Origin of the sequence: Mesorhizobium sp. M0968, assembly GCF_040319065.1 — a bacterium.
Classification (GTDB): domain Bacteria; phylum Pseudomonadota; class Alphaproteobacteria; order Rhizobiales; family Rhizobiaceae; genus Mesorhizobium.
This window is the reverse complement of sequence record NZ_JAMYNL010000001.1, coordinates 114801-334733: the sequence shown is the minus strand read 5'-3', so window position 1 is coordinate 334733 and position 219933 is coordinate 114801. Positions and strand designations below refer to the sequence as shown.

Annotated in this window: 240 protein-coding genes, 2 tRNA genes, 7 pseudogenes and 2 riboswitches (2 of these 251 running past the window's edge); of the genes and pseudogenes, 142 read left to right on the top strand and 107 right to left on the bottom strand. The window is 63.1% G+C overall.

Features of this window, described 5'->3' with window-relative positions:
• Positions 1-108, top strand: the final stretch of a protein-coding gene (locus tag NKH67_RS01745) for a sulfite exporter TauE/SafE family protein (RefSeq protein ID WP_352450835.1). 663 nt of this gene lie to the left of the window's left edge; the window shows 108 of its 771 coding nt (coding positions 664-771); its start codon lies off the left edge, out of view; it ends in the stop codon at positions 106-108.
• Between the two features lie 40 nt (positions 109-148).
• On the opposite strand, the gene NKH67_RS01740 is transcribed toward NKH67_RS01745, so the two are convergent.
• Positions 149-700: a DUF2269 family protein gene (locus tag NKH67_RS01740; protein ID WP_353030202.1), complete on the bottom strand. Its 552-nt coding sequence runs from the start codon at positions 698-700 to the stop codon at positions 149-151.
• A 581-nt stretch (positions 701-1281) separates the two neighbouring features.
• Here NKH67_RS01740 and rcdA point away from each other — a divergent pair.
• A complete protein-coding gene (rcdA, locus tag NKH67_RS01735) occupies positions 1282-1809 on the top strand; it encodes a protease adaptor protein RcdA (RefSeq protein ID WP_352450833.1) in 528 nt (175 codons plus the stop codon).
• A gap of 38 nt (positions 1810-1847) precedes the next feature.
• Here rcdA and NKH67_RS01730 read toward each other — a convergent pair whose 3' ends face one another.
• The gene (locus NKH67_RS01730) at positions 1848-2165 is read right to left on the bottom strand and encodes a winged helix-turn-helix transcriptional regulator (RefSeq protein WP_245274745.1); all 318 of its coding nucleotides are present in this window, start codon (positions 2163-2165) and stop codon (positions 1848-1850) included.
• A gap of 180 nt (positions 2166-2345) precedes the next feature.
• On the opposite strand from NKH67_RS01730, the pseudogene NKH67_RS01725 reads away from it, so the two are divergent.
• The 16 genes and pseudogenes from NKH67_RS01725 (at position 2346) to ftsH (ending at position 16993) form a co-directional block, all read left to right on the top strand.
• Positions 2346-3213 (top strand): annotated as a pseudogene (locus tag NKH67_RS01725) (SDR family oxidoreductase).
• Positions 3214-3477: 264 nt separating this feature from the next.
• Positions 3478-3990, top strand: a complete 513-nt coding sequence (gene ruvC / locus NKH67_RS01720) for a crossover junction endodeoxyribonuclease RuvC (protein ID WP_352454901.1) — start codon at positions 3478-3480, stop codon at positions 3988-3990.
• 56 nt (positions 3991-4046) lie between these two features.
• Complete coding sequence (locus tag NKH67_RS01715) at positions 4047-4316, top strand: AbrB/MazE/SpoVT family DNA-binding domain-containing protein (RefSeq protein WP_352767617.1); 270 nt, start codon at positions 4047-4049, stop codon at positions 4314-4316.
• Positions 4294-4716 (top strand): type II toxin-antitoxin system VapC family toxin, encoded by a 423-nt coding sequence (locus NKH67_RS01710; protein WP_353030199.1) that lies wholly within the window; start codon positions 4294-4296, stop codon positions 4714-4716. The genes NKH67_RS01715 and NKH67_RS01710 overlap by 23 nt, the downstream gene beginning before the upstream one ends.
• A gap of 13 nt (positions 4717-4729) precedes the next feature.
• Positions 4730-5350, top strand: a complete 621-nt coding sequence (ruvA, locus tag NKH67_RS01705) for a Holliday junction branch migration protein RuvA (protein WP_352540304.1) — start codon at positions 4730-4732, stop codon at positions 5348-5350.
• A gap of 43 nt (positions 5351-5393) precedes the next feature.
• Positions 5394-6434 carry a Holliday junction branch migration DNA helicase RuvB gene (ruvB, locus tag NKH67_RS01700; protein ID WP_352454896.1) on the top strand — a complete coding sequence of 347 codons (1041 nt, stop codon included), beginning with the start codon at positions 5394-5396 and terminating at the stop codon, positions 6432-6434.
• Between the two features lie 127 nt (positions 6435-6561).
• A complete protein-coding gene (gene ybgC / locus NKH67_RS01695) occupies positions 6562-7032 on the top strand; it encodes a tol-pal system-associated acyl-CoA thioesterase (RefSeq protein ID WP_352540302.1) in 471 nt (156 codons plus the stop codon).
• 295 nt (positions 7033-7327) lie between these two features.
• Entirely contained in the window at positions 7328-8038 is a 711-nt protein-coding gene (gene tolQ, locus NKH67_RS01690; RefSeq protein WP_023677997.1) for a protein TolQ, read from the top strand.
• A gap of 9 nt (positions 8039-8047) precedes the next feature.
• Positions 8048-8506 (top strand): protein TolR, encoded by a 459-nt coding sequence (tolR, locus tag NKH67_RS01685; RefSeq protein ID WP_352522864.1) that lies wholly within the window; start codon positions 8048-8050, stop codon positions 8504-8506.
• Between the two features lie 7 nt (positions 8507-8513).
• The gene (tolA, locus tag NKH67_RS01680) at positions 8514-9671 is read left to right on the top strand and encodes a cell envelope integrity protein TolA (protein WP_352613388.1); all 1158 of its coding nucleotides are present in this window, start codon (positions 8514-8516) and stop codon (positions 9669-9671) included.
• Between the two features lie 78 nt (positions 9672-9749).
• Positions 9750-11021 (top strand): Tol-Pal system beta propeller repeat protein TolB, encoded by a 1272-nt coding sequence (gene tolB, locus NKH67_RS01675; protein ID WP_245274748.1) that lies wholly within the window; start codon positions 9750-9752, stop codon positions 11019-11021.
• Positions 11022-11072: 51 nt separating this feature from the next.
• Entirely contained in the window at positions 11073-11459 is a 387-nt protein-coding gene (locus NKH67_RS01670) for a four helix bundle protein (RefSeq protein WP_352540342.1), read from the top strand.
• Positions 11460-11681: 222 nt separating this feature from the next.
• Entirely contained in the window at positions 11682-12188 is a 507-nt protein-coding gene (gene pal, locus NKH67_RS01665; protein WP_023677992.1) for a peptidoglycan-associated lipoprotein Pal, read from the top strand.
• 175 nt (positions 12189-12363) lie between these two features.
• Entirely contained in the window at positions 12364-13473 is a 1110-nt protein-coding gene (gene ybgF, locus NKH67_RS01660; RefSeq protein ID WP_352540300.1) for a tol-pal system protein YbgF, read from the top strand.
• Positions 13474-13527: 54 nt separating this feature from the next.
• On the top strand, positions 13528-14961 hold the full coding sequence (tilS, locus tag NKH67_RS01655; RefSeq protein WP_352683364.1) for a tRNA lysidine(34) synthetase TilS: 1434 nt from the start codon (positions 13528-13530) through the stop codon (positions 14959-14961).
• Positions 14962-15067: 106 nt separating this feature from the next.
• Positions 15068-16993 (top strand): ATP-dependent zinc metalloprotease FtsH, encoded by a 1926-nt coding sequence (gene ftsH / locus NKH67_RS01650; protein ID WP_023677989.1) that lies wholly within the window; start codon positions 15068-15070, stop codon positions 16991-16993.
• Positions 16994-17522: 529 nt separating this feature from the next.
• Here the strand turns inward: ftsH and NKH67_RS01645 are convergent.
• On the bottom strand, positions 17523-18185 hold the full coding sequence (locus tag NKH67_RS01645) for a hypothetical protein (RefSeq protein ID WP_502893708.1): 663 nt from the start codon (positions 18183-18185) through the stop codon (positions 17523-17525).
• Positions 18186-19059: 874 nt separating this feature from the next.
• Here NKH67_RS01645 and glmM point away from each other — a divergent pair.
• The 5 genes from glmM (at position 19060) to serA (ending at position 25600) form a co-directional block, all read left to right on the top strand.
• A complete protein-coding gene (glmM, locus tag NKH67_RS01640; RefSeq protein WP_353030197.1) occupies positions 19060-20412 on the top strand; it encodes a phosphoglucosamine mutase in 1353 nt (450 codons plus the stop codon).
• 226 nt (positions 20413-20638) lie between these two features.
• Positions 20639-21478 carry an outer membrane protein gene (locus NKH67_RS01635; protein WP_352613400.1) on the top strand — a complete coding sequence of 280 codons (840 nt, stop codon included), beginning with the start codon at positions 20639-20641 and terminating at the stop codon, positions 21476-21478.
• 232 nt (positions 21479-21710) lie between these two features.
• Positions 21711-22460 carry an outer membrane protein gene (locus tag NKH67_RS01630; RefSeq protein WP_352450819.1) on the top strand — a complete coding sequence of 250 codons (750 nt, stop codon included), beginning with the start codon at positions 21711-21713 and terminating at the stop codon, positions 22458-22460.
• A 182-nt stretch (positions 22461-22642) separates the two neighbouring features.
• Positions 22643-23818, top strand: coding sequence for a phosphoserine transaminase (locus NKH67_RS01625; RefSeq protein WP_352683368.1), 1176 nt, complete (start codon positions 22643-22645; stop codon positions 23816-23818).
• Between the two features lie 183 nt (positions 23819-24001).
• Entirely contained in the window at positions 24002-25600 is a 1599-nt protein-coding gene (gene serA, locus NKH67_RS01620; protein WP_352683370.1) for a phosphoglycerate dehydrogenase, read from the top strand.
• A gap of 59 nt (positions 25601-25659) precedes the next feature.
• On the opposite strand, the gene NKH67_RS01615 is transcribed toward serA, so the two are convergent.
• Positions 25660-26562, bottom strand: coding sequence for a DMT family transporter (locus NKH67_RS01615; RefSeq protein WP_352454884.1), 903 nt, complete (start codon positions 26560-26562; stop codon positions 25660-25662).
• Between the two features lie 322 nt (positions 26563-26884).
• Between NKH67_RS01615 and NKH67_RS01610 the strand changes: the two genes are divergently transcribed.
• A complete protein-coding gene (locus NKH67_RS01610; RefSeq protein WP_023680654.1) occupies positions 26885-28183 on the top strand; it encodes an adenylosuccinate synthase in 1299 nt (432 codons plus the stop codon).
• Positions 28184-28256: 73 nt separating this feature from the next.
• Positions 28257-29942, top strand: coding sequence for a hypothetical protein (locus NKH67_RS01605; RefSeq protein ID WP_352683372.1), 1686 nt, complete (start codon positions 28257-28259; stop codon positions 29940-29942).
• Positions 29943-29973: 31 nt separating this feature from the next.
• On the opposite strand, the gene NKH67_RS01600 is transcribed toward NKH67_RS01605, so the two are convergent.
• The 4 genes from NKH67_RS01600 to NKH67_RS01585 all read right to left on the bottom strand — a co-directional run bounded on the left by NKH67_RS01600 (position 29974) and on the right by NKH67_RS01585 (position 33072).
• Complete coding sequence (locus NKH67_RS01600; protein ID WP_352450813.1) at positions 29974-30273, bottom strand: CcdB family protein; 300 nt, start codon at positions 30271-30273, stop codon at positions 29974-29976.
• Complete coding sequence (locus tag NKH67_RS01595; RefSeq protein ID WP_254816484.1) at positions 30273-30515, bottom strand: type II toxin-antitoxin system CcdA family antitoxin; 243 nt, start codon at positions 30513-30515, stop codon at positions 30273-30275. Before NKH67_RS01595 ends, NKH67_RS01600 begins: the two co-directional genes overlap by 1 nt.
• Positions 30516-30591: 76 nt before the next feature.
• Positions 30592-32412, bottom strand: coding sequence for an ABC-F family ATP-binding cassette domain-containing protein (locus NKH67_RS01590; protein WP_353030194.1), 1821 nt, complete (start codon positions 32410-32412; stop codon positions 30592-30594).
• Positions 32413-32427: 15 nt separating this feature from the next.
• Positions 32428-33072, bottom strand: a complete 645-nt coding sequence (locus NKH67_RS01585) for a thiamine diphosphokinase (RefSeq protein ID WP_353030192.1) — start codon at positions 33070-33072, stop codon at positions 32428-32430.
• A gap of 127 nt (positions 33073-33199) precedes the next feature.
• Positions 33200-33314, top strand: a riboswitch (TPP riboswitch).
• A gap of 43 nt (positions 33315-33357) precedes the next feature.
• On the opposite strand from NKH67_RS01585, the gene thiB reads away from it, so the two are divergent.
• From thiB to NKH67_RS01565, 4 genes are all read left to right on the top strand, one after another.
• Positions 33358-34371: a thiamine ABC transporter substrate binding subunit gene (thiB, locus tag NKH67_RS01580; RefSeq protein ID WP_353030190.1), complete on the top strand. Its 1014-nt coding sequence runs from the start codon at positions 33358-33360 to the stop codon at positions 34369-34371.
• Between the two features lie 251 nt (positions 34372-34622).
• Positions 34623-36242: a thiamine/thiamine pyrophosphate ABC transporter permease gene (gene thiP, locus NKH67_RS01575; protein ID WP_353030188.1), complete on the top strand. Its 1620-nt coding sequence runs from the start codon at positions 34623-34625 to the stop codon at positions 36240-36242.
• Positions 36239-37030, top strand: a complete 792-nt coding sequence (gene thiQ / locus NKH67_RS01570) for a thiamine ABC transporter ATP-binding protein (RefSeq protein WP_352471185.1) — start codon at positions 36239-36241, stop codon at positions 37028-37030. The genes thiP and thiQ overlap by 4 nt, the downstream gene beginning before the upstream one ends.
• Positions 37031-37283: 253 nt before the next feature.
• Entirely contained in the window at positions 37284-38753 is a 1470-nt protein-coding gene (locus NKH67_RS01565) for a M48 family metalloprotease (protein ID WP_023680559.1), read from the top strand.
• 13 nt (positions 38754-38766) lie between these two features.
• Here the strand turns inward: NKH67_RS01565 and NKH67_RS01560 are convergent, their stop codons facing one another.
• Positions 38767-39624 carry an RNA polymerase factor sigma-32 gene (locus NKH67_RS01560; protein ID WP_254816490.1) on the bottom strand — a complete coding sequence of 286 codons (858 nt, stop codon included), beginning with the start codon at positions 39622-39624 and terminating at the stop codon, positions 38767-38769.
• 324 nt (positions 39625-39948) lie between these two features.
• On the opposite strand from NKH67_RS01560, the gene NKH67_RS01555 reads away from it, so the two are divergent.
• The 3 genes from NKH67_RS01555 to NKH67_RS01545 all read left to right on the top strand — a co-directional run bounded on the left by NKH67_RS01555 (position 39949) and on the right by NKH67_RS01545 (position 42292).
• A complete protein-coding gene (locus NKH67_RS01555) occupies positions 39949-40722 on the top strand; it encodes an amino acid ABC transporter substrate-binding protein (RefSeq protein WP_352768306.1) in 774 nt (257 codons plus the stop codon).
• A 122-nt stretch (positions 40723-40844) separates the two neighbouring features.
• On the top strand, positions 40845-41525 hold the full coding sequence (locus NKH67_RS01550) for an ABC transporter permease subunit (RefSeq protein ID WP_352471183.1): 681 nt from the start codon (positions 40845-40847) through the stop codon (positions 41523-41525).
• Positions 41522-42292: an amino acid ABC transporter ATP-binding protein gene (locus NKH67_RS01545; protein WP_353030186.1), complete on the top strand. Its 771-nt coding sequence runs from the start codon at positions 41522-41524 to the stop codon at positions 42290-42292. Before NKH67_RS01550 ends, NKH67_RS01545 begins: the two co-directional genes overlap by 4 nt.
• Positions 42293-42373: 81 nt before the next feature.
• Here NKH67_RS01545 and NKH67_RS01540 read toward each other — a convergent pair whose 3' ends face one another.
• The 6 genes from NKH67_RS01540 to NKH67_RS01515 form a co-directional block, all read right to left on the bottom strand.
• Positions 42374-42955 carry a CarD family transcriptional regulator gene (locus NKH67_RS01540; RefSeq protein WP_006327799.1) on the bottom strand — a complete coding sequence of 194 codons (582 nt, stop codon included), beginning with the start codon at positions 42953-42955 and terminating at the stop codon, positions 42374-42376.
• A gap of 368 nt (positions 42956-43323) precedes the next feature.
• Complete coding sequence (gene fdxA / locus NKH67_RS01535; RefSeq protein WP_292664799.1) at positions 43324-43662, bottom strand: ferredoxin FdxA; 339 nt, start codon at positions 43660-43662, stop codon at positions 43324-43326.
• Between the two features lie 148 nt (positions 43663-43810).
• The gene (locus tag NKH67_RS01530; RefSeq protein ID WP_023680553.1) at positions 43811-44197 is read right to left on the bottom strand and encodes an RNA-binding S4 domain-containing protein; all 387 of its coding nucleotides are present in this window, start codon (positions 44195-44197) and stop codon (positions 43811-43813) included.
• A gap of 12 nt (positions 44198-44209) precedes the next feature.
• Positions 44210-47617 carry a helicase-related protein gene (locus NKH67_RS01525; RefSeq protein ID WP_353030184.1) on the bottom strand — a complete coding sequence of 1136 codons (3408 nt, stop codon included), beginning with the start codon at positions 47615-47617 and terminating at the stop codon, positions 44210-44212.
• A 730-nt stretch (positions 47618-48347) separates the two neighbouring features.
• Complete coding sequence (phbB, locus tag NKH67_RS01520) at positions 48348-49073, bottom strand: acetoacetyl-CoA reductase (RefSeq protein WP_352683387.1); 726 nt, start codon at positions 49071-49073, stop codon at positions 48348-48350.
• Positions 49074-49177: 104 nt separating this feature from the next.
• Positions 49178-50362 carry an acetyl-CoA C-acetyltransferase gene (locus tag NKH67_RS01515; RefSeq protein ID WP_353030182.1) on the bottom strand — a complete coding sequence of 395 codons (1185 nt, stop codon included), beginning with the start codon at positions 50360-50362 and terminating at the stop codon, positions 49178-49180.
• Positions 50363-50640: 278 nt separating this feature from the next.
• Between NKH67_RS01515 and phaR the strand changes: the two genes are divergently transcribed.
• On the top strand, positions 50641-51249 hold the full coding sequence (phaR, locus tag NKH67_RS01510) for a polyhydroxyalkanoate synthesis repressor PhaR (protein ID WP_023678449.1): 609 nt from the start codon (positions 50641-50643) through the stop codon (positions 51247-51249).
• A gap of 73 nt (positions 51250-51322) precedes the next feature.
• Here the strand turns inward: phaR and NKH67_RS01505 are convergent, their stop codons facing one another.
• Positions 51323-52471, bottom strand: a complete 1149-nt coding sequence (locus tag NKH67_RS01505; RefSeq protein ID WP_352452507.1) for a citrate/2-methylcitrate synthase — start codon at positions 52469-52471, stop codon at positions 51323-51325.
• A 92-nt stretch (positions 52472-52563) separates the two neighbouring features.
• Between NKH67_RS01505 and NKH67_RS01500 the strand changes: the two genes are divergently transcribed.
• From NKH67_RS01500 to NKH67_RS01470, 7 genes are all read left to right on the top strand, one after another.
• Complete coding sequence (locus NKH67_RS01500; protein WP_352683390.1) at positions 52564-53652, top strand: citrate synthase/methylcitrate synthase; 1089 nt, start codon at positions 52564-52566, stop codon at positions 53650-53652.
• Positions 53653-53852: 200 nt separating this feature from the next.
• Positions 53853-54635, top strand: coding sequence for a 3-hydroxybutyrate dehydrogenase (locus NKH67_RS01495; protein WP_352489286.1), 783 nt, complete (start codon positions 53853-53855; stop codon positions 54633-54635).
• 26 nt (positions 54636-54661) lie between these two features.
• Positions 54662-55792, top strand: a complete 1131-nt coding sequence (locus NKH67_RS01490; protein WP_352452521.1) for a patatin-like phospholipase family protein — start codon at positions 54662-54664, stop codon at positions 55790-55792.
• A 16-nt stretch (positions 55793-55808) separates the two neighbouring features.
• Positions 55809-55952 (top strand): hypothetical protein, encoded by a 144-nt coding sequence (locus tag NKH67_RS01485; protein WP_352452504.1) that lies wholly within the window; start codon positions 55809-55811, stop codon positions 55950-55952.
• A gap of 122 nt (positions 55953-56074) precedes the next feature.
• Positions 56075-57286 (top strand): efflux RND transporter periplasmic adaptor subunit, encoded by a 1212-nt coding sequence (locus tag NKH67_RS01480; RefSeq protein ID WP_352683392.1) that lies wholly within the window; start codon positions 56075-56077, stop codon positions 57284-57286.
• Positions 57287-57288: 2 nt separating this feature from the next.
• Positions 57289-60465 (top strand): efflux RND transporter permease subunit, encoded by a 3177-nt coding sequence (locus tag NKH67_RS01475; protein ID WP_352683394.1) that lies wholly within the window; start codon positions 57289-57291, stop codon positions 60463-60465.
• Positions 60466-60564: 99 nt separating this feature from the next.
• A complete protein-coding gene (locus NKH67_RS01470) occupies positions 60565-60723 on the top strand; it encodes a DUF3309 family protein (RefSeq protein WP_023678456.1) in 159 nt (52 codons plus the stop codon).
• A 65-nt stretch (positions 60724-60788) separates the two neighbouring features.
• Here the strand turns inward: NKH67_RS01470 and NKH67_RS01465 are convergent, their stop codons facing one another.
• On the bottom strand, positions 60789-61748 hold the full coding sequence (locus NKH67_RS01465) for an SDR family oxidoreductase (protein ID WP_353030179.1): 960 nt from the start codon (positions 61746-61748) through the stop codon (positions 60789-60791).
• 93 nt (positions 61749-61841) lie between these two features.
• Here NKH67_RS01465 and NKH67_RS01460 point away from each other — a divergent pair, with 93 nt between their 5' ends.
• Positions 61842-62753 carry a LysR family transcriptional regulator gene (locus NKH67_RS01460; RefSeq protein ID WP_352683398.1) on the top strand — a complete coding sequence of 304 codons (912 nt, stop codon included), beginning with the start codon at positions 61842-61844 and terminating at the stop codon, positions 62751-62753.
• Here the strand turns inward: NKH67_RS01460 and NKH67_RS01455 are convergent.
• From NKH67_RS01455 to NKH67_RS01440, 4 genes are all read right to left on the bottom strand, one after another.
• Complete coding sequence (locus NKH67_RS01455) at positions 62711-63892, bottom strand: MFS transporter (RefSeq protein ID WP_352683400.1); 1182 nt, start codon at positions 63890-63892, stop codon at positions 62711-62713. The genes NKH67_RS01460 and NKH67_RS01455 overlap by 43 nt on opposite strands.
• A gap of 146 nt (positions 63893-64038) precedes the next feature.
• Positions 64039-64416: a cupin domain-containing protein gene (locus NKH67_RS01450; protein WP_502893702.1), complete on the bottom strand. Its 378-nt coding sequence runs from the start codon at positions 64414-64416 to the stop codon at positions 64039-64041.
• A gap of 78 nt (positions 64417-64494) precedes the next feature.
• Positions 64495-64803: a DUF1244 domain-containing protein gene (locus NKH67_RS01445; protein WP_292663476.1), complete on the bottom strand. Its 309-nt coding sequence runs from the start codon at positions 64801-64803 to the stop codon at positions 64495-64497.
• A gap of 26 nt (positions 64804-64829) precedes the next feature.
• Positions 64830-65627, bottom strand: a complete 798-nt coding sequence (locus tag NKH67_RS01440; protein ID WP_353030176.1) for an N-formylglutamate amidohydrolase — start codon at positions 65625-65627, stop codon at positions 64830-64832.
• Between the two features lie 286 nt (positions 65628-65913).
• Here NKH67_RS01440 and NKH67_RS01435 point away from each other — a divergent pair, with 286 nt between their 5' ends.
• From NKH67_RS01435 to NKH67_RS01425, 3 genes are all read left to right on the top strand, one after another.
• A complete protein-coding gene (locus tag NKH67_RS01435) occupies positions 65914-66360 on the top strand; it encodes a DUF1036 domain-containing protein (protein ID WP_352489443.1) in 447 nt (148 codons plus the stop codon).
• Positions 66357-67787, top strand: a complete 1431-nt coding sequence (pyk, locus tag NKH67_RS01430; protein WP_352454861.1) for a pyruvate kinase — start codon at positions 66357-66359, stop codon at positions 67785-67787. Before NKH67_RS01435 ends, pyk begins: the two co-directional genes overlap by 4 nt.
• A gap of 213 nt (positions 67788-68000) precedes the next feature.
• Positions 68001-69083, top strand: a complete 1083-nt coding sequence (locus tag NKH67_RS01425) for an NAD(P)H-dependent flavin oxidoreductase (protein ID WP_352683404.1) — start codon at positions 68001-68003, stop codon at positions 69081-69083.
• Positions 69084-69177: 94 nt separating this feature from the next.
• On the opposite strand, the gene NKH67_RS01420 is transcribed toward NKH67_RS01425, so the two are convergent.
• Both NKH67_RS01420 and ykgO read right to left on the bottom strand, forming a co-directional pair.
• Complete coding sequence (locus NKH67_RS01420) at positions 69178-69777, bottom strand: tetratricopeptide repeat protein (RefSeq protein WP_352489294.1); 600 nt, start codon at positions 69775-69777, stop codon at positions 69178-69180.
• 94 nt (positions 69778-69871) lie between these two features.
• Positions 69872-69997, bottom strand: coding sequence for a type B 50S ribosomal protein L36 (ykgO, locus tag NKH67_RS01415; RefSeq protein ID WP_006327841.1), 126 nt, complete (start codon positions 69995-69997; stop codon positions 69872-69874).
• A gap of 225 nt (positions 69998-70222) precedes the next feature.
• Between ykgO and NKH67_RS01410 the strand changes: the two genes are divergently transcribed.
• A complete protein-coding gene (locus NKH67_RS01410; RefSeq protein ID WP_352683406.1) occupies positions 70223-70645 on the top strand; it encodes a lysozyme inhibitor LprI family protein in 423 nt (140 codons plus the stop codon).
• Positions 70646-70737: 92 nt separating this feature from the next.
• Here NKH67_RS01410 and NKH67_RS01405 read toward each other — a convergent pair whose 3' ends face one another.
• The 12 genes from NKH67_RS01405 to NKH67_RS01350 all read right to left on the bottom strand — a co-directional run bounded on the left by NKH67_RS01405 (position 70738) and on the right by NKH67_RS01350 (position 80125).
• A complete protein-coding gene (locus NKH67_RS01405; protein ID WP_352471166.1) occupies positions 70738-71814 on the bottom strand; it encodes a 5-(carboxyamino)imidazole ribonucleotide synthase in 1077 nt (358 codons plus the stop codon).
• On the bottom strand, positions 71811-72308 hold the full coding sequence (purE, locus tag NKH67_RS01400; RefSeq protein ID WP_023678468.1) for a 5-(carboxyamino)imidazole ribonucleotide mutase: 498 nt from the start codon (positions 72306-72308) through the stop codon (positions 71811-71813). The genes NKH67_RS01405 and purE overlap by 4 nt, the downstream gene beginning before the upstream one ends.
• 124 nt (positions 72309-72432) lie before the next feature.
• Positions 72433-73281, bottom strand: a complete 849-nt coding sequence (locus NKH67_RS01395; RefSeq protein ID WP_353030173.1) for an anti-sigma factor family protein — start codon at positions 73279-73281, stop codon at positions 72433-72435.
• Positions 73278-73838 (bottom strand): sigma-70 family RNA polymerase sigma factor, encoded by a 561-nt coding sequence (locus NKH67_RS01390; RefSeq protein WP_352817726.1) that lies wholly within the window; start codon positions 73836-73838, stop codon positions 73278-73280. The genes NKH67_RS01395 and NKH67_RS01390 overlap by 4 nt, the downstream gene beginning before the upstream one ends.
• Before the next feature lie 25 nt (positions 73839-73863).
• Positions 73864-74211 (bottom strand): cupredoxin domain-containing protein, encoded by a 348-nt coding sequence (locus NKH67_RS01385; protein WP_352747649.1) that lies wholly within the window; start codon positions 74209-74211, stop codon positions 73864-73866.
• Positions 74212-74222: 11 nt separating this feature from the next.
• Positions 74223-75170 (bottom strand): metallophosphoesterase family protein, encoded by a 948-nt coding sequence (locus NKH67_RS01380; RefSeq protein WP_353030171.1) that lies wholly within the window; start codon positions 75168-75170, stop codon positions 74223-74225.
• A gap of 165 nt (positions 75171-75335) precedes the next feature.
• On the bottom strand, positions 75336-76541 hold the full coding sequence (locus NKH67_RS01375) for an aminotransferase class V-fold PLP-dependent enzyme (RefSeq protein ID WP_352683411.1): 1206 nt from the start codon (positions 76539-76541) through the stop codon (positions 75336-75338).
• Positions 76542-76564: 23 nt separating this feature from the next.
• Positions 76565-77026: a RidA family protein gene (locus NKH67_RS01370; protein WP_023678474.1), complete on the bottom strand. Its 462-nt coding sequence runs from the start codon at positions 77024-77026 to the stop codon at positions 76565-76567.
• Positions 77027-77060: 34 nt separating this feature from the next.
• Positions 77061-77855, bottom strand: coding sequence for an amino acid ABC transporter ATP-binding protein (locus NKH67_RS01365; RefSeq protein ID WP_352452486.1), 795 nt, complete (start codon positions 77853-77855; stop codon positions 77061-77063).
• A 4-nt stretch (positions 77856-77859) separates the two neighbouring features.
• On the bottom strand, positions 77860-78510 hold the full coding sequence (locus NKH67_RS01360; protein ID WP_352683413.1) for an amino acid ABC transporter permease: 651 nt from the start codon (positions 78508-78510) through the stop codon (positions 77860-77862).
• A 1-nt stretch (position 78511) separates the two neighbouring features.
• Entirely contained in the window at positions 78512-79177 is a 666-nt protein-coding gene (locus tag NKH67_RS01355) for an amino acid ABC transporter permease (RefSeq protein WP_023678477.1), read from the bottom strand.
• 66 nt (positions 79178-79243) lie between these two features.
• Entirely contained in the window at positions 79244-80125 is an 882-nt protein-coding gene (locus tag NKH67_RS01350) for a transporter substrate-binding protein (protein ID WP_031212143.1), read from the bottom strand.
• Positions 80126-80271: 146 nt separating this feature from the next.
• On the opposite strand from NKH67_RS01350, the gene NKH67_RS01345 reads away from it, so the two are divergent.
• Positions 80272-81057, top strand: a complete 786-nt coding sequence (locus NKH67_RS01345; protein WP_353030168.1) for an IclR family transcriptional regulator — start codon at positions 80272-80274, stop codon at positions 81055-81057.
• Between the two features lie 52 nt (positions 81058-81109).
• Here NKH67_RS01345 and NKH67_RS01340 read toward each other — a convergent pair whose 3' ends face one another.
• Positions 81110-81313: a YdcH family protein gene (locus NKH67_RS01340; protein ID WP_023678480.1), complete on the bottom strand. Its 204-nt coding sequence runs from the start codon at positions 81311-81313 to the stop codon at positions 81110-81112.
• A gap of 239 nt (positions 81314-81552) precedes the next feature.
• On the opposite strand from NKH67_RS01340, the gene NKH67_RS01335 reads away from it, so the two are divergent.
• The 7 genes from NKH67_RS01335 to NKH67_RS01305 all read left to right on the top strand — a co-directional run bounded on the left by NKH67_RS01335 (position 81553) and on the right by NKH67_RS01305 (position 88274).
• Positions 81553-81732 carry a YdcH family protein gene (locus NKH67_RS01335; RefSeq protein WP_023678481.1) on the top strand — a complete coding sequence of 60 codons (180 nt, stop codon included), beginning with the start codon at positions 81553-81555 and terminating at the stop codon, positions 81730-81732.
• 201 nt (positions 81733-81933) lie between these two features.
• Positions 81934-83187 carry a flavodoxin-dependent (E)-4-hydroxy-3-methylbut-2-enyl-diphosphate synthase gene (ispG, locus tag NKH67_RS01330; protein ID WP_353030166.1) on the top strand — a complete coding sequence of 418 codons (1254 nt, stop codon included), beginning with the start codon at positions 81934-81936 and terminating at the stop codon, positions 83185-83187.
• A 4-nt stretch (positions 83188-83191) separates the two neighbouring features.
• Entirely contained in the window at positions 83192-84046 is an 855-nt protein-coding gene (locus tag NKH67_RS01325; RefSeq protein ID WP_353030164.1) for a transglycosylase SLT domain-containing protein, read from the top strand.
• 162 nt (positions 84047-84208) lie between these two features.
• The gene (locus NKH67_RS01320) at positions 84209-85405 is read left to right on the top strand and encodes a phosphoglycerate kinase (RefSeq protein WP_352540261.1); all 1197 of its coding nucleotides are present in this window, start codon (positions 84209-84211) and stop codon (positions 85403-85405) included.
• 140 nt (positions 85406-85545) lie between these two features.
• Positions 85546-86571 carry a class I fructose-bisphosphate aldolase gene (locus tag NKH67_RS01315; RefSeq protein ID WP_353030162.1) on the top strand — a complete coding sequence of 342 codons (1026 nt, stop codon included), beginning with the start codon at positions 85546-85548 and terminating at the stop codon, positions 86569-86571.
• Positions 86572-86719: 148 nt separating this feature from the next.
• Positions 86720-87460 carry a DUF899 domain-containing protein gene (locus NKH67_RS01310; RefSeq protein ID WP_352540259.1) on the top strand — a complete coding sequence of 247 codons (741 nt, stop codon included), beginning with the start codon at positions 86720-86722 and terminating at the stop codon, positions 87458-87460.
• A gap of 82 nt (positions 87461-87542) precedes the next feature.
• A complete protein-coding gene (locus NKH67_RS01305; RefSeq protein ID WP_352767667.1) occupies positions 87543-88274 on the top strand; it encodes an SGNH/GDSL hydrolase family protein in 732 nt (243 codons plus the stop codon).
• Between the two features lie 117 nt (positions 88275-88391).
• Here the strand turns inward: NKH67_RS01305 and NKH67_RS01300 are convergent, their stop codons facing one another.
• A complete protein-coding gene (locus tag NKH67_RS01300; RefSeq protein ID WP_352540257.1) occupies positions 88392-88553 on the bottom strand; it encodes a hypothetical protein in 162 nt (53 codons plus the stop codon).
• Positions 88554-88755: 202 nt separating this feature from the next.
• On the opposite strand from NKH67_RS01300, the gene NKH67_RS01295 reads away from it, so the two are divergent.
• From NKH67_RS01295 to NKH67_RS01285, 3 genes are all read left to right on the top strand, one after another.
• Positions 88756-88923: a hypothetical protein gene (locus NKH67_RS01295; protein ID WP_023678489.1), complete on the top strand. Its 168-nt coding sequence runs from the start codon at positions 88756-88758 to the stop codon at positions 88921-88923.
• Between the two features lie 141 nt (positions 88924-89064).
• Complete coding sequence (locus tag NKH67_RS01290) at positions 89065-89472, top strand: hypothetical protein (RefSeq protein WP_352747633.1); 408 nt, start codon at positions 89065-89067, stop codon at positions 89470-89472.
• 18 nt (positions 89473-89490) lie between these two features.
• Complete coding sequence (locus NKH67_RS01285) at positions 89491-90210, top strand: helix-turn-helix transcriptional regulator (protein WP_023678491.1); 720 nt, start codon at positions 89491-89493, stop codon at positions 90208-90210.
• Between the two features lie 58 nt (positions 90211-90268).
• Here NKH67_RS01285 and NKH67_RS01280 read toward each other — a convergent pair whose 3' ends face one another.
• A complete protein-coding gene (locus tag NKH67_RS01280; RefSeq protein WP_023678492.1) occupies positions 90269-90964 on the bottom strand; it encodes a DUF1013 domain-containing protein in 696 nt (231 codons plus the stop codon).
• Here NKH67_RS01280 and NKH67_RS01275 point away from each other — a divergent pair.
• Positions 90957-91322 carry a hypothetical protein gene (locus NKH67_RS01275; RefSeq protein ID WP_352452477.1) on the top strand — a complete coding sequence of 122 codons (366 nt, stop codon included), beginning with the start codon at positions 90957-90959 and terminating at the stop codon, positions 91320-91322. The two genes, NKH67_RS01280 and NKH67_RS01275, sit on opposite strands and share 8 nt — an antisense overlap.
• Here NKH67_RS01275 and NKH67_RS01270 read toward each other — a convergent pair.
• Positions 91319-91459, bottom strand: coding sequence for a DUF1127 domain-containing protein (locus NKH67_RS01270; RefSeq protein WP_023678493.1), 141 nt, complete (start codon positions 91457-91459; stop codon positions 91319-91321). The genes NKH67_RS01275 and NKH67_RS01270 overlap by 4 nt on opposite strands.
• A gap of 132 nt (positions 91460-91591) precedes the next feature.
• The gene (locus NKH67_RS01265; protein ID WP_352981224.1) at positions 91592-92602 is read right to left on the bottom strand and encodes an NAD(P)H-quinone oxidoreductase; all 1011 of its coding nucleotides are present in this window, start codon (positions 92600-92602) and stop codon (positions 91592-91594) included.
• A gap of 124 nt (positions 92603-92726) precedes the next feature.
• Here NKH67_RS01265 and NKH67_RS01260 point away from each other — a divergent pair, with 124 nt between their 5' ends.
• The 3 genes from NKH67_RS01260 to NKH67_RS01250 all read left to right on the top strand — a co-directional run bounded on the left by NKH67_RS01260 (position 92727) and on the right by NKH67_RS01250 (position 94583).
• A complete protein-coding gene (locus NKH67_RS01260) occupies positions 92727-92921 on the top strand; it encodes a DUF1192 domain-containing protein (RefSeq protein ID WP_023678495.1) in 195 nt (64 codons plus the stop codon).
• Between the two features lie 95 nt (positions 92922-93016).
• Positions 93017-94264, top strand: coding sequence for an MFS transporter (locus NKH67_RS01255; protein ID WP_353030159.1), 1248 nt, complete (start codon positions 93017-93019; stop codon positions 94262-94264).
• 31 nt (positions 94265-94295) lie between these two features.
• Entirely contained in the window at positions 94296-94583 is a 288-nt protein-coding gene (locus tag NKH67_RS01250) for an ArsR/SmtB family transcription factor (protein WP_023678497.1), read from the top strand.
• Between the two features lie 59 nt (positions 94584-94642).
• On the opposite strand, the gene NKH67_RS01245 is transcribed toward NKH67_RS01250, so the two are convergent.
• The 3 genes from NKH67_RS01245 to NKH67_RS01235 all read right to left on the bottom strand — a co-directional run bounded on the left by NKH67_RS01245 (position 94643) and on the right by NKH67_RS01235 (position 97465).
• On the bottom strand, positions 94643-95593 hold the full coding sequence (locus tag NKH67_RS01245; RefSeq protein WP_352458931.1) for an IS110 family transposase: 951 nt from the start codon (positions 95591-95593) through the stop codon (positions 94643-94645).
• 302 nt (positions 95594-95895) lie between these two features.
• Positions 95896-96552, bottom strand: coding sequence for a glutathione S-transferase family protein (locus tag NKH67_RS01240; protein WP_352685956.1), 657 nt, complete (start codon positions 96550-96552; stop codon positions 95896-95898).
• A gap of 61 nt (positions 96553-96613) precedes the next feature.
• Complete coding sequence (locus NKH67_RS01235) at positions 96614-97465, bottom strand: alpha/beta fold hydrolase (protein ID WP_352685954.1); 852 nt, start codon at positions 97463-97465, stop codon at positions 96614-96616.
• Positions 97466-97562: 97 nt separating this feature from the next.
• Between NKH67_RS01235 and NKH67_RS01230 the strand changes: the two genes are divergently transcribed.
• The 5 genes from NKH67_RS01230 (at position 97563) to NKH67_RS34115 (ending at position 98956) form a co-directional block, all read left to right on the top strand.
• Complete coding sequence (locus tag NKH67_RS01230) at positions 97563-98087, top strand: winged helix-turn-helix transcriptional regulator (protein ID WP_352451127.1); 525 nt, start codon at positions 97563-97565, stop codon at positions 98085-98087.
• A 75-nt stretch (positions 98088-98162) separates the two neighbouring features.
• The gene (locus NKH67_RS01225; protein ID WP_023678501.1) at positions 98163-98393 is read left to right on the top strand and encodes a hypothetical protein; all 231 of its coding nucleotides are present in this window, start codon (positions 98163-98165) and stop codon (positions 98391-98393) included.
• Between the two features lie 19 nt (positions 98394-98412).
• The gene (locus tag NKH67_RS34125; RefSeq protein WP_502893701.1) at positions 98413-98556 is read left to right on the top strand and encodes a hypothetical protein; all 144 of its coding nucleotides are present in this window, start codon (positions 98413-98415) and stop codon (positions 98554-98556) included.
• Between the two features lie 27 nt (positions 98557-98583).
• Positions 98584-98850 carry a heme-binding protein gene (locus tag NKH67_RS34120; RefSeq protein ID WP_502893707.1) on the top strand — a complete coding sequence of 89 codons (267 nt, stop codon included), beginning with the start codon at positions 98584-98586 and terminating at the stop codon, positions 98848-98850.
• On the top strand, positions 98780-98956 hold the full coding sequence (locus tag NKH67_RS34115) for a hypothetical protein (protein ID WP_502893700.1): 177 nt from the start codon (positions 98780-98782) through the stop codon (positions 98954-98956). Before NKH67_RS34120 ends, NKH67_RS34115 begins: the two co-directional genes overlap by 71 nt.
• On the opposite strand, the gene NKH67_RS01215 is transcribed toward NKH67_RS34115, so the two are convergent.
• The 3 genes from NKH67_RS01215 to NKH67_RS01205 all read right to left on the bottom strand — a co-directional run bounded on the left by NKH67_RS01215 (position 98918) and on the right by NKH67_RS01205 (position 100600).
• Complete coding sequence (locus tag NKH67_RS01215; RefSeq protein WP_352500775.1) at positions 98918-99319, bottom strand: hypothetical protein; 402 nt, start codon at positions 99317-99319, stop codon at positions 98918-98920. The two genes, NKH67_RS34115 and NKH67_RS01215, sit on opposite strands and share 39 nt — an antisense overlap.
• A 200-nt stretch (positions 99320-99519) precedes the next feature.
• Positions 99520-99702 carry a 50S ribosomal protein L32 gene (rpmF, locus tag NKH67_RS01210; RefSeq protein WP_006203806.1) on the bottom strand — a complete coding sequence of 61 codons (183 nt, stop codon included), beginning with the start codon at positions 99700-99702 and terminating at the stop codon, positions 99520-99522.
• A gap of 139 nt (positions 99703-99841) precedes the next feature.
• A complete protein-coding gene (locus tag NKH67_RS01205; RefSeq protein WP_352500827.1) occupies positions 99842-100600 on the bottom strand; it encodes a biosynthetic peptidoglycan transglycosylase in 759 nt (252 codons plus the stop codon).
• Positions 100601-100679: 79 nt separating this feature from the next.
• On the opposite strand from NKH67_RS01205, the gene NKH67_RS01200 reads away from it, so the two are divergent.
• Complete coding sequence (locus NKH67_RS01200; protein ID WP_352457948.1) at positions 100680-101597, top strand: polyprenyl synthetase family protein; 918 nt, start codon at positions 100680-100682, stop codon at positions 101595-101597.
• Between the two features lie 169 nt (positions 101598-101766).
• Here NKH67_RS01200 and NKH67_RS01195 read toward each other — a convergent pair whose 3' ends face one another.
• The 3 genes from NKH67_RS01195 to tkt form a co-directional block, all read right to left on the bottom strand.
• Entirely contained in the window at positions 101767-103656 is a 1890-nt protein-coding gene (locus tag NKH67_RS01195) for a potassium/proton antiporter (protein ID WP_352685952.1), read from the bottom strand.
• A 217-nt stretch (positions 103657-103873) separates the two neighbouring features.
• Entirely contained in the window at positions 103874-104884 is a 1011-nt protein-coding gene (gene gap, locus NKH67_RS01190; protein ID WP_353030157.1) for a type I glyceraldehyde-3-phosphate dehydrogenase, read from the bottom strand.
• Positions 104885-105042: 158 nt separating this feature from the next.
• On the bottom strand, positions 105043-107034 hold the full coding sequence (tkt, locus tag NKH67_RS01185) for a transketolase (protein ID WP_353030155.1): 1992 nt from the start codon (positions 107032-107034) through the stop codon (positions 105043-105045).
• 260 nt (positions 107035-107294) lie between these two features.
• Here tkt and NKH67_RS01180 point away from each other — a divergent pair, with 260 nt between their 5' ends.
• The 4 genes from NKH67_RS01180 to NKH67_RS01165 all read left to right on the top strand — a co-directional run bounded on the left by NKH67_RS01180 (position 107295) and on the right by NKH67_RS01165 (position 109795).
• A complete protein-coding gene (locus NKH67_RS01180; protein ID WP_006200774.1) occupies positions 107295-107567 on the top strand; it encodes a DUF4164 domain-containing protein in 273 nt (90 codons plus the stop codon).
• A 4-nt stretch (positions 107568-107571) separates the two neighbouring features.
• Positions 107572-107937, top strand: coding sequence for a cell division protein ZapA (locus tag NKH67_RS01175; RefSeq protein WP_254816554.1), 366 nt, complete (start codon positions 107572-107574; stop codon positions 107935-107937).
• Between the two features lie 175 nt (positions 107938-108112).
• Positions 108113-108772 carry a peroxiredoxin gene (locus tag NKH67_RS01170; protein ID WP_023678511.1) on the top strand — a complete coding sequence of 220 codons (660 nt, stop codon included), beginning with the start codon at positions 108113-108115 and terminating at the stop codon, positions 108770-108772.
• 150 nt (positions 108773-108922) lie between these two features.
• Entirely contained in the window at positions 108923-109795 is an 873-nt protein-coding gene (locus NKH67_RS01165) for an MBL fold metallo-hydrolase (RefSeq protein WP_352471144.1), read from the top strand.
• Between the two features lie 182 nt (positions 109796-109977).
• Here the strand turns inward: NKH67_RS01165 and NKH67_RS01160 are convergent, their stop codons facing one another.
• The 3 genes from NKH67_RS01160 to NKH67_RS01150 all read right to left on the bottom strand — a co-directional run bounded on the left by NKH67_RS01160 (position 109978) and on the right by NKH67_RS01150 (position 113064).
• Positions 109978-110490 carry a hypothetical protein gene (locus NKH67_RS01160; protein ID WP_352685958.1) on the bottom strand — a complete coding sequence of 171 codons (513 nt, stop codon included), beginning with the start codon at positions 110488-110490 and terminating at the stop codon, positions 109978-109980.
• A gap of 434 nt (positions 110491-110924) precedes the next feature.
• A complete protein-coding gene (gene rpoH, locus NKH67_RS01155) occupies positions 110925-111836 on the bottom strand; it encodes an RNA polymerase sigma factor RpoH (RefSeq protein ID WP_023678514.1) in 912 nt (303 codons plus the stop codon).
• Between the two features lie 187 nt (positions 111837-112023).
• Entirely contained in the window at positions 112024-113064 is a 1041-nt protein-coding gene (locus tag NKH67_RS01150) for an RluA family pseudouridine synthase (RefSeq protein WP_352471142.1), read from the bottom strand.
• Between the two features lie 26 nt (positions 113065-113090).
• On the opposite strand from NKH67_RS01150, the gene NKH67_RS01145 reads away from it, so the two are divergent.
• The 3 genes from NKH67_RS01145 (at position 113091) to NKH67_RS01135 (ending at position 114043) form a co-directional block, all read left to right on the top strand.
• Complete coding sequence (locus NKH67_RS01145; protein WP_352471141.1) at positions 113091-113474, top strand: fimbrial protein; 384 nt, start codon at positions 113091-113093, stop codon at positions 113472-113474.
• Positions 113471-113878: a VOC family protein gene (locus tag NKH67_RS01140; protein ID WP_352471140.1), complete on the top strand. Its 408-nt coding sequence runs from the start codon at positions 113471-113473 to the stop codon at positions 113876-113878. Before NKH67_RS01145 ends, NKH67_RS01140 begins: the two co-directional genes overlap by 4 nt.
• Before the next feature lie 90 nt (positions 113879-113968).
• Positions 113969-114043, top strand: a tRNA-Glu gene (locus NKH67_RS01135).
• 509 nt (positions 114044-114552) lie between these two features.
• Here NKH67_RS01135 and NKH67_RS01130 read toward each other — a convergent pair.
• Complete coding sequence (locus NKH67_RS01130) at positions 114553-115620, bottom strand: adenylate/guanylate cyclase domain-containing protein (protein WP_352471139.1); 1068 nt, start codon at positions 115618-115620, stop codon at positions 114553-114555.
• A gap of 115 nt (positions 115621-115735) precedes the next feature.
• Between NKH67_RS01130 and NKH67_RS01125 the strand changes: the two genes are divergently transcribed.
• From NKH67_RS01125 to tolA (NKH67_RS01110), 4 genes are all read left to right on the top strand, one after another.
• Positions 115736-116176 (top strand): SRPBCC family protein, encoded by a 441-nt coding sequence (locus NKH67_RS01125; protein ID WP_008873905.1) that lies wholly within the window; start codon positions 115736-115738, stop codon positions 116174-116176.
• Between the two features lie 421 nt (positions 116177-116597).
• Positions 116598-117179: a VOC family protein gene (locus NKH67_RS01120; protein ID WP_352471138.1), complete on the top strand. Its 582-nt coding sequence runs from the start codon at positions 116598-116600 to the stop codon at positions 117177-117179.
• Between the two features lie 27 nt (positions 117180-117206).
• Positions 117207-118073, top strand: a complete 867-nt coding sequence (locus tag NKH67_RS01115) for a glutathione S-transferase family protein (RefSeq protein ID WP_352471137.1) — start codon at positions 117207-117209, stop codon at positions 118071-118073.
• 364 nt (positions 118074-118437) lie between these two features.
• Complete coding sequence (tolA, locus tag NKH67_RS01110) at positions 118438-118842, top strand: cell envelope integrity protein TolA (RefSeq protein WP_352471136.1); 405 nt, start codon at positions 118438-118440, stop codon at positions 118840-118842.
• 137 nt (positions 118843-118979) lie between these two features.
• Here the strand turns inward: tolA (NKH67_RS01110) and NKH67_RS01105 are convergent, their stop codons facing one another.
• Complete coding sequence (locus NKH67_RS01105; protein ID WP_352471135.1) at positions 118980-119195, bottom strand: hypothetical protein; 216 nt, start codon at positions 119193-119195, stop codon at positions 118980-118982.
• A 333-nt stretch (positions 119196-119528) separates the two neighbouring features.
• Between NKH67_RS01105 and NKH67_RS01100 the strand changes: the two genes are divergently transcribed.
• Positions 119529-120500: a DUF2865 domain-containing protein gene (locus NKH67_RS01100; protein ID WP_352500773.1), complete on the top strand. Its 972-nt coding sequence runs from the start codon at positions 119529-119531 to the stop codon at positions 120498-120500.
• 83 nt (positions 120501-120583) lie between these two features.
• Here NKH67_RS01100 and NKH67_RS01095 read toward each other — a convergent pair whose 3' ends face one another.
• Positions 120584-120937 carry a hypothetical protein gene (locus tag NKH67_RS01095; RefSeq protein ID WP_352471133.1) on the bottom strand — a complete coding sequence of 118 codons (354 nt, stop codon included), beginning with the start codon at positions 120935-120937 and terminating at the stop codon, positions 120584-120586.
• Positions 120938-121589: 652 nt separating this feature from the next.
• Between NKH67_RS01095 and pstS the strand changes: the two genes are divergently transcribed.
• Genes pstS through phoB form a run of 6 tightly spaced genes read left to right on the top strand, consistent with a single transcriptional unit; the run spans position 121590 to position 126801 of the window.
• Positions 121590-122651: a phosphate ABC transporter substrate-binding protein PstS gene (pstS, locus tag NKH67_RS01090; protein WP_352471132.1), complete on the top strand. Its 1062-nt coding sequence runs from the start codon at positions 121590-121592 to the stop codon at positions 122649-122651.
• Between the two features lie 59 nt (positions 122652-122710).
• Entirely contained in the window at positions 122711-123700 is a 990-nt protein-coding gene (gene pstC, locus NKH67_RS01085) for a phosphate ABC transporter permease subunit PstC (protein WP_352471131.1), read from the top strand.
• Between the two features lie 3 nt (positions 123701-123703).
• Positions 123704-124555, top strand: a complete 852-nt coding sequence (gene pstA, locus NKH67_RS01080; protein ID WP_352471130.1) for a phosphate ABC transporter permease PstA — start codon at positions 123704-123706, stop codon at positions 124553-124555.
• Positions 124552-125355, top strand: coding sequence for a phosphate ABC transporter ATP-binding protein PstB (gene pstB / locus NKH67_RS01075; protein ID WP_352451144.1), 804 nt, complete (start codon positions 124552-124554; stop codon positions 125353-125355). Before pstA ends, pstB begins: the two co-directional genes overlap by 4 nt.
• Before the next feature lie 32 nt (positions 125356-125387).
• Positions 125388-126095 carry a phosphate signaling complex protein PhoU gene (phoU, locus tag NKH67_RS01070; protein WP_023678534.1) on the top strand — a complete coding sequence of 236 codons (708 nt, stop codon included), beginning with the start codon at positions 125388-125390 and terminating at the stop codon, positions 126093-126095.
• 16 nt (positions 126096-126111) lie between these two features.
• A complete protein-coding gene (gene phoB, locus NKH67_RS01065) occupies positions 126112-126801 on the top strand; it encodes a phosphate regulon transcriptional regulator PhoB (protein WP_031212149.1) in 690 nt (229 codons plus the stop codon).
• Between the two features lie 9 nt (positions 126802-126810).
• Here phoB and NKH67_RS01060 read toward each other — a convergent pair whose 3' ends face one another.
• Positions 126811-128055 carry an ROK family protein gene (locus NKH67_RS01060; protein WP_352471129.1) on the bottom strand — a complete coding sequence of 415 codons (1245 nt, stop codon included), beginning with the start codon at positions 128053-128055 and terminating at the stop codon, positions 126811-126813.
• A gap of 286 nt (positions 128056-128341) precedes the next feature.
• Between NKH67_RS01060 and xylF the strand changes: the two genes are divergently transcribed.
• From xylF to NKH67_RS01040, 4 genes are all read left to right on the top strand, one after another.
• Positions 128342-129382 carry a D-xylose ABC transporter substrate-binding protein gene (gene xylF, locus NKH67_RS01055; RefSeq protein ID WP_352471128.1) on the top strand — a complete coding sequence of 347 codons (1041 nt, stop codon included), beginning with the start codon at positions 128342-128344 and terminating at the stop codon, positions 129380-129382.
• 141 nt (positions 129383-129523) lie between these two features.
• Positions 129524-130888: a sugar ABC transporter permease gene (locus NKH67_RS01050; protein WP_352471127.1), complete on the top strand. Its 1365-nt coding sequence runs from the start codon at positions 129524-129526 to the stop codon at positions 130886-130888.
• A gap of 15 nt (positions 130889-130903) precedes the next feature.
• Entirely contained in the window at positions 130904-131704 is an 801-nt protein-coding gene (locus tag NKH67_RS01045; protein WP_352471126.1) for an ATP-binding cassette domain-containing protein, read from the top strand.
• 129 nt (positions 131705-131833) lie between these two features.
• Positions 131834-133456 carry a CHASE domain-containing protein gene (locus tag NKH67_RS01040; RefSeq protein WP_352471125.1) on the top strand — a complete coding sequence of 541 codons (1623 nt, stop codon included), beginning with the start codon at positions 131834-131836 and terminating at the stop codon, positions 133454-133456.
• 98 nt (positions 133457-133554) lie between these two features.
• On the opposite strand, the gene NKH67_RS01035 is transcribed toward NKH67_RS01040, so the two are convergent.
• From NKH67_RS01035 to NKH67_RS01010, 5 genes are all read right to left on the bottom strand, one after another.
• The gene (locus NKH67_RS01035) at positions 133555-133800 is read right to left on the bottom strand and encodes a YMGG-like glycine zipper-containing protein (RefSeq protein WP_006328050.1); all 246 of its coding nucleotides are present in this window, start codon (positions 133798-133800) and stop codon (positions 133555-133557) included.
• A gap of 344 nt (positions 133801-134144) precedes the next feature.
• Positions 134145-134315, bottom strand: coding sequence for a hypothetical protein (locus NKH67_RS01025; protein ID WP_352471124.1), 171 nt, complete (start codon positions 134313-134315; stop codon positions 134145-134147).
• Positions 134316-134447: 132 nt separating this feature from the next.
• On the bottom strand, positions 134448-135482 hold the full coding sequence (locus NKH67_RS01020) for a sensor histidine kinase (RefSeq protein ID WP_352451150.1): 1035 nt from the start codon (positions 135480-135482) through the stop codon (positions 134448-134450).
• Positions 135483-135673: 191 nt separating this feature from the next.
• Positions 135674-135838 carry a DUF1328 domain-containing protein gene (locus tag NKH67_RS01015; protein WP_023678541.1) on the bottom strand — a complete coding sequence of 55 codons (165 nt, stop codon included), beginning with the start codon at positions 135836-135838 and terminating at the stop codon, positions 135674-135676.
• Positions 135839-136064: 226 nt separating this feature from the next.
• The gene (locus tag NKH67_RS01010; RefSeq protein ID WP_352471123.1) at positions 136065-136859 is read right to left on the bottom strand and encodes a response regulator; all 795 of its coding nucleotides are present in this window, start codon (positions 136857-136859) and stop codon (positions 136065-136067) included.
• 217 nt (positions 136860-137076) lie between these two features.
• On the opposite strand from NKH67_RS01010, the gene NKH67_RS01005 reads away from it, so the two are divergent.
• Complete coding sequence (locus NKH67_RS01005) at positions 137077-137280, top strand: NepR family anti-sigma factor (protein ID WP_023678543.1); 204 nt, start codon at positions 137077-137079, stop codon at positions 137278-137280.
• Between the two features lie 3 nt (positions 137281-137283).
• Positions 137284-137835, top strand: a complete 552-nt coding sequence (locus NKH67_RS01000; RefSeq protein WP_023678544.1) for a sigma-70 family RNA polymerase sigma factor — start codon at positions 137284-137286, stop codon at positions 137833-137835.
• A 29-nt stretch (positions 137836-137864) separates the two neighbouring features.
• Here NKH67_RS01000 and NKH67_RS00995 read toward each other — a convergent pair whose 3' ends face one another.
• Positions 137865-138185 (bottom strand): response regulator, encoded by a 321-nt coding sequence (locus NKH67_RS00995; protein WP_502893706.1) that lies wholly within the window; start codon positions 138183-138185, stop codon positions 137865-137867.
• 286 nt (positions 138186-138471) lie between these two features.
• Between NKH67_RS00995 and NKH67_RS00990 the strand changes: the two genes are divergently transcribed.
• Both NKH67_RS00990 and NKH67_RS00985 read left to right on the top strand, forming a co-directional pair.
• A complete protein-coding gene (locus NKH67_RS00990) occupies positions 138472-138798 on the top strand; it encodes an ElaB/YgaM/YqjD family protein (RefSeq protein WP_023678546.1) in 327 nt (108 codons plus the stop codon).
• Positions 138799-138808: 10 nt separating this feature from the next.
• The gene (locus tag NKH67_RS00985) at positions 138809-139288 is read left to right on the top strand and encodes a phage holin family protein (protein ID WP_352471121.1); all 480 of its coding nucleotides are present in this window, start codon (positions 138809-138811) and stop codon (positions 139286-139288) included.
• Between the two features lie 48 nt (positions 139289-139336).
• On the opposite strand, the gene NKH67_RS00980 is transcribed toward NKH67_RS00985, so the two are convergent.
• Complete coding sequence (locus tag NKH67_RS00980) at positions 139337-140863, bottom strand: sensor histidine kinase (protein WP_352471120.1); 1527 nt, start codon at positions 140861-140863, stop codon at positions 139337-139339.
• Positions 140864-141009: 146 nt separating this feature from the next.
• On the opposite strand from NKH67_RS00980, the gene NKH67_RS00975 reads away from it, so the two are divergent.
• Positions 141010-141183, top strand: coding sequence for a hypothetical protein (locus NKH67_RS00975; protein ID WP_292659198.1), 174 nt, complete (start codon positions 141010-141012; stop codon positions 141181-141183).
• A gap of 58 nt (positions 141184-141241) precedes the next feature.
• On the opposite strand, the gene NKH67_RS00970 is transcribed toward NKH67_RS00975, so the two are convergent.
• A complete protein-coding gene (locus tag NKH67_RS00970) occupies positions 141242-142162 on the bottom strand; it encodes a diacylglycerol/lipid kinase family protein (RefSeq protein ID WP_352471119.1) in 921 nt (306 codons plus the stop codon).
• 252 nt (positions 142163-142414) lie between these two features.
• Between NKH67_RS00970 and NKH67_RS00965 the strand changes: the two genes are divergently transcribed.
• The gene (locus NKH67_RS00965; protein ID WP_352471118.1) at positions 142415-143776 is read left to right on the top strand and encodes a PRC-barrel domain-containing protein; all 1362 of its coding nucleotides are present in this window, start codon (positions 142415-142417) and stop codon (positions 143774-143776) included.
• Between the two features lie 52 nt (positions 143777-143828).
• Here the strand turns inward: NKH67_RS00965 and NKH67_RS00960 are convergent, their stop codons facing one another.
• Positions 143829-145406: an alkaline phosphatase family protein gene (locus NKH67_RS00960; protein ID WP_352471484.1), complete on the bottom strand. Its 1578-nt coding sequence runs from the start codon at positions 145404-145406 to the stop codon at positions 143829-143831.
• Between the two features lie 224 nt (positions 145407-145630).
• Between NKH67_RS00960 and NKH67_RS00955 the strand changes: the two genes are divergently transcribed.
• The 4 genes from NKH67_RS00955 (at position 145631) to NKH67_RS00940 (ending at position 148746) form a co-directional block, all read left to right on the top strand.
• On the top strand, positions 145631-146563 hold the full coding sequence (locus tag NKH67_RS00955) for a VOC family protein (protein ID WP_352471483.1): 933 nt from the start codon (positions 145631-145633) through the stop codon (positions 146561-146563).
• A gap of 10 nt (positions 146564-146573) precedes the next feature.
• On the top strand, positions 146574-147209 hold the full coding sequence (locus NKH67_RS00950) for an alpha/beta hydrolase (protein ID WP_352451159.1): 636 nt from the start codon (positions 146574-146576) through the stop codon (positions 147207-147209).
• Positions 147202-147501, top strand: coding sequence for a GNAT family N-acetyltransferase (locus NKH67_RS00945; protein ID WP_352451160.1), 300 nt, complete (start codon positions 147202-147204; stop codon positions 147499-147501). Before NKH67_RS00950 ends, NKH67_RS00945 begins: the two co-directional genes overlap by 8 nt.
• Before the next feature lie 186 nt (positions 147502-147687).
• Positions 147688-148746 carry a dipeptidase gene (locus NKH67_RS00940; protein ID WP_352500772.1) on the top strand — a complete coding sequence of 353 codons (1059 nt, stop codon included), beginning with the start codon at positions 147688-147690 and terminating at the stop codon, positions 148744-148746.
• Positions 148747-148788: 42 nt separating this feature from the next.
• Here NKH67_RS00940 and NKH67_RS00935 read toward each other — a convergent pair whose 3' ends face one another.
• Both NKH67_RS00935 and NKH67_RS00930 read right to left on the bottom strand, forming a co-directional pair.
• Positions 148789-149049, bottom strand: a complete 261-nt coding sequence (locus NKH67_RS00935; RefSeq protein WP_352471481.1) for a hypothetical protein — start codon at positions 149047-149049, stop codon at positions 148789-148791.
• Positions 149050-149051: 2 nt separating this feature from the next.
• On the bottom strand, positions 149052-149270 hold the full coding sequence (locus NKH67_RS00930) for a hypothetical protein (protein WP_352451221.1): 219 nt from the start codon (positions 149268-149270) through the stop codon (positions 149052-149054).
• 113 nt (positions 149271-149383) lie between these two features.
• Here NKH67_RS00930 and betI point away from each other — a divergent pair, with 113 nt between their 5' ends.
• The 5 genes and pseudogenes from betI (at position 149384) to NKH67_RS00905 (ending at position 152798) form a co-directional block, all read left to right on the top strand.
• Positions 149384-150100, top strand: coding sequence for a transcriptional regulator BetI (betI, locus tag NKH67_RS00925; RefSeq protein WP_502893699.1), 717 nt, complete (start codon positions 149384-149386; stop codon positions 150098-150100).
• A 76-nt stretch (positions 150101-150176) separates the two neighbouring features.
• On the top strand, positions 150177-151478 hold the full coding sequence (locus tag NKH67_RS00920; protein WP_352471479.1) for a flavin monoamine oxidase family protein: 1302 nt from the start codon (positions 150177-150179) through the stop codon (positions 151476-151478).
• Between the two features lie 24 nt (positions 151479-151502).
• Positions 151503-151682, top strand: a pseudogene (locus tag NKH67_RS00915) (aspartate aminotransferase family protein); the annotation flags it as partial.
• A gap of 51 nt (positions 151683-151733) precedes the next feature.
• On the top strand, positions 151734-151937 hold the full coding sequence (locus tag NKH67_RS00910; protein WP_352471478.1) for an SDR family oxidoreductase: 204 nt from the start codon (positions 151734-151736) through the stop codon (positions 151935-151937).
• A gap of 66 nt (positions 151938-152003) precedes the next feature.
• A complete protein-coding gene (locus tag NKH67_RS00905; RefSeq protein ID WP_352471477.1) occupies positions 152004-152798 on the top strand; it encodes an inositol monophosphatase family protein in 795 nt (264 codons plus the stop codon).
• A gap of 35 nt (positions 152799-152833) precedes the next feature.
• Here NKH67_RS00905 and NKH67_RS00900 read toward each other — a convergent pair.
• From NKH67_RS00900 to NKH67_RS00875, 6 genes and pseudogenes are all read right to left on the bottom strand, one after another.
• Positions 152834-153043, bottom strand: a pseudogene (locus NKH67_RS00900) (substrate-binding domain-containing protein); the annotation flags it as partial.
• 258 nt (positions 153044-153301) lie between these two features.
• Entirely contained in the window at positions 153302-155833 is a 2532-nt protein-coding gene (locus NKH67_RS00895) for an NAD-dependent epimerase/dehydratase family protein (protein ID WP_352471476.1), read from the bottom strand.
• Positions 155834-156023: 190 nt separating this feature from the next.
• Positions 156024-156947 carry an arginase family protein gene (locus tag NKH67_RS00890; protein ID WP_352471495.1) on the bottom strand — a complete coding sequence of 308 codons (924 nt, stop codon included), beginning with the start codon at positions 156945-156947 and terminating at the stop codon, positions 156024-156026.
• Between the two features lie 334 nt (positions 156948-157281).
• The gene (locus NKH67_RS00885) at positions 157282-157782 is read right to left on the bottom strand and encodes a DUF6496 domain-containing protein (RefSeq protein WP_352471475.1); all 501 of its coding nucleotides are present in this window, start codon (positions 157780-157782) and stop codon (positions 157282-157284) included.
• 122 nt (positions 157783-157904) lie between these two features.
• On the bottom strand, positions 157905-158582 hold the full coding sequence (locus NKH67_RS00880; RefSeq protein ID WP_352471474.1) for a dienelactone hydrolase family protein: 678 nt from the start codon (positions 158580-158582) through the stop codon (positions 157905-157907).
• An 11-nt stretch (positions 158583-158593) separates the two neighbouring features.
• Positions 158594-159310 carry a phosphoribosyltransferase gene (locus NKH67_RS00875; RefSeq protein ID WP_352471473.1) on the bottom strand — a complete coding sequence of 239 codons (717 nt, stop codon included), beginning with the start codon at positions 159308-159310 and terminating at the stop codon, positions 158594-158596.
• Between the two features lie 297 nt (positions 159311-159607).
• On the opposite strand from NKH67_RS00875, the gene NKH67_RS00870 reads away from it, so the two are divergent.
• Entirely contained in the window at positions 159608-160036 is a 429-nt protein-coding gene (locus NKH67_RS00870; RefSeq protein ID WP_023677862.1) for a CBS domain-containing protein, read from the top strand.
• Positions 160037-160123: 87 nt separating this feature from the next.
• Here the strand turns inward: NKH67_RS00870 and NKH67_RS00865 are convergent, their stop codons facing one another.
• Positions 160124-160603 (bottom strand): Hsp20/alpha crystallin family protein, encoded by a 480-nt coding sequence (locus NKH67_RS00865; protein ID WP_352471471.1) that lies wholly within the window; start codon positions 160601-160603, stop codon positions 160124-160126.
• A 283-nt stretch (positions 160604-160886) separates the two neighbouring features.
• On the opposite strand from NKH67_RS00865, the gene NKH67_RS00860 reads away from it, so the two are divergent.
• Together NKH67_RS00860 and NKH67_RS00855 are read left to right on the top strand one after the other, a co-directional pair.
• Positions 160887-161324 (top strand): DUF2267 domain-containing protein, encoded by a 438-nt coding sequence (locus NKH67_RS00860; protein WP_023677864.1) that lies wholly within the window; start codon positions 160887-160889, stop codon positions 161322-161324.
• Between the two features lie 49 nt (positions 161325-161373).
• Positions 161374-161844: a YbhB/YbcL family Raf kinase inhibitor-like protein gene (locus NKH67_RS00855; RefSeq protein WP_352471470.1), complete on the top strand. Its 471-nt coding sequence runs from the start codon at positions 161374-161376 to the stop codon at positions 161842-161844.
• Positions 161845-161869: 25 nt separating this feature from the next.
• Here the strand turns inward: NKH67_RS00855 and NKH67_RS00850 are convergent, their stop codons facing one another.
• Positions 161870-163345: an FAD-dependent oxidoreductase gene (locus tag NKH67_RS00850; protein ID WP_352471469.1), complete on the bottom strand. Its 1476-nt coding sequence runs from the start codon at positions 163343-163345 to the stop codon at positions 161870-161872.
• Position 163346: 1 nt separating this feature from the next.
• Positions 163347-164399, bottom strand: coding sequence for a hypothetical protein (locus NKH67_RS00845; RefSeq protein ID WP_352471468.1), 1053 nt, complete (start codon positions 164397-164399; stop codon positions 163347-163349).
• Between the two features lie 232 nt (positions 164400-164631).
• Here NKH67_RS00845 and NKH67_RS00840 point away from each other — a divergent pair, with 232 nt between their 5' ends.
• Both NKH67_RS00840 and NKH67_RS00835 read left to right on the top strand, forming a co-directional pair.
• Complete coding sequence (locus NKH67_RS00840) at positions 164632-164901, top strand: hypothetical protein (RefSeq protein ID WP_352471467.1); 270 nt, start codon at positions 164632-164634, stop codon at positions 164899-164901.
• A gap of 24 nt (positions 164902-164925) precedes the next feature.
• Positions 164926-165362: pseudogene (locus NKH67_RS00835) on the top strand (YqaA family protein).
• A gap of 199 nt (positions 165363-165561) precedes the next feature.
• Here NKH67_RS00835 and NKH67_RS00830 read toward each other — a convergent pair.
• The 3 genes from NKH67_RS00830 to NKH67_RS00820 form a co-directional block, all read right to left on the bottom strand.
• Entirely contained in the window at positions 165562-166335 is a 774-nt protein-coding gene (locus NKH67_RS00830; protein ID WP_352471466.1) for a sulfite exporter TauE/SafE family protein, read from the bottom strand.
• Between the two features lie 224 nt (positions 166336-166559).
• Complete coding sequence (locus NKH67_RS00825; protein WP_352471465.1) at positions 166560-167447, bottom strand: DUF1259 domain-containing protein; 888 nt, start codon at positions 167445-167447, stop codon at positions 166560-166562.
• Between the two features lie 92 nt (positions 167448-167539).
• A complete protein-coding gene (locus NKH67_RS00820; protein WP_352471463.1) occupies positions 167540-168223 on the bottom strand; it encodes a hypothetical protein in 684 nt (227 codons plus the stop codon).
• A gap of 196 nt (positions 168224-168419) precedes the next feature.
• Between NKH67_RS00820 and NKH67_RS00815 the strand changes: the two genes are divergently transcribed.
• A complete protein-coding gene (locus NKH67_RS00815; RefSeq protein WP_352471462.1) occupies positions 168420-169325 on the top strand; it encodes an alpha/beta fold hydrolase in 906 nt (301 codons plus the stop codon).
• Here NKH67_RS00815 and NKH67_RS00810 read toward each other — a convergent pair.
• A tRNA-Arg gene (locus tag NKH67_RS00810) sits at positions 169320-169396 on the bottom strand. The genes NKH67_RS00815 and NKH67_RS00810 overlap by 6 nt on opposite strands.
• 47 nt (positions 169397-169443) lie before the next feature.
• Entirely contained in the window at positions 169444-170136 is a 693-nt protein-coding gene (locus tag NKH67_RS00805) for a winged helix-turn-helix transcriptional regulator (RefSeq protein WP_352457625.1), read from the bottom strand.
• A gap of 339 nt (positions 170137-170475) precedes the next feature.
• Here NKH67_RS00805 and NKH67_RS00800 point away from each other — a divergent pair, with 339 nt between their 5' ends.
• From NKH67_RS00800 to NKH67_RS00785, 4 genes are all read left to right on the top strand, one after another.
• A complete protein-coding gene (locus NKH67_RS00800; protein WP_023677873.1) occupies positions 170476-170802 on the top strand; it encodes a DUF1330 domain-containing protein in 327 nt (108 codons plus the stop codon).
• Between the two features lie 115 nt (positions 170803-170917).
• On the top strand, positions 170918-171448 hold the full coding sequence (locus NKH67_RS00795) for a hypothetical protein (protein WP_352471461.1): 531 nt from the start codon (positions 170918-170920) through the stop codon (positions 171446-171448).
• A gap of 120 nt (positions 171449-171568) precedes the next feature.
• The gene (locus NKH67_RS00790) at positions 171569-171859 is read left to right on the top strand and encodes a hypothetical protein (RefSeq protein ID WP_352471460.1); all 291 of its coding nucleotides are present in this window, start codon (positions 171569-171571) and stop codon (positions 171857-171859) included.
• Positions 171860-171900: 41 nt separating this feature from the next.
• Positions 171901-172044 (top strand): glycine zipper domain-containing protein, encoded by a 144-nt coding sequence (locus NKH67_RS00785; RefSeq protein WP_198023575.1) that lies wholly within the window; start codon positions 171901-171903, stop codon positions 172042-172044.
• Between the two features lie 72 nt (positions 172045-172116).
• Here NKH67_RS00785 and NKH67_RS00780 read toward each other — a convergent pair whose 3' ends face one another.
• Entirely contained in the window at positions 172117-173280 is a 1164-nt protein-coding gene (locus NKH67_RS00780) for a M20 aminoacylase family protein (protein ID WP_352451192.1), read from the bottom strand.
• Positions 173281-173550: 270 nt separating this feature from the next.
• Between NKH67_RS00780 and NKH67_RS00775 the strand changes: the two genes are divergently transcribed.
• Together NKH67_RS00775 and NKH67_RS00770 are read left to right on the top strand one after the other, a co-directional pair.
• Positions 173551-174729, top strand: a complete 1179-nt coding sequence (locus tag NKH67_RS00775) for a D-alanyl-D-alanine carboxypeptidase family protein (RefSeq protein WP_352471494.1) — start codon at positions 173551-173553, stop codon at positions 174727-174729.
• Positions 174730-174733: 4 nt separating this feature from the next.
• Positions 174734-175861: a CobW family GTP-binding protein gene (locus NKH67_RS00770; RefSeq protein WP_352471459.1), complete on the top strand. Its 1128-nt coding sequence runs from the start codon at positions 174734-174736 to the stop codon at positions 175859-175861.
• A 194-nt stretch (positions 175862-176055) separates the two neighbouring features.
• On the opposite strand, the gene NKH67_RS00765 is transcribed toward NKH67_RS00770, so the two are convergent.
• The 5 genes from NKH67_RS00765 to NKH67_RS00745 form a co-directional block, all read right to left on the bottom strand.
• Positions 176056-176331, bottom strand: a complete 276-nt coding sequence (locus NKH67_RS00765) for a sulfurtransferase TusA family protein (protein WP_352471458.1) — start codon at positions 176329-176331, stop codon at positions 176056-176058.
• 5 nt (positions 176332-176336) lie between these two features.
• Positions 176337-177665 carry a L,D-transpeptidase family protein gene (locus tag NKH67_RS00760; RefSeq protein WP_352471493.1) on the bottom strand — a complete coding sequence of 443 codons (1329 nt, stop codon included), beginning with the start codon at positions 177663-177665 and terminating at the stop codon, positions 176337-176339.
• Between the two features lie 210 nt (positions 177666-177875).
• Positions 177876-178826 (bottom strand): acetyl-CoA carboxylase carboxyltransferase subunit alpha, encoded by a 951-nt coding sequence (locus NKH67_RS00755; RefSeq protein ID WP_352471457.1) that lies wholly within the window; start codon positions 178824-178826, stop codon positions 177876-177878.
• A gap of 99 nt (positions 178827-178925) precedes the next feature.
• Positions 178926-179834, bottom strand: coding sequence for a site-specific tyrosine recombinase XerD (locus tag NKH67_RS00750; RefSeq protein ID WP_352471456.1), 909 nt, complete (start codon positions 179832-179834; stop codon positions 178926-178928).
• The gene (locus NKH67_RS00745; protein ID WP_023677884.1) at positions 179831-179980 is read right to left on the bottom strand and encodes a hypothetical protein; all 150 of its coding nucleotides are present in this window, start codon (positions 179978-179980) and stop codon (positions 179831-179833) included. Before NKH67_RS00745 ends, NKH67_RS00750 begins: the two co-directional genes overlap by 4 nt.
• Positions 179981-180136: 156 nt before the next feature.
• Between NKH67_RS00745 and NKH67_RS00740 the strand changes: the two genes are divergently transcribed.
• Genes NKH67_RS00740 through NKH67_RS00725 form a run of 4 tightly spaced genes read left to right on the top strand, consistent with a single transcriptional unit; the run spans position 180137 to position 183621 of the window.
• Positions 180137-180739, top strand: a complete 603-nt coding sequence (locus NKH67_RS00740) for a shikimate kinase (RefSeq protein WP_352471455.1) — start codon at positions 180137-180139, stop codon at positions 180737-180739.
• Positions 180736-181878, top strand: coding sequence for a 3-dehydroquinate synthase (aroB, locus tag NKH67_RS00735; protein WP_352471454.1), 1143 nt, complete (start codon positions 180736-180738; stop codon positions 181876-181878). The genes NKH67_RS00740 and aroB overlap by 4 nt, the downstream gene beginning before the upstream one ends.
• A complete protein-coding gene (locus tag NKH67_RS00730) occupies positions 181875-182771 on the top strand; it encodes an HlyC/CorC family transporter (RefSeq protein ID WP_352471453.1) in 897 nt (298 codons plus the stop codon). Before aroB ends, NKH67_RS00730 begins: the two co-directional genes overlap by 4 nt.
• Positions 182772-182811: 40 nt before the next feature.
• Positions 182812-183621 carry an alpha/beta hydrolase gene (locus NKH67_RS00725; protein WP_352471492.1) on the top strand — a complete coding sequence of 270 codons (810 nt, stop codon included), beginning with the start codon at positions 182812-182814 and terminating at the stop codon, positions 183619-183621.
• 2 nt (positions 183622-183623) lie between these two features.
• Here the strand turns inward: NKH67_RS00725 and NKH67_RS00720 are convergent, their stop codons facing one another.
• Complete coding sequence (locus NKH67_RS00720; RefSeq protein ID WP_352471452.1) at positions 183624-183926, bottom strand: BolA family protein; 303 nt, start codon at positions 183924-183926, stop codon at positions 183624-183626.
• 133 nt (positions 183927-184059) lie between these two features.
• Between NKH67_RS00720 and NKH67_RS00715 the strand changes: the two genes are divergently transcribed.
• From NKH67_RS00715 to NKH67_RS00690, 6 genes are all read left to right on the top strand, one after another.
• Positions 184060-184689, top strand: a complete 630-nt coding sequence (locus NKH67_RS00715) for a J domain-containing protein (RefSeq protein WP_036238769.1) — start codon at positions 184060-184062, stop codon at positions 184687-184689.
• Positions 184690-184812: 123 nt separating this feature from the next.
• Entirely contained in the window at positions 184813-185799 is a 987-nt protein-coding gene (cobS, locus tag NKH67_RS00710) for a cobaltochelatase subunit CobS (RefSeq protein ID WP_352451201.1), read from the top strand.
• Between the two features lie 11 nt (positions 185800-185810).
• Positions 185811-187709, top strand: coding sequence for a cobaltochelatase subunit CobT (gene cobT, locus NKH67_RS00705; protein WP_352471451.1), 1899 nt, complete (start codon positions 185811-185813; stop codon positions 187707-187709).
• On the top strand, positions 187706-188731 hold the full coding sequence (locus NKH67_RS00700) for an esterase-like activity of phytase family protein (protein WP_352471450.1): 1026 nt from the start codon (positions 187706-187708) through the stop codon (positions 188729-188731). The genes cobT and NKH67_RS00700 overlap by 4 nt, the downstream gene beginning before the upstream one ends.
• A gap of 200 nt (positions 188732-188931) precedes the next feature.
• Complete coding sequence (locus NKH67_RS00695; RefSeq protein WP_352471491.1) at positions 188932-189300, top strand: ArsR/SmtB family transcription factor; 369 nt, start codon at positions 188932-188934, stop codon at positions 189298-189300.
• On the top strand, positions 189297-189779 hold the full coding sequence (locus NKH67_RS00690) for an SRPBCC family protein (RefSeq protein ID WP_352471449.1): 483 nt from the start codon (positions 189297-189299) through the stop codon (positions 189777-189779). Before NKH67_RS00695 ends, NKH67_RS00690 begins: the two co-directional genes overlap by 4 nt.
• 67 nt (positions 189780-189846) lie before the next feature.
• Here NKH67_RS00690 and NKH67_RS00685 read toward each other — a convergent pair.
• The 3 genes and pseudogenes from NKH67_RS00685 to rpmB form a co-directional block, all read right to left on the bottom strand.
• Positions 189847-190512: pseudogene (locus NKH67_RS00685) on the bottom strand (spermidine synthase); the annotation flags it as partial.
• Between the two features lie 63 nt (positions 190513-190575).
• Positions 190576-191256 carry a queuosine precursor transporter gene (locus tag NKH67_RS00680; RefSeq protein ID WP_352471447.1) on the bottom strand — a complete coding sequence of 227 codons (681 nt, stop codon included), beginning with the start codon at positions 191254-191256 and terminating at the stop codon, positions 190576-190578.
• A gap of 81 nt (positions 191257-191337) precedes the next feature.
• Positions 191338-191634 (bottom strand): 50S ribosomal protein L28, encoded by a 297-nt coding sequence (gene rpmB / locus NKH67_RS00675; protein ID WP_006328411.1) that lies wholly within the window; start codon positions 191632-191634, stop codon positions 191338-191340.
• Between the two features lie 610 nt (positions 191635-192244).
• On the opposite strand from rpmB, the gene NKH67_RS00670 reads away from it, so the two are divergent.
• From NKH67_RS00670 to NKH67_RS00660, 3 genes are read left to right on the top strand one after another with little or no spacing between them, the layout of a single operon-like run.
• The gene (locus NKH67_RS00670; RefSeq protein WP_352471446.1) at positions 192245-193036 is read left to right on the top strand and encodes a DUF3108 domain-containing protein; all 792 of its coding nucleotides are present in this window, start codon (positions 192245-192247) and stop codon (positions 193034-193036) included.
• 38 nt (positions 193037-193074) lie between these two features.
• Entirely contained in the window at positions 193075-193980 is a 906-nt protein-coding gene (gene yddG, locus NKH67_RS00665; protein WP_352471445.1) for an aromatic amino acid exporter YddG, read from the top strand.
• Complete coding sequence (locus NKH67_RS00660; RefSeq protein WP_352471444.1) at positions 193980-194648, top strand: lysoplasmalogenase family protein; 669 nt, start codon at positions 193980-193982, stop codon at positions 194646-194648. Before yddG ends, NKH67_RS00660 begins: the two co-directional genes overlap by 1 nt.
• A 5-nt stretch (positions 194649-194653) precedes the next feature.
• Here NKH67_RS00660 and NKH67_RS00655 read toward each other — a convergent pair whose 3' ends face one another.
• Both NKH67_RS00655 and gloB read right to left on the bottom strand, forming a co-directional pair.
• On the bottom strand, positions 194654-195082 hold the full coding sequence (locus NKH67_RS00655) for a cupin domain-containing protein (protein ID WP_352471443.1): 429 nt from the start codon (positions 195080-195082) through the stop codon (positions 194654-194656).
• 21 nt (positions 195083-195103) lie between these two features.
• Positions 195104-195871, bottom strand: coding sequence for a hydroxyacylglutathione hydrolase (gene gloB, locus NKH67_RS00650; RefSeq protein ID WP_352471442.1), 768 nt, complete (start codon positions 195869-195871; stop codon positions 195104-195106).
• Between the two features lie 98 nt (positions 195872-195969).
• Here gloB and NKH67_RS00645 point away from each other — a divergent pair, with 98 nt between their 5' ends.
• The 3 genes from NKH67_RS00645 (at position 195970) to NKH67_RS00635 (ending at position 199584) form a co-directional block, all read left to right on the top strand.
• Entirely contained in the window at positions 195970-196740 is a 771-nt protein-coding gene (locus tag NKH67_RS00645; protein ID WP_352451212.1) for a class I SAM-dependent methyltransferase, read from the top strand.
• Between the two features lie 128 nt (positions 196741-196868).
• Positions 196869-198701: an ABC transporter ATP-binding protein/permease gene (locus tag NKH67_RS00640; RefSeq protein WP_352471441.1), complete on the top strand. Its 1833-nt coding sequence runs from the start codon at positions 196869-196871 to the stop codon at positions 198699-198701.
• A gap of 76 nt (positions 198702-198777) precedes the next feature.
• A complete protein-coding gene (locus NKH67_RS00635) occupies positions 198778-199584 on the top strand; it encodes a DUF1194 domain-containing protein (protein WP_352471440.1) in 807 nt (268 codons plus the stop codon).
• Positions 199585-199602: 18 nt separating this feature from the next.
• Here the strand turns inward: NKH67_RS00635 and NKH67_RS00630 are convergent, their stop codons facing one another.
• Positions 199603-200628, bottom strand: coding sequence for an RNA polymerase subunit sigma-70 (locus tag NKH67_RS00630; RefSeq protein WP_352471439.1), 1026 nt, complete (start codon positions 200626-200628; stop codon positions 199603-199605).
• 42 nt (positions 200629-200670) lie between these two features.
• On the bottom strand, positions 200671-201417 hold the full coding sequence (locus tag NKH67_RS00625; protein WP_352502687.1) for an SDR family NAD(P)-dependent oxidoreductase: 747 nt from the start codon (positions 201415-201417) through the stop codon (positions 200671-200673).
• 235 nt (positions 201418-201652) lie between these two features.
• Between NKH67_RS00625 and NKH67_RS00620 the strand changes: the two genes are divergently transcribed.
• Complete coding sequence (locus tag NKH67_RS00620; protein ID WP_352471437.1) at positions 201653-201973, top strand: DUF1330 domain-containing protein; 321 nt, start codon at positions 201653-201655, stop codon at positions 201971-201973.
• Positions 201974-202058: 85 nt separating this feature from the next.
• On the opposite strand, the gene NKH67_RS00615 is transcribed toward NKH67_RS00620, so the two are convergent.
• From NKH67_RS00615 to metX, 3 genes are all read right to left on the bottom strand, one after another.
• A complete protein-coding gene (locus NKH67_RS00615) occupies positions 202059-202406 on the bottom strand; it encodes a hypothetical protein (RefSeq protein WP_352471436.1) in 348 nt (115 codons plus the stop codon).
• A 130-nt stretch (positions 202407-202536) separates the two neighbouring features.
• Complete coding sequence (gene metW, locus NKH67_RS00610; protein ID WP_352471435.1) at positions 202537-203151, bottom strand: methionine biosynthesis protein MetW; 615 nt, start codon at positions 203149-203151, stop codon at positions 202537-202539.
• 115 nt (positions 203152-203266) lie between these two features.
• Positions 203267-204436 (bottom strand): homoserine O-acetyltransferase MetX, encoded by a 1170-nt coding sequence (gene metX, locus NKH67_RS00605; RefSeq protein ID WP_292661143.1) that lies wholly within the window; start codon positions 204434-204436, stop codon positions 203267-203269.
• Positions 204437-204512: 76 nt separating this feature from the next.
• Positions 204513-204590: riboswitch (SAM riboswitch) on the bottom strand.
• Between the two features lie 138 nt (positions 204591-204728).
• Here metX and hisC point away from each other — a divergent pair.
• Both hisC and NKH67_RS00595 read left to right on the top strand, forming a co-directional pair.
• A complete protein-coding gene (hisC, locus tag NKH67_RS00600) occupies positions 204729-205838 on the top strand; it encodes a histidinol-phosphate transaminase (RefSeq protein ID WP_352471434.1) in 1110 nt (369 codons plus the stop codon).
• A 6-nt stretch (positions 205839-205844) separates the two neighbouring features.
• The gene (locus NKH67_RS00595; protein WP_352471433.1) at positions 205845-206780 is read left to right on the top strand and encodes a prephenate/arogenate dehydrogenase family protein; all 936 of its coding nucleotides are present in this window, start codon (positions 205845-205847) and stop codon (positions 206778-206780) included.
• A gap of 133 nt (positions 206781-206913) precedes the next feature.
• Here the strand turns inward: NKH67_RS00595 and NKH67_RS00590 are convergent, their stop codons facing one another.
• Positions 206914-207915 carry a DUF2125 domain-containing protein gene (locus NKH67_RS00590; protein ID WP_352502688.1) on the bottom strand — a complete coding sequence of 334 codons (1002 nt, stop codon included), beginning with the start codon at positions 207913-207915 and terminating at the stop codon, positions 206914-206916.
• 114 nt (positions 207916-208029) lie between these two features.
• On the opposite strand from NKH67_RS00590, the gene NKH67_RS00585 reads away from it, so the two are divergent.
• Positions 208030-208563, top strand: a complete 534-nt coding sequence (locus tag NKH67_RS00585) for a gamma-glutamylcyclotransferase (RefSeq protein ID WP_352471431.1) — start codon at positions 208030-208032, stop codon at positions 208561-208563.
• A 20-nt stretch (positions 208564-208583) separates the two neighbouring features.
• Here the strand turns inward: NKH67_RS00585 and NKH67_RS00580 are convergent, their stop codons facing one another.
• Positions 208584-209564, bottom strand: a complete 981-nt coding sequence (locus NKH67_RS00580; RefSeq protein ID WP_352471430.1) for a quinone oxidoreductase family protein — start codon at positions 209562-209564, stop codon at positions 208584-208586.
• A 346-nt stretch (positions 209565-209910) separates the two neighbouring features.
• Here NKH67_RS00580 and NKH67_RS00575 point away from each other — a divergent pair, with 346 nt between their 5' ends.
• Both NKH67_RS00575 and NKH67_RS00570 read left to right on the top strand, forming a co-directional pair.
• Entirely contained in the window at positions 209911-210858 is a 948-nt protein-coding gene (locus NKH67_RS00575) for an aldo/keto reductase (protein ID WP_352471429.1), read from the top strand.
• 77 nt (positions 210859-210935) lie between these two features.
• Entirely contained in the window at positions 210936-211556 is a 621-nt protein-coding gene (locus NKH67_RS00570; protein ID WP_352471428.1) for a LysE family translocator, read from the top strand.
• A 27-nt stretch (positions 211557-211583) separates the two neighbouring features.
• Here NKH67_RS00570 and NKH67_RS00565 read toward each other — a convergent pair whose 3' ends face one another.
• Both NKH67_RS00565 and NKH67_RS00560 read right to left on the bottom strand, forming a co-directional pair.
• Positions 211584-212384, bottom strand: coding sequence for a lysophospholipid acyltransferase family protein (locus tag NKH67_RS00565; protein WP_352471426.1), 801 nt, complete (start codon positions 212382-212384; stop codon positions 211584-211586).
• Positions 212385-212490: 106 nt separating this feature from the next.
• The gene (locus NKH67_RS00560) at positions 212491-213399 is read right to left on the bottom strand and encodes a LysR family transcriptional regulator (protein WP_352471425.1); all 909 of its coding nucleotides are present in this window, start codon (positions 213397-213399) and stop codon (positions 212491-212493) included.
• Between the two features lie 132 nt (positions 213400-213531).
• On the opposite strand from NKH67_RS00560, the gene NKH67_RS00555 reads away from it, so the two are divergent.
• Entirely contained in the window at positions 213532-214152 is a 621-nt protein-coding gene (locus tag NKH67_RS00555; RefSeq protein ID WP_352471424.1) for a pyridoxamine 5'-phosphate oxidase family protein, read from the top strand.
• Positions 214153-214180: 28 nt separating this feature from the next.
• Here the strand turns inward: NKH67_RS00555 and NKH67_RS00550 are convergent, their stop codons facing one another.
• The 3 genes from NKH67_RS00550 to ftsE all read right to left on the bottom strand — a co-directional run bounded on the left by NKH67_RS00550 (position 214181) and on the right by ftsE (position 216666).
• Positions 214181-214942, bottom strand: coding sequence for a YdcF family protein (locus tag NKH67_RS00550; protein ID WP_352471423.1), 762 nt, complete (start codon positions 214940-214942; stop codon positions 214181-214183).
• Between the two features lie 88 nt (positions 214943-215030).
• On the bottom strand, positions 215031-216014 hold the full coding sequence (locus tag NKH67_RS00545; protein WP_352471421.1) for a cell division protein FtsX: 984 nt from the start codon (positions 216012-216014) through the stop codon (positions 215031-215033).
• Positions 216007-216666: a cell division ATP-binding protein FtsE gene (gene ftsE / locus NKH67_RS00540; RefSeq protein ID WP_023677923.1), complete on the bottom strand. Its 660-nt coding sequence runs from the start codon at positions 216664-216666 to the stop codon at positions 216007-216009. Before ftsE ends, NKH67_RS00545 begins: the two co-directional genes overlap by 8 nt.
• Before the next feature lie 236 nt (positions 216667-216902).
• Here ftsE and NKH67_RS00535 point away from each other — a divergent pair, with 236 nt between their 5' ends.
• The 3 genes and pseudogenes from NKH67_RS00535 to NKH67_RS00525 form a co-directional block, all read left to right on the top strand.
• On the top strand, positions 216903-217193 hold the full coding sequence (locus NKH67_RS00535; RefSeq protein WP_352471420.1) for a hypothetical protein: 291 nt from the start codon (positions 216903-216905) through the stop codon (positions 217191-217193).
• A 185-nt stretch (positions 217194-217378) separates the two neighbouring features.
• Positions 217379-217921, top strand: coding sequence for a hypoxanthine phosphoribosyltransferase (gene hpt, locus NKH67_RS00530; protein WP_254816654.1), 543 nt, complete (start codon positions 217379-217381; stop codon positions 217919-217921).
• Positions 217922-218117: 196 nt separating this feature from the next.
• A pseudogene (locus NKH67_RS00525) lies at positions 218118-218297 on the top strand (response regulator); the annotation flags it as partial.
• Here NKH67_RS00525 and NKH67_RS00520 read toward each other — a convergent pair.
• Positions 218296-218676, bottom strand: a pseudogene (locus NKH67_RS00520) (EamA family transporter); the annotation flags it as partial. The pseudogenes NKH67_RS00525 and NKH67_RS00520 sit on opposite strands and share 2 nt — an antisense overlap.
• Positions 218677-218899: 223 nt before the next feature.
• On the opposite strand from NKH67_RS00520, the gene NKH67_RS00515 reads away from it, so the two are divergent.
• Positions 218900-219757, top strand: a complete 858-nt coding sequence (locus NKH67_RS00515; RefSeq protein ID WP_352471415.1) for a LysR substrate-binding domain-containing protein — start codon at positions 218900-218902, stop codon at positions 219755-219757.
• Between the two features lie 71 nt (positions 219758-219828).
• On the opposite strand, the gene NKH67_RS00510 is transcribed toward NKH67_RS00515, so the two are convergent.
• A protein-coding gene (locus tag NKH67_RS00510) for a TIGR02302 family protein (protein WP_352471413.1) crosses the window boundary here: on the bottom strand, positions 219829-219933 show its 3' end. It continues 2511 nt past the right edge of the window; 105 of the gene's 2616 nt are visible here — the last part of the coding sequence; its start codon lies beyond the right edge, outside the window; its stop codon occupies positions 219829-219831.

Sequence of the window (219933 nt, the reverse complement as noted above, 5' to 3'; positions counted from 1 at the left end):
TGGCTGGTGCGGCGGATGCGGCCGGAGCTGTTCTATCCCTTCACCTATGCGACCGTGGCGGTCGTCGCGGTCAAGCTTCTGTGGGACGGCATCGCCGGCCTCCTGTAAGACGGCGGCCCCATTCGGCCGCCGCCGGATTCCTTACACCTCAGGCGGCACTCGGCAGCAGCTGCCGCGTCCTGCCAAGCGCCAGGGCAATGCCGGTTGCGAGTACGAGCGCCATGCAGCCCAGAATGGTGATGTCGTGCAGCGTCGGCTTCAGCACCATGTCCGCGATGATCACCAGCATCACCGAATAGTCGAAACGCGCGGCGCTGAGGACGCGCTGGCCCTGGGCAAGCACTGCCGGCGTCACGCCATCCTTGGCGATCATGCCTGCCATGCGGTCGGCAGTCGGCTTGAAGATGAACATGCCGATGCAGAAGGTCGTCGCATAACCGGCAAGGCCGATCAGCACCCACAGATCGGAAAAGCCGACCCAGAAGCCGCACATGATGAGGCCGAAAAGCAATGTCAGCATCGACATCGGCGCGAAGAACCGGTTGCCGAGCTCGCCGGTAGCGCACATCGCCTGCAGCATGCCTTCGACGTTTCCAGCGCGGTCGGCGCGTACCGCGAGCAGCATCAGCGTGAAGCCGCCGCCGACCCAGAGGATCGCCGAGACGATATGCAGAAATTTAACGGCCGAGTACCAGTCCATTATTCGCTCCTTGAGAGATTTGATGATTTGCCGGAGCGCAAGGTTTGCTCCGCCTCGTTGCGAGGAACGGGCGTTTAGCGCGGCGCCTGTTTCGGAACGATGTCGCGCGGCGAGTGGATCTGTTTCGGTATGTCGGTCACGATCTGGAGGAAACATGGCGCAAGCGCGTCGCCCCGACTTTCCAGCCGGTGGTGTGAACGGGTGCCGTGGCCAGTCAGCTGTGCTGTTACGGCACAGATGCTGGGCGCTTGATCAAAAAATATGCCCCGCGTTAAGGCTTCGTTAAGCTTTACAGGCGTTTACTATGTCCATCCAGTGATCTGGATTCTTACCGAGTGGTTGGAGCCACTTTGTTTGACGCCTCCCTGTTAAACTCCTGAGAGCCGCCTTATCCGCGGCTCTTTTTTTGTCCGCCGGCATGGGCGTCCTTCCGACTAAATGCGGCCGTTAACCGTTTGTTAAACATGTGCTTGCCTTCGCTGGCAGCGAAGCGCATTTTCAAGCTTCAGTCGTTTAGGCTGCCGGATATGGCGGCCAAGAGCCGAATCGGCCGGCTGTCAGGCAAGTGCAGGGGCGTAGCGATGAACGAGCCTTCGAAGGCGAGCGCGAAAACCATCAAGCTGGCGGAGCGCCGGGTTTTCTCCCAATCCTTCAAGCCGCTCTATCAGGAAGGCATGGGCCTGGTCGAGCAGGCGGCCGAATATCTCGACGGCAAGGGCCGCGCCGAGGCCAAGAAGCTGTCGAGGCTGGCGGCGACGCTTTATGCGGCCGAATCGATGCGGCTGACCACCAGGCTGATGCAGGTCGCCTCGTGGCTGCTTTTGCAGCGGGCGGCGAATTCCGGCGAGATGACCCGCGATCAGGTGGCCTCAGAAAAATCCAAGGTGCGTCTCGACACTGCCTCGGCGCATGACGAGGCGCCCGGCTGGGCCGAGCTGCCGAAGGATTTCATCGACCTCGTCAACCGTTCGCTGCGGCTGCAGGCGTTGGTGCGCCGGATGGACGAGGAGATCTATGGCGGCCTTGCCGAGGTGCCGCCGTCGAGCCGTCGCCTCAATCCGGTCTCCGACCAGATCACGCTGCTCAACACGGCTTTCGCCCGCGGCTGAGAGACCGTTTCATAATTCTACTCCGGCGGCCATCTAGACTAACCGCGAAGGGACGGGCTCGCGATCATCAGGCGGGGAGAATCACGCAGCAGCAGGCGCGATCCGACCTCCACGATAGACCTGATCGCTGGGAGCAGCTCCTGCCCCAATGACGTCAGCTCATACTCCACGGTCGGCGGCGATGTCGGCATCACGTGGCGTGCGAGGACGCCACGCTCCTCGAGATCGCGCAACCTGCCGGTCAGCACCTTCGCCGAAATGGCTGGGATATCGCGGCGCAATTCGGAGAACCGGCGCGGGCCGTCGCTCAAGGACCAGAGCACCTCGGGTGTCCAGCACCCGCCAAGCAGCGCCATGCACCTCGACATGGGGCAGCCGGGAAGCGCCTTCACCTTCGTTCGCATCCTGAGGACCATCGCGCATCTTCCATGAGAGTTTCCAGTTGGGTACCGGAAAATGATGGTAACTACAAGATACGTGGTTTCCGAGGGTAACGAGAGCCGCTATCTGAGGCTCTCAATCCATCCAACCACGAAATGGACAGAACGATGTACGCAATAACTGGAGCAACAGGACAGCTTGGCCGTCTCGTGATCGACGCACTGCTGAAGACAGTTCCGGCCAGCCGGATCGTTGCGGCGGTTCGTGATCCGGCAAAGGCCAGCGATCTTGTCCAACGCGGCGTAGTCGTGCGGGAGGCGGACTATAATCGTCCCGACACGCTCCCGATGGCGCTGGCCGGCGTCGATAGACTGCTGCTGATTTCCTCGACCGAAGTCAGCGGCCGCTTGCCGCAGCATCGGTCAGTGATCAGGGCCGCCCAACGGGTGGGGGGTTTCGCTGATCGCTTACACAAGCATGCTGCATGCGGACACGTCTCCCGCGAGGCTCGCGGTCGAACATCGGCAGACGGAGGAGGTCATCGCGGCCTCCGGCCTACCCGCCGTCATCCTGCGCAACGGCTGGTACACCGAGAACCATCTGATGGCGCTCCCGGCGGCTCTGGAGCACGGCGCCTTCATCGGCGCCGCAAATGAGGGGCGCTTCTCGTCCGCGGCGCGGCAGGATTATGCCGAGGCCGCGGCCGTGGTGCTGACGAGCGAAGATCAAGCAGGGAGGATTTACGAGCTCGCCGCGGACCAAGCGTTCACGCTCGCCGAGCTTGCGGCGAAGGTCTCGCGGCAATCGGGCAAGGCGATCGCCTACAACGACCTTGCCGGGGCGGCCTATGAGGGTCTGTTGACGGGCGCCGGGCTGCCCGCCGATCTCGCCGCTATCCTGGCCGATGCCGACATTGCAGCCTCACGCGGAGCGTTGTTCGATGACGGCGGCGCCATGAGCCGGCTGATCGGTCGACCGACAACGCCACTGGAGAGCGTCGTTGCGGCAGCATTGCGCGGTTGAAACCGAGATGGCTGTCACATCCGCCAAAGGATCAGAGGACCGTCTGTCGCTCGCGCCAACAGTTATTCAAACGACAAGACTAGCGCAGCTTTCCGCGCTTCCGGTGCTCGCGTACTTATGTACGCTCCGCTCCGGTTCTCGAAAACCAAGCCATCTGTCTCGCCAGAGCGACTCTCAAACATTCTCTAAACAGACTCGGCTTGCTGTTTCTGGTTTGTTCACATTTCGCTGGCATCGCTGTCCCCCCGAAGGTAGACTTGACGGATGGGGGAAGCGATTCGCATCATCGGCATCGATCCGGGGCTGAGGCGCACCGGCTGGGGCATCGTCGAGAGCCTCGGCAATTCGCTGCGCTTCGTCGCTTCCGGCACGGTGCGGTCCGACGACAAGGCCGCGCTGGCGCTGCGTCTTTGCCAATTGCATGACGGGCTCGCCGAGGTCCTGCATGCCGCGATGCCGCACGAGGCGGCGGTCGAGCAAACTTTCGTCAACAAGGACGCGGCGGCGACGTTGAAACTTGGCCAGGCACGCGGCATCGCCATGCTGGTGCCGGCGCGTGCCGGCCTTGTCGTTGCCGAATATGCGCCAAACGCCGTCAAAAAGGCGGTGATCGGCGTCGGCCATGGCGACAAAAAGCAGATCCACATGATGGTCAAGGTGCTGATGCCGAAGGCGACGTTCGACAGCGATGACGCCGCCGACGCGCTGGCTATCGCCATCTGTCACGCGCATCACCGGCAGAGCATCGCCTACAGGATGGTGGCGCTGGCCGGATAAGGTTGTTCTTGACTTGTTCTCCAGTGGGCAATAAGTAATACCAACGAGGTATTACCATGCGCGTTACCACCAAGGGCCAAGTGACCATCCCGAAGGAAATACGGGATCATCTGGGTATCGGCCCGGGCTCGGAGGTGGAGTTCGTCCCCACCGAGGACGGGGCTCGTGTCATAGCCGTCGACGAAAACATGTCGGAGGAGGAAGCCTCGCGCAGATTCAGCCAGATGCTCGGCCGTATGGCCGGTACGCTGGATCTGGGGGGCATGACGACGGACGAATATATGGAATGGCTGAGGGGCCCGCGTGAAGATCTCGACATTGATTGACACAAATGTCCTGATCGACGTTTGGGGTCCTGCCGGACGGGAGACGAAATGGTCGGCATCCGCGATTGCCGCATGCCGGCGCGACGGCGCACTCGTAATCAATGCAATCGTCTGGTCCGAGCTCGCGCCGTTGATTGCGACCGAACAGGCCCTTCGCCAAGCAGTCGACATGCTCAAGATGGATCGCGAATTCCTGCCGTGGGAGGCAGCCTTCCTCGCTGGTGTCACGCATTCCCGCTATCGCCGCGCCGGCGGCATTGGCGAACGAACGCTGCCGGATTTCTTTATCGGCGCCCATGCGGTTGTCGCCGGGCATCGGCTGCTGACGCGCGATGCCGCGCGCTATCGCAGCTACTTCCCGGACCTCGATATCATCTCTCCGGAAACCCACCCGGCATGATCGGCACGCTCAAATGATCGGCAAGCTAAAAGGCACGCTGGACGAGATCGACGAGGATTTCTGCATCGTCGACGTACATGGCGTCGGCTACGTTGCCTATTGCTCGGCGCGCACGCTGGCGGCATTGCCGCCGCCCGGCGAGGCGGTGGTGCTGTTCATCGAGACCTATGTGCGCGAGGACATGCTGCGGCTCTATGGGTTCCAGTCGGTGCTGGAGCGCGAATGGTTCCGGCTGTTGATGAACAATGTGCAAGGCGTCGGCGCCAAGGTGGCGCTGGCCATCCTGTCGACGCTGGCGCCGGCCGACCTCGCCAATGCGATTGCGCTGCGCGATATCGCCATGGTCAGCCGTGCTCCCGGCGTCGGCAAGAAGGTCGCCGAGCGCATCGTCACCGAATTGAGGAACAAGGCGCCGGCCTATGCGGGCACTGCCTCCGGCACCATCGGCCTGAAGCAGGAGCTCGGCGAGGGCGTCGCCTCGGCGCCGATCACCGACGCCGTCTCGGCGCTGGTCAATCTCGGCTATTCGCGCGACACCGCGGCCAATGCGGTGGCGGCAGCGCTGAAGACGGCAGGCGAGGAGGCGGACGCCTCGAAGCTGATCCGCTTCGGGCTGAAGGAGCTGGCACGGTGAGACGTTGCTTGTCCGGTCCCTTGCCATATGCAAGGAAGGCGGCATGAGCCTTTCGCCACGCCTCATTGCTCCCGACAGACGCGGCGAGGACGCCGAGCAGACCTTGCGGCCGCAGACGCTTGGCGACTTCGTCGGCCAGGCGGCGGTGCGGGCCAATCTCAAAGTGTTCATCGAGGCCGCCAAGGGGCGCAGCGAAGCGCTCGACCATGTGCTGTTCGTCGGCCCGCCCGGCCTCGGCAAGACGACGCTGGCGCAGATCATGGCGCGCGAGCTTGGCGTCAATTTCCGCTCGACCTCGGGTCCGGTCATCGCCAAGGCCGGCGATCTCGCGGCGCTGCTCACCAACCTCGAAGACCGCGACGTGCTGTTCATCGACGAGATCCACCGGCTCAACCCGGCGGTCGAGGAAATCCTCTATCCGGCGATGGAGGATTTCCAGCTCGACCTGATCATCGGCGAGGGGCCGGCGGCGCGCTCGGTCAAGATCGACCTTGCCCGCTTCACGCTTGTCGCCGCCACCACCCGGCTCGGCCTGTTGACCAACCCGCTGCGCGACCGGTTCGGCATTCCGGTGCGGCTCAATTTCTACTCGGTCGAGGAACTCGAGCAGATCGTGCGGCGCGGCGCCCGCATCCTTGCCATGCCGCTCGGCGACGACGGTGCTTTGGAGATCGCCCGGAGGGCGCGCGGCACGCCGCGCATCGCCGGCCGGCTGTTGCGCCGGGTGCGCGACTTCGCCAGCGTTGCCGGCGACGGCCATGTCGACCGCAAGATCGCCGACGAGGCGCTGACGCGGCTGGAGGTCGACGGGCTCGGCCTCGACGCGCTCGACCGCCGTTATCTGTCGATGATCGCCCGGAATTTCGGCGGCGGGCCGGTCGGCATCGAGACCATCGCGGCCGGGCTTTCCGAGCCACGCGATGCCATCGAGGACATCATCGAACCCTTTCTGATCCAGCAAGGCTTCATCATGCGTACCCCGCGCGGCCGCGTGCTGGCGGCCAATGCCTGGCGGCACCTCGGCCTCGACGCGCCAAAGGACCTGGCGCAGCAGCAGATCAGCCTGTTCCAGGAAGAACCCTAGGTTCCGCTGCTTATGGCTTCGGTGCTCGCAGTCCCCGGCCCAGCCCTCCAGGTCTTGATCATCGCCGGTCTATGCGCAAAACAGGTGTTGCTTGAAACAGGGCCTGTCGGGCCAAAAGGACAGCGCAATGGACGATCACGGTGAATCGGCATTGTCCGCCGGACTTTCCGGCGCGCTGACGGAATTCGGCCATCGACTGATGGCGCGGGTCTATTATGCCGACACCGATTTTTCCGGCGTCGTCTACCACGCGCGCTATCTCGAATTCTTCGAGCGCGGCCGGTCCGACTATCTGCGGCTGGCTGGCGTCCACCACACCGAGCTTGCCGACGGCAAGCATGGCGAGAAAATAGTCTGGGTGGTGCGGCGCATGGAGATCGACTTCCGCGGTTCGGCCCGCATGGATGACATCCTGACCATCGATACGCGCACCGACGAGATTTCCGGCGCGCGCATCGTCATGGCGCAGCAATTGAAGCGCGGCAGCGAAGTGCTGGTCGAGGCGCGGGTCGAAGCGGCGATCGTCGGCGAGAATGGACGGCCGCGGCGCTTTCCCAAGGATTGGGTGGCAGCCTTCATGCCCGGAACGCGCAAATAAGAGTTCAGAGGCGGAAGATCCGGAGCTCCCGGTCGAGGCGAGGATCGCCGGGCTGGTCGTCGGGGCGCGGCAATGCGCCGCGCTGTACGTCCTAACCCATCCTTAACCATAACGGTCCATGAAGGGATTGGTTAAGATTGGAAGAATCCAAGCGCCTTCCTTTCACCAATATTTGCCCCGAAAAGGCCGCCAACGGTGCATTTGGGGTTATTCCGCAAGCTTAACGCGAACGGACCACAAGGGATGCCCATGGGCCAGCCGCCAGCCACGCCCCGAAAATCTTTAAGGACGTAACATGGAAAACATCGCTCTCGCCGAACCGGGCGCGCATTTATCGATTTGGGCCTTGTTCATGCAGGCCGGTTGGGTGGTCAAGCTGGTCATGATCGGGCTGCTTGGTGCCTCGATCTGGACCTGGGCGATCATCGTCGACAAGCTCGTCGCCTATGCCCGCATGCGGCTGGCGCTCAACCGCTTCGAACAGGTGTTCTGGTCGGGGCAGTCGCTGGAAGAGCTTTACCGCACGCTCGCCGACCGCAAGACGACCGGCATGAGCGCGATCTTCGTCGCCGCCATGCGCGAATGGAAGAAGAGCTTCGAGAAGGGCGCAAAATCGCCGCTCGGCCTGCAGACCCGCATCGACAAGGCTATGGATCTGGCGCTGACCCGCGAGATGGAAAAGCTGGAAGGGCGGCTCGGCTTCCTCGCCACCACCGGCTCGGCGGCGCCCTTCATCGGCCTGTTCGGCACCGTGATCGGCATCATGACCTCGTTCCAGGCGATCGCCGCTTCGAAGAACACCAGCCTGTCGGTGGTCGCGCCCGGCATCGCCGAAGCGCTGCTGGCGACGGCCATCGGCCTGCTCGCCGCCATCCCCGCCGTCATCGCCTACAACAAGCTGTCGTCCGACGCGAGCAAGATCGCGGTGCGCATGGAAGGGTTCGCGGATGAGTTCTCCGCCATACTCTCGCGCCAAATCGATGAAAAAGTCGCGCAGAAGGCCTGAGGAACGATCATGGGAATGTCCGTAAGCGCAGGTGGCGGAGGACGCGGCGGGCGCGGCCACAGGCGGCGCGGCCGCCATCACGCCTTGATATCGGAGATCAACGTCACGCCGATGGTCGACGTGATGCTGGTGCTGCTGATCATCTTCATGGTCGCGGCGCCGTTGCTGACGGTCGGTGTGCCGATCGACCTGCCGGATACCCAGGCCAAAGCGATGAACGCCGATACGCAGCCTATAACCGTGTCCATCAACTCGGCCGGTCAGATCTACCTCCAGGAAACCGAGATCCCGATCGAGGAGCTGGTGGCAAAGCTGCAGGCGATCTCGAAGACCGGCTATGACGAGCGCATTTTCATCAGGGGTGACAAGTCCACCGACTATGGCACTGCCATGAAGGTGATGGCCCGCATCTCGGCTGCTGGCTACAAGAATATCGGCCTGGTTTCACTGCAGGAACAGGATCAGTAGACGCAAGATGAGGACCGGCCTCACCACATCGGTGATCTTGCATACGGTGGCGATCGCCTTCGGGCTGTTCACGTTGTCCTCGCCGCCTGCGATGCCTGCGTCCGATGCGGAATCGGTGTCGGTCGAGATCGTGCCGATGGAAGCGACGGCACAGGTCCTGCAAGGCGACAAGAAGGCTGTAATGCACGACAAGCCGGCGCCGGTACCGACGCAGCGTCCCGACATCGTTCCCGATGCCCAGAAAGTCGGCGATAACAGCGTCGACACCGACAAGCCGCCGACACCGGAGTCCAAGCCCCAGCCAGTCGACATGACGGCGGCTCCGCCACCCGCGCCGACGCCGGTCGAAAAGCCCAAGCCCGAGGACGTGCCGAAGCCGAAGGAAGAGCCGAAGCCTATTCCTGCTACGGAGGTGGCGCCGGTGCCGCAGCCGAAGGAAGAGGTCAAGCCCGAACCTGTCAAGCAGACCGAGCCCAAGCCGACGCCGGCCAAGGAGCCGACGCCCACGCCGCCGCAGGACAAGACTGCCGCGATCGATCCGCAGCCCGAGGTCAAGCCGGATGCCGTCGCCGAGGCGATTGCCAAGCAACCGCCAACCGAGGAGGCGCAGCTTCCCGACTCGGCGCCGGCACCCGAGGCTCGGCCAAAGCCGCAGCCGGCCCAGGCCGAGAGCGCGAAGGCACCGGAGCGCAAGGACGCCGACAAGCCGGTCAAGGAAGCCTCATCCAGGCCGAAATCGGACGACAAGCAATTCAACGCCGACGAGATTTCGGCTCTGCTCGACAAGCGGAAGCCGTCCGGCGGCGGCGCCAAGCGCTCGACCCAGCAGGCATCGCTCGGCGGCGAGAAGGATCAGGGCCAGAAGCTTTCGAAATCGGAGCAGGGGGCATTGGAGGCCCAGCTTGGTGGTTGCTGGACGCTTCCGGCAGGGCTCGAGGGTTCGGAGAATTTCGTCGTCGTGGTCCGGTTTAATCTGGACGCCTCCGGCAAGCTGGATGGCCGGCCGAGCGTTGAAAAGTCGAGCGGAAACCGCCCGTTTGACGAAAGTGCAGTGCGCGCGGTTCAGAAATGCGATGTGGCCGGCTTGCAGGTTCCGGCGGGCAAGCAAGACATCTGGTCCGACGTTCGGGTCACTTTTGACCCCAGGGAGATGCTCGGTCTTTAGGCCTGGCGCTCACAGAATCAGCGAAAGAAGCGAGAAGACATGAAATCCATCCTCAAGCCGCTCCTGACGATCGCAGCGATGGCGCTGGGTATGACCGTTGCTGTCACCCTGCCGGCGCGGGCGCTCGTTGAGCTCAACGTCAATAAGGGCAATGTCGAGCCGTTGCCGATCGCCATCACGGACTTCCAGGGCGGCGATGCGCTCGGCGCCGAGATTTCTGGCATCGTCAGTGCCGACCTGAAACGCTCCGGCCTGTTCGCGCCGATCGACAAGAGCGCTTTCATCGAAAAGATCTCGAACCCGGATGCAACGCCGCGCTTCGAAGACTGGAAGGTGATCAATGCGCAGGCGCTGGTCACCGGCAGTGTCGGCAAGGAGGCTGACGGCCGCATTCGCGCCCAGTATCGGTTGTGGGACACGTTTGCCGGCCAGCAGATGTCGGGCGAGCAGTTCTTCGCCAACGACGCCAATACCAGGCGCGTCGCCCATATCATCGCCGATGCGATCTACGAGCGGCTAACCGGCGAGAAGGGCTATTTCGACACGCGCGTCGTCTTCATCGACGAGTCCGGCGCCAAGAATGCGCGCAAGAAGCGGCTAGCCATCATGGACCAGGACGGCGCCAACGTCCGCTATCTCTCGAACGGCAAATCGATCGTGCTGACGCCGCGCTTCTCGCCGAACCGGCAGGAAATCACCTACATGTCCTATGAAAGCGGTCAGCCGCGGGTGTACCTGCTGCAGATCGAGACGGGGCAGCGCGAGCTGGTCGGCAATTTCCCCGGCATGACGTTTGCGCCGCGCTTTTCGCCGGACGGCCAGAAGGTGATCATGAGCCTGCTGCGCGATGACGGCAATTCCAACATCTTCGCCATGGATCTGAGAAGCCGCTCGACAACCAGGCTCACCAACTCGACCGCCATCGACACCTCACCATCCTACTCGCCTGACGGCAGCAAGGTGGTGTTCACCTCGGATCGCGGCGGCCGCGCGCAGATCTACGTGATGGGCGCCGACGGCTCGGGCCAGACCCGCATCTCGTTCGGCGACGGCGTCTATTCGACGCCGGTGTGGTCGCCGCGCGGCGATCTCATCGCCTTTACCAAGCAGACCGGCGGCGAATTCCAGATCGGCGTCATGCGCACCGACGGTTCGGGTGAGCGCATCCTGTCCACCGGCTTTCAGCAGGAGGGGCCGACCTGGGCGCCCAACGGCCGGGTGCTGATGTTCTTCCGCGATTCCAATGGTGGACCAAAACTTGTTTCGGTCGATCTCACCGGCCGCAACGAACAGTCGATCCCGACGGCGAACTTCGCCTCGGATCCGGCCTGGTCGCCGCTGCTGGAGTGATGGAAGAAGAATTGAGGAATTGAAGAACTGAGGAATTGAAGAGTTGAAGAACTGAAGAATGGAGAAGGCAGGGGGGTCTACATCGAGCACGCGAGGGATTTAGAAGTCTATAAGCGTGCCTATGCGGTTTCCCTTGGGGTACACAGAGCCACGCTTGCTTTTCCGAAAATGGAGCAATACGCGCTCGCCGATCAACTACGTCGTTCCAGCAAGGCGATCTGCGCCACTTTGGCCGAAGGCTTTGCCAAACAGGCTCACTCCAAGCCCGAATTCGCACGCTTCATTTCAATGGCCATAGGATCATGCAGTGAGGTGGAGACCTGGAGTTCGTATGCGTTCGACCTCGAGTACATCACACAGGCGCAACGCGACGATTGGTTGCAATCCTATGCCCGCATCTACGGAATGCTGGTCAATCTCATAGAGAAGCTGAGGTGATCTCTTTCCTCAATTCCTCAGTTCTTCAGTTTCCTCAATTCCCTCTTTTTCATGTTTTGGCCGCATTTCCGCCTACGGTCCGCGCTCATTGTCGCCCCTCGGCAGAACGGTTGCGGACGGCAGCCGAAACCAAATTTTAACCGTGTTTCTTGAGCGTCGGTTAACCCAAACGTGGTTACTGGACGATCAATGAAATCACTCGAATTGCGAAGGAGAGGCGGCATGGGCCGTATCGCAGCACTTACCACAAACCCGGTCATGATCGCTCTAGTCGCTATGCTCGCGATCACCGGTTGCGCCTCGAAGAAGACGCCGAACAGCGCCGCCGATCTCGGCCTCAACGGCGCTGGCGCGGCAACGCCCGGGTCGGCCCAGGACTTTACCGTCAATATCGGCGACCGCATCTTCTTCGACACCGATTCGTCCTCGATCCGCGCCGATGCGCAGACGACGCTGTCGCGCCAGGCGCAGTGGCTGAACCAGTACAAGCAGTATGCCATCGTCATCGAAGGCCATGCCGACGAGCGCGGCACGCGCGAATATAATCTGGCGCTCGGCGCCCGCCGTGCTGCCGCCACACGCGACTTCCTGGTCGCCAAGGGCGTTTCGGCGCAGCGCCTGAAGACCATTTCCTACGGCAAGGAGCGTCCGGTCGCGGTTTGCGACGACATCTCCTGCTGGTCGCAGAACCGCCGCGCCGTAACCACACTGGGCGGCGCCGGTTCTTGATCGGCATAAATGCAACACCTGGTGCGAAAGGCGGCCAAAAGGCCGCCTTTTTCATATCTGCCCGCTCCAAACAAAATTTGGCCGAAGTCTCACGTCCTGTTAAGAGCCGAGGGCGCCTGGCCACTTCGGTTGGAAAGGGCGCGCAACAGGCTAACGGTTTCACGGCGAGAGGCACATGCATTTCAGATCGGTCTTGAGCGGCACGCTTGCGCTGCTGCTCGTATCAAGTATCGCGGCACTTGCTGACGGGGCAAACGGCACAGGGCAGTCATCGGAAAGCGGTTTTTCCTTCCACCTGCCGACGATCAAACTGCCCGGCATTTTCGGCGAAAAGAAAAAGCCGGATCAGGTTCAATTCGCGCAACAGGATGGTACCGGCACTCCGGCGCTGGAGGAACAGCTCCGGCAGATGAATGGCAAGATCGAGGAACTCAATTTCCAGGTCCTGCAGATGCAGGAGCAGATCCGCAAGCAGCAGGAAGACAACGAATTCCGCTTCCAGCAGCTGGAAGGCGGTCCGCAAGGCGCGCAGCAGCCGGCGGAGCAGAAGAAGTCCGAGGCCGCGCCCAGCAGCGACAGCCCCAATGGCGACGGTAACGTGGCGGAGGCGCCGGCAACGCCGGCTCCAGCCGCTGCGGACGCGCCGCCAGCAGGCGATAAGAGCGTCGAGGACGTCATCGTCGAATCGCCCAACGGCGATCCCGGCAAGCTGATCCCCGGCGCGCCGCCCAAGACGTTCGGCACCATCACCGTCGACAAAAACGGCAATGTCGTCGAAGCCGATGGCAATGCGCAAGCGAATGCGCCGCGGCAGAATACGGCCCCAGCCAACGGCGCCAGCGCAGCCGGCAACAAGGCCGGTAAATCCGATGATACGGTGGTCGCGGCACTCCCGTCGACCAACGATCCGGAAGAGCTTTACCGCAATTCTTACCAGTTCATCCTGTCGGGCGACTACAGCACCGCCGAACAGGGCTTCCGCGACCATATCGCCCGTTTTCCCAAGGACGCCAAAGCAGCGGACGCGCATTACTGGCTTGGTGAATCGCTGCTCGGCCAGCAGAAATACCGCGATGCGGCCGAGACTTTCCTCGCTGCCAGCAAGGACTATCCCAAGGCCAAGAAGGCGCCAGACATGCTGCTGAAGCTCGGCGTTTCACTGGTCGGGCTGAAGCAGCGCGACGTGGCCTGTGCCACTTTCAGCGAGATCGGCAAGCGCTACCCCGATATTTCCGGCGCGCTCAAGGAGCGGGTCAAGCAGGAAAGGGCACTCGCGGCGTGCTAGTTTTTCCGTTGCGTGTCGTTGCCGCAAAACCGGGCCCACGCTTGGGCGACATGCATGACGCTCGACAGCGAGCCTGACCTTTCGGATTTTTCGCGGATCGACTTTTCCAACGGCGCTGTTGCGGCCGTGTCCGGCGGCAGCGACTCGACCGCCCTTCTCCTCCTCCTCAAAGCCCATCTCGATCGTAACGCCCCGGCAACGAAATTGCTGGCGGTAACGATCGATCATCAATTGCGGCCGCAAGCGGCAGCGGAAGCGCAAGCCGTGGCCAGGCTGTGCGCGGCGCGCGGCATTGCCCATCGCATCCTCGCCTGGTCGGGGCACAAACCATCGACCGGCCTGCCCGCCGCCGCGCGCGAGGCGCGCTACCGGCTGCTCGCCGAGGCCGCCGAAGCGGCAGGCATCGGCCTGATCCTGACCGGCCACACCGCCGACGACCAGGCCGAGACCGTGCTGATGAGGCAAGCACGTGACGACGGGCCAGGTGAGGAGAGGCCGCGCGAGGAAGGGCGGGGCCTTGCCGGCATGGCGCCGGCAACCCTCTACGAGTGGCGGCACTGGATCGTGCGGCCGCTGCTCGGCGTAAGGCGTGCTGAGCTGCGCGAATTCCTGCGGCGTGAACAGGTTGTCTGGATCGAAGATCCGACCAATGCCGACACCGCTTTCGAGCGGCCGCGCGTCCGCGCAGCACTTGTTGAAGGCGACGATGCGCCTCGCATGGCTGAAGCTATGGCGCTGGCCAGAAAGGCGGCGGTCGAGCGTGAGCAGCTGGGACATCGCGCGGCCATGCTGATCCGCAGCTTGGCCTCCAGGCCGGCCGCCGGCCTCGTCCGGCTCGATCGGGATTTTGCGACGGCCGCCGACAGCCGGTCGGCCATTTATGCGCTGCGCATCCTGCTGGCGGCGACCGGCGGCACCGCCTTCCTTCCCGACCAGGCCCGCAGCGAAGCCCTTTTCGGCCGGTTCCGCACCGGGCCGCTTTGTGCCACATTGTCGCGGACCGTGGTCGATGCCCGGCGTACCGGCATCTTTCTGCACCGCGAATTGCGCGATCTGCCGCCCGCTGTTGCGGTTTCCGGCAATGCCCTGTGGGACGGCCGCAGACGGATCACATTGGGCGACAGCCCAGGTGCATTGTTGATCGCGCCGCTGTTGGTAGCACCGCTCGGGGCGGCTCTTGCCGCAAAGCGGGCAATTGAAGGGCATGGCACGCCGGCAAGCCTTGTGCGTGCCGCCTTGGCCGCCGAGCCGGCGCTCTGGCGGGACGGCGAATGCCTCGGTTTGCTCGGGGAAGGCCGGGGTTTGCCCGGGGAAGGCCCGATGCAGGCGGCTGTCGCCGCATATCCGGCAGTCGCGCCCTTCGCCCGTTTCCTGCCGTCCTTCGATCTGGCGCCGGCCGATGCCGTCGCCGCGTTGCTTGGCGCGGCGCCCGTTCCAGCCGTGCCGTTCGGCGGCCACAATGCCGGCCTACCACGGGCGAAAGCTTAACCGAGACCTGCTGTTATGCTTGGCAATGGGAGACGCTCTCCCTATGTTAGGGCCAAGTTTCCTCTCACGACGCGTGTCCGCCCAGCGGGCGCCAACGGGACAATTGATGAATCCGAATTATCGCAACCTCGCGCTCTGGGCGATCATAGCGGTCCTGCTCATCGCTCTCTTCAATCTTTTCCAGACGCCGCAGACGCGTGGAGCCTCGAGCGATGTTCCCTATTCGCAGTTCCTGCAGGAAGTCGCGGCGGGACGGATCAAGTCGGTGACCATCGCCGGCGCCCGTATCTCCGGCAATTACACGGACAGTTCCAACGGCTTCCAGACCTATTCGCCTGGGGACCCGTCACTGGTTTCGCGGCTGCAGGACAAGAACGTCACCATCAATGCGCGTCCTGAATCCGACGGCTCCAATTCGCTGTTCGGCACCCTGATCTCCTGGCTGCCGATGATCCTCATCCTCGGCGTCTGGATATTCTTCATGCGCCAGATGCAGTCCGGTTCCGGCCGCGCCATGGGCTTCGGCAAGTCGAAGGCCAAGCTTTTGACCGAAGCACATGGCCGCGTCACCTTCCAGGACGTCGCCGGCGTCGACGAAGCCAAGGAAGATCTGGAAGAGATCGTCGAGTTCCTGCGCGACCCGCAGAAATTCCAGCGGCTGGGCGGCAAGATCCCGCGCGGTGTGCTGCTCGTCGGTCCTCCTGGAACCGGCAAGACGCTGCTCGCCCGCTCGGTCGCGGGTGAAGCCAACGTGCCGTTCTTCACCATTTCGGGCTCGGACTTCGTCGAGATGTTCGTCGGCGTCGGCGCAAGCCGCGTTCGCGACATGTTCGACCAGGCCAAGAAGAACGCGCCTTGCATCATCTTCATCGACGAAATCGACGCGGTCGGCCGCCATCGCGGCGCCGGCCTCGGCGGCGGCAATGATGAACGCGAGCAGACGCTGAACCAGTTGCTGGTCGAGATGGATGGCTTCGAATCCAACGAAAGCATCATCCTGATCGCCGCCACCAACCGGCCAGACGTGCTCGATCCGGCGCTGCTGAGGCCGGGCCGCTTCGACCGCCAGGTGGTGGTGCCGAACCCCGACATCGTCGGCCGCGAGAAGATCCTGAAGGTGCATGTGCGCAACGTGCCGCTGGCGCCCAATGTCGACCTCAAGGTGATCGCGCGCGGCACGCCGGGCTTTTCCGGCGCCGATCTGATGAACCTGGTCAACGAATCCGCCCTGATGGCGGCGCGGCGCAACAAGCGCCTCGTCACCATGGCCGAATTCGAGGACGCCAAGGACAAGATCATGATGGGCGCCGAGCGCCGCTCGTCGGCGATGACACAGGCCGAGAAGGAGCTGACCGCCTATCACGAGGCTGGTCATGCCATCCTGGCGCTCAACGTGCCGTCGGCCGATCCGCTGCACAAGGCGACCATCATTCCGCGCGGCCGGGCACTCGGCATGGTCATGCAGCTGCCGGAAGGCGACCGCTATTCGATGAGCTACAAATACATGATCTCGCGCCTCGCCATCATGATGGGCGGCCGTGTCGCCGAGGAGTTCAAGTTCGGCAAGGAGAACATCACCTCCGGCGCCTCCTCCGATATTGAGCAGGCGACCAAGCTGGCGCGTGCCATGGTGACGCGCTGGGGCTTCTCCGACAAGCTCGGCCATGTCGCCTATGGCGACAACCAGGAGGAGGTGTTCCTCGGCCATTCGGTGGCGCGCACGCAGAACATCTCGGAAGAGACGGCGCAAATCATCGACGCCGAAGTGCGCCGGCTGATCGACGAGGCCTATTCGACGGCAAGGTCCATCCTGACCAAGAAAAAGAAGGAATGGATCGCGCTGGCGCAGGGCCTGCTCGAATACGAGACGCTGTCCGGCGAGGAGATCAAGCAGCTGATCGCCGGCAATAAGCCCGCGCGCGACCTTGGCGACGACACGCCGCCGAGCCGCGGCTCGGCCGTGCCGAAGTCCGGCCGCCGCAAGAAAGGCCCCGAGCCCGAAGGCGGCATGGAACCTCAGCCGTCAAGCTAGGCTCCGGCCCGGCACAGATCGATTTCGAAACGCCGCGGCTCTAACCGCGGCGTTTTCTCTTGGGGAATGCGACCCTTCCTGCATCGCAGGAAATTGGCGAAAGTGACGATGACGGCCAATCTCCCGCCTCGCGGGGGGATGTCCGGCAGGACAGAGAGAGGCGCGAAGGAATGGAGCCTTCTATCGGCCTCGTTGACGACTTCGGGAAGATCGACAAAGCGCGCCGGAGAATGAAGCTCGCATTTTTTGCCGGCGGCGCCACATTTTGTTCTTGCTTTGTGCCGGCAGCTATGCTATCAATTTGGGTGTGGTGCCAATTGGCGCTGAATGACCCGCCCGCCGAGGCGGGTTTTCTGCTTCCGGCTATGAGAGTTCCGGTGGTGCCGAGATCGATGTCGGCCGGACAGAGCCAAGAAACACGATCTGACAGTTGGTTCGACCTCGGAAGGCCCTCTCACTTGTTCGGCAGCAACAAAAAGCCCGCGAACCTTGCGGCTCGCGGGCTCATGTCGTCGGATGGTGGCGCCGGTCAGCTCTTCAGCTTGGCGTTGCAGAGGCTGTAGAAGCCGCCGCCCTTCTGGATCCACCTGAGGCCGCCCAGCGTGTTGGCGTCCTTGTTGGCGTAGTAGAGGTCGAGACAGGTGTGCATGCGGCCCTTGGCCGGGGTCTCGGTTGCATACTTCTTGGAGATCGCCGTCGGGAATTTCACGCCCTGGGGGGCGGTGATGGTCGGCGGTTGCGGATCGCCGGTGTATTTGGCATCGGGAGCCGGCAGGGTGTCGTCGTCGGCTGCGCCGGCGCCGCATTGGCTCTTGCGGAAGTCGTTCCACTTCATGCCGTTCAGCGTGTTGCCGGCCTTGGCAGCCTGATATTTGGCGCTGCAATCCGCCATGCTGACGCCTTTGCCGGTATCGGTCGCGGCGGCTGTCGTCGCCTTGGCAGGTGCCGCGGCGGGTTGTGCGGCTGCACTTGCGCCGGCGGCGCATTCACTCTTGCGGAAGTCGTTCCACTTCATGCCGTTGAGCGTGCCGGCAGCCTTGGCGGCCTGGTATTTGGTGCTGCATTCCTTGGCCGTCAGCCCAGGCGCTGCGTCATCGCTGCTGGCCGCCGCTGCTTTGGTCTTGGCGGCGGGTTGTGCGGCTGCCGTCGCGCCGGCGGCGCACTGGGTCTTGCGGAAATCGTTCCACTTCATGCCGTTGAGCGTGCCGGCAGCCTTGGCGGCCTGGTATTTGGTGCTGCACTCCTTCGCCGTCAGGCCCGGCGCCGCATCGTCGGCGGCGGCTGCCTTGGTCGTGTCGGCAGCCTTGGCCGTGGCTTTGGCTGGCGCAGGTTCGGTTGTAGCGGCGGAAGCATCGGTGCCGCATTGGGCCTTGCGGAACTGGTTCCAGTTCTGCCCGCCAAGCGTTCCCGCGTCCTTGGCCGTGTTATACTTGGTGCTGCACTCGGCCATGGTCAGCGCGCTGGCAGGCGCCGCCAGGAATAAGGTCGCGACGGCAAGACCCGTCAAAGTGGCAAGTCGGTGGATGAGCATGCGTTTTCTCCCTGCGGCGGTTCATGATATGTCCCAGTGCAGCAATAGCGCTCAACGGCTGGTTGCGCCAGATGCTAAGTAGCGTAGAGACAAATTTAGAAGTGCATTCTTTTCTTTAAGGTGATGAATTCGTTGCCGGGACCGTCTCCCCGCCAAGTTCGTCCGGGTGCATTGCACGGAGCGCGCGCCTATGGCTGGTTCCCAGCGAGGACACTGCGTCGAATGACAGCCAGTCAAATCGGCGGCTGCGGCGGACCTGAGCCCACCGCTGTCTGGAGCAGCACGATGCGGATTCAGGTTCAAGGCCACACTGCCACAGCCCAAAGGATCCAGATGAGGTTTGAGTTGATGTTTCTGATGCTGCTGCCGCAACAAGGGCTCGGAACTTGAAAATCAACACACTAGCGTGACGTAAAACACACAAAACAACAATTTTCTAAGGATTGGTCGTCCATAATCATACAATGTGATGACGGGGCTTGGGCCATTTTATGGCATGAGATGCTCGGAAAGAACCATCGGGAAGCTGGCGAACATGGCAGGACATTATTTCGGTACGGACGGCATTCGTGGGCGCGCCAACAAGTTTCCAATGACGGCGGAGGTCGCCATGCGGGTCGGCATGGCCGCCGGCCTCTCGTTCCAGCGCGGCAGCCACCGCCACCGCGTCGTGCTCGGCAAGGATACCAGGCTTTCCGGCTACATGATCGAGAACGCCATGGTGTCGGGCCTGTGCGCCGCCGGCATGGATGTCTTCCTGCTCGGCCCGATCCCGACGCCGGCTGTTGCCATGCTGGTGCGCTCGCTGCGCGCCGATATCGGCGTGATGATCTCTGCCTCGCACAACCCCTATTACGACAACGGCATCAAGCTGTTCGGCCCCGATGGCTACAAGCTGTCCGATGAGATCGAGGAGCGTATCGAGGGGATGCTCGACAAGGATATCGAACTGGCGCTCGCCGATTCCGATGGGCTCGGCCGCGCCAAACGCGTCGACGGCGTGCATGACCGCTATATCGAATTCGCCAAGCGCACGCTGCCGCGCTCGATGTCGCTGTCGGGCCTGCGCATCGTCGTCGATTGCGCCAATGGCGCCGCCTACAAGGTGGCGCCCGACGCGCTGTGGGAACTCGGCGCCGAGGTCGTTGCCATCAATGTCGAGCCCAACGGCTTCAACATCAACAAGGAATGCGGCTCGACTCATCCGGCCGGCCTGCAAAAGAAGGTGCACGAGGTGCGCGCCGATATCGGCATTGCGCTCGACGGCGATGCCGACCGTGTCGTCATTGTCGACGAGAACGGCGCGATCGTCGATGGCGACCAGATCATGGCGCTGATCGCCGAATCCTGGCAGCAGAGCGGACGGCTGGCCGGCGGCGGCGTCGTCTCGACGGTGATGTCCAATCTCGGCCTCGAACGCTTCCTCGGCGACATGAACCTGCAGTTGCATCGCACCAAGGTCGGTGACCGCTATGTCGTCGAGCACATGCGTGCCCATGGACTCAATGTCGGCGGCGAACAGTCGGGCCACATCGTGCTGTCCGATTTCTCGACCACCGGCGACGGCCTCGTCTCGGCGCTCCAAGTGCTCGCCTGCATCAAGCGGCATAACCGACCGGTCAGCGAACTGTCGAAGAAATTCGAGCCGGTGCCGCAGCTTTTGAAGAATGTGCATATTTCCGGCGGCAAGCCGCTGGAGGAGGCGCCGGTCAAGGCGGCGATCGAAGATGCGCGCAATCGCCTCGGCAAGGCCGGGCGCCTGGTCATCCGGCCATCCGGCACGGAGCCGCTCATCCGCGTCATGGCGGAGGGCGACGACCCGCAGCTTGTCGAGTCCGTGGTCAACGACATCGTCGAGATCATTTCGGAAACGCGCAGCGCCGCCTGATCTCCCTCCAACATCGGTTCAAAAGCCCGCCTTGCCGGCGGGCTTTTTTATTGGGTCGCGGCCAGCTCCGCCTGCAGCAACGGCCGCCAGATTGCTCGACTTTTAGAGATTCGTGGTTAATCAATACGGTTAAACGCCTTTTAACCTTTCCGATTCATTATCCACAACTGAGGTCAATCACATTTCGGGCGCGTTCGCCGTTCGAGGGTTCTCAGGGGTGATAAGCATGTTCAACACAGCTAGAATGGCTCTTCTGGCCGCGCTGTTTGCCGGCGTCGGACCGGCATTCGCCGCCGATTTCGTCGAGCCGCCCGTCGTCGAGGAGGCACCGCCACCGGTTGCCTATGAGCAGCCGGCCGAATTCGGCGGCTGGTATATCCGCGGCGACATCGACTATCACTGGTCGAAGTTTCGTGGTGGCGACTACATCACCTACGGTGTGGCGCCCCAGAATCCCGGCAAGTTCGATACAGGCAAGCTGGATGGCGCCTTCTCGGCCGGCGGCGGTGTTGGTTACCAGATCGACGAGCATTTCCGCACCGATCTCACCCTGGACTGGATGAGCAAGTCCAAATTCCGCGGCTCGACCAACGGCTTCTGCGGCCCACAGCAAACGCCTTGCACGTCCGTCGATACCTCGTCCTATTCGGCGCTGCTGCTCTTGGCCAACGCCTATGTCGATATCGGCACCTGGCATGGGATCACGCCTTACGTCGGCGCCGGCATCGGCGGTGCCTGGGTCAAGTGGGATGAACTGCACAACGTGGACAGCGACGGTTCATTTGATCATGCCGGTGGCAAGGGCTGGCGGTTTGCCTATGCTGCCATGGCGGGCGCATCCTACTGCCTGACTGACCGCGTCAAACTAGATGTCGGCTACCGCTTCAGCCACATCAACGGCGGTAAGATGTTCGACTATGCCTCCCTCCCCAATGTCGGCCCCGGCTATGACAAAGGTATCAACGTTCACGAAGTGCGCGGCGGCCTGCGCTACCAGTTCGGCAGGTCGGACTGCGCGCCGCCGGAGCCTTACGTCCCGGAACCCGAGCCGGTCTACACGAAGTAGTCGCTTCGAAATCGAGGAATTCGTCGACCGCCCGGCTGATGCCGGGCGGTTTCGTTTGGCTGCCTAAAGATGCTGCGTTGCCCTGTAACACCGTCCGGCTCGAGGAGCGAAAACGGATCAAATCAATTGCTAACGCCTTGTTATCCTTAACCCGCACTTAACCACTATGGTTAACAATGCTGTCTGAAACGGCGCGCGATCGCGAATGCGCCAAGTTCGGGAGCCGAGGACCATGACATTCAAATCGCCTGTAGCACTGGCGCTTGCAGCAGTCGTCCTGGTGCCGCTGACGCCGGCGCTTGGCGCCGATTACGAACCGCCGGTCTATGTCGACCAGGCGCCCGACTATGTACCGGTCGAGGTTGGCTCGGGATGGTATCTGCGCGGCGATGTCTCCTATCTGGTGCAGAAAAGCTTCAAGGATGAGCATTTCGCCTTTACACCCGCGAGCTTCGACGAAAAGGAAGATCCCATCTTCGCCAGCATCGGCTTCGGCTACCATTTCAACGACTATCTGCGCGCCGATCTCAATGTGGGCTATCTTCCCGGCAACAAGATCGACGTCGGCTATAACGACGGAACGACCGTGGCATCGGCGACCCTGAAGAACTATGCCTTCTCAGGCATACTCAATGGCTATGTCGATCTTGGGACCTATGTCGGAATCACACCTTATCTCGGCGCTGGTGTCGGTATCCTGCAGAGCAAGCGTCGCCTCTCGGCGAGCTACTTCACCGACAACGCCGACCCCACCGACGATTTCGTCCTGCGTGACAACAAGACCCAATACTCCTTCGCCTACACGCTGAATGCCGGCCTTGCCTACCAAGTGTCCAAGAACGTCTCAGTCGATCTGGGCTATCAGTATTTTTCCGCGCCAGACGCCGAATATGTGACTGCCGAGAGCCTGACTTCCTTTCCGATCCGCAAAGGAATCAACAATCATCAAGTCAAAGTCGGACTACGCTACGATCTCTGGTAGGCTCGATCGAAGCCGAGGCGTTGACAATGGCGGGTCGCAGGCCCGCCGTTTGCGTTTCGTCGCCGGCAATATCCCGGCAGCGACAAAAACTTTCCCCTTGACGCCGAAAGCCTGAACGCATATCGCCGTCCGTGGGCCACCCCTCCCCAACGAGGGGCCACTATCTGGAAGGATAGACCACGATGACGACGCATACGAAGCCCGGATTCCGTCCGGCAAATCCCAATTTTTCCTCAGGTCCCTGTGCAAAACGCCCCGGCTGGTCGGTCGAGGCGCTCAAAAATGCCGCGCTCGGGCGCTCGCACCGTGCCAAGATCGGCAAGACCAAGCTCGAACAAGCGATCGAGCTGACCCGGGAAATCCTCCAGGTTCCGGCGGATTACCGCATCGGCATCGTGCCGGCCTCGGATACCGGCGCGGTCGAAATGGCGCTGTGGTCGCTGCTCGGCGAGCGCGGCGTCGACATGGTGGCCTGGGAGAGCTTCGGCTCCGGCTGGGTCACCGATGTGGTCAAGCAGCTGAGGCTCGCCGATGTGCGCAGGTTAGAGGCGGACTACGGCGCACTGCCCGACCTGACCGAAATCGACTTCGACCGCGACGTGGTCTTCACCTGGAACGGCACGACGTCGGGTGTGCGCGTGCCGAACGGCGATTTCATCCCGGCCACCCGCAAGGGCCTGACCATCTGCGACGCGACTTCGGCGGCCTTTGCGCAACAGCTCGATTTCAGGAAGCTCGACGTCGTCACCTTCTCCTGGCAGAAGGTGCTGGGCGGTGAGGGCGCGCACGGCATGCTGATCCTCAGCCCGCGCGCCGTCGAACGCCTGGAAAGCTACAAGCCGGCCTGGCCGTTGCCGAAAATCTTCCGCCTCACCTCGGGCGGCAAGCTGATCGAAGGCATCTTCAAGGGCGAGACTATCAACACGCCGTCGATGCTGTGCGTCGAGGACTATCTCGACGCGCTGCGTTGGGCGAAGTCGATCGGCGGCCTCGACGCGCTGGTCACCAGAGCGGATGCCAATGCCGCCGTTCTCGATCGCTTTGTCCGGAAATCTTCCTGGCTCGGCCATCTTGCCGTAGACCCGGCGACGCGTTCGAACACGTCGGTCTGCCTTTCCTTCACCGACCGGCAAGTCGCTGCACTCGACGCCGATGGACAGGCTGCGTTCGCCAAGGCAATTGTCTCGGCGCTCGACAAGGAAGGCGTCGCCTACGACATTGGTGCCTACCGCGATGCACCGCCCGGCCTGCGCATCTGGTGCGGCGCGACAGTCGAGACCTCCGATCTCGAAGCGTTGCTGCCCTGGCTCGACTGGGCCTTTGCCGCGCAAAAGGCGTCGCTCAAAGCGGCGGCCTGACTCCCTCCCCCTCGAGGGGAGGGTGGCCCGAAGGGCCGGGTGGGGTCGCCTCCACCCGTTCAACGATCCGCCATCCAGAAAGAAAAAGATTTGGCCGCATCCGGCCGCAACGACCCCACCCCGGCGCTTCGCGCCGACCCTCCCCTCAAGGGGGAGGGACGCCAATCGCAAAGGACCAAGCCAATGCCCCGCGTTCTCGTCTCAGACAAACTTTCCACCACCGCCGTGCAGATCTTCAGGGATCGCGGCATCGAGGTCGACTATTTGCCGGATCTCGGCAAGGACAAGGAAAAACTGCTCGAAGTGATCGGCCAATATGATGGGCTGGCCATCCGCTCGGCGACAAAGGTCACGGAGAAGCTGATCAATGCTGCGACCAGGCTGAAGGTCGTGGGCCGCGCCGGCATCGGCGTCGACAATGTCGACATACCGGCGGCGAGCCGCAAGGGCATCATCGTGATGAACACGCCCTTCGGCAATTCGATCACCACCGCCGAGCATGCCGTCGCCATGATCTTCGCGCTGGCCCGCCAGATACCGGAGGCCAACGCCTCGACGCATGCCGGCAAATGGGAAAAGAACCGCTTCATGGGTGTCGAGATCACCGGCAAGACGCTGGGCATCATCGGCTGCGGCAATATCGGTTCGATCGTCGCTACGCGCGGCGTCGGCCTGAAGATGCATGTCATCGCCTTCGATCCATTCCTGTCGGACAGCCGCGCCGAGGAGCTCGGCGTCGAAAAGGTCGAGCTCGACGAGCTGTTCGCCCGCGCCGACTTCATCACGCTGCATACGCCGCTTACCGACAAGACGCGCAACATCATCGACGCCGCGGCGATCGCCAAGATGAAGACCGGCGTGCGTATCATCAACTGCGCCCGTGGCGGGCTGATCGTCGAGGCCGACCTGATCGCGGCGCTGAAGAGCGGCAAGGTGGCCGGCGCCGGCATCGACGTGTTCGAGGTCGAACCGGCGGAGAACAACGCACTGTTCGGCATGGACAATGTCGTGGCGACGCCGCATCTCGGCGCGTCGACGATGGAGGCGCAGGAGAATGTCGCGCTGCAGGTCGCCGAGCAGATGTCCGACTATTTGATCAAGGGCGCCGTTTCCAACGCCATCAACATGCCGTCGATCACCGCCGAAGAGGCGCCGCGGCTGAAACCTTTCGTCAAGCTTGCCGAAGTGCTCGGCGCCTTTGTCGGACAGGTCACCGAGGATCCGATCAAGGAGGTCGAGATACTGTTCGACGGCTCGACCGCGACGATGAACACGCGCGCGCTGATCAGTGCCACCCTTGCCGGGCTGATCCGGCCGCAGGTCTCCGACGTCAACATGGTGTCGGCGCCGATCATGGTGAAGGAGCGCGGCATTATCGTCGCCGAGGTCAAGCGTGACAAGTCGGGCGTGTTCGACGGCTATATCAAGCTGACGGTCAAGACCGAGCACAGGACGCGCTCGATCGCCGGCACCTGTTTTTCGGACGGCAAGCCGCGCTTCATCCAGATCAAGGGCATCAATCTCGACGCCGAGGTCGGCCAGCACATGCTCTACACGACCAATGCCGACGCGCCCGGCATCATCGGCCTGCTCGGCACGGTGTGCGGCGAGAACGGCGTCAACATCGCCAACTTCCAGCTCGGCCGCAACCGGCCGGGCGGCGATGCCATCGCATTGCTCTATCTCGATGCGCCGTTCCCGGAAAACGTGTTGGCGCAGGTGCGCTCGCACAAATCGATCGACTCCGCCAAGCGGCTGCATTTCGATGTGGGGATAGCCTGAAATTCGGCCGCCCCGTGTGCAGCAGCACGCGGGGCGGCGGAACGTCGCGGCAAGCGACTTCATTCAGCAGCGGATGCCGCCATCTTCCGTCCGCTGTATTCGGCGAGGCTGATGCCACCGAGCACCAGCGCGAGAGCCAGCGCCTGATAGAGCTGGAATGTCTCACCGACAATCAGCACCGATAGCAGCGTACCGAAGATCGGCACCAGATTGATGAACAGGCCGGCCCGGTTGGCGCCGATCAGCTCGTTGCCCCTGATATAGAAGATCTGCGAGATGACCGAAGCACCGATGGCGGTATAGAACGCGACCGCCCAGCCGCGGGCATCGGGGACGATGACCTTGCCGGCGGCAATCTCCCACAGGAAGAAAGGCAGCGATGTGACGAGTGCGGCAACCGACAGCGCCAGCATCAGGCTCTGCCAGCGGATGACCGGCTTCAGCCGCAACCCCACCGAATAGAAGGAGTAGCAAAGCACGGCGACCAGCATGATCGCGTCGCCAAAGTTGAGATCCAGCTTGAGAAGCTGGCGCAGGTCGCCATGGCTCGCCGTCACCGCGACGCCAATGATGGTCAGCACGACGCCAGCGATCTGCACCCGGTTCACCCGCAGGCGAAACAGCACGAAATTGGCGATGATGATCACGATCGGTATCGCCGCCTGCTCGATCGAGACGTTGATCGCCGTGGTGTAGTTGAGCGCCGTGTAGAAGATCGCATTGAAAAAGGCGAAGCCGCAAGCGCCGAGCCCGCCAAGCAGCAACCAGTGCCTGCGCACCACCGGCCAGTCTTGGCGTAGCGTTCCCCAGCCGATCGGCAGCAGAATCAGAACCGCCAGCAGCCAACGCAGGAAGACCAGCGTCATCGGCGAGATATGACCGACCGCCAGCTTTCCCGCCACAGAGTTGCCGCCCCACAGCAAGGTGGTGAACAGCAGGAACAGATAGGCGGCTCGATGCATCGTGAGCTCCCGGCCAGGCAGAGGGAATTTGACGGTCGGTGTGGGCGTATTGCGACCGCCAGCCCAAGTAAATGATGTCAAAGGCGAAAATTGTTGTGCCTCGGAGCGTTTTGGGCGGCAAAGAGTGGTCGCGCTCGCCGGGTCTTGACGCTATAGAACGACGTGCGTGCAATTGGACGCTACAAAGTACGCGTCGGAAGGCTTTAATCCTCGCGTCGTGCTTTTCCGAAAATCGATTCCGATTTTGGGGGCCGATGCGATAGAGGCCTGTCGTTTCGAACTGTTTCAAGCTGCTCGTGCGGCGTCTCAAGGGAAAAGAAATATGGCCAATGTGGTGGTCGTCGGCTCGCAATGGGGCGATGAGGGCAAAGGCAAGATCGTAGACTGGCTGTCGGAGCGCGCCGATGTTGTCGTGCGCTTCCAGGGCGGCCACAATGCCGGCCATACGCTGGTCGTCGACGGCAAGGTCTACAAGCTGTCGCTGCTGCCGTCCGGCGTGGTGCGGCAAGGCAAGCTGTCCATCATCGGCAATGGCGTCGTCTTCGATCCGCACGCTTTCGTCGCGGAGGTTGCGAAATTGAAGGCGCAGGGCGTCGAGGTGACGCCAGACCGCCTGAAAATAGCCGAAAACACCGCGCTTATCCTGTCCTTGCACCGGGAGCTGGACGGATTTCGCGAGGACGCCGCTTCCAATTCCGGAACGAAGATCGGCACGACCCGTCGCGGCATCGGTCCCGCCTATGAAGACAAGGTGGGCCGGCGCGCGGTCAGGGTGATGGATTTGGCGGATTTGGAAACGCTGCCCTTGAAGGTCGACAGGCTGCTGACGCACCACAATGCGCTGCGGCGCGGGCTCGGCCATGCCGAGGTCACGCATGAGGCGATCATGAGCGAGCTGATCTCGGTGGCCGACGAGATCCTGCCCTATATGGACCGCGTCTGGAAAATCCTCGACGACAAGCGCCGCGCCGGCGAGCGCATCCTGTTCGAGGGCGCGCAAGGCACGTTGCTCGACATCGATCACGGCACCTATCCGTTCGTCACCTCGTCCAATACGGTTGCCGGTCAGGCCGCCGCAGGCTCCGGTGTCGGCCCGGGCGCCATCGGCTATGTGCTCGGCATCACCAAGGCCTATACGACGCGCGTCGGCGAAGGCCCGTTTCCAACCGAACAGAAGAACGAGATCGGCGAGTTCCTGGGCACGCGCGGCCATGAATTCGGCGTCGTCACCGGCCGTAAGCGCCGCTGCGGCTGGTTCGATGCCGTGCTGGTCCGCCAGGCCGTCGCCGTCAACGGCATCAAGGGCATTGCGCTGACCAAGCTCGATGTGCTCGATGGGCTGGACGAGATCAAGGTCTGTACCGGCTACCGACTCGACGGCGAGGCGATCGATTACCTGCCGGCCAGCCAGGGTGCGCAGGCCCGCGTCGAACCGGTCTACGAGACGCTGGAGGGGTGGAAAGGCACCACTGCCGGCGCACGCAGCTGGAACGACCTGCCGGCCCAGGCGGTGAAGTACGTCCGCTACATCGAGGAGCTGATCGGCGCGCCGGTCGCACTCCTTTCCACCAGCCCTGAACGGGACGACACGATACTTGTGACCGATCCGTTTCAAGACTAGTTTCTCAGCCTTTCCGGGCATTGCGGCTGATTTGCGGGGGCCGGCCCAGAAACAAATGCAGGTCGACTGACGTATGGTAGATTTTGTTCCTATTCTGAAAAAGGCGCTCGATAAACTCGGTGAGCCGTCGGCGGAAGTGCGCGCCAGGGTCTATGACAGGGCCCGTTCGTCAATCGCGAAACAACTCGCAGAGAAGGCCACCATGACGCCTTCCGATGTCGACCGGCAGATGCGTGCACTGGAAGACGCCATCGCCAAAGTCGAGCGGGACTATGCCAAGCCTGCGCCGCCACCCGACCCGCTGGCGGAACTGGAGGACATCTTCTCCTCCATCGACCGCAACAAGAACCAGTCCAGCCATATCCGACAGCCAGCAAAGACGGAGCCGGCATGGCAGCCGGCCAAGACCGAGCCGGCAAAGACGGAGCCAGCAAAGACTGGGCCGGCCTGGCAGCCCACGCCCGCCAAGGCGGCGCCGAACTGGCAAAAGCCGCAGCCCGTCGCTCTTTCTCAGGAGCGCGCTGGTCCGCCGCCGTCCGATATGGATCTTCCGACGGCTGACGGCCAAGACGGCGTTTTTCCGGGCGACGACTTTTCCAACGACGGCGGCCCCGCGGAGGACAGGTTCCAGCGGCTCTATCCTGCCGAGCGCAGGCGCAGCTATGGCGGTGTGATCGCCGCCGCCATTGCCTTGCTCGTCATTGCCGGTGGTGGCTATGGCATCTGGCTGAACAAGGATGCGTTCGGCAGCATGCTCGGCCTCGACTCGACCACAGCCGTCGCCACCGAACCGCTGGTAAAACCAGCCCCGGCCAAGCCGGTGGCCGATGCGGCCGTACCGGCCGCCGCGCCTCCGACGGATGCCGGCGAGGGCGCGAAGTTCACGCAGCGCCTGACGCCCGAGGGGCACGAAGTCGATCCCGGCCCCGCGGCCGGGCAGGCGGGCATCGGCGAAGGCGAATCCGTCGCCGCACTGACCACGCCGCCATCGGCCGCACAAGCGCCGACCACCCCGGCACCGGCCGCGCCGGCTCCGGCCGCACCCGCCGACACGCAAGCCACGGCCAATGCTCCAGCAGTCGATGGGTCCGCTGCACCAACTCCCGCAACGCCGCCCGCCAACGGGGCAGCAGCGCCTGCAGCGGCCGCCCCGCCGCCAGCACCGGCAGCGGCACCAACGGCAGTTCCGCCGCAAGCCACGTTGGCCGTCGGCCAGAAGGCGATCTTCTACGAGGAGCGCACCAGCACCGCTCAAGGCTCGGCCGAGCCCGGCAACATCGTCTGGTCGCTGGTGCAGGAATCGCCCGGCGGCGACCTGCCGCCCGAGCCGGCGATCCGCGCCGAGGCGACCATTCCAGGCAAGGATATCCAGTTGCGCATGACGATCCGTCGCAACACCGACCAGACGCTGCCGGCCAGCCATATTATCGAGATGATCTTCCTGACGCCTGACGGCTTCGAGGGCGGCGGCGTCGACAACATCCTGCGTGTCGCCATGAAGGGCTCCGAGCAAGATGCCGGAAGCCCGCTGATCGGCATCCCGGCCAAGATCGCCGACGGTTTCTTCCTGGTTGCGCTCAACGATACCAAGGCGGATGAAGACGCCAATCTGACCTTGCTCAGAGGTCAGGACTGGATCGACGTGCCGGTCGTCTACAAGACCGGGCGGCGGGCGCTGCTCACCATGGAAAAGGGCATTCCCGGCGAGAAGGTGTTTGACGAGGCGCTAAAGGCCTGGCAGACAAAGACGGCGGGGTGAGGTCGGCTCACCAGCCCAACGCCTCTCTGGCTCAGAAGCCCTGGAACAGCATATCGAGCGCGGCCACGATCTCGTCGTGATGCCTCGTCAGATTCAGTCGGCTCTCGCCCAGTTCCGTCGCCGCAACCGTGGCGATCAAATGGGTGGCCATGACCAATTTCCGACCATTGATCTCGAAAATCGGATGGAGCTTTCGCATTGGTGATGGCGCCATCGCAGCCGGCAGAAGCGGGACGACCACCCGGGTCTTGAAATGGTCTAGCAGATCGGCCTGGACGTCGAGGAGATAGCCGCCTTCGATGCTACCCGCGAAGACGTCGTAGCGCGCCATCAGAATTGCCGATGTTCTGCCAGCGGAATACCGTGTTTTTCGACATATTCGTTCCACGCATCTATCGTCGCGCGGTTCTCAAGCTTCCACAGCCGCGTCTTTTCGGCGGCCACGGCCTCGGCGATGCCGGCTTCAGCGGCGCGCGAGACATTCACATCGAGCCCCTTGGCTTCCTTCATGAGCTTTGAGTCGATCGACAGATTTGCCGGCTGGCGAACCGCATTCACAGCTATCTTGCGCATGATCACCTCCACAGTATGCGCATAACATATGCGCATTCCTCTCTAGTCGCAATGACAAGGTGCTTGAACTCGCGAATTACCCCTCCATCTCCTCGCGCAGCATTTCCAGTTCCAGCCATTCCTCCTCGAGCGCTGCCAGTGTGACGCGCTCCTTGTCGAGCGCGGCAATCGTCTTCTGGAACGAGGCCGGATCGCGCTCGTAATAGGCCGGATCGGCGATGTTGTTCTCCAGCCGCGAGATCGAGGCCGACACCGCCTCGATCTTCTTGGGTAAGATTTCCAGCGCGAATTTCTGCTTGAACGACAGTTTCTTGGCCGGGCCCTTCGTTGCGGCCGCTTCGTTCCTGCTTGCCGCCGTCGCGTCGCCCGTCTCGGCCTTTGGTCGCGCCTTGCGGTCGTCCAGCCTGGTGCCGCCGCGCTGCGCCAGCATGTCGGAATAGCCGCCGGCATATTCGATCCAGCGGCCGTCACCATCCGGCGCGATGATGCTGGTCACGGTGCGGTCGAGGAAATCGCGATCGTGGCTGACCAGGATCACCGTGCCGGCAAAGCCGGCGACCAATTCCTGCAGCAGCTCCAGCGTCTCCATGTCGAGGTCGTTGGTCGGCTCGTCGAGCACAAGCAGGTTTGCCGGCCGCGCCAAAACGCGGGCGAGGATCAGCCGCGCCCGCTCGCCGCCCGAAAGCTCGCGCACCGGCGTGCGCGCCTGTTCCGGCTTGAACAGGAAGTCTTTCATGTAAGAGACGACGTGGCGCTGCTCGCCATTGATGACGAGGTTCTCGCCGCGCCCGTCGGTAAGATACTGCGCCAATGTCTCCTGCGGGTCGACGGCTTCGCGCTTCTGGTCGAGCGTGGCGATCTCCAGATTTGTGCCGAGCCGCACCGTGCCCGCGTCCGGCTTCAATTCGCCGGTCAGCATCTTCAACAGCGTCGTCTTGCCGGCGCCGTTCGGCCCGACCAGACCGACGCGATCGCCGCGCTGGATTCGGGTCGAGAATCCCTTGACCACGGTCAGATCGCCAAAGGTCTTCTCGATGTTCTTGGCTTCGATCACCAGCTTGCCGGATTCGGCGGCGTCGCTGGCTGTCATCGTCGCCGCACCCTCGGCGCCGCGATGACCACGAAAGCGCTGGCGCATGGTCTGCAACTCACCGAGCCGGCGCATGTTGCGCTTGCGCCGCGCTGTCACGCCATAGCGCAGCCAGTGCTCCTCGCGCACGATCTGGCGACCGAGCTTGTGCTGCTCGCGCTCTTCCTCCTCCAGCACCGTGTCGCGCCATTCCTCGAAATAGCCAAAGCCCTTGTCGAGACGGCGGGTCTGGCCGCGGTCGAGCCAGATTGTGGCGCGTGACACGCGCTCGAGAAAACGGCGGTCATGCGAGATGACGACCAGTGCCGAGGAGGTGCGGGCAAGCTCCTCCTCCAGCCATTCGATGACCGAAAGGTCAAGATGATTGGTCGGCTCATCGAGGAGGAGAATGTCGGGCTCCGGCGCCATGACGCGGGCGAGGGCGGCGCGCCGCGCCTCGCCGCCGGAAAGGTCGTTCGGCCGTTCCTCGCCGGTCAGGCCGAGATGCTCCATCAGATAGGTGGCGCGGTAGGGATCGTCGGCGGGCCCGAGCCCCGCCTCGACATAGGCGCGGACGGTCGCAAAACCGTCCATGTCGGGCACTTGCGGCAAGTAGCGCACGGTTGCCGAGGGCTGGCGGAAGACTTCGCCATCCTGCGGTTCGATCAGCCCGGCGGCGATCTTGAGGAGCGTCGACTTACCAGAGCCGTTGCGGCCGACCAGGGCGATCTTGTCGCCAGCCGAGGCCGCTAGGGCGGCACCGTCGAGCAACGGCGTGCCGCCAAAGGTCAGCTTTATCCCGTCGAGATTGAGAAGTGGCGGCGCCATATCAGCTTTCTGGGCTCAGCTTTCCGGAAGAGGGTAGGGATGCGCGAGCAGCAGCGCGCGGCCGCTGGCCAGCGCGATTTCGAGCCGGCCATTGACCTCGTTGGAAATGGTCAGCGACGAGCCGAACGCAACCTCGACATGGTCGAGCGGCCATTTGGCGCCGGTGACGCTCAGGCCGGCGAGATCGGAGAAGCCGAGCACCGAAAACAGCGTGCCGTCGGCATAGTCGAAGCCAGTCTTTCCCGGCAGCAAGGGAATGCCTTCCTGTACGCCACTGGTCAAAAGCACTTCCGTCCCGCCTTCCGCCAGCCGGACGCTCAGCGCCAGATGCAGGAAGATGTGGTCGGTACGTTTGCCGCCGAAGGCGCCTGCGAGCACAAGGCTGGTCGCACCGCGTTCGAGCGCGGCGGCGATAGCGAGTTCACCGTCGGTCTTGTCTTTTTCGGCAGGAAACACCTGCCGTGGCACGGCGGCCAGATCCTCCGGCAACTCGGCAGGCACGGAATCGAAATCGCCGACCCAGAGTTCCGGCCTCAGGCCCAGCATACGGGCATGGCCGATGCCGGCGTCGGCGGCGATGACGCGCGAGCCTTCGACCTGGCGGTCGAGCAGCGGCGTGCGGATGAGATCGCCGCCAAGCAGGATGGTGAATGTGCTCATATCTCGTGGCCCTTACCAGCCCTGCCCCGGAAACGGAAGATGAAACGGCAGACGAAACGGAAGGCTGGGCTTTGGATGTCCGGCAAACTTCCGCTTGCGCAGCACTTCGGCCGGGCCTATGTGTCGCAACGCTCTAACGGGGTGCCGGACGCGATCTTCGCGGACCGGCTGAGAGGCAAGACTGCCAACCCGCTGAACCTGATCCGGTTTGTACCGGCGGAGGGATTAGACGTTTCGGACAGCCCGACGCCTCAATTCCTTTCAACGCGAACGAAGGAGGCGCCGATGCGCAGTTTTTTCCACTCTCTTGTCTCAATTGTCCTGCTTGCGGCATCCGCGCTCGCCCTGCCGGGGCAGGCATCGGCACAGGATAGACTGACGGTCTATACCTATGAAAGCTTCACCGCCGATTGGGGTCCGGGACCGGCAGTGAAGAAGGCCTTCGAGGCCGAATGCAGTTGCGTCGTCGAATTCGTCTCGGTCGCCGACGGCGTGGCGCTGCTCAACCGTGTGAAGCTGGAAGGCGCCGCGACCAAGGCCGATATCGTACTTGGCCTCGATACCAACTTAACCGCCGACGCCAAGGCAACCGGCCTGTTTTCGCCGCACGGCGCCGTCTCGGGCGTCAATGTGCCGGGCGGCTGGAGCGACGATATTTTCGTGCCGTTCGACTATGGCTATTTCGCCGTCGTCTACGACACCGAAAAACTGAAGAGCCCGCCGAAGAGCCTCAGGGAATTGGTCGAGGGCGATGCCGGAGAGAAGATCGTCATCCAGGATCCGCGCACCTCGACGCCGGGCCTTGGCCTGCTGCTGTGGGTCAAGTCGGTCTATGGCGACAAGGCGCCGGAAGCCTGGGCCAAACTCAAGGCGAAGGTGCTGACGGTAACGCCGGGCTGGAGCGAGGCCTACGGCCTGTTCACCAAGGGCGAGGCGCCGATGGTGCTGTCCTACACCACCTCGCCGGCCTACCACATGGTCGCCGAAAACACCGAGCGCTACCAGGCGGCGTCCTTCGAGGAGGGCGAATATCTGCAGATCGAGGTCGCGGGGATCACCACCGAGGGTGCGAAGAACCCGCTGGCGGAAAAGTTCATCGCCTTCATGACCGGACCGAAATTCCAGGATGTCATTCCCGAAACCAACTGGATGTTCCCGGCCGGCAAAACCGACAAGCCGCTCAACCCGGCGTTCGACAAGCTGGTCAAGCCGACCAAGACCTTGCTGTTCAGCCCGGAAGACGTCGCGGCCAACCGCAAGGCCTGGGTCGATGAGTGGCTTGCGGCGATGAGCAGGTAGGGCTCAAGCCTCGTCGGATGTTTGCGCCAAGCCACCCCCCTCTGGCCTGCCGGCCATCTCCCCCTCAAGGGGGGAGATCGGCAGCTTTGTCGCCTCTCCTCGCCCTGCCACTTGTGAGATTGGCGAAGGCGGCTGAGTGCGCAATCTCCCCCCTTGAGGGGGAGATGGCCGGCAGGCCAGAGAGGGGTGGGCTCGGCCTTTGCCAGGTATTTCCTTCGATCAACGCCTGTCGTAGTGTCGGGTAGGGCGACATGCGTACGCGTCATCCGGCCGATCCCCGCGTCACTGCCGGCATCGTCGCGCTCGCCGCCATCGCGCTGCTGATCGGCGGTGCATTCGCCGGGCTCGTCGTCGAAGCCACACGCGACCTGTCCGGCGCCGCCTCTGCTTTCGATTCCTATCTCTTGCGCGTCGTCCGTTTCACGCTCTGGCAGGCTCTGCTGTCGACCCTGCTCTCCGTTGCACCGGCGCTGTTCGTCGCGCGCGCCCTGTCGCGGCATCCGCGTTTTTTCGGGCGAGGCTTCATCCTCCAGCTTTTCGCCGTGCCACTGGCGCTGCCGGCCATTGTTGCCGCACTCGGTGTCTTGGCGCTCTATGGCCGCGCCGGCTATTTTGCCGGCACGCTGGGCGCGCTAGGCGGCCAGAGCTGGCCCGGCATCTATGGCCTGTCGGGCATACTCGTTGCGCATGTCTTCTTCAACCTGCCGCTGGCGACGCGGCTGTTCCTGGAGGCGTTGCAGACCGTGCCGGCTAACCAATGGCGGCTGGCGAGCCAGCTTGGCATGGGTGCTGCGCCGGCCTTCCGGCTGATCGAATGGCCGCCGCTGCGTGCGGCCTTGCCGGGCGTTGCCGGGCTCGTTTTCATGCTGTGCATCACCTCCTTCACCATCGTGCTTACGCTCGGCGGCGGGCCGCGTGCGACGACGCTCGAGGTTGCCATCTACCAGGCGCTGCGTTTCGACTTCGACCCGGCGCGGGCTGTGACGCTGACCCTGCTGCAGATTGCCCTGACCTTCGTCGTCGTGCTGGCACTGACGCGGCTTGGCGCCAATATGACCGGCGACGCCAATCTGCCGGTGGCGCCGCGCCGGTATTTTTCAGCCGGTGCGGCCGAGACCGTGCTGAACGCGCTGGCGATCGGGCTCGCACTGCTGTTTGTCGCCGGGCCGATGGCGGCCACGCTGGCAGCCGGGCTTGGCGCCGATCTCGGCCGCCTGGCCGGCGAGAGCGCGGTGCGGCAAGCGACGGCGACCAGTGCCGTGCTCTCCCTCCTGTCGGCGCTGCTCTCTGTGGCGTTGTCGCTGTCGCTGGTGATGGCGCGCCGGGCGCTGGCGCTCACCCGGCGGAGCGGCAGGAGGACGCTGCTCGAACACCTGGCCGACACCGGTGCGGGGTTCGTCCTGGTGGTGCCGCCCATCGTCATCGGTGCCGGCTGGTTCTTGCTCCTGCGCACCGTCGGCGATGTCTTTGCGATCGCCCCTGTCATGGTCGTTGCGGTCAATGCGGTGATGGCGATGCCGTTCGCCATCCGCGCCATCCGCCCTGCCTATGACGCGGCGAGCGAACGCCACGAACGGCTCTGCGCACAGCTTGGCATCTCGGGCTGGAACCGGTTGCGGCTGGTCGACTGGCCGTCGCTGCGGCGGCCGCTCGCCACCGGCTTCGCGTTCGCCATGGCGCTGTCGCTCGGCGATCTCGGCGTCATTGCGCTGTTCGGCAGCGATTCCGTGCAGACCTTGCCCTATCTGCTGCTGGCGCGCATGGGCAGTTACCGCACCGAGGATGCCGCCGGCCTGGCGCTGCTGCTCGGCCTTGCCTGCCTGGCGCTGGTGTTGGCCGCGGACTGGCTGGGAAGGAGGGAGAAATCATGATGCCGATCAGCCCGGAACGGTCCATTTCGGTGGAAAAAGGCGCGGCCGTGCGGCTCGATAATGTCTCGTTCAGCTATGGTGAAACGCCGCTTATATTCGATGTCGATTTCCCGGCGTCGGAAATCACCGCCATCATGGGGCCGAGCGGTTCGGGAAAGTCGACGCTGCTCAATCTGGTGGCCGGCTTCGAGACGCCGCGGTCGGGCCGCGTGCTGATCGGCGGCGCCGACGTCAGCACTGCGCCGCCATCAGCGCGGCCGGTATCGATGGTGTTCCAGGAAAACAACCTGTTTGCCCATCTGTCGGTCGAGCAGAATGTCGGGCTCGGCCGCTCGCCTTCGCTCAGGCTGAGCGAGGCTGACCGCGCCGCAATCGCCGCAGCGCTGAAGCGCGTCGGCCTTGCCGGCAAGGAAAGCCGGCTGCCGCGCGAACTCTCCGGCGGCGAGCGGCAGCGCGTCGCGCTCGCCCGGGTCCTGGTGCGCGACCGGCCGGTGCTGTTGCTCGACGAGCCGTTCGCTTCGCTCGGACCGGCACTGCGCGACGACATGCTCGACCTGGTGGCCGACGTCCATTCGGAGCAGCGCATGACGGTGTTATTCGTCACGCACCAGCCGGACGATGCGCGCCGTATCGGCCAAAACATGGTTTTCCTGGATGGTGGCACGGTTGCCGCGACGGGCACCGCCGCCGATTTTTTCGTCGGGGCTGGACCGGAGGCATTCCGACGCTATATCGGCTCGGGTCCGTTTGCGGCTGGATCACGAGATGTTGCCCGGAAGCGGACATAATTTATGGTCAAACCGGCGGAAGGCGAAGCGGCGCTTGCTTGCCATGGTCGAGGTAGTGTGGCTAGGTCCGCCAGGAGCTGGTCCGGCCTAGGCCGTGATTTGCCCTTGCTGCCTCGTATCTGTCGGACGCACGAAGGACGCCGTAGCACTTGATTTGTGCGTGATGCTTTCCGGAAATCGCGCCCGATTTTCGCGGTCACGTGCCAGGACTTGAAAGGAAGCCGATCTGCCGACCGGCATCGACAATCGGAGGGTGAAACCGCTGGCGCGCTTTCTGGCGCTGGCCGGTCTTGCCGTGGCGCTGGCAAGCTGCCAGATGTTCACGCCTCCCGACGTGCAGGAATCAGGCTTTCAGCCCTCAGACAAGCCGATCACGGTCGACAATGTCGCCGCCAACGGCAAGCTCGCTCAACTGGCGAAGGCGCAGCACCCGCGCATCCTCGCCACCTATGGCGGCGAGTATTCCGACCCCAAGCTCGAGCGCATGGTGGCCAAGATCGTCGGCAGGCTGACCGTGGTGTCGGCCAACCCAACCCAGACCTACCGCATCACCATCCTCAACTCGCCCAACGTCAATGCCTTCGCGCTGCCGGGCGGCTATCTCTACATCACCCGCGGGCTGCTGGCGCTGGCCAACGATTCCGCCGAGCTTGCCGCCGTCATCGCGCATGAGATGGGCCACGTTACGGCCAACCACGGCCTGCAGCGCCAGCAGCTGGAAGCCGAAGAGGGGTTGGCGACCAAGGTCGTTTCGGACGTGCTCGGCGACAACCCGACGGCCAAGGCGGCGCTGATCCGCGGCAAGCTGAGGCTGGCCCAGTTCTCGCGCAATCAGGAGCTGGAGGCCGATGCCATCGGCATCAAGTCGATCGGCGAAGCCGGTTTCGACCCCTACGCCGCCGGCCGCTTCCTGCAGTCGATGTCGGCCTATACCGATTTCCGCTCAATCAGCGGCGCCACCGACGCCAGCCTCGACTTCCTGGCGACGCACCCCAACACGCCGCAGCGTATCGATCTCGCGCAGCGCCACGCCCGCCAGTTCGGCGCGCCTGGTGTCGGGTCGCGCGACCGCGATTCATTTCTTGCCGGCGTAGACGGGCTGCTTTACGGCGACACGCCGGAGGAAGGCTACGTGCGCGGCGAAACCTTCCTGCACCCTGGCCTCGGTGTGTCGTTCTCGGTGCCCAACGGTTTCGTCATCGACAATTCGGCGGCGGCGGTGACGGCGACCGGCCCGGGCGACATGGCGATCCGCTTCGACGGCGTTTCGATCGACAAGAACCGCTCGCTGACCGACTACATCCGCAGCGGTTGGGTTGCCGGCCTCGACGACAGCAGCGTGCGCCAGGAGACGATCAACGGCAACGAAGCGGCAACCGCGCATGCCGGCGCCGATGGCTGGCAATTCGACATTGCGGTGATCCGCGCCGGCGGCCAGGTCTACCGCTTGCTGACTGCTGCACCGTCGGCCAGCACCTCGCTGAGCACGGTGGCGCGCTCGGTCAGCGGCTCGTTCCGCATCCTGAGTGCTGCCGAGAAGGCGGCGTTGAAGCCGCTGCGTATCCGCATCGTCACGGTGCAGCCCGGCCAGACAATGGGCTCCCTGGCCGCGCAGATGGTCGGCGTCGACCGCAAGCTGGATTTGTTCAGGGTGCTCAACGCGCTGTCGCCGGGTGCCGCGGTTTCGGCCGGCGACAAGGTCAAGATCGTCACCGACAAATAGCAGGCGACGCGATTCAGGCTGCGAGAAATTCCGGATTCTGCTTTACCAGCGCCGCCTTGAGCTTTTCCATGGCGCGCGCCTCGATCTGCCGGACACGTTCCTTGGAGATGCCGAGCGTCTCGCCGAGCGCTTCGAGCGTCGCGCCCTCGTCGCTCAGCCGGCGTTCCTCGATAATCCTGAGCTCGCGCGCATTGAGAGCGCCGAGTGCCGTCTTCAGCCACACCGAGCGGCGTTCGACGTCGATCGTATCGCCGACGACCTCATCGGGCAGCGGGTCATCCGAAACCAGGAACTCCATCCGCTCGGTTGCGCCCGCATCGTCGGCTAGCGGTGTGTTGAGCGAGCTGTCCGGCGCCGAAAGGCGGGAATCCATCATCGCCACATCGGCCTCCGATACCCCGAGAGCCGCCGACACTTCGCGGTAGAGCGTGGCATTCGACGTCTGCTCGGCGCCGTTTGCCAGGCGGGCGCGCAGACGCCGCAGGTTGAAGAACAGCGCCTTTTGCGCCGAGCTGGTGCCGCCGCGCACGATCGACCAGTTGCGCAGGATATAGTCCTGCATCGAGGCGCGAATCCACCAAGTCGCGTAGGTCGAGAACCGCACCTCGCGCTCGGGTTCGAAACGGGCCGCGGCCTCCAGCAGCCCGACATGGCCTTCCTGGATCAGGTCGCCCAGCGGAAGGCCGTAGTGGCGAAACCGCGACGCCATGGAAATGACCAGCCGCATATGCGCGACGGTGATGCGGTGCAGCGCGTGCTGGTCATTGTTTTCCTTCCAGCGCAGCGCCAGGAGATGCTCTTCGTCACGTTCCAGATAAGGGGCTTTCATCGCCGCGCGAACCATGGTCCGTCCTGCACTGTCTTCCATCATGCCGCGCTCCTGCTTCAGGCGTTGCGGTGCGATCGAATCGTGAGTTGGCGCCGATAGTTGAAATGGCGGCGCCGCGCCCTACAACAGCGAAGAACGTGCCATGCGGGGGAATGTTCCCCCGGACTGTCATGTCGATTGCGCTGTTCCAGGCGATTCGCCACCGGCCTTGACTCAGCCGGATGGCGCCGGAAGATGCTGGTTGAGAATTGGATTTCAAGGGCGCGGGATTTTTGAAATTCAGTTTCTTATTCTGGCATCGCGCATCTGTCATTTTCCGGCACTCGCAATGACGCCGGACACCGGCCAAGGACGGATCACAGAAAAATGAAATGGCTCAAATCGCTCATCATCGCCGGAACGCTGCAGGTTCTGGCCATCGCCGCCGGTCACGCCGGCGCCAATCTCGACCAGATCAAGCAGTCCGGCGTCTTCAAGGTCGGCACAGAAGGAACCTATGCGCCCTTCACCTATCATGATGCTTCCGGCGCGCTGGTCGGCTTCGACGTCGAGATCGCGCGGGCCATCGCCGAGCGCCTCGGCGTCAAAGCCCAGTTCCTCGAAGGCAAATGGGACGGGCTGATCGCCGGTCTCGATGCCAACCGCTACGATGCCGTCATCAACGAGGTCGGCATCACCGAGGCGCGCAAGGCCAAATATGCTTTCTCCGATCCCTACATCGCCTCCAAGGCGGTGCTGATCGTGCGCGGCGACAACACCGACATCAAGGGTTTCGCCGATCTCAAGGGCAAGAAGGCGGCGCAATCGCTGACCTCGAATTTCGGCAAGCTGGCTGAAACCAATGGCGCCGAGCTCGTCGGCACCGACGGCTTCGACCAGTCGATCCAGCTGCTTCTTACCGGCCGCGCCGACGCCACCATCAACGACAGCCTGTCCTTCCTCGACTTCAAGAAGCACAAGCCCGACGCCAATGTGAAGATTGCCGCCCAGGAAGAAAACGCCGACTATTCCGGCGTCATCGTGCGCAAGGGCGATCCGGAACTGGTGGCCGCCATCAATAAGGCGCTGGCCGACATCAAGGCCGACGGCACCTACAAGAAAATCGCCGACACCTATTTCGGCCAGGACGTTTCGAAGTAAAACGGCTTTCTCGTGTGGGCCGAACGCAGGCCCACGTCGTTCATATCGCGGCGAGCTGTCTTTTGACGGCCCGCCGCTTTCGCGTGATATGAGCGACGGCAATCTGGCAAGGAGGAGCCTTCGTGCCGCACTGGCTGCAATTGATGCTGGAATCCCTGCCTACGCTGCTGTGGGCTGCACTGATCTTCACCGTGCCGCTGACGCTGCTGTCGTTTGCATTCGGTCTTGTACTAGGCCTGGTTGTGGCGCTTGTCCGGCTGTTCGGTCCCAAACCGCTGGTCGCCGTGGTCCGCTTCTACGTCTGGATCTTCCGCGGCACGCCGCTTCTCGTGCAACTGTTCCTTATCTTCTACGGCCTGCCATCGGTCGGCATCCTGCTCGACGCCTTTCCGGCAGCACTGATCGGCTTCACCTTGAACATCGGTGCCTATTCGTCGGAAATCATCCGCGCCGTCATCGGTTCGGTGCCCAAGGGCCAGTGGGAAGCGGCCTATTCGATCGGCATGACCTGGGCCCAGGCAATGCGGCGCACCATTCTTCCACAGGCGGGGCGCGTCGCCGTGCCGCCGCTGTCCAACACCTTCATCTCGCTGGTCAAGGACACTTCGCTCGCCGCCGCCATCACCGTGCCGGAGATGTTCCAGGCAGCGCAGCGCATCGTCGCCACCACCTATGAGCCGCTGATCCTCTATGTCGAGGCAGCGGCCCTCTATCTGATCATGAGCTCCGTGCTGTCGGCCTTGCAGGCGCGGCTGGAAACGCGGCTCAACCGTTATGGCGGCTTCCTGGAGGCGCGCGCATGATCGGCCTCACCAACATCGAAAAGCGTTTCGGCGACAATCTTGTGCTGAAGGGCGTGACCGTCACCATCGAGGAAGGCAGCGTTACGGCGCTTGTCGGACCGTCGGGCGGAGGGAAGAGCACGCTTTTGCGCTGCATCAACCTGCTCGAGCTCCCGACTTCAGGCACGGTACGGATCGGCGACGATGCACTCGAATTCCGCCCCGGCGGCAGGGTCTCGACCAGGGATATCCAGCGGCTGCGGCTGCAGACCGGCATGGTGTTCCAGAATTTCCAGCTGTTTCCGCATCGCACCGCGATCGAGAACATCATGGAGGGGCTGGTGACGGTGCTGAGATGGCCCAAGGAGAGGGCGCGCGAACGGGCGCTGGCCCTGCTCGAAAAGGTCGGCATGGCGCACAAGGCCGATGCCTGGCCGGCGACCCTGTCGGGCGGCCAGCAGCAGCGCGTGGCGATTGCCCGGGCGCTGGCGCCTTCGCCGAAGGTCCTGCTCTGCGACGAGCCGACCTCGGCACTCGATCCGGAACTGGCGCAGGAGGTGGTCGATGTGCTCGGCAAGCTCGCCAGCGAGGGCACGACCATGGTGATGGCGACGCATGATCTGCGGCTCGCCTCCAAGATCGCGCGGGAAGTGGTGTTCCTCGATGCCGGCAACATCGTCGAACAAGGCCCGGCCGCGGTGCTGTTCAGCAACCCGGAGCGCCAGCGGACCAAGCGGTTCATCGCCACGCTGAAGCACGAGGCGGAAAGGGAGGGCGGCGAAGGTTAGGTATGCCTCGTCGCCGGTCAGCTAAGACAAAAAAACCCGGCGCAAGGCCGGGTTTTTTGTGAATTCGAAGACGAGAAAAACTCAGGCAGCTTCTTCCTGCTCGGCTTCCTCGTTGTCGGCCTTGGCGCCGCGCTTGGGACCCTTGTTGAGGTTCACCTCGATGAGGCGGACCGCTTCGGTCTCCGACATGCGGTTGACGGCCGCGATCTCGCGGGCCATGCGGTCGAGGGCCGCCTCGTAGAGCTGGCGCTCGGAATAGGACTGCTCCGGCTGGTTATCGGCGCGGTAAAGGTCGCGCACCACTTCCGAGATCGAGATCAGATCGCCGGAGTTGATCTTGGCGTCATATTCCTGGGCACGGCGTGACCACATGGTGCGCTTGACGCGGGCGCGGCCCTGCACGACCTTCAGCGCGCGCTCGACATAATCCTCTTCCGACAGCTTGCGCATGCCGATCGAGGTCGCCTTGGCGACCGGCACCTTGAGGCGCATCTTGTCCTTCTGGAAGTCGATGACGAACAGCTCCAGCTTGTGGCCCGCGACTTCCTGCTCATCAATCGAGACGATCTGGCCGACACCATGCGCCGGATAAACGATGTATTCGCCGGTCTTGAAACCGTGGCGCGCTGCGGTGGACTTCTTCTGCGGGGTGATCGTTGCCATTACGCCCTGAACTCCTTGTTGTGGTACCGGCATCGTGCCGGCCCGAACTCGTGCGACCGGGGTGACCGGTCCTCAGCCACACAACGATGAACTCACCGGAAAGGCCAGGACCGGCAAATCGCAACATTGCGACCGCCTGCCCCAGATCGCTCTGGTCCGGATTGAGAAATTCACCTTTCAGTGATTTGGGGCGTTTGCGCCATAAATCGACGTTGTGTCACCGGCATGTTTGGCTCATATAACACAAAAAGTCGGAAGAATCAAGGTTTTGCTGCACGCGCGAAGGCCGCGCGGCGTCGCCGCCTGTCAAGGCAGTTAATGTATCACGTCTGTTACGCGGCGTCAGGCCACCGCAGCCGGCAGGCTCGTCAGTCGCCTTCGCCCGGCTCCGGGGAGAAATATTTCTCGAACTTGCCAGTTTCGCCATCGAAATTTTTAGCGTCGGCCGGCGGCTCCTTCTTGGCGGTGATGTTGGGCCATTTCTCGGCATATTCGGTGTTGATCTGCAGCCATTTGTCGAGACCCGACTCGGTGTCGGGCTTGATTGCGTCGGCCGGGCATTCCGGTTCGCAGACGCCGCAATCGATGCACTCGTCCGGGTGGATGACGAGCATGTTCTCACCTTCGTAGAAGCAGTCGACCGGACAGACCTCGATGCAGTCCATGTATTTGCATTTTATGCAATTGTCGGTCACGACATAGGTCATTGGTCGGCTCCGGGACGTCCCATTTTGTTGGGCTTTTTTGGTGAGGTAACGCCTTTGTCCGCTGGTGGCAAGGGCGGCCCCTGCCAGCGGTGCCGCGGTTTCCGGAATGGAATTCCGGAAGGCCGGCAAAGCGGGCGTTCGACCTTGCTCAATCGTCGCCGAGCAGGTGGTCGGTCTGGCGGCGTTCCTTCTTCGTCGGGCGACCGCTGCCGGCCTCGCGCAACGGCGGCACCGCATCCGGAAGCGCCTCGCCCTTGGGCGCGGGGGGCGGCGACATGTCCTCGTAGAGCAGGCGGGCCTCTTCGGCCGGGCCACGCCGTACGCCGGTGCCAAGGACTTTCCAGACGAAGATCCGCCGCTCCAGCGTGATGGTCAAAACGTCGCCCGGCCGGACCGTGTCGGAGGCCTGCGCTGCTTTGTCGCGATTTATGCGGACGCGTCCGGCGACGACCAGCTTGGCTGCCAGCGTGCGCGATTTTACCGCGCGCGAGAAGAACAGCCACTTGTCGATGCGCTGGCGGGCATCAGTGACCATTGGACGAGCAGCTTACTTCTTCAGCTGGTCGCGCAACGCGGCGAGCTTGGCGAACGGCGAGTCCGGGTCGAAGCGGACCGGGCGTTCCTCACGCGGCTTTGGCTGGAAGGCGGGTTTTGCGCCTTGGGCGCCGCCTTTGCCGTCCTGCCGGCCAGCCTTCCAGTCGGGCCGGTTTTCGCGCCGGTCCGGGCGTTCACCTTGCGGCTTGCCGGCGCGCTGCTCTGCCGCCTCGCCTTGCGGCCTGGGTTTGAACTTGCTGCGATCGAAGCGTGGCTTGCCGGCGCCGTCGCGCTGGTCGTGGCGCCCCTGACGGGCGGGCCGGTCGCCCGGCGTCGCTTGCCCGCCGGCATCTACCGGCGCATCGCTGCGGCTGTCCGGCGCAGCTTGACCACTGCGCGCGCGATTGTCCCGATGATTGTCCCGGGGGCGGTTGTCATGCTGGCGATGACGCGGGCGCTGGTCGAAACGACCCTGCCGCCACAACAGGATGGGTTTTGGCTCCTCGGCTTCTGGAGCAGCTTCGCCGGCGACGGCTCCTGCCGTCGCTGCAGGTTCGGCCGGCGATGCTTCCGTAGTGTCGGAAACCGGCGGTTCTGCCGGTGCCGCAGCCACAGTTTCCGCCCCAGGTTCCGCCCTTGGCTCGGCCGCTGGTTCCGCAGGCGCTTCAGCAGTTGCCTCCGCGGCGGGCCCGGTCTCTTGCGTGACTTCTGCCGCAGCTTCAGGGGCTGGAGCTTCCGCGACAGGCTCTGCCGTCGCTTCGGTCACAGCTTCGGCCGCCGCCTCCGCAACAGGAGCCGCATCCGACACAGGTTCCGAAGCCTCCGCCGGCGGCTCTGCCGCGGCAGATGCTTCCGCCATCCTCGCCTGCTCGACGCGCGCAGTCTCTTCCGCCGCCTGCTTTGCAGCGGCAGCTTCACGCGCGGCATTGTCCTGTGCTTCGAGCCGCGCCTTGACCTCGGCCGCCGGTTTGGCATCGGCGCGATAGCCGAGTCCCTTCAGGATTTCTTCCATGTCGTCGGCGGTGGCGCCGAGAATCGACATCATCCGCGGCGTCACCATGAAGGACTGGCCGTCATAGGCGCCGTCGGGGCGAGGGCCGAGGCCCGGCTTCCAGTTGGTCGCCGGCCGGATCAGGTCGGCCAGCCGTTCGAGAATATCGACGCGTACAGCACGCCGGCCAAGATTGCGGTAGCCGGCAAGCTTGTAGAAGGTCTTGTCGAAGGTCGGATCGATGACCACCGAGGTGCGGCCGGAGGCCAGTGCGTGAACGACATCGCCGAAACCGGGCTTGTCCTTGCCGTCGTTTCTCAGCGCCCACAGCAGTGTTATCAGCCCGGCCGGCGCCGGCTTGATCAGCGCCGGCACGAAGACATGGTAGGCGCCGAAGCGCACGCCCAGACGGCGAAGCGCCGCGCGGCCTTCCTGGTCGAGCGATTTCATCTCGTCGGCGATGTCGCGACGGTTGATGAGACCGAAATGCTCGACGAGCTGGAAAGCAATGCCGCGGCCGATGCCGGTGATCTGCTCGGCATTCTTGAGGTCGACCAGCGGCTTCAGCAGGGATTCGATCTGGAAATTGACGAAGCGCTCGGCGCGCGCCGCAACCTTGTCGCGGGCCGGGCCGGTGAGTTGCTCGTCGGCCAGCAGAACCAGACGCGGCTTCAAAGCGTCTTCGCCGGCGACCAGCGTGCCGATCGGCGCGCCGATCCAGCGAAGCGTGCCATCCGAACCCAGCGCGATGTCGCCATTGGCCGAGGCGCCGAAGCGCTCGGCCCGCGCCTCGAACTCGGCGGCAAGCGCCTTCTGCGCCGCCGCCCGCACCGCCTTGGCGTCTTCGCCGCCGGCGCTCTGGTCGGCGGTGAAGCGGAAACCTTGCAACTCGCCGACGTGATGGCCTTCGACGAGGACGGTTCCGGTTGGGCTGATTTCGGCTTCAGGCATCGTGTTTTCTCTAAGGCGCCGCATGAGGACGGAAGTCCTGCGGTCTACAAAACGTTTCGTCAACCGCTCATGCAGCGCATCCGACAATCTGTCTTCGATTTCGCGCGTCTTTTCCTGCCAGTGTGCCCGATCGGCCAGCCAGCCGGGCCGGTTGGAAACGAAGGTCCATGTGCGGATCTGGGCAATCCTGTGCGACAGCGTGTCGATGTCGCCTTCGGTTGTGTCGGCACGGCGCACCTGCTCGGCCATGTAGTTCTCGTCGACATGGCCATGCCTGGCAAGGTCCATGTAGATGGAGGCGATCAAGTCGGCGTGCTGGGCCGGCGCGATCTTCCTGTAGTCGGGCAGCGCGCAGGCTTCCCAAAGCAGCGCCACGCGCCTGGCATCGGTGGTGAGTGCCCGCACGTCCTCGTCGCGCGACAGATGCTCGAGCGCCTGCGCGTCCACGGCCGGCAGCGCGCGCGTCAGGCCTTCGACCGGGGCGTTGGTCTCGATCGAGCGCTTCAGCGCATCAAGGTTGGCGAAATCGAAATGCGCGGTGCGCCACTGCAGTACTTTCACCGGGTCGAAATCATGCGCCTCGATTTTGTTGACCAGTTCATCATCCAGCGGATCGACCTGGCCGGTGACGCCGAAGGTGCCGTCGCGCAGATGCCGGCCGGCGCGGCCGGCAATCTGGCCGAGCTCGGCCGCCGTCAGGTTGCGGTACTGGTAGCCGTCGAATTTACGGTTCTGGGCGAAGGCGACGTGGTCGAGGTCGAGGTTGAGGCCCATGCCGATGGCGTCGGTGGCGACGAGGTAGTCGACGTCGCCCGACTGGAACAGCGCCACCTGGGCGTTGCGGGTGCGCGGGCTGAGTGCGCCGAGCACGACGGCGGCACCGCCCTGCTGGCGGCGGATCAGCTCGGCGATGGCATAGACCTCGTCGGCCGAAAAGGCGACGATCGCCGTGCGCCGCGGCAGGCGGGTCAGCTTCTTCGAGCCGGCATAGGCAAGGTGCGACAGGCGTGGCCGGGTCACCACGGACACGCCCCGCAGCAGGCGCTGCAGGATGCCGTGCATGGTGGCCGCGCCCAGCAGCAGCGTCTCCTGCCGGCCGCGCAGATGCAGGATGCGATCGGTAAAGATGTGTCCGCGTTCGAGATCGCCGGCGAGCTGGACCTCGTCGATGGCAACGAAGGCGGCGTCGGTCTCGCGCGGCATCGCTTCCACGGTGCAGACCGAGTATTTCGCGCCAGCCGGCTGGATCTTTTCCTCGCCGGTGATGAGCGCAACCTTATGGGCGCCGACCTTCTCGCAGACGCGCGTATAGACCTCGCGGGCAAGCAGCCTGAGCGGCAGGCCGATGACGCCGCTTTCATGCGCCACCATGCGCTCGATAGCGAGATGGGTCTTGCCGGTGTTGGTCGGGCCGAGCACGGCCGTCACGTCTCGACCCGACAGGATCAGCGGTTCAGTATGTTTCGGATGGATGTTCATCGGCCTGGAAATAAGGCTCTCTGCCTCGCATTGTCGGGAGCGCGCCCATATTGGCCGCGTATGACAGGCGACACATAGGGATTTCGGGCGCGAAGCGAAAGCGGAATATGCCGAGGGCAGGCCGATTGGTTGGTTCGAAGCCAGAAAATCTGTTCCCGATTAACAGTTGGAACGAGTCTGGAACGAATCAGCGACGAATCACTGACTCGCGCTGATTCAGGGTTTGTTCACGGCTACATCTGGGTTTTCTGTCGGCATACCTCACCACATGCTGAATCACGGAAACTGGCCCGATTTATGCAAGCGGCATCCAAGCGAGCACTGCGGTTAACCTTTGCCGGTGAATGGTCGTGGCTGGCCAACCTGCTTCGCACAACATTATGAAATTATTGATGTTTCCTAATGCGCTTTAATCATTTCGCGGTGTTTTCAGCTCTCGCCGTTAACGCTCCGCTCAAAGCCGGAACGAATCGGCGACGAATCAGCGATAGCTGAAGTTTCTTGGTTTGTTCACCGCAACATGTTGTGTCGTGAACAGCTTTTCCACCGAGAATCCACAGGCTGCCGGGCGGCTTTTGCACAAGCTGCGAGTTTGCCGTTAACCTTTGCGTGCCGGATTGGGGCAGCGTGCTGCATCGAGATCTTGCAACGGGAAGACCGCTATAGAAACGGGCCGTTTTGCAGGCCCGTTCGTCCAAGCGAGGATCTGTCTCAACGTAAAGACAAACGATCAGGCGACGTACTGGCCGCCATTGGCTGATATGGTCGAGCCGGTGATGAAACCGGCATCGTCGGAAGCGAGGAAGACGACGCAGCGCGCGATCTCCTCCGGCTCGCCGAGACGGCCGACCGGGATGTGCGGGATGACGCGCTCGTTGAGGACCTTCTCGTCCATTGCCTTGACCATCTCGGTGGCGATGTAGCCGGGGCAAATGACGTTGACGGTGATGCCGGCGCGCGCGCCTTCCTGGGCCAGTGCCTTGGTGAAGCCGATATCGCCGGCCTTCGAGGCCGAATAATTGACCTGGCCGACCTGGCCTTTCTGGCCGTTGATCGAGGAGATGGTGATGATGCGACCGAACTTGCGGTCGCGCATGCCGCCCCACAATGGATGCGTCATGTTGAAGACGCCGGAAAGGTTGGTGTCGAGGACCTCTTTCCATTGCTCGCGGGTCATCTTGTGGAACATCGCGTCGCGAGTGATGCCGGCATTGTTGACCAGCACCGAGACGGGACCGAGATCGGCTTCGATCTGTTTGATGCCGGCGGCGCAGGCCTCGTAGTCGGCGACCGACCATTTATAGACCGGGATGCCGGTCGCGGCCTTGAACTTTGCCGCCGCTTCTTCATTGCCGGCGTAGTTTGCGGCGACCGAATAGCCGGCGCTTTTCAAGGCGACCGATATCGCCGCGCCGATGCCGCGCGACCCGCCTGTGACGATTGCAACCTTTATCATATGTCCTCCCGGGAAATGCAGATGACTGAGCGTTGAAGCGGTGGGGTTTGCCCTCTATTCCCTACTCGCTTTGCGCCAGCATCGTATTCGTATCGCTTGTCTCATCACAATGCTTCCACGCACATGGCAACACCCATGCCGCCGCCGATGCACAGCGTGGCAAGGCCTTTCTTGGCACTTCTGCGGCGCATCTCGTAGACCAGCGTGTTGAAGATGCGGGCGCCCGAGGCGCCGACCGGATGGCCGATGGCGATGGCGCCGCCATTGACGTTGACGATGGCCGGATCCCAGCCCATGTCCTTGTTGACGGCGCAGGCCTGCGCGGCAAAGGCCTCGTTGGCTTCGACCAGATCGAGGTCGCCAACCGACCAGCCGGCCTTGGCCAGCGCCTTGCGCGAGGAGGGGATCGGTCCCGTCCCCATGATCTGCGGGTCGACACCGGCGGTCGCCCAGGAAACGATACGCACCAGCGGTGTGATGCCGCGCCTTGCGGCTTCCGCTTCGGTCATCAGCACCACGGCGGCGGCGCCGTCGTTGATGCCGGAAGCATTGGCAGCCGTCACCGTGCCTTCCTTGTCGAAGGCGGGCTTGAGCTTGGTCATGGCATCGATTGTCGCGCCGTGGCGGATGTATTCATCCTGGTCGACTACGGTGTCGCCCTTCCTGCCCTTGACTGTAAAGGCAACGATCTCGTCCTTGAATTTCCCGGCTTTCTGCGCGGCCTCGGCCTTGTTCTGGGAAGCCAGTGCGAACTGGTCCTGGTCGTCGCGGGTGATCTGAAACTGGCGGGCGACGTTCTCAGCGGTGTTGCCCATATGATAGCCGTAGAAGGCATCGGTCAGGCCGTCCTTGATCATGGTGTCGATCAGCCTGAAATCGCCCATCTTGACGCCACCGCGCAGATGCTGTGCATGCGGAGCCATCGACATCGATTCCTGGCCGCCGGCAACGATGATCCTCGCGTCGCCCTGGGCGATCTGCTGCATGCCGAGCGCGATGGCGCGCAAGCCCGAGCCGCAGAGCTGGTTCAGGCCCCAGGAGGTCGCCTCCTGCGGTACGCCGGCAGCCATTGCCGCCTGCCGCGCCGGGTTCTGCCCTTGAGCCGCGGTCAGAATCTGGCCGAGAATGACCTCGTCCACCTCCTTGCCGTCGACGCCGGCACGGACCAGCGCTTCCCTGACGGCGACGGCACCCAATTCATGGGCTGGGGTGTTGGCGAAGGCGCCGTTGAAGGAGCCGACGGGCGTGCGCGCTGCACTGGCGACAACGATGGCGTTGGAAGCGGACATGTTCTTCTCCAGGCTTTCGGGGAATGATTTCGGGTGCCGTCGGGGACTTTTCTTGCCCTTTCCACAACCCGAGTCAAACCCGAAATGGGCATGGCGTCCCACTCCCGCAAGTATGCCGCCCGTCGCTGCAACGGCGGCCCGTCCGTGCTGCGCAGCATAAAATGTTCCCGCACTGCACAAACTGCTTGGATTCATGACGCTTTTGCGCATATCCTTTAAAAAGGCGCAATCGTTACCGGCGGCTTACTTAAGCTGCCCGGTGTCCGGGGAGGATGCAGATGGCCGCAAAAGACGAACCTATTGTTATCAAGAAATATGCCAATCGCCGTCTCTACAATACGGGCACCAGCACCTATGTGACGCTCGAGGATCTCGCTGAAATGGTCAAAAGAGGCGAGGACTTTACTGTCCAGGACGCCAAGACCGGTGACGACATCACGCATCCGGTACTGACCCAGATCATCTTCGAGCTGGAGAACAAGGACGGGCAGAACATGCTGCCGATCCCGTTCCTGCGTCAGCTCATCGCCTATTACGGCGACCAGATGCAGATGATCGTGCCGAGCTTTCTCGAACAGTCGATGCTGGCCTTCTCGAAGGAGCAGGAGCGCTTTCGCGAGCAGATGAAAGATGCGCTCGGCAAGTCGCCGATGGACATGATGAAGATCGCTACGCCGATCAAGGTGCTGGAGGAGCAGACGCGGCGCAACATGGAAATGTTCCAGAACGCCATGCGGCTGTTCACGCCGTTCCCGCCCGCGGGCTCGGCGCCGGCAGCAGCGCCGGCCGAACCGGCCAGGAAGGAAACGCCGGAAAAACCCGACGACCTTCAGGAGCTGAAGGAGCAGATCGCCGCGATGCAGCGCAAGCTCGACACGATGTCCTGACTGCCGGCTGGCGAAGTGCAGCGTCGGACCTTCCTTCAGGTGCTGCTGAGACTTCGCAAGCAGCGCGGCTAGACTAGAGCTGCTCCGGCAGCGGTCCCTGGTAGCGGGCGCGTGGCCGGATCAGGCCGTTGCTCGTCACCTGCTCCACGGCATGCGCGGCCCAGCCGACGCTGCGGCCGAGCGCGAACAGGCGGAACGGCGCATCGGACGGCAAACGGAGACCGCGCGTCAGCGCGGCCAAAGCGAAATCGACGTTCGGGCGCATGCCCGTTGCCGCAAAGGCCGCATCGCAAAGCCGTAACAGCCCATCATCGACATCTATCGCGGCCAGCAACGGTTCCGCACGCGGATCGCCGTCGGGATAAAGCGGATGGCCAAATCCGGGCAGCGGCCTGTCGTGACCGAGCCAGCGTCCGACAGCCGCGTCCGGCCCCAATCTCTGCGCATCTTCCGCCAGCATCATGACCGCCTCCGCGGCGCCGCCATGACGCGGCCCGGAGAGCGTGGCGAGGCCGGCAAGCAGGCAGGCCGAAACAGGTGCGCCGGTGGACGCGGCGACCCGTGCGGCGAAGGTCGATGCGTTCAATTCGTGATCGGCCAACAGTACCAGTGAGCGGCGGATCAAGTCTGCGCCGGCCGCATCGAGCGACCATCCCCGCGCCAGCCTTTCGTGCACGGCACCAGTTCCGGGAATCGCGCCGAGCGCCTGGGCCAAAGCGGCGATGGCGCCGGCCGCATCGTGGTTGAGCGAAGCCGATCTTCGGCCGAGCGAAGGCCGGCCGTTGGCCGCCAACGCGGCCAATTCCGCGAAGGCAGCCGGCCGGCCAGTTGCGCCGTTGCCATGGCGGCTCGCCGAGACGAACGACACCGGTGCGTCAGATGCCCAAAGCAGGTTTGCCGTCTGCTCCAGCGTGGCAGCCTCGCAGAGAGCAACCGCATCCTGGCCGCGATAGACAAGGCGGCCATGCAAAACGGTCGAGATCGTGGTGGCGATCGCCGGCTCACCCCAGGCAATTGCACTTTCGGCGATTGCCTGCGGATTTCGGCCACGAGCCCGGCGACTCGCCAGCGCCGCGATGTCGTCGGCGCGATACTGGCTGCGGCGTGGATCCGCCCGGTCCGGCCGCACGCCGATGCGCCCGCGGCTGACATAGGCATAGAGGGTCTGGGCTCGCACCTTGAGACGCTTCAGGGCTTCGTCCCGCGTCAGCCACTCCGTCATGTCAGCCTTGTCATGTTGATTCCATTGATCAAGATTGATGGTCCAGTCACCAACCCTTATCTACCACCCGGAAAGGGTCAAGGAGAAAACCGATGGCGAATGGGCTCGATGATGTTGTGGCGGCGGAAACGGTGCTCTCCGATGTCGACGGTCTTGGTGGCCGCCTGACCATCCGGGGCCATTCGTTGCCCGAACTGGCAGGTCGCTGGAAATACGCCGAGGTGGTTCATCTGCTGTTCGACGGCTTTTTCGACGATCTTCCCGACGGCAGGGAGCTGGCGAACGCGATCGGTCGGGCGCGCAGCGAAGTGTTCGAGCAGATCAAACCCTTGCTGCCGTTTCTCACATCCGTCGATATCTACAGCGCGATGCGCGCCGGTATTGCCCTGCTGCCGGATGGTGACAAATTGTCGGACGCGCTGCGGCTGGTTGCGGCACCTGCCGTGGTGACGCCGGCCTTGCTGCGCTTGCAGCGCGGCGAACGCCCGATTGCGCCCGATAGCAAGGCCGATCATGCCGCCGACATGCTGCGGATGCTGACCGGCATTGCGGCCTCGCCTAAATTGGCGAAGGCGCTCGATGCCTATCTCGTGACGGTTTGCGACCATGGCCTCAACGCATCGACCTTCGCCGCGCGCGTGGTCTCTTCGACGCAGGCCGGGCTTACTTCGGCGGTGCTGGCCGGGCTCGGAGCGCTCAAGGGGCCGCTGCATGGCGGCGCGCCAGGTCCGGTGATTGAGATGCTGGATGCGATCGAGGCGCATGGCGACGCCGCCGGCTGGCTGCGTAGCGAGATCGCGCGTGGCCGCCGCATCATGGGCTTCGGGCATCGCATCTATCGCGTGCGCGATCCGCGTGCCGACGTGCTGAAAGCGGTGGTGCGCCAGCTCGGCGCCAGGGGCGAAAGCGGCCACCGGCTGGCCTTTGCCGAAAGCGTGGAGCAGGCGGCGCTCGAAGTGCTCCGCATCGCCAAGCCGTCGCGCTCGCTCCAGACCAATGTCGAGTTCTTCACAGCGCTCCTGCTGGAAGCGGCGGGCTTTCCGAAAGAGGCGTTCACCAACGTCTTTGCTGCCGGGCGCGTCGCCGGCTGGATTGCCCATGCGCGCGAGCAGCAGACGAGCGGACGGCTGATCCGGCCGCAGTCGCGCTATATCGGGCCGGTGCCGGACCTCGTCGCCTGAGGATGTTTCCCTCGCATACTTGCGAAAACCGGTCGCAACAGCCGGTGCCGAACACCTCTCTCGTCGGGACGAGAGAGGTCTACATGACAAAAATTTCATGTCATTGCTCCACACATCCGCTGTTCTTGGGTGACAGAGAGCCTATATGTTGCAGTGCAGCATGGTTCACGGGAGCCCGCCTCGAAAGGAATAAAGCCGCCTTGACCGCCAGAAAAACCGCCATCGTCACCGGTTCCACCTCGGGCATCGGCCTGGCCATTGCCCACGCGCTCGCGGCCGAAGGCTGCAACGTCGTCGTCAATTCCTTTTCCGACACCGCCGACGATCACGCCATCGCCGACGCGATCGCGAAGCACCACGAGGTGAAGACCGTCTACGTCAAGGCCGACATGTCGAAGCCGGCCGAGTGCCGGGCTTTGGTGGCGAAGGCAGCCGAGGCATTCGGCTCGGTCGACATCCTGGTCAACAACGCCGGCATCCAGCATGTCGCGCCGGTCGAAAGCTTCCCGATCGAGAAATGGGATGCGATTATCGCCATCAACCTGTCATCGGCCTTCCACACCATCGCAGCCGCCATCCCGTTGATGAAACAGGCCGGTGGCGGCCGGATCGTCAACGTCGCCTCGGCCCACGGCCTTGTCGCTTCGCCGTTCAAGTCGGCCTATGTCTCGGCCAAGCATGGCATTATGGGCTTGACCAAGACTGTCGCCCTGGAGCTGGCGCGCGACAAGATCACCTGTAATGCCATTTGTCCGGGCTATGTGCTGACGCCGCTGGTCGAGGCGCAGATCCCCGACCAGATGAAGGCCAACAAGATGGACCGCGAGACGGTGGTCCGTGAGGTCATGCTCGACAGGCAGCCTACCAAGGAGTTCGTCACCGTCGAGCAGGTTGCGGCGGCCGCGGTGTTCCTATGCTCGGATGCGGCGGCGCAGATCAACGGCACGCACATCTCTGTCGACGGCGGCTGGACCGCTCAGTGAGGCTTCCAGCGGTCAAGGGCCACGCCATGCCGAAAAACGGCAAGGCGGAAGAGCCAAAGAAGATCAATGTCGCGCTGCAAGGCGGCGGCTCGCACGGGGCGTTTTCCTGGGGCGTGCTCGATCGGCTGCTCGAGGACGGGCGCCTCGACATAACGGCGGTTTCGGGCACCAGCGCCGGCGCCATGAATGCCGTGGCGCTGGCCGACGGCTTTGTCCGCGGCGGTGTCGAGGGCGCGCGGCGGAAGCTCGACGATTTCTGGCGTGCGGTGGCGGCAAAGGGCCGCTTCAGCCCGGTACAGCGCATGCCCTGGGACGTCGCCTGGGGCAATTGGTCGATCGAGAACACGCCCGGCTATTTCCTGTTCGATACGATGTCTCGGGTATTTTCGCCCTATGTCGCCAATCCGCTCGCAATCAATCCGCTGCGCGACGTGGTCGAACGTGAGATCGATTTCGACAATGTGCGCGCCTGCAAGTCGATGGAACTGTTCATTTCCGCTACCAATGTCGAGACCGGCCAGTTGCGGGTCTTCTCGGACGGCGAGATCGACCTCGACACAGTGATGGCGTCGGCCTGCTTGCCGCAATTGTTCCGTGCCGTCGAGATCAAGGGCGTGCCCTATTGGGATGGCGGTTATGGCGGCAACCCGGCACTGTTCCCGTTCTTCAAGACGGCGGCCACCGAGGACGTGCTTTTGGTGCAGATCAATCCGGTGGTCCGCGAGGGAACGCCGAAGAGCGCCAATGAGATCCAGAACCGCATCGACGAGATCACCTTCAACGCCGGGCTGTTGCGCGAATTCCGCTCGATCGCCTTCGTCAAGGAACTGATCGCCGCCGGCCGATTGCCGCACGGCGAATATCGCGACATCCGCATGCACCGCATCGATGCCGACGAAGCGTTCAAGGATCTGTCGGCATCGTCCAAGGTCAATGCCGAATGGGCGTTCCTTGCCTATCTGCGCGACCTCGGCCGCACCGCAGCCAGTGATTGGCTGGAAGAAAATTATGACGCCGTCGGCAAGCGGCCGACGATCGATCTGTCCGGCGAACTCGACGACGGCTTGAAGCCTTTGCGCGGGCCGGCGCCGGGTCGGCGGGTCAAGGAGTTTCTTGCGGCGCGCAAGCAGCCCGAGGCCGCCCGCCGTCCGGCCTAGCTGCTTCGCAAAGCAGATGGCATTCGCAATCTGTCCAATCATCCTGACACTTGCTGCCATGCCGCTGTTTTGGCAATCAACAGCCGATGCTGCGGCCGCATCTTTGCGGACAAAGCAACAATCCATCAACTTTTCTGACTATATTGCGATGCAACTTTGAGGTAGAAGCGCGCTTCGCCGATCACGGCAATTTGAATACGGCCTCGCGCGCACCCATATCGGCGACGCGCCCCAAGTAGAAGATGCGGCCTGGCCGAACCCCGCGCACTGGAAAAAATGACGATGCCGAAATTCAGGTTTCACAAGCTTGCAGCCATTGTTGTGCTTATCGGTTTCGCCGGCTGGATGGCGACAGGCGAGTTCTCGTCCGTCGGCAGCGCGTCCGCCGACAACAAGCCCAAGGCAGGAGAGGTCGAGCAGCCCAAAACAGCCGACGCAGGCAAGCCCCAAACTGGCAAACAGGGGGCTGCCAAGCCGGGGACTGCCGAGGCGGAACAGCCCAAGGCGCCGTTGCGCACGGTCGCGGTCATAACCCCGCCGCGGCGCACCTATGCACGCGCTATCCGCATTTCCGGACTGACCGAAGCCGATAAGCGCGCCGTCCTGGCGACACGCGTCGCCGGCGTCATCGACAAGCTGCCGGTCAAGCAGGGCCAGCACGTCAAGACCGGCGACCTGATCCTGATGCTTGCCGCCGAGGAAAAAATCTCGGCGGTCGACAATGCCAAGCAGCTTGTCGTGCAACGTGAGGCAGAGCTGGCTGCGGCCCTGGGGCTGATGAAAACCGGCAATCTGCCCAAGCTGCAGCTCGACACAGCCCGCTCCAACCTGACGCTGGCCAAGTCGCTACTGGACGCAGCGCAAGCCGAACTCGACCGCAACGAGGTGAAGGCGCCCTTCGACGGCGTTATCGACCGGGTGCCAGTGGAGCTTGGCAGTTCCGTCATGCAGGGCGGCGAAGTGGCGACCATTCTGAAGCTCGATCCGGTGATCGCCCGCGGCGAAGTCAGCGAACGCGATCTCGGCTATCTGAAGATCGGCGACAAGGCCGATGTGCGTCTGGTCAGCGGCCAGAATGTCGAGGGCACGGTGCGCTACATCAGCCGCGATGCATCTTCGGCTACCCGTACCTTCCGCGTCGAAGTCGCCATCCCCAACGCCGATGGTTCCGTACCGGCCGGCATGACGGCAGAAATTGCGCTCAGCGCCCAGCCGACCGACGCCGTCATGCTGCCGCGCTCGGTGGTGACGCTCGGCGACAAGGGCGATCTCGGCATTCGCGCCGTCGACAAGGACGACGAGGTCGTGTTCTTCCCGATCGACCTGGTCGACGACACGCCGACCGGCCTGGTGCTCGGCGGCATTCCGGCCGACGCCCGCATCATCGTCGCCGGCCAGGAGCTGGTGAAGGAAGGCGAAGTGGTCAAGCCGGTCGCAGCCGACCAGGCGACCATTCAAAAGCTGTTGGGCGAAGCGACGGCCGGGACGCAGTAATCATGGACATCGTCAAACTTGCAATCAGCAATGCCCGGCTGACCATTTCGGTCCTGGTCTTTCTCATCCTTGCCGGTGCGGTCGCTTACCAGTCGACGCCGAAGGAAGCGGAACCCGACGTTCCGATTCCGATGATGTATGTCAGTCTGATCTACCAGGGCATCTCGCCGGAAGACTCCGAGCGCCTCCTGCTGCGGCCGATGGAAGCCAAGCTGAAGAGCCTGAAAGGCCTCAAGGAGATGCGCTCGGCCGCCTTCCAGGGCGGCGGTTATGTGCTGGTCGAATTCCAGCCACAGACGGATCTCGCCACGGCGCTGCAGGACACGCGCAGCAAGGTGCAAGACGGCAAGGCCGACCTGCCGCAAGCGGCTGAGGAGCCCGTGGTCTCCGAGGTCAACATCTCCGAGTTCCCCGTCCTGGTCGTGACGCTGTCGGGCGAGGTGCCCGAGCGTGTGCTGACGGCGGCGGCGCGCGAGCTGCGCGACCGCATCGAGGAAGTGCCTGGCGTGCTCGAGGGCTCGCTGCAGGGTGCGCGCGACGACCTCGTCGAAGTGGTCATCGATCCGATGAAGCTGTCTTCCTACGGGCTGCAGCTCGACCAGTTGATCGGTGCGGTCGGCGCTTCCAACAGTCTTGTCGCCGCCGGCAACATCGAAGGATCCGAGGGCAAATACGCGGTCAAGGTGCCCTCGCTTATCGAGACACCAGAGGATGTGGCGGCGCTTCCGGTCGTCGCCGGCCCCAATGCGGTGGTGCAGGCCAAGGACATTGCCACCATCCGCTCCACATTCAAGGACGCCGAGACGGTCACCCGCCTCGACGGCAAGCCGGCGATCGCCATCGAGGTGAAGAAGCGCATCGGCTCCAACCTGATCGATACGATTGGCAAGGTCAGGGAGGTGTCCGACGCCTTCATCAAGACGATGCCGGAGGGCATGCACGTCACCTACACGCAAGACAAGTCGGTCTTCGTGAATCAGTTGCTCGGCGACCTGCAGAACCACGTGATGATCGCCGTGATCCTGGTGTTCATCGTCATTCTCTACGCGCTGTCTGGCCGTGCCTCGCTGCTGATCGGATTGGCCATCCCATCATCCTTCCTGATCGGCATCCTGTTGCTGGCAATGATGGGCTACACGATCAACATGATCGTGCTGTTCAGCCTCATCCTGGCGGTCGGCATGCTGGTCGACGACGCCATCATCGTCACCGAATTCGCCGAGCGCCGCATGAGCGAGGGCATGCCGAAGGAGCAAGCGTTCGCGCTTGCCGCCAAGCGCATGGCCGGCCCGGTCATCGCGGCGACGATGACGCGCATTGCCGCCTTCTCGCCGCTGTTGTTCTGGCCGGGCATCATCGGCGACTTCATGAAATACATGCCGATCACGCTGATCGTGACGCTCTCGGCCTCGATGCTCTATGCGCTGGTCTTCGCGCCGACGCTGGGCGCGATATTTGCCAAGGCGCCGGCCCATCACCCCGACGACAATCGCGACGGCTGGTACATGGCCGTGGTCAAGCAGGCGGTGCATTATCCCATCACCGTGCTTGTCCTCACTGTGGCGCTGTTGTTCGGCGTCGGCTACGCCTATTCGAAATTCGGCGCCGGCGTCGAATTCTTCCCGAATGTCGAGCCTGACTACGGCCTGCTCTATGTCCACGCCCGCGGCAATCTTTCGCTCGCCGAAATGGACGCGGCCACCAAGACCGCGGAAAATCGGCTGCTCGGTTGGCCGGGCGTGAAGTCTGTCTATACCCGTGTCGGCAAGACGCAGGGCGGCGGCCAGGATGTTCCGGAAGACGTGGTTGGCGTGATCCAGTACGAATTCGTCGACTGGCGCGAGCGTAAATCGGCGAACTCAATCCTGGACGAACTGCGCGGCGTTATGGCCGGCATTCCCGGTGTCGACGTCGAGGTTCGCGTGCCGGAAGCCGGCCCGCCTACCGGCAAGCCGATCCAGATCAGGCTTTCGGCCGTCGATCCGAAGGGCCTTGACGACAAGGCCCGCGCCGTCGCCGCGCGCATTGCCAAGGTGCCCGGCGTCATCGATATTTCCGACGGTCTGGCGCCGCCCGGCGTCGACTGGGCGCTCGAGGTCGATCGCGCCAAGGCGGCGCAGTACGGCATCAGCCCAACCGCGGTCGGGACGGTCGTGCAATTGGTGACCAACGGGCTGAAGCTCAGCGAGTACCGGCCCGCCGGCGCCGACGATGCGGTAGACATCAGGCTGCGCCTGCCCGAGGATCGGCGCACGCTGTCGACGCTCGACGAACTGCGGGTGCAGACCGCGCAAGGCTCGGTGCCGATCTCGAACTTCGTCGTGCGCAAGCCGGAGCCGACGGTCGGTATCCTCAACCGCATCGACGGCGCGCGAACTGTGGTCGTCCAGGCCAACGTCGCTGCCGGCGCCCAGGTGGCAGCCGTCCAGCAGGAGGTCACCAAAGCTGTCGCCGACATGAACCTCGGCAGCGGCATTCGCTGGAAGCTTGCCGGTTCGAATGAGGACAGCGCAGAGGCTGGTGCCTTCCTCAGCAAAGCCTTCGGTGCGGCGATCTTCCTGATCTTCATCGTGCTTCTGGCGCAGTTCAACAAGTTCACCAGCGTCTGGCTGGTGCTGTCCTGCGTGGTCATGGCGACGATCGGCGTGTTCCTCGGGCTGCTGCTGACGGGAGAGGCATTCGGCATCGTCATGTCGGGCATCGGTGTCATCGCGCTGGCCGGGGTGGTGGTGAACAACAACATCGTGCTGATCGACACCTATGACCGGTTGCGCGAAGAGGGCTGGGACAAATACGAGGCCGTTCTGCAGACCTGCCGCGAGCGTGCCCGCCCGGTGGTGCTGACCGCGGTGTCGGCGATCCTCGGCGTGCTGCCGATTGCCTTCGGCCTCGGCCTCGAAATCTTTCATCACGAGACGACGATCAACGCGCCGTCGACGCAATGGTGGATTTCGCTGTCCTCGGCGATCGTTTTCGGGCTGTCCTTCGCCACCGTGCTGACGCTGGTGGTGACGCCGTCGATGTTGATGGTATTCACCCGCGCCAAGGTCAAACCCGGTGCGCGTCGGGCCTGGTTCAGCCGCCTGTTCGGGCGTCGCAAGGCCGAAATCCCGTCGAAAGGCCTGGACGCCGATCTGGGCGCCGAACCGGCGATCGCCTTCCCGAAGGCCGCCGAATAGAGTCCGGATCGCCGTCCTGATCAAGCAAAGGCCGCCCGGGAACAATGGGCGGCCTTCTGCATTGTTCCGTCATTGCAACCTCAAAGCGAGGATTTTCTGATGACGATCAGCACCATTCTCATCATTATTCTTATTCTTATTCTGATCGGCGCGGTTCCGGCGTGGCCGCATTCCCGGTCCTGGGGTTACGGACCATCCGGCATCGTCGGCGTCATCCTGATCGTTGTCCTGGTGCTGCTGTTGATGGGCCGGATCTGAGCGCAACCTTCCTCCCCGACCAGCGGCGGATGACCGTGAGGCCATCCGCCTTTTTTGGTTTGTTGTTAGGCAGCTTTTTGCGTCGTCTTGAGCGTGGCGATGCCGATATCCTCGAGCGCTTCCGACACCGCATTTTCCAGCGGCGTGTGCGGGATCGTACCGATAACGCTTTCCAGCCTGCCTGAAACCAGCCGGTGCGGCTCGAAGCGGAGATAGGACATCGAAACGATCTCGCGCCACATCGCCACGAACGGGCCGCCGGCACGCAGCACCCACCACGGCATCGACGTCAGTTTCAGCGAGCGCCCGAGCGCCTTCTCCGCGGCCGCCTTGATCTGCAGGTCGGTCACCGCATGGCCGGGAAAGTTCAGCGCCTCGTAGAAGCCGAGCTTGTCGAGATTGTCAGCCAGCCCGACGAAGGTCTTGGCCAGGTCGGGTAAATAGGCCCATTCATGCACGAGATCGACCGGCCCTGGGGCGGTATAGACGCCCTTGGTCATCTTGGCGGCAACAACCAGATCGAACCACGATCCGCTGCCGGTGCCGCCGAAGAAATCACCAGCGCGCAGCAGGATCGTGCGCACTCGACCTGCATCAGCCTCGCGGCGAAACAGATCTTCCATGGCGACGCGGATACGGCCCTTTTCCGTCGTCGGGCGAAACGGCGTGTCTTCGGCGATCACCGCCGGCATCTGCGAGCCGTAATTGTAGACGGTGCCCGGGAAGAGATGCAGCGCGCCGTTCGCCCGGCAGGCAGCCATCACATTCTCGGCCATCGGCAGGCATTTGCTCCAGTCGGTGTAGAGCGGGTTGAGGCCGTTGAAAATGATGTCGACGCCTTCGGTCGCGCGGATCAGCGCAGCACGGTCGAGCGCGTCGCCGGCGATCGCCATAGCGCCTTTGAGCTCGGCCGGCACCTTGCCGCTGCGGGTGATGGCACGGACATCGTAGCCGGCATCGAGGAAGGCCTTGGCGACCGTGCGGCCGAGGCGGCCATTGGTGCCGAGAATTGCGATCGTGGTCATTGTTCGTCTCCGTGTTGCGTTACGACCCCAATATTGTCTCTTCGCAAACGAATGAAAATTGACTACGATTGGCGATATGATATTCAATTTTGAATGGATATTGACTGGAACCTGATCAAGAGTTTCGTCACCGTGGCGGAGACCGGCAGCCTGTCGGCCGCCGCGCGAAAACTTGCCGCCAGCCAGCCGACGCTCGGCCGCCACATCACCGAGCTGGAACAGGCGCTCGGTGTCACGCTCTTCCGGCGCGGGCGGCGTGGCTACGGGCTCACGGAAGCGGGCAACACGCTCTTTGAACGGGGCCGCGCGGTGAGCGAGCAGGCGAGCGCCTTTTCGCTGCTGGCGCTGGGATCGGTCGAGGCGATAGAGGGTACGGTGCGCATTGCCGCCAGCGAAGTGGTGGCGGCCTATGTGCTGCCGGAAATCACAGCGAGGCTTGGGTTCGAGGAGCCGGGCATCGAGGTCGAGATCGTCGCCTCGAACCAGGTCGAGAATCTGCTGCGTCGCGACGCCGACATTGCCATCCGCATGGTCAAGCCGGCGCAGAATGAACTGGTCGCGCGCAAGGTGACCGACATTCCGCTCCGCGCCTGCGCGGCAAAATCCTACCTCGACCGGCGTGGCCGTCCGCGCGAGGCCCGCGATCTTGCCGGCCATGATCTGGTCGGCTTCGACCGCAGCGACGAGATCATTCGCGGCTTTGCCCAGTTCGGCGTCCCGCTCGCCCACAATGCCTTCCGCTTCAGGACCGATAATCAGATCGTGCTGTGGGAAGCGGTGCGGGCGGGAAACGGCATCGGCTTTGGCCAGGAGCCGCTCGCCGACCGTGATCCGCTGGTCGAGACAGTGCTGCCGGGTCTCCCACTGCCGACGCTGCCGGTGTGGCTGGCCATGCATCGCGACGTGCGCACCAGCGTGCGCATCCGCCGCGTCGCGGATTTCCTCTACGAAGAGTTCAAGCGCTATTCAGCCGGTGCAGGCTCGGCAGCAAATTCAGCGCGGTGAGCGAGCCCAGCCATCACCAGCACGACGACCAGCAGCCCGGACAGAGCGACGAAGATCGGGCCGAAGCTCGAGTGTTCGGCGATGAAGCCGATCGCCGACGGCGCCACCAGAATGCCTGAGTAACCCATTGTGGTGACGACGCTCATGCCGGTGCCGGACGCCATGCCCTCCTGGTTGCCGCCGGCCGAAAAGATGATCGGCACCATGTTGGCAATGCCGAGGCCGCAAAAGGCAAAGGCGGCAATGGCCAGCCAAGGCGAGGGAGCCAGCCCGGCCACCAGCATGCCGGCAGCAGCGGCAAGAGCCGAGGCGCGCAAGGTCGTAACGGCACCGAAACGGTTGCGGACGCCATCGCCGAGGAAGCGCATGACGGCCATGACACCGGAAAAGGCGGCATAGGCCAGGCCTGCGATGGCAAGATCGGCGCCGAGCTCCTGCCTGAGATACAGCGCCGCCCAGTCGAGTACCGCACCTTCGGAGATCATTGTCAGCAGCGCCATGAGCCCAACCAGATAGACCAGCGGGTTTGCCGGCAGCGCGAATTTGTGGTGCTCGGCGACTGGGTGCTTGTCCTCGGCGATCAGGTAGCGGACCGCTACGGCGATGACGGCAAAGGCAAGAGCCGTCACCACCGTCGCATGGGCGAGGTGACCGTAGTTCTGGATGGCGAAACCGCCCAAAGCGCCGCCGGCGAAACCGCCAAGGCTCCAGAAGCCGTGCGAGGACGACATGATGGCACGGGACAGCCGCCGTTCGACTGCCACTGCATTGGCATTCATGGCGACGTCCATGCCGCCGATTGAACCGCCGAAGATGAACATGGCGACGGCCGCAAGGGGCACGTTGGGGGCCAGAGCCACAACCAAAAGGCCGAAGCTGCCGGCAAGTCCGAACCAGCGCAGCACCGTGCGCGAGCCATGCTTCGAGATCAGATGGCCGCACCAGGTCATGGCAGTGACGGCGCCGGCACCGAACAACAGAATCAGCAAGCCGAGCGTGAACTTCGAAATGTCGAGTCGCGTCAGGAACACCGGGATCTGCGGCGCCCAACTGCCGGTCAAGAAGCCGTTGGCGAGGAAGATGCCGCCCACTGCCCAGCGTCCACGAATCGCGATCTGCGTGATTTTCTGCGCGTCCATCGGGTAGAATCCGGTCCGGAAATGGCGTTGCGCGGCAAATTAGATCGATTCAATTCGCAGTCAAGCGCTCTTCGCCGAAAGTGCTTGGACCAGACGCTACGTCCTCTCGCGTCGGCCAACCACCTCGGCGGTCCACTCCGAAATTCCTACGGCTCGGGATAAGGCCCGCCATCCTTGTGCACAAACCGGCCGTCAGCGTTGGTGCTCATCATGTCGATGTCGGAGCAGGTGGCGACGTCGTCGGGCCAGCGCGAACCGACTTCGAGATAGATCGCCATCGCGCCCGATTTATTGATCATGTGATGGCCGTTGCCTGATCCTTTCGGAAAGGCCGCGCAATCACCGGCGCGCAGCACCGTCTCGCCGGCATCTTCGACGAGCGTCAGCTCGCCTTCAAGCACGTAGACGAATTCGTCTTCGTGCGAATGCCAGTGGCGCTGGCTCGACCAGTTGCCCGGCGGCAGGCGCATGAGATTGATGCCGAAGTCGGTGAGCCCGCCTGCGTTGCCTAGCCGCTGGCGCACGCGTTCGGCACAGGGTGCATCGAACGGCGGTGGATAGGATGAGCCCTTGCAACGTCAATCTTAGGCACGGCGTCCTCCCTAGTGATCCCTAGGGCGCCTTGCCTCGAACTCGGCCTTCTTGGCGTCGGAGGCTTCGACCTGGTTCAGTGCCTGCCACTCGGCATAGGGCATGCCGTAGATGATCTCGCGCGACTGTTCCTTGCTGAGTTCGACACCTTCGGCTTGCGCCGCATCGCGGTACCAGTTGGACAGGCAGTTGCGGCAGAAGCCGGCGAGGTTCATCAGGTCGATGTTCTGTACGTCGGAACGCTCGCGCAGATGCGCGACCAGCCGGCGGAAGGCAGCGGCTTCGAAATCGCGCTTTTGTTCGTCGCTGAGTTCGGTCATGTCATGTTGGCCTCCCTTGGGCCTCATCATACCGGCCCGGTGCGAGAGCCGAATATTTTCACCGCATGTATATCGGCACGTCGATCTATCGCGTCAACGATCGGCGCCAGCCGTTCGGCCCAGGCGAGGGCACCCTTGCGGTCGGCGATCAGGTCCTGGCGGACCTCGAGCAGCGCATGGGCAAAGCCGTTGACGATGGCGTGCCTGAACATGGTATCGCCGCGCAGTGCGCCGTCATAGGGTTCGTTGTCGCCGACGATGAGGCTCTTGTCCTCGGCGAACATGTCGATCAGCGGCCGCGCAACGCGGTCGTCCAGGTCCCACAATATGCCGGCGTGCCACGGCCGCACGAATCCCTGCATGGTCGGTGTGAAGGAATGCACCGAAAAGATGAAGGGTGCCTGCGCGGATGCTCGCGCCACAGAGGCGATCATGGCGCTGACGGCATCATGATAGGGGCGGTAAAAGCGGTCCAGCCGTCTTTCGCGCTCCTCCGGGGCCATGGGATAATTTCCCGGGATGATGGTGCCGTCATAGAGCTGACGAATCAGCGTTGGATCGTCTTCGCCGCGATTGGGGTCGATCAGCAGTCGCGAAAAATTGGCAAGCACGGCCGGAACGCCGAGCAGACTTGCGAGTTCGCGGGTTACAGTCTCGACGCCGATGTCGTAGGCGATGTGGCGGTCGAACTCCGCCGCCGGCAGGCCGAGACTGCCATACTCCTCCGGCAGGTCGCGGCGGGCGTGATCGGCCAGAAGCACCATGCCGCGCTTGCGATCGCCTTCGACGATATCGAAAGGCGCGAAAACTGTGGATCGGGTCATTGGCGGGAAAGGTCTGTTCGCTGGCTTTCGGGGAGGGTGGTATCGTCATTCCACGAAGAGAACGCTTGCGCAATGCCGTTGTTTGGCCACGGTTTCTGCCAAAAAACTGAGCAGGGGCGACCGCAAGCGCGCCAGAGCCTTCTAAATCGATTGGAATTGGACAGATCGGCGCGTTGACATGCGTACGGACTTTTCCGAAAAGGGGCGTTGAGAGATGCAAATGTGGTTCTTGAGGGGTTTCAGGATGGGTTTCGCCGGCAGGCTGCGTGTGCGCCACGCCTTGGCCATGCCGCTCCTGGTACCGGCCATGGCTCTTTTCGCGGTGATTTCGGCCTCGCCGGCACGGGCCGATTTCCGGGTCTGCAACGCCACGCAGAACCTGGTCGGTGTCGGCATCGGCTATCGCGCCAAGGCCGGCTGGATCACCGAAGGCTGGTGGCACATCGAAGGATCGAGCTGCAAGACGCTGATCGAGGGACCGTTGTCATCAAGGTTTTACTATCTTTATGCAGAAGACGCCGAGCGCGGCGGACGCTGGGATGGCCCGATCAACATGTGCGTGGCCGAAAAAGAGTTCAAGATCGCCGGCGTTACCGATTGCGTCGCCCGGGGCTTTCAGCGCGCCGGATTCCAGGAATATGACACGGGCGAGCAGGCAAGCTGGATGGTCCAGCTGACTGACGAGCCCGCAACGGATGGCGCTCCAGCCGCCCCGGGAACAAACAGTCAATGAGACGCAGCCGCAAGGTCAAGATCCTCGCCACCATCGGTCCGGCCTCCTCGTCCGAGGAGATGCTGAAGAAGCTGTTCGAAGCCGGCGCCGACGTGTTCCGCATTAATATGAGCCACACCGACCATGAATTGATGCGGACGCTTGTCGGCCGCATTCGTGCCGTCGAGGAGGCGGTCGGCCGGCCGATCGGCGTTCTCGCCGACCTGCAAGGGCCAAAGCTGCGCGTCGGCAAGTTCGCCAACGGCAAAGAGGTGCTGACCGTCGGTCAGACCTTCACGCTCGACGACAATCCCGAGCCCGGCAATTCGACGAGGGTCTACCTGCCGCATCCCGAAATCCTGCGTTCGGTCGAGGCTGGTCATCGCCTGCTGATCGACGACGGCAAGCTCGAGCTCAAGGCGGTCAGCAGCAACGGCAAGGCGATCGTCTGCACCGTCGTCGCCGGCACCACCATTTCCGACAAGAAGGGCGTCAGCCTGCCCGACACCGACCTGCCGGTCGGCGCGCTGACGGAAAAGGACCGCCGGGATCTCGACGCGGTTCTGGCGACCGGCGTCGACTGGGTGGCGCTGTCCTTCGTGCAGCGGCCCGAGGACCTGGCCGAAGCGCGCAAGATCGCACGCGGCCGGGCGCTGATCATGGCCAAGATCGAAAAGCCGCAGGCCGTCGCCCGGCTGGCCGAGATCATCGAGCTTTCGGATGCGCTGATGGTCGCCCGCGGCGATCTCGGCGTCGAGATGCCTCTCGAAGCCGTGCCTGGCATTCAGAAGCAGATCACCCGTGCCGCGCGCCGTGCCGGCAAGCCGGTGGTGGTCGCCACGCAGATGCTGGAATCGATGATCACCGCGCCGGTGCCGACGCGGGCCGAGGTGTCGGACGTGTCGATCGCCGTGTTTGAAGGCGCCGACGCGATCATGCTTTCGGCGGAGTCCGCCGCCGGCGCCTATCCGGTCGAGGCGGTGGCGATGATGAACCGGATCGCCACCAAGGTCGAAACCGACCCGACCTATGCCGGCATTATCAACGCGCAACGCTCGGAACCGGAAGCGACCGGAGCCGACGCGATCTCGCTCGCCGCCCGCGAAATAGCCGAGACGTTGAAGCTGTCGGCGATCATCACCTATACCGCGTCCGGCACGACCGGCTTGCGCGCCGCGCGCGAGCGGCCGCAAGTGCCGATCGTGGCGCTGTCGCCGATCCTCAACACGGCGCGGCGGCTGTCGCTGTTGTGGGGCACGCATTGTGTCGTTTCCCCCGACGCCAGCGACCTCGACGACATGGTCGACCGCGCCTGCCGCATCGCCTTCGATGAAGGTTTCGGCAAGCCGGGCGACCGCGTCATCATCACGGCCGGCGTGCCGTTGAGGACGCCGGGCTCGACCAACATGCTGCGCATCGCCTATGTCGGATCGGAAGTCGGCCGCTAATGTCGGCCGCGGCTGCCGGATAGGCCGGCTGCATGGCGCGTCGTAAACGCGGCGGCCCGGTGCATCGACGGCAGTTGGGCTGCGATCAACGCCGAACTCCGCCAGCTTGCATCAGCCTGTGGCCGGCCGTGAAGCGGTTCGAAGGCCCTATCCGATCTTGAGCTGGAAGTCAGTTAAGGTAATCTCTCCTGGGAGAAAGAGGAGGGTGATCCAATGTGGATGCGCACTGATCTTCTGGAACTCCTCGGCATTGAGCACCCGATAATCCAGGCGCCGATGAGCGGCATCACCACGCCGGAACTGGCGGCGACAGTCAGCAATGCCGGGGCGCTTGGCTCGCTCGGATGCGGCATTCTGCCTGCGGCGGCTATCCGCGAGCAGCTCACGGCGACACAGCACGCCACCAATCGTCCGATCAACGTCAACTTCTTTGCGCACCCGGCGCCGATACACGATGATGCGGCAGCCCAAAGTATGCGAGACCGCCTTCGCGGCTCCTATGAGGAGGTCGGCCTCGGACCGGTGCCCGAGCCGGGCGAGCCCTTCCCCACCTTCGATCGTGAGCGTCTCGAAATTGTGCTCGAGCTGCGCCCCAAGGTGGTCAGCTTCCACTTCGGTCTACCCGACACCGCAATTGTGCAGCAGTTGAAGGCGGCCGGCTGTACTGTCTTGTGTTCGGCCACCACCGTCTCGGAAGCGCGCCAGCTTGAGGCAGGAGGGGTGGACGCCATTATCGCCCAGGGATACGAGGCGGGTGGGCATCGCGGCACATTCACTGGCGACCCTGCTATCGGCACAGCCGGCACTATGGCACTCGTACCGCAGATTGTTGATGCCGTACGGGTGCCTGTAATTGCCGCCGGCGGTATCTTCGACGGTCGCGGCATTGCTGCCAGCTTTGCACTTGGTGCATCTGGTGTGCAGATCGGCACGGCTTTCCTGGCCTGTCCTGAAGCCAATGTGCAGCCAGTCTATCGCGCAGCATTGCGCTCGGCCAACGACGAGAGCACGTCGGTGACTCGCTGCTTCACTGGCCGCCCAGCGCGCGTGGTGCGCAACCGGTTTGTGATGGAAATGGCTGGTGAGGAAGATGCAGTGTTGGCGTTTCCGCTACAGGCGAGTCTGGTCATGCCGCTTTCGATGGCAAAGGATGAAAGCAAGCGGGCTGACTTTTTGCCTATTTGGGCCGGGCAGGGCGTTGCGAAGCTGCGGGAGATGCCGGCCGCCGCCCTTGTGGAGAAACTCGTCACGGAAGCAAACGGCATAGATCGGGCCTATAGGGGAGTAGGGGAGTAGGGGAGTAGGAGAGTAGGGCGCATGTGTTCCACAGTGCAATCTGCACCTCTCACATAGTCCCTTACTCCCTTACTCCCCTACTCCCTTACTGGTCTCAAATGCCTTCGCCGGCAAGCTCCTCGGAAAGTGCGGCGACCTGGTCCTGGGCGCTGCGCATCATTGGGTAGATGCCGAGCACGCGCTGCCAGGCCTCAAGTGCCGACTGCTTGTGGCCGGTTTCGGCCATGATCTGAGCCAGGCCCGAAAGCGCGCCGAAATGGCGTGGTTCGAGCTGCAGGGTGCGGTCGATGTCCGCCATCGACTTCCCGTAGTTCTTCATCATGAAATGAACAGTCGCGCGCCGGTTCCAGCCTTCCGCATAGGTCGGCTGCAAAGTCACAACCTGATCGAGGAAATCGAGTGCAACATCGAATTTCTGGTTTTCGATCGCCTTCTGCGACCATTGCATCATCAGGTCGATAGAGGCGCTGCCCGACTGGGACCACTCGCTGCCGATCCGTCCGGCGATGCGCTCGGCCGCCTTTTCATTGCGTTCGCGCTTGAGATCGGCAAACAGCTGATCGAGCCGCGCCTGTTTCGTCTTGACGACCGGAGGTGCTGCCGGCGGAGTTGTGGTCGGATCTTCAGCCCACGCCGGCAGCGAGACAGCGCCGGAAACGAGGAAGGCCGTGAAAAATGCAAAAAGAATCCGCATCGCGGGAATCTAGCCCCCGACGCCGGATCGTCAAACTGAATTTAGCGTGAGAGTCGTATCATGCGAACGGAGGCGCGCAGCCTCCGTCGAAAACTCAACCCTGGCGCGCCTTGTAGCGCGGCGCGGTCTTGTTGATGATGTAGACGCGGCCCTTGCGACGAACCAGCTGGTTGTCGCGGTGACGCGCCTTCAACGCCTTGAGCGAATTCTTGATTTTCATGGTCTTGCCCGTCGGTCTGGGCCCGGTCACGGGCCGAATTATTAAGGCGCGCCCACAGACGCGCCTTTGAACTGTGCGTGGCTCATAGACGAGGAGCGTTGCCCGTGTCAACCGCAAGCGCGTTGCCTAAACGATACGGACCGTTTCGTATCATCAAATATCCGTCACTGGCGTTGCGCAGGCTTGAGACGGCTGGAATGATGCGGTTGCGAATTGGAGATCGTCATGCGCCGAATTCTTGTGTCCGCCTGTCTTGTCGTCCTCGCGGCAGGTTCTGTTGCCTATGCGCAGGAATGCGACCGCAACGACGACAGCCAGCAGATGATGAACATCTGCGCCGACACGGACTACAAATCCGCCGACGCCAAGCTCAACAAGGCCTACCAGGATCTCATCGGCGGAACTGACGCAAAAGCCAGGAAGCTGTTGCAGACGGCGCAGCGCGCCTGGATCGCTTTTCGCGACGCGGAATGCAGCTATTCGGCCGCGGACAGCGAAGGCGGCTCTATCTATCCGATGCTGATATCGGAATGCCTGACGCGGCTGACCGACGATCGCACCAAGCAGCTCACCGCCGATTCGACCTGCGCGGAAGGCGATGTTAGCTGCGCCAGCCCCGACGAGGACGAGAGCGGCGAAATCCAGTAAGCGTAGGTTCTAACTTTGTGTTTGAGCATGATCTTTTCCGAAAACCGGATTCCACTTTTCGCTAGCGCGGACCTTCGGTTCGGGATCATGCTCTAGCTGCGGCGGCTCACGCGCGTAAAATGGCCCATCTTGCGGCCGGGCCGCGCCTCGGCCTTGCCATAGAGGTGCAGCATCAGATCGGGCTCGGCGAGCAGCTCAGGAACGCGCCTGACATCGTCGCCGATCAGGTTTTCCATGACGCAGTCGAACTGCCGGGCGGGATTTCCCAGCGGCAGGCCGGCGACGGCGCGGATGTGCTGCTCGAATTGCGAGATGGTGCAGGCGGCCTCCGTCCAGTGGCCGGAATTGTGGACGCGCGGCGCTATCTCGTTGGCCAACAGCGAACCGTCGGCAAGGACAAAGAATTCGACGCCGATGACGCCGACATAGTCGAGCGCTGCAAGGATCTCTGCCGCCGCCGTTTGAGCCGCAGCCGCCGTCTCGGATTTTACTCCGCCCGGCAGCGTCGAGCTGTGAAGAATACCGTTGCGATGGACATTCCACGCTGGATCGTAGGCGGCGAGCGAGCCGTCGCTGCCGCGCGCGGCGATCACCGAAATCTCGCGCTCGAAGGTGACGAAGGATTCCAGGATCAACGGCACGTTGCCCATCGCCTCGCAAGTGCCGGCAAAGCCGCCTGTTTCCATGTTGCGGAAGACACGCTGGCCCTTGCCGTCATAGCCCATGCGGCGCGTCTTCAATATTCCGCTGCCGTTGAACTGTTTCAGCGCAGCCGTCAGTTCCTCGTCATTGTCGACGGGGCTGAAATCCGCGGTCGGTATGCCGATGCCGTTGAGGAATTTCTTTTCCGCCAGCCGGTCCTGCGCCACTTCCAGTGCGCGTGCCGGCGGATAGACCGGCACCGTAGAGGCAAGTGCCGCGGCCGCCGCGACCGGTACGTTCTCGAATTCATAAGTAACGACGGCACTGGCCGCAGCCAGCTCGCTAAGCGCGGCCGCGTCGTCATAGGCGGCGACGATCTGCCGGTTGGCGACCTGTGCCGCCGGGCAATCCGGCTGCGGCTCCAGCACGACGATGCGGTAGCCGAGGCGGGCCGCGGCCATCGCCAGCATGCGGCCAAGCTGGCCGCCGCCGATGATGCCGATGCTCGATCCCGCCGGCAGGCTCACGGCGCGTCCGTGGGCTCGGCGGCCACCTTGGCGGTCTGCGCGGCGCGCCAGCTATCCAGCCGGGCGGCGAGCTTTTCGTCGCTCAGCGCCAGCACCGCGGCGGCCAGAAGGGCAGCGTTGGCGGCGCCGGCCTTGCCGATGGCCAAAGTGCCGACCGGAATGCCGGCCGGCATCTGCACGATTGATAGCAGCGAGTCCTGGCCCGACAGCGTCTTTGATTCCACCGGCACGCCGAACACCGGCAGCGGCGTCATCGCCGCCGTCATGCCGGGCAGATGCGCCGCACCGCCGGCACCGGCGATGATCACCTTGTAGCCGGCCGCCTTGGCGCCCTTGGCGAAATCATAGAGCCGGTCGGGCGTGCGGTGGGCCGAGACGATCAGGCGCTTGTGCGGAATTCCAAGCGCCTCAAGCGTTTCGGCGGCGTGGCGCATCGTCGCCCAGTCGGACTGGCTGCCCATGATGATGGCGACGTCGGCGCGGTGATCGTCCAAGCTTCAGCTCTCCGGCGGCAAAAGCGCGCATTAGCTGAAATCGAGGGGAGCCGCAAGGATGGCCGGAAACGGCAAAGCCGCTTGTGTCGTCTCCGTGGCTGCGCACATGCACAGGAGCGGTCTGTCATCGGGTGGCCGCTGCTCGGAAGCGGTTGACGAAGTCGTCAAGTTCAGGCCGTTCGACATCGGAAATCGCCCAGTAGGAAAAAGCGCTGTCGCTCCAGTGGACCAGCGAGAAGCCACCAGCAGAAAGATCGACCGGTCCGGCTGTCGAGCCGGTTTCCTCGGGCGCGGCGACGAGAGTGATCAGGTGCTCGCGGTGCCTGTAGACCAGTGCCGGCACTGGCTGGTCGGCGATCACCTCGACCCGGCCGCCGAGCAACGCGAAGCCGTCATTGGCAAGGTCTGGCGCAGGCGGCGACAGGCCGACCCTGCCATCGAGCCAGGGTTTGACCGTATGCCTGTCCGACGAGACGACGTCCACCGGGCTGGCGGCCAGCAGGCTGCGGCGGTGGCCGCTGGCGACCGCCGTTGCAAAGCTGTCGGGCGCCCCGCTGAGCGTCACCCATTGCGTCGCGCCGCTGGCCAGCACGGCGGTGACGAGGATCGATGCCGCCATTGCGCGCCAGTCGAACGCGCCGAAGCGGCCCGGCCGCGTTTGGGTTGGCCGCATGTGGGTTGGCACGGTTTGCTGCGGCCGCGTCGGCGCCGGCCGATCCTGTGCCTCGCCAGTCGCGCCGATCGCCGCGATGCGCGCATTGAGGGCGTCGCTGACCTGTGGCAGCGCCAGCCTGCCGACAGCGGACTGCAGCGCAGCGATGCGGGCATGCTCGGCGGCGAGCGCCGGATCGGCCGCGATGCGTCGCTCGACAGCCAATGCTGCTGCTGCGTCGAGCTCGCCATCGACCAAGGCATGGATCATCAGCTCCACGCCCGCCGGGTCATCGGGCAGTCCATCGTTGTGCGCGCTCATGGCGCCCTCCCAAGTTGGGATATCAGCAGACCGCGCGCCCTCGCCAGTCGCGACATCACCGTGCCTAGCGGCACGCCAAGCAGCGTCGCGATCTCGCGATAGCTGAGGCCGTTGATGTCGCGCAGCACCACAGTCTCGCGAAATTGGTGCGGCAGCGCGGCGATCGCCGCCTCGAGTGCGGCCGTGTCGGCCTTGGCGATCAGGCTTGCCTCAGGACTATCCGTATCCGGCAGGCCGGCGCCATATGCAGCCGTCATGTCATCGAGGTCGCTCAGGTCGCCGACGGCGACGATACTGCGCGGCCGGTTGCGCGCCAGCCAGGAGTAAGAGGCGTTGCGCACGATCGCCAGCAGCCAGGCGCGCGCATTGCCGCCGGCATAGCCGGCGATGCCCGCATGCGCCTTCAAACAGGCCTCCTGCACCACATCCTCCGCGTCGGCGGCGTTGCCGGTCAGCCAGCGGGCAAGCGCAAGCGCATCGGCGAGATGGGGCAGAACCACCTCGCGAAAGCGCTCGGTCGCGGCCTCTTGGTTCAACACCGTCGCATCGCCCGGCATCCCGGGCAGAACCTTCCGAAAATCCTCACGGAGCGACGGTGATCCTGCCCTGCATGTGCGGGTGAAGCCCGCAGAAATAGGCATAGTCGCCCACTTTGGTGAAGGTGAAGGCATATGTGTCACCGGTGTCAAGCGCCTTGGAGCGAAACGAGGCATCGTTGGCGACCACCAGATGCGGGATGTCGTCGTCATTCTCGAAGGTCACGGTAGTGCCCTGCTTTACCGTCAGCACCGCCGGTGTGAAGGCAAAGTTCTCGATCTTGACCATTGGCTGGTCTGCTGCGTTCAGTGGCATGGCAACCATTGTCAGGATCGCCGCCAAACCGAACGTGACAGGGGATACGACCAAGACGCGGGATGGGAAGCGGATCATCGCATTTCCCCTCAGGCCAGCGTGCTGTCGATGATGGCGAGGTCCTGCCCGCCTTGCGTGACTGTCACGCTGCTTGTGCCGAGCAGGCTGCGCAACTGGCCGGCAGGTACCGTCATCGGCCCGGGTGAGGCTGCGGTGCCCGGCGCCGGTTGCGGGAAAGCGGTCGAGCGCGCGGTATGAAAGGTAACGTTGCCTTCGACCTTCTGCATGATCTGGTGGATATGGCCGTTGAGTACGGTGACAGAGCCGAAGCGCTTGAGCAGGGCCAAGGCCTGCGCCGCGTCGTCGGTGCCCCAGCCCCATTCGGGATAAACAGCCCATAGCGGGATGTGGGCAAAGACGACGATTGGCGTCGAGGCGGTGACCGCCTTCAGATCATCGGCCAACCATGCCAACTGGTCGGCGCCGAGATTGCCCAGCCCGCCAGCCTTCAGGTTGACGACGTTGACCAGCCCGATGAAATGGACGCCGTTCTGGTCAAACGAATACCAGCCGGCGCCCTTGGTGCCCTTGCCGTAGCGGTCGAGATAGGCCTGGCCATTGCCGTCATCGATCAGGTCGTGCTCACCGGGCACATAATGCACGTCGAAGCCTGCGCCGCCGATGATCTGGGCAGCGTTGTCGAACTGCGCGACTTTCGACAAATGGGTGATGTCGCCGGTGTGGATCATGAAAGCGGGCTTTTGCGGCAACGCCTGGATCTTGCCGATCGCCTCCTTCAGCGTGTCGATGGCGTGCGGGTTGGCAGCCTTGTCGAAGCCGATGTGGCTGTCGGAGATCTGGAGGAAAGTGAAGCCGGTGGCCAAGGCCTCGGCGGCTTGTGACGCACCGAGCAGGCTGAGCGAAACCGGCACGCCGGCCGAAATTGTCCACAGCACTCCCGTGCCGGCCCAGATCATGCATTCCAGTGCATGACGGCGGCTGATGCCGTCAGCTTCATTGTCGTGGTGGTGGGTCATACCGGTCTCCTGCACGCCGGAAATGGCGTCTGTTTGGGAGACCAATGGGCGGGGTGGTTTATTCCGCCCGAAGACTAAAAGTTCATTCACACTGCCGTGATGGCGCACTGGCCCGATGCGAAGCCGGTGCTGGAAGGCACTGGCTCGACCACGCTCTGGCGATGTCTAGTCCGGCCAGCGCAGCGCTCCGGCGGACTGCTTGCGAGCGGGTTTCATCGCATCCGCGGGCCGATCGGCAGCACTCAACACCGCCCGCAGGCGTTCGGCAACGATCTCCGCCTCGCCGGGATGGAGATTGCACGGATCAAGGAAGAAGTGACCGCGCTCGACCTCGTGGTTGCGCACGATCACGGGCGGTGAACCCGCCGCAAGCGCCGAGGCGAGGCCGGCGGCGGTGAAGCGGCTTTCCGGCGCAACGAACACCTGCAGGCGGTCGAGAGGATTTCCGGTCGGATCTGGAATGATACGTGCCTCGATGCCAGGCAGGCCCTGCAATGCGGCTTGCCACAGATGCAGTGCGGCTTCTTCCCGCTGGCGAATGCCGGCATGGTCGCGCCGCTCCCAGGCTTCCAGGGCCGCCATGGTGCCGGCAATGCTCTCCTTGCCGACCTTCATGGCGCGCGCAACGCCGCGGTTCTGGAGATAGGCGGCCCGTACCAGATCCTTGCGGCCGGCAACGATGCCGCTTGTCGGCCCTGAGAGAAATTTGTGCCCGCTGTAGACAACAATGTCGGCGCCGCGCGCCAGAAAGCCACGCAAATCGTATTCCGAGGCGGCGTCGACGATCACCGGCACGCCCTTGGCGTGGCAAATCTCGCAGAACTCCTCAAGCGAGAGCATGCCGTATTGCACGGTGTGGTGCGCAACGACGTAGAGGGCTGCCGCGGTCCGGTCCCGGATCGCCTCGGCAGCATGATAATCCTGGGTGACGCTGACCGTGCCGGCAGGCACTGCCTTGGCTCCGGCAAGCCGGATCGACTGGTCGATCGGCGCGCCATAATTGACGATGTGACCAAGCTGAACGATGACCTCCGATTTGAGGCCCTCGGTGTCGTCCGGCAGCCGCTCGATCGCAAGAAGGCTGGTCCCGGTCATCGCGCCGGCAATCGCCATTGTTATGCCGCTGGCGCAGCATGCGGTGATGAAGCCGGCCTCGCCGCCGGTAAGGCGTGCAATCACCCTACTTGCGGCGCGCTGCAGATCGTCCATCTCGACCCATTGCGAGGCCATTTCCGACATTGCGGCAATCGCTTCTGGCACGATGATCGAAGCACCGAGTGCCGTCATCGTGCCGGAGACATTGATGATTGGGCGAAGGCCAAGCCGTTCGCGGATTGTCGTGTTGGAACGGTCAGCGGCATAGGTCGTCATCTCTGTAGATCCTGTTTAAGATTTCAGGCGGCGATCTCGACGACCGCCTCGATTTCAACTGTGATGTTGCCCGGCAGCGAGCCGACACCGATCGCCGAACGGGCATGTCCGCCAAGCGTATCAAAGACGGCCGCGAAAAGATCGGAACAGCCGTTCACCACCTTGGGATGCTCGCTGAATGTCGGCGTCGCATTGACAAAGCCAAGCAGCTTGACGACGCGCACGATGCGGCCGAGGTCGCCGGCCGCCGCATGCATGACGGCGAGCAGGTTCAGGCCGGTCAGACGCGCATGCCCGTAGGCCTCTTCAACGCTGACATCCTCTCCGACCTTGCCGGTGCAGAGCGCGCCATCGGCGCGCAACGGCCCCTGGCCGGAGAGGAAGATCAGCCGTCCGCTCTCGGCATAGGTGACGAAGTTGGCGATGGGCTTCGGCGGCTCGGGCAGTGTCAGGCCCAATTCCGCGAGCCGGATGTAAGGCGTCATGAAAGCTCCTTGCGACAGCTTTCGCCGTCCGATGTCAAAAATGTGAGGCGCGAAACCGCGCCAGGAAACTGCGAAGGCGTTCATTGCCGAACCCCGCCGCCAGAATCTCGGCGGGTGGTCCGACGGCACTGACGCCGCCATCCGCCATGAAAACGATGCGGCTCGATGCGTCGCGCGCAAAAGCCATTTCATGCGTGACCATCAGCATCGTCATGCCGTCTTCGGCGAGGCTGCGCACGACCTCGAGCACCTCGCCAACCAATTCGGGGTCGAGCGCCGAGGTTATCTCGTCGAGAAGCAATATCTTCGGCTCCATCGCCACGGCGCGGGCGATGCCGACGCGCTGCTGCTGGCCACCGGAAAGCTCGGCCGGCAGACTGTCGGCTTTGTGGGCGAGGCCTACGCGGCCGAGCCAGTGCTCGGCAATGGTGCGGGCCTCGGCATTGCTCTTGCCGCGCACCTTGCGCAGGCCAAGCATGATGTTGCCGGCCGCAGTCAAATGCGGAAACAGATTGAAGCTCTGGAACACCATTCCGGTCTCGGCTCGCATCGCCGCCAGGTCGCGCTCGCTGCGTCGCTGGCGCGTTCCCGTCTCGCGATAGCCGACTTCTTTGCCGTCGATACGGATCGAGCCGCTGTCGTAGCTCTCCAGGAAGTTGACGCAGCGCAGCAGCGTGGTCTTGCCGCTGCCGGAGGGGCCGATGACAGTCACGACCTCGCCGCGTGTCACTTGCAGGCTGACGGAGCGCAGGACCTCGACGGATCCAAAGGCTTTGGAAACCTCGGTGACATCGAGAAGTGCCGGATTCTGGTGCGAGGCATTGGACATCGTGCTATTCCCGGATGAAGGAGAAACGCCGCTCCAGGCGCCGGCTGGCCAAGGAGAGGGCGTAGTTGACGGCGAAGTAGACGAGCGCACCGAGAATGTAGAGCGGCATCGCCTCATAGGTGCGGCCGATGACCTGGTTGATAGCCTGCATGAGGTCGGTGATGCCGAGCAGCGAGACCAGCGCGCTACCCTTTACCGCGTCGGTGACGCCATTGATCCAGGGTGGCAGGAAACGCCTGAACGCCTGCGGAAAAATGACGTAGGCCAGCCGCTGGCGAAAGGTCAGTCCGATCGCCATCGCCGCCTCGGACTGACCCTTGGGAATCGAGCCAACGGCGCCCCTGAGATATTCGACCACCTGTGCGGTCTTGAAGAGGGTGAGGGCGAACACGGCCGCCCAAAAGGATTCCAGATGCAGCCCCACCGCGGGCAGGCCGTAGTAGACGAAGAAGATCAGCACCAGGATCGGAATGCCGCGGATGGTGTCGCTGAAGATGCGCACTGCCCAGCGCAGCGGAGAAGGACCGTAGACAAGGCCGACACCCATCAGCACGCCGGCGATGAGCGATAACACCACGACCAGCAGCGACACCCACAAGGTTACGGCAAAGCCTTCGGCGAGGAACGGCAAGGCGTAGATGATCTGGCTCAGCATGTCAGCGCGCCGCCTTGAACCGGCGCTCGACGAGCCGCAGCGCGAAAAGCAGCGTGTAGCCGGTCAACAGGTACATTGCCGTCACCACCAGATAGACTTCGACAATGCGGAACGTGTTGAAGTTGATCCACTGGGCGCCATAGGTGAGTTCGGGTACCGAGATGACCGACGCCACGGACGTATCCTTGAAGAGCGATATGAATGTGTTGGAAAGCGCCGGCAGGGTTATGCGCAGCATCGTCGGCAGGCGCACATCGAGCAGCCTTTGCCATGGTGTCAGGCCGATTGCCTTGCCGGCGTCGAGCTGACCGCGCGGCACCGCCTCGAGCCCCGAGCGAAACACCTCGACCAGGTAGGCGCCGCTGTAGAGCGACAGCGTGGCAATGAATGAGGTTTGCGCGCTGTAGGCAATGTCGACCACCGTCGGCAAGCCGTAGAAGACCAGATAGACGAGCAGGATCAGCGGCACGTTGCGGATGAACTCGACATACCCCGCGATGATGGTCCGCACCGCACGTCCGGCCGACACGTACCAGACCGCCAGAACGAGCCCGATGACGATGCCGATCGCGATCGAGATGACGGCCAGTTCGAGGCTTAACAGCAGTCCGCCCCAGAGCTTGTCGAAATGCCGCCAGATAAGGTTGAAGTTGAGAGTATAACCCATGCGTCCTCGTCATGGAGGGCTGTGATGAGAGAAGGCGGAAGGACGTTGTCCTTCCGCCTGCTTGCATCAAATGACCGGGAAACCGGGATGGCGCGCCGGCGGCTCCTGTCCGAAATAATCCTTGAACGCAGCGTCGTAGAGTGCCGTTTCATGGCCGAACATGGCGATGGTGAAGGTCTGGTTGACGAAGGTCAGCCAGTCGAGGTCGCCCTGCCGCAGCGCGGCACCATAAAGCATCGAGAACCAGCTCTTGCCGGCATCGAAGTATTTGTCCGGGTTGCGCGAGGCGAGCCAGCGCACCGTTGACAGGTCGACCGCGGCGGCGTCGACGCGCTTCGATTCCAGGGCCTGCAGCACGTTGGCCTGCGTGTCTATCTGCATCACCTGCGACTCCGGCAGGACGATATGCACGTTAGCCTCGGCATCGACATTTTGCAGGATGGAAATCCGCGTCGCCGAACCGCCGGCAAGCAGCTTGTCGAAGGTCTTGTTTTCGGCGTTCGGAAGGGTCAGCAAGGCGATGCCTTCGACGTAGTAGGGTCGGGAGAAGTGGATCAGCTGCGAGCGCTGGGCGGTCATGGTCATGAACTGGATGGTGATGTCGACCTTGTTGGTGGTCACGTTCGGAATGCGCTGAGCCGGATCCTGCATGACGAATTCCACTTTGGTCGGATCGTCGAAAAGCCCCTTGGCGAGAATGCGACCCATGGTGATGTCCATGCCCACCAGTTCGCCGGCGTCGTTCTCGAAATGCCAGGGCGCATTGGTACTGCCGGTGCCGACGATCACCTTGCCGCGCTCGAGGACGGTGCGCAGCAGGCTGTCCGGCGCTGCCTGGGCCGCCGCTTTCTGAACGTCGACCGCGGTAGCGGCGCTCATCACTCCGGCCGTTGCAAGCCCGGCCATTCCCAGTTTCAGAAATTCACGCCTTTTGGATGTGTCGTTCACGGCGACCTCCTTTCGTGTTGAGTTCCCCTTTGGACCAGCAGTACAGGCATCGGTTGCAACTGACGTCATTGTCCCTTACAAGAGACGCCTGTACTCTGTACAAGACAGATTAACATCAGGGATCGATAATGCAAGAAGGTAATGCCTTGGCCGCTCGACCGGACGCCGGTCTGGACGAAGACAAGAACTCGGCTTCTCGGGAGAAGGGCCTCAACCGGGTCCTCCAGATTTTGGAGTTTCTTCACGCGACCCAGCGCGCGATCGGCATCGGCGATCTTGCCAAGGGGGTAAACGCGCCGCGTTCGACGACTTATACGCTTGTGCGCTCGCTGGTCGACGCAGGTCTGCTGGAAATGGCCGGAGACGGCAATCGGGTTTATTTCGGAAAGAAGCTCTATCTCTACGGAATGGACTATGTGCGGGGCAACGACCTGCTCAGGCGAGGGCGCCAGGAAGTCGACCATCTGTCACGCGAGACCGGCGAGACCTCGGAGTTGTGCATGCTGCAAAGCGGCCGCTACACCATCGTCCATTCAAGCCCGGGAACGAGGCCATTCCGGATCAGCTCGGCGACCGGTCTGCAAATACCGCTCCCCTGGACAGCTTCCGGGCGACTGCTCCTCGCCGGCTTCGACAGGGCAGCGATCGAGGATATGGTCTCCGAGGACGATCTCGTGCTGCCGGACGGCCGCAGATTGCAACTCGACGATTTCATAGACGACATCGCCGTCGCCAAGTCGGCCGGCTACTGCGTCACCTCCGGCCTTGTCGATGCCTACACGAAATGCCTGGCCGCGCCGGTCTTTTCAGCGCCGGGCAGGGTCGAGGCGACGATGTGCCTGGTGGTTCCGATCGATACCTCGACCGAAAAGACCGACGACCTGATAGCGTTGTTGCGCGAGCGCGCCGCACGGCTTTCGATCGTGGCATAGGCCGCCTTTCCAGCAGGCCGGCGCCGGCGTTCGTTCAAGCAATGGCGTTCGTTCAAGCAATAATGTCTGGAATGATCTTGTCTTCCAGCGCCATCAGCCTGTCCTTCAGGAAAAGCTTCTTTTTCTTCATGCGCTGGATCTGCAGCGGGTCGCAATTCATGGCGATCATCGCATTGATGGCCGCGTCGAAATCGGCGTGTTCCTGCTTCAGCCGGGAATATTCGAGGCGGATATCTGCCTGTTCCTGATCGGACATTTTTACCGTCTGCACGTCTGCGGCGCCCAAACTATGGGCCTGATTGGGCGGGACCGGGGCTTCTTGCACCGGCGCGCAGCCCATATCACATTTCATATTGGCGTGGAATGCTACCACGCAGCATTCGACATCGGTGCGCGATGGTGGCACACTGTCATTATGCCGTCACAGAAGCGAGCCTGCGGTGGACGTGCCATGACGGCTGCAATCCGAGGAAACCATGAAAGGGAGAACCAATCATGTCTCTTGCATCCCATCTTGATGAGCTGCAGCGGAAACACGGCGACATCGAACGGGAAATCGACGATGCGATGACCCATCCGTCGGTAGACGACCTCGAAATCGTGAATCTCAAGCGGCGCAAGCTGGCGCTCAAGGACGAGATTGAAAAACTGAAGGCGAAACCGACGACGCACTGAAGCCCTTCCAGGACTAGAAGCGCCGCCCGGCGCGCGATCTTTCCGGTGGCATCGCTATGCTGCCGGAAACGCTCGTGGATTTGCGGCAAGCTGCCGTCTTGTCATTTCCGATTTGCTGGGGCCTGCGCGCCAGTCGCCATTGACAAGCCATCTTTGCTCCTCCACCTCATGCCCGGACCTTCAAGATTAAAGGCAGCCGGCATGACCGGATATTTTTCCTCACCCTTCCCACGCCGCAGGTCGGTCGGTGTCGATGTCGGCGGCGTGATGGTCGGCGGCGGTGCGCCGGTCGTCGTCCAGTCAATGACCAACACCGATACGGCCGATGTCGACCAGACGGTCGCGCAAGTGGCGGCGCTGCATCGTGCCGGCTCCGAGATCGTGCGCATAACCGTCGATCGCGACGAAAGCGCTGCGGCCGTACCGGCCATCCGCGAGCGGCTGGAACGGCTCGGCATCGACGTGCCGCTGGTCGGCGATTTCCACTATATCGGCCACAAGCTCCTGGCCGACCACCCGGCCTGTGCCGAGGCACTGGCCAAATACCGTATCAATCCCGGCAATGTCGGGTTCAAGGACAAGAAAGACCGGCAGTTCGCGGCGATCGTCGAGATGGCGATCAAATACGACAAACCGGTGCGCATCGGCGTCAATTGGGGTTCGCTTGACCAGGAGCTGCTGACCCGGCTGATGGACGACAACCAAGCCCAGGGCTTTCCGCTGACGGCGCAGGAAGTGACGCGCGAGGCAATCGTGCAATCGGCGATCCTGTCGGCCGGAATGGCCGAAGAGATCGGCCTTGCGCGCGAGAAAATCATCCTGTCGGCCAAGGTCAGCGGCGTGCAGGATCTGATCGCCGTCTACACCGAGCTTGCCACCCGATCCGACCATGCGCTGCACCTCGGCCTGACAGAGGCCGGCATGGGCTCGAAAGGCATCGTCGCCTCGTCCGCGGCCATGGGCATCCTGCTCCAGCAAGGCATTGGCGACACCATCCGCATCTCGCTGACGCCGGAGCCGAACGGCGACCGCACGCGCGAGGTGCAGGTGTCGCAGGAACTGCTGCAAACCATGGGCTTCCGGCAGTTTGTGCCGATCGTCGCCGCCTGCCCTGGCTGCGGCCGCACGACCTCGACCGTATTCCAGGAGCTTGCCCAGAACATCCAGGCCGACCTGCGCAAGAACATGCCGGTGTGGCGCGAACAATATCCCGGCGTCGAGAACCTCAAGGTCGCGGTGATGGGTTGCATCGTCAACGGTCCGGGCGAATCCAAACATGCCGATATCGGCATTTCGCTGCCCGGCACCGGTGAGACGCCGACCGCCCCGGTGTTCGTCGACGGCAAGAAGGTGGCGACGCTGCGCGGCCCATCGATCGCCGCGGATTTCGAGAAAATGGTTTCCGACTACATCGAACGGCGGTTTGGGCAACACGGCAAAGCCGCGGCGGAGTAGTTCGATGCGGCGTTTGCTTGGGGCGACGCTGGTTGTCATTTGCGGGCTGATCTGGGCGACAGCCGTCCAGGCCGATCCGCCGCGGCCCGCCAAGCAGAAGCTGATCGATCGAGTTTGCGATCTTATCGAGACGCATGCCGACCAGAACGGCCTGCCCCGGGATTTCTTTGCCCGGCTGATCTGGAAGGAAAGCCGTTTCGATCCCAATGCGGTCAGCCCCGTCGGCGCTGAGGGTATCGCCCAATTCATGCCGGGTACCGCCAAGATGCGCGGGCTCGCCAATTCCTTCGACATCGAACAGGCGATCCCGGCCTCGGCAAAATACCTCGCCGAAATGAAATCCGGTTTCGGCAATCTGGGCCTCGCCGCCGCAGCCTACAATGCCGGCGAGAGCCGGGTGACGCGCTGGCTGAATTCCGGCGGATTCCTCCCGTTGGAGACCGAAAGCTACGTCCTGGACGTCATGGGCGAGCCGGCCGACAAGTTCACCGATGCCGCGTATGCCGGCGTCATCCGGCCGCTCGACAAGAAGGCGAGTTTCGCTGCCGCTTGCCGCGAGCTGCCGGTGATCATGTCCAGAACCGTGCCGATGTCGTCGATCAACATCAAGCCGTGGGGCGTGCAGGTGGCCGGCAATTTCCGCCGCGCCGCGGCGCTCAACCAGTGGCTGAGAGTGAAAAGCCGGTTCCCGGCACTGCTTGCCGGCCACGATCCGGTGGTCAGCCGGGTCCGCACACCGATCGGCAGGCGCGGCATCTATGCCGTGCGGATCGGCGCCGATAGCAGAGCCAAGGCCGACACGATCTGCGACAAGCTGCAAAGCGTCGGCGGCGCCTGCATCGTGGTACGCAACCGGTAAAGCCATATGTCGGAGCGTTTTGCGCCATTGCTGCCCATCTCGCTCCCCGTGGGCACTTCGTCCTCGATACGTGAATCATATTTTCGGTGAACCGTTAGGCAGGTCTTGCATCGTCGTCGATGCGGGGTAAGGTCCCCGCGATTTTTCGCGAAAGGGATCAGCATGGCCGGCTTCAAGACACTGGACGACATCGGCAATATCAGCGGCAAGCGTGTGCTGGTGCGTGTCGACCTCAACGTTCCCGTCGCCGAGGGCAAGGTCACCGACGCCACCCGCATCGAGCGCATTGCGCCGACCATTGCCGAGCTCTCCGGCAAGGGCGCCAAGGTCATCCTGCTTGCCCATTTCGGCCGGCCCAAGGATGGACCGGCGGCGGAATTCTCGCTCGAGCCGATCGCCAAGGCGACGGCGGAAGTGCTCGGCCGCCCGGTTGGCTTTGCCGCCGACTGCATCGGCGACAAGGCGGGAAATGCCATTGCTGCCATGAATAATGGCGACGTGCTGCTGCTCGAGAACACCCGCTTCCATAAGGGCGAGGAGCAGAACGATCCGGCCTTCACCGAAAAGCTCGCCGCCAACGGCGACATTTTCGTCAACGACGCCTTCTCCGCTGCGCACCGCGCCCACTCGTCGACGGAAGGGTTGGCGCATGTGCAGCCTTCCTTCGCCGGCCGCACCATGCAGGCCGAGCTCGACGCGTTGGAAAAGGGTCTTGGAAATCCTGTCCGTCCGGTTGTCGCCATCGTCGGCGGCGCCAAGGTCTCGACCAAGATCGACCTGTTGATGAACCTGGTGAAGAAGGTCGACGCGCTGGTCATCGGGGGCGGCATGGCCAACACGTTTCTCGCGGCACGCGGCACCGATGTCGGGAAATCCTTGTGCGAGCGTGATCTCGCGACCACCGCCAAGCAGATCATGATCGAGGCGGCCGAGGCCGGCTGCGCCATCATCCTGCCCGCCGACGGCGTTGTCGCCAGGGAGTTCAAGGCCGGCGCCGCCAGCGAGACCGTCGCCATAGCAGACGTGCCGGCCGACGGCATGATCCTCGACGTCGGCGCAAAGACCGTGAAAACCATTGCCGAATGGATCGACCGCGCCGCGACGCTGGTCTGGAACGGGCCGCTCGGCGCCTTCGAGATCGAGCCATTCGACCACGCAACGGTGGCGACGGCCAGGCACGCGGCAGCGCGCACCAGGGCCGGCAGACTGATCTCGGTCGCCGGCGGCGGCGATACGGTGGCGGCGCTCAACCATGCCGGCGTAGCCGACGACTTCACCTATGTCTCGACGGCTGGCGGCGCTTTCCTGGAGTGGATGGAAGGCAAGCCCTTGCCCGGCGTCGACATCTTGAAGCGCTGAGCGCGGCAGCAATAACAGCGCGAAAGAGGGCGCCCGCGACTTTCAATCGATTCGCGCCTACCAGGCGAAATTGTTCGACTTGAACCTGCGTTGCTCTGGTGGTCTGCTGGGCACGGATCAATTCTTTCAGGAGAAGCACGATGAGCGAACGTCTCGAGGACATTGCTGCCGCGATGGTGGCCAATGGCAAAGGCCTGCTGGCTGCCGACGAGAGCTCCGGCACCATCAAGAAGCGCTTCGACATCATCGGTGTCGAGTCGACCGCCGACAGTCGCCGCGACTATCGCGAGATGATGTTCCGCGCCAGCGATGCAATGACCAAGTACATTTCCGGCGTCATCCTCTACGACGAGACCATTCACCAGAAGGCCGCCGACGGCACACCGCTGGTCGACATCATCAAGGCATCAGGCGCTCTCCCCGGTATCAAGGTCGATGCCGGCGCCAAGCCGCTGGCCGGCTTTCCCGGCGACACCGTCACCGAAGGCCTGGACGGCCTGCGCGAACGCCTTGCCGACTATTACAAGCTCGGCGCCCGCTTTGCCAAATGGCGCGCGGTGATCGACATCGATGTTGCCAAGGGCGTGCCTTCCGCCACCTCGATCGGCTCGAACGCCCATGCGCTCGCCCGTTACGCCGCGCTTTGCCAGGAGGCCGGCATCGTGCCGATCGTCGAGCCGGAGGTGCTGATGGACGGCGCCCACGACATCGACACCTGCTACGAGATCAGCAAGGCGACACTGACAAAGTTGTACACCGAGCTCTATGCGGCTCGCGTCGTGCTCGAAGGCACCATCCTGAAGCCGAACATGGTGCTGGCCGGCAAGAAATCAGGCAAGGTCAGCAGCCCCGACGAAGTCGCCGAGAAGACAATAAAACTGTTCCGCGAGACGGTGCCGGCCGCTATTGGAGGCATTGCCTTCCTTTCGGGCGGACAATCTGACGAGGAGGCGACCGCCAACCTCAACGCCATCAATGCCATTGGCCCGCATCCGTGGAAGCTGACCTTTTCCTACGGCCGCGCCTTGCAGGCCGCTCCGCAGAAGGCGTGGGGCGGCAAGGCGGCGAATGTCGCCGCCGCACAGGCTGCCTTCGCCCATCGCGCCCACATGAACCATCTGGCAGCGCTTGGACAATGGCAGCCGACCCTTGAGCAAGCCGCCTGACGGAATTCAGGTTGCGTTCCTCCGACCCGGGCCATGTGCCCGGGTTTGTTTGAAAGCAGCAAGGTCTGCAATTTCCTGCAACTGAAATGCAGCTCTGTGTCGGCATTCCTCGCTGCCGATCGTCCTCCGTGAAAAGAGGAGCAGACCTATGCCAAACAACAAGACCGTATCGCAGAAAGACTGGTTTCAGGCGCACAAGGCGCATCTGGCGCGCGAAAAGGAATTGACGCGCTTTCGCGATCGTGTCGCCGCCGAACGCCGCGAACTGCCGTGGCTGAAGATCCGCAAGGACTACGTCTTCGAGACCGAGCAGGGGCCAAAGAAACTGCCTGACCTGTTTGGCGGCAACAGCCAGCTGATCATCTACCATTTCATGTTCGGCCCCGGTGCCGACTATCGTTGCGAGGGCTGCTCGTTCCTTGCCGACCACATTGACGGTGCCAACCAGCATCTCAGGCACCACGACGTCTCGCTCGTGGTGGTTGCGCGGGCGCCGCTGGCCGAGCTTCTGCCCTACAAGCAGCGCATGGGCTGGAAATTCGACTGGGTGTCGTCGTACGCTTCGGACTTCAACTTCGACATGCAGGTGTCATTCACCGACAAGCAGATCGCGGCCGGCGACACGACCTACAATTTCGAGCGGCGCGCGCGGCAATCGAAGGATCTTCCCGGCACCAGCGTGTTCTATCGCGACGAGAAAGGCGACATCTTCCTGACTTTTATCTCGCGCTCCAGAGGCGGCGATCCGCTGATCGGCGCCTATCACTATCTCGACCTGACGCCGAAGGGTCGCAACGAAACCGGTCCCCACCATAGCCTGGTGGACTGGGTGCGGCTGCACGACGAATATGCGGATACGCCCGAGATGCAGGACAGCTGCTGCCATTGACGACGGGCGGTCACCCAAGGTCTTTCGCCTTCGGCCCGACATGCGCTAAGTGCTGTTCGCTATGCCCTAAAAGGGACTTGCCATGCGGCGCTTTCCGACCCTTCTCACCTGGCTCGCCTTTCCGGTTTATGTCTGGCAAGGACTTGGCGTGCGTCGCCGCACCGCCCGCATGCTGCCGGCACAAGGTCCGGTCATGCACGAGATATCTGGCCTGGCGCCAGCAATCTCGGTTCTGGTGCTTGGCGATTCCTCCGCCGCCTCGGTCGGCATCGGCAATTCCGAAAACGGATTGGCCGCGCAACTGGCAGTTCTGATTGCGCAACGCACCGGCCGCACCGTGCGCTGGCGGGCGGCCGGCTTCAACTCGGCAACCTCTGGCCAGATCCGCGATCATGTGCTGCCCAATCTATCGGCCGATCCGTGGACGCATATCGTGCTGGCCGTCGGTACCAACGACACCAAGAATTTTCATTCGGTACCGCGCTTCAAGCGCGAGTTTGGCGGCCTGCTCTACGCGCTGCGCGCCAAATGGCCGGAAGCGCGCGTGGTGTGGTCGCCGGTGCTGGAGTTCACCCGGGCTCCGGCAATGCCGCCATTGCTCGGCAAGATCCTCGAAATCCGCGCCGTCGAGGTGAACCGGATGGGCGAGCGCCTTTGCCTCGAACGCGGCGCCATACCGGCGCCCCGGCTGCCGATCACGGATGCCGATGCCGGCTTCGCATCGGATGGATTTCACGCTTCGGAAGCCGGCTACCGAGCCTGGGCGGAACATCTGGTCAGCCTGGTGCTCGCCAACGAACCGGGCGTCGCGTAGCGGGCCGCCCGCACTAAAGCGCGTCGCATTCGATTGGCCTCATCCGACGCGCTTCAGGTTCTTGTTTTTATGCATGTCGTTGTCGCAAAACCGCTGCACACTTTTGCGCGACATGCATTACGTCCAGTGCCCGAGCACCGCCGTAATCGAAATCGCCGCCATCGCCAGCAGCGCCAGCTTCCAGAAATCGCTGCGCCGCTTCAGCCCGGGCCAGCCAAGCGGCTTGATGAGCTGGATGACCATCATGAAGATGATGACGAGCGCGAGAAGTTTCGACATGCAGCCTTTGATCAGCATCGCGGCTGGCTGTCAAAGCGGCTCCGGGATCGCCGGCTTCCACTGCGGCAAGCCTCTTTTCAGCACTGCCTTGTCACTTCGATGGATAAATCGGAACGCCGGTCATGAGAGCCGCACCCTCCTGACAGACTGCTGTCAGCAGGGGTGTGCGATAGTGCCTGCATCGAAAGAGAGGAGACCAGCCATGAACGGTATTACCATTCTGCGTAGCGTGCAGCACTATGTCGGCAAGATCCGGACGATCCGCAATGAGATCCGCACCCAGCGATTCATGAACACCCTGCCGGCGGACATCCGCAAGGATATTGGTTGGCCGGACATGTATGGCGACCGCCGCAATGGCGGCAATTGAGGCAAGCTTTCCGCGTGGCGTTTGGATGCGACCTGGCGACGAGCTGAAATGGGCATGCTGAAGCCTCCTGACAGTATGGTGTCAGGAGGCTCGTGCCATAGTGCAATGGCCGCCGGAGCCGGATGGCCGAGAGGACGATCGATGAAAAGCTGGAACGACAGGCTGAACACGCCTGGCATCAACGGCATAACACCGTCGCCACGCACCATCGGCGACGTCGTCGAAGGCCAGCCGATGCTGGTTCCTACAGCTCGCCAGGTCCACGCATTCATCCGCTCTATCCCCGAAGGCATGGACATGAATATCCGCGCTTTGCGCACCGCTCTCGCCATCGAGCATGGTGCCGAGATGACATGTCCGGTCACCATCGGCTATCATCTGCGCACCGTCGCCGAGGCCGCCAACGAGGATCTTGAGCGTGGTATGGCGCTGGGCGATGTTGCGCCGTTCTGGCGGGTGGTCGACGCAAGCACGCCGACAACGAAGAAACTGTCCTTCGGCGCGGCCTTCGTCGCCGCGCAGCGCAAGCGCGAAGGGCTGGAACGATAGACGCCGAGGGACCATACGATGCGCCGCGCCGACAGGCTCTTCCAAATCGTGCAGCATCTGCGTGGTGGTCGTCTGGTCACCGCCCAGAAGCTGGGCACGTGGCTCGAGGTTTCCGAGCGGACGATCTATCGCGACATCGCAGACCTGCAGTCGACCGGCGTGCCGATCGACGGCGAGGCCGGTGTCGGCTACATGATGAGGGAGGGTTTCGACCTTCCGCCGCTGATGTTCACGCGTGACGAGATCGTCGCGCTGGTCGCCGGCGCCCGCATGGTGCGCGCCTTTGGTGGCGCGGCCATGGCGCGAGCCGCCGACGAGGCGCTGGTCAAGATAGGCGCCGTGTTGCCCGACGCCGAAAAGGACCGCATCGCCCGTACCGAGATCCACACGCCGATGTGGGTGGTAAGCGATGCCGCCCGCGAAGCCATCGACCTGATCGAGCGGTCCATCGAGAAACGTCAGGTGCTGACCATCGACTATTCGGATGAGGCCGGCCGCAGCACCGCGCGCGACATCCGCCCGCTCGGCCTGTGGTTCTGGGGCAAGGTGTGGACCTTGGTCGCCTGGTGTGAGATGCGCGGCGATTTCCGCGCCTTCCGCATCGACCGCATCGCCTCGGTGGTCATCGCCGGCCGCACCTTCAAGCCGGAGCGCGGCAAGCAGCTCGCCGATTTCTATCGCGCGGTGGAGCGCAGCGAGGATTACGGCATGGCGCCGGACCGGGCGGCGCGAAGCTGACACGGAAGATCACAAAAAAGCCCGCTTGAAGGCGGGCTTTTTGTTTTGGATGCCAGACCTATTCCTCTTCGTCGGCGTCCTTGTCCTTCGACTTCAGCGCTGAAAGCTTGGCGAAGACGGCGTTGGCGTCAAGTTCGCGGTCCTCGTCCTTCGGCTTTTCGGGCGCCGGCACCAGCCGTTCGGTCAAGGCGGCCGGCAGCAGCGTATCGCCGACCGGCTGCGCCTGCTCGCGGCCGCGCGAGGCGCGGTTGATTTCCATATCGAGGTCGATCTGCGACGTCAGGCCGAGCGTCACCGGATCCATCGGCTGGAGATTGGCGGAGTTCCAGTGCTTTCTGTCGCGGATCTGGTCGATCGTCGACTTCGTTGTGCCGACAAGGCGGGCAATCTGCGCATCCTTGAGCTCGGGATGGTTGCGCACCAGCCAGAGGATGGCGTTGGGCCGGTCCTGGCGCTTCGACAGCGGCGTGTAGCGCGGACCCTTGCGTTTGGATTCCGGCACCCGCACCTTGGGATCCGAGAGCTTCAGCCGGTGGTTCGCGTCCTTCTCGGCGCGCGCGATCTCGTCGCGAGTGAGCTGGCCGGTCATGATCGGGTCCATGCCCTTGATGCCTTGCGCCGACTCGCCGTCGGCGATCGCCTTGACCTCAAGCGGATGCAGTCCGCAGAACTGCGCGATCTGCTCGAAGGAAAGCGCTGTGTTGTCAACCAGCCAGACGGCGGTCGCCTTTGGCATCAGCAGCGTATTGGCCATTACAAAAATCCTTCTCGTTCGCCCGCGTTCCCGCGCGGGCGGTGGTTTAGAGCCACCAAAATGGGAAAATCGCGGTCTATATAACCGCTCGCTCGCCGTTTCGCAATGTTTTTGGCAGGCGCGCGTCAAGGACGGCACGGCAGCGCGACCAGCAGACCGCGAAGGGTCGGCAGATGACGCCATGCAGTCGAAAGCTTCAAAAAGACAAAGCCCGCCAGACCAAGGTCGGGCGGGCTCGGAACCGGCGACGGAAATCCGTCTGCTGCGGCTCTGGCTTCTAAAGCTTGATCCCGAACCGCGGCTCGGCGTTGCCGAAAAGCAGCGCCCGGTCTTCGAGCGGGATCGTGCTCGAGATTAAAGCCCTTTGCGGGCGATTCTCTCGATGTCGCCGCGGTTGATGCCGAGGTCGTTGAGCTGACGAGCATTCAGCCGGTTCAGTTCGCGCACGGTTTCGTTGTACATGCGCCAGTTACGGAAAGCGCGGATCGGGTTCATGATAGTCCTCCATCGTTTTGATGCCGCGTAAATAGGCATCGGCGATGAAAAATTGAACAGACGCTTTTGCATGGCCGCAATGCGTTTGTTGCATTGCACCATTAAGCTTTCGTTCAGCCTGTTTGCGGGCCGTCAGGCGACATCGAGCACAATCTTGCCGATGTGCTCACCCTCCTCCATCCGCTCATGCGCCCGCCACGCTTCCTTGAGCGGGAAGATCGTATCCATCACCGGCGCAACCTTGCGCGTGCCGAGCAGCGGCCAAACCTGCGCCTCCAGCGCAGCCGCAACTGCCGCCTTGAACTCCACGGTGCGTGGCCTGAGCAGCGATCCTGTGTGCACGAGCCGCTTGGCCATGATCTTGAAGAAATCGGCGCTCGCCACCGCCCCGCCCTGCGTCGCGATCTGGACGATGCGGCCTTCCATGGCTGCAGCCTCATAGTTTCGCGCCACATAGTCGCCGCCGACCATGTCGAGGATGACATTGGCACCCTTGCCGCCGGTTGCCTCCTTGACTGCGGCGACGAAGTCCTCCTCGCGGTAGTTGATCGCCCGGTCGGCGCCGAGCTTGAGGCAGGCGTCGCATTTCTCCTTGCTGCCGGCGGTGGTGACGACATAGGCGCCGAAAGCGGCAGCAAGCTGGATCGCCGTGGTGCCGATACCCGACGAGCCGCCATGCACGAGCAGTGTCTCGCCGCTCTTCAGGCCGCCGCGCTCGAAGACATTGTGCCAAACAGTGAAGTAGTTTTCCGGCAGCGCCGCCGCTTCGGTGTAGGTAAAGCCGGCGGGCAGCGGCAGCACGCTGCCGGCGTGCACTCTGACATATTCGGCATAGCCGCCGCCCGCCGTCAGCGCACAGACCCGGTCGCCGACGCGCCAGCGCGATATCTCGTCACCAAGGGCAGCGACTTCGCCTGCTGCTTCCAGGCCCGGCAGATCCGACGCTCCCGGCGGTGGCGGATAGGCGCCCCTGCGCTGTTGCACGTCCGGCCGGTTGACGCCGGCGGCCCGCACCCGGATCAGGATCTCGCCGGAACCGGGAACCGGTACGTCGCGGGTTTCCGGTTTCAGCACCCGCGGCCCGCCCGGTTCCGATATGGCGATCGCCATCATCTTCGCCGGAATTTTCTGTGCGTTCGCCATGAATTTTCCCGTCGTGCTCCGCCGGTTTCTCGTGCCAGCTCTTGCCCGCCATTTGCATCCATACCCTTGCCCTATGTATGCTCATTGGCAAATCAGGCAAATGGGCAATCACGGAGGAGCGACGATGGCGATCTTCGACGACGAACCCAAGAAGAAAGCGCGCCCGCACGAGATCGGGCAGGATCTGTCGCTGCTTTCCGTCGATGAATTGTCCGAACGGATCGGTATCCTGCGCGACGAGATCGCCCGGCTGGAAGCCGAGCTCAAGACCAAGGGCTCGACCAAGTCGGCGGCAGAGGCGCTGTTTCGCCGCGGGTAGTTACTGCGGGTAATTCCAAAAGCTCGGGCACGCCGCCGAAAAGCCGAATGCCGCTGTCTCCAGACTTGTGCCCTAAACCCCAGCCGGATTGAAAAATGTTCGCAAGCTACAGACCGATCCTCTCGCTGCTGCGCGGCACCGCGTTCCTGTTGGCGGCATCCGGACTGCACGGTCTGCTGTTGCCGCTGCGCGGCCAGGTGGAGGGCTTCTCGACGGCATCGCTCGGCCTGATGGGCACGGCTTGGGCCGGCGGCTTCGTCACCGGCTGCTTCTTTGCGCCACGCATCGTGCGCCGCGCCGGTCATGTCAGGGCTTTCGGCGCCTTTGCCGCATCGGGAGCGATCGTCGCACTGCTCACCGGCCTGATCATCGACGAATATACCTGGATCCTGCTGCGCGCCTTCACCGGCTTCACCATGGCCGGCGCCTTCATGGTCATCGAAAGCTGGCTCAACGAGAAGGCCACCAACGAAAACCGCGGCACCGTCTTCGGCCTCTACATGATGGTCACCTATGCCTCGATCATGGGCGGTCAGATGATCGTTGCCGGCGGCGATGTGAGATCGGCGTCGCTGTTCATGATCACCGGCATTCTGTTCTGCCTGTCGCTAATCCCGACGGCGGTCTCGACGGCGTCTCACCCCAAGCCGCTGCAGGACGTGTCGCTTGACGTCAAGGGGCTCTACGTCAATTCGCCGGTGTCGGCGATCGCTTGCGTGCTGATCGGCATCGCCAACGGCGCCTGGGGTACACTTGGTGCCGTCTATGGAGCGCGCATCGGCATCTCGACAGCCGAGATCGCGCTGATGATGAGCCTCGTGGTCATCGCCGGCGCCGCCATGCAGCTTCCGGCCGGGCGGCTCTCCGACACGACGGACCGTCGTTTCGTGCTGGCGGGCGCGGCCTTCGGCGCTGCGCTGTTTGCCATCGCCATCTTCCTGTTCGAACCGCGCTCCGGCGTCTTCGTCATCGTCTGCACAGCCGCCTACGGCGCCTTCGCCTACACGCTCTATTCGATCGCGGTGGCGCATGCCAATGACCATGCGCGATCGGAGGACTTCGTCAAAGTGTCGGGCGGCCTGCTGCTGCTTTATGGCTTCGGCACGATGATCGGTCCGCTGGTGGCCGCCGGCCTGATGGGCTGGATGCGCCCTGAGGGGCTGTTCCTGGCCACTGCGCTCGCGCATCTCAGCCTGGCTGGCTATACGCTGCTGCGCATCAGCCGTCGCGCGCGGGTGCCGATCGAAGGCCGCGATGCCTTCAAGACCCAGCCGGCCGATCGTTCGGTGACGCCGGAAGCGTTGCGGCTCGACCCGCGCAGAAAAGCTGAAGCCGACAGTTGAGATTCGAGGCGCTTTGCCCCACAAATAAGGCATGATGCTTTCCGACGCCTTCATGGCGATTGCCGATCCCAACCGGCGCCATCTCTTGGAAGAGCTCCGGCGCGGACCGAAGACCGTCAACGAATTGGCATCCGGCTTGCCGGTGTCCCGCCCGGCCGTTTCGCAGCACCTGAAGGTGCTGCTTGATGCGGGGTTGGTCAACGCCAAGCCGGAAGGCACCAGGCGCGTCTATACGGTCAGCAATGCCGGCTTCCTGAAGCTCAACATCTGGCTTGACCAGTTCTGGGATGCGGAGCAGCTCGGTTCACCCGGAAGCTGAGAGGCATCGTCAGCGCGTCGAGCAACTATGCAGCATCGAGCCTAGAGTATCCGTGTTGGTCAAGGGAGAGATGGTGTCCAGGTCCGATTGTCCCTGAGTAGTGCGTTTGCGAGGATGATGAGCTTTCGCATGATGGCTGTGATGGCGAGTTTTGAGGCTTTGCCGTCGGCCGTGAGTTGGTGGTATTTTGCCTTTAGATCGGGATTGAAGCGCATGGCGACGAGGGCGGGCATGTAGAGTGCCTGTCGGACATTGGCTCGCCCGCCACGGATGAAGGCGCGGCCGATCCAGTTGCCGGACTGTCGTGCGACGGGAGCGAGGCCTGCGAGGGAAGCAGCCTGACCCTGACCGAGCGTGCCGAGTTCGGGCATTTCGATGAGAAGCGCGAAGGCGGTGATTGCCGAGACGCCCGGGATCGAGACGAGGATAGCGAAGCGACGGGAGAGATCGGGATCGGACTGGATGAGCGCCGTGATCTCCTTTTCGACAGCAGCCATTTGACGTTCGATCTGCCTGAGCTGCTGGGCATTGTGGCGCTTGAGGATGGGAAGGGTTAGCGCCTTGGCCCTGTTCCTCGCCGCCGTCCGGTTCTTCACCAGCGCCTCGCGCGCCATGTGCAGGTCCTTGAGGTCATTGAGGATCGGGCTGCGCACCGGTCGTGCTTCGAGATCGAGAAGAGCGCCCATGCGCGCCAGCATGGCGGCGTCCAGCCGGTCGGTCTTGGCGATCCTGCCGGTGGCCTCGGCGAAGCGCCGGGCTTGGCGTGGGTTGACCTTGACCAGCGCAAGGCCAGCCGCCGCCAGCTTCCGCTCAAAGGCCCGGTGATATGGACCTGTCGGCTCATAGACGATGCGTACGCCGGGCGGGTCCAACCGGCTCGGGCTCAACCAGCTCATGAACGCCTTGTGGCCGCGGCTGTCGTTGGCAAAACGCCGGCTCGCGCCGTCGCTCAGCCTGTGGGCGTCAAGATGGTCTTTCGAAATGTCGATCCCGATGGTATCGTTGGTCATCTTTCACTTGTCCTGTGCTTGTCGTTCGGAGCCGAACTCCGGGTATCCGTTCAGGCCTCAAGGGAAAGACGAGGGCGATCCGACTCTAGCTCGACCGTCAAACGGTCAGCAATTCCACCGATCCGACCCTCGCCGCTGAGGGAGGGCGGCTACCCTCTCTCAGCGTTCCTTTCTGACCCATTCGGCAGCGAAAGTCATAAGACAAGCAATTCCAGGAAAAGTGTGAAACGGTTTTCCGTCCGGAATTGCGCAAAAACAAAGAGATAGAGCGATTCGGCGTTTCCGTGAAACGATGAACCACTCTAGCCATTGTTGTAGGGGAAGAGCTTGAAATACGGCTGCGCTTCCTCGATCACACGGGCAACCGAGGGGCGTTGCAGCAACCGGTCGTGATAGCGCCTGACCGCAGGATATTCGTCTCCGAACGGCTCGACCTTGTTGGCGTAGAACAGCGCGGGGGCGGCAGCGCAGTCGGCCATGGTGAAGCTCGCACCCACCGCCCATGTCCTCGACCGCATGTCCTGTTCAATGATGGCGTAGGAGCTGCGCAGCTGGGCGCGGGCCTGCTCGACGCCGAACGGATCGGTCTTGCCCTCCGGCCGCAGCCGGTCGCCAACGATCTTCTGCATCGGTTCCTGGACGTAGAAGTCATAGAAGCGGTCGGCAAGCCGGGTCTGGCGAGCGAGATCGAGATCGGCGGGGATCAGTTCGACCGGCCCAGGATAATACGCGTTGAGATATTCGATGACGATCGTCGATTCCGGCACGGTCCGGTCCAGCGCTTCATCGCGCAGCACCGGCATCTTGCCGAGCGGCCACAATTTCAGAAACGCCGCGCGCGACTGTTCATTGCCGAGATCGACAACGACCGATGTGAATGGCGTGCCGTTCTCATAGAGCGCGATCAGCGGTTTCCAGCAGAAGGAGGCCAGCGGATGAAGATGCATCGTCAGGGACATTTTTGCTCCTATCTTTGGTGCTTCGTCTCGCGGGCATCCGGTGTCAAGGTTCGGCCCGCTGCTACGTGGCCCGGCTGTGGGCGACGATCGCATCGATGATCGCGGCCCAATCGTCGGGATGCAGCTCGTGGCCGCCGCCCTCGATCCGGACCAGTCTTGCACCGGCGACCGCGTCGGCAAGAGCGGCGCCATGCTCGGCTGGAAAGATCGGATCGTCGGTGCCGTGGACAACGAGGAGCGGAATCTTCATCTCGTGCAGCCGCCCCGTCCAGTCCTCGCCGCTCCGATCTTCGCCGCCCTTGAGCATGAAGTGATTGGTCGCGCTGAGAAAGCCGCCGGACCGGTCGTAGTCCTGTTCCACGAACGCTCTCGTCCGCGCCTCATCGAACGGATGCGCGGTGCCGGCGAGCGCACGCGCGTTTTTGACCATGAAATCGACCGCTTGGCCACGGTCAGACCAGTCGACCTTCGCGCCTTCGGCCGAATGTTTCCTATAGGCCTCGGTGGTTCCGGGCAAATGCGACGTATCGATGCCCAAGGGCGAGCTGCTGATCACCGTCAGCGAAGTGACACGCGACGGGTATTTCAACGCAACGAGCTGCGCGATCATGCCGCCCATCGACATGCCGACCACGTGCGCCTTTCGGAGTCCCTGGTCGTCAAGGACGCGGACGGCATCGTCCACCATGTCGTCGAATGTATAAGGCGGCTCGCCCGGCGCGTATTTGGTCGAACGGCCGGTATCGCGATTGTCATAGCGGATCACGAAGCGACCCTCGCCGGCCAGCTTCCGGCAAAACGCTTCGGGCCACCAAAGCATGGAAGCCATCGCGCCCATGATCAACAACACCGCCGGATGGGCCGGATCGCCGAACGTCTGGGATGCGATTTCGGGGTGTTCGGCGTTTTTCATGGCTTTCCTCCTTGGGCTTCCAATCCGATTGCATTTTGCAATCAGTTGCACGATATTAAAACCGATACGATAATGCAACCGGTTTTTGGAGATTCGCATGAACATCGATCGTCGGTCCGGATGCCCCATCAACCTGTCGCTCGAAGTGTTCGGTGACCGGTGGAGCCTGATCATCCTTCGCGACATCATCTTCGGCGGCAGACGCCACTTTCGCGAACTGCTCAACGGCTCGATGGAGGGCATCGCCTCCAACATCCTCGCCGACCGGCTGAAGCGGCTGATGGAGCTCGGCATGCTGACCAAGGCGGACGATCCCTCCCACAAGCAAAAGGCGATCTACAGCCTGACCGAAATGGCGATTACGCTGGTGCCGATCCTGGCGCATCTCGGCGCCTGGGGCCGCGTCTGGCTGCCGGTCAGCGAAGAGCTCTCTATCCGTGCCGAGCTTCTGGAAAAAGGCGGCCCGCCGATGTGGGATAAGTTCATGAACGAGTTGCGCCACGAGCATCTGGGTGCGTCTCCCGCCCCATCTGGACCCACCGTCCGCGCGACTTTGCAGGCCGGATACGATGCGGTAGTCGCCCGCAAGGCGGAGCGAGTTGGCTGCGATCCGGCGCCATGACCAACTTATTTTCCCAATTGCGGGCTGGCTCTGCTATCAAGGGACTGAAGATAATTTACGGATTGGATAACGCTCTTGGTCGAGAACTCTAAGGACACTGCCCGTGCGCGGGCCGATTTGCGTTTCAAGAAACAGGAAGAGGCAGCCACGGTTCGCCAGAAGGCGATGGCGGAATATGTCGCCGAGAGCGACGCTCGCCAAGCCAAGACCAACAAGCTGCGGGCGCTGCGCCTCGCCAAGGAAGCGGAAGACCTGGCCAATGCGCCTCCGGCCCCGGTGAAGAAGCCTCGGGCCAAGAAGAAATAGGCCGGCGCTCCCAGAATCCATGCTTCCTTCCGCACGCGAAACAGTTCACTCGGAGTCTGTTCTGACGGCTGATAACTGGCGCGTTCAGGAGACGGCCATGACCGCACTGACGCTCGACGAAGCCCTTGAAATCAACGCCGCCGCCTTTGCCAAGGGTGCCTAGCTCAAGCTCGGGCCGCTTGGCGTCTCGGTGCTCGACGCCGGCGCCCATCTGGTCGCGTTCCAGCGTCAGGACGGCGCCTCGTTCCTGCGTCCGCAAATGTCGGCCGGCAAGGCCTATGGCGCGCTCGCTATCGGCATGGGCCCGCGCCGGGTGGAAGCTTTCGCCAAGGAGCGCCCGCATCTGATCGCCGGCGGCTCCGACGTGTCGGGCGCGCGCGCGCGGCGTGCTGATCCGCGACAACGCCGGCACGATCATCGGCGCCATCGGTATTTCCGGCGACACGTTCGACAATGATGAAACGGCAGCCATCGCCGGCTCGAGGCGGCTGGCTTCACCGCTGACCCGGGCTGAGCCGGGATCCTTAATTCATATTGATGTCGCGGGTGGCCGACCGCATTGACACCGAAAAGCCGGCCAGCACGTCGATCAGCGCTATGACCATCAGTGTGAAGAAGACGGAATGGGCGGCGCCCTTCACCAGCAGGAACTCGACCAGATAGGCCACAAAGACGAAGGTCGACAAAAGATGGTCCATGATCGAGGCACTTGTCGTGCGCGTCGACTTCACCACTTCGACGAACAAGAAGATCAGTGCGATCAGCACGATGAGGTCGCCGAGGGTCATCGAGAACACGCCACCCGACATCATCCGGACCGAAAACATTTCGGTGGCCCACGGATCGTCGCCGCTGCCGAATATTCCCAGAAGCCCAAGATTGTAGAGGATGAAAGGCACGATCAGCAGCGGGATGGCACCGAACATGTGGCGGCTCCGGTTGGACTGATCTTTGTAGAGTGCGCCCGGCGTTCGCCGTCAAGAATTTTCGTGCGGCCGATAAACACGGACAAAGACGGCGTGAAACAACAATGTCAGGCCCGGCTGATACGATCAGTTGTCGCAAACGCAAAAAGACCGGCCAATGGCCGGTCGTTTCGCAACCCAATAAACCGTCGAAAGCTCTATCAGCTTTCCTTCGGCTCCAGAACCTGGCGACCGCGATACATGCCGGTCTTCAGGTCGATATGGTGCGGACGGCGCATCTCGCCGGAGTTCTTGTCCTCGACATAGGTCGGGGCCTTCAGTGCGTCGGCAGAACGGCGCATGCCGCGCTTCGACGGAGAGGTTTTTCGTTTCGGAACGGCCATGGATATGCTCCACTACATGGTCAAAACGCCCCGGCGGCCCTCGTGAAAGGGCCACATCAGGGGCCGGAATCTGAGAAAGTCGGGTGCCTATACACGCCCGACAGCGTTTTGGCCAGCGTCGCCGTGTTTTTTTTTGACACTATCGCAGGCAACCGACATAGGCGCCGGCGCGGCCGGCGCGCCGTTCGATCAACGCGGCAAGCCGCCTCAGTCCCGGCCCGGGCTTCGCCGGATTGCGCACGATCGGATTCGGCAAGGTGACGGCAAGCAGCGCTGCCTGCCGCCGCGACAGCTGTTTTGCCGAGACGCCGAAATGATGCTGGGCGGCGGCCTCGATGCCGTAGATGCCCGGTCCCCATTCGGCGATGTTGAGGTAGATCTCCATGATCCGCCGTTTCGACAGCACCGCATCGAAATAGACGGCCAGCGGCAGTTCCACGACCTTACGGACCGAGCCCAACGGCCGCGACCATAGATAAAGATTCTTTACCGTCTGCATGGTGATGGTCGAGGCGCCACGTGTCATCTCGCCGGCGAGCGCATCGTCGACGACGCCGCGCAACTCGCCCAGATCGACGCCGCGATGGAAACAGAACTGCCCGTCCTCCGACATGATTACCGAATATGCCAGCACCGGCGCGACATCGTCGATGGAAACCCAGCGCCGATCGTAGCCGGAAAACGTCGCCAGGTCCTTCAGCATCAATGTCGACACCGGATGCACGAATGACGGCAGGTACAGGAAGGTCAGCACCACCGGCACCAGCGCCAGCACAACGGCGACGGCAATGCCGCGCCGGACTCGGCGTTGAAGACCGATGCGGCTGCCGCGTCTCGGTCTCGCCATGTCCAACCCTTCGGTTTCGTGATCGACGATCGGTTCCGCCAAGCCACCCAGTCCGCGCTACTCCCTGCCCCCGGCATAATGGCGCTTGGCTTCTTGCGCAATGTCTGAGTGTCGGCTACCGCTCCCGACCATGACGAAAGACGACCAAATGGCGTTCGAAGCTGCACTTATTGCCCGGGCAGTTCCGCTCGAGGCGCTGCTGAGGCGGTTGCTCGACGGACGGACGCTTTCGGGCGAGGTCGCGCGGCCCGAACGCCTGATGGCGGCAATGCGACATGGCGTGCTGAACGGCGGCAAACGACTGCGTCCCTTCCTGGTCATGGAAAGTGCTGCACTGTTTTCAGCCGACGGCGAGGCGGCGCTGCGCGTCGCGGCGGCGCTCGAATGCGTGCACTGCTATTCGCTCATCCATGACGATCTACCGGCCATGGACGACGACGATTTGCGCCGCGGCCAGCCGACCGTGCACAGGGCTTTCGATGAGGCGACCGCCATTCTTGCGGGCGACGCCTTGCTGACACTTGCCTTCGACATCCTTGCCGACGAGGCGACAATGCTGCCGGCCGAGCGCAGGGCAACGCTGGTGCTGGCACTGGCCCGCGCCGCCGGGGCGGGAAGCATGGTCGGCGGCCAGATGCTCGATCTCGAAGCCGAACAAAGCCGGCCGGACGAGGCCGGCATCATCCGGCTTCAGGCGATGAAAACCGGTGCGCTGATCCGCTTTGCCTGCGAAGCGGGCGCTATCCTTGCCGGCGCGCCGTCGGGCGACCGCGAGAGGCTGGCCGAGTTCGGCTCGGCGATCGGGCTTGCCTTTCAGCTTGCCGACGATCTGCTCGACCTGACCGCCGACGCGCATCAGATGGGCAAGGCGACCGGCAAGGATGCCGCGGCCGGCAAGGCGACGCTGGTCGCGCTGCACGGACCGGACTGGGCGCGGGGCCAGCTCCATGGCCTCGTTGACCAGGCTCATGCGTTGCTCGAACCTTTTGGCGAGCAAGCTGCGCTCCTGAAACAAGCGGCGCAGTTCGTAGCGGCCCGCAACAATTAAGCGCGCCCCTATGGCGCGCCGGAGAAGTGGCGACTGATCGGCCGAACGTCCTCGCAACCGGCCGATCGGGATCATTTCCGGCGATGTCGGAACACATGGACGCGCCACACCAGTTGCTGAGCCATTCTTCAGCCTCGCGGCAGGGTTCCGCGGCTCGGGTGGACAGCGGTCAGCCTTCGCCAGTTGTCTTTTCCACCACGGGCTGCGGAACCGTTTCCATCTCGGCCGCCGCCTCGACCGCCCGCGCCTCGGCCGGCTTGCGCCGGTTGCGGATGAAGGCGGCGATGCGGTCGCGGATTTCGCCGGCACTGAGAAACACCGGAACGCGCGCCACCGGCGCGGTCGGCTCAAAGGACAGGCCAAGGCCGGTGATCCTGCCCTTGTCGTCGACGTCGCGGACGATCAGCTCGATCGGACCGAGCAGCACGCGGTCGGCATATTCGGCGTGGCCGCCGAGCCGCGTAGTGACCAGGTCGCCAATGCTGAGCTTGCGTTCCGCTTCGGTCAGGCCCGGCGCGTAGGCGGTTTCCAGTTCCTCGGCGGGGCGTGACGGATCGACGGCGAAGGCGCCGAAGAAATCCGCGTCCTCGGGATCGACCACGGCACGGCTGGCGAACAGCTTGTCGAGCAGGCGCGGATAGCGGTCCGGCACGAAGATGTAGACATGGTCGCCGGCCGCGAGCCGGCCCATATCCTGGAAGCGCATCGAGCGTCCGTCGCGCAGCACCAGCGACGGCCGCGCCCAGCGCGGAATGCGTTCGCCGCGCGCCACCGGGCTGCCAGGTGACACGCGGTAGGCGAGAAGCTCATGATGGGCGGAGCCCGGCAGTTCCAATTCGACCTTGTCGAGCGGTCCCAGGCGGGCCGGCACGATAAGGCCGAGACGGCGCGCCAGCGGCCCGACGGTCCATCCCTGGATGATCAGCGAGACCAGCACGATGATGAAGGCAGTGTTGAAGATGAGGCGGCCGTTCTCAAGACCGCCGAGCAGCGGCGTGATGGCAAGCAGGATCGACACGGCACCACGCAGGCCAACCCACGAGACGAAGGCGACTTCCGGGCGTGGCAGACGGAACGGCACCAGGCAGAGCCAGACGGCGATTGGCCGTGCCACAAATACCAGGAACAGGCCGAGCAGCACTGCCGGCACCAGGATCGCCGGAAATTGTGAAGGCGTCGCGAACAGGCCGAGGATCAGGAACATGATGATCTGCGCCAGCCACGACATGCCGTCCTGGAAGCGCTTGAGGATGGTCACGGCCCGGATATCGGAATTGCCGGCAATCAGGCCTGCGAGATAGACCGCCAGGAAGCCGGAGCCGCCGACGGCACCGGCGGCAGCGAACACCATAAGCGACAGCGTCAGCACGAAGATCGGCAGCAGGCCGTGATCGAGATTGAGGCGATCGACAAGGCGCACAATGGCCATGCCGCCGAGAATGCCGATGACCGCGCCGAGCCCCATGTTGACAAGGAAGCCGACGGCAAGATCGGTGACCAGCACCTTGGCCTCGGGGTGGGTATTGGCGGCGATGACCTCGACCAGCGTGATGGTCAGGAAGATGGCGATCGGGTCATTTGTGCCGGATTCCACCTCGAGCGTGGACCGCACGCGCTCGCGCAAATTGATCTCGCCGGCGCGCAGCAGGAAGAACACCGCCGCGGCGTCGGTCGAGGCGACGGCGGCACCGAGCAGGAAGGATTCCAGCCAGGTCAGGTCGAGCAGATAATAGGCGGCGGCGCCGAAGAGCCCGGTGGTCAAAAGGACGCCGAATGTGGCCAGCGACAGCGCCGGCCCGGCCGCCTGCCGCAAGGCGTTGAGCGGCGTGCCGAAGCCGGAATCGAAAAGGATGACCGCCAGCGCCAATGAGCCGGCAAAATAAGCAACTCGGGCATTGTCGAAATGGATGCCGAGACCGTCGGTTCCGGTGGCGAGGCCGATGCAGAGAAACAGCAGCAGGAGAGGGGCGCCGAAACGGAAGGCGATCAGGCTTGAAAACGCGGCGGCAACGACAAGTGCTGCGCCAACGAGCGTCACAAGATAGATACCATGCTCCATTCGTTGGTCGCCCCTAGTCGATATGCTACGGCATCACGGGAGAGTGGGGCGAAGACATGGCCGCTGCAAGGCAGCAGCGTGGCTTTTTGCCCCACGCTGCCGATCGTCGAAAGTTTTGGCACCCCCGAGCAGCGGAGCGTGCCTCGGCGGTTCGTGCTGCAATGAAAAACGCCCGGACTGAGCCGGGCGTCTCCAAGTCGAGAAGCTGGCTCTGCGATCAGGCGATGGTCTTGCCGAAGGCGACGGCGGTATCGCCCATGCGGTTGGAAAAGCCCCACTCATTGTCGTACCACGACAGCACCGAAACGAAGTTGCCGTCCATGACCTTGGTCTGGTCGAGCGCCACGATCGAGGAATGCGGATCATGGTTGAAGTCGATCGAAACATTGGGGTGACGGGTAACGGCGAGGATGCCCTTCAGCTTGCCGTTCGAGGCGGCGATCACCGCGTCATTGATCTCCTGGACGGTGGTCGGCCGTTTGGCGATAAACTTGAAATCGACGAGCGAGACGTTCGGGGTCGGCACGCGGATGGAGATGCCGTCGAGCTTGCCCTTGAGTTCGGGCAGTACCAGGCCAATGGCCTTGGCAGCACCGGTCGAGGTCGGAATCTGCGACAGCGCGGCGGCGCGGGCGCGGTAGAGGTCCTTGTGCATGGTGTCCAGCGTCGGCTGGTCGCCGGTGTAGGAATGGATCGTCGTCATCATGCCCTTCTCGATGCCGACCGCCTCATTCAGCACGGCCGCCAGCGGCGCCAGGCAGTTGGTGGTGCAGGAGGCGTTCGAGATGACGATGTGGTCCTTGGTCAGCTTGTCGTGATTGATGCCATAGACGACGGTGAGATCGGCGCCCTCTGCCGGAGCGGAGACGAGAACGCGCTTGGCACCGGCGGTCAGATGGGCGACGGCCTTGTCGCGGGCGGTGAAGATGCCGGTGCATTCGAGCGCGATGTCGATGCCAAGCTCCTTCCAGGGCAGTTGCGTCGGATCCTTGATCGCGGTGACCTTGAATTTTTCCTTGCCGACGATGATCTGGTCGCGGTCAACCGTCACCTCATGCGGAAAGCGGCCATGCACGCTGTCGAAGCGCAGCAGATGCGCGTTGGTCTCGACCGGGCCGAGATCGTTGACCGCGACGACGTCGATATCCTTGCGGCCGGATTCATGGATGGCGCGCAGGATGTTGCGGCCGATGCGGCCGAATCCGTTGATGGCAACTCTGACGGTCATTGTTCTCTCCCTGGGAGTTGGAGGCCGAAGATCAAGTCCGCAGCTTCATAACGGCGGACGGGCAAAGAATCCAGCCGCCGAGGCGTGGATTTAAATCGATTAGTGCTCCACCGCCCGGCAAAACCGCTATGCCAGCCTTTGCCGGGCGAGGCTCACTTTCATTTGCCATGCAGACGGGCTTCCGCCGCCTTCACCGTTGCCTCGACTGTGATGCCGAAATGCGGGTAGAGCTGTTCGATGGTGCCGGAGGCGCCGAAGCCGGTCATGCCGACAAAGATGCCGTCGGTGCCGATGAAGTGATCCCAGCCCTGACGGATGCCGGCTTCGATGGCAATCTTGAGCGGCGCATTGCCGATCGTCCTGCTGCGATAGTCGGCGCTCTGCTTGTCGAACAATTCGAAACACGGCACCGAGACGACGCGGGTCGCGTGGCCGTGCTTTTCCAAGGCCTCGCGGGCGGCCAGCGCGATCTCGACCTCGGAGCCCGACGCGAAGATCGTCACCGCCGCCTCGCCACTGGCGGCGGCAAGTTCATAGGCGCCGCGGCTGGAGAGGTTTTCCGCAACGAAGTCGTTGCGTACCGTCGGCAGGTTCTGCCGGGTCAGCGCCAATGTCGAAGGCGTCTTTTCCGACTCAATGGCCAACTGCCAGCATTCCGCGGTTTCCACCGCGTCGGCTGGGCGGAAGACATTGTGGTTCGGAATGGCGCGAAGTGCTGCCAGATGCTCGACCGGCTGATGGGTCGGGCCGTCTTCGCCAAGGCCGATGGAATCATGGGTCATGACGAAGATCGAGCGGATGCCCATCAGCGAAGCAAGCCGCATCGCCGGACGGGCATAATCGGAAAAGCACATGAAAGTGCCGCCATAGGCGATAATGCCGCCATGCAATGTCAGCCCGTTGAGCGCGGCCGCCATGCCGTGCTCGCGAACGCCGTAATGAACGTAGCGCTGGCCGTAATCGTCGGCGGTGATGTTCTTGGTCTGGCTGGTCTTGGTGTTGTTGGAGCCGGTCAAATCGGCCGAGCCGCCGATGGTTTCGGGCAGGGCGCCGTTGATGACCTCCAGCGCCATTTCCGATGACTTACGGGTGGCGACCTTCGGCTTGTCGGCGACGAGCTTCTTCTTGTAATCGCCAATGACGGCGTCGAAGTTGGCCGGCAACGTGCCACTGATGCGGCGTTCGAACTCTGCGCGCAATTTGGCATCAGCCTTGGCAAGGCGGCTTTCCCAGTCGGTGCGCGCCTTGACGCCGGTCCGCCCGGCGGTACGCCATGCGTCGAGGATATCGGCCGGAACCTCGAAGGGCGGATAATCCCAGCCGAAGAATTTTCTGGCGCCAGCGATTTCCTCGGCGCCGAGCGGCGAGCCATGCGCCTTGTTGGTGCCGGCCTTGGTCGGCGCGCCGAAGCCGATCGTCGTCTTGCAGGCGATCATCGTCGGCTTGTCGGAGTGGCGGGCCGCTTCGATGGCATAGGCGATCGCTTCCGGGTCCTGGCCGTCGATATGGCTGGCATTCCAGCCGGACGCCTGGAAGCGGGCGACCTGATCGGTGTTATCGGCGAGCGACACCGGGCCATCGATCGAGATGTTGTTGTTGTCCCAGAAGACGATCAGCTTGTTCAGCTTCAGATGCCCGGCAAGCGCGATGGCTTCCTGGGATACGCCTTCCATCAGGCAGCCGTCGCCGGCCAGCACATAGGTGTAGTGGTCGACGAGATCTTTGCCGAAAGCGGCATTCATGATGCGCTCGCCGAGCGCGAAGCCGACCGAATTGGCAAGGCCCTGGCCGAGTGGGCCGGTCGTCGTCTCAATGCCCGCGGCATGGCCGTATTCCGGGTGGCCCGCCGTCCTCGACCCCAATTGGCGGAACTGCTTGATCTGCTCGATGGTGATGTCTTCGTAGCCGGTCAGATAGAGCAGCGAGTAAAGCAGCATCGATCCGTGGCCGGCCGACAGGATAAAGCGGTCGCGGTCCGGCCAATGCGGGTTTTTCGGATCGTATTTGAGAAAGCGGGTGAACAGCACCGTGGCGATGTCGGCGCAGCCCATGGGCAGTCCGGGGTGGCCGGAATTTGCCTTCTCGACGGCGTCCATGGCGAGAAAACGGATCGCATTGGCCATCCGGTCATGTTGTTCGCGCGAGGTCATGCTTCCTCCAAAATGGGGGTTTGGGCCTTGGGAAAGCCCTTGAAAAGGGTGCGCGACACATAGCAGGCGCGGCCTTTTAGTCAACAAATCGGTGTGCTTTTGCCGGTCTTGTGATGGCCGTGCGCGACTTACATTAGCGTTAGCAGGGGACAGTCGCGACAGCTTTATTGACGTGCGGTTCACACGACGCGTAATGTTTCAGGGATAACGCGTTCTGAACGTGGATGATTCGGTGATGGGCAGGGCGCAGGACGAAAGCCATGACCGGGGAAACGACCCTCAAGGAAGTCATTGCCAGGCTGGGTAAGGCCATCGAAGGGCTGGAAAACGCCGTCGCGGCCAAGCTTGAGCATGAGCGGGACTATTCGGAAGCCGAGGCCGAAGTGCAGCGGATGAACGCCGACCGCTCGCGGCTGGCGCAGGAGCTCGACAATTCCGAGGCCCGCGCCGAACGGCTGGAAGATGCCAACAAGGAAGTGTCGCGAAGGCTGGTGACAGCCATGGAAACCATCCGCGCGGTACTGGACAGGTAGGCCAATGGCACAAGTCACGGTTTCCATCGACGGCAAGCAGTATCGGATGGCCTGCGACGAGGGCCAGGAAGAGCATCTGATCGATCTTGCCGAGCGCTTCGACCGCTATGTCTCGCATCTGAAGGATTCTTTTGGCGAGATCGGCGACCAGCGGCTGACCGTGATGGCCGGCATCATGGTCATGGACGAGCTTTCGGAACTGCAAAAGCGGGTCAAGGGCATGGAAAGCGAAGTGCTGACGCTGCGCAAGACGCGCGATGACGCACTGACCAAGGCCGACAAGAACGATTCCGTGCTGACCGGGGCGCTCGGCGCACTGGCCCAGCGCATGGAAGACCTGGCGACGACGCTGGCAGTGAACAAGGCCTGAACCAGCGCAGCGAAAATTCCTGCTGCATTTGCCGAGAAGCAATGAAAATATTTCGCCGCCGGCCTTGATGCCGGCGCAACAGGCGTTTGAAGGATGACGCCGGAGTGATAGAAAGGCAAAAGCAGCGCCGGCCAACGCCGGCTGCGATCTGCACGCACAGGGTAAGGGACACGTCATGAGCCTTCGCATCAACGATATCGCACCGGACTTCACCGCTGAGACCACGCAAGGACCGATCAGCTTCCATGAATGGATCGGCGATGGCTGGGCGGTATTGTTCAGCCATCCGAAGAACTTTACGCCGGTTTGCACGACCGAACTCGGCACAATGGCCGGGCTCGAAGGCGAGTTCAGGAAGCGCAACGTCAAGATCATCGGCATCTCGGTCGATCCCGTCCAAAGCCATGAAAAGTGGCAGAACGACATCAAGACCGCGACCGGTCATTCGGTGAACTACCCGCTGATCGGCGACAAGGATCTCAAGGTCGCCAAGCTCTACGAGATGCTGCCGGCGGGTGCCGGCGAGAGCTCGGAAGGCCGCACGCCCGCCGACAATGCCACGGTGCGTTCGGTTTACGTCATCGGGCCCGACAAGAAGATCAAGCTGGTTCTCACCTACCCGATGACGACGGGCCGCAACTTCGACGAAATCCTGCGCGCCATCGATTCCATGCAGCTGACCGCCAAGCACCAGGTGGCGACGCCGGCGAACTGGAAGCAGGGCGAGGACGTCATCATCACCGCTGCCGTCTCGAATGAGGATGCCATCAAGCGCTTCGGCGCCTATGAGACGATCCTGCCATATCTCAGGAAAACCAAGCAGCCTTCCGCCTGAGCAGGCAGAGGCGGCACAGAGAGTTTTCGGTTTTCCTGGCCGTGTGAGCATGGGGTGCTTGACGATGCCTGGTTGACGGACAACCATGCCTTTAATTTGCCGTGGCAGAGAAAATCCTTCCTGCCGTGGTGAGGGGCGAAGGAGGCTGGATTGGACGCATTATCGGCCAGGTCGCAGGTCACCGGCTTCTATGACAAGCCGAGCGGGTCCGTCCAGTATGTGGTCGCCGACATGGCGACCCGCAAATGCGCCATCATCGATCCGGTGCTCGACTTCGACGAAAGGTCCGGTGCAACGGCAACGAAAAACGCCGACGCCCTGCTCGACTTCGTCAGGGAAAGCGGGCTGGAGGTCGAGTGGATCCTCGACACGCATCCGCATGCGGATCATTTCTCCGCCGCCCATTATCTGAGGGGGAGAACCGGAGCGCCGACGGCAATCGGCGAGAAGGTCATCGACGTCCAGAAATTGTGGAAGGTGATCTACAACTGGCCGGAATTCCCCGCCGACGGTTCGCAATGGGACAGGCTGTTCGCCAACGGCGCAACTTTTTCGGTCGGCGGCATTGCGGCAAGAGTGCTGTTCTCGCCGGGCCACACACTGGCCTCGATCACTTACGTCATTGGCGACGCCGCCTTCATCCACGACACGCTGTTCATGCCGGACAGCGGCACCGCAAGGACAGACTTTCCGGGCGGCAGTGCCGAGCGGCTCTGGCGTTCGATCGAGGACATCCTGGCGCTGCCGGACGAGACACGTCTGTTCGTCGGTCACGACTACCAGCCGGGCGGTCGCGAAGCGCGGTGGGAAAGCACGGTCGCGGAGCAGAAAGCCGGCAACATCCATGTTGCCGGCTGCAAGACGGAAGCCGACTTCGTCGCGCTCCGCCAAGCCCGCGACAGGACGTTGCCGATGCCGCGGCTGATCCTGCACGCGCTGCAGGTCAATATGAATGGCGGACGCCTGCCGGAACCGGAATCCAACGGGCAGCGCTATCTGAAGTTTCCGCTCGATTGCCTGTGAGAGGATGGGTCGCTGGCACTACAATGCCATTCAGACTCGGCGCCGCCCTCATCGTTCTGCGATGGTCATCCAAGCTATTGATCCTGATTCGATTTTTGCGATGTTTGAATCCGATAGGTCTATGCGGGACGACGGTGGCGGCAGCCGGATGAGGAGCAGCGCAGACGCCAGCCAGTCGAGCGTCAGGGTTTTGTTCGGCGGGCTAAATGTTCATACGTGATTTGCCAAGGATCGCTCTCGGAAGATCTTTCCTCGCCGATCCAATGGAAGCTGGTGGCAGTGATCTCGGTGAAACGCCATCGAGTTTGCAGACCGCGCGAGTCATTGCCGAGCTGGATAATGTCCTTACCCTCGGCCCGCCCGATCTGGCGCGAGTGATCCCGGTTGAGCGGGTCGTTCCATATGATATGCCAGCCATCGATCCCAGGGTCGAAGATGCGCAAGGTTGTGCCATACATCGCGGACGGAGCAGGGCGCTTGGGCCTGATCCAAACGTCCTGAATCGCGCGGCCATCGAGCACCCAGCCAAAATGGCATTCGCCATCCCATTTCTGGATTGTGCCGTCGTCGAGGTAGTGGACCGAGTCCATCTCCCAGCTTCCAATTAGCCATCCATACAGGGCCATGTCTTTCGCTCGATCGGCTGGCGGACCGTCGGATCCGAGGGCGGCCAGAAACGGAGAAATCGTCATCATCACACTGCCTTTCGTTTCCAATAGACGAACTCAACTGCCCGACGGACCGTTGTCGCGCCCGCCTGCCGCAAGCGCCGGGTTGTGGAATGCCGCGGTCGGCGCCGCAACATTGCCGCCACAGCTTGCAGCCTTGCGGTTTTCAGGGCTTGGGGAAAATTGCGACAATGCCGCTATCAATGAGATCGTCTGGGGACGCCTGGCAAGGCTACTGAGCAGTTAGGGCGACGGATCGGACATCCGCGAAGGCGCCGCGGAACCGGCAACCCGCTAATGCATGTCGCGCAAAAGTGTGCAGCGGTTTTGCGATAACGACATGCATAAAAACAAGAATCTAAAGCGCGTCGCACAAGGCCGGCCCGAACGCGACGCGCTTTAGAAAAAAACGGCGGCGCCAGTTACCTGACGCCGCCGTTATTTGTTTCTACCGGAAGGCCTTACGCCGCCGGCTGCGCCTCGATGGTGCGCAGCGCCTGCGTCTGGCGCTTGGCTGCGGCCTTGACCGCGTCCTGCACCTTCTCGAAGGCGCGCACCTCGATCTGGCGCACGCGCTCGCGGCTGATATCGAACTCGGCCGACAGCTCTTCAAGCGTCAACGGCTCATCGGCGAGGCGGCGCGCCTCGAAGATGCGGCGTTCGCGGTCGTTGAGCACGGCAAGAGCGCCCGACAGCATGCCGCGCCGGTTTTCCAGCTCGTCCTGCTCGATCAGCATCTCTTCCTGGCTTTCGTGGTCGTCGACCAGCCAGTCCTGCCATTCGCCGGACTCGCCTTCACTGGCCCGGATGGGCGCATTGAGCGAGGCGTCGCCCGACAGGCGGCGGTTCATCGACACGACTTCCGCTTCCGAGACGTTCAGCCGGGTGGCAATCTCGGTGATCTGATCGGGCTTCAAATCGCCTTCGTCGAGCGCCTGGATCTTGCCCTTCACCTTGCGCAGGTTGAAGAACAGGCGCTTCTGGTTGGCGGTGGTGCCCATCTTGACCAGGCTCCACGAGCGCAGGATGTATTCCTGGATCGAGGCCTTGATCCACCACATCGCATAGGTGGCGAGACGGAAGCCGCGCTCCGGTTCGAATTTCTTGACGGCCTGCATCAGGCCGACATTGCCTTCCGAGATCACCTCGCCGATCGGCAGGCCATAGCCGCGATAGCCCATGGCGATCTTGGCGACGAGCCGAAGGTGGCTGGTGACGAGCTTGTGCGCAGCTGTGGTGTCCTCATGCTCGGCATAGCGCTTGGCGAGCATGTACTCTTCCTGCGGCTGAAGCATCGGAAAGCGGCGGATTTCTTCCAGGTAGCGGCTGAGACCGCCTTCGCCGGAAACGATACTGGGTAATGACTGGGCCATGATAGCGCCCCCTCTCTATTGGAGTGATGCCCCCGAAACGCGGCGGGCATGTGGCGCGAATGCCAAAGGCACATTCGCGCCAACCGACATATATAGGAACAAAACCAGAAAGACAGGCATTTGTTCAACACGAAACAGTGTGTCACGTTGAAGTGAACAACGCCGGTCAGGTTTTCAGGTGGTTGGTTCAGAGCTTGCGGAAGCCGTCGACGAGTTCCTCCATGTCCCACGGTATCGGTGCTTCGAACCTCATCGTTAGATGGGTATCGGGATGGCGAAATGCAAGGAGGCGGGCGTGCAAAGCTTGTCGCGGAAACGCCTTTACCTCGCTTCTTAGCGGCTCGGGCAACCGATTGGCCTTGGTGCGGAAAGCCTGGCCGTATTCGGGGTCGCCAATCACCGGATGGCCGATATGGGCCATGTGGACGCGTATCTGGTGAGTGCGACCGGTTTCCAGTCGGCATTCGACCAGGCTCGCCGTGGCGAATTCCTGCTGCTGCTCGCCAAAGCGCTCAACGACGGTGAAATGCGTGACGGCGTGGCGGGCATCGTCGCGGCCTTGCGGCACCACGGCGCGGCGTACCCGGTCGGCGGCGCGGCCGAGCGGCGCGTCGACCGTCCCGGTCGGCCTTGCCGGTATGCCCCAGACCAACGCCAGATAGGCGCGCTCGAGATCGCCGGTCAGGCCGTGGTCGGCAAAGGCCTCCGACAACGCCTTGTGGGCGCGATCGGTCTTGGCGACGACCATGACGCCGCTGGTCTCCTTATCGAGGCGATGGACGATGCCCGGCCGTCTCACCCCGCCGATGCCAGACAGGCTGTCGCCGCAATGATGGATCAGCGCGTTGACCAGCGTGCCGGTCCAGTTGCCGGCGCCGGGATGCACGACCAGCCCGGCCGGCTTGTTGATGACGATCAGCTCGCTGTCCTCATAGAGGACGTCCAACGCAATATCTTCGCCTTGCGGCGCCGCCGGTTCCGGCTCCGGCATATCAACCGACACGCTGTCACCTTGTGCCATCTTGCGCTTCGTTTCGCTGGCTGGCTTGCCGCCGATCCTGACGGCGCCCTGCTTTATCAGCATCTGTACCCGGCTGCGCGACATATCGGGGCCGAGCCTGGCCGCCAGCCATTGGTCGAGCCGCTGGCCGGCCGCATCAGCGCCCGCCTCCAGGACGATCGGTCCGGCCCCTATTAATTGTCTGACCACTTCGTTATGAGCGCTCATCGAAAACAGTTCCGGAATCTGCTGCCATGGCCCGGCCGCTTGCCGACGAAGACGAGGAAAAGCCGCTCGACCCCGAGGTCGAAAAGGTGCGGAGGAAGCTCGTCCGCTTCGTCGCCATCAATCTCGGCCTGCTGTTCCTCGCCCTTATGGTGGTGATCGCGGCACTTGTCTACAAAGCGCGCAACGCGCCGCCTGCCGCCCCTCCGCTAGGCAGCGACATCCAGGTGCCGATCGGCGAGACGGTCAACGGCGACATCGTGCTGCCGGTCGGCGCCAGGGTGATCAGCCAATCGCTGTCCGGCAATCACCTGTCGATCGACGCAGAGCTGCCCGACGGCAGCCGCGCCATCTTCGTCTATGACATCACCGAGCGCCGCATCGTTGGCCATTTTTCGATCAGGAACAAATGACCGGTTTTGCCGAACACCGCAGCATTGCCACGGTCGCGCTTATCGTCGCAAATTATGACGAGGCGATCTCGTGGTATGTCGACCAGCTGGGTTTTGTTCTCACCGAAGATGTCGATCTCGGCGGCGGCAAACGCTGGGTCACGATCACGCCGGGCAAAGGGCAAGGCGCGCGCCTGCTTCTGGCCGAAGCATCCGACGATGCGCAAAGGGACGCCGTCGGCAACCAGACCGGCGGGCGGGTCTTTTTGTTCCTCGAAACCGACGATTTTGCCCGTGACCATGCGCTGATGCTCGAAAAGGGCGTCGAATTCCGTGAGGCGCCCCGGCACGAGACCTATGGCACTGTGGCGGTTTTCGCCGATCTTTATGGAAATCTCTGGGACCTGATCGAGCCAAAACGCTAGGCTTGCAGCGGATACTTCACCGGCGCGATCGGCAGCCTTAAGCCTAGTTGCTTTTTGCCAGCCGTCAGCCTATATCGCCGGTTCTTGAACGCGCCCATCGTCTAGCGGTCAGGACACCGCCCTCTCACGGCGGGAACAGGGGTTCGATTCCCCTTGGGCGTACCAAGTCTCTCCAAGCTCTCGGCAAACCATCAATCCGATCCATCGCCTCGGGTCGCGGCGGATTTGGCTCATTGCCGCTTCTGGTGCAGCGGAGCCGATTGCATTAGCATTGCATCGTGGGTCTTGAGGCACAGCGTTAGCGGCGCGCAGAACGTCGCGCTGAACAGGGCAGTCAATGCCACGCGGGGAGGAGCCAGATACAGAAACTACAATCGCAAGGCGTCCATCACGCCGGTCGGCACCGCCTGGAGCCGACCTGAGCTGCAGCTGCCGGCGCCGGATCGTTTTGGCGAACTCGGCGAAGGCGCCTCTCCCTCGAAGGGTGGATGCCGGGAAGGCCCTTAGCACCGGCCAGCGAAGCTGCGCGACGCGCATGGCTGGGCTCTAAACGCGCCATACTCCAGTTGCAGTATCGTAGCTTCTTTGCCGTTCGAATTTCTCTCAGTCATGGCTTCGCACGATACCAAGATATGCTGCGAACGACACATTCACGGCGGGCTCAACCATTCGATCTATTCCGGCAAGCCGAAAAGTGTTTGCGCGCCTGCTATTCCTCCGAGCGGATGACTGCCCATGGCGATCATCGGCTCGGTAGTTTCTGCCTCGAACACTGTCGACGCGAGCACCGTCCGTCCCAAAGGCTTGCACAGCCCTTCGATGCGGCTGACAAGATTTACAGCCTTGCCGATCGCGGTGAAGTCCAACCTGCCGGCAGTGCCGATATTCCCCCAGAGTATCTCGCCGACATGCAGGCCAATGCCATATCCGAGCTCAGGGCCGCCATTGCGGCGCCGAGTTTGGTTGAGATGATCTATCCCGGCGCGCGTGGCCTTGACGGCGCGTACCGCAGCGTCACATGCGGCATTTGCATCTCGCTCGCCAATCGGGAAAATCGCGAGGACGCCATCACCTATAAACTTGAGAACCTCACCACCAAATGCGTGCACCGCGCCGGCGACGCAATCGAACCAGGCATCAAGTACCAATACGATCTCGTCTGCATCATGAACCTCGGACAGATCGGTGAAACCTCGAAGGTCCGCGCACAGAAGCGCAGCCCGTATCGTCTCTCCCTTTACTCGACGAGAATGACCGTTGAGCACATGTGCTGCACTGCGCTTTCCCAAATATGCTTCGAGCAATGCGCGTTTCGCGGACCGTTCTGCGAGTGCGGTCATCGGAGCCGCAGCAAACCGGGAGATTTGCCGCAGCAGCTCTGACTGCGCCTCATCCGGAGTATGATCGAACGCCCATACTAAAGTCGGTGCGACACCGCCCGCTCGCTCGTCGAACACGATCGCCCGCGTCGTGCCAAGCCACTCCCGCAGCACGAGCCGGGGATCGGCATTCTGGCGGTCGGCGCCTATCCCCAAAGCCTCGACCACTTCACCCCCAGGCGCTCGCCAGAGCCAGATGCGGCGTGAGATAATCGGGTCGGGAGCATCCTGCGCCAGCGCGCCGGCGATGATCGGCAAGCCGTCTTCAATCAAATGCGTTGAGAGCTGCAATAGAAGTCGCCCACCGTCGCCAATATGCGCGGCGTCGTCCAGAAGGAATGAAAGCGACTTTGCGAGACGCATGGGTAGAAGGTCACTCGGCACCGGCTTATGCTTACGCCTCGAACATCTTCTTGCAACTCCCCACATTCGCTTCAATCATGCAGGTATTCGCTGCGGATGTGACCTGGAGTGAGCGATGGCGGAATCGGTTTACACAGAGATTGAGGTCGCGGCGCCACAAGCGACCGTGTTCGCGCTTTTGACGGATCCGGACCAGATTGTGCGATGGATCGGGACCGAAGCGAATTTGGATGCAACGCCGGGCGGTCTGTTCCTCGTCAATGTCGGTGGTCGCCATATGGCGCGCGGTGAGTTCACCGAGGTGATCCCGGTCCACCGTCTTGCCTACAGTTTTGGCTGGGAAGACAACGAGACCGTGCCGCCCGGCTCCAGTCATGTCGAGATCGACCTGATCGCGAGGGATGCGGGGACACTGATCCGCTTCACGCATAGCGGACTGCCGAACGCAAAGGAGCGTGACAGCCACCGAAGGGGATGGGAGCACTACCTCTCAAGGCTGAAGATCACTGCCGATGGGGGACATGTCGATCCCGACGTGCCGATGAAGAATATGTGATTTTCATCTAAGGGCTGCGGATGCCCGTAATCCGAACCAGGCGCGGCATGCGTCAACGAGGCCCCCTTTTGACCTGCCGTCGCCAAACCGGCCGCGCTCGGGAAACCAGCGACCTGCGGGCCGCCGCACCATTACAGCTGCCGGCGACGGATCGTTCCAGCGAGCTCGGCGAAGGCGTCCGCGATCCCGGTGCCGCTCTTGGCGCCTGCGTGGAGTTCTTGAAACTCAGCGCTTCTGGCGCAACGCCTCGGATTGAATTAGCATCCGTTCATCAAAGCTCCGGCCGCACTCCTGCAGGATGCGGAATGCGGAGCGCAGGCGAGCGAGGCCGGGCGCGGTCACATGCCGGGCGCCGATCCAAGCGCAACTGGGCATCCGAACTTCCGTTCGGCGGCAAGACGGCGTGGCCGGGAGGAGTCAGATGCAAAAGCTGCAATCGCAAGGCGTTCATCACATCACGCTGGTCGGGGCCGGGCGCCAGACTTCCATCGATTTCTGGGAGGGCGTGCTCGGCATGCCTTTCATCTTCGAGCAGCCCAATCTCGATAAGGCAAGCGAAAGCCATCTCTATTTCGATCCGGGCGACGGCCGGCTGATCACCGTCTTCACCGACGAAAGCCGCACGCCGGTCAAGCGGCGCACGCCGACCGACACGGGCTGCGTCCATCATATCGCTTTCGCGGTGTCGCGCGTCACCTTTCTGCAGGCGGTTGCCCGGCTCGACGAGCGCGCCATCAAGCACAGCGGCGTCAAGGATCGCGGCTTCATGGACTCGATCTATTTCGAGGATCCGCTCGGCCTGCTGATCGAACTCGCCTCCTACCGTTTCGAACCGCCGGCGGGCTTCACCCATGCCGACGTGCTGATGCAGGCGCACAAGATCCGCGTCGCGCGCGGCGACTACAACATCGCCGAAATGCACCTTGCCGATGCGATCCAGGCGCTTGTCGAGCGCTCTCGCACGACGTTGTCGGAGGATCGCGCACCGAAAAATCCATATTGACGACACGCCGAACAAAGGGAGGATACAATGGCGAAGACAGCAACCAAGAGTGCCACGAAGCCCGCGGCCAAGGCAGCCAGGCCAGGAGCGAAGCCGGCGGCCAAAGCCGCCGGCAAGTCAGCGGCGAAAGTGGCAAAGCCGGCGGCCAAGGTCTCCGCCAAGAAGCTGGCGCCGAAGGCCAAGGCGAAACCGGCGAAAAAGCCCGCGCTCTCGCTCAGCATGCTGAAGCCCAGCGTCAACAATATGAGCGTTCGGGTGTTTGCACGCGCCGCCGGGCTCGATCATTCCGAGACCGACGTATGGGGTCTCACGCGCTCGCCCGAATACATGGCGCGAAACCCGGCCCATCTTACGCCGATGATCGAGGACAAGGGCCTGCCGAGAGGTGTCTTGTGGGAAAGCTGCGCCATCATGCAGTATCTCGCCAACAAGCACGGGCTGGAGAAATTATATCCCAAGGCGCCGGCCAAGCGGGCAATGATCGACAGCGCCATGTTCTACCTGATCGGCACGCTCTACCCCTATGTGGCGCGCGCCACATATCCTGTGCTGAATTTCCCGCAATATGCCGGCGAGGTCGGCCACAGCGACGCTCATCCCGACAAGAAGTCGGAAGCCCAGAAGGCCGCTATAGAAGCGATAGCCGAGCCGCTGGAGGTGTTTCACAGCTTCTTCAGGAACGGCAAGCCGTTCATCGGCGGCAAGAACCCGTCGATCGCCGACATCCGTCTGGCGGCGACGCTCGAATTCCTCGCCGTCATCGACTATGCGCTGCCCCAATGGGCAAAAGACTATATGGCGGCGATCGAGAAGAAGCTCGGCAAGGCCTATGCCGAGCCGGCCGGCGACGTGCGCGGCTATATCGCCTATGTGCGGTCGCAGGCCAACGCCTGAGGCACGTGCAGGCCGGCGATCGTCCGCACGTTCTGCGGGAGCCGGTAGTGATCTGAGGTAATTCTTTCTTACTCTCCCCTGTTTGCACGATGTGGGGAGCTTAAGGTTTCGTTAACCGAAACCCTTTCTACTGGTATCCACCTCCAGCTTGCGACCACGGATGTACTGGCGCGGATGGAAAGCAAAGGTCGGCTGCTCGCCGGCCTTTGCTTATTGCAGCCCTGCCGAAGTTTGCGGCTGACGGCGCTTCACGACGCCCGAATGGCTGATGAAGCGCGTTGCCGGCATCTTGCCATCGCCGATGTGGGCCCTACCATCGAAGTAGTCCCGTCCTCGATGGCGGTTCAAGGACAAAGGCCCTGTCATGAAAAGCATTGCTGGAATGATGGTGATTGCAGGCGCCATGCTGGCGGGTGCAGCCGGTCAATCGAATGCAGCGACGCTCAACACCATGCCCGAGGTCGGGGCTGCCATCCAGGCGTGCTGGACCCCTCCGGCGAATGCCGGGAATTCCACCGTCACCCTGAGCTTCAGCTTCAGGCGCGATGGCACGCTGATCGGCCGGCCCAAGCCGACCGCCATCCGCGTCGCCGGCGAGGAGAAGACGCGCCAAGCTTTTGTCGACGCGGCGGTCGCGGCCGTGGACCATTGCCTGCCGTTGAGCTTTTCACCGGCGCTGGCTGAAGGCATCCCGGGCAAGGTATTCACTCTGCAATTCAACTCGCCCAAACAAGAACAGGCTGCACCGCGAGTGAAGGCTTCGCCTTGATCTTTTCAGACAACCGGATTCCACTTTTCGGGACCTAATGCATGTCGCGCAAAAGTGTGCAGCGGTTTTGCGACAACGACATGCATTAGACAAGAACCTAAGCGCGTCGCATGAGGCCCGGTCGACCGCGATGCGCTTTAGTGGCGCCTTCGTCTCGCCTCGACATGTCGCGCCAGTTCCGGCATCTCGAAGACATAGTCGCTCCAAGCCGATTCCGGTATCTGGCCGGCGAGATAGCACTCCAGCAAAAGCCTCTGCTCGTGGTCGAGTGGCCTCGGTGCGCGTTCATGGTCCAACCAAAGTGAATGGAACAGATTCCTGGTCAGGTCCGCGACAGTGAAGTGGATCGACATTTGCGGTCTCCTCCTTTGGCCGCTCAACGCCGATCCCAGGGCTAAGGTTTCAGCGACGGCCGGCCGGTAACGCCGGATTGATCGCGATGCCGAACCCGCCGCGCGTATCAAACTTCGCCGTGGCGGGCGTCCGCCGGCGTTGCTGCCGGTTCGTCTCAATCTTGAAATAAAAATGTAATATTGAATTTACACGAGGGGATCTAATACACTAGAGCTAAAGTCTTTGGTGGCGGTTTGATCTACTTCAATTAGGAAAAACTGATTTAGCTAGTACTTATCCATAGTCGACAAAGAAATCCTGTTCTCGGTGCAACAAGGATAATGGTCGTTCCAATGACACGCTTCTGGCCCCTCACGATTCTGATGCTGGTGTCGGCAATAGCCGTTGCGCTCGGCACATCCTTCTCCTATGCGGATAGCTGCGGTGCCATCAGGAGCCAATTGCTTTCGGCGGGGCGCAGCGGCGGGACCAGCCCCGAGCTTGCCCAACTGCGCCGGCAACTCGCCGCGATTCAAAAGCTTGAGAGACAACGCAGATGCACGGCGAAAACCGCCGGCTTCTTCTTCAATCCCTGCGCCGACCTAGTCAGCAGCAAGGCGGAGGTGCAACGGCAGATCGCCAGACTGTCGAATTCGAGCAGGGACACGTCCGGACTGAAGGCCAGGTTTGTCGCGCTGGGCTGCGCCGCCCCCGCTGCCAAGAAACAGCCGGCGCAGCAACGCACGGCACCCAAGGCCCAGTCCGCAGGCACAACAATTGGCGGCAATCGGATGCTGTTTTGCGTTCGCTTGTCGGACGGATATTTCTTCCCCGCGCCAAAATCGCAGTTCGCCAAGAGCGACGATCAGAAGGAAACGGTCGATCAGTGTCGCTACATCTGCGACGATACCGGCGTCGACCTCTATACGCTGAGCGATGCCACTCGCGAGACCGAGGAGATGGTCGCGCTCGAGTCGGGAAAACCCTATGTGGAGCTACCTGCCGCGTTCCGGTACCGCGACGACGCGAACTTCAAGGCCTGTGACGTCAAGCGCTATTACCAGCGCGTTGCCGAACTCAGGGCACGAACCGTGACACCGGCCAACATGAGCAACGCCATCATTCCGTTGCCGACCGCAAAGCCGGATCTTGGCGTCGTCGCGGAAATTCCTGAATCCGGGATCGAAACCGCCGGTGCCGCTCCGGCAGAGGCAAAAACGCAGGCTGCCGAAGTGCAGGGGGCTGCCCAGCATCAGTCGATCGAGAAAGCGATCGGCGCGCGGCCGGTGAGAGTGGTCGGGCCGGCCTTTTTCCCGGCGGACTGACCAAGGCGGGCGATGTTCCGAGACGGCTGGCCGGATAGCCGCTTCAAGGCCTGGAGCCGTGCGCATCGACCGACGTCGGCTGGTTATTCGCAGACCATGCGGGCCCGTTTGCCGGGCTCGCTGACATTCTTGCAAGTTAGCGGCTTCGTCGGCTCCGGCGACAGCATGGGCGGGTTGTTGGTGACCCTCCTCCGAGGCGTTGCAACGGAAGCCGCGCTCCTGCGCACCGCCGGCCCTTTCGGCGGTTGCGGCGCCACTGGAAAGACGTCGGTCTCCAGTTGCGACTGTTCGGCTTGCGCCTGCGGCGAAGGCCTGTCCCAGAAACGGCGAACATCGAGCGGCTTGGGAATGATGACGGTGCCGTCATAGCTGCGCGCGCAGCCGCTTCCCAGAGGCAGCGCCAGGCACAGGAAGACAGGCAGAATCCGTCGAGACATCAGCAATACCCCTGCAAGCTTATAACGCTGCTTCGGCCTAACCGACAACCGGCGGAATAGGGCGAAGGGAGTAGATACCGTGAAGTAGAGTCGTCGCACTTCCAGTGGAAGGCGTTGCTCGAAGATCGAGCGCCGGGTCGGGCGCGGATGGAGGTCCAGCGCGAGTTAGAACCTTGCGATTCGTCAACGCTTCCAGCGTAAGGCCATGGTGCGATCGCACCATACCAAAGCCGCGCTCAGTGGCGACAATGGGATATTCGAAGTTCCGCTCCTCCAGTTACGGGCGGGAGCAGCGACCGCCGGCAAGAAACAGGGTCAGATTTACCCCAACGGACCTGTTTCGGCGATGGCGCGGCCATGACACGTTCTGGCTGCATGCAACGCGCTCCCGTCCGGCTTTTTCTTTTAAAGCCGGTGGCTGCGATCGCCGAGCAGACGATTCCGGCCGGAATTCACGCAAGCTGCTGATTCCAGCGGCAAACCGCGGCCCATGCCGACAAAAGCCCGCGGCCGCTCCTTCTTAACCCGGCTGGACGTCGTTACCGGAGCGACATGAAACTGTCATGCGACTGTAATAATCGGGGGCTATTGGCCTCAGCGGGCGCCGGAGGAATGGCGCCGAGAGACCATATTCCGAACAGGAGCAGGCCACATGAGACATTTCATCCGCTCGGCGGCCGTTGCGATTGCAATGGCTGCGGCGACGACCACCCTCACCCTGTCCGCCGCGCTCGCCGCGGACATCTCCGGCGCCGGCGCCACCTTCCCCTACCCGATCTATGCGAAGTGGGCCGACACCTACAAGAAAGACACCGGCGTTGGCCTTAACTACCAGTCGATCGGTTCCGGCGGCGGCATCAAGCAGATCAAGGCCAAGACCGTTACCTTCGGCGCTTCGGATGCGCCGCTCAAGGGCGACGAGCTTGAAGCGTCCGGACTGGCTCAGTTCCCGATGGTGATGGGCGGCATCGTTCCCGTCGTCAATCTCGAAGGCATCAAGCCGGGCGAGTTGGTTCTCGACGGCCCGACGCTGGCCGACATCTTCCTCGGCAAGATCACGAGCTGGGATGACGAGGCGATCAAGAAGCTCAATCCCGACGTCAAGCTGCCTTCGCAGGCGATCGCGGTCGTTCACCGTTCCGATGGTTCGGGCACGACGTTCAACTTCACCTATTACCTCGGCGACGTCAGCGCGGACTGGAAAGAAAAGGTCGGCGTCGACAAGGCCGTGGAATGGCCGGTCGGCATCGGCGCCAAGGGCAATGAGGGCGTTGCCAACAATGTCTCCCAGACCGGCGGCGCGATCGGTTATGTCGAATATGCCTACGCCAAGCAGAACAAGCTCATCCACACCGATATGATCAACAAGGACGGCAAGAAGATCGAGCCCACCGCGGCGGCGTTCTCGGCGGCAGCGGCCAATGCCGACTGGAGCTCGCAGCCGGGCTATGGCGTCATCCTCGCCAACGAGCCGGGCGCCGAGTCCTGGCCGATGACGGCGGCAACGTGGATCCTGCTCTACAAGAAGCCGGATGATGCCGCGACCACCGGCGAAGCGCTCAAATTCTTCGCCTGGGCATACGACAAGGGCGACGAGATGGCCGGCGAGCTGGACTACGTTCCGATGCCCGACAAGGTGGTTGAGAGCGTCAAGGCCATGTGGGCCAAGGAAGTCGTCGGCGACGACGGCAAGCCGCTCTACTCGGCTATGTAATCTCCTCCAGGGAGGGCGTCGATGGCGCCCTCCCTGTTGCCTTTAATCGCGAGGACCCAATGACCATCGCTTCCGATGCCGTGCCATCATCTGCAGCAGCCCGGGCCAGGGAAGCTACGGTGCGGCGCTTCGCACTCACAGATGCCATATTTCGCGGACTCACCCGCGCTTCCGCAATCCTTGTGCTGGTCATCCTCGGCGGTGTCGCGATCTCGCTGTTTGCCGGCTCATGGCAGGCGCTGTCGTCGTTCGGTTTTTCTTTCCTGACGACTGAGAGCTGGAATCCCGTTACGGAAAAATTTGGCGCACTGGCGCCGATCTACGGCACGCTGGTGACGGCGGCCATTGCCATCGTGATCGCGGTTCCGATCGGCATCGGCATTGCAATCTTTCTCACCGAGCTCTGCCCGCGCCCGCTCAGGCGTCCTATCGGCATAGCGGTCGAGCTGTTGGCCGGCATTCCTTCGATCATCTACGGCATCTGGGGCCTGTTCGTGTTCGCGCCGTTCCTGCAGACGACGATACAGCCCTTCATCATCAACATCTTCCACGGCGTGCCGGGACTATCCAGCCTTTTCGCCGGCCCTCCTTACGGCATCGGCCTTCTGACCTCGGCGCTGATTCTCGCCATCATGGTGCTGCCCTTCATCACCTCGATCACCAAGGACGTCTTCGATACGGTGCCGGCGGTGCTGAAGGAATCGGCCTATGGCATCGGTTGCACGACCTGGGAAGTGACCCGGCGCGTGGTCATTCCCTATACCCGCATCGGTATCATGGGCGGCGTCATGCTTGGCCTCGGCCGGGCACTCGGCGAAACCATGGCGGTGACTTTCGTCATCGGCAACGCACATCGCATCAGTGCCTCCCTGTTCGCGCCGGGCACGACGATCTCGGCGACCATCGCCAATGAATTCACCGAGGCCGACGGCGACCTCTACACCTCCTCGCTGGTTTCGCTCGGCCTGATCCTCTTCGTCATCACCTTCCTGATCCTCGCCGCCGCCCGCTATATGCTGATGCGGATCGACGCCCGTACGGGAGCCTGACCGATGTCGACATCCTCATCGCTCCACAGCCGCCGCAAAGCCAGGAATTCGGTGATGATGGCGCTTTGCGTCGTCGCCGCCGGCATCGGGCTTGCCTGGCTGGCGCTCATTCTCGGCGCGTTGGTCTATAAGGGCACAGCCGGGCTTTCGCTCGCGGTCTTCACCGAGATGACGCCACCACCGGGCGAGGCCGGCGGCCTGCTCAATGCCATCGCGGGCAGCCTGCTGATGACGATCATCGCCGTTGTCGTCGGCACGCCGGTCGGCGTGCTGGCGGGAACCTACATGGCCGAGTATGGACGCTTTTCGCGCATCACCACCGTCGTCCGCTTCATCAACGACATCCTGTTGTCGGCGCCGTCGATCATCATCGGCTTGTTTGTCTATGAGCTGATGGTACGGCCAATGGGGCATTTCTCGGCCATTGCCGGCGCCGTTGCGCTTGCCATCCTGGTCATTCCGGTGGTCGTGCGCACCACTGAAGACATGCTCAACCTGGTGCCGAACGCGTTGCGTGAAGCCGGTGCCGCGATCGGCGCGCCGCGCTGGGTGGTGATCCGTTCGGTCGCCTACCGCGCCGCATTGTCCGGCATCGTCACCGGCATATTGCTGGCGATAGCACGCATTTCCGGCGAGACGGCGCCGCTGCTCTTCACCGCGCTCAACAACCAGTTCTGGAGCAGCAATATCAACGCGCCGATGGCCAGCCTGCCGGTGACCATCTTCCAGTTCGCTCTCAGCCCTTACGAGGAATGGCAGCAACTGGCGTGGACCGGCGCACTCATAATCACCCTGACGGTTCTGGGCTTGAGCATCCTCGCCCGCAGCCTTACCGGACGCAGAGAGGACAGATGACACAGATGTTGTCCCCAGACATGACGATGGCCGAAACGGTCGCCGAGAAGACGAAGATCGAGGTCAAGAACCTCAACTTCTACTACGGCCAGAGCAAGGCGCTGAAGGACATCAGCCTGTCGCTGCCTGAGCGCAGTGTCACGGCCTTCATCGGCCCTTCGGGCTGCGGGAAATCGACGCTGCTGCGTGTGTTCAACCGCATCTATGAGCTCTACCCAAAACAGACGGCCGAGGGCCAGGTGCTGCTCGACGGCAAGAACATTCTCGACCGGTCGCAGGATCTCAACCTCCTCAGGACCAAGATCGGCATGGTGTTCCAGAAGCCGACGCCGTTCCCGATGTCGATCTACGAGAACATCGCCTTCGGCGTCAGGCTCTACGAGAACCTCGGCAAGTCCGAGATGGACGGCCGCGTCGAACAGGCGTTGAAGCGCGCCGCGCTGTGGAGCGAGGTCAAGGACAAGCTCAACGCCAGCGGCTTGAGCCTGTCCGGCGGCCAGCAGCAGCGGCTCTGTATCGCCCGCACGGTGGCCGTGAAGCCGGAAGTCATTCTGCTCGACGAACCGGCTTCGGCCCTCGACCCGCTGTCGACCGCCAAGATCGAGGAACTGATCGACGAGTTGCAAGCCGACTACACGATCGTCATCGTCACCCACAACATGCAGCAGGCGGCGCGCGTGTCGCGCCAGACCGCCTTCATGTATCTGGGTGAACTGGTCGAGTTCGACCGGACCGAGAAGATATTCACGTCGCCCCGCGAGAAGCGCACGCAGGACTACATCACTGGCCGCTTCGGCTGAGCCGTTCCGATCATGCATATGAGGACAGGACCATGGGCGAACACACAGTCGCTTCTTTCGACGAGGATCTCGAGCAGATCAGCAAGCTGATCCGCGACATGGCCGACCTCGCCGGTTCGATGGTCGGCGGGGCGACCAAGGCCCTGTTGAATTCCGACAACGTGCTGGCGCAACGCGTCGTTTCCGACGACGCCATCATGGATGCGCGTCAACGCGAACTGGACGACCGCGCCATCACCCTGATCGCCAAACGCCAGCCGATGGCCCACGATCTTCGCCATGTGGTCGGAGCGATCCGCATGGCGGGCGACCTCGAACGCATCGGCGACCTTGCCAAGAATATCGCCAAGCGCGTGAGTGCGGTCGGCCTCAGCGCCACGCCGCGGGACCTGTCGCATTCCATCGACGCGATGGCGCAGTTGGTTCTCATCCAGGTGCAGGGTGTCATCGAGGAATATGCTGCAGGCGATGCGGCCGCGTTGGCCAAGCTTCGTGCCGCCGACGAGCGCATCGACGTTAAATACACGTCCGTGTTCCGCGAGCTGTTGACCTACATGATGGAAGATCCGCGCAACATCACCGCTTGCACGCACCTGCTGTTCTGCGCCAAGAATCTGGAGCGGATCGGCGACCATGTCACCAACATCGCCGAAAATGCGTATTATGTGCTGACCGGCGAGCAATTGCCGGTCAATCGTCCGAAGCAGGACGAAACGACAATGTCCGCACCGGTGACATGATGGGGGTGCCCAGCCGATGATCGCACCACGCATAATGGTGGTGGAGGACGAGGAGCCGTTGGGTGTGCTGCTCCGCTACAATCTCGAATCCGAAGGCTACCAGGTCGAGGTGGTGACACGCGGCGACGAAGCCGAGATCCGTTTGCAGGAGAATGTGCCCGACCTTTTGGTGCTCGACTGGATGATACCAGCGGTTTCCGGCATCGAGCTCTGTCGTCGGTTGCGGGTGCGCCCCGAAACCGAGCGGCTGCCGATCATCATGCTGACCGCGCGCGGCGAGGAGAGCGACCGGGTGCGCGGTCTTTCGACCGGCGCCGACGACTATCTGGTCAAGCCGTTTTCGACACCGGAATTCATGGCCAGGGTCAAGGCGCTGCTGCGGCGCGCCAAGCCGGAAGTGCTGTCCAGCGTGCTGAAGGTCGGCGACATCGTGCTCGATCGCGAATCGCACAGGGTCTATCGCAAGAAGAGCGAAATCAGGCTCGGGCCGACCGAATTCCGGCTGCTCGAGTTCATGATGCGGCATCCGGGCCGTGTCTTCTCGCGCAGCCAGTTACTCGATAATGTCTGGGGCGAGACAATCTACATCGACGAACGCACCGTCGACGTGCATGTCGGGCGGCTGCGCAAAGCCGTCAACAACGGCCGGATGCCGGATGTCATCCGCACCATCCGCGGTGCCGGCTATGCGATCAGGGAAGATTGACCCGCCTGGTCAGGCTACGTTCTTTCTGACGCTGGGCCTCATTTGCGCGCCCGGCGCGAAAATCTCCTGGTCGACGAAGCTTAACGCCCGCATCGCGCAGCCTTCGCGGATCAGCGGCAATTCGTTCGGCTCTGTATCGAAGGAGATCGAGCCTGAATGCTGGCCGCCGGCGGTCTGGGCGATTGCCTTCCGCAAGGCCGGCTCGATCAGATCGAAGGCGGCGGCACTGGCGCCGACCATCGCGACCGGTGCCGGATCGATCAGCGCGAACAGCGAGCCGAGACCGAAACCCAGCGCTTCGCCGGCCTTGCGGTAGGCCTCGCGTTCCGGCCCATCTTTCTCGCGCGCCCGGGCCGCCAGTGCTCGCATGTCGGCGTCGCTGACGTCGGCGACCGGTTCGCTGTCTTCGCTCATCTGCCTGGCGTTGCGCCAGATGGCGTAGTTGCCGGCATACGCCTCGATGCAGCCGCGCCGCCCGCAACGGCAGAGCGCGCCGCCCGGACGATGGATCATGTGGCCAAATTCGCCGCCCGAGGAATGCGTCCCGGTGAACAGTTCGCCCTTCAGCACCAGCCCCATGCCGATGCCATGCGAAAGCAGGATGGCGATGAAGTCGTCGCGATAGCGATCCGGATTGCGCCAGCGCAAAGCCACCGCCATCATGTTGCAGTCGTTCTCCACCGTTGCCGGGATGCCGAATTCGTCCTCCAGCATGTCGGCAAAGGCGATGTCGGTCTGCGGCGTGATCGGCGACCACAGCATGGCGCGTGCAGGGGAGTCGGCAATGCCCTGAATCGCCAGGGCGATGCGGGCGACACTGCGGACGTCAAGATCTGGATCCTGCAGCCGGCGCCGGACGATGGCCATGCATTCACGGATCAGCTCGTCGCGCGGCATGGTCAGCGTGTCCAGCCGGCGCTGTTCCTCGGCGACCACCTGTCCCGTATAGTCGATAATGGCGGCCGACAGGAAATTCAGCGACAACACCACGGTCAGCACCGCCGCCGCTTCCGGATTGAGGGCGAGGCCGACCTGCGGACGACCGCGTTTCAACGAAACGGGCTCACTTGCCTTGCTCTCGGCGAGGATGCCTTCCCGTATCAGGTCGGAAGAGATCGCCGATATGGTCGAATGACTGAGGCCGGTGGTAGCTGCGATCTCAGTACGCGATGGCTGGCCGGCCCGGCGCACCGCCGAGATCACCATCGCCCGGTTGCGCCGGCGCAAATCGTCATGGCGGATTCCGACCGACATTGTTTTGCTTTCCTCCCGGTTGCCGCGGCCGCTCATGAACCGGAAGCCGTCGGTAATGTCCGACAAATAGTGTCGGATGCAGGCAAATAGTGTCAGATGCAGGTGGCGCTGTCATCGTTTATTCCGACGCTCGAAAAAACTCGCAGAGTCATCAAAATCCATCAGAATCGATGTTGACAGCAGCCGGAGATCGGGCCAGTATTTTTTCGAGGCTCGAAAAAATTAGAGCTTCTAAGCTGGTCTTTGAGCCAATTGGTCACGCCGTACGCGGCGCAGGGAGGATATGATGAAGAAATTCACGACCGCCATTCTGGCGGGTGTCGCCATGACGCTGGCGCTGGCGTCGGTGGCGCAGGCTAAAGACAAGGTCATCGGCGTTTCCTGGTCGAACTTCCAGGAAGAGCGCTGGAAGACCGACGAGGCCGCAATGAAGGCGGCCATCGAGGCCGCAGGCGACAAGTATATTTCCGCCGACGCACAGTCCAACCCCGGCAAGCAGCTCACCGACGTCGAGAGCCTGATCTCGCAGGGCGCCAACGCACTGATCATCCTGGCGCAGGACGCCTCGGCCATCGGGCCGGCCGTGCAAAAGGCGCTGGACGAAGGTATTCCGGTTGTCGGCTACGACCGGCTGATCGAGAACAAGGACGTCTTTTACCTGACCTTCGACAACAAGGAAGTCGGCCGCATGCAGGCCCGGGAAGTCTTCAAGGTGAAGCCGGAAGGCAACTACGTCTTCATCAAGGGTTCGGGTTCCGATCCGAATGCCGATTTCCTGTTTGCCGGTTCGATGGAGGTGCTGAAGGCGGCAATAGACAGCGGCAAGATCAAGAATGTTGGCGAGGCCTATACCGACGGCTGGCTGCCGGCCAACGCTCAGAAGAACATGGAACAGTTCCTGACCGCGAACGACAACAAGGTCGATGCCGTGGTCGCCGCTAATGACGGCACTGCCGGCGGCGTCGTCGCCGCGCTGACAGCGCAAGGGCTGGCCGGATCGGTTCCGGTTTCGGGCCAGGACGGCGACCACGCCGCGCTGAACCGCATCGCGCTCGGCACACAGACCGTGTCGGTGTGGAAGGATGCGCGCGAGCTCGGCAAGAATGCCGCCGAGATCGCCTCGCAACTGGCCGACGGCAAGCAGATGACCGACATTGCCGGCGTGAAGGATTTCACCACGCCCGGCGGCAATGCCGTCAAGTCGCTGTTCCTGACCCCGGTCGCCATCACCAAGGACAACCTCAACGTCGTCATCGACGCCGGCTGGATCAAGAAAGAAGAGGTCTGCGCCGGCGTGACGGCTGGCACTGTTGCAGTCTGCAACTGAGCCGACGTTTCCGAGAAGTCCGAACGCCGCGGCCGCTCGCCGCGGCGTTTTTCAACAAGAGTTGTTTTTCCGCTTCCGGCGGATAACTTCTAGGCTGCTTCCGGCATCCGCGACAGACGGCAACCCGGCGGGAGAAACATCATGACCGACACGACGTCCAACACGCCGGTCGACAACACGGCAGACCGGGCACGGGAATCCGAGCTCGGCATCGTTGCCCGATTTCTCAAGGCAACCGAACTCGACACGCGCATGCTCGGCATGGTCGGCGCGCTGCTGGTCATCTGGGTCGGCCTGCATGTCGTTTCCAGCGTACGGCTCGGCGTCAATCCGTTCGACTTCGACAGCCGGACCTTCCTGACGCCACGCAATCTCTGGAACCTGTCGGTGCAGACTTCCGCCGTGGCCATAATGGCCGCCGGAATGGTGCTGGTTATCGTCATGCGCAATATCGACCTGTCGGTCGGTTCCGCCGAAGGCCTGATCGGCGTGGTCATGGGCTTTGCGCAGGTGCATTTCCTGGTGCGAATGATCGGTCTGCAATTAGGCAATCCCTGGATCTGGATCCTGGCACTGGCCATCGGCCTGGCGCTTGGCCTTCTGATCGGAGCGTTCCAGGGATACATCATCGCTTATCTCGAGGTGCCGGCCTTCATCGTGACGCTGGGCGGCCTTCTGGTCTGGCGGGGTGCCGCATGGTGGGTCGCCAGCGGTCAGACGATTGCGCCGCTTGATGCCACTTTCCAGCTGATGGGCGGTGGGCCGGCGGGTTCGATCGGCGCGCGATGGAGCTGGATCGTCGGAATTGTCGCGTGCCTGGCGGTTGTGTTCATGCTGCTCAACGGGCGGGTGCAGCGCAAGCGGTTCCGCTTTCCGTTGCGCCCGATCTGGGCCGAGACGTTCCTCGGTGTCCTCACCTGCGCTGTCATCATGGGCGCCATATGGCTTGCCAATTCCTATCCTTGGCCGGTCGGCATCGTGAACAGATATGCGGCGGCCAACAATATAACGGTTCCCGAAGGCGGGCTGTTCATCGCCCATGGCATCGCCATACCCGTGCTGATGGCTGTAGCCGTAGGGCTGATCATGACCTTCATCGCCAAGCGTACCCGTTTCGGCCGCTATGTCTTCGCCATCGGCGGCAATCCGGAAGCAGCCAACCTTGCCGGTATCAACACGCGCTGGGTGACCATGAAGGTGTTCATGATCATGGGCGTGCTGGCGACGATCGCCGCGGCGATCTCGTCAGCCAGGCAGAACTCGTCGACCAATGCGCTGGGCACGTTGGACGAGCTGCTGGTCATCGCGGCGGCGGTGATCGGCGGCACGTCGCTCGCCGGCGGCTCCGGCACAGTGCTCGGCGCCATGCTCGGCGCGCTTTTGATGCAGTCGCTGCAGTCCGGCATGGTGCTGCTCGGCATCGATTCACCGCTGCAGAGCATCGTTGTCGGCGCCGTGCTGGTGCTCGCGGTGTGGCTCGATACCGTCTATCGCAAACGCGTTTAGGGAGGAGGAACGATCATGGCAGACAAAACCGCTCCCACGGGCACGCCGCTGATCGACATGCGCAACATCTCCATCGCTTTCGGCGGCATTCGCGCCGTCGACGATGCCTCTGTCGACCTTTTCCCGGGCGAGGTGATGGCTTTGCTCGGTCACAACGGTGCCGGCAAATCGACGTTGATAAAAATCCTGTCCGGCGCCTACAAGCGCGATGCGGGCCAGATTTTCGTCAACGGCGAGGAGGCTTCGATCTCCAATCCCCGCGACGCCAAGAAGTACGGCATCGAGACGATCTACCAGACGCTGGCGCTGGCCGACAATGTCGATGCGGCCGCCAACCTGTTTCTCGGCCGCGAGCTGATGACCGGCTGGGGGACGCTCGACGACGTCGCCATGGAGGCCGAGGCGCGCAAAGTGATGGGCAGGCTCAATCCGCGTTTCCAACGCTTCAAGGAGCCGGTGGTAAAGCTTTCGGGCGGCCAGCGGCAGTCGGTGGCGATCGCCCGCGCCATCCTGTTCAATGCTCGCATCCTGATCATGGACGAGCCGACGGCGGCACTCGGGCCGCAAGAGACGGCGCAGGTCGGCGAACTGGTCAGGCAGCTCAAGGCCGACGGCATCGGCATCTTCCTGATCAGCCATGATATTCACGACGTGTTCGAGCTTGCCGACCGTGTCTGCGTCATGAAGAACGGTCGGGTTGTCGGAACGGCGCGCACAACCGACGTCACCCAGGACGAGGTGCTCGGCATGATCATCCTCGGCAAGTGCCCACCCGGCGCCATTCCGGGGCCGGGCGCGCTGAAGATCGCCGCATGAACGAGAATTAGCCGGCTAATCACACGCCGCCAAAATGTGCCAGCCGTCACCATGCTTTGGCCTTGCCATTGTGTTGGCGTCAGGACTTGCCCATAAAGATGCCGAACCGTCCACGGGACGTATCAGCAATTGAAGAAGCTTTTTCCGACCGTCGCTTTTATCGCCGTCGCGCTGATCAGCCTGACGATGGCGGGTTTTGCCTATTTTGCCACCCAGGAGGCGGCCCGCATTAAATTCGAGGCGACGGCAGACGACGCGCTTAACCGGATCGAAAGCCGCATCGACCTGGACCTGTCGCTGCTGCGTTCGACCCGGGCGCTGTTCGACGCACGCAATGGCGGTATCTCGCAGGGCGAGTTCAAGGCTTTCTTCAACGCGCTCGACGTCGACAATAATTTCGCCGGCCTGCGCGGCATCGGTTTCCTCCGCCTGGCGAAAACTGGCAACGAGGCGGCGGTCGAGCGCGACATCCTGCACGATCACGGCGCAAGCCATCCGATCTATCCCGACACGAACTTACCGTGGCGTACGCCCATCGTGCTGTTCGAACCGCTGGATCCGTCCAACAAATCCAGCATCGGCTACGACATGTTCACCGGGCCGGCGCGGCGCGAGGCAATCGAAAAGGCGATGGCCGACGACCAGCAGCACGCCAGCGGGCTCGTGCAGTTCGGCAAGGATACGGGTGCCGCGCAGACCTTTACCGGGTTCCTCGTCTTCGTCCGGCTCAATGTCGAAACCGCGCCGGACGCCGTGAACGCGACGAGATCCTCGACTGCCGGCTTCCTTTATGCGGCCTTCCGCGCCCGTGATCTGTTCCAGGCTGCGCTCAGCCGGGCACCATTGCTGCCGGTCAACACCGAGATCTATGACGGCACGGTGGACAGCGACAACCTGCTGTTCCAATCGGAAACGCCGCCTGTTTCGAGCCTCGGCGACAGGCTGCTGGTCACCCGCAAGGTCACCGTCGCCGGCCGGCCGTGGGTCGTCCTGTTCAGGCCGACAAGTGCTTTCTCGCAACCTTCCTCGCGCGCCATCCCGGTGATGCTCGGATTGTTCGGACTGCTGCTTGCGGGCGCCATCGCGCTGGTGGCCCGCTATCAGGAGCGGGCCTATGAGGCGGTCTCGCTGCTTCACGAAACGACCGAAAAGAGCCTGCTGGAAAAAGACCTGATGCTGCAGGAGATGAAGCATCGCATCAAGAACTCGATCACGCGGGTGCTGGCAATCGCGCGCCAGACAGCATCGCACACCACCGACGTCCAGGAATTCTCGGCTTCTTTCTCGGCCCGGCTGCAGGCGATGGCGGCTTCCCAGGACATGCTGACGCGCTCACGCTGGCAGAAAGCCGATCTCGGCGACCTGCTGCGCATCGAGCTAGGCCAGGTGTTCGGCAGCGAGCTTCCTGAAGGGCTGCTGTCGGGACCACAGATTCTTCTCGATGAAAAGACGACGCAGGCACTCGGCCTCGTCTTTCACGAACTGGCGACGAATGCGCTGAAGCATGGCGAAGCCGGCAATTCAGTCGGCGCGCTGAAGGTCGACTGGTCGCTCGAAGCCCGTAGCGGCACCCGGACATTGGCTCTCAACTGGCGCGAGGCCGGTCAGAAGAAGCTCGAGACACCGGCAAAGAGCGGTTTTGGCACCAGACTGATCGATCTCAACGTCACGCGCGAATTGCGTGGCACAATCAGGCGCGATTTTCGCGAAGATGGCTTGAACGTGGAAATCAGGGTTCCGCTGCCGGCCTGAAGCCCCGTCTCGTGGGCCGCGTCGCAACAGCGCTTTAAAGGGCAAACGCGGAGGCAGGTGGCCTGCCTCCGCGTTTGCTGTTCGCCTGGAGCTCGAAACTAGTTGCAGCGAGCTGTGTAGATCCGGCCGTGACGATCTCTGTACTGGCAGTAGCCATTTTGCAGCCGGCGAACGAGCAGACCGCCAATCGCACCAGCGCCGGCGCCGATCAAAGCGCCCTTGCCGCCGCCGACAGCGCCACCAATGAGCGCGCCGCCCACAGTGCCGATACCCACGTTCTCTTCCGTGGTGGTGCAGCCGCTGACCGCAACCACGGCAACCATGGCAATAATCATCTTCCGCATGGAGTCATCCTCACTTTTGTCCTCACTTTAATAAGCTCCAGCCGCCATTTAGCATGAAAGTACGGCCTTTGCCTGCACGATTTCATTGTTGATTAAGATAGTCTTTTTCGGGGCGTGCGCCGTTTGATGCTACCACGAACCCGGAAATCTCCAAGGACGCATCGAGCGTGCCGCTGGGACGCACGTTCCAGACGATCCTGTCATAGTCGTCCCCGAGCGCCGGTCGACGGCAAGGCATCTGGCGACGACATGTTGGGCCTGCCCTGCAGGTCGGTGACCGCGAACGGGCACGGCCGAGCACTCGGGCAGTGGTTTCAAAGCGATCAAGCAGAGGCGAGTTCGATTCAGATCAGTTGGGACGCGGCGGTCAGGACGATCGCGGCCATAAGCGCGACGGCGGCGAAGCGCAGGGGCGAAGCACGAGGCGCGGGCGCTGTGGACGCGTCGGGATCCTGAAAACCGCCCATCGAGACGCGAGCGGCCTGTTCCAGTCTGTTCAAGTCGGCAGCCGTCAACGCCCATTCCCTTCACTTTGTGCCAAACTCAATCCGGCGGATCGGCACGTTCGCACAGGATCGGACTTTATGGTGAACAGTCGGTTAAAGATGGCGATGCGCAGCAAGCCTTCGCGCGGCGACCGCCGCTCGTTAATCCGTCTCGAAATTACCGTGAGGAACGACAAGGCGGTATTCGAGGCGGTTCCCGGTGATCTCAAGGGTCGCCGTTCCATTCAATGAAGTGGGCACGACGCGTTCGAGCGCGACGCTGCCAAAACGCTTCTCACTGCGCTGATTGTCGTTGGCTCCGATCACTTCGGCCCATGTCAGCGACAGCGCAGGCTCGCCAGCGGAAGCTGCCGTCAGATCGGCCGTCACCTCGACGAAACCGTCGCTGCGCGACAGTGCGCCATAGCTGACCGAATTGACGGCGAGCTCATGCATGGCCAAGCCGATGTGCAAGGCGGCATTGGGGTTGAGATATGGATTTGCGCCGCGGAAACGTAGGCTGTGCAAGGGATCCGCGCCGTACCTGCCGACCTGACCGGAAACCAGCTCGCGCAGCGCCGCTCCCCGCCAGTTGGATGACGTAACCAAATCCTGCGAGGAGGCCAGCGACTGCAGTCGGCCCCGGAAGCGCGTCAGGAAATCGTCAATGCTGCCGGAATAACGGCCCGTCTGGGTGGCGATGCTCTGGATGATGGCCAAAAGGTTCTTGGAGCGATGACTGACTTCGCGCAGCAGCGCCTTCAACGTCTGCTCCCGGCGTTTCTGCTCGGTTGTTTCGACCATGGTGGTCACGACGCCCTGCACCGCGCCGGTCTCGCTGCGGTCGGCGTCTATCCACACCTGAAACCAGCGGGCGCCGTCATCGGCCGGCACGCTGAGCTCAAGATGTTGAGGATTGCCGGAGACGATGACGTCGTGCTTGGCGGCGCCGATACGCTCTGCCTGCGCCGGCGGCAAGATGCCGTTGTTGTCGGAGGCATCGGAAGTCCAGGGCGCGCGCATGTTGCGCGCCCACACCGTCTTCATCTCGCGATCCTGGTACAGGACGGAAATCCCGGCATTGTGCAGTGCATGGAGAAGGGCCCGACCAAGCTGCATCCCGCTTTCGGCGGGATGCAAAGCGATGATCTCATCACTCTGGCCGCGGTCTTTCATTTTTCCGACTCTGGAACGCATCGGTCAATTTGCTCAACCCATGTCGGGCTGAACGGTTCGCGGAAAAATGGGTTCCAAAAGGAGGAGGTTCGTATCAAACCTTAAAAAGCGGTCCGCCGAGCGGCATCCCGTTGGAGGACACTGCCCGGCGGTGGCTGGAAACCGTTTGAGGGGTGCGGCTTCCAGTGTTCGCTTGAATGGCCGCTTGGCATTCACGCTCGTCTGATCAGGCCGGCAATAAGCGATATGATCAGGAAGGCGAGAAAGATGAAGAACAATATCTGCGCTATGCCGGCCGAGGTGCCAGCGATGCCGCCGAAACCAAGCGCACCGGCGATGATCGCCACGACGAGAAATACGAGCGCCCAGTAAAGCATGATCGATCTCCTTCCAATGCTGCGGTGAAAACGTGATTCGCCTCCGTTTGTTCCACCATTTTCCGAAAAAGACGATGCTGAAAATCTTCAGGGCCCGAATTGCCGCGGTGTGTGGAAAGGTCCAGTTGGTTGCCCCAGTTGGTTGCCAGTGAATTGAGCCGGCGTCACTCCCCTCTGATCCTGGGGAGCGGCTGTCTCGGCGGCCGCAGTTCGGCCGCCCGCTGTTTCATGCCGCGGCTTTCGCGTGCCGGTCAAAGAACAGGGCCTGGCTGATAAGAGCCTTGACCATGTCCGGATTGAACGGCTTGGTAACCAGGAATGCCGGTTCCGGCCGCTCGCCGGTGAGCAGGCGCTCGGGAAAGGCGGTGATGAAGATCACCGGTACCGAGGTCGACGACAGGATCTCATTCACGGCCGCTATGCCCGAACTTCCGTCGGCAAGCTGGATATCGGCAAGCACCATCTTTGGCCGCGCCTTGCCGAACATCGCCACCGCCTCGGCGTGGGTGCGCGCCGTTCCGACGACGCGGTGGCCGAGGCTTTCGACCATTTCCTCGATGTCCATGGCGATCAGCGGCTCATCCTCGATGATCAGCACGTCGGTTGCCACCTGACGGGAGATCTCGTTGCTCGCCTGCGCGAGGAGTTCGGAGAATTCCTGTTCGTCGACGTCGAGAATCTCCGCCGCCTCGTCTTCGCTGAAGCCTTCGACCGCCACCAGCAGAAAGGCTTGGCGGGGGCGAGGCGCAATTGCATTCAGATTGGCCGCGGCACGCTGTTCCCATGCCGACTGGGCATGCTCCTGCGGAACGCGAATGGCCACTGAGGTGAAGAGCTTGGCAAAGACCTTGTAGAGCGCGATGCGGTCGTTCGATGCGTTCGGAAAGATGTCGACATCGGCAATGATGGCCTCGAGCATTGCGGCGACCAGCGCGTCGCCGCTCTCCTGCGATCCGGATACTGCGCGCGAGAAGCGACGCAGGAACGGCAGGTGCGGAGCGATGGTTGCTGATAGGCTCATATTGGACGTCTCCCTCATATGACGTGATTGCATGTTACAGCTAAAAAACGGTTCGCAAGCCCAGAGTTGAAAACGCGGGTTCTGCGAAAAAGTTCCGATCATGCGGAACTAAATATATGGGCTGGCGTTTAGGGGCGGGTTGGGCAACCAGACGAGGCTGCCGCTTGCCTTGCGTTATGTGTTGAAGGGCGGCTTAAGGCTGGGACAAAAGGGCGAAATGAAGAACATGACGAAAGCTACCATGGGTGGCGTTGGCAACGGGCGCCGGGCTGCTTCCCGCGACCCGCTTGGGCCGAACTCGGAAATCGGCCGCAAACTCAAACAATACTACGACGAGCTGGTCTCCGACAATGTGCCGGATCGCTTCGCCCAACTGCTCAGCCAGTTGGAAAAAGCCGAACCTGTACAAAAGAAGGACTGAGGCATGGCGGCCGTCTCCCAGGGCTTCAAGACCGACTTGCTCGGCTCGATCCCGAGCCTGCGGGCTTTTGCCGTGTCGCTGACGCAAAACGCCGACAAGGCCGACGACCTGGTGCAGGAAACATTGGTCAAGGCATGGGACAAGCATGAAAGCTTCCAGCCCGGCACCAATCTGAAGGCATGGCTGTTCACGATCTTGCGCAACGAATTCTATTCGCAGATGCGCAAGCGCGGCCGCGAGGTGCAGGACAGCGATGGCGTCATGACGGCCAGGCTTGCCGTTCACCCGGCCCAGCACGGCCAACTTGACCTCGAGGACTTTCGCGGCGCGCTCGAATTGCTGCCAGAAGACCAGCGCGAAGCCATTATCCTCATCGGCGCGTCGGGCTTCTCCTACGAGGAAGCGGCCGAGATCTGCGGCTGCGCCGTCGGAACGATCAAGAGCCGCGTCAGCCGCGCCCGCACACGGCTGCAGGAAATTCTGAAGATCTCCGGTGAAGACGAGTATGGCCCGGACGCAATTTCGGCTCAGGTAACCGGGTCGACGGCTGCGTGAAGCGCGGCGTGTTCGAACCGCTCCGCGCCTCAGCGGAGATGCGTTCGCCTGCAGGCCGCCGCCACTGCCTCGACGAGATCGTCTCCCGAATAGGGCTTGGTGACCAGTCTGACGCTGGGAAAGGATTTCTTGATCTCGTCCGTATCCGAATAGCCCGAGGCAAAGACGAACGGGATGCCCGCTTCACGCAGCCGCGAAGCAAATTGGAGCGTCGAAACGCCGCTCAGCATGAGGTCGACGATGGCCACATCGAACTGCGCGGCAACGTCTTGCTGTTCGATCTCAGTCAGATCACGGGCGATGACCACATTGAGCGCGCCGTAGTCGCGGCAAAGCTGCTCGATATCCATGGCAATCAGGAACTCATCTTCCAGGATAAGAATCCGCAAACCGTCAAGTGATGCGCGCACGCAGCAATATCTCCTTAAATTCGTCTCGATCGTGAAACGGGGAAGTCATGATCGTTATTTGGCATGCTGTCATTTAAAAAAGACGCGCTGGCGCGGATGCGTCGGCCTCGGCCCATGCAAGGCATTTGCAACGCGCGCTGCCGGAGATAGGGTTAGAAGAGGTTCGTGCCGGAACCTTGGGGTCTGTCGGGCGTTTCGACCGAGCAAAAGCATGGAGAGTGAAGCAATGGCGACTGCCGCAGGAAAGGCCGCGAACGAAGCCCGCACGAATTCCGATATTGAGGCCGACATCGCACAACTGAAGGCCGACATCGACCAACTTACCAAGCTGTTGGCCAAAACTGGCGAACATGGCTACGGGGCAGCGCGGCGAGCCGCCGCCGAAAGCGTCGAGCAGTTGCGAACCCAGGGCGAGGCAGCCTTCGACAGCCTGCGCAGCAACGCCAGGGACATCGAGGCGCAGATGATAGCGCATATGCGCGAGAAGCCGGTGACGTCGCTGGCGATCGCCGCCGGCGTCGGGTTCCTCTTCGCGCTTCTCGCGCGCCGCTAGTTCTGCACGCATGGGAATGCTTGCATCGCTGATCTCGGGCCTCGCCTCGGGCGAAACCATTGCGGCGGTGCAACGCGTGCGTGTGGCTGCAATTGTCTATTCGGTCGCAGCGGTCGTAGCGCTGTGCGGCCTCGGCTTCCTGGTCGGGGCGGCCTATATCTGGACGGCGGCCCGCTATGGGCCGATGGCAGCTTCCCTGAGCTTCGGGATCGGCTTTCTCGCAATCGCCGGTCTCATCCTGCTCGTCTACCGGATGTCGGCCGGCTCGCGCGCCAGGCGCCGGGCGAAGCGACGCAACGCTGACATGAAGGCTATCGGCATCACTGCGGCACTCGCCGTGCTGCCGGCGCTGCTCAAGGGCAAAGATGGCCCGGGAAAGGCCAGACTGAGCGCGATTCTCGGCCCGGCGATAGCACTCGCTGCCTACGCCATCTACCGCGAGAACGTGAAGCGCGGCTCCGATGATCCGGATACCGGCAAACGTGAATAGTTCGGAGGGGATAGTTCGGGGCAAACGATTCTGGCGCCGGTCGCAAAATCACAAATCTTCGAGCGGAATCGATATTTCCGCGACCACGCCGTCCGGCCGGAATTCATGGATCACCTCGCTGGAAATGACCTTGGCCAGGCTGCGGCGGATCAGGATCGATCCGAAGCCATGGCGTTCGGGCGGCGCAACCCGCGGGCCGCCGCTTTCGCGCCAGGCCAGCAACAGACGGCGTGCGCCCTTCCTGCCTTGTACCCTCCAATCGAGATCGACCTTTCCGGAGGAAACCGAGAGCGACCCGTATTGCAGTGCATTGCTTGCCAGTTCATGCAGGATCAGCCCGAGCCCGACTGCCTGGTCGGGTGAGAGCAGGACATCGGCGCCGGAGATCGCCATGCGCGATTGTCCGGCGGCTTGGAACGGCTTTAGCTCGATCTCCACCAGCTCGCGGATGCCGATGCCGCGCCACTCGCGGTCCGACAGCAGGCTGTGCGCAACGCCCAGTGCCTGCAGCCTGGCGCTGAAGGCTTCGAGGAATTCGCTTGGCTGGCGGGCATGGCGAACGGTCTGCGTCGCCAGCGCCTGTACGGTTGCCAAAGTGTTCTTGACGCGGTGATTGAGCTCGCGCAGCAACAGTCGTTGACGTTCGTCGCCAAGCTTGCGTTCGGTAATGTCGTAGTTGACGCCGAAGATCAGCGTCGGCTTGCCATCGCCGTCGCGTTCTATGACGCGGCCGCGTGTTGCGATCCATCGCGGCGGATCGAGGCCTTTGACACGGTATTCGCCAAAATAATCGTCGCTGCCGGTCAGCGCGTCGCGAAAGCGTGTTTCGGTCTGGTGAACGTCGCGCGGGTCGATGGCGGTCAGGATGTCGCGCGCCCTCAGCCTGTTCGACTTCGGCAGGTTGAACAATTCGGACAGCAGGACATCGCAGTCGATCATGTCGCTGCGGATATCCCATGCCCAGCTGGCAAGCGAAGCCGCGTCGAGCGCGATAGCGCGCCGCTTTTCCTCTCGGACCAGTGCTGCCTTGGCAATCGCCGCACTGCGGGTTGCATCCTTCAGCGTGAACAGGCTGGCGGCGAGGCCGGCCAGCGCCGACAGCTGGTCGAGCTGGACAGAGGAGGGACGTGCGTGCGGCTTCCGGTCGAGCACGCACAGCGTGCCGATCAGCGCGCCGTCGACTACGATGGGCACGCCTGCGTAAAAGCGGATATGATGCTCGCCGGTGACCAGCGGATTGGCTTTGAACCGCGGATCCGCCGCCGCGTCGGCCACCACCATCGGCACGTCGCCGGCTGCGATGGTATAGGCGCAGAACGATGTCTCGGTTGCGATTTCGGTCTCGTCGAGGCCGATACAGGACTTGAACCACTGCCGCTCAGCATCGACCAGCGTGATCAGTGCGACAGTCGTTTGCATAGCCGAAGCGGCAAGACCGCCGATACGATCGAAATCAGGGTCGGCAGCCCCGTCCAGCGTGTCGAGGCCGTGCAGCACGGCAAGACGGTCCGCGGCGCCCACCACACGGCGAATATCGGCCGGCAGGCCCGGCGTGTTCTGGCTATTGTCGTCCACTATGCCCCCGGAGGCCGGCTCCGCTGATTGGTCAGGCCAACCGGCCCGTCTGCCGCCTTGCAGTGCCGGAACTTTCGCGGCGGGGGACCGTTACCAGCCAACGCCCCGCGAGTTACGCCTGCCGGCGCCAAATATGGAGCCAGACAATGCCAAAAACCATTCCTGAAAACAAAGCCCGTCAAGGGCGGCGGGGTCGGCATGTCCTTCGTATCCTGATCGCCGCGCTGTTGCTGGCTTTTATCGCCTGGGGCGTCGCCGAAATCTACGGCTGGATGATCGAGACGCCGAAGACCGAACAGGGCAACACGCCCAGCGGCTAGGTTCTCTCCATCGCTCGCGCCAGTTTGCATCACGCAACCCCACATCACGCATCCCACGTCAGGCAACCTTTGCCTCGACAGCGCGCGCCGGGACGAGAACATTCAACGCGCGCGGATGGATTTCGACGGTCGTCTCGCGATCGAGCTTTACCAGTTCGCCGTCCATGACGGCCTGAACTTTCCTGTTAGTCGAATGGATTTTCAAAACGGCGCGGTTTGCCTGATGGATTTCGACATGCTCGTTGCCGCGCCATTTCCCACGGGCGACGTCAAAGAGGAACCTGATCAATTCGCCGCGCCGCCGCGCCACGGTGACATAGATGCCCAGCACGCCGCCTGCCGGATTATCGGCATAGGGCAGGTGGCCCTCGCCAAACAGATTGTTGGTGATGCCGATACCGGTGATCCGGGTTCTGATCTCGGCCTCGCCGATCATCAGCGTTACGTTCATCGCCGGTGGATTGTTGATCGTCGCCCAAGCGGCTCGCACCGAGGCGCGCATCTTCCCCAAGCGCGAGCCGAATTCCATCTTCTGGCGCAGTTGCACCATCCTGGCGTGCATGCCGATCGAGAATTGATGCACGAAGGGCCGGCCGTTGGCTGTTGCAATGTCAATCGCCATCACCTCGCCGTCGGCAAACGATTTCAGTGCCGCATCGAGGGTCTGCGGGATACCGAGGCCGCGCGCAAAAAGGTTCATTGTGCCAGCCGGCAGAATTGCCAGCGCCTTCTCCCCATTCATCAAACGGGCTGCCGCGGCCGAAATGGTGCCGTCGCCGCCGCCAGCCAGCACGACGTCGATGCCGCGCCTGGAAGCTACGCCGTCCAGCGTGGCGACGATATCCTTGCCGGCGACGATTTCGATATCAATCGAGTGGCCGGCAGTCTCAAGTGTGCTGCGCATCCGACTGGCGAAGGCCTCAAGATCGATGGTGCGCAGGGTGCCCCCGTCCTTGTTCAGCACCGCTGCAAACCGCATGGCCGTTCCATTTTCCAGCACCTATCGGGCCGGGACGGAGCCCCAGCCGGGAGTGGAACGGGGCGGCCGAGAAAATGTTCCTTTCGACCAACGCGGCGAATCCGAGAACCATTGACATCGCACCGGGTGCACCACGGCTTTTTTCGGAACAACAGTGTGGTCACAACGTTGTGAACATGCAGAAGACGCTGCGCCCGCAGTGACGCCAGGCGGGCACGGCGTGCACGAAATCACCGACGAGGAGACACTAAGATGATCCGCACCCTTTTAACCACGACAGCAGTCGCAACATTGATTGCGACGGGTGCATTTGCGCAGTCGGCGACGACCCCGGCGCCGGCGCAACCACCCGCCGTAGAGAATTCCGCTCCAGCCGCTCCGGTGCAACGCGCCGAGGGCAGCCTTGTCACCAATATCATCGGCGAGTCGGTCTATAACGGCACCGGCGACAATGCAGAGAATATCGGCAAGATCACTGATGTCGTCTTCGACGAGCGCGGCGAGGTAAAATCCGTCGTCATCGGCGTTGGCGGTTTTCTTGGCATAGGAACCAAGAACGTCGTTTTCGACTACAAGAAGATGCAATGGGCCGAAAGAAATGGCGACCGTTGGCTGATAGCGCAAACGACGAAGGATGAGTTGACGGCTCAGCCGGATTTCGACCGGAGGCCTTACGATCCGACTCCGCCACCAGCTTCGGCGGATAATGCGGCGCCTGCCGCCCCTTCCACCAGCGCGCAAAATACAACCCCGGCGCCTGCCGCGCCGGCTGAGCCAGTGAAGCGCGCGGAAGGCAATCTTGCCACCAATATCATCGGCGAGACCGTCTACAACGGTACCGGCGACGACGCCCAGAACATCGGCGACGTAAACGACATCGTCATCAACAAGGAAGCCAAGGCGCAATCGCTGGTCATCGGTGTCGGCGGCTTCCTCGGCATAGGTGAAAAGAACGTCGCCTATGATTTCGACAAGGCGCAGTGGGCCGAGAGGAACGGCGATCGCTGGCTGGTTGCCCAAACCACCAGGGAAGAGCTGACGGCGCAGCCGGATTTCGACCGCAAGCCCTATGATCCGGCCCCGGCGACCACAGCGTCGAACGATGCCGCGGCTAATGCGCCAGCCGTCGTCACGCCTACCGTGACGGCCAGCAACACTGCCACGACCGATAACACTGCGACAACCAACAACACTGACCAGGCCAGTAAGACGGCCCAAAATGCCCCAGCGCCCGCAACGACGGCAGACCAGACCAAGACCGGGTCGATCGACAAGTCCACACTGACTGAAATGCCGATAGGCGAAATCCGGGCCGAGGATCTGGTCGGAACAACCGTCTACGGCGCCAACGATGTCAACGTCGGCGAGATCGGCGATATCGTGCTGGGCGGCGACAAGAAGGTCGACGCAGTCATCATCGACGTCGGCGGCTTCCTTGGCATCGGCGAGAAGGAGGTGGCGGTCGGCATGGACAACCTGAAATTCATGACCGACAAGAACGGCAAGCGCTATCTCTACACGAACTTCACCAAGGAGCAGCTTGAGGCGCAGGCCCCTTATGACAAGGCCAGCTATGCGCAAAATCGCGAGAAACAGCGCATGATCATGCGCTAAGCTGCGCACAGGCCGACAGAGAAGCCCGCGCCGGCAACGGCGCGGGCTTTGCTTATCTCGAGGGGAAGCCGGCGACATGGCCGGCAACGCCATTGTCCGTCAATTCGGCGAGCGCCAAAGACTGGTCGAGATGGTCGGCCCGCCAGGCGAGCAACTTCTCGGCAAATTCCAGCCGTGCCCGCAGATAGGCTGGGTCGTCAGCGACATTGGTCAACTCGCGCGCATCCTTCTCCAGGTCGAAGAGCAAGGGCGGCAGGCCTCCGCCGAAATGCACATATTTGAATTTTTGCGTGCGAACGACGGCGAGATTGCACTGACGCGGACCGATGCCGAAATAGCGTTCTGAATCACCATCCGCAATCGAGCGGAAATCGAACTCCCAATGCGCCGCATCGCGCCAATTGTCCGGCTCCGTTGCGTCCAGGAAAGGCGCCAGCGAGCGGCCGTCGAGATGCGGCAGGACTTCGCCGCCAGTGAGCTCGAGCCCAGTGAGCTCGACCAAGGTCGGTGCCAAATCGACCGCCTCGGTGAAGCGGTCGACACTGCTGCCGGCAGCCTTGCGGCGGCGCGGATCGCGAATGATCAGCGGAATATGGAAGCTGCAGTCGAAGAAGCCGCCCTTGCCCAGCATGAAATGGTCGCCCATCATCTCGGCGTGGTCGGAGGTCAGCACGATGACGGTGTCGTCCCATGCATCGGCCGCCTTGACCGCTTGCCAGACGCGGCCAAGCTGCGCGTCGACCTCCGAGATCATGCCGTAATAGAGCGCCCGGATGCGGCGAAAATTGTCGTCGCCCCAGTCGCGCACCTTGCCCTCCGAGCCGGGACGGAATTTCGACCGTTCCTGCCGGTTAAGTTCATAGGCGAGATAAGGGTGGCTTGCTGCTTCGGCCTGCCAGCTTTCCGCGCGGTCAAAAGCTGGACCGATGGCCGGATCGTACATGGCGTTGTAAGGCGCCGGCACGATGAAGGGCGGGTGGGGGCTGATGAAGGAAAGATGCGCGAACCACGGCGCATCGCGCTCCTGCTCGCCGAGCCAGCGGATGAATTCGCCGGCCAGGAAGGCCGCCGGCGTCTCGTCCTTCGAATAGATTGGCGGACCGTTGCTGATCGCGCCGTCGTTTTCCAGGATTTCGCGCGCCGGGCGATGAATGTCGGGGGAGCCGGCGCCGGCATCGACGCCGCGCGCCTTGAGCCATGACAGCCAGGGCTTCTGGTGCTCAGGCAGAAGCTGGCGCACGGTGAAGCCGGACAGCACGCCTTCATAGCTTTTCAGCTGCGGGTCGCCAGGCGCCAGCGTGCGCGGGTCGCGCGCCGTGTCGGTATAGCCGAACAGCGTCGGATCATAGCCGAGGGCGCGCGCCCAGAGCGCTATATTGCCGTGCCGGGCGTCGAGCGGTGTGCCGTTGCGGCAGACACGATTGTTCATCTGGTAAAGGCCGGTGTAGAGGCAGGCGCGTGCCGGTGAGCAAGGTGCGGCGCCGCCATAGTGCTTCTGGAACAAAACGCCCTCGGCAGCCAGCGCGTCGGCATTCGGCGTCCTTACCACCTTGTGCCCAGCAGCTGACAGGCAGTCGCCCCGCCATTGGTCGCAGGTGATCAGGAGAATGTTGGGGCGTTTTCCACTCAACCGCTGTATCCTCACGCTGGCTACATGCGTCGCTCATGGAGCGCAATTTCGGCGAGTATGCAAGCCGGTCCAGTTTGCCGAATGGTGAACAAAACCTGCTTCGTCGTTCACTTTAACAGCACAGTCCATTCTGTGTTTGCCGCCTTTGCGGCCAGGAGGCGGATGCTCATATTTGCGTGGACAGCGGCAAGGGCCGCACCAGCACAAGGGAAGGAGCAACAGACATGCTCGACCAGGTCAAGGGCCTGCATCACGTCACCTCGATGGCCAGCGATGCGCGCCAGAACAATGAATTCTTCACCGGGACGCTCGGCCTGCGGCGGGTCAAGAAAACCGTCAATTTCGACGCACCCGACGTCTACCACCTCTATTACGGCGACGAGGTCGGCACACCCGGCTCGGTGATGACCTACTTCCCGTTCCCGAACATCGGCAAGGGCCGCCATGGAGTCGGCGAAGTCGGCAACACCGCTTACTCGGTGCCCGAGGGCACGCTCGGCTATTGGGAGAAACGGTTTGCCGAGCAAGGTGTCACCGGGCTGTCCCATGAGGAGACGTTCGGCGAGAAGCGTCTTGCGTTCGCCGGTCCCGACGGCGACGGGTTTGCGCTGGTCGAGGACAGAGCGGACAACCGTGCGCCATGGGCCAAGGGTGGCATTCCCACCGACGTGGCGATCCGCGGCTTTCACTCGGTGTCGCTCAGGCTGAAAGATGGCGGCGCCATCGAAGAGCTGCTGAAATTCATGGGTTATGAGGAGGTCGACAAGTCCGGCAACATCAGGCGGCTGGCGGTGAAGAACGGCAACGGCGCCGACGTCGTCGATATCGAATCGCTGCCAGGGGCCGGCTTCGCCAATCTCGGCGCCGGCTCGGTCCACCATGTTGCTTTCGCCGTCGAGAACCGCGCCAAGCAGCTCGAAGTGCGCAAGGCACTCCTCGATACAGGTTATCAGGTGACGCCGGTGATCGACCGCGATTATTTCTGGGCGATCTACTTCCGCACACCGGGGGGCGTGCTGTTCGAAGTCGCCACCAACGAGCCGGGCTTCGACCGCGACGAGGATACCGCCCATCTCGGCGAGGCGCTGAAACTGCCGTCGCAACACCAGCATTTGCGGCCCTATCTCGAGCAGCATCTGCAGAAACTGGAAGACTGAGGGCAGGGTTATGAGCAAGGATTCGTATATTCACAAGGTGCTGCCCGGTTCGCTGGGCGGACCGTTGCTCTTCGTCTTCCATGGCACTGGCGGCGACGAGGATCAGCTTCTGTCGCTTGGGCGCGATCTTGCGCCGCAAGCGACGATCGTCGGCCCGCGCGGCGATGTCTCGGAACAAGGCGCCGCACGCTTCTTTCGCCGTACCGGCGAGGGCGTTTACGACATGGGCGATCTCACGCGAGCGACGGACAAGATGGCCGGCTTCGTCAAGGCACATGTCGAGGCGGCAAAGCCATCTTTGGTGCTAGGCCTCGGTTATTCCAACGGCGCCAACATCCTGGCCTCGGTGCTGTTTGCCGAACCCTCGCTGTTCGACGCAACGGTGCTGATGCATCCGCTGATCCCGTTCGAGCCGGAGGTCAAGGGCAGCCTTGACGGCAGCCGCATCCTGGTCACCGCCGGCAGGCGAGACCCGATCTGTCCGCCTGATTTGACGGCGCGGCTTGAAGCCTATTTGCGCGCCGATGGTGCCGATGTCACAGTCGAGTGGCATGACGGCGGCCATGAGGTGCGGCCGAGCGAGATCGAGGCGGCGCGGCAGTTGTTCGCCGTAGCGCCGGATGAAAGGACCGCAAGCCATGTCTGACCTATTGCCGGAGATCGAGCTGGAGGACCGCGGCTCGAAGGGCCGCTACTTCCTGCGTGGGCCGAGCGGCGCCGAGGCGGAGATGACCTTCACCAAGGTCGGCGAGCACCAGATCATCATCGACCATACCGAAGTGCCGGATGCATTTCGCGGCCAGGGCGCGGGACTTCGCCTCGTCACCCGTGCCGTCGAGGATGCACGTGCGGCGGGCAAGACGATCATCCCGCTTTGCCCGTTCGCCAATGCTCAGTTCCGCCGCCATCCGGAATGGGCGGACGTGCTGAAGCGGTAAGAGACTGCCCCTCGATGAATGACAGGACAAAGGGTGCGCGGCTTTACCGCGTGCCGCTTCGACCATTGGCGGCGTACAAACATAAGGCAAACATGCGGGATTTGCGCAGAGCGCTCGCCTTGCCTAAGTATTGGCAACAACCGGCTCGCCCTCCGCGGCCCGACCACTTCAACCGAATGGCCCTCCATGACCGAATCCGATCTCATTCCCGTCTTCGACGGCCACAACGACACGCTGCTCAGGCTCTACCAGTCGAAGGATGCGGACGTCGAAAAGCTGTTCGTCGAGGGGACGCCGAGTGGCCATATCGACCTGCCGCGCGCGAAGAAAGGCGGATTTGCCGGCGGCATGTTCGCGATCTTCCCGCCGCCTGTCGAGAAATCCAAGCGCGGCGCGGTGCCGCTGGCGCCGAGCGACAGCGAGCCCATGCCGCCCGAGGTTCCGCGCGCCGATGCGCTCAACTCCACCATAGCGATGGCCTCGATCCTGTTCAGGCTGGAGCGGGCTTCGGCGCTCACTGTCTGCCGCACCGCCGGCGATGTGAGGAAGGCGATGGCGCAAGGCTCGATCGCGGCGGTCTTCCACATCGAAGGGGTCGAGGCGATCGACCCTGAGCTCACCCTGCTCGATGTCCTCCACGCAGCCGGCCTGCGCTCGCTCGGTATCGTCTGGAGCCGTCCCAATGCCTTCGGCCACGGCGTGCCGTTCCGTTTCCCGTCGTCGCCCGATACAGGGCCGGGGCTGACCGATGCCGGCAAGGCGCTGGTGAAAGCCTGCAACCAGCTGAAGATCATGATCGATCTTTCGCATCTCAACGAAAAAGGTTTTCGCGACGTCGTCGAGATCAGCGACGCACCGCTGGTCGCGACCCATTCCAACGTGCACGCGATCTGCGGCCATTCGCGCAACCTCACCGAATGGCAGCTCGGCGCGATCCGCGACTCCGGCGGCATGGTCGGGCTGAATTTCGCCACCGGGTTCCTGCGTGAGGACGGCAGGATGAACGCCGACACCAGTCTCGACATCATGGTGCGCCATGTCGATTCGCTGCTGCAGGCGCTGGGCGAAGACGGCGTCGGCCTGGGCTCGGATTTCGACGGCGCCATGATCCCGGCCGTGATAGGCGACGTTGCCGGCCTGCCAAGATTGCTCGACGCTTTCGCGGCTCGCGGCTTCGGGCGCGCGCTGATCGAGAAGATCGCCTATCGCAACTGGCTCGGCATGCTGGAAAAGACCATCGGCTAAGCGGGTGATGCCGGCTTGACCGGAATGCGATTTGGAGGCGGACTATTCGAAACCCATGCGTTTAAGCCAGTCCTGGCCAATGCCGCGGTCGCGGATGATCGGCAGCGGATCGGTCGAATCCAGCCTGGCACAAATACGGTAGGCCTCCAGCGTTTCAGCGCTCATCTCACCGCGTTTGTAGAAGAACATGGCCGCAGCATAGCGGGTGCGGCCCGACCATTTTTCGCCGAGCGGTGTGTTGATCAGCTGCCACTGTTCGGCGGCTTCGGCGTCGAGTTTGGGACTGTCGGTGTCGTCGGCCATATTTAGAAATCCGCAGGCGGATTGGCAGTGCGGCGGCCGAGCCTGACGACCAGCCGCGGCACCAGTTTGGCACGCTTCAGCAGCTTTTGATATTGCAGCTCGCGCCTGGCGTGGATCTCGAGCCAAGGTCCGCTGCAGGCGGGCTCGGCGGCGCTGATCTGGTTTGCATCGCCGGGACTGCTGCCCTTCGCCGACGGTGCCTTCGACGACGTTTTCTCCAAGGATGCAATCTCGACGAGAACATTCGAATATGGGCAGCCATGCAGAAGGTGCTTGACAGTGGCAAACACCGTCCCACTGATCTTCGCGGCCGATGCCGGTCGGCTAGCCGGCGATGCTGGAGACCATCACCCCGATGAAGACAACAGAGGCGCGCGAAGCCCTCCTCGAACCGGCGCGAAAAAGCGATTCCGAAAAGCGCGGCCGCAAAGCGTCGAAAGAGACAAGGCAGGTTCAACTGATCGAAGCGACTATCGATTCATTGGCCAAGCGCGGCTATTCGGAAACGACTATGGCCGACGTCGCCGACGGCGCCGGCCTGTCGCGCGGCATCGTCAATTTCCATTTCGAGAGCAAGGAGAAGCTGCTCGTCGCCACTTTGCAATACATGCATGACGAGTATTCGGCGCATTGGCGCGGCGCCTTGCAAAGGGCCGGCGATGATCCCGCCCGCCAGCTGCAGGCATTGGTGGCAGCCGATTTCAACCGCTCGATCTGCAACAAGCGCAAGCTGGCTGCTTGGTGTGCCTTCTGGGGCGAGGCCAAATCGCGACCGAAATATCAGGCGCTGAGCAGCGCACGCGATGCCGTCTACCAGAACATATTCATCGATCTTTGCGCGGCGCTCAAGCAGAGCGGCTTCTATGCCTATGAGCCGCAAGTCATGGCGCTGGCGCTCAGCGCCATGCTGGATGGTCTGTGGCTGCATTTGATGATGGGCACCGAGGACGCCACACGCGAGACGGCGCTGCAGGCCGCGAACGAGTTCCTGTCTGCGGCATTCCCCAAGCACTATCCGAACTCAGCAGCCCGCGGTGCCAGGCCGGCATGAACCATCAAAAAGAGGGTGGACCAACAATGAAGACAATGATCCGGCCCCTGACATTCGAGAAGATCAAGGCCGGCCAATGAAGTTCAAGATCGAACGAGCCGATGTGGCCATCGTCGGCGCCGGCTTCACCGGCCTGTCGGCCGCGCGTGAATTGAACCACGCCGGCATCGATGTCGTGCTGCTCGAAGCCCGCGACCGTGTCGGCGGCCGCGTCGAAGCCGTGCAGAACGGGCTCGGCGAGCGGATCGACAGCGGCGGCCAGTTCTTGTGCGAAGACATGCCGGAATTAATGGCGCTGGTGCGAGCGCGCGGCAAGACATTGGTCGAGACCCATGTCGCAGGCGAATTCGTCACCCAGCCGCGAATGAGCGAGGCGCAAGCCGGGCGCACTTACGGCACCGCGATGCGAATGCGCGAGCGGATGAACGCGATCGCACCGACCGACCCGGCCATCGCCGGCTTGACAGTCGCGGCATGGCTCGATCGCCAGAACGATCCCGACGATGCCAAGGCCGCCTTTCGGTCGATGATCGAGGGCCTGTGGTGCCTGGCAATGGAAAGGCTGCCGCTGTGGTACTTGATCGACAATGATCGCCGCATCACCAACGAGGTGTCGGAGCTGCAGTATTTCGTGGGCGAAACCATGCATTCGCTGGCGGATGATCTTGCGCGGGATCTCGGCGATCGACTGCGGCTGAATACAGCTGTCGAGGCTATTGAGCACGGCCCGGGAGGGGTTCGCGTCGTTTCGCCTGCCGGCGTGACCGAGGCACGAGCGGTACTGGTCGCGCTACCGCCGATGATGGCCTCGAGAGTCGATTTCGTGCCGCCGCTGCCGGCTGCGCTGGAGAGAGCCCTCGGCGTCTGGGAAAGCGGCGCAGTTATCAAAATGCTTGTGCGCTATCCCAAGGCTTTCTGGCGCGACAGGGGCTTGAGCGGCATGGTGATGTGGCGGGAGCCGCACGGACTTTTTGCCTGCGATGCCAGCAAGGACGAGGATCATGCAGCACTTGTCGTCTTCATCGGCGGGCCGCTGGCGCAGCGCTGGCGGGATATGGACAGCGCGGCGCTACGCGCAACGGTGACATCAAAGCTGCAAGATGCGCTCGGTATCGAGGCCGCCGGCGTCACCGATCTCAGCTATCGCGACTGGACCGGGGATCACTGGAGTGGCGGCGGTTACAGCGATTCGATCGTCGATGCGGCGGCAACGGATGCCGAACGCATTATCCGGGCGGGCGCCCCGCCGGTGCATTTTGCCTCGTCGGAGCTGTCGCCGTCATTTCCGGGCTATGTCGAGGGCGCGATCGTCGCCGGTCGCACTGCTGCGCAAAAAATTATTCAGTCGGTTATCGCCAGCAGAGCCTCAGGGTCATAAGCGAGGCGGATCGAGGTGCCGACCGGCTTCGACGCGCATTGCCACGAGCTCGGCCTGTTGGTCCGGCTACTGATCAACATGTGCGTGATGTCGCCGCCACTAACCATCAAGCGCCAGCAGATCGACGATATGGTGTCGATTCTGCGCGAAGGCATTTCGTGCACGATGGACGATCTGCGCCGCGAAGGTGTCTGGCGGAGATAGGGCCTTTATCGCCGGCAATCTCAGCCGTGGCATTGGTCGGCCGCTGGCAAGGTGGGCGAGGTCGATGAACTGGGCGGTGCCGCGATCTTCCTGGTTTCCGACGCGTCGAGCTTCATGACCGGCCAGATCATCTATATCGAAGGCGACATGACCCGGACCCGTATGAGCGCGACTGTCGCTGTCGGGCGCATGGAAGACCGGTCGGCCTCGGGGCTGCCCCGCAAAAGGCAGGGCTCGTCATTTGCACGCTCTTAGCTTCACCGCTAAGCTTCTTTGGCTGGGGTATTTTCCTCAGATCACATTCGCCATCCCAAGGATCTCATGACACCCGACACAGCAACGCGCGAACAGTTCGCCATCGATCTCGCGCGGCGTGCCGGCGCGCTCGGCCTGAAGTATTTTCGCGACCTCGACAGCCTCGCCATCGAGAACAAAGGTCATCAGGACATGGTCTCGCAGGCTGACCGCGAGGTCGAGCTGTTCATCCGTGCGGCAATGAAAGCCGCTTACCCGACCGATGGAATTGTCGGCGAGGAGCATGCCTCGGTCACCGGATCGAGCGGGCATGTCTGGGTGATAGATCCGATCGACGGCACCGCGAATTTCGTGCGGGGCATTCCGGCCTGGTGTGTGGTCATCGCCTGCGCCAAGAACGGCGACACTGTCGTGGGTGTCATCCACGAGCCCTCTACCGGCGAAACGTTCCATTGCCGTAAGGGCGGCGGCGCTTTTCTCAACGGCAAGCCGATCAGGGCAAGCGCGGCCACCAGCCTGACCGACGGCTCGTTGGGCACCGGCTTTTCCAACCGCGCCGAAATGCAGAACGTCGCAACGCTCATCGGTTTGCTGTTTTCACAGGGCGGCGTGTTTTTCCGTAACGCATCCGGCGCGTTGATGCTCGCCTATGCGGCCGCCGGCAGGCTGCTCGGCTATGTCGAAGAGCATATGAACGCCTGGGACTGCCTGGCAGGCATGCTGCTGGTGGAAGAAGCCGGTGGCACTATAGTCAAGCCCGACCCAAAGACGGTGCTGGAAAACGGCGCGCTGGTGATTTGCGCCGGCAGCGGCGTGTTCGCCCAGGTCCGCCAGCTCTGCGTGCAATCCTTCAAGCTTTGATCAGAACCGGTCCGCATGAGCAGCGGCGATTTGTATTCCACTGTCAGGCCCTCCTCGGCTGCCTGCAGATGCGGATCGCCGGCTCCGCCCCACCAGATGTCTCCCTTTGGGTTGGCGGCCTCGGCGCACAATTGCGCATAGATTTCGCCAGCGCTCTTGCGGGTCATATTGACGGTGATGCCGGTCTTCTCCTCGAACGCCCGCGCCGTCTGCTGGCACCAGACCTCGTCAACGCCGCAAGACATTTCGGCGGACGCCGATGACGACGCGGCCCACATACCGGCGGCGAGGATGCCGGCGCAGAGAATTCCCCTTTTATCATGCTGAAATTCCTCCCTAATTTATTTGCCGACTTGTGAAATGCAGATACGCGGAAAATTCAAGTTGGAAGGGTACGGCCGCCTTTGCGCCATTCGCCGACTTCCCGCTCGATGTGTTCGACAGGTTGATGCGGATCAATCTTTGCAGCCACCTGGCCGACCGTTCTGCGCCGCCGAACATTCTCAGACGATGGCCCGGTCCCAGCCGCCATAATGCGCAGCGCTGCGCGTGCCGCGCGGCAGGCTGAGCCCGACCAGCAGCGCTCCGATCGCCAGATTGGCGAGGCTCGCCGCCGCGCCGCCGGCGAGCATGAACGGAGAGAGGGCGATCCAGGCTCCAAGCGCTATGTTCACAAAGCGGACGGCGCGCGCCACCTCGGCCATCGCCGTAACGGCGATCATGATGACCAGGCAGCCGGTGACATGGTCACTGAAGTAGAGCGGCGGGCTGGTGCCGAAGACAAGCGGCGTGATCATCAGCAGGGCGCCGGCGAGTGTGCTGGCGACAAGGGTCCGGGGGAAATTCACACCGCCAGTGACGAAGTCCCGCGCCACTGCCGATAGCGGCCGGTCGAGATCCGGCGTTGGCGTCTGGTCCTCCGAAAGTGCCGGACCTCCGCACCAGAATGTGCGCCAGAACGGCTCTCCCGCTTGTTTCGCGTGCCAAAGATACTGGCAGCTCGCCAGCACCTCGTCGACCGAATAAGGGATGAGGACGACGGTGACGGCAGCCTGGACGATGCAGAGCGTGCACAGCGCCCCGATGAGCGGTGGCTGAATGATGATGAAGCCGACGCTGACCACACCGAGCGGAACGACCAGCAAGCCGAACAAAAGCACCATCCACGGCATGGTACGCCAGCGGCGGCGATCGCCGATCGCGCCCGCGAGGATATCCAGCGCATAGGCGAAGGCGCCCAGCCCGGCATCGGCGATCGGAAAACCCTTGGAGACCCAGGAGGTGACCACCGCCTCGCTGCCATTGCCGGCCGGCGTTTCGCCCGGGCCGAAGAACGGATCCCAAAGACTGTCGATGTGCCCTAGCTGATAGGCAGCGAGATAGCGCGAGACGAACAGGCCGACAAAGGCGAGGCCGATTATGGGAATGCGCTGGGTGAAGAGGGAGGGCGAATAGCTCCAGCCGAGCGGCTGGTCGTCATCGGCGGCAAGGGCACGCCGGCGGATGCCCGGCGTCGGCGGGATCATCACCGCGAACGCGACGATCAGCATGCCGGCCAGCGTGTCGGTCGCGTAGGCTCCGGCGCTCGTGGTCCAGAACAGGAGCGGCGCGAACATCACCCAAACCCCGATCGAGGCCGTGAGCCATTGCAGGCCGTGCCAACGCCGGCGCATCCCGGCAAGTGCCAGCAAAAGGATGGCGAGGCCGGATACGATCTCGCTGATGCCGAGCCTGCCGTCTCGCATCTCCGGCGAGGCGATCTCGTGCCCGAGCGCCGGCGGAATCGGTGCTGAAGCGGGATCGAACAGGCCGAGCGTGAAGGGCGACGCCACGAGCCACAGCCCGATCGCAACGTTGGTCAGCGGCGCCCAGAGCGTTGCGGCCCGGCGGCGTTCGGTTTCCGCCTCGACCTCGTCGTCCGAGCGCTCGAGCGGGCGCTGCAGCCGTTCGGCGGCCTGGTCGAGCTCGGGCGCGGAAGCGGCGGCCGCCGACGGTTCAAGCTTGTTCTTCTTGTACCAGTCGGTAGGATCCGCCTTCAGCCGCCGGATCATTTCCGGCAAGGTAGCGGTCAGGCTGTGCCGCGGGTTCCAGCCAAGCAGGCGCCTGGCGCGGGAGATGTCGATCTCGTAGTGATCGTCGGCGTTCTCGATCATCCATGGCTTGATGTCGGACTCCTGGTCGAGAAGCTTCTCCTGCATCCAGGCACCGAGCTTCGTCACCTCTTTCGGCAGGGACAGGGTCCGCCAGGTTTCGCCATGCAGGAGCTGCCCGATCTGCTTCTGCATCTCGTCGTAGGACGGCGTCTCTTCTTCGCCGATCAGCAGTACGGTCTCGTTGGGAAGCGCGCTACGCCGGTCGACGGTGCGCACCACGGCGTCGACGAGATCGTCCAGATGCAGGTAGGGCTGGCCGGTGGTGATGTCGCCGGTGAAAAGATAGGCGGTCGGCATGCGCTCGAAAATGCGGGCGATCTGCTGGGCGATGAAGGCCGCGTGACAATCCTCGTCATAGACACCCGCCAGTCGCAGGATCGCAACCTTGATGTCGCCGTGCTCCTTCTGGATCAGCGTCTCGGTCTCGGCCTTCGATCTCGGATAGGCCCAGGCCGGATCGATCGGCGATCGCTCGTCGATCCTGGCGCCCTTTGCCGGGCTCGGCGCATGCACCAGCAGCGTGCTCGAAAACACGAACTGCTCCGTCTCGAACCCCCTCAGCGCGTTCAGCAGCCGGCGCGTTCCCTCGACGGTCACCGCGCCGTATTTCGGATTATCCTCGCCGGTCGTGTCGTAATAAGCCGCGAGATGGATCACCGAGGCAATGCGGCCGCCGCTCCGCTCGCGTACCTCGGCCAGTGCCTTCGCCACGCTCGCGTCCGAGGTAAGGTCGATCTCGATCGTCTCGACGCTGGGCAAGGATCGTCTGGCAACATCAAGGCCGATGATGTCGTAGCGCTCCATCAAGCCGCGAGCGATGGCCTGGCCCAGAAACCCGCTGCTGCCTGTGATCAGGACGGTGGGACGGGTTTTGCCGGTCATGGCGAATCTCCTTGGCGATAGCCGGGTAGAAGAAGCCGAATGCTTCGGTCGCACACTCCGAACCATGTTCGTTGAGAACGGTTCCCGATGAGGTAGCACCACAGAATGGGTGCGCGCGGCGATCCGTCAGACCGACGGCCATTCGTGCCGGCGGATTGCGTTCGTGCACAAGTGCAGGACTCCCATTGGTCTACCGGCCGCGAAGGGAAGCGACCAGAATGTCGATCAGCAGCTTGCCGCAGCGACGATCCGGATCGCGGTCGGGATCATAGATCGTCACCTCCATCCCAATCACGCGTGGATCGTTGCACCATGTGCGAAGGGCTTCGACAGCTTCGTCGGGCAAGACACCGCCGGCCTCCGGCGTATCGACAGCCGACATGATCTCGCTGTCCAGCACGTCGACATCGAAGTGAACGAATACACCCTCGACGTCCTGCCCTGCGACCGCGTCAAGCGCTATGGGTGCCGCATCGGCGATGCCGCGCCGCCGCACGTCAGCCAAATCCATCCGGTGAACATCGGTGTCGAAGACGGCCTTGGACGTGTAAGTCGCGGGGTCCTGCACATCGCGATAGCCAAACGCGACTACGTCGGCCTCACGGACCAAAGGAGTGTGCTCGCCGAAATCGATCAGGAGCGTCGGGCCATGGCCGGTCACGAAGGCCAAATCCATGCCCGCGGCTCCCTTTGACGGCGAGGTATCCGGCAATTTGAAATCGGTGTGCCCATCGAAGAAGATAAGACCGTAGCGGCCACGACGCCGTAGCGCGAGCGCAGGGCCAAGCAACACACTGCAATCGCCGCCGAGCATGAGCAGGAACCCTCCCGAGTTCAGCTCCTCGTCGACCGCTTCGGCAAGCGTCTTGGAATACTGGCGCAGGGCCTGGGCATTGCGCACGCCCGTCGCAGGATCCACCTCAGGCCGATAAGGCGGAGCCCGAACCGAGCGCAACGGACCGGCGCCTAAACGGTCGGCGAGACCAAGCGATTGAAGTGTCTCCGGCGCCTTCCACACGCCGGGCTCCGGCTCACCCTCCTGCGGCATCAGCCCAAGATTAGAGGGCGCGCCGAGCAAAGCGATATGTCTCGTCTGAGTGGTGTCTCGCGGCATTGTCGTGCTGGCAGCTGAGGTCATGATCAGAGTTCTCCGCGTTATGGGCGATACGCATCATGCTCAAGAAACAGGCTGCGCTTTCCTGACCGGTCTCCCGGTGCCCTTGCCGCCGTGTACCTCCGGTTGGTGTCACGCGTCAGGCAGCGTCGCGAGTGACGCGTATTGCTCGTTCAGCGCCACCGTTTCGTCAGCGGTGATTTCGAAGTCGATGTTGTCCCGCGGATGCAGGTTCGCCTTGGGCAGCGGCGTTGTCCCGCGCTGCCGGGGCAGATCTCGATACCGGTCGCTTGGGCCATATCGGATTTCCAGGAGGCGAACTGCCGTCTTTGAACTATGCGTGGTGCGCGCGCGTTCTGGCGGCCTTCTGCGCCGCCGCCTTCCTTCCGCTGGCGCCTTTCGTCTCGGCGGCCTTCTTGGCAGCGGCCGAGCGCTCCTCAGCCGTCCGGCGCGAGGCCGCACGCTTGGCTTGCTGCGCCAGCGCCTCGTGCGACGCCGTACTCCTCGGCTCGTGCTCGAGCACCTTGGAGACGGCTTTCGAGACCCGCGGGCGGCGTTTCGGCGTGCGTTCACCCTGGCCGGCCTCATAGGCGTATTCGGCGCTTTTGCGCGTGCTCTCCTTCACCTTGCCCTTTTTGGGCGGGGGCAGGTCTACGCCTGCGCGTCTTGCCTCGGAAAGCCCGATGGCGATGGCCTGCTGGGTCGAGCGCGCGCCGTGCTCGCCGCGGCGGATTTTATCGATCTCCTCGTGCACGAACTCGCCGGCCTGTGTGCTCGCCGATTTGCCCTCGCGCTTGTCCTTTCGGGCCTTCTCGATGGTTTTCTTGTCCGGCATTGTCTTTCTCCCTCATACGGGTTGCGACAGCCATTCGGGTTGCAGCTGCGCGCGGTCTTATGAGGATCATAACGCGTTGAGGACGCAAATGATCCCGGGACTGGTGATCCAAGCCCCAGCTGTCAGGACGTCGACGCCGATCTGTCCGAAATCAGATGGCGCAAGAACCATCGGCTCGCCAGGCCCGCGACTTCGTCCAGGGCGCCGGGCTCCTCGAACAGGTGCGTCGCGCCAGGGACGATGGCGAGCTCCTTCTCGCAGTGGAGCGCCGCCAGCGCCGAGCGGTTGAGCGCGATCACCTGCTTGTCCGCGCCTCCGACGACGAGCAAGGTCGGCGCCCGGACGCGCGGCAGGGCGTGCGCTGCAAGATCGGGCCGGCCACCACGCGAAACCACGGCCGCGGCCTGGTCGGGCCGCTCGGCCGCCGCCACCAGGGCGGCACCGGCGCCCGTGCTCGCGCCGAAATAGCCAAGACGCAACCCCGATGTTTCCGGCGAGGCGCCGAGCCAATCCGTGACGCCGACCAGCCGGTCGGCGAGCAGTCCGATATTGAAGCGCAACTCGGCCGTGACCTGGTCGATCCGCTCCTCTTCGGCCGTTAACAGGTCGATGAGGAAGGCGGCGAGGTTCGCCTCGTTCAGCCTTCCTGCCACGTAGCGGTTGCGCGGGCTGTGGCGGCTGCTTCCGCTGCCATGGGCAAAGAGCACAAGGCCACGAGCATCCGAGGGCAACGAAAGATTGCCCTCAAGCGTGACAGGTCCCGCGGGAACATGCACGACGTGCTCGCTATCCCGGTCCATATCCATCTCCGCTATGTCGATCTGGTGCCAGGCGCCGGACCCGCGCCCGCGCGCCCAGCCAATTCCTCTTCGGAAGCGGCGGGCTTGGGCCCGGACCTGGCGAGGAGCGCGCGGACCTCTTCATCGCTCGTCTGCGAGAAATCCACGTACCAGCGCCCGACACCCAGCAACGGCTCTGGTGTCGTCGCGCAAACGACCTCGTCGGCGTCCGCCCGCATCGCGTCGCAAGTGTCGGGGCTACCGACGGGAACGGCCGCGACAATATGGGCGGCGTGGTTTTTTCGCAGCGCCTTGATCCCGGCCCGCATGGTCGATCCGGTCGCAAGCCCGTCATCCACGAGGATAATGGTTCGTCCATTCAACTGCGGTGGGGGTCGCCCGTCCCTATAGAGGTGCTCGCGGCGCAGAAGCTCTTTTTCCTCCCTTGCAGCGACCGCGTCGATGACATGTGGCGGGATCGCGAGACCGTTGACGATTTCGTCGTTCAGGACACGTACGCCTGAGGGCGCGATCGCCCCCATGGCCAGTTCCTCGTGGCCGGGGACGCCGAGCTTGCGCACGACGAAGACGTCGAGCGGTGCCTTGAGTGCCTGCGCGACCTCGTAGCCGACCGGCACGCCGCCGCGGGGCAGCGCCAATACGATCACATCGTCGCGGCCGGCAAAGCGAACGAGTTCCCCGGCGAGTTGCCGCCCGGCCTCGCGGCGATCTGAAAAGATGATAGCCATGACCTTCAATCCGCGTGCATCTGTTTTCCCGGTGGATGTTTTTTCACCAGCCTGCGTCCACATTCCGTGGGATGGCTGCGGCACCGGTACCATTTTGGAACTCGCTCGCTGCCTGGACGTTCCAAGAATAGTTTCGATCGCGAGGTGCCGGCACCGGCACGCGCCTCAGCGCGGATCGGGAAGATCGAAGATAGTGATCCGTACATGCCTCGTCCGGCCAGCTGGCAATCTAGCGATGCGTCGCAACAGGTCCGTCTGGCGACTTGTTGCCTCAGCAATCAGGGAAAGGAAGATCCCATGCAAGTTCAGGAGATCATGAGCCGTCGGACCGAACTGGTCGGCCCGAACACGACAATCAGGGATGCCGCCCGGAAAATGCGGGCCGACAATCTCGGCGCCCTTCCGGTCGGCGAGAATGACAGGCTGGTCGGCATGGTGACAGACCGCGACATCGTGATGCGCGGCGTCGCCGAGGAGCGCTCAGCCGGCAACACGACCGTTCGCGAGGTCATGTCCGAGCATGTCTATTGGTGCTTCGATGACGCCGATATCACCGATGCGGCGAAGATCATGGCCAAGCATCAGGTGCGTCGTCTTCCGGTGATCAATCACGACAAGCGCCTCGTCGGCGTCATCGCCCTGGCCGACCTCGGGCGGACCGATGAGGAAGCCGCCAAAATCGCTCTCGAAGGCGTTTCCGAGGCAACGGACGATCCCCGGCGCTAGACGCTCGCTGGGCGGTTGCCGCCGTGCTCGCCGTTCTTCTCCATCTGGGCTGAACGCCGCCTGCTCAGGCAGCCTTCAGTTTGGCAACTATCGCGCTTTCACTTCTATGCGGCGTGTCTTGTCCTTTGCAGCGGGGTTCTTCGGAAGCTCGACAGCCAAAATGCCGTTTCTGAAAGTGGCCTGCACCTTGTCGGCATCGATCTCCGCTTCCAGCGGGATGGTCCGCTGAAACCGGCCATAACTGCGTTCGCTGTAGGTGCGGCCGCCTTCGCCTTCCTTGTGCTCCGAACGCTTCTCGCCCGTAATAAAGAGGGTGTTTTCGCGCAGCTTGAGCTCAACGTCCTTCTGCTCGAGCCCCGGCAATTCGGCGGTGACCTTATAGGCTTGGTCTGTTTCATGTACGTCGACGCTCGGCCAAAGATCGCCGGCCGTAGTCGCTTCGGCCATCGGCGCGAAGAAGTCGTCGAACAGGCGGTCAATCTGCCGGTGGAATGACGTGAGCGGGTCGCGCGCGGATGGGTAGAGGCTGCGCGATGGGGTCCGGGGCGCCAAATCGTGATGTGCCATGGTTCTTCTCCTGTTTTTTGTGTCTGCATCACTCGTCGCCATGTGATCGGCGACGGCAAACAAAACTCGTCCACCCATGAGGATGTTCCGGTGCCGGCCAAGAAAGGTGGTCGAAAAACAGCGGCAAAAAAGCCGGCCCGAATTCCCTCATGACGGGACCTCCGACAACAGACGGGACCTCCGACAATAAATGCGCATCAGGACATGCGCATGGGGGAACAACGGGCAGGTACGGCTGTTTGGTCACATCACCTAGTCGGATTTGAACGGAAGGAGGATTTCGATGAATGCCACCGGACTCGACGTATTCGACAAGACACTGCAGACCACGAACATCTGGCTCGACGAGATCATGGACGAGATTGGACCGGATCGGCAGGTCGCCTGGCACGTTCTCGGAGCGGTGCTGCACGCCCTTCGCGACCGTATGCAGCCGGATCTTGCAGCCCACCTCGGCTCGCAGCTGCCGATCCTGGTGCGCGGCGCCTTCTATGACCAATATCAGCCTTCCAAAGCTCCCGAGAAGATGCGGTCGCTCGACGAGTTTCTGGCCAAGATCAAGGCGGAGCTGGAATTTACCCGCCCGGTCGATTCCAAGGATGCATTCAGGGTCGTGTCCAAGGTACTCGCCCATCACGTCGGAGAAGGACAGATGCACAAGGTCTGGGAATCCCTGCCGGGCGAGATAAGACGCGTCGCCGAAGCTCAGCAAGCGGCGTGAACGGCGCAGGCGCGGGCTTCTCGGTCGCAACCTCCTTGGGGAAATAGCAATGCCACTCACCCTTATCAGCCCGGCGTTCCGGGCAGGCGGAAGAATTCCCGAAAAATATGCGCGTGACGGCCAGAACGTCTCGCCGCCGCTGAAGTGGTCCGGTGTCCCGGATGGTACCAAGAGCCTTGTTCTTGTCGTGCGGGATCCCGATGCACCAAGCGGGATTTTCGGGCACTGGGCGGTGTTCAACATCCCGCCGGATGCCGGGGGACTAGCCGAGGCCGAAGACGGCAAGCCCGGCCCGTCGGCACTCAGGCAAGGCACCAACGATTTCGGCAATGCGTATTACGATGGTCCGCAGCCGCCTGCAGGGCACGGCGTCCACCATTACCACTTCCTGCTGGCCGCGCTCGATGTGCCGAGCCTCAGCGTACCAGGACAGGCGGGCGTGCATCAGGTCTGGAAGCAAGCCCAGAAACACGCATTGGAGGAGACGGAGCTGGTCGGAACCTACGAACGGCCGGCGTGACGCGGGCCGTGGTCGGTCGCCGCCTTCACAATGTAATCTGGGCAAGCGGTTTTCGGGCAGGGCCGTGGATGACCGAACCGTCGGCGGCGAAGATCGAGCCGTGGCAGGGACAATCCCAGGTGTGGTCCGCATTGTTCCAGGTTACGGTGCAGCCCTTGTGGGTGCAAATCGCCGAAACCGCCTGGAGTGCGCCTTCGGTGTCTCTCCACGCCGCAATCTTTTCGTCTCCCCTGACGATCACGCCGCCCATACCAGGCGCAATGTCGTGGGTGCTCGAGACGATCGATTGACTGCGGCCGTTCTTGTGGAAGTCCTCAGGATAGGGCCGGGCCGGATCGTAGAGTTTTTGCCATGGGCTCGGGCGGCCGCAGATCAGGTCGGCGATCATCTCGCCCACGGCCGTCCCGTTGGTGATGCCCCAGGCGTTGAAGCCCGTGGCAATGTGGAAGCCGGCGGCCTTGGCGGGATAGGGTTCGCCGGCATATGGGATCCTGTCGGCCGTATCATAGTCCTCATTGCACCAGCGCCAGGCGACGTCGCCGACCGGAAGGTTCTTTCTTGCCCAGTTTTCCAGTTCGACAAACCGCTTGGCCACGTCGCCGTCCCAGCCGGTGTTGAACTTGGGGCCGAGCGTGACCAGCAGTGGCCCTTCGGCATCACGGCCCGTGCGGATGGAATGCGTCGGGTCGTCGATGCCGATGAACATGCCGTCGACAGGGAGGGGATCGTCGATCCGAAAGGCCATGGCGGTGTGGCAGCGCGGTTGCGTCCGGTTCGCCATGCCGACGGGGCTCTTCACCGTCATGTTGGTGGCGACGACGACGTGCCCGGCATCAACGGCGCCGCCATCGGTGACGACGCGCCAGCGACTTGCCTCGTCGATCGAGGTGGCGCGGCTGTTTTCGAAGATCCGACCGCCACGGGCCGTCACCGCTTCCGCCAGGCCAACCAGATACATCGCCGGATTGAACTGCGCCTGGTCGGGGAACCGTAGCGCGGCGGCCGTTACGAAAGGCAGCGGCGCGCGGTCGAAGATCTCGGCCTCCAGCCCGACCTGGCGCGCGGCCTCCGCCTCGGCCGCAATCTCCGCGCAGCGGCTTTCACTGCAGGTGTAGGTATAGGCGTCCTTGCTCTCGAAATCGCAGGCAATGGCGCAGTTGTTAACCCAATCGCGGATTTGGCGCGCGCCGGCGGAATTCGCATCGGCATAGGTCTGCGCCAGGTCCCGGCCAACGCTGTCGATGAGATGACGATAGATCAGCGCATGCTGCGTGGTGATCTTGGCCGTCGAGCGGCCGGTCACCTGGCCGCCTGTGCGCAGGCCTTCGAGGACGACCACCGACCGGCCCGCCTCGCAAAGCCGAAGCGCCGTCGTCAGCCCGACAATTCCAGCACCCACGACAACGGCGTCCGCACGGATCGAACCTTCGAGCTGGGGATAGTTCGTGGAGGCGGCTGCCGCCACCCAACAGCTTCCCGGTTTTCCCAAGAGAATGGCCATTTCAACCGCGCCCCTTGCGTCTCCATGCACTTCCATCGACAACCGCGCCGGCGGAGGAACGTTCCCGAGCTTGGTCGCTTTCAATCATTGTCTCGCCACCCCGGGTCAGAAAAGCGCCGGGAAGGTGCGAGGTGCAGGCCATCACCCAGGTGATCGCCTCGCGGTCGTATTCGTCGCCGGAGCGCCAGTCCTCGAAGAAGGCGTTCAGCCTATCGACACGCCCCGGCCAGATACCGGCGGCCTGCAGGCCGAGCGAAACGCCGTAATTGGTGAAGGCGAACTTGGTATCGCGCAGCCATGGCGCGCGGCTGAAATAACCGGGCGGGTCGACCCACATCGTTTCCAGGGTTCGCAGCGAACGCCTCGTCTGGGCCTCGGCCCACGGCTCGTCGGGAGAGAAATGGGCGAGCCACAGCATCATGCCGAGGCCGAGGTCCTGGTCGATGTCGAGGCTGCGCCAATCGCGCTCCATCAGGGCACGCATCTGCGCGATCTCGGGCGCCAGTTCCTCGTCGTCGAGCATTCGGTAAGAGACGTAGCCGTCATAGGCATCCATGCTGCCGAGGCCGTAGCCGGGGTAAGGACCGCTCAAATCCTCCTGCATCTTCCAGATCACGCCGCGGCCAGGGACCACAAATGCCGGGTGAATGTCCCGCGCCAGCGCAATGCCGCGCTTGCGGTATTCCGGCTTCAGATCGCCGAGACGCGCCAGGGCGAACAGCCACATCGCCAGATAGTGGAAATACTGGCCGTCGCGATCGGCCGCTTCGCCGATCCTCAGTCCGCGCCGGCGGCCGAGCACACGCTCGACATCGGCGACCAGCCGCTCGGCCTCGTCCAGCCAGCGCTCTTCGCCAGTTTCCGCATAAAGCGAGACGTAGAGCACGACCCCGAATGCATCGGTCCACAGATACCGCAAGCCGTTGGGCCAGATGCCTTCGCCGCGCATCCAGTCGAGTTTTTGCAGGACATAATCGACGTCACGCAGCATCGCGCCAAGGCCCGAATCCACGGCAGACTTTGCCGATGTTCGGTTCCATGCGATTGCGGGCATGCGGCATATCTGCCTCCGCTCCGGTTGGCCTTAGCCAGATACCGCGAAACGATCTGATCGGCGGCAGGTTCCTTGGCCGCTTTCACCGGCGCGACCCTCACGATTCTCGCGGAGACTTTGCAGGCTGAAGGAACAGCAGAATTATGATGCGCTGCGCTGGCCACGGATCGGTATCGCAACTGACGCTGCGCCGGAGCCCTTTAAGGTCGCCTGCGGTCTGGCTGCGGGGACGTTGGAAATCGTCGACACACCGGCCGGCGAGCGGACGCGGCTGACCATCGATCGCCAGGCCGACGATCTGGCAGCGACGGTGATCATCGACCGGCCCGGCGGGCCGGAGACGCTTCGCCTCGAACCTGTCGGCGACAACCATCACCGCCTTGAGAGCACCGTCGCCCCTGCCGAACCGCATGAGTTCCAGGCAGGTCTGGTGCTGACCGCGAAAGATCGCGAACAGGTGCTGCCGTTCAAGATGGTCGAACCCGAAGGTCACCATCATTAGGTCGACTGGCGGATATGCGGTTCAATGACCGATCTCGCGGCCTGTGCTGGTCTGTTCCTGGCGGCCTTGCTCGCCGCTACGATCCTGCCGATGCAATCGGAAGCAGTGCTGGTCGAGCTCGTGCTTGCGGATTACTCGCCCTGGCTGCTCATCGGAGTCGCGAGCGTCGGCAACGTGCTTGGATCGGTGATCAACTGGCGGCTCGGGCGAGGCATCGAGCGCTTTCGGGGCCAACGGTGGTTTCCGATGAACCAAGCGCAACTGGACCGCGCGCAAGTGTGGTATCGCCGCTATGGAAAGTGGTCGCTCCTGCTGAGTTGGCTGCCGGTTGTCGGTGATCCGCTAACCGTCGTCGCGGGCGTCCTGCGCGCGAGCCTTTTCGGGTTTTCCTTTTGCTGGTCACTGCCGCCAAGGTCGGCCGCTATCTGGTTCTTGCCGCCGTGACCCTGAGCGCGATCTAATCTCACGAAGCCTCTCGAAGCTGAGCTGGTTAGGTCGGCTGGTTCGAAGAGCCTTGTATGATGCGCGCGGACGGGAAGCGCTAGCTCTTTTTGACGGCGACCTTGTCGAGGGCTGCGCGCAGGCCTTTTGCCAGCTTCTGCGTATCGCGCGACCGGTCAACCAAGCTACGGCGCAGCGCTCCAGCCAACATCGACATTGTTAAGACATTCCTGTGGCCGCGCGCCAGGCCTGCACAACGAAGCTGTGCTGGTTCCAGATCATCAGCGCTCCACTCACAGCCATGAGCGCGACCACAAGGCCGCGGAACTGTCGTCCACTTAGGCGTTCGAGCCAGCGCTTGGCCAGCAGATTGGCAAGCGCAGCGCCCAAACCCGCGGCTGCGCCGTACATGACCGCCTGACCACCGAGCGCGCCGAGTCCGGTGAATACCGCGATCTTGACGACATCGGTCACAAACGAGTTCACCGATTTCGTGGCGACCAACGTCTCCTTCTCCGAACCGTAGTTCAGATAGAGCGAATTCAAGACGGGTCCCACCGTGCCCATCAGCGCCGACAACAGCGCGACGATCAGGCCGGCCGGGAGGAACCACCAGCGGCGGGCTCGGTAGCTCCGCTCGCGCGCGCCGCCGCGAAATTCCCAGACTGCACTGATCAGATAGATCCCTATGAGTATCTGGAGCCATTCCGCCCGACTGTTGGCGAAGAGCCAGGAGCCCGCAGCGGCACCGGCGATGGCGCCGGGCAGGTACCAACGGACCAGGCTCCAATCGATGTCGCGCCGGAAGGCCAGGGCGCGGATGGGATTGCCGATGAGCTCGGTCAAGGTGATGACCGGCGCAACCGCCGCGCTCCCTGTGATGAAAGTCACGGCGGGGATCAGCAATAGACCTCCGCCTCCGGCCGAGAGGGTGTTCAGTGTCCAGGTGAGGAACCCCGCCAACGCCAGGAGGCCTAGTCTAATCCAGTCCATCCGATCAGAACGAAGCGGACCTTTGATCGTTCCGAACGCGTTAGTTCGCAAAAGCCCGGCCCGCCCCTTGAGTCTCGTGTGCGATGGAAAGGTGATCTCAGGCGCAATGCTGGTGGCGGAGAGACGCCGTGCCAGAGAACCATTCCCGAGGCGGCGGGAAGAAGGCCGACGATCGCTCCGAGTCGGCCGAACTCCGCCGTTGGACGCGCGCGCGGACGCCCAATCTAGCTCTTTTTGACGGCGACCTTGTCGAGGGCTGCGCGCAGTCCTTTCGCCAGCTTCTGCGCATCGTCGTACGCCCAGAAATGCATGAAGAAGAGCCGCGGTTGCTCATCGAGCATGTGGCTATGCAACGCGGTGATCTCGATGCCGTTATCCAGCATGGCTTTGATAACCGGATTGACCTCCTTTGCTGTCAGCACAAAATCACCCGTGATCGCCGCCTTGCCGCCACCTGTCGATTGGAAGTTAATCGCTATTGCCGAGCCCATGGCCGCCGGCACTTCCATTCCATTTTCCTCGACCGGCTCAGCGCGCGAGATCGTGAACTGGTAGACCGCGCCATTGGCCTTACCCTTATAACCGATGGTTTGGTCGACACCGGCCGTGTCGAACTCGATCTGTGGTGCGGCTTGCGGCTGGGCGCCGCCTCCCATCGGTGTTTTGCTCAGCGCCAATCCGGCATGAAGCGCTGTGGCGAGCGTAACCGGGTCGCCCTGGCCGAAGACGTGCATGTAGAGTGTCATTGGCTCCGCGCGCAGCAAGTGGTTGTGTACCGCAGTGATCTCGATCCCGCTTTCTTCAAGCTTCTTCATGACCGGGTTCACCTCGTCCTGCGTCAGAACGATGTCGCCCATAACCATTGCCTGATCTCCCATGGGTTCGAACGCAATCCAGCCTCCAAGCGCAAATCCGGGTTTCAGGGCCACGCCGTCGAGCGAAACCTTCAGGTCCGTTCGCGGCAGCCCGACCCGGTAGACGCCATCAGGCGTCTCGGTTCCGGATTTGCCGAGCGCCTTAGCGATTGTTTGCCAATCGGGTGCCGCCGATGCCGGTTGGAGCAGCGCCGACATCGCGATCAGCATTGCTCCGGTCACGAGTTTTGCATGCATGGGATTTCTCCTTGTGATCTGCCCCCCAATTTGTCATGCGGCTGCTGGCTTCGTGGCGGGAGGGTCGGCGCCGCGCATGATCGCGGCAATGATTACGATCGCCGGGTCGCGCTCGAGCCCATTTTTGGATCGGGCTCGCCGGCATATGGAATCCTGTCGGCCGTATCATAATCCTCATTGCACCAGCGCCCCACGACGTCGCCGACCGGAAGGTTCTTTCTCGCCCATTTTTCCAGTTCGGCAAACCGCTTCGCCACGTCGCCGTCATAGGCATCCATGCTGCCGAGACGGTAGCCGGGATATGGGCTGCTCAGATCCTCCTGCATCTTCCAGATCACGCCGCGGCCAGGGACCACAAATGCCGGGTGAATGTCCCGCGCCAGCGCAATGCCGCGCTTGCGGTATTCCGGCTTCAGATCGCCGAGACGCGCCAGGGCGAACAGCCACATCGCCAGATAGTGGAAATACTGGCCGTCGCGATCGGCCGCTTCGCCGATCCTCAGTCCGCGCCGGCGGCCGAGCACACGCTCGACATCGGCGACCAGCCGCTCGGCCTCGTCCAGCCAGCGCTCTTCGCCAGTTTCCGCATAAAGCGAGACGTAGAGCACGACCCCGAATGCATCGGTCCACAGATACCGCAAGCCGTTGGGCCAGATGCCTTCGCCGCGCATCCAGTCGAGTTTTTGCAGGACATAATCGACGTCACGCAGCATCGCGCCAAGGCCCGAATCCACGGCAGACTTTGCCGATGTTCGGTTCCATGCGATTGCGGGCATGCGGCATATCTGCCTCCGCTCCGGTTGGCCTTAGCCAGATACCGCGAAACGATCTGATCGGCGGCAGGTTCCTTGGCCGCTTTCACCGGCGCGACCGGGAACCCTCGACCTGATCATGAGTTTCGGATCCAGGCGCTCACAACGGGATGCGGGGGTTACCAGTCATTTTCGGAGCCTTTCGATCGAGGAGGCAAAGTTGCGACACCGCCAAATCAGAGTTGACGGAATTACTGTCTTCTTTCGCGAGGAAGGCCCGGCCGACGCTCCGGTGCTTCTGCTGCCGCACGGCTATCCCTGTTCGTCCTATCAGTTTCGAAGGCTGATGCCCGGACTGGCTGATCGCTGGCACACGTTCGCCCCGGATTTTCCTGGCTTCGGCTACAGCGCTACGCCCGACATGGCTGCATTCGGCTACGATTTCGAGACCTATGCCGGGTTTTTGGCGGCTTTCGCGGACGCGCTCGGCCTGTCTCACTATGCGCTCTGGCTGCACGATTACGGCTCGCAGATCGGATTGCGCCACGCCATCGCCTATCCGGAGCGCGTTGCCGCGCTTATCATCCAAAACGGCGACATCTACGAAGACGTGCTCGGCCCGAAATACGCAGCCATCAAGGCGTATTGGAACGACAAGACGCCCGACAAGCATCGCCCGCTGGAAGAAGCGGTGAGCGAGGAGGGCTTCCGGCACGAGTTCATCGGTGAGGTTGGCGAGGCCGTGGCCGAGCGCGTGCCACCGGATCTGTGGAAACTCCATTGGCCTCTGATGGACACGCCGCCCCGTCGGCGGCTTGCGGTCGGCCTGATGGAGAAGCTGGAGGCGAACCTCAACTGGTTCCCGAAATACCAGGCTTATCTGCGCGAACGGCAACCACCGACACTGATCGTCTGGGGTCCCGAGGATGGCTATATGCCGGCCGCATCGGCCCGCGCCTACAAGCGCGACTTGCCGCAAGCAGAGCTCCATCTCCTCGATGGCGCCGGCCACTGGCTACTGGAAACCCATTTCGATGAGGCGCTTGCGTTGGTGCGCGACTTCCTCGCACGCGTTCACAGCCGAGCACCGACGCGACCGTCAGGTAACCAGTTGAAAGCGTGGTGATCCCGACAGGAATCGAACCTGTGACCTACAGATTAGGAATCTGCCGCTCTATCCTACTGAGCTACGGGACCACGCGGCCCGACACATAACCGCTTCGGGACGTTTCGCCAAGAGGCAGCTAGGCCGCTCGCTTGGGTTCGACCGCGAACGGGCTCAGGCCGAGCCAGGTCTGCATTTTGCGCGCGATGTCCTGGTCGCCCGTCAAGATGACTTTCGGCCCGGCCTTCTCGACGGTGATCAGCCCCATCCAGATTTCGGTCATGGTGTGCAGGTCGGTCGAGACGTAGAGATCGACATCGAAGCCCGGATCGTACCAGCAGAGGTCGACCTCGCCGTGCTTCTCGACGATCAGCCACCATGACCGCTTGGAGGCGGGGAGCTCCTGATACAGAAATTGTATCACCGTGCGCCCGTCGGGCAGCGGCGACGCGTTGAGATTGCGCCGCATGTCCCACATCAGCAGCGATGGATCGAGGTTCTTCAGCGACAGCCGCGACTCGACCCATTTCTGGCCCCAAAAACCCATCGCCTCGACGACGGAACGGAGATCCCTGCCTGCCTCGGTCATCCGGTATTCGAAGATGCCTTTCTCGCCGCGCACCTCCTTGCGCTCGACGATCCCGGCCAGTTCGAGCTCCTTGAGCCGTTGCGACAGAAGGGTCGGCGACATTTTGGGGACGCCGCGGCGCAGATCGTTGAAACGGGTCGAGCCCGCCACCAATTCGCGAAGCAGAACCATGGTCCAGCGGGTGCACAGCACCTCCGCGGCCATCGATAACGGGCAGAACTGTTTGTATCCGGACTGGGTCACGATGTTGCCTTCCCCTCAAACTCCGCCGGAACCATAGGCCTTTCCCAGCGACGCGGCGAGTACAGAAACTGTACCGGCCCAGTGCGGTGGAATCGAAGTTCCTGCTTTCTGGGTGGCATCAGCGTTAGGAACTTCAAATCCAAAACCACACTGGAAATCCAAGCACTTGCTGGTGTGGCTTTTGAATCCGAAATTCGCTCGCTGCGTAGCTCCAAAGTGAATGCGAATTTCGGATTCGCCACACCAGTACAGATCGGGGACTGGCTGGCGCGACCCTTGCCATGCGACCCCTCTGCCGCTGCACGGGATACCCCTGTGCACGACCAGGAGACATGACCCATGACCGCTTACGTTATCGCAGACATCAAGGTGAGGGACCCGAAGTGGATGCCGGCCTATGCCGCGTCGGTCCACGACCTCGTTCACAAGCACGGCGGCAGATATCTGTCGCGCAGCGGCAATGTGAAGACGCTCGAAGGCAAGCCGCTCGACACGACGCTGATTGCCTTGATGGCGTTCCCGACCGAGGCCGCGGCGCGCGCCTTCACCGACGATCCTGCCTACGCGCCGTTCGTTTCGGCCCGTCAGGGCGGCAGCGACAGCCGTTTCCAGCTGATCGACAACTCCGATCTGGCCGGAACCATCCCCTATCTGCCGAAGGGATGATCGGCATTCGTCGCATCGGGACAGGGATCTCCCAGCAACAACAGCCACAGCGCCCACCTGCCGGACCTCCTTACTTCCGGCGGCCGGCCGGGCTGTGCTTTTCAAGAAGAATGGAATGACTATGACAATCAACTTTCGCAACAAGTTCCTCGCTGCCGCGGCGCTGCTGTCGGCCTGCACCGCGCTGGCGCAGGCGCATCAGGCAGCGCCCGCGCCCGGTCCCAATCCGCTGGCCGACAAGGTACGCGCGGCCAACAGCCGCTTCGAGAATGTGGCGGCGGCGACCGCCGAGGGCTACGCGCCCATTCCCTGCGCCAGCGGCATCACCGGCGGCGCCATGGGCATCCACTATGTCAATCCCGGCTACCTCAAGGACGACGCGGTCGATGTCGCCAAGCCGGAAGCGGTGATGTACGAGCCGATGGCCGACGGCACGCTAAAACTGATCGCGGTCGAATACATCACCTCGAAAGGCCCGGCCTCGCTCGATGGGCATCTGTTCAACTTCAACAGCGCCCCCAACCGCTACGGCCTCGGCCCGTTCTACGAGCTGCATGTCTGGGCCTGGAAGGGCAACCCGACCGGCGCGTTCGCGGACATGAACCCGAACGTGTCGTGCGAACCGACGACTGCTGTCAGCCAGTAAGCAGCCGAGCCAGGCGGCGCCAACGCCGCCTGGCCGAATGTGGGAGCAGGCCCCAAAGAGGTCGGGATAGCGGAACTTTCGGGACGCCGGCGCGCTTTAGTGTCCCGAAGGAGACACCGCATGAGCGCCACCAAAGAGTTCTTTCAAACGTGGCTGCAGGAGAATGTCGGCAATTTGCCGGCCGAGAGCGAGGTGAGCGTCGCCGTTCTGGCGCAGCAATTCGAGCAGGACGCCGACGCTGCCGGCTATGGCCACGAGGTTCGCGAAGACGAACTCGGCAATATCCAGGAGGCGATCGAGGCAGCCCTGAAGAAGGCGAGGACAGGCGAAGAGCCGCAGGCTGCCGACGACAATGAGCTGGCGCCGGTCATGGAGGCGCTGGAGGTCGAGGATCCGAAGAGCGGACCGTAGCGGTTGCGGCTCTTCCCTTCCACGCTACATGACCGGGCATAATGGATGCCAAACACCTCACACTCGGCGTCGTGATCGGCGTGGCTATCGGCGTCGTGTTGGACAACATTGTTGCGGGCATCGGTATAGGTATTGCTCTGGGCATTGCCTTCGGCCTTGCCCGGAAGTCGTCCGGCCGGAAGTGACCAGCAGAACATGTCCTGCCCGGTTTTGCCGCCCAGAGGTGCGGCGGTTGCCGCACCGCCGATGCCGAATGGCTACGCCGCCAGCGCTGTTTCCGCCAGCTTCACCCAATAGCTCATGCCGTGCGGGATGACCTCGTCGTTGAAGTCGTAGGCTGGGTTGTGCAGGCCGGCGGTATCGCCGTTGCCGATGAAGATGAAGGCGCCCGGCCGCGCTTCAAGCATGTAGGAGAAATCCTCGCCGCCCATCACCGGCTGGATGGCGCGGTGCACATGGCTGTCGCCGGCGACGTCGGCCGCGATGTCGCTGGCAAAGACCGTCTCTTCCGGATGGTTGAAGGTGACGGGGTAATTGGCATTGTAATCAACCTCGATTGTCGCGCCGAAGGCAGCGCCCAGGCCTTGGCAAAGTGCGCGGATGCGCTCCTCTGCCTTCTTGGCGACTTCCTTCTTCAGCGTGCGTACGGTGCCGGCGATCTCGGCGGTCTCGGGAATGACGTTATAGGCGTCGCCGGCATGGAATTTCGTCACCGAGACGACCACCGCCTCGACCGGATCTGTGCTGCGCGAGGCGATCGTCTGCAATGCGCCGACGAGTTGGCTGGTGATGACGATCGGATCGATGGTGCCGTGCGGCATCGCCGCGTGGCCGCCCCGGCCCTTGACGGTGATGGTGAATTCGGCGGTCGCCGCCATGATCGGGCCCGGCCTGATGGCGAACTGGCCGACCGGCAGGCCCGGCATGTTGTGCATGCCGAAAACCTTGGAGATACCGAAGCGCTCCATCATACCGTCCTTGACCATCTCGTTGCCGCCGCCGCCGCCTTCTTCGGCCGGCTGGAAGATGACCGCGACGGAGCCGGCGAAATTGCGCGTTTCGGCGAGGTATTTGGCGGCACCCAACAACATAGCGGTGTGGCCGTCATGGCCGCAGGCGTGCATCTTGCCGGGGACGGTCGAGGCATAGGATTTGCCGGTGATCTCGTTGAGCGGCAGGGCATCCATGTCGGCGCGCAGGCCGATGGTCGACCCTTCGCCGTGGCGGCCGCGGATGATGCCGACGACGCCGGTCTTGCCCAAACCCGTCACGATATCGTCGCAGCCGAAAGCCTTCAGCTTCTCGGTGACGAAAGCGGCGGTCTTGAAGACGTCGAAATTCAGCTCCGGCGTCTGGTGCAAATGGCGGCGCCAGCCGGCCACCTCGTCCTGCATTTCGGCGGCTCGGTTCAGGATCGGCATGATGGTTCCATTTCGCTGTTGGAGCAGGCGGTCTTGGCCTGCTGCTTTGCAATTGTGCCTGCTGCCTTGCAACCATGCACGCTGCTTTGCATTGTGCTGCTGCTTCCACATTGTGATCGGCAGCACTTTGCCATGTTGACGTCACATAGAGTAAATAGCACCGCGACTGTGGTCCGGGAACAGAGGGCCGGACCATTATCCTGGCGATCGTGTAACGAAATCTTACGGAGCCAGGTGCGACTGCGGCAAGAGGCTATTTCGGTTTTCATGATGCGCTACAGGCATTTCCTCAGACTGTTGGTGGCGGGCACGGTGGTGCTTGCGTCGCTGGCCGGGCCTGCCTTGGCCAATCCGACAATCCTGTTCGACCTGAACAGCGGCAAGATCCTGCAGCACAAGGAGGCGTTCAGGCGCTGGTACCCGGCGTCGCTGACCAAGCTGATGACCGCCTATGTGGCGTTTCGGGCGATTGCCGCGGGCGAGGTCCAGCTCGATTCGCCGATCAAGGTAACGAAACATTCCGCCGGCGAGCCGCCGAGCAAGATGGGCTTCAAGCCGGGCTCGGTGATGCGGTTGGACAATGCGCTGAAGATGATGCTGGTCAAATCGGCCAACGATATCGCCATGGCGGTCGGCGAGAATATCGGCGGTTCGCAAGCGGCTTTCGCCGAGCGCATGAACGCCGAAGCGCAGAGGCTCGGCATGAGCGGGTCCCATTTCGTCAATCCGAACGGGCTCTATTCGCCGGACCAGTATACGACGGCGCGCGATCTCGCTTTGCTGGTGATGGCGATTCGCAAGGAATTTCCGCAATATGCCCCCTGGTTCTCGATCGAAGGCCTTGCCGTCGGCAAGAAGGCGATCTCCAACTACAACCTGCTGATCGGCCGCTATCCGGGTGCCGACGGCATGAAGACGGGTTTCGTCTGCTCGTCCGGTTTCAACATGATCGGCTCGGCGACCCGCAACGGCCGCACCCTGGTCGCCGTGGTGCTCGGCGAACGATCGGCAGTCACCCGCGCCGAGGCGGCGGCAAAACTGCTCGACCAGGGTTTTGCAACCCCGGCGCCGAGCTGGCTGACGGTCGCGGCGCTGCCCGCCTATGGGGACACCATGTCGGCCAACGACATGAATGACGAAATCTGCAAGAAGAAGCCGGTCGAGGAGCAGTCGGAGGCCGCCCCCGCGGTCGGCGACAAGGGCAAGGACGTGCCGAAATCGCCCTATCAGGAAAAGCTCGACCATGTGCCGACGCTGATCGCCGTCGGCCTCGGCGGCGCCACGGGGCCGAAGCCGAAGGCGATGGTCGACGCTTCCGGGCAGGAATATGCCGACGTGCCGCTGCCGACATGGCGGCCGGACCGGGCGCCGCCGGCCGGCGCCGAGCCAGTTGTGGCCGGATCCGCCACCGCCGCGCAGGTCCAGCAGCCGGCCAAGGCGCTGAACTAGCCGCATGGCCGGCTTCCCGATCCCCGTTTCGGTGCTCACCGGCTTTCTCGGTGCCGGCAAGACGACGCTGCTCAACCGGCTGCTCCGGGATCCGGCGCTCGCCGACACCGCCGTCATCATCAACGAGTTCGGCGAGGTGGCGATCGACCATCTCCTGGTCGAGCAGGCCTCCGACGGCATCATCCAGCTCTCCGACGGCTGTCTCTGCTGCACGGTGCGCGGCGAGCTGGTCGACACGCTGGCTGACCTCGTCGACCGGCTGCAGACCGGCCGCATCGACCGGCTTGCCCGCGTCATCGTCGAGACCACCGGGCTCGCCGATCCCGCCCCCGTACTGCAGTCGATCATGGCACACCCCGCCCTGGTCCAGGCCTTCCGGCTCGACGGCGTCATCACCCTGGTCGATGCCGTCAACGGCAATGCGACGCTCGATGCGCATGTCGAGGCGGTGAAGCAGGTGGCCGTCGCCGATCGCATGGTGCTCAGCAAGGCCGACCTGACCACGGATGCAGGCGATGTCGAGGCGTTGCGGGCGCGGCTCAGGCAGCTCAACCCGGGCGCCGTGGTGCTCGACGCGGGCGAGGCAAGCACCGCGACCCTGTTCGATAGCGGCCTCTACAATCCGGCCACCAAATCCGTCGATGTGCAGCGTTGGCTGGGCGAACAAGCCGGCCACGACCATGACCACGGCGGGCATGATCACGACGGGCATGATCACGACGAGCATGACCATGCCGACCATGATCACCATGACCACAGGCACGATTCCCGTGTGCGTTCGTATTCGCTGGTTCATGACGGGCCGGTGCCGTTTTCGGCAATCGAGATGTTCCTCGATCTGTTGCGCTCGGCGCATGGCGAGCGCCTTTTGCGGATGAAAGGCGTCATCGAGCTTGCAGAAGACCGGTCGCGGCCGCTGGTTATCCATGGCGTGCAGAAGATCCTGCATCCGCCGGTGCAACTGCCGGCCTGGCCGGACAGCCAGCGCGGCACCAGACTGGTGCTGATCACGCTCGACATGCCCGAAGACTATGTCCGGCGGCTGTTCGCCGCCTTCACCAACCGGCCGTCGATCGACACGCCGGATCGCGCAGCACTGGAAAGCAACCCGCTGGCTATTGCCGGATCGTGATCTCCCCCCTTGAGGGGGAGATGTCGCCGAAGGCGACAGAGGGGGTCGCCTCGGCTGGCGCGACCCCCTGTGGGACGAAAGAAAAGGTTGGCGCTTCACGCGCGGCAACCCCCTCTGGCCTGCCGGCCATCTCCCCCTCAAGGGGGGAGATTATCCCGCTCAGCCGCTTTCGCCAGAACGAGCTAAGTCGAGACTCAGTCGATCCCGCGCTCGACCAGGAAGCGGTGGCCGCCTGCCATCGCCGTCGTTTCGATCAGCCGATGGCCGCTCTCGGCGCAGAAGGCGGGAATGTCGATGACGGCGAGCGGGTCGGTGGTTTCGAGCCACAGGCGGCTGCCCGGCTGCATTGCGGCCAGGCGCTTTTTTGCCTTGAGCACGGGCAACGGGCAGTTCAAGCCTTTGAGGTCGTAGACGGCAGCGGGGCTGGTTGAGGGCCTGTCTTCCTGGCCCCCATCTTCCTGTTCAAGCATGAACCTCAGCCGCCAAACATGCCGAGCAGTTTCTTCTTCAGCCTTGTCGCCGTGCTTTCGGCGTCCGCAGCCTGCGTTTCGGCGACCGGAACGGCCTCCGCGGATGGCGCGACGGTTGCGGTCGCGACAGGCGCTTCGGCCGCCGACTTGGCAGCATCCTTTTCGGCCAATGCCTGCGCCTTGGCGGCTTCCTTCTCGGCCAGGGCTTGCGCCTTGGCTGCCGCTTTCGCTGCCTTCGCCGCTTCTATCGCGGCAAGCCGCTGTTCCTCGGCCTTCTGCTTGGCAGCCTTTTCGGCGTCGAGCGCTGCCATCTTGCGGCCCGCCGGCGAATCGATGCGGCCCATGCGTGCCGTTTCGGCCACGGTGCCGTCCGGGTTGAGCGAGGGCGGCTCGATCGGCACGCGTTCGCCGCGCGCACGCCGTTTCGACCAGTCGGAAACGATGCTGGCTTCCTTGATCCCGGCGATGGTCGGCTTGGGTGCCGGCACGCTGGCCTTCATGGCGCCGTTGAAGGCCGCCTCATAGGTGCTTTGATAGGCGTTGATGGCGCTCTTCAGCGAATCGGGCTGGGTGGTCACAGGGCAAGCGCCGGTCGGATTAAACGTCGAGCCGTCGGCCGCTACCTGGTTGAAGACGTAGCGCTTCTCGCAGACGTCGACTTTCGGCGGCACCTTGGTGACCTCGAAATTGTCGTAGCCGACCTTCAGCATCTTCCAGAATTCGTAGTTCGGATCGTTGCGATAGCGCGCCATGTTGGCTGCGGTCATGCGGAACGGAAAAGCCTGGATCTGGAACTCGGTCTGGCCGCCCTGGAAGGCGTCGCGGCCGAAAGCGTAGATCTGCTCGATCTGGGCGTCGGTCATCGAATAGCAGCCGGACGACGAGCAGGCGCCATGGACCATCAGGTTGGAACCGGTGCGGCCATTGGCGCGGTCATAGGCGTTCGGGTAGCCGATGTTGAAGGACAGGTGATAATTCGACCGCGGGTTCATCTGTGCCGGGCGGACCGTGTAAAAGCCTTCCGGCGCCTGGCGGTCGCCTTCGGTGAACTTCGGTCCGAGCTTGCCCGACCATTTGCAGATGTCGTAGCTGGCGACCAGGTCGTAGCGGCCGTTGGTCTTGGCCTTCCAGATTTCGAGCTTGCCTTCTTCCTTGAAGATGCGGGCCATCACCGAAGAGGTGCGGACCATTCCCTTGGCCGTCATCTCGGCCAGGATCTTGTCCGGCAGCGGCTTGTTGGCTTGCGGCGCAAAATCCTTCATCGAAGCGTCATTGCAGCCGGCGACGCCGATCGCAGCGATCAGAACTCCGGTGCGGGCAAGCTTGGCAAACATGGATATGGCTATCGTCTTCATCTCTGCGCCGCGGATGCCGCAGCTGCTAAACCGACCGCTGACGGACCTTAAGCCCGTTAACCTTGAAAATTCCTTACCGCAAGCATGCGGCGCGTCCCCTTACGTTAAGCTCACTGAGCCGAATGCAGCGGCATTTTTGTGGCGAAACTGGTTCACGCCGCCACATTTCAGGCCGCGTGCCTGCGTTGGTTACAGATTGCGGCCCATCGCCAGGTATTTCTCGCGGCGATGCTCGCGGAAGTCGGTGTTGGCGCCGGAGAATTCCTTCATCGTCCTGGCGATGAGGTCGCCGGTGGCGGCGATCACCGTTTCGGGGGCGCGATGGGCACCGCCGAGCGGCTCGGCGATGATGGCGTCGATGATCTTCAGCTCCAGCAGGTCCTGCGCCGTGATCTTCATATTGGTCGCAGCATCCTTGGACCGCGTGGTATCGCGCCACAGGATCGAGGCGGCGCCCTCCGGCGAGATCACCGAATAGATGGCGTGTTCGAGCATGTAGACGCGGTTGGCGGTGGCGATCGCTATAGCGCCGCCCGAGCCGCCTTCGCCGATCACCACCGAGATCGACGGCACCTTCAGGCCAAGGCAGGCCGAGGTCGAGCGGGCGATGGCTTCCGCCTGGCCGCGCTCTTCGGCGTTGACGCCGGGATAGGCGCCGGCCGTGTCGACCAGCGTCAGCAGCGGGATCTGGAAGCGGTCGGCGAGTTCCATCAGCCGCACCGCCTTGCGGTAGCCCTCCGGCCGCACCGAGCCGAAATTATGCTTCAGCCGGCTTGCCGTATCGGAACCCTTCTCCTGGCCGATGATCGCCACCGGCTCGCCGCGAAAGCGGGCGAAGCCGCCGACGATCGCCTGGTCCTCGCCGAAATTGCGGTCGCCGGCAAGCGGCGTGAAATCGGTAAGCAGGCCCTTGATGTAGTCGATGCAATGCGGCCTGTCCGGATGGCGCGCCACCTGCACCTTCTGCCATGGCGTCAGCGCCTTGTAGGCGTCGCGCAGCGCATCGCGCGAGCGCTTCTCGAGACGGGCGATCTCATCGCCGACATCGACCGCCTCGCCGTTCTCGGCAAGCTTCTTCAGCTCAAGGATCTTGCCTTCGAGATCCTGCACAGGCTTTTCGAAATCGAGGTAATTGTACATTCTTGGGCGAACCGGCAAGTCGGAAGGCAATGACTGACGCAAGCCCGAAAATGCAGGCTGGGCGCGGTGGAGCGTCGTTCTCACATAGCGACATGACGCCTAGTCGGCAAGCGGATGATGATCGTTGACCAGATGCACCAGCCGCTCCTCCAGCACATGCGTGTAGATCTGCGTCGTTGAAATATCGGCATGACCGAGCAGCTGCTGCACGGCCCTGAGATCGGCGCCGTTCTGCAAGAGATGGCTGGCGAAAGCATGGCGCAGCACATGCGGCGATATCTTCGCCGCGGCAATGCCGGCCCGTGCGGCAAGCGCTTTCAGCTCGCGGGCAAAGACCTGTCTCGAGAGATAGCCGCTGTCGGCGGCGGCCGGAAACAGGAACGGGCTGTCGGCAAGAGCCGGCACCGCCGCCCGGGCGGCAAGCCAGGTCCGCATCGCCGTGCGCGCCTTGGCCGACAGCGGCACCATGCGCTCCTTGTTGCCCTTGCCGCGCACCATGAAGAAGCGGTCGTCGCGCTGCGCCACCGTCACGGGAAGGCCGACCAGCTCCGAAACGCGCAAGCCGGTGGCGTAGAGCACCTCGACCAGCGCGTGCAGGCGCAGCGCCGCCAGCCTGTCGGCGCCATGCATGGAGGCCTCCTGCGCGGCGCGGTCGAGCAGCCGGCCGGTATCGGCTTCGCTCATCGTCTTCGGCAGCGGCCGGCCCTTCCTCGGGCTGTCCAGCGTGCCGGTCGGATCGTCGCCGCGCAGGCCCTCGGCATAGAGAAACTTGAAGAACTGCCGGATCGCCGACAATTTGCGCGCCTGCGAGGTGGCGGCAAAGCCGCGCGCGGCGATGTCGTCGAGATAGGCACGGATGTCGGCGCTGGTGGCAGCGGCAAGCCCACCGCCGATCCCGGCGGAAGCGTCTTCGAGGTCGCGGCGATAGGAGGAAAGCGTGTTTTCGGCGGCGCCGCGCTCGGCGCTCATCATCTCCAGGAAGGCTTCGATGCGAGCGGCGCTGTTCATTTTTTGGGATTGAGCTTTTCCGGAGGGATACGCACGCTCATTTCCGCCTTCCTCGGCTCGACGAACATGACCAGGGCGAACATCGCGCCATAGACAATGCCGGCCAGAATCGCGAGCGTCACGACAAAGCGAAACAGTGTTGGCATTAATTTTCGCCCGTCGTCTTATTCTGCATTTCCAACCCTGTGCCCTTATGAGACGCCAATCCGGCCAATTCAAGGGTGAAGCCCATAGTCCCGGTTGCGCCGCGCTTGACGCAAACAGGCTTTTGATGTCGATACCGCCAAAGAGGCCCTAGAAGCATGAACGCGCTACCAGCAAATCCTCCGGGCGAGAGCCATGCCGCGCTGCTCGGCCGGCTGGGCGGCCGTTCCATCGTCTTTGTCGGGCTGATGGGCGCCGGCAAGACGGCGATCGGCCGCAAGGTGGCGGCGATGCTGGCACTGCCCTTCATCGACAGCGACCAGGAGATCGAAAGCGTCTCGCGCATGAGCGTCCCGGACCTGTTCGAGCGCTATGGCGAGGCGGAGTTCCGGGCACTGGAGCAGCGCGTCATCCTGCGTGTGCTGGAGCACGGGCCGCAGGTGCTGTCGACCGGCGGCGGTGCCTTCATGAACGCGCAGACGCGCGAGGCGATCGCCAGCCATGGCGTTTCGGTTTGGCTGAAGGCCGAGATCGACCTGTTGATGGAGCGCGTTTCCAAGAAACAGAACCGGCCGCTGCTGAAAAGCGCCGATCCGCGCGCCGTGCTTGAACGGCTGATGGCGGAACGCTACCCGGTTTATGCCGCGGCCGATGTCGTCGTGCCGACCCGCGACGACCGCAAGGAGATCATTGCCGCCGAAGTGGTGGACGCGCTGCGCGGCCATCTTGGCGTTGCCGGCATCGACGAGGTGCGGTCGTGAGCGCTGATGCAACGGTCACTGTCGAAGTCGGGCTTGGCGAGCGTGCCTACGACATTTTGATCGGCCCCGGCCTGCTGTCACGCGCCGGCGCCGAGATCTCGCGCCGTCTGCCGGGAACGCGGGCGGCGGTCGTCACCGACGAAAACGTCGCTAGCGCGCATCTCGCAGCGCTTGCGGCCGGCCTGGCAAGCGGTGGCATCCAACATGCCGTCATCACGCTGCCGCCAGGCGAAAAGACCAAGAGCTTTGCGCATCTCGAGGAGGTGGTCGACGGCGTGCTGGCCGCCAAGCTGGAGCGCGGCGATGTCGTCATCGCGCTCGGCGGCGGCGTCATCGGCGACCTGGCCGGCTTCGCCGCCGGCATCGCGCGGCGCGGCATGAACTTTGTGCAGGTTCCGACCTCGCTGCTGGCGCAGGTCGATTCCTCCGTCGGCGGCAAGACCGGCATCAACAGCAAGCGCGGCAAGAACCTCGTCGGGGTATTCCACCAGCCGAAGCTGGTGCTGGCCGACACCGAAGTGCTCGACACGCTGCCGATCCGCGAGTTTCGCGCCGGCTATGCCGAACTGGCCAAATATGGGCTGATCGACCGGCCCGAGTTTTTCGCCTGGCTGGAAGAAAACTGGCGTCAAGTGTTTGCCGGCGGGCCGGAGCGGGCTGCGGCCATCGCCGAGGCCTGTCGTGCCAAGGCCGACGTCGTTGCCCGCGACGAGTTCGAGACCGGCGACCGCGCGTTGCTCAATCTCGGCCACACCTTCGGTCATGCGCTGGAGGCGGCGACCGGCTATGGCGGCGCAAGGCTCGTGCATGGCGAGGGCGTCGCCATCGGCATGGCGCTGGCGCACCGCTTTTCGTCAAGGCTCAATTTGGCGAGCCCCGACGACGCTGCGCGTGTCGAGGCGCATCTTCGCGCCGTCGGTCTGCCCTGGCGGATGGCCGACATTCCAGGCGAACTGCCCGACGCCGAGACGCTGTTCTCCTTCATCACCCAGGACAAGAAGGTGTCGCGCGGCGCGCTGACCTTCATCCTGACGCGCGGCGTCGGCCAGGCCTTCATCGCCAGGGATGTGCCGGCCTCGGAAGTGCTGGCGTTCCTCCGGGAGAACCATCCGGGTCGGCAGGAAAGCCGGCCGGGATGAGCCAGGCCGGCTGGATCGCGGCTGCCGTGCTCGCCGGCCTCGGCGTGCTGGGCTTCGTCTTGCGCCGGCGCCTGCTCGCCGCCTTCGGCTACGAGCTGCAACGCATGGAGCCGCAGCGCTCTGCGCGCGAGGAACTGCGCGGCGCCGTCGACGATTTCCGCCGCGACGGCCAGGTGGTGCGCGAGGACCGCGCCCGCATCGGCGGCCTGTTCGACCTCGAGGAGCTCGAAGTGTCGGACGTCATGGTCCACCGCACCAATATGCGCTCGGTCAACGCCGACGACCCGCCCGAAGCGGTGGTTCGCGAGATCCTGCAGAGCCCGCACACCCGCATGCCGTTGTGGAAGGGTTCGCTCGACAACATTGTCGGCGTGCTGCACGCGAAGGATCTGCTGCGCGCGCTGAACGAGGTCGGCAACGATTTTTCCAGGATCGACGTGATGAAGATCGCGTCGAAACCGTGGTTCGTGCCCGACACCACGACGCTTCAGGAGCAGCTCAATGCCTTCCTGCGCCGCAAGGCGCATTTCGCCATCGTCGTCGACGAATATGGCGAGGTCGAAGGGCTGGTGACGCTGGAGGACATCATCGAGGAGATCGTCGGCGAGATCGCCGACGAGCACGACATCGACATCCAGGGCGTCAAGCAGGAGGCCGACGGCTCCGTCGTCGTCGACGGCACGGTGCCGATCCGCGACCTTAATCGGGCGCTCGACTGGAACCTGCCGGACGAGGAAGCCACCACCATCGCCGGCCTTGTCATCCACGAGGCGCAGTCGATCCCGGACGAAAAGCAGGCCTTTACGTTTCACGGCAAGCGCTTCGTCGTCATGAAGCGCGACAAGAACCGTATCGCGCGGCTGAGGATCAAGCCGGCGATGCTTGGAGAATGACAGTGCGCACCTTGTGGCAGCCGTGGGCAGTCAGGCGTTGATGAAGATCGATCGGCGAAGCCTGCTTCTGGCGTCGATGGCGGCGCTGCTGCCGGGACAGGCTGCGGCGGCATTGCGGCTGCGTTCGCCGTCGCCCGAAACCTTCGACTATGGGCCGGCCAAGCTCGACATTTATTCCCGCGACGGCGCAAGCGGCCTGCCGGTCGTCTTTTTCGTCCATGGCGGCGCCTGGCGAGTCGGCAACCGCGGCAACGTCAATGCCAAGCCGCAATTCCTGCTCGACAATGGCTTCGGCTTCGTCTCGATCGACTACCGGATGCTGCCCAAGGCCGACGTCGCCACCCAGGCGGCAGATGTCGAACTGGCCTATCGTTACGTCCGCGCCAACATCGCCAGGCATGGCGGCGATCCGGACCGGATCGTCGCCATGGGCCATTCGGCCGGCTGCCATCTCGTCGCATTGACCGGGCTGCGCGGCGGCCTGCCCGGCGTCGCGGCGCTGGTTCTCGACGACACCAGGGCCTACGATCTGGAGGCGCTGGCCAGAAGCGGCGGCATGGCAGGGGTCTATGCCCGCGCCTTTCCCGATCCGGCGCAGTGGCGCGCGCTGTCGCCTGTCACCTACGTCGAAGGCCGCAAGCACCCGCCGACCTTCATCGCCCATTCGCGCGCGAAAGCCCGCGCGGCGGATGCGCAGGCCTTCGCCGGGCGTCTGCGCGCCACCGGAACCAGGGTCACGCTGTTCGACGGCAGCGCCTATTCGCACATGTCGATCAATCGCGACTTCGGCACCGAGGGCGATGCATTGACCGCCGCGGTGATGGCTTTCCTGAGGGCGAGCTTCGGCTGAAATTACCAGCGGGTCTTTTCGCCGGGCGCCGCCGGCTCGATCGCCAGGGCGTGCACGCCGGATTTCAATTCCTCGGCCAGCAATGTGTTGACGGCGCGGTGACGTTCGACGCGGCTCATGCCGGCAAAGGCTGGCGCGACGATGCGGACGCGAAAATGCGTCTCGCCGGTGCCGTCGAAGGTGGCGTGATGGCCGGAATCCACATGATGATGCCCGGCATGGAGATGGCTTTCGTTGATGACGGCCAGCCGTTCCGGCGAAAACGCCTTTTTCAGCTTGTCTTCCATCGTTGCCTGTATGGACATCGCCGCTTCCCTTCACCACATCTATGTCATCGCACAAAATTCGCAATTCGCCGGTTTTATGCCGCGATTCAGCGGTTAGGGCGATCATCGCGAAAATGTCAATTCTTGTTTCGCATCCGCGAACAGCCCATAAATGGGTGAGATGAAGCCGTACCCAAAATATTTCGAGAAGATTCGCATCCGCCCGGAGAAGGACGCGGAGCTGAAGTCGCGTTCGCCGATCTGCCAGTGGGATGGCTGCAAGGAGGCCGGTACCCACCGTGCCCCGGTCGGACGGATGAAGGAAGGCGAGTATTTCCAGTTCTGCTTCGATCACGTGCGCGAGTACAACAAGGGCTTCAATTATTTCTCGGGCGTTCCCGATACCGAGATCGCCCGCTTCCAGAAGGAAGCCATGACCGGCCACCGGCCGACCTGGAAAATGGGCGTCAACGGTGCCTCGACACGCTCCTCGCCCGACTTCGCACAGGCGCGCTCCGGCCGCGCCGGCTACTACAATCGCATGCGCGATCCGTTCGACCTGTTCAAAGGCCCGAAGGACCCGCGCGAAGCACGCGAGCGCAAGGCCAAGCCGCTTGAGGCCAAGGCACTGGAAACGCTTGGCCTTGATACAAAGGCAACTGGCAAGGATATCAAGGCGCGCTATAAGGAACTTGTGAAACGCCACCACCCGGATGCGAATGGCGGCGACAGAGGTTCGGAAGACCGGTTCCGCGATGTGCTCCAGGCGTATCGCGTGCTCAAGCAGGCAGGTTTGTGCTGAGCGACCATACGGTTCGTGTCGCTTTCCAACTTTCATAAGGTTGGAAAAGGCTCTAAGACCGCCCCCGAACAAAATCGATTGCCGGCGAAACGCGGCGTTTCGCTTGTGGAGATGTTGATAGAGATGAACAAGGTCGATCGCGACATCGCCAACCTGCCCGACACCACGGTGTCGGTGAAGGAGACATTCGGCTTCGACTCCAAGATGGTGGTGCCGGCCTATGCGGTGACGAGCGAGCATGTCCCCGACATCGATCCGGACTACCTGTTCGACAAGAACACGACCATGGCGATCCTCGCCGGCTTTGCCTACAATCGCCGCGTCATGGTGTCGGGCTATCACGGCACCGGCAAGTCGACGCATATCGAGCAGGTCGCCGCCCGCCTCAACTGGCCTTGCGTGCGCGTCAACCTCGACAGCCATGTCAGCCGTATCGATCTCGTCGGCAAGGACGCCATCGTCGTCAAGGACGGGCTGCAGATCACCGAATTCCGCGATGGCATCCTGCCCTGGGCCTATCAGCACAATGTCGCGCTGTGCTTCGACGAGTACGATGCCGGCCGCCCGGACGTGATGTTCGTCATCCAGCGCGTGCTGGAATCGTCGGGCCGGCTGACGCTGCTCGACCAGAGCCGGGTCATCCGCCCGCACCCGGCCTTCCGGCTGTTTTCGACCGCCAACACGGTTGGGCTGGGCGACACCACCGGCCTCTACCACGGCACCCAGCAGATCAACCAGGCGCAGATGGACCGCTGGTCGATCGTTACCACGCTGAACTATTTGCCGCACGACAATGAAGTGAACATCGTGCTGGCCAAGGCCAAGCATTATCGCGACGGCAAGGGCAAGGAGATCGTCAACAAGATGGTGCGTGTCGCCGACATGACGCGCTCGGCCTTCATCAACGGCGATCTGTCGACGGTGATGAGCCCGCGTACGGTCATCACCTGGGCCGAGAATGCCGAGATCTTCGGCAATATCGGCATGGCGTTCCGGCTGACCTTCCTCAACAAATGCGACGAGCTCGAACGCTCGCTGGTGGCCGAGTTCTACCAACGCGCCTTTGGCGAGGATCTGCCGGAATCGGCTGCCAATGTGGTGCTGGGCTAAGCAGAGTCTCGATGGCGGGTCCGGGCGACAATACGCGAAACAAATCCAAGACCGGCGCTGAGAACGACAGCTTCAAGCGCGCGGTTACCGTCTGCATGCGCGCCATCGCCGGCGACAATGATCTCGAGGTCGGCTTCGCCAAGGATCGGCCGGCACTGGCCGGCAGCCGCGCCCGGCTGCCGGAACTGCCGAAGAAGGCATCGAAGGCGGACATCGCCATCACCCGCGGGCTCGGCGATTCCATGGCGCTGAAGCGCGCCTGCCACGATGCGCGCATCCACACCAGGCTGGCCCCGGAAGGCAAACAGGCCCGCGCCATCTATGACGCGGTAGAGCAGGCCCGGGTGGAGGCGATCGGCAGCCGCGCCATGCAGGGCGTCGCCGACAATATCGGCTCGATGCTCGAGGACAAATACGCCAGGGCCAACCTCGTCGACGTCAAGGACAAGGCCGACGCGCCGATCGAGGAAGCGCTGGCGCTGATGGTGCGCGAAAAGCTGACCGGCCGCACTGTGCCGAAGAGCGGCGAACGGCTGGTCGATCTCTGGCGCCCCTGGGTCGAGGAAAAAGCCAGTGCCGACCTCGACGGGCTGTCGGCAAAGCTCGATGACCAGCAGGCGTTCGCCCGCGTCGTGCGCGAGATGCTCGCCTCCATGGAAATGGCCGAGGAGCTCGGCGATGACCAGGAGACGGAAGACTCCGAGGACAACGACGAAAACCAGCCGCAAGGCGAGGAGCAGAGCGAGGAGGGCGGCGAAGACGATTCGGGCTCCGAGCAGTCGCAATCCGAGGATACCGAGGCATCGTCGGACGACGAGCAATCGGCCGAGACGGAAGCCTCCGACGCCACCGCCGAGGATCTCTCCGACGACGACGACGCCGATGCGGAGACGCCCGGCGAGGCGCGCCGCAACGACAATCCCTTCACCAATCTGCCGAAAGAGATCGATTACAAGGTCTTCACCACGGCCTTCGACGAGACCGTAGGTGCGGAGGAACTGTGCGAGGAGGAGGAGCTCGACCGGCTGCGCGCCTTCCTCGACAAGCAGCTCGCCAACCTTTCCGGCGTCGTCGGGCGGCTGGCCAACCGGCTGCAGCGCCGCCTGATGGCGCAGCAGAACCGCTCCTGGGATTTCGACCTCGAAGAAGGCTATCTCGATCCGGCACGGCTGGTGCGCGTCGTCATCGACCCGATGCAGCCGCTGTCCTTCAAGCAGGAGCGCGATACCAAATTTCGCGACACGGTGGTGTCGCTGGTGCTCGACAATTCGGGCTCGATGCGCGGCCGGCCGATCACTGTCGCCGCGACCTGCGCCGACATCCTGGCGCGCACGCTGGAACGCTGCGGCGTCTCGGTCGAAATCCTCGGCTTCACCACCCGCGCCTGGAAGGGCGGACAGGCGCGCGAGAAATGGCTGAAGGAAGGCAAGCCGCCGAACCCCGGCCGGCTCAACGATCTGCGCCACATCATCTACAAATCCGCCGACCATCCGTGGCGGCGGGCGCGCCGCAACCTCGGCCTGATGATGCGCGAGGGCCTGCTCAAGGAAAACATCGACGGCGAGGCGCTGCTGTGGGCGCACAACCGGCTGATCGCGCGGCCGGAGCAGCGCAAGATCCTGATGATGATCTCCGACGGCGCGCCGGTCGACGATTCGACGCTGTCGGTCAACCCCGGCAATTATCTCGAGCGGCATCTGCGCGCCATCATCGAACTCATCGAGACGCGCTCGCCGGTCGAGCTTTTGGCCATCGGCATCGGCCACGACGTCACCCGCTACTATCGCCGCGCCGTCACCATCGTCGATGCCGAAGAACTGGCCGGCGCCATGACCGAGCAGCTGGCCTCGCTGTTCGCCGAGGAAACCGTGCGCGACACGCGGCGCGGCGGCATGCGGCGCGCCGGATGATTTTTTCCCGCGGCGGCTTTTGGCAGAAGCTTTTGGCCGCCATTGCGTTGTTAGGCATCAGTTTGGCGCCAGCTGTCGCTGCCGGCCCGGCCTCGGTCGAGCCGGCCGAAATCACGGCACGGCCGATCAGCGAATTCCACATCGGCCGGCCGGACAAACAGTTCGGGCCGCTCGAATTCATCGGCGGGCTCGAAATGACCTCGTCGACGCGCGATTTCGGCGCGCTGTCGGCACTTCGGTTCCTCGAGCCCGGCAGCGATTTCATCGGCGTCGCCGACACCGGCTTCTGGTTCTTCGGCACCCTCGTCCACGATGCCGAGAAGCGGCCTTCCGGCATCCAGAATTTTCGCATGCAGCAGATGGTCGATTCGGCCGGTCAGCCGATCGACGAGAAATGGGCGGTCGATGCCGAAGGCCTCGCGGTCAAGGACGGCATTGCCACGGTCGGTTTCGAGGGCGATCACCGTATCGCAGAGTTCAAGATCGATCCGGACGGCATGAAGGCGCCGTTCAGGCAATTGGGCTTCCTGATTCCAGCCTGGGAACTTCGCCGCAATCGCGGCTTTGAGACCGTCACCCGCGCCAACCCCAACGGGCAGCACGCGGGCGGACTGGTCGTGGTGTCGGAAAAGAGCCTCGACAAGGCCGGCAACATCTTTGCCGCGATCATCGAAGGGCCGCACAAGGGCGTCTTCACCGTCAAGCGCAATGGCGATTTCGACATCACCGACGGCGCCTTCCTGCCGGACGGCGACCTGTTGCTTCTGGAGCGCAGTTTTTCGATGGCCGGCGGCGTCAAGATGCGGCTGCGGCGCATCTATGGCGAAAGCGTCGAGAAGGGCGCCGTCGCCGACGGGCCGGTGCTGCTCGAAGCCGACATGGGCTACCAGATCGACAACATGGAAGCGCTCGACGTCTGGACCCGCGACGATGGCGCGCTGATCGTGTCGCTGATGTCCGACGACAACCACTCGATCCTGCAGCGCAATCTTTACCTGGAATTTGTGCTGCACGAGGATTGACGCGCGACCGGCCTGCTGGCTGACAGCATCGCTGGCGTTTCCGCGCCGTTTTGCAGCGCAGGCAATTTCCCTTGCAATTTCCCTTGCAATTTCCCCTGGCAATGACCCGCATCGCGGGTTTTCCAGCCGGCTGTCACCATCTGCAAAAATACTTTAGTCGTGACTTGACAATTTGTGTCATCGGCGAAATACTCAAGTCCATGCTTAAGTATTCCGAGATCGACAGCATCCTGCGGGCTCTTGCCGAGCCGACGCGCCGGGCAATCCTGGAAAGGCTGAGCCGCGGGCCGGCCACCGTCAGCCAGTTGGCGGAGCCGTTCGGCATGACCTTCGCTGCCGTGCTCCAGCATCTCCAGGCGCTGGAAGCGTGCGGGCTGATCCGCAGCGAGAAGGTCGGACGCGTGCGCACCTGCCGGATCGAGCCCGGCGGGCTAGCCCCGCTCGCCGACTGGATCGCCGCGCGCCGTACACTGGCCGAACGCCAGCTCGACCGTCTCGGCCAGATCCTGGCGGAGACTGACCAACCGGACGCAACACTCCACGACCAGGAAAAGGACGACAAGAAATGAACCAGATTGCCCCCGTGAACGACCAGGCCGTCATCCATTCAAGCTTCACGATCGAGCGGACCTACCCGCAATCGCCCGAGAGCGTCTTCCTCGCCTTTGCCGACAAGGCGACGGTGCGGCGCTGGCGCGTCGAAGGCGACGGCTTCACCATCGCCGAATTCACCTTCGATTTCCGTGTCGGCGGCAGCGAGGTTTCGCGGTTCAGCTACCAGGGCGGCCCGGAGATCAGGCTCGATGCGCAGTTCCAGGACATCGTCCCTGACCGGCGCATCGTATTTTCATACCGGATGGCGGTCGGGGCGCAGCCGCTGTCGGCGTCGCTCACCACGGTCGAGCTTGCACCTTCCGGCGAGGGCACGCGCCTGACCTATACCGAACAGGGTGCGTTCTTCGATGGCGTCGATTCAGCGCAAGGGCGCGAGGAGGGCACACGCGGGCTGCTGCAGGCGCTCGCCGCCGAGCTTCAGAAGGCGAAGTAGAGGTTCGTCGGCGTGGCGGGCGGCGACCACAAGGCCCGCCCGGATTGCGAGGTGGTGGCCTATTGCCCCTGGTCGCGAGCCAGACGATGTGACGGGCGCCGCGCTTGCCGTGAGCCCGCACCTTGACCTCCTCGACCGTGAAGCCGGCCTGCTTGAGCCTTCGGGTGAAACCTGCGTCAGGGCCCTGCGACCAGACCGCCAGCACACCGCCGGGCTTGAGAGCTGCTCTCGCGCTGATCAGGCCGGCTGCGCCGTAGAGCGCATCGTTGGCCTTGTAGACGATGCCCTCGGGGCCGTTGTCGACATCGAGCAGGATCGCGTCCCAGGCCGAAGCTTGCGATCGGATGAGCTGACCGACATCGGCCTCGCGAATGCCGACACGCCGGTCGTCAAGGCAACCGTCGAAAACTTCGGCCATCAGGCCGCGCGCCCACGCCACGACCGCCGGCACCAATTCGGCAACGGTGACCTGCGCATCGTCGCCGAGCTCGGCCAGCGCCGCGCGCAAGGTAAAGCCCATGCCGAGGCCGCCGATCAGGATGTTCGGGGTCCGGCGGCCGGCAATCCTTTGGCAAGACAGTTTCGCCAGCGCCTCTTCGGAACCGCTGAGCCGGCTGTTCATCAGCTCGTTGGCGCCAAGCATGATCGAGAATTCGCCGCCGCGCCGCTTCAGGCGGAGTTCCTGTCCGCCGTCAGGCGTTTTTGCCGAGTCCAGTTGAAGCCAGGGGATCATGCTCGATAGTCTTTGAGCATGATCTTGTCCGAAAACCGGTTCCCACTTTTCGGGATCATGCTTCTATGCCGCCAGTGCCGGCTGGCTCCAGCGGGCGGCAAGCAGCCGGTAGGGGATCAGCGCCACCACCGCTATGACCAGCTTGACGCCGAGATCGCCGAGCGCCCAGGAAATCCAGCGCATCGTCTCGACCGGCAGCACGCCCATCAGCGGCGCGGTTTCCAGCGCAAAGCCGTCGTTGGGCCCGGCGAAGGCGAACGCCGCCGCGAAGGCGACGGTGAAAAACACCACCGTATCGAAAACGGAGCCGACCAGCGTGCCGACGATCGGCGCGCGCCACCAGCTCTGCCGGCGCAGCCGGTTGAATACGGTGACGTCGAGCAACTGCGCGGTGAGGAAGGCGGCGCCCGAGGCAGCGGCAATGCGCACCAGCCGGTCGGCGGCGGTCTCGAATTCGATCAGGCCGTGGCGAAACAGCAGCGGTGGGATGACGATCGAGCAGATCACCGCTGTCATGAAGCCGACAAAGACGATCCTGCGCGCCACCGCCGGCCCATAGCGGCGGTTGGCGAGATCGGTGACCAGGAAGGAGAACGGATAGGTGAAGGCGCCCCAGGTCAGGATGTCGGCCAGCGACAACCCGCCGATTGAACCCTGCATCGGGAACTGCACAAGGATGTTCGAGGCCACGACGACGAGCGCCATGGCCGCCACGAAGGGCAGGTACCGCGAGAGGAAAGTCATTTTTTTATCCTGGGTAATGGAACCAGCGGAACGCGATCCGGAACCGGATCACGCCCTGGAAGGCGGCTGCCGCCGAAAAACTCAGGCGGCCGGCTGTTCGGCGAGCTTCTTGGCGATCTGCTTCTTCAACAGGCGGGCGCGCTGCGACAATTCCTTGGCATCGGCCTTGGCCAGGAAGGCATCGAGGCCGCCGCGATGCTCGACCGAACGCAGCGCGTTGGCCGAAATGCGCAGGCGCACGTTCTGGTTCAGCGCTTCCGAGATCAGCGTCACATTGACGAGATTGGGCAGGAAGCGACGCTTGGTCTTGTTGTTGGCGTGGCTCACATTGTTGCCGGACATGACTGCCTTGGCAGTGAGTTCGCAGGTGCGGGACATGGTTCTAACCTTCGGTTCTCGGTCCTGGCCAAACATTCGACCCGCGCCGGGTGGCGCGCGGTTTCGGTCAGGCGGCCTCATGGAAAAAGTTGGCGTTCCATAGTTGCATTTCTCCGAGGCGTCAAGCTTGGGGTTGGTTAGTGCCAAGGGAATCAATCAAAAGATGACCGATGCCGGCGCTGCCCCTCATTCGCCTGCCGGCCCCTTCTCCCCGTATAGTAACGGGGAGAAGGGGCTTGGCCGCAGGCTCGGCGCTTCTGCAACTCCGCAAATTGGCGAAACCCTTTGCAAGGCGACCTTCTCCCCGTCCCTATACGGGGAGAAGTGCCCGGCAGGGCGATGAGGGGCTGCGCAAACCTGTCGCGATTTTCCAGGTGGCCACATTTTGTTCTTGCTTTGTGCCGGCAGCTATGCTACTAACTTCGGTATGGTGCTAATTGGCTCCAACGACCCGCCCGCCGAGGCGGGTTTTTATTTTGGCCGTCGACCAGCCCCAACGTTGCCTGCCGACGCCGCCTTTCACATTAAGGCCGGAATTCAGCCTATAAGCGGTCGCACAGGGACATGCCAGACCGGAGCCGCCCGTCCGGTCGACAATCAAGGACCCGCCATGCCTCGTTCTTTCCTCCATGCCCTGGTCGTGCTGTTGGCCGTCGCGCTGCCGACAACGGCTTCGGCCGCTGAGCCGCAATCCTTCACGGGCGAGTATTCGGTGTCGTTCCTCGGCCTTTCCGTGGCCAAAGCGAAATTCTCCAGCCACTACGAAGGCGACTCCTATTCGATCGAGGGCAGCGTCTCTGCCGCTGGGCTCGCCACACTGTTCGACGATACCCGAGGCACGATCTCGTCGAAGGGCAAGATTTCGGGCAAGCAGTTGCAGCCGCAAGCGTTCCACGCCGACTACACGTCCGGCAAGAAGGCATCGATGATCGACATCCAGTTTGCCAACGGCGTCGTCACCTCGACCAAGGTCGTGCCTGAGCCGAAGAAGCGCAATCCCGAGAATTGGATACCGCTGGTCGGCAGCCATCTCGTATCGGTCCTCGATCCGATGGCCGCCACCGTCATCCATGCCGACAGCCTCGACCAGGTCTGCGGGCGCACGGTGAAGCTCTATGACGGCGAAATGCGTGCCGATCTCAAACTGACCTACGAGTCCAAAGGGTCGATCTCGGTGGCCGGCTACAAGGGCGATACGGTCACCTGCAGGCTGGGCTTCGAGCCGGTGGCCGGCTACCGCAAGAACCGCAAGGCGCTGAACTACCTGAAGAAACGCAGCCGCATCATGGTGACGTTTGCACCGGTCGGCCAAAGCGGCGTATATGCGCCGATCCGCGCCACGGTCAGCACGCAAATCGGCCCGCTGACGATCAGCGCGGAGCGGTTCGAAGCAAACGAATAGGCGTGATGGTGCGCCGCCAACGGGCAGGGGCGACGGATATGGCGCGCGCAACACTGATAGGCTTCTCCGCGGTCGCCATGTGGGCGCTGCTGGCGCTGCTTACGGATGCTTCGGGCGCCGTTCCGCCGTTCCTGCTTACGGCAATTACCTTTACGATCGGCACCTGTGTCGGGCTGGTTGCCCGGCTGTTCATGCCGGCAGCCGATGGCGCCGCGAAGATACCGCGCCAGGTCGAAATACCACGCAAAGTCTGGGTGATCGGCATTGCCGGCCTGTTCGGCTACCACTTCTTCTACTTCACCGCGCTGCGCAATGCGCCGGCCGTCGAGGCCAGCCTGATCGCCTATCTGTGGCCGCTGCTGATCGTGCTGGGGTCGGCGCTGATGCCGGGCGAGCGGCTGGCCTGGAACCACGTCGCCGGCGCGCTGCTCGGCCTTGCCGGCACGGTCCTGATCGTCACCAAGGGCGGCGGGCTTGCCTTCGATGCGCGTTATGCCTTCGGCTACGCCATGGCCGGCGTCTGCGCGGTGCTGTGGTCGTCCTATTCGCTGTTGTCGCGGCGCTTCCCGTCGGTGCCGACCAGTATCGTCACCTGGTTCTGCGCCGCCACCGCGGCCCTTTCGCTGGTCTGCCATCTGTTGCTTGAACAGACGGTGCTGCCCGCCGGCGCCGGCCAGTGGCTGGCCGTGCTCGGCCTCGGTCTGATGCCGGTGGGGGCGGCGTTCTATGCCTGGGACATCGGCGTCAAGCGCGGCAACATCCAGGTGCTGGGTGCGGCGAGCTACGCCGCGCCGCTGCTGTCGACGCTGGTGCTGATATCAGCCGGCTTCGCCGAGCCGTCATGGCGCATCCTCGCCGCCTGCGTGCTGGTCACCGGCGGCGCGGCACTGGCGGCGAAATCGCTGTTCCTGCGCAAGAGGGCTACGAGCGAGGCAAACGCTTGATGCCGTTTCCCGGCGGCATCGATGCCAATGCCAATGCGACGCTGGTATTTTCGCTGGCGGCGGCGGTGATTTACGCGTTCAGCCTCGGCATGCGGCCGCGTCTTTCGCGGTCGGCGGCAAGGACATTGGCGGTGGCGATGCTGGCGGTGCTGGTCGTGCAGCAGGGCGGCCCATGGCTGCTCGTCGCCGCGCTCGGCGCCAGTGCCATCGGTGACGCCTTCTTGTCGCGCGACGGCGAGAAGGCATTTCTTGGCGGCACGGCCAGTTTTCTTGCCGCGCATGTGCTTTACGTCGTGCTGTTCCTGCGCGCCGGCAGCGGCCTCGGGCTGCTCTCGGCCGAACCGTGGCGAGGAATTATTGCCCTGGCGATGGCCGTGTCGGTGCTGGCGATGGTTTTCGCGCTCCAGCGCCGCATCGGCCCGGCCTTGCGTTTGCCGATCTATGTGCATGCCGCGGCACTGCTTGCCATGGGCATTGCGGCGCTCACCCTGAACAGCGTCGGGGTCATTGGCGGCATCGTCCTGCTCATGCTGTCCGACGGGCTGCTCGCTGCGGAAAAGTTCCTGCTGCCCGCCATCTCGCCGCACCGCATTTGGGTGCGCTATGGGGTCTGGGCGCTGTACTACGCCGGCCAGCTGGCGATCACGCTGGGTTTCCTGCTGGGCTAAGGTGCCTAGGGCGTGCCCGGCAGCCAGCCTGGTTCGGCGAGTTCGAAGGCGGAGAAATCGAAACCCGGCGCCACGGTGCAGCCGACCAGGGTCCATTCGCCGAGGCTGCGCGCCGACTGCCACCAGCCTGCCGGCACGACGATCTGCGGCCGCTCGCCCGCGGCAAGCGCCGTACCGAGGATCTCCTCGATGACGGGACCGCCTTCTCGGTGTATCGATAGCGCCAGCGGCGCGCCGTCATAGAAGTGCCAGACCTCCGCCGCGTCCCTGACCCGGTGCCAGGCCGACAATTGGTCCTTGTCGAGGAGGAAATAGATCGCCGTCGAATGGCCGCGCGTGCCTGCCGCGCCGTCGCGAAAGGTCTCGGCATACCAGCCGCCTTCCGGATGCGGCTTCAGGCCGAGCAGGGCGATGATTTCGGCGGAACTGGTCATGACCCTAGCTCCTGGCGCCGCTCAGAAATTGTCCTTGCGCTTGCGGATCTCGGCGAACACTTCGGCGTCGGAGGCCTTCTCCAGGCCGAGATGCCTGCGGATCGCCGGATCGTGCCAGCGCAGGAACGGATTGGTCGACAGTTCCTCGCCGATCGTCGTCGGCAGCGTCGGTTTGCCGTCGGCACGCAGCGCCTCGACCTTGGCGGCACGCTCTTTCAGCGCCGAATTGGTCGGGTCGACGGTGAGTGCGAAACGGGCATTGGCCAGCGTATACTCATGGCCGCAATAGACGACCGTCTCGGCCGGCAGCGCCGCGAGCTTCTTCAGGGATTCGTACATCACCGGCGGCTTGCATTCGAGCAGCCGCCCACAGCCGAGCGCAAACAGCGTGTCGGCGGCGAATGCCACTTTCGACGCCGGCAGATGATAGGTGACATGGCCGGCGGTATGGCCGGGCGTGGCGATGACCTCGATCCGCTCGTCGCCGAGATGGACGACCGAGCCTTGCTCGACAGTTTCGTCGATGCCGGGAATCTTCGCCTTTTCGGCTTCCGGCCCGACAATGCGCAGCTTGAAACGCTCCTTCAGCGCCAGATTGGCCTCGACATGGTCGAGATGGTGGTGAGTGGTCAGGATCATCGTCGGGGTCCAGCCGGTGCGCTTGATCGCCGCCAGGATGGGCGCCTCCTCGGGCGCATCGATGAGCGCCGTCTGGCCGCTTTTCGGGTCGTGCACCAGCACGCCGAAATTGTCGCTGCGGCACATGAATTGTTCGATCTCGACCGGCATCGCATCTCTCCCATTATTGCCGCAGACATAGGGCGCCTGCCAGCCGATGTCATCTGCCTTTGTTGAACTTGGACTGCTTCGAAGCTACCGTTCCGCGCATGCATTCAGACATTGTCGATCTCCGTTCGTTTTATTCGACCACGCTCGGCCGCCTGGCCGAACGCTCGATCACTATGGCGCTGTCCTCGATATGGGCCGTCGTGCCCAACGAGCGGCTGGTCGGCCTCGGCTACACCTTGCCGTGGCTGGAGCGCTTCGGCAGCGATGCCGAGCGCGTCTTTGCCTTCATGCCGGCAACCCAGGGCGCGGTGGTCTGGCCGGCGACCGGGCCGACGGCGACCGCCCTGGTCTTCGACGAGGAACTGCCGCTGGTTGATTCCTGCATCGACCGCATGCTGCTCGTCCATTCGCTCGAACATGTCGAGAACCCACGCGAGACGCTGAACGAGATCTGGCGGGTGCTGTCGCCGGCCGGCCGTGTCGTCATCGTCGTGCCCAACCGGCGCGGTGTCTGGGCACGCTTCGAGCATACACCTTTCGGCAATGGCCGGCCGTTCTCGCGCGGCCAGCTGACCGAATTGCTGCGCGAAGCGAATTTCACGCCGGCGGCGTGGTCCGATGCGCTGTTCTTCCCGCCGTCGCCGCGACGTTTCATGATGCAGTTCCATAATGTGCTGGAACGCGCCGGCCGGCGCTTCTGGCCGATCTTTTCGGGCGTTATTGTCGTCGAGGCGCAGAAGCGGCTCTATCAAGGCGTGCCGGTTGCCCAGCGCGCGTCCCGCCGCGTCTTCGTGCCGGTTCTCTCGCCGCATGGCGCGCCGACGCTTGGCCGGCTGTCGCGGGCCGAACACCCGGCACCGCCAGGATGACGCGTTCGTGATCCGAGACGTGCTTGTTCACGCCTATCTGACGATATCAGGTTTGCTGTCCGATTGAAGGCCGTGCGGCCGATCCCTATGACCGGTTTGGCATTGCTCCGAATGCAAGGATTTAACCGATGGATGATCGTCCGGATGTCGAGGCCAGCGCCCAGAAGCTTGCCACGTCGATCGAAGCCAGCAGCCTGCGTGAGCAGCTGGCAACAATCAAATTGGCACTGACCAGCTCGCCAGTGCGAAAACAATTGCTTTGGGCAGCGATCGGCATCGTCGCCGTCATCGTGGCGAGCTCGATCGGGCAGGTTCTGCTCAATCGCTGGAACCAGCCTTTCTACGACGCGCTTGCGCGGCGCGACATGCCGGCTTTCCTGCATCAGCTTCTGGTCTTTGCCGGCATCGCCGGCGGGCTTGTGGTGCTCAATGTCGGCCAGACCTGGCTCGACCAGATGCTCCGCCTGAAGCTGCGCGAGGCGCTGACGCTCGACCTGATCGACGAATGGATGCGGCCGGCGCGTGCCTTCCGGCTGACCCATGCCGGCGCCATCGGCGTCAATCCCGACCAGCGCCTGCAGCAGGATGCCGGGCATCTCTCCGATCTTTCCACCGGTCTTGGCATCGGCCTGCTGCAGTCCTGCATCCTGCTTGCCTCGTTCGTTGGGGTCCTGTGGTCGCTGTCCTCCGGCTTCGTCTTCCACATAGGCGGCCATTCGCTGGCCATACCCGGCTACATGGTCTGGGCGGCGATCCTTTATGCCGGCACCGCCTCCTGGTTGAGCTGGCTGGTCGGGCGACCGTTGATCCGCTTCAACAACGATCGCTATACGCGTGAAGCGGAGCTGCGCTCCTCGGTGGTTCGCGTCAACGAGAATGTCGATGCCATCGCGCTCGCGCATGGCGAGTCCGATGCCAGGCGCCGGCTCGAATTCGATCTCGGCATGGTGCTGGGCGCCATGCGGCGCATCTACAGCGCCCAGATCAATCTTTCCTGGGTTACCGACACCTATGGCTGGATCACTGTCGTCGCGCCGATCCTGGTCGCCTCACCGGTCTATTTCGCCGGCGATATCAGCTTTGGCGGCTTGATGATGGCAGTCGGCGCTTTCAACCAGGTCCATTCGTCGCTGCGCTGGTTCATCAACAATATCGGCGGCATCGCCGATTGGCGCGCTACGCTGATGCGGGTCGCCGACTTCCGCATCGCGCTTGCCGACACCGACGCGCTGCACCATACGGAAAGGCGCATTTCGTTCGGCGAAAACCCGGACGGCAGCCTGACCTTCGAGAAACTCGAGGTCGCCTCGCCGGAGGGATGCACCAAGCTTGCCGAGCCGCATGTCGAAATCCGCGCCGGCGACCGGGTCATGATCACCGGAGATCCGGGCGCCGGCAAGACGCTGTTCTTCCGGGCCATTGCCGGTCTGTGGCCATGGGGCAGCGGACGGATCGGCATGCCGGCCGGAGAAGCGCCGATCTTTGTTCCGCGTACCCCCTATTTCCCGCTCGGCAAGCTGCGCGAGGTGCTCAACCATTCAGACGGCGCGGCGGAGGCGAGCGATGCCGAGATCTCGGAGGTGCTGGCCGATGTCGGGCTGCAACGCCTGTCGTCCTCGCTCGATCGCTCGGCGCGCTGGGAGCGTGAGCTCAGCGACGACGAGCAGCGTCTGCTGGCCTTTGCCAGGCTGGCCTTGCGACGGCCGAAATGGGTGATCATCGACGAGGCGCTGGACGCGTTCGACGGCCCAACGCTGAGGCAAGTGCTGTCGATGCTGGAGAAGCGCCTTCCCGACGCCGCGATCCTCAATATCGGCCGCGGCCAGCACAATGCCCGCTTTTTCCGGCGGGCGTTGACCATCGTCAAGGATGCCGGCCAACCGCCACTCAAGCCGGCCCGTATCAGGGCAGGTGCCATCGAACCGCCCCCGGCGATCGCCTCGACCGGCCGAAAGAAATAGAGGGCAAGCTTTATTTCGCCGCGATCGCGGCGAAAAACTGTCGCGATCGTTTCAGATGGGAACGTTCCGATCGGCCATGCTTGACGCACTCGCCCTGCTCGCCTGCCTTGCCTGCACCCCGGCGGCACCTGCGGCCGCGCCGGCCGATGCAATTGCCGTCGATGTCGAGCTGGTGCTGGCCGTCGACATCTCGCAGTCGATGGATGAAAGGGAGTTTGCCCTGCAGCGCGCCGGCTATGTCGCGGCGCTGCGCCACCCCGACTTCATCAACGCCGTGCGCGCCGGCACCTTCGGCCGCATCGCCATCGCCTATTTCGAATGGGCCGGCACCATCCGCGACGATGCGGTCATTGCCTGGCAGGTCGTCGACAGCAAGGAGAGCGCCAACGCTTTCGCCGACAAGATCGCGGCCCGCCCGTTCAGGAGCTTTCGCGGCACCTCGATTTCCGGTGCTGTGGCTTTCGGCGCCGAGCTTTTCAACGGCACGGCCTTCACCGGCAAACGCCGCGTCATCGACGTCTCGGGGGACGGCCCAAACAACACCGGCTTGCCGGTCACAACGGCACGCGATGCGGCGCTGGCGAAGGGTATCGTCATCAACGGGCTGCCGATCCTGATCAGCCCGTCACCCACCTTCAGCCATCTCGACCGGTATTATGCCGAATGCGTTACCGGCGGGCCGGGCTCGTTCGTGCTGCCGATCTATGCTGCTTCCGAATTCGCCACCGCCACTCGCCGCAAACTGATCCTCGAGGTCAGCGGCATCGAGTATCCCAAGCTGGATCCGAGGACGATCCGCATCGACGCACCGATCGACTGCCTGCAAGGCGAGCGCGACCGGCGGTTTTTCTCGGACCCATATTTCCCGGAACTCGACCGATAAGGCTGGCCCAGGGGTAAGCTAGGCTGGTGGCAGGCCGAAGGCCGGGAACAGAGATGGCCCGAGCGGCCCTATGAAGATCGTCAAGGAAGCGATCCCGCCCTCGGCTGCGTCGAACACATGCAGGGAATGGGCCCGCCATTCAGGGCCGTCGTGGCTGCGGGAATAAACCCCGACCGCCGGCTGGGAATTGGCGCGGGTGGCCAGCGTGCGGAAGCCGCCAAACTTAGGCCAGACGGTCTCGAAGAAACCGCGGATCGCTTCGCGGCCTTGATACCATTCACGCCAAGGCGGCATGGTATAGATGGCGTCCTCACGCAGCAGCTCGATCAAGCTGTCGAGATTGGCGGCCTGCCAGGCCTGCATGTAGCGTTCGAGCAGCAGGCCTTCTTCGGGGCTGGGCCGTGATCGGCTGGCCGGCCGTCCCTGAGGATAGCGCGCCGCCAGCGTTACGCGGGCCCGCTGCAACGCGCTGTTGATCGAAGCCGTCGATCCGCCCAGCAAACGCGCCGTCTCGACAGCCGACCATCCGAGGACGTCGGCAAGCAGCAGCGCGGCGCGCTGCCTGGGCGGCAGATCCTGGATCGCCGCGACGAAGGCGAGCTGGACGGCCTCGCGGCTCTCGTAACGGGCTTCCGGACCTGGCTCGCTGCCGGCAATGTCTGGAAGCTCGGCGTCGGGGTAGGGCTCCAGCCAGGCGATGTCGGCTACCGGCCCGCCTATGGCCGCCCCGTGCGAGGGCGGCCGTCCGGGTTCCCGGAGAATGCGACGCGCCCTCGACCTCGCCTTGATGGCGTTGAGGCAAGCGTTGGTCGCGATCATGTAGAGCCAACCGCGAACCGAACCTCGCCCGTCGAACTCCGATCTTGCGCGCCAGGCGCGAAGCAACGTGTCCTGGACGAGGTCGTCGGCCTCGTGCAGCGAACCCATCATGCGATAACAATGCAGCTTGAGCTCGCGGCGATGCGCGGCCGTGACCTTCTCGAAGGCCAGCCGATCGAGGATCGGCTGGCGTGATGGTTGCAGAGGTGGTTGACCGTTTGTCATGTGGCTTCTGCGGTTACGAGCGAGCGTTGCATTACGCGCCCCTCAGGCGGCCGGGGCAAGCCCGCTACCGCTCACCATGAAGGAACTGCCTTGCGGCTGGCCGGTGGCGAGTGCGACCACCGCCCGTCCGACATCGGCCGGCGTTTGCATGTCGGTCATGGCGGCGATGAAGTCCGCCGGCTGGATGCCCATATAGGCCGCTATGCTGTCGACGCCGGCTTTGCCCACGCCGGTTTCCGGCATGATGCGCATCGGCGCGAGCGCCATGAAGCGCAGGCCGAGGCCAAGCCGGTCGGCCTCCTTCTGGCTATGACCGGCCAGGAACATCTGCGTGCGTTTTGCGCCAGCATAGCCGCCGGCGTTCGGTGGTCCGCCGGTCAAGGCCGCGCCGCTGGAGATCAGAACGATCCGGGTCCCCGGCTTGAGCGGACGCCGCACAGCGGCCCGGCAAAACAGGAACGACGCCTTGACGTCCGTGTCCCAATTTGCCGAGAACGCCTTCCAGTTCTGTTCATGCACCGGCGCAGAAGGCGCCAGCGCACCTGCGCAGATCACCAGTACGTCCGGCTCAAGCGCGGCGAAGACCTTATCCGGGGCGGAGTCCATCGTAGCATCGGCCGCGAGCGTCTTCACGCCCGAGACCTCCCAGGCAAATTGCGCCAGGGCCTGTTTTCCGCGGGCGACGGCCAGCACCGTCGCTTTCTCCTTGAGGGCGGCCTCCGCGATCGAGCGGCCGACACCACGGCTGCCTCCGACGACGACGACATTCTGATTTTGCAACGATCCCATGGATCACCTCTCTATTCCCGGCCGCCGGACCATCCAGGCGCGCTCATCGATAAGGACAGCGCAGGTGGGTGGAAATCATCGGTGCCAGGCGGAAATATCTTTCAGCTGACGGCAGCGGCGCGTCGGTTTTGTATTCAGTGTCATTACCTCGGGGGTAATCGACCTGTGCGCGACGTCTCGGCAAACTGCTCCCATCAAGCCGGTTGTCCGGTCTTCGACCACAAGGAGTTACGCCATGACCGCCTACGCCGTCGCCCATATGCGCCAGGTCACGCCGGGACCGCAGATCGTCGAGTACCTGCACAAGATCGATGCCACGCTGGAACCGTTTGGCAGCCGCTTCGTGGTGCACGGAGGCGAGGTGGAAGTCGTTGAAAACACCTGGCCGGGCTATCTCATAGTCATCGAGTTTCCCAACCGGCAGCAGGCACGTGCATGGTACGACTCGCCCGCCTATCAGGAGATATTGCCGCTGCGTACCGGCAATTCCCGGTCCGACGTGGTCTTCGTTGATGGCGTCCAGCACCCGCACAAGGCCACGGACGTGCTTGAATAGAGGGAATGATCGGGTACAACCGGCGTCTATGGTGCCGCCATCTATCTGGCGGCACCGAATTTGGATCGCGTCTGCATCGGCAGCTTCACCGCCCCTGCAGCACCTTGATCGCGTTGGACATGTCGCCATGCGACAATGCAGCCAGGTAATCCGAGTAGTTGATCCTCCCGTTCGCGAAGCCGTTCATCAATCGCGTGCAGAACGTGTGTTCCAATCCGGCATCCGGGACGTTCATGAGCGCGGCGAGGTTTGCCCTTTCAACCTTGCCGAACCGCATCTTGAATTTGGTCATGCACCGCTGGATCGCCTGCCGTTTCAGCGCCGGGCTGCCGCTCAACGCGACTTGTCCATTCTGGAAATCGGTCTTCGACGTCGTGCATCCGGAAATCAAAGTGGCCGACATCAAAGCTGTTGCTAATACTAACGTCTTCATTGCTTCCCCCAAACCAACCCGTTTGAGACCTGTTAAAGCAACAAAGAATGCCGGGCAACTTCATTGGATTGAAAATTGAAAATATGGTTTCTTGCGCAGGTCTGAGGTTCGTTGCTTCTGCCTGTCAAACCTATCGTTTCAGCAGGAATACCGCTTGCTGGCCGAAAAAATTCCAGAACCACCACGGCATCGAGAAGCCGATCCGCTGGCCGTTGGCGTCGAGCGCGGTTGCCTTTTCCACCGTCGCGCCAAGCTCGTCGCACAGATTGACGAAGTCGCGAATGGTGCAGAAATGGATGTTGGGCGTGTCGTACCAGGAATAGGGCAGGTCCTTGGTCACCGGCATGCGGCCGTTGAAGAGCAGCGAAAGGCGCACCCGCCAGTGGCCGAAATTCGGGAATGAGACGATGGCGCGGTTGCCGATCCGGAGCAGTTCGTCGAGCACCAGCTTCGGATTGCGGGTCGCCTGCAAGGTCTGCGACAGAACGACGAAGTCGAAACCCTTGTCGGGATAGAATTGGAGATCCTTGTCGGCATCGCCTTGAATAACCGACAGGCCGCGCGCCACGCATTCGTTGACGCCGCGCTGCGACAGTTCCAGCCCGCGGCCATCGACCTTCTTGGTCTCCTGCAGCAATTCGAGCAGCAGGCCGTCGCCGGAACCGACGTCCAGCACCCGCGACTGCGGCGGGATGAGATCGGCGACGACTTCGAGGTCGACGCGCTGGGCGCGGTTGACGCTCATGCCTTCGGCTCCTGCTCGGCACATGATCCTGATCCGAAAAGTCTGCAACTTTTCGGGGTCATGCGCTGATGCCTGGCGCATGGTCCTGATCCGAACAGCCTGCAACCTTTCGGGGTCATGCGCCAAGCCCTCTCGCCCGCGCGGCCGAGGCGATGAAGCCCTTGATGGCGGCGAACAGTTCCGGTTCGTCGAGCAGGAAGGCGTCGTGGCCGCGGTCGGTCTCGATCTCGACGAACGATACCGAGGCGCCGGCTGCGTTCAGCGCGTGCACGACCGAGCGGCTCTCCTCGGTCGGGAACAGCCAATCGCTGGTGAACGAAACCAGGCAGAAGCGCGTCTTGGTGCCGGCGAAGGCATCGGCCAGCCGGCCGCCATGGTCGGCGGCGAGATCGAAATAATCCATCGCCCGCGTCATGTAGAGATAGGAGTTGGCATCGAAGCGATCGACGAAGGTCATGCCCTGATGGCGCAGATAGCTCTCGATCTGGAAGTCGGCATCGAAGCCGAAGGTAAGCGCTTCGCGGTCCTGCAGGTTGCGGCCGAACTTGCGGTGCAGCGCTGCTTCCGACAGATAGGTGATGTGGGCGGCCATGCGCGCCACCGCCAGCCCCTTTTCCGGCCGCTTGCCATGCTCGAAATATTTGCCGCCATGCCAGTCCGGGTCGGCCATCACTGCCTGCCTGCCGACCTCGTGGAAAGCGATGTTCTGCGAGGAATGGCGGGCACCGGTGGCGATCGGCAGCGCCGAGAAGACGCGCTCCGGATAGCTGGAGGCCCATTGCAGCACCTGCATGCCGCCCATCGAGCCGCCAAGCACGCTGAACAGCTGTTCGATGCCGAAATGCTCGACCAGCATCAGCTGCGCCCGCACCATGTCGCGGATGGTGATGATCGGCAGGTCGAGCCCGTAGGGCTTGGCGGTGGCGGGATTGGTCGAGGCGGGGCCGGTGGAGCCGAGACAGCCGCCGATGACGTTTGACGAGATGACGAAGAAACGGTCGGTATCGATGATCTTGCCGGGACCGATCAGCACTTCCCACCAGCCCGGCTTGCCGGTCACCGGATTGGTGTTGGCGACATGCTGGTCGCCGGTCAGCGCATGGCAGACGAGGATGGCGTTGGAGCGCGCGTCGTTGAGCGTGCCATAGGTCTGGTAGGCAATCTGGAACGGCGACAGCAGCGTGCCGGCGTCGAGCTTGAGCGGCTTGTCGGCGCCGAAACGCAACACCGGGCTCGACGGCTGGTCGGCCTCGTTGTTGGTTTTTCGCGCGCGCAAAGCGACCATCACATCTCCTTGCCCGGCCTTCAGTTGTCCACCGGTCTGGGCAACAAAAAACCGGCCATGCCTTCGCAAAGCCGGTTACAAGATGCAAACGGCCCTTTAGCAAGTTGTTTAACGTGGCTGCAAGCCGACCGGCCAAATCACCACGGAACTGTAGCCGTTCTTCTATGACTCGCGCATGGCTTCGTCAACGGCAAGTTCTTGATCCCGAATTGCCGGCCCTCGACATTCCGGGCCACGGCTTGTATTTCCGCTGCGGCTTCCGGATGGAGGCACTCTCGACGGATTTCATGAAATGAGTCAGACACCGGATCAGACACGTCCAAAGCCCCGCGCCGGCATCATGGACATCGAAGCCTATGTGCCCGGCAAGAGCGCGGCGCCTGAAGGTGTCGCCAAGGTCCATAAATTGTCGGCGAACGAGAACCCGCTCGGCCCTTCGCCAAAGGCGATAGAGGCCGCGCGCGCGGTCGCCGACAAGCTCGCGGTCTATCCCGACGGCAGCGCCAGGCGCCTGAGGGAAGCGATCGCCGAGGTGCACGGGCTCAACCCGGCGAACATCGTCTGCTCCAACGGCTCCGACGAGATTCTGGGCCTGCTGGCGCAGACCTACCTCGCGCCCGGCGACGAAGCCATCATCACCGAACACGGCTTCATGGTCTACAAGATCTACATACAGTCGGCCGGTGCCGTCCCGGTGACGGTCAAGGAGACCGATGAACGCGCCGATATCGATGCGATCCTCGCCGCGGTGACGCCGGCTACCCGGATCATCTTCCTTGCCAATCCAAACAATCCAACCGGCACCTACTTGCCGTTCCAAGAGGTGCGCCGCCTGCATGCCGGCCTGCCGCGAAACGTGCTTCTGGTGCTGGATGCAGCTTACGCCGAATATGTCCGGCGCAACGATTATGAAGCCGGCGTCGAGTTGGTGGGCAGCGCGGAAAACGTGGTCATGACCCGCACGTTCTCAAAATTGGGCCTGGGCGGGGCGCGGATCGGCTGGATGTATGCGCCAATGCACGTCATCGACGCGATCAACCGCGTGCGGGGACCCTTCAACGTCAATGCGACGGCAATCGAGGCCGGCATCGCGGCGATCCGCGACCGTGCCCACATCGAACGCAGCGTCGCGCACAACGAGACCTGGCTGGCCTGGCTGAGCGAGCAATTAAGCGGGCTCGGGCTGCGGGTGACGCCGAGCGTCGGCAATTTCATCCTCATCCACTTTCCCGAGGACAAAAAGCATTCGGCGGCGGCCGCCGACGACTACCTCAGTGCGCGCGGCTACATATTGCGGCGCGTTTCCGGGTACGGTTTTCCCAACGCGCTGCGCATGAGCATCGGCACCGAAGAGGCCAATCGCGGCGTTGTCGCAGCACTCGCGACATTCCTGAAAAGCTAGAACACCATGACATCACCGATGTTCGAAAAAATCGCGCTGGTCGGCATCGGCCTGATCGGCTCGTCGCTGGCCCGCGTCATCCGCCGCGAGGGGCTCGCCGGCCAAATCGCGATTTCGACGCGCAGCGAAGCGACGCTGGCACGGGCGAGCCAACTCGGCCTTGGCGACACCTATACGACGGATGCGAAAGAGGCGGTTCGCGATGCTGATCTGGTTATCGTTTCGGTGCCGGTCGGCTCTTCAGGCACGGTCGCCGCGGAGATCGCGCCGGCGCTGAAGAAGGGCGCCATCCTCACCGATGTCGGCTCGACCAAGGCATCGGTGATCGCGCAGATGCAGCCGCATGTGCCTGATGGCGTGCACTTCATCCCCGGCCATCCTTTGGCCGGCACCGAAAAATCGGGACCGGACGCCGGTTTTGCCGAACTGTTCGAGAACCGCTGGTGCATTTTCACGCCTCTGCCCGGTACCGATCCCGCAGCACTGGAAAAGCTCTCGGAATTCTGGCGCCGCTGCGGCTCCAACATCGACACGATGGACCCGCAGCATCACGACATGACGCTGGCCATCGTTTCGCACCTGCCGCATATCATCGCTTACAACATCGTCGGTACCGCCGACGATCTGGAGTCGGTGACCAAGTCCGAGGTCATCAAATACTCGGCTTCCGGCTTTCGCGACTTCACCCGTCTCGCGGCGTCCGACCCGACCATGTGGCGCGACGTCTGCCTGCACAACAAGGACGCCATTCTCGAAATGCTGGCGCGGTTTTCCGAGGATCTGTCCTCGCTGCAGCGGGCGATCCGCTGGGGCGACGGCGAAAAACTGTTCGACCTGTTCACCCGCACCCGCGCCGTCCGCCGCTCGATCATCGAGGCCGGCCAGGATATCGACGTACCGGATTTCGGCCGCCAGGCAGTCGAACACCCGCCGAAGGGATAAGCCGCGGCAGGCCGATCGCAGGCCAGCCTGGCTTAGAGCGGTTCATCGTTTCACAGAAACGCCGAACGGCTCTATCTCTTTGTTTTGCGCAATTCCGGACGGAAAACCGTTTCACACTTTTGCTGGAATTACTCTAGTCGAGCGGCTTGATCTTGCCGAGCGGGATGAAGCCGAGCGAGGCCTTGCCCCTGACGATCTTCAGCGGCATCGACGGCTGGTTGCCGAGCAGCGCCAGTCCGGCAAAGCCGGTCTGGATCTCTTTCTTCTGCTCGGGGATGGCGGTGGCGAGGATTGCCGCCACGGCCTTTGGATCATTGAGCCTGATTGTCAGGTCGGCATTTATGAGACCGTCGTCATCGACCGACAGCGGTCCGGAAACGGTGATGCGCGCAGTTCCGGACGACAGATCGAGCTCGTGGATTTCGGCCGCCTGGCCGCGCAGGCTCGTCGGATTTGCCTTGATCAGTGTCAGGCCGTTCTTCAGCGTCACGTCGCCGCTGCCGTCGAGCGGCGGCAAGACGCGCCCGCCGATGGCCGCCGCGTCGATTTCAAGATCGGTGAAATTGCCGGCATAGTCGATGTCCGGGCCGTTTGGGCGCAATTGTCCGGTGGCGGTTCCGGCGCTGAACAGCGAGACGGGATCGGTGTCGTCTGCCGGATCGGTCTGGCCGGACAGGCCTTCTGCCTGCAGCGAGAGGCGCCTCGGCAGCGGCCAGGACAGCTTCATGTCGGCCCGCAGATCATCCCAGTCGATCCAGAGCGGGGTCATGCCGGGAACAGAGGTCCTGAGCGGCCCCCTGAGCTCGGCGGCAGGCGACAGAAGCCGGGTGATCTGCGTGGCGGCGTTGATCTTGCCTGTCGATGCCGCGACGTTGCGGCTGTCGTCCTCGTAAGCCAGGCTGTCGCAGGAAACGGTGAAGCTGAAGGGATAGCCGCTGACCGCGAGATTGGCGCAGTCGGCCTTGATGCCTTTGTCGTCGAGATCGGCGACCGCCTTTTTGGTGGCGCTCTCGACCAGGTCCGCCAGGTAGAACCAGCCGGCGCTGTAGATGCCGAACAGCACGAGGATGAAAGCGGCAAGCCACAACAGGCGGCGACGTTGGCTGGGCGGCGGGCGCTCGTCACTTGACGTCATGCTGCGGCTTTCGTTAACGCGGGGTGGCACGGGCGGGCTGTCGCTTGCGGCACCAACAGGTAGACGGACTGAAACACCACCGGTGAGGTGGTCGTCACAATCAGGCTTGGCGATATGGGCGATTTTTGGGTTTTTGGCTACGGCTCACTGATCTGGCGACCGGGATTCGCACATGTCGAGACGCGGCGCGCCCGCCTGCATGGCTACCGCCGTTCGCTCTGCGTCTATTCTTTCGTGCATCGCGGCACGCGCGAACGGCCGGGCCTGGTGCTCGGCCTCGACCGCGGAGGCTCCTGCATCGGGCTGGCGTTCCGGGTTCCAGGCGAGCTGCGCAACGAGGTCATTACCTATCTGCGCGAACGCGAGCTGGTCACCAACGTCTATCTCGAACGTGTGCTCAGCGTTCGCCTCGACAAGGGTGAAACGGATAGGGGCAAGACGGTCGACGCCGTCGCCTATGTCGTGGACCGCAGCCATGAGCAATATGCCGGTGCGCTCGACCCGGCCGAGGCGGCGGCCGTCGTTCGCGGCGCCGTCGGCCAATCGGGGAGGAATGAGGATTACGTGCTCAGCACGCTGGAGCACCTCGAAGCACTGGGTATAAGCGACCACTGGCTGGAAGACGTGACGAGACGGATCGCGACGTAGCTTCGGTGCCGTGACGCGGGCTACATCCTGAAAATCTGTTTTCCAAGATCGGCGCGATCCAGGCTGTTTGCCACGGCAAGCTTGAACTCGGTCAGCGGGTGGAGACCGCCGACAGGAACGTGGAAGCCGGGCTGGCCGAAGGTGTCGATAATCTCGCATAGCACAGGCCGGTCGGCTTCGGCAGGCGGCGAAAAGAAGTAGCGATAGATATTCGCCCTGATTTCGACGCCGCTCAGCAAGACATCGAAATTGTGCAGTTCGAAGCGCTCGGCACTCATTCCGCCATTGATCACCATCTGCCCGCCGAGCGCCAGGATGCGGATCAATTCGCCGCTGACAGGTCCGCCGACATTGTCAATGATCCCGTTCAATCCGGCGCCGCCGGTGATATCCATCACCGCTTCCCGGATACTTGCCTTCAAGTCCGAAAGGTCAAGAATGGCGGCGGCGCCAAGCGTCTTCAGATCGAAGCTTTGGTGCGAGCGCCGCACAAGCGCGATGACGTTGATGCCGCGTCGTTGGGCGAACTGCATCACCATTGTCGAAATTGACGAATAGCCGGCCGTGACAGCCAGCCACTGGCCAGGCCGCACACGGGAATCCACCAGCAGATCCCACGCGGTAATGGGGTTCACCATCTGCCCGGCGCGTTCGACAGGATAGCCGGCAGGCAACGGGATCAGCCATTCGGCGGGAATGGCGGCGTACTCGGCCCAGCTGCCATAATAGCTGAACGCGACAAGCGTCCCCGGTTCCAACCGAACGTTCTCGCCAACGGCTTCGACGATGCCGGCGCCATGGTTTCCGGCGATCTGCCGGGGAAAATGCGGCTTCTTCGGTTCGGGATAGAGGTTCTGGATAAACAGGAAGTCGCCCGGATTGATCGAGGCCGAGACCATCCTGACCAGCACCTCGCCGTCGCTGATCCGTGGCAACGGCAGGTCATTCACATAGAGCACGTCGCGCGGCGAACCGATGGCGTCAAATACAATTGCTTTCATGCCGGTCTCCATAACAAACGATCCGAGGCCAACAGTCTGAGCCCCGGCCAGACCGTGCTGAGACTTGCGTCAGCGCGGCGGAACCTACGGTCGGCCGGCAAAAGTCAGAATTGGCAGATTTGACAATCTATGTGCCAAACTTGCCAGATCGTTTCTTCAGAGGCTGCTGGTTTGGATACCCGGGACCAGCGCCTTGGGGCCGGACACGGCGCGGCGGGTCGCGGCTTTGTGAAGCGCCGGCGGGCTGGAAAAGAGGCTATGCGTTTGACGTTGCCACGGCGCGACATAGGTTAGCCCGGTCGGCGGCTCCCATCCGCCCCAGCATGAATCACCATGGAGATCAGCCTTGCAGAAACGTCGTCTCGGTCGCACCGACCTATCCATCGCGCCATTGGTTCTGGGCGGCAATGTGTTCGGCTGGACCGCCGATGAGAAAACCTCGTTCGACCTGCTCGACCGCTTTGTCGACGCTGGCCTCAACGCCATCGACACGGCCGATTCCTATTCGCGCTGGATTGCCGGCCACCAGGGCGGCGAATCCGAAACCATCATCGGCAAATGGATGAAAAGCCGCGGCAACCGCGACAAGGTTGTCGTTATCACCAAGGTCGGTTCGGATATGGGACAGGGCAAGAGGGACCTGTCCGCCGCCTATATCGAAAACGCCATCGATGCTTCGCTGAAGAGGCTGCAGGTCGATAGCGTCGATCTCTATCTGTCGCACTGGCCCGACCCGGCGACCCCTTATGAGGAAACGCTCGGCGCCTACCAGAAACTGCTCGACAAGGGCAAAATCCGTTATACCGGCGCTTCCAACCTCGACGCCGCCCAGTTGCGGGCCGCACTTGACGTAGCAAGCCTGCGCGGCCTGCCGCGCTACGAGGTGCTGCAGCCGGAATACAACCTCTACGACCGCTCGTCCTTCGATGGTCCGCTGCGCGATCTGTGCGCGGCCGAGGACATCGGCGTCATCACCTATTTCAGCCTCGCCAAAGGGTTTCTGAGCGGCAAGTACCGGAGCGAAGCCGATCTCGGCAAAAGCCCGCGCGGCAGTGGTGTGAAAGGGTATCTCAACGCGCGCGGCATGCGCATTCTCTCAGCGCTCGATGCGGTGTCGGCCAGACATTCGGCCAAGCCGGCGGAAGTGGCGCTTGCCTGGGTCATGGCGCGGCCCGGCGTCACCGCACCGATCGCCAGCGCGACGACGCTCGACCAGCTCGACAGCCTGGTGCGTGCCGCATCGTTGCAGCTCAGTCCGGACGATATCGTCGAGCTCGACAAGGCCAGCGCATAGCCGCGCACGATCGTTCAAGACCGGCGCCGCTGCTTACCCTACCGTCCCTGCCTCGTCACAGGATGCAGGGACGCCGCATGGCCGGACAGGGTCTTCTCGATCAGCAGCTATGGGAGCGATTGCTGGCGCTTGTGCTGGCATCGGCCATCGTCATGGGCAGCCCGGGGCCGGCGACAATAAGCGTCACCGCGACCGGCGCCGCGTTCGGCCTGCGCGGTTCGCTGCGCTATGCCTCGGGAATCGTTGTCGGGACGGTTCTCGTGCTTTTGGTGGTGGCGACGGGCATCATGGCCGTTCTCACCGCGCTGCCGAAGCTCGCAGCGCTGTTGGCGGTCGCGTCAGCAGCCTACATCCTCTATCTGGCGTTGAAGATAGCGACGGCGCCGCCGCTGGCGGCACGCATTGGTGGGGCGGCACCTCCCACTTTCCTGGGCGGGTTCCTTCTGGCCGTTGCCAATCCGAAAGCCTATGTGGCGATTGCCGCCGTGTTCGCCGGCGCGTCTCCTGGCGCCGGCGGTCTTGCTATTTCAGCCAAGCTGGCGGTCCTCGCCTTGATGATTGTTGCCATTCATCTCTTGTGGCTTCTCGCCGGCGCGGCTTTTGCACGTTTGCTGCGCAAACCGCTGGCGTCGCGGATCATCAATCTGGTGTTTGCCGTGACGCTGGTTGCAACAGCCGCCCTGGCTGCCTTGCCGTGAGCCTTTCTGGCATCCGCGGTGGGTGTCTCAGTCTTTCAATTCAGGTTTCGCATCGAGCTCACCAAGCCGTTTCATTGCCGTCGGCGGCATCGGCGGCGGGTTCGGCGTCTGTGCCGCCTCGACGAGAAGCTGGTCGCAGGCGGCTTCCGTCTCGCCGATCAGCCGTTGCATGAATTCGTCCTTGCCGAGGCCGGGCGGGATCGGTGGCAGGAAGCGCGCCTTGATCGTGCCGGGATAGCGCAGGAATTTGCGGCGCGGCCAATAGAGACCGGCGACGTGGGCGACCGGCACCACCGGAATGCCAAGCTGGGCATAAAGTTCGACGATGCCGTATTTGTAGACCGGTTCGTCGCCCGGCGCCCGGCGGGTGCCCTCGGGGTAGATGATCAGCTGGCGCGGATTGCGCGCCAATTCCTGTTTGGTCGCGGCGATCACCGTCTTCAACGCCTTCGAGCGGCTGCCGCGGTCGACAGGAATCATCCGCATCTTCAAAATGTACCAGCCGAAGAACGGGATCCAGGTCAGCTCCCGTTTCAATATGTAAACGGGATCGTCGAGATAAGGCAGGAAAGCGATCGTGTCCCAGAAGGACTGGTGCTTCGGCGCCAGGATGAAAGAGCCGTCAGGCAGGTTTTCCTGGCCGGTGATCTCACTTCTGGTGCCGGCGATCTTGTCGTAGAGCCACATGCTGGTGCGCGACCAGAATTTCGGCACGAACCAGGCGCGATGGCGCGGCGACAGGAAATAATACGGGGTCCAGAGGATCATCTGGACGATCAAATTGAGGTAGAAGGCGAGATTGAACGCCAGCGAGCGGAAATACAGCATACAGCAAGTGCCCGGTGAGGAGGTGTGCGTTCGTTACACCAAGCGCCGGCAAAAAGGAAACGCTGCGAGGCGGACGATCGGCCCGGCCTTGCGAGGGCCGTCTTCGTCACGTTTCCCACGCGGCCTGCAGCAGGCGCTGTCTCAGGCGCGGGGCGGCGAAGTCGAGGAATGCGCGCAGCTTCACCGGCAGTAGCCCCTGGCCGGCATGGACGAGGCTCACCGGCCATGGGTCTGGCTCAAACTCTTGCAGCACCGGGCGCAGCGTACCCGACCGGACTGCGGCGGCAATCTGATAGGAAAGCAGCCTCGTCACGCCGACGCCGGCAATCGCCGCATCGATCGCTGCCTCAGCCGTGTTGACCCGTAACCTGGAGCGGATCGGCACGCTGAATTCGGTCTTGCCGGTGGCGAAGCTCCAGGCTGCGGCGGTGAGCCCTTCGAAGGTGATGGCACTGTGTGCTGCAAGCTCCTGCGGCGTTTTCGGTGTGCCGTGCTCGGCGAGATAGGCCGGGCTCGCGCAAACGACGCGGCGGATTGAACCCAGGCGGGTGGCGATCAGGCTCGAATCGGCAAGCTCGCCGATGCGGATGGCGAGGTCGATGTGCTCTTCGACCAACTGGGTTATCCGGTCGGCGAATGTCAGCCGCACACTCACGTCGGGGTAGGCGGCGAGAAAGGCGGTGACGACCGGCAGCACATGCAGGCGGCCGAAGACGATCGGCGCAGTGACGATCAGTTCGCCGGTCGGGGCGCTGTATTCGCCGGCGGCTATTCGCTCGGCCTCGCCGACCTCATCGAGAATGCGACGACAGGCGGCGAGATAGGCGTGGCCTGCATCGGTCAGCGACAGCTGCCGCGCCGAGCGGTTCAACAGCCGTGTCTTCAGGTGCTTTTCCAGGTCCGAAACCTTGCGGCTGACCGTCGTCAGCGGAATGCCGAAGCGGCGCCCGGCAGCCGAGAGGCTGCCTGTCTCCGCCGCGGCAACGAAAAGCGACATGGACTGGAGGCGATCCATAGCTCTCCCGAAAATTTGCCCTTCCGGAAAACGGAAGGATGGATTGCAGATATGGCATCTGCATCTCGAAGATGGAAGGACGTATTTTCCTGACTAGCAATGCAGCGCAGCTCGGCGCTTGAGGAGGCTTCCATGAACGCTCACACCAGCGATGTTGCTTTCACCCCGACGGTGAAGGCGATTCAGGCGCGCAAGGGCTCGCGCCAGGCCTATGCCCGTGTCGAGGAGCGTGGCGGCTGGCAGGCGGCAATTACGCCCGATCTCGCCGCCTTCATCGAGGCGCAGACCAGCGTCTTTCTGTCGACCGCCAATGCGGACGGGCAGCCTTACATCCAGCATCGCGGCGGGCCTGCCGGTTTCCTCACGGTGCTCGACGAACGGACGATCGGCTTTGCCGATTTTTCCGGCAACAGGCAGTTCATCACCCAGGGCAACCTCAGCGACAACCCACAGGCTTTCCTATTCCTGATCGATTATGCGCACCGGCAGCGCATCAAGATCTGGGGCAAAGCGCAAGTAGTCGAGGGCGATGCCGAGCTGACGGCAAAGCTGATGCCGCAAGACTACAAGGCGCGACCCGAGCAAGTCATCCTGTTTACGGTTTCGGCTTGGGATTCAAATTGCTCGCAGCACATCCCGCAGCGTTTCGAAGCGGCCGACGTGGCGGCGGCGCTGGGCGAACGCGACAAGCGCATCGAACGGCTCGAACAGGAGATCGCACGCTTGCGATCGGATGCAGCAGCCAGGGAATAAGAGCCAGGGAATAAAAGTGCCGTGCCGTTCAGCTTCCGCCTGCGGCGTCGGCCAGCGCGACGCTCTTGGTTTGCTTCACCGGCATGATGCCGCGCGCCAGCGCCAGCAGGTATTTGTTGTATTCGGTGAACAGCACACGCAGCGCTTCCGGCTTGGTCAGCCAGCCGCCATTCTCGAGGTTGGTGTTGACCACCGGATAGGGCTCGAGCCTTGCGCCGTGCAGCAGCCGGCCCATTTCCAGCAGGCTACGCGGCATATGATAATTATTGGTGACGAGAATGACGGTGCCGTAGGCATGGTCCTCGACCCATTTGGCACTTTCCTCGGCATTGCCGATCGTGTCGAGCGCGGCGCGGTCGATGTCGACGCAGCAGGAAAACAGCCTCTTGTCGCCGCCGGTCGCGGCCTGAAGCTGGCGGCGGCTGGCGGAGGGATGGACGCCGCTGATCAGCAGCCGCTCGCCCTTGCCTAAGGCAAGCAGGCCCATCGCAGCGTCGAGGCGCGATTGGCCGCCGGTCAGCACGATGATAGCGTCGGCCCTTGCCGGATTGGCGGGCGTAGTCAGGCGGCTGACGGTATTGGCGAACCAGCCGAAGCCGGCGACAAACAGCGCCATAAAGGCGAGTAGAAGGAGAGCCGAGATGCGCAAGGAGCGGCCTGCCAGCAGCCGCCCATGTTTGGCAAACTGATCCGGCTTGGCAAATTCATCAGGCTCGGCGAATACAGGCGGGCGCGCAACCAGCACTGGCATGCATCCAGCGGTATCGGTCGAGTCCCGAACGTCCATCATGAAATGGTTAATCCCGAAATACGGCCTTTGGTAGGAAAAAAATGCAATTTTCGTGACGATGCGTTTTCATCCGTGATCGATCTTTCCTTTAGCCGGCGTCCGGCTGGCGAATGTCGATGTCGCTGAGATAAGCAACCACGGTGAAATGGGAGGTTGCCGCCGTCAGCGCGCCGATCACCAGCACCATGACAGCGACCCCGAGATAACCCGCCGAGCCGATGGCGAAATTGCCGAACAGGGCGGTCGCCTGGTCGGCCTGCGGCGTTGCCATGTTGTGTGACGACCACCAGGAGAAGACGATGAAGACCAGGATCGCCGCGGCGCCGCCTGCCGCGGCGCCCTTCATGCCGGTGACCAGAAAATGCCGGCGGAATTCGCGCGCGATGAAGCGCGCCTCGGCGCCCACGAAATGCAGCACCTCGATGATGTGGCCATTGCCGGCCATGGCGCCGCGCGTCGCGAATACAACGGTCAGCACCGTCGCAGACAGCATCAGCGCCAACACTGCGATACCGATCGTTACCGTGGTGCGGGCCATGGCAACCAGCCGGTCGACCCAGGTGCGATGATCGTCGAGCGAGGCGCTCGGCAGCTTCGGCGTGATTGCCGCGCGCAGTGCGGCGAAATCGGGCGGACTATTCTCGTCGATGGTGATGATGATCAAGCGCGGCACCGGCAGCTCATCGATGTCCAGGCCCGAGCCTAGCCAAGGCTCGAGCAGTCGGGCCGTTGCTTCGCGATCGATGATCCTGGCGCTTTTCACGCCAGGGAATTCGCCGGCGATCTGCGAGGCCAGCGCAAGTGCGGCCTCCATGTCGAGGCCGTCGACCGGCTTGATCTGGATGGTCGCTTCGCGCGAGATCTGGTTCTCCCAGACGGAGGCGGTGTCACGCACCAGCGTGACTGCGCCAAACGTCAGACAGGACAGAAACGTCATGATGGCGATGACCAGCACCAGCGCCCGGCCGGCGATGTTCTGCGCCGGCACGATCGGCGCCATTTTGCGCTGGACGCGGGGCTTTGCCGCCGCGGCGTCCTGACCCTCGAAATGTTCGACGGAGAGCTCAGTCATAGATGTCCAGCCTTCCGCCGGCCAGGATCATTCGCCGTGCGTCGACCTGTTCCATCAGGCCGAGGTCGTGTGTGGCGATCACCACGGCGGTGCCCAGCCGGTTGAGCTCGATGAACAACCGCAGCAAGCGTCGCGCCAGCGGCGGGTCGACATTGCCGGTCGGCTCGTCGGCGAGCAGGATCTCGGGCTGCTCGATCAACGCCCGGGCAATGGCGGCGCGCTGCTTCTCGCCGCCAGACAGCACCGGTGGCAGCACATGCATGCGCTCGCCGAGGCCGACCCATTTCAGCAGCTCGGTGACGTCAGTGCGATAGGTCGCCTCCTCGCGGCCGCGCACGCGCAGCGGCAATGCCACGTTCTCGTAGGTGGTCATATGGTCGAGCAGGCGAAAATCCTGGAACACCACGCCGATGCGACGTCTCAGATGCGGCAATTCGGTGCGCGAGATGCGCGAGCGGTCCTTGCCGAAAATGGTGATCAGGCCGCGCGTCGGCTTCAGCGACATGAACAAAAGCCGCAGCAACGTCGTCTTGCCGGCGCCTGAAGGTCCGCTCAGGAACTGAAAGGAGCGCTCCGGAATGTGCAAGGAGATGTCGCGGAGAATCTCCGGACCCATGCCATAGCGGAGGCCGACATTTTCGAAGCGGATCACTTTCGACGACCTGAAATTCTCGGCGGCAAGATGCCAGCCCTTTCTGTGGAAAGACCATCGGCCGGCATGGTTAACCGACGGTTAATTTGGGGGCTTTTCGAGCGAGTCACAGGGGTTCCGGTGGGGAAGCGTTAACCATTTCCGTTTACCCAAAAGAAACGAACAGCGAACAGGTGCGGTAGTGTTGGGCCATGATGGCTGAGGATCGAACCGCGCGCCCGGTTTCCGGCGAAATCATGACCGATCCGGCCGCCGAGCCGGAACGCATCATGCACGACGTGACCGCCGAGGTCATCGATGCCGACTATGAGGTGCTGCCCCGCCATTTTACACGTCAAGACTTTGCGCCGCCGCCTGCGCGCATGATTTCCATGCCTTCGATCGAAGGCATGGACATGTTGCGCAAGCCCGAAACCGCCGTCGAACAGCCGTTGTGGGTGCATGGTGGGCCGATCTTCTGGATTGTCGGCGTCGGTGCCGCCTTTGCCGCCTTCTGGATTTCGGGCGGCCATGCGCTGGTTCGTTAGAACGGCGCCAGAAGATCAACAGGTCACCAGATAAACGATTCGCGACGCGCTGGGACATCCGACCGTTCGCGGGCGCCCTGCGAAAGATTTGGCCTTGCCAGACGGCACGACATGCCTAGAAACGGGTTGAAGACCGTTTCGGTCGGCTTCGCCTACAAAGGCGATCATTTCTGGAAGGGCAGCCAATGCCAGTTGTGCGCGGCAAGGACATCGAAGTCCTGTTTTCGGCGTCCGCCATCGCGCGGCGGAACCTGGAACTTGCCAAGGAGATCGCCGGGCACGACTACCACGACCTTCTGGTAATCTCGGTGCTGAAGGGATCGTTCATCTTCGCCGCCGATCTTATCCGTGCCATGCACGATGTCGGCCTGTCGCCGGAGGTCGAGTTCATCTTCATCTCCAGTTATGGCGCCGGCACGACCAGCGGTGAGGTGAGGGTGCTGCGCGACATCGACAACGAGGTCGCCGGCCGCGATGTGCTTTTGATCGACGACATTCTGGAATCCGGCAAGACGCTGAGTTTCACCCGCGACCTCATGCTGTCGCGCGGCGCGAGGAGCTGTGCCATCGCCGTGCTGCTCGACAAGCGCATGCGCCGCCAGACCACGCTCAACGCCGACTATGTCGGCTTCGACTGCCCCGATTATTTCGTCGTCGGTTATGGCATGGACGTCGCCCACGCGTTTCGCGAATTGCCGTTCGTCGGCATCGTCAAGGGCGACGCCTGAGGCCTTTTGAAAATTCTACTCCGGCGGTCATCTGACGCGGTTTTCTGCGCTTCCGGTGCTCACGGACTCGAACGTCCGCTCCGCTCCGGGTCTCGAAAACCACGTTATATGACTCGCCGGAGCGAATTTTGAAAAGGCCTCATGGCCTTCCTGGCTTTCAGGAAACATCAACTTTTCCTCGCCAAATATCCTGCCCATGGCAAATCTCCTGATCGTCGAGGACGATGAATCCGTCCGCACTCTCGCCGCTCGCGCGCTCGAACGCGCCGGGCATAATGTCACTGTCGCCGCGGACGGCGCACATGGCCTTTCTCTGGTCCGGGCGGCGCAAGGGAGCTATGACCTTGTGCTGTCCGACATCCGCATGCCGGAGATGTGGCGAGCGCCTGCCAGGACACGCGTTCGCCGAGATAGGGGCCGGCCAGCGCCATGATGAACAGCGGCGCCATGAAATAGAGCGCCACCGCGTCAGCCAGCGGCAGGGCGGCGATTGCCAGATAGTAGGCCGTGTAGGAGGTGAACTGGATGAAGGCGCGCATCGTCAGCATGCCGAACCGCTTCGACAGGATCGCCTGCAATCCGACATCGGCGTGGACAAGGAAAACCAGGATCGGCAGGGCGACGATCGAGCGGATCGCCATCACCTCGGTGACCGGATAGTGGCTCGACACCGCCTTGACCAGCGGGTCCTGCAGCGAAAAGACCAGCACGCCGAGACAGAGGCTGAGGATGCCGAGCACAAGCCGATTCTGCATAGGCGCTCCTGTCTCCCGCGTGCGTGGCCGAAGGCAGGCCTGCATCCGGGTAAAAAGAACCCGCCACCGTTTCGGGCAGCGGGTACGAGTGAGGACTTTTGATTGGTCCGCAGCCGATTTCGCGGCCGCATATCCAATGGGTAAGGCGACTATCGTCCCCCGTTTGACATGTTGCAAACGAATTGGAATGATGCCAGCAATCAGATTTTCTTATGGTGGGCACATGCGACCCAATCTCGACAGCGACCTGTTGCGCACCTTCGTGGCGGTCGCCGACACCGGCAATTTCACCAAAGCGGCGGAGCGGGCCGGCCGCACCCAGTCGGCAGTCTCGATGCAGATGAAGAGGCTCGAAGGCATGATCGGCGACAGCCTGTTCGAGCGCGGGTCGCGCGGTGTAGCGTTGACGCAGCGCGGCGGCGAACTCATCGCCAACGCCAGGCGTATCGTTTCACTGCTCGACGAGACGGCGGCATCGATGGTCGCGGCGCCGCTTGGCGGGCCGGTGCGCATCGGTATCCCGGAGGAATATGGCCACGCGATCCTGTCGCGGGCACTCGGCGTCTTTGCCAAGCGCCATCCTCAGGTCGACATCACCGTCCGCTACGCGCATTCCGGTGCGCAAATCGCGGCGCTCGCCGCCGGCGAGCTCGATCTGGCGGTGGTGTTCGAATGGCAGGATCTGTCAGGCGGTGAGGTGCTGATGCATGACCCGACCGTATGGGTGACGTCGGAGCTGCATCACATGCATGAGGAGCGGCCGGTGCCGATCGCGCTCTACAACCGTGCCGGTTGGTGCAAGGATTTCGCCATAAAGTCGCTGGAACAGCGCGGTCTCGCCTATCGTGTCGCCTACACCAGCGATACCAATGGCGGCCTGCGGCTCGCCGTCACCTCCGGATTGGCGATTGCGCCGATCTCGCGCAGCAACATCCCGGCCGGCTGCCGCGAGCTTACGGCCGCCGACGGGTTCGGCGACATCGATTCCTCGAACGTGGTGCTGCGGCGCAATGCGAACGCTTCCGGCGAGGCAATCGACGGCATGGAAGAGGCGATCCGCGAGGCTTTCACCAACCGTTAAAGCATGCCACTCAACTCGGCGCTGGCGGCCACCACGGACTGCGCGCGGCGATCTTCCGAATACAGGCAGCCTTACTTCAGCTCCAGCAACCGCTCCAGATAGCTGCGCTCGATATCGGGGCTGAGTGCGTTGCCGAGCCGCTTGCGGATCGCTTCGAGGATCTGGCGGGCACGCTG

Coding starts and splice junctions, on each gene's coding strand:
- NKH67_RS00945 (WP_352451160.1), top strand. CDS start 147,202: ATGTCTGACCTATTGCCGGAGATCGAGCTGGAGGACCGCGGCTCGAAG.
- phbB (WP_352683387.1), bottom strand. CDS start 49,073: ATGATAAAGGTTGCAATCGTCACAGGCGGGTCGCGCGGCATCGGCGCG.
- NKH67_RS01240 (WP_352685956.1), bottom strand. CDS start 96,552: ATGTCCCTGACGATGCATCTTCATCCGCTGGCCTCCTTCTGCTGGAAA.
- NKH67_RS01395 (WP_353030173.1), bottom strand. CDS start 73,281: ATGAGCGCGCACAACGATGGACTGCCCGATGACCCGGCGGGCGTGGAG.
- NKH67_RS01100 (WP_352500773.1), top strand. CDS start 119,529: ATGACACGCTTCTGGCCCCTCACGATTCTGATGCTGGTGTCGGCAATA.
- tolA (WP_352613388.1), top strand. CDS start 8,514: ATGAGGACCGGCCTCACCACATCGGTGATCTTGCATACGGTGGCGATC.
- NKH67_RS01635 (WP_352613400.1), top strand. CDS start 20,639: ATGTTCAACACAGCTAGAATGGCTCTTCTGGCCGCGCTGTTTGCCGGC.
- NKH67_RS01465 (WP_353030179.1), bottom strand. CDS start 61,748: ATGACCACGATCGCAATTCTCGGCACCAATGGCCGCCTCGGCCGCACG.
- hpt (WP_254816654.1), top strand. CDS start 217,379: ATGCCAGTTGTGCGCGGCAAGGACATCGAAGTCCTGTTTTCGGCGTCC.
- NKH67_RS01460 (WP_352683398.1), top strand. CDS start 61,842: ATGGATATTGACTGGAACCTGATCAAGAGTTTCGTCACCGTGGCGGAG.
- NKH67_RS00885 (WP_352471475.1), bottom strand. CDS start 157,782: ATGCCGGACAAGAAAACCATCGAGAAGGCCCGAAAGGACAAGCGCGAG.
- cobT (WP_352471451.1), top strand. CDS start 185,811: ATGGCGGGTCCGGGCGACAATACGCGAAACAAATCCAAGACCGGCGCT.
- glmM (WP_353030197.1), top strand. CDS start 19,060: ATGGCAGGACATTATTTCGGTACGGACGGCATTCGTGGGCGCGCCAAC.
- NKH67_RS01295 (WP_023678489.1), top strand. CDS start 88,756: ATGAACGGTATTACCATTCTGCGTAGCGTGCAGCACTATGTCGGCAAG.
- NKH67_RS01245 (WP_352458931.1), bottom strand. CDS start 95,593: ATGACCAACGATACCATCGGGATCGACATTTCGAAAGACCATCTTGAC.
- NKH67_RS00965 (WP_352471118.1), top strand. CDS start 142,415: ATGATCCGCACCCTTTTAACCACGACAGCAGTCGCAACATTGATTGCG.
- NKH67_RS00865 (WP_352471471.1), bottom strand. CDS start 160,603: ATGGCACATCACGATTTGGCGCCCCGGACCCCATCGCGCAGCCTCTAC.
- NKH67_RS01370 (WP_023678474.1), bottom strand. CDS start 77,026: ATGACGCCTTACATCCGGCTCGCGGAATTGGGCCTGACACTGCCCGAG.
- NKH67_RS01585 (WP_353030192.1), bottom strand. CDS start 33,072: ATGAGCACATTCACCATCCTGCTTGGCGGCGATCTCATCCGCACGCCG.
- NKH67_RS01380 (WP_353030171.1), bottom strand. CDS start 75,170: ATGACCCACCACCACGACAATGAAGCTGACGGCATCAGCCGCCGTCAT.
- pstC (WP_352471131.1), top strand. CDS start 122,711: ATGACCATCGCTTCCGATGCCGTGCCATCATCTGCAGCAGCCCGGGCC.
- NKH67_RS00785 (WP_198023575.1), top strand. CDS start 171,901: ATGGATGCCAAACACCTCACACTCGGCGTCGTGATCGGCGTGGCTATC.
- fdxA (WP_292664799.1), bottom strand. CDS start 43,662: ATGACCTATGTCGTGACCGACAATTGCATAAAATGCAAATACATGGAC.
- NKH67_RS01425 (WP_352683404.1), top strand. CDS start 68,001: ATGTGGATGCGCACTGATCTTCTGGAACTCCTCGGCATTGAGCACCCG.
- thiQ (WP_352471185.1), top strand. CDS start 36,239: ATGATGCCGATCAGCCCGGAACGGTCCATTTCGGTGGAAAAAGGCGCG.
- ruvB (WP_352454896.1), top strand. CDS start 5,394: ATGAGCCTTTCGCCACGCCTCATTGCTCCCGACAGACGCGGCGAGGAC.
- NKH67_RS00820 (WP_352471463.1), bottom strand. CDS start 168,223: ATGCCCGCAATCGCATGGAACCGAACATCGGCAAAGTCTGCCGTGGAT.
- NKH67_RS01145 (WP_352471141.1), top strand. CDS start 113,091: ATGGCCCGGCCGCTTGCCGACGAAGACGAGGAAAAGCCGCTCGACCCC.
- NKH67_RS01340 (WP_023678480.1), bottom strand. CDS start 81,313: ATGTCCGATCAGGAACAGGCAGATATCCGCCTCGAATATTCCCGGCTG.
- NKH67_RS01645 (WP_502893708.1), bottom strand. CDS start 18,185: ATGAAGTGGAACGATTTCCGCAAGACCCAGTGCGCCGCCGGCGCGACG.
- NKH67_RS00850 (WP_352471469.1), bottom strand. CDS start 163,345: ATGGCCATTCTCTTGGGAAAACCGGGAAGCTGTTGGGTGGCGGCAGCC.
- ybgF (WP_352540300.1), top strand. CDS start 12,364: ATGCATTTCAGATCGGTCTTGAGCGGCACGCTTGCGCTGCTGCTCGTA.
- NKH67_RS00935 (WP_352471481.1), bottom strand. CDS start 149,049: ATGGCCGACGACACCGACAGTCCCAAACTCGACGCCGAAGCCGCCGAA.
- NKH67_RS01235 (WP_352685954.1), bottom strand. CDS start 97,465: ATGAAAAACGCCGAACACCCCGAAATCGCATCCCAGACGTTCGGCGAT.
- NKH67_RS01315 (WP_353030162.1), top strand. CDS start 85,546: ATGAGCGAACGTCTCGAGGACATTGCTGCCGCGATGGTGGCCAATGGC.
- NKH67_RS00585 (WP_352471431.1), top strand. CDS start 208,030: ATGGGCGATTTTTGGGTTTTTGGCTACGGCTCACTGATCTGGCGACCG.
- NKH67_RS00860 (WP_023677864.1), top strand. CDS start 160,887: ATGAATGCCACCGGACTCGACGTATTCGACAAGACACTGCAGACCACG.
- NKH67_RS00990 (WP_023678546.1), top strand. CDS start 138,472: ATGGCGACTGCCGCAGGAAAGGCCGCGAACGAAGCCCGCACGAATTCC.
- NKH67_RS01125 (WP_008873905.1), top strand. CDS start 115,736: ATGGCGGAATCGGTTTACACAGAGATTGAGGTCGCGGCGCCACAAGCG.
- NKH67_RS01045 (WP_352471126.1), top strand. CDS start 130,904: ATGGCAGACAAAACCGCTCCCACGGGCACGCCGCTGATCGACATGCGC.
- rpmF (WP_006203806.1), bottom strand. CDS start 99,702: ATGGCCGTTCCGAAACGAAAAACCTCTCCGTCGAAGCGCGGCATGCGC.
- NKH67_RS01270 (WP_023678493.1), bottom strand. CDS start 91,459: ATGAACCCGATCCGCGCTTTCCGTAACTGGCGCATGTACAACGAAACC.
- NKH67_RS01020 (WP_352451150.1), bottom strand. CDS start 135,482: ATGCGTTCCAGAGTCGGAAAAATGAAAGACCGCGGCCAGAGTGATGAG.
- NKH67_RS01440 (WP_353030176.1), bottom strand. CDS start 65,627: ATGACCCGATCCACAGTTTTCGCGCCTTTCGATATCGTCGAAGGCGAT.
- NKH67_RS01545 (WP_353030186.1), top strand. CDS start 41,522: ATGATCGGCCTCACCAACATCGAAAAGCGTTTCGGCGACAATCTTGTG.
- NKH67_RS00970 (WP_352471119.1), bottom strand. CDS start 142,162: ATGCGGTTTGCAGCGGTGCTGAACAAGGACGGGGGCACCCTGCGCACC.
- NKH67_RS01335 (WP_023678481.1), top strand. CDS start 81,553: ATGTCTCTTGCATCCCATCTTGATGAGCTGCAGCGGAAACACGGCGAC.
- NKH67_RS00775 (WP_352471494.1), top strand. CDS start 173,551: ATGCGCTACAGGCATTTCCTCAGACTGTTGGTGGCGGGCACGGTGGTG.
- pal (WP_023677992.1), top strand. CDS start 11,682: ATGGGCCGTATCGCAGCACTTACCACAAACCCGGTCATGATCGCTCTA.
- NKH67_RS00890 (WP_352471495.1), bottom strand. CDS start 156,947: ATGCCGCGAGACACCACTCAGACGAGACATATCGCTTTGCTCGGCGCG.
- yddG (WP_352471445.1), top strand. CDS start 193,075: ATGGCGCGCGCAACACTGATAGGCTTCTCCGCGGTCGCCATGTGGGCG.
- NKH67_RS00880 (WP_352471474.1), bottom strand. CDS start 158,582: ATGGACCGGGATAGCGAGCACGTCGTGCATGTTCCCGCGGGACCTGTC.
- ftsH (WP_023677989.1), top strand. CDS start 15,068: ATGAATCCGAATTATCGCAACCTCGCGCTCTGGGCGATCATAGCGGTC.
- NKH67_RS00905 (WP_352471477.1), top strand. CDS start 152,004: ATGACACCCGACACAGCAACGCGCGAACAGTTCGCCATCGATCTCGCG.
- NKH67_RS01285 (WP_023678491.1), top strand. CDS start 89,491: ATGCGCCGCGCCGACAGGCTCTTCCAAATCGTGCAGCATCTGCGTGGT.
- NKH67_RS00740 (WP_352471455.1), top strand. CDS start 180,137: ATGAACGCGCTACCAGCAAATCCTCCGGGCGAGAGCCATGCCGCGCTG.
- NKH67_RS00550 (WP_352471423.1), bottom strand. CDS start 214,942: ATGATGGACGTTCGGGACTCGACCGATACCGCTGGATGCATGCCAGTG.
- NKH67_RS01060 (WP_352471129.1), bottom strand. CDS start 128,055: ATGTCGGTCGGAATCCGCCATGACGATTTGCGCCGGCGCAACCGGGCG.
- phoB (WP_031212149.1), top strand. CDS start 126,112: ATGATCGCACCACGCATAATGGTGGTGGAGGACGAGGAGCCGTTGGGT.
- NKH67_RS01445 (WP_292663476.1), bottom strand. CDS start 64,803: ATGACCGAACTCAGCGACGAACAAAAGCGCGATTTCGAAGCCGCTGCC.
- NKH67_RS00755 (WP_352471457.1), bottom strand. CDS start 178,826: ATGTACAATTACCTCGATTTCGAAAAGCCTGTGCAGGATCTCGAAGGC.
- NKH67_RS00615 (WP_352471436.1), bottom strand. CDS start 202,406: ATGAAGACGTTAGTATTAGCAACAGCTTTGATGTCGGCCACTTTGATT.
- NKH67_RS01105 (WP_352471135.1), bottom strand. CDS start 119,195: ATGTCGATCCACTTCACTGTCGCGGACCTGACCAGGAATCTGTTCCAT.
- NKH67_RS01525 (WP_353030184.1), bottom strand. CDS start 47,617: ATGAACATCCATCCGAAACATACTGAACCGCTGATCCTGTCGGGTCGA.
- NKH67_RS00875 (WP_352471473.1), bottom strand. CDS start 159,310: ATGGCTATCATCTTTTCAGATCGCCGCGAGGCCGGGCGGCAACTCGCC.
- NKH67_RS00995 (WP_502893706.1), bottom strand. CDS start 138,185: ATGGATATCGAGCAGCTTTGCCGCGACTACGGCGCGCTCAATGTGGTC.
- cobS (WP_352451201.1), top strand. CDS start 184,813: ATGAACAAGGTCGATCGCGACATCGCCAACCTGCCCGACACCACGGTG.
- NKH67_RS00545 (WP_352471421.1), bottom strand. CDS start 216,014: ATGACTGAGCTCTCCGTCGAACATTTCGAGGGTCAGGACGCCGCGGCG.
- pstB (WP_352451144.1), top strand. CDS start 124,552: ATGACACAGATGTTGTCCCCAGACATGACGATGGCCGAAACGGTCGCC.
- NKH67_RS00825 (WP_352471465.1), bottom strand. CDS start 167,447: ATGCATGCAAAACTCGTGACCGGAGCAATGCTGATCGCGATGTCGGCG.
- NKH67_RS00985 (WP_352471121.1), top strand. CDS start 138,809: ATGGGAATGCTTGCATCGCTGATCTCGGGCCTCGCCTCGGGCGAAACC.
- NKH67_RS00855 (WP_352471470.1), top strand. CDS start 161,374: ATGCCACTCACCCTTATCAGCCCGGCGTTCCGGGCAGGCGGAAGAATT.
- NKH67_RS00770 (WP_352471459.1), top strand. CDS start 174,734: ATGGCCGGCTTCCCGATCCCCGTTTCGGTGCTCACCGGCTTTCTCGGT.
- NKH67_RS01290 (WP_352747633.1), top strand. CDS start 89,065: ATGAAAAGCTGGAACGACAGGCTGAACACGCCTGGCATCAACGGCATA.
- NKH67_RS01715 (WP_352767617.1), top strand. CDS start 4,047: ATGCGCGTTACCACCAAGGGCCAAGTGACCATCCCGAAGGAAATACGG.
- NKH67_RS00745 (WP_023677884.1), bottom strand. CDS start 179,980: ATGCCAACACTGTTTCGCTTTGTCGTGACGCTCGCGATTCTGGCCGGC.
- NKH67_RS00625 (WP_352502687.1), bottom strand. CDS start 201,417: ATGGGATCGTTGCAAAATCAGAATGTCGTCGTCGTCGGAGGCAGCCGT.
- NKH67_RS00975 (WP_292659198.1), top strand. CDS start 141,010: ATGCCAAAAACCATTCCTGAAAACAAAGCCCGTCAAGGGCGGCGGGGT.
- serA (WP_352683370.1), top strand. CDS start 24,002: ATGCCCCGCGTTCTCGTCTCAGACAAACTTTCCACCACCGCCGTGCAG.
- NKH67_RS01455 (WP_352683400.1), bottom strand. CDS start 63,892: ATGGACGCGCAGAAAATCACGCAGATCGCGATTCGTGGACGCTGGGCA.
- NKH67_RS01600 (WP_352450813.1), bottom strand. CDS start 30,273: ATGGCGCGCTACGACGTCTTCGCGGGTAGCATCGAAGGCGGCTATCTC.
- NKH67_RS01310 (WP_352540259.1), top strand. CDS start 86,720: ATGCCAAACAACAAGACCGTATCGCAGAAAGACTGGTTTCAGGCGCAC.
- NKH67_RS01530 (WP_023680553.1), bottom strand. CDS start 44,197: ATGGTCACTGATGCCCGCCAGCGCATCGACAAGTGGCTGTTCTTCTCG.
- tilS (WP_352683364.1), top strand. CDS start 13,528: ATGACGCTCGACAGCGAGCCTGACCTTTCGGATTTTTCGCGGATCGAC.
- NKH67_RS01180 (WP_006200774.1), top strand. CDS start 107,295: ATGACCGGGGAAACGACCCTCAAGGAAGTCATTGCCAGGCTGGGTAAG.
- NKH67_RS01305 (WP_352767667.1), top strand. CDS start 87,543: ATGCGGCGCTTTCCGACCCTTCTCACCTGGCTCGCCTTTCCGGTTTAT.
- NKH67_RS01230 (WP_352451127.1), top strand. CDS start 97,563: ATGAACATCGATCGTCGGTCCGGATGCCCCATCAACCTGTCGCTCGAA.
- NKH67_RS00555 (WP_352471424.1), top strand. CDS start 213,532: ATGAACGCTCACACCAGCGATGTTGCTTTCACCCCGACGGTGAAGGCG.
- NKH67_RS01255 (WP_353030159.1), top strand. CDS start 93,017: ATGTTCGCAAGCTACAGACCGATCCTCTCGCTGCTGCGCGGCACCGCG.
- NKH67_RS01215 (WP_352500775.1), bottom strand. CDS start 99,319: ATGTTCGGTGCCATCCCGCTGCTGATCGTGCCTTTCATCCTCTACAAT.
- rpmB (WP_006328411.1), bottom strand. CDS start 191,634: ATGTCCCGCACCTGCGAACTCACTGCCAAGGCAGTCATGTCCGGCAAC.
- NKH67_RS00795 (WP_352471461.1), top strand. CDS start 170,918: ATGACTATGACAATCAACTTTCGCAACAAGTTCCTCGCTGCCGCGGCG.
- NKH67_RS01505 (WP_352452507.1), bottom strand. CDS start 52,471: ATGACGGAGTGGCTGACGCGGGACGAAGCCCTGAAGCGTCTCAAGGTG.
- NKH67_RS00670 (WP_352471446.1), top strand. CDS start 192,245: ATGCCTCGTTCTTTCCTCCATGCCCTGGTCGTGCTGTTGGCCGTCGCG.
- NKH67_RS01280 (WP_023678492.1), bottom strand. CDS start 90,964: ATGGCCAATACGCTGCTGATGCCAAAGGCGACCGCCGTCTGGCTGGTT.
- NKH67_RS00830 (WP_352471466.1), bottom strand. CDS start 166,335: ATGGACTGGATTAGACTAGGCCTCCTGGCGTTGGCGGGGTTCCTCACC.
- NKH67_RS01615 (WP_352454884.1), bottom strand. CDS start 26,562: ATGCATCGAGCCGCCTATCTGTTCCTGCTGTTCACCACCTTGCTGTGG.
- NKH67_RS01740 (WP_353030202.1), bottom strand. CDS start 700: ATGGACTGGTACTCGGCCGTTAAATTTCTGCATATCGTCTCGGCGATC.
- NKH67_RS01485 (WP_352452504.1), top strand. CDS start 55,809: ATGGCATTCGCAATCTGTCCAATCATCCTGACACTTGCTGCCATGCCG.
- thiP (WP_353030188.1), top strand. CDS start 34,623: ATGCGTACGCGTCATCCGGCCGATCCCCGCGTCACTGCCGGCATCGTC.
- NKH67_RS34125 (WP_502893701.1), top strand. CDS start 98,413: ATGCTTCCTTCCGCACGCGAAACAGTTCACTCGGAGTCTGTTCTGACG.
- NKH67_RS01490 (WP_352452521.1), top strand. CDS start 54,662: ATGCCGAAAAACGGCAAGGCGGAAGAGCCAAAGAAGATCAATGTCGCG.
- NKH67_RS00630 (WP_352471439.1), bottom strand. CDS start 200,628: ATGACAAACGGTCAACCACCTCTGCAACCATCACGCCAGCCGATCCTC.
- rcdA (WP_352450833.1), top strand. CDS start 1,282: ATGAACGAGCCTTCGAAGGCGAGCGCGAAAACCATCAAGCTGGCGGAG.
- NKH67_RS01500 (WP_352683390.1), top strand. CDS start 52,564: ATGGCGAATGGGCTCGATGATGTTGTGGCGGCGGAAACGGTGCTCTCC.
- NKH67_RS01120 (WP_352471138.1), top strand. CDS start 116,598: ATGCAAAAGCTGCAATCGCAAGGCGTTCATCACATCACGCTGGTCGGG.
- NKH67_RS00870 (WP_023677862.1), top strand. CDS start 159,608: ATGCAAGTTCAGGAGATCATGAGCCGTCGGACCGAACTGGTCGGCCCG.
- NKH67_RS00535 (WP_352471420.1), top strand. CDS start 216,903: ATGACCGATCCGGCCGCCGAGCCGGAACGCATCATGCACGACGTGACC.
- NKH67_RS00645 (WP_352451212.1), top strand. CDS start 195,970: ATGCATTCAGACATTGTCGATCTCCGTTCGTTTTATTCGACCACGCTC.
- NKH67_RS00845 (WP_352471468.1), bottom strand. CDS start 164,399: ATGCCCGCAATCGCATGGAACCGAACATCGGCAAAGTCTGCCGTGGAT.
- tkt (WP_353030155.1), bottom strand. CDS start 107,034: ATGACCTCGCGCGAACAACATGACCGGATGGCCAATGCGATCCGTTTT.
- tolB (WP_245274748.1), top strand. CDS start 9,750: ATGGCGCTGGGTATGACCGTTGCTGTCACCCTGCCGGCGCGGGCGCTC.
- NKH67_RS00955 (WP_352471483.1), top strand. CDS start 145,631: ATGCTCGACCAGGTCAAGGGCCTGCATCACGTCACCTCGATGGCCAGC.
- NKH67_RS01560 (WP_254816490.1), bottom strand. CDS start 39,624: ATGATGGAAGACAGTGCAGGACGGACCATGGTTCGCGCGGCGATGAAA.
- NKH67_RS00515 (WP_352471415.1), top strand. CDS start 218,900: ATGCGACCCAATCTCGACAGCGACCTGTTGCGCACCTTCGTGGCGGTC.
- NKH67_RS00660 (WP_352471444.1), top strand. CDS start 193,980: ATGCCGTTTCCCGGCGGCATCGATGCCAATGCCAATGCGACGCTGGTA.
- phaR (WP_023678449.1), top strand. CDS start 50,641: ATGGCCGCAAAAGACGAACCTATTGTTATCAAGAAATATGCCAATCGC.
- NKH67_RS00730 (WP_352471453.1), top strand. CDS start 181,875: ATGAGCCAGGCCGGCTGGATCGCGGCTGCCGTGCTCGCCGGCCTCGGC.
- NKH67_RS00760 (WP_352471493.1), bottom strand. CDS start 177,665: ATGTTTGCCAAGCTTGCCCGCACCGGAGTTCTGATCGCTGCGATCGGC.
- ruvC (WP_352454901.1), top strand. CDS start 3,478: ATGGGGGAAGCGATTCGCATCATCGGCATCGATCCGGGGCTGAGGCGC.
- NKH67_RS01480 (WP_352683392.1), top strand. CDS start 56,075: ATGCCGAAATTCAGGTTTCACAAGCTTGCAGCCATTGTTGTGCTTATC.
- NKH67_RS01300 (WP_352540257.1), bottom strand. CDS start 88,553: ATGTCGAAACTTCTCGCGCTCGTCATCATCTTCATGATGGTCATCCAG.
- NKH67_RS01150 (WP_352471142.1), bottom strand. CDS start 113,064: ATGAGCGCTCATAACGAAGTGGTCAGACAATTAATAGGGGCCGGACCG.
- pstS (WP_352471132.1), top strand. CDS start 121,590: ATGAGACATTTCATCCGCTCGGCGGCCGTTGCGATTGCAATGGCTGCG.
- NKH67_RS01610 (WP_023680654.1), top strand. CDS start 26,885: ATGGCCAATGTGGTGGTCGTCGGCTCGCAATGGGGCGATGAGGGCAAA.
- NKH67_RS00580 (WP_352471430.1), bottom strand. CDS start 209,564: ATGAAAGCAATTGTATTTGACGCCATCGGTTCGCCGCGCGACGTGCTC.
- NKH67_RS01435 (WP_352489443.1), top strand. CDS start 65,914: ATGCCGCTCCTGGTACCGGCCATGGCTCTTTTCGCGGTGATTTCGGCC.
- NKH67_RS00790 (WP_352471460.1), top strand. CDS start 171,569: ATGAGCGCCACCAAAGAGTTCTTTCAAACGTGGCTGCAGGAGAATGTC.
- NKH67_RS01160 (WP_352685958.1), bottom strand. CDS start 110,490: ATGATGACGATTTCTCCGTTTCTGGCCGCCCTCGGATCCGACGGTCCG.
- betI (WP_502893699.1), top strand. CDS start 149,384: ATGCTGGAGACCATCACCCCGATGAAGACAACAGAGGCGCGCGAAGCC.
- NKH67_RS01175 (WP_254816554.1), top strand. CDS start 107,572: ATGGCACAAGTCACGGTTTCCATCGACGGCAAGCAGTATCGGATGGCC.
- NKH67_RS01375 (WP_352683411.1), bottom strand. CDS start 76,541: ATGACGACCTATGCCGCTGACCGTTCCAACACGACAATCCGCGAACGG.
- NKH67_RS01595 (WP_254816484.1), bottom strand. CDS start 30,515: ATGCGCAAGATAGCTGTGAATGCGGTTCGCCAGCCGGCAAATCTGTCG.
- NKH67_RS01410 (WP_352683406.1), top strand. CDS start 70,223: ATGCGCCGAATTCTTGTGTCCGCCTGTCTTGTCGTCCTCGCGGCAGGT.
- NKH67_RS01625 (WP_352683368.1), top strand. CDS start 22,643: ATGACGACGCATACGAAGCCCGGATTCCGTCCGGCAAATCCCAATTTT.
- NKH67_RS00695 (WP_352471491.1), top strand. CDS start 188,932: ATGCTTAAGTATTCCGAGATCGACAGCATCCTGCGGGCTCTTGCCGAG.
- NKH67_RS00720 (WP_352471452.1), bottom strand. CDS start 183,926: ATGTCCATACAGGCAACGATGGAAGACAAGCTGAAAAAGGCGTTTTCG.
- NKH67_RS00595 (WP_352471433.1), top strand. CDS start 205,845: ATGACATCACCGATGTTCGAAAAAATCGCGCTGGTCGGCATCGGCCTG.
- NKH67_RS01140 (WP_352471140.1), top strand. CDS start 113,471: ATGACCGGTTTTGCCGAACACCGCAGCATTGCCACGGTCGCGCTTATC.
- NKH67_RS00895 (WP_352471476.1), bottom strand. CDS start 155,833: ATGACCGGCAAAACCCGTCCCACCGTCCTGATCACAGGCAGCAGCGGG.
- NKH67_RS00780 (WP_352451192.1), bottom strand. CDS start 173,280: ATGCCGATCCTGAACCGAGCCGCCGAAATGCAGGACGAGGTGGCCGGC.
- tolQ (WP_023677997.1), top strand. CDS start 7,328: ATGGAAAACATCGCTCTCGCCGAACCGGGCGCGCATTTATCGATTTGG.
- NKH67_RS01320 (WP_352540261.1), top strand. CDS start 84,209: ATGGCCGGCTTCAAGACACTGGACGACATCGGCAATATCAGCGGCAAG.
- NKH67_RS01355 (WP_023678477.1), bottom strand. CDS start 79,177: ATGGGTTATACTCTCAACTTCAACCTTATCTGGCGGCATTTCGACAAG.
- NKH67_RS01365 (WP_352452486.1), bottom strand. CDS start 77,855: ATGTCCAATGCCTCGCACCAGAATCCGGCACTTCTCGATGTCACCGAG.
- NKH67_RS01390 (WP_352817726.1), bottom strand. CDS start 73,838: ATGCCGGGCGATGCGACGGTGTTGAACCAAGAGGCCGCGACCGAGCGC.
- ruvA (WP_352540304.1), top strand. CDS start 4,730: ATGATCGGCAAGCTAAAAGGCACGCTGGACGAGATCGACGAGGATTTC.
- NKH67_RS01095 (WP_352471133.1), bottom strand. CDS start 120,937: ATGTCTCGACGGATTCTGCCTGTCTTCCTGTGCCTGGCGCTGCCTCTG.
- thiB (WP_353030190.1), top strand. CDS start 33,358: ATGCGCAGTTTTTTCCACTCTCTTGTCTCAATTGTCCTGCTTGCGGCA.
- ybgC (WP_352540302.1), top strand. CDS start 6,562: ATGGACGATCACGGTGAATCGGCATTGTCCGCCGGACTTTCCGGCGCG.
- NKH67_RS01470 (WP_023678456.1), top strand. CDS start 60,565: ATGACGATCAGCACCATTCTCATCATTATTCTTATTCTTATTCTGATC.
- NKH67_RS01475 (WP_352683394.1), top strand. CDS start 57,289: ATGGACATCGTCAAACTTGCAATCAGCAATGCCCGGCTGACCATTTCG.
- NKH67_RS00920 (WP_352471479.1), top strand. CDS start 150,177: ATGAAGTTCAAGATCGAACGAGCCGATGTGGCCATCGTCGGCGCCGGC.
- rpoH (WP_023678514.1), bottom strand. CDS start 111,836: ATGGCCCAGTCATTACCCAGTATCGTTTCCGGCGAAGGCGGTCTCAGC.
- metW (WP_352471435.1), bottom strand. CDS start 203,151: ATGAGCGTCAACCGCGCCCAGCGCGTCGACCTCGAAGTCGTCGCCGAT.
- NKH67_RS01035 (WP_006328050.1), bottom strand. CDS start 133,800: ATGCGGAAGATGATTATTGCCATGGTTGCCGTGGTTGCGGTCAGCGGC.
- NKH67_RS00570 (WP_352471428.1), top strand. CDS start 210,936: ATGGCCGGACAGGGTCTTCTCGATCAGCAGCTATGGGAGCGATTGCTG.
- NKH67_RS01630 (WP_352450819.1), top strand. CDS start 21,711: ATGACATTCAAATCGCCTGTAGCACTGGCGCTTGCAGCAGTCGTCCTG.
- NKH67_RS01200 (WP_352457948.1), top strand. CDS start 100,680: ATGACGAAAGACGACCAAATGGCGTTCGAAGCTGCACTTATTGCCCGG.
- NKH67_RS00560 (WP_352471425.1), bottom strand. CDS start 213,399: ATGGATCGCCTCCAGTCCATGTCGCTTTTCGTTGCCGCGGCGGAGACA.
- ispG (WP_353030166.1), top strand. CDS start 81,934: ATGACCGGATATTTTTCCTCACCCTTCCCACGCCGCAGGTCGGTCGGT.
- NKH67_RS01360 (WP_352683413.1), bottom strand. CDS start 78,510: ATGCTGAGCCAGATCATCTACGCCTTGCCGTTCCTCGCCGAAGGCTTT.
- NKH67_RS00700 (WP_352471450.1), top strand. CDS start 187,706: ATGATTTTTTCCCGCGGCGGCTTTTGGCAGAAGCTTTTGGCCGCCATT.
- tolR (WP_352522864.1), top strand. CDS start 8,048: ATGGGAATGTCCGTAAGCGCAGGTGGCGGAGGACGCGGCGGGCGCGGC.
- gap (WP_353030157.1), bottom strand. CDS start 104,884: ATGACCGTCAGAGTTGCCATCAACGGATTCGGCCGCATCGGCCGCAAC.
- NKH67_RS01005 (WP_023678543.1), top strand. CDS start 137,077: ATGAAGAACATGACGAAAGCTACCATGGGTGGCGTTGGCAACGGGCGC.
- NKH67_RS00715 (WP_036238769.1), top strand. CDS start 184,060: ATGGGTGAGATGAAGCCGTACCCAAAATATTTCGAGAAGATTCGCATC.
- NKH67_RS01170 (WP_023678511.1), top strand. CDS start 108,113: ATGAGCCTTCGCATCAACGATATCGCACCGGACTTCACCGCTGAGACC.
- NKH67_RS00635 (WP_352471440.1), top strand. CDS start 198,778: ATGCTTGACGCACTCGCCCTGCTCGCCTGCCTTGCCTGCACCCCGGCG.
- NKH67_RS01555 (WP_352768306.1), top strand. CDS start 39,949: ATGAAATGGCTCAAATCGCTCATCATCGCCGGAACGCTGCAGGTTCTG.
- NKH67_RS00950 (WP_352451159.1), top strand. CDS start 146,574: ATGAGCAAGGATTCGTATATTCACAAGGTGCTGCCCGGTTCGCTGGGC.
- NKH67_RS01385 (WP_352747649.1), bottom strand. CDS start 74,211: ATGATCCGCTTCCCATCCCGCGTCTTGGTCGTATCCCCTGTCACGTTC.
- xylF (WP_352471128.1), top strand. CDS start 128,342: ATGAAGAAATTCACGACCGCCATTCTGGCGGGTGTCGCCATGACGCTG.
- tolA (WP_352471136.1), top strand. CDS start 118,438: ATGAAAAGCATTGCTGGAATGATGGTGATTGCAGGCGCCATGCTGGCG.
- NKH67_RS01265 (WP_352981224.1), bottom strand. CDS start 92,602: ATGGCGAACGCACAGAAAATTCCGGCGAAGATGATGGCGATCGCCATA.
- NKH67_RS01260 (WP_023678495.1), top strand. CDS start 92,727: ATGGCGATCTTCGACGACGAACCCAAGAAGAAAGCGCGCCCGCACGAG.
- NKH67_RS01010 (WP_352471123.1), bottom strand. CDS start 136,859: ATGAGCCTATCAGCAACCATCGCTCCGCACCTGCCGTTCCTGCGTCGC.
- NKH67_RS01000 (WP_023678544.1), top strand. CDS start 137,284: ATGGCGGCCGTCTCCCAGGGCTTCAAGACCGACTTGCTCGGCTCGATC.
- pyk (WP_352454861.1), top strand. CDS start 66,357: ATGAGACGCAGCCGCAAGGTCAAGATCCTCGCCACCATCGGTCCGGCC.
- ykgO (WP_006327841.1), bottom strand. CDS start 69,997: ATGAAAATCAAGAATTCGCTCAAGGCGTTGAAGGCGCGTCACCGCGAC.
- hisC (WP_352471434.1), top strand. CDS start 204,729: ATGAGTCAGACACCGGATCAGACACGTCCAAAGCCCCGCGCCGGCATC.
- NKH67_RS01515 (WP_353030182.1), bottom strand. CDS start 50,362: ATGTCCGCTTCCAACGCCATCGTTGTCGCCAGTGCAGCGCGCACGCCC.
- NKH67_RS01605 (WP_352683372.1), top strand. CDS start 28,257: ATGGTAGATTTTGTTCCTATTCTGAAAAAGGCGCTCGATAAACTCGGT.
- NKH67_RS00590 (WP_352502688.1), bottom strand. CDS start 207,915: ATGACGTCAAGTGACGAGCGCCCGCCGCCCAGCCAACGTCGCCGCCTG.
- metX (WP_292661143.1), bottom strand. CDS start 204,436: ATGGTCGCTTTGCGCGCGCGAAAAACCAACAACGAGGCCGACCAGCCG.
- gloB (WP_352471442.1), bottom strand. CDS start 195,871: ATGCCGGTCGAGATCGAACAATTCATGTGCCGCAGCGACAATTTCGGC.
- NKH67_RS01195 (WP_352685952.1), bottom strand. CDS start 103,656: ATGGAGCATGGTATCTATCTTGTGACGCTCGTTGGCGCAGCACTTGTC.
- NKH67_RS00750 (WP_352471456.1), bottom strand. CDS start 179,834: ATGAACAGCGCCGCTCGCATCGAAGCCTTCCTGGAGATGATGAGCGCC.
- NKH67_RS00655 (WP_352471443.1), bottom strand. CDS start 195,082: ATGACCAGTTCCGCCGAAATCATCGCCCTGCTCGGCCTGAAGCCGCAT.
- NKH67_RS01420 (WP_352489294.1), bottom strand. CDS start 69,777: ATGCGGATTCTTTTTGCATTTTTCACGGCCTTCCTCGTTTCCGGCGCT.
- NKH67_RS00565 (WP_352471426.1), bottom strand. CDS start 212,384: ATGCTGTATTTCCGCTCGCTGGCGTTCAATCTCGCCTTCTACCTCAAT.
- NKH67_RS01250 (WP_023678497.1), top strand. CDS start 94,296: ATGATGCTTTCCGACGCCTTCATGGCGATTGCCGATCCCAACCGGCGC.
- NKH67_RS00690 (WP_352471449.1), top strand. CDS start 189,297: ATGAACCAGATTGCCCCCGTGAACGACCAGGCCGTCATCCATTCAAGC.
- NKH67_RS00680 (WP_352471447.1), bottom strand. CDS start 191,256: ATGACTTTCCTCTCGCGGTACCTGCCCTTCGTGGCGGCCATGGCGCTC.
- NKH67_RS01130 (WP_352471139.1), bottom strand. CDS start 115,620: ATGCGTCTCGCAAAGTCGCTTTCATTCCTTCTGGACGACGCCGCGCAT.
- phoU (WP_023678534.1), top strand. CDS start 125,388: ATGGGCGAACACACAGTCGCTTCTTTCGACGAGGATCTCGAGCAGATC.
- NKH67_RS01050 (WP_352471127.1), top strand. CDS start 129,524: ATGACCGACACGACGTCCAACACGCCGGTCGACAACACGGCAGACCGG.
- pstA (WP_352471130.1), top strand. CDS start 123,704: ATGTCGACATCCTCATCGCTCCACAGCCGCCGCAAAGCCAGGAATTCG.
- NKH67_RS01590 (WP_353030194.1), bottom strand. CDS start 32,412: ATGGCGCCGCCACTTCTCAATCTCGACGGGATAAAGCTGACCTTTGGC.
- NKH67_RS00940 (WP_352500772.1), top strand. CDS start 147,688: ATGACCGAATCCGATCTCATTCCCGTCTTCGACGGCCACAACGACACG.
- NKH67_RS00800 (WP_023677873.1), top strand. CDS start 170,476: ATGACCGCTTACGTTATCGCAGACATCAAGGTGAGGGACCCGAAGTGG.
- NKH67_RS01540 (WP_006327799.1), bottom strand. CDS start 42,955: ATGGCAACGATCACCCCGCAGAAGAAGTCCACCGCAGCGCGCCACGGT.
- NKH67_RS00640 (WP_352471441.1), top strand. CDS start 196,869: ATGGATGATCGTCCGGATGTCGAGGCCAGCGCCCAGAAGCTTGCCACG.
- NKH67_RS01115 (WP_352471137.1), top strand. CDS start 117,207: ATGGCGAAGACAGCAACCAAGAGTGCCACGAAGCCCGCGGCCAAGGCA.
- NKH67_RS01730 (WP_245274745.1), bottom strand. CDS start 2,165: ATGGCGCTGCTTGGCGGGTGCTGGACACCCGAGGTGCTCTGGTCCTTG.
- NKH67_RS01015 (WP_023678541.1), bottom strand. CDS start 135,838: ATGCTTTACTGGGCGCTCGTATTTCTCGTCGTGGCGATCATCGCCGGT.
- NKH67_RS00765 (WP_352471458.1), bottom strand. CDS start 176,331: ATGCTTGAACAGGAAGATGGGGGCCAGGAAGACAGGCCCTCAACCAGC.
- NKH67_RS00725 (WP_352471492.1), top strand. CDS start 182,812: ATGAAGATCGATCGGCGAAGCCTGCTTCTGGCGTCGATGGCGGCGCTG.
- NKH67_RS01325 (WP_353030164.1), top strand. CDS start 83,192: ATGCGGCGTTTGCTTGGGGCGACGCTGGTTGTCATTTGCGGGCTGATC.
- NKH67_RS00620 (WP_352471437.1), top strand. CDS start 201,653: ATGACCGCCTACGCCGTCGCCCATATGCGCCAGGTCACGCCGGGACCG.